The sequence below is a fragment of the Anabaenopsis sp. NIES-4685 genome, from assembly GCF_059725405.1.
Genome location: NZ_AP043602.1, coordinates 2,941,051 through 3,171,736, shown reverse-complemented (window position 1 = coordinate 3,171,736; position 230,686 = coordinate 2,941,051). Strand labels below are relative to the sequence as shown.

The window sequence follows — 230,686 nt, the reverse complement described above, 5'->3', positions numbered from 1 at the left end:
CTGATGACGGTGCTGCGGTGCGAATTGCTATGACTGCGGCGGAGTTGGAAGGTTCCCCAGGGTCTCAGGTGGTACAATTGGGGGAGGTAATCTTGAAGGGGGAGGGAGAAACCCCAGAAGATACGGCAGATTTAATTGATATTGCATGGCAAAATGTCGGGGTGATTTTTAGTAATCTCCGAAGCGGTGCTAATCTTACTAATATCCAACCTCTCAAAGCAAATGATCAACTTTCCAGCCGCGGTATGATGCTTTTTGGTTCTGGGTTTATTATAGAACCAGTTGATTTTACTAAAATTGAGTCAGAAATATTATTTACTTACACTAATGGGAGAGATATATTGCAACGCTCTCGCCATGTCAAGATTATTGATTTCTTTGGTCTGAGTGTAACCGAAGCTGAAAAACTTTATCCTCAAGCATATCAATGGGTTTTAGAGAAAGTCAAACCAGAACGAGATGCTAATCGTGATCAAAATTTACGCAAAAACTGGTGGGTATTTGGTCGTCCCTAGACCTGAACTTAGGCTAGCATTGCAAGATATACAGCGATATATTCTCACTGTAGAAACAGCTAAACACCGGGTGTTTATATTTTTAGATCAAGGTGTTATTCCCGATAATAAACTAATTGCGATCGCTCTTGATGATGCCTACTTTTTAGGTGTTCTTTCCAGTAAGATTCATGTTACTTGGGCTTTAGCAGCAGGTGGGACATTAGGGATGGGTGGAGTTTATGTTAAAACAAAATGCTTCGACCCCTTCCCTTTCCCCGAACCCACAGCAGAACAAAAACAAAAAATCCGCGACTTAGGGGAAAAACTCGACGCACACCGCAAACAAGTACAAAGCCAACATCCCGATGTCACAATTACCGGGATGTATAACCTCCTAGAAAAATTACGCACGGGGGAACCCTTCACAGATGCCGATAGAAAATATAATAATAAAGCTTTAGTGTCCATCCTCAAATCAATTCATGATGAACTAGACGCGGCGGTTTTTGCTGCTTACGGATGGTCACCGAATCTCAGTGATGAGCAAATTCTCACCCAATTAGTCACCCTCAACGCTGAACGCGCTGGGGAAGAACGAAATAATTTAATTCGGTGGTTGCGTCCGGAATATCAAGCACCCCATGAAGTGAATACCCAAGTAGCCATTGCAGGTATCACCACAATCCCAGAAACTACAATTACACCCGCACAGCAGCAACCATTCCCCAAAAAATCCAAAGAACAACTTGCAGCCATTCGGGATTTATTACGCACTCACTGCGGTGATTGGACTTTAGAACAGGTTATGAAACAGTTTAAACTTACCCAGGGACAAAAGCAAGTGATTGGCGACCATTTAGAAAGTTTAGAATGGTTCAACATTCTAGTTAGCTCCCATGACCATGGCGTGACACGCTGGCGCTATGTAGAAACAGACTCAGCAACTTGACAAATCACCATAATATGTGATAGGTACTTGTTACAACTATAATGAACAACTTCTAATCCTGCCGTTGCCAACTCCTCCATAAGTTCCGGTATCTGATGTTTATGGTGTCTCCAAATAGTCACCTCTTCATCTGCCAAAATTTCCACAGTTTTATCTATACCTAACTCCCTGAAGTTTATAGTATAGTGGCGATGAAATTTAATATTAGCTGTAACGCTATCCGTTATTGTATCATACTTTCTCACAAGCTGGCAATCCTCCGCAGCTATGCCTAACTTGTCAGTCACCCATCTGTATATTCCGTCCACATGATACTTCAACCCACCCCGAGCTATTCCATCCCATTGGGAATTAGCACCAATTTCGTTAGTGAACACCAGCAAATCATTTTGGTTCATGCTGTGTCGGAAGTTTTGTAAGGCTTTACTTCTGTCTTGATGATTGCCAATAGTTACACCTAAATGTAAAAATATCTTAGGTATATCCTCACGCCCTAAAATCTCCGGTGAAATAGGAGTATTTTCTATATCAACCGTGTAACTCTCAAAGTGAACTTGGGGAAACCATTGAGTCAAGTTGGCTTTTGATACGTTCAAAAGTTCCTGGTCTAATATCCAAGGCAATATATTTATTTACTCTACCTAATTTAACCAGTCGGGAAATAAATTTCTTCACTGGGTAAGAATTGCCAGCACCTACATCTATAATATTTATCCTCTGGTAATTTTCAGAGCTATCGCCTGAGGTTAGCCATTGAGAGCCATTAATATAGTCAAAATTGTCCTGTAATAAATCAATCTCTACGTTTTTAGGTTGAAACCATTGAGGGATAAGATATTTTTCATAAAAACTATGCCATATTTTACCACCTGGACCTTTGTAACCATACTTTAAAGGTATTTCCCGTTTGAGTTCTAATGAGTGAACTAACTCTAAAAGTTCTCCATGGGAGAAAATAGAGTTAAACTCTAGACTTGGCTCCACTAAACGAGTTGTATCTGGGAAAGGTTGGGAATTACTATAGGTTTTTTTAGGTATCATTATGGAGTAGAATTTGAGGAGCTAAATTAAGACTATAACTATAGAGGTTACGACTGCCAAATTTAAATATCATATCATAACAGGGTAATTACTGATAATGAAATCTATCAACCATGTTTAATATGGTGTGTTACGGTGAATTGTCACTTTATCCGGGTCATGCAAACCCGGTTAGTGGTAACACACCCTACTGAATATTGACTGTTTGACAGCAATCAAAATAATCCCCGATAGTGAATAAACACCACAATTGCAGACCAAGACCCCAAGGTAACTTTTATTGCTACTAATAAATTAAGCAAGGGAATCGCGCCACCACTAAAAAGAGTTCCTAATTCTCCGTGGGGTAATTCAAATCCACTCAATGTTATCACTGCTAAGACAATAAAAACCAGCACCGAAATCTTCTCCCACATAGTAGCCTTCCAGCGCTTGTAAATCCCTTGCATCCATTCGGGTGAGGAGGTAATGGCTACTAAGCCGATCGCTGTTCCCCCGCTACCCCAGCGGCGAAACCACCACCGGGGCTTAGGTGTCCTCTAATTGCTAGTTCGATACCTACTAACGCAGAAATAGTCGCACCCAAACGCGCCAGGATAATTGATGGTTCGTCTTGTAACTGAGAAATTTCTGATAAAGGTTTCTCATCAGCTAACAGATACCGCGCCCCCATGATGGCGATGGTAAATACTACTACTTCAAAGATTGTGTCATAGAGGCGATTTCTGAGAATAATCCCGGTGACTGCATTGGGTATACCACTATCTTTGACAATGGATGCAACTACAGACATATCTCCTAAATCCTTGAGGGAATTGGGGATAATTAACAGGATACAGTAAAACGCTATGCCAGCGGCAATGTAAACCCATTTCATAGCTAGTTGTCCTCTATTTTGGTAAATTTACATAGGATATAGTTGTCAATGGTGACGAAATCTCAGCCTTGATGATTTCATAGATGCGTTGAATTCTAGTCACAGTGTGATAGGGTTGGCTTTGCTCCCCAGTCTCATCCCCTTGGTCACAGGTAGCATGAATTTCTTTATCTATAAGAGCTTTGTGTAATTCTTTGCTATTGATATAAGTAATTACCTCAATACGCATATAGTGTTTACGAAAAATTCGGCGTAATTCCTCCATCAATGGCTGAAAATGGTCTTCCCCGTCTGCGATTACCCCCAGACGCAAAACCAAAGATGAACGCACGGCGATCGCATATAGAGTAACAGCTAGGAAAGTCCCCATTAAAGCTTGGGTCAGAGCCACATCTGCTGCGCCCAAAACAGCAAACACCAAAGCCGCCACAGCGCCCAATATTCCCTGAACAACCAAAGCATTGTATGGGTTGACCTGAAGTACCACCATCAAGGCGGATAAGGGTAACAGGGCGGTAATTATATAGATATAATTATCATTCATGGTCAGCCTCGCTGGTAGAGCAGTATGCCAACACATAGCCCAAGACTGTATTCCAAATTGCCAAGGAGATAAGACCCAAAAGCAGCAAAGGCCATTCACTGGGTATTTTCAGCAGCAGTCCGAAAATAATACTCATAGAGCCGAGGGTATCCGCCACCGAAAGACTATGGAGCTTAAATAATACCGAGCGATGACCCAAGAGGGGGAAGGTTCCCCAAAACCAAAAGGCGATGCCTAAACCTATGCAAATATAACTAATTATCTCTATCATAAATTACCCATGCGCTTCAGTAGATGTGCCAATAACATTAATCCCGCATTACCCACACTCAGGATAATAATCCCCACCACGCCAATCATCCAATCATCACGTAAGACGGATACCATCAGAATCATAATTGATGTTTTGGTGGCAATACTGGCAAAAGCTAACATTTTTTGCCAAATATCATCATCTTGCCAAGCCTCATACATGGGTATGAACAAAGCCAAAATCATCGCAATCATTACCGGATTCATCCCTGTGGCCTCCGTCTTCGGACTCGGTGTACTTCATACCACCCCTGTTCATGATATTTTAATACAATAGTTTTAGGTGTAAAAGTAATCAAGAAGATATCCAGGAAAATCAGCCCCGGGGTGCGTTGGGGTTTAACTCTTTCAATAATTACATCTTCGTGATTATGGGGGCGGAAAATTATTTCCACCGCCTCAAAATACGCCTGGGGAATGGCCACAAGCACCTCACCCAGAACACGCAACCAATCCCTTAATGCTTCTGGTACTCTCTGACGACCAGGTAATAACAGTGCAACGGTAACACCAATAATGATATTTGCCACACTCAAATCCGAGGTAAGCAAAAACCAAATAGTCAGTCGCAATATCAGATTTAAATGCCCAATCATGCTAGTATCATCCCCAACAATAGGAGCAACATCAGACTCATGAAACCAATTAGATGTTCAAATTGCTCAAGTACACGTGGCAAAGTCAGTACTGACTGTTGAAAAATCCAAAAATGCTCGAACCAGGCAATGCCGATGATTCCCAGGGATTTGATGATATTCTGTACTGTGTAGGCATCGTCATATATCCGCATCCCCCCAATAATTCCCCCTGTTAATATGATTATCGGTAGCCATAAACCGGAGGGAATGTCCGCTTCTTTCTTGTGGGGTAGAAAAATGAATTTGGCATAAACTATAGCTGTTCCCACAGCCCCAATATTCATTAATATCTCTTGCCAAGGTAGGACATTTTTCAATGTCAACATCTTAGCCCCAAAACCTACTAACAAGGGAAAGCCGGAAATTGACAAGCTACCAATAACTAAGGGAATCCAGATCCTAGTATTCATGGGCTGCGATCGCAGTTCCTGGAAATTACGGCTGGGTAAGTTCCCTGCAATCAGGAACAACAAAGACTTGACCAGCCCATGGCCTAAGGCATAAACACCCCCCACCGCCGGCGCTGCTAGAATCCACCCCAATTGGGAAACAGTACTAAATGCCAGGGTGCGCTTGGTATCCTTTTCAAATAAAGCATAGATTACCCCCAGTAGGGCTGTCCCCACTCCAAATATCCTAACAATGGGTTCAACCTCACTCACCATTAATGCACAGCGCACTAAGGCAAAAACACCAGTTTTAACCACCACTCCTGATAACATAGCTGATACCGGTGTTTCTGATTCTGAGTGGGTCAAGGGTAACCACAGTCCTGATACAAAGATGCCCCCTTTTGTCAATAGTCCGAGAAAAATCAGGGCGAGCGCTGTGTTAGGTGCTGTACTCAACCCAGCAAAACTAAAGGAACGATTGGCTTGATAAACCAAAGCAGCGCCCACCAGATAAAACAGCATTGCCGTGTTACTGACAAACAAATAACGCAACGCCACCCAAATAGAGCGTTGACTACGGGGATAGGAAATCAGAAGAAAGGCTGCAATACCCACCACCTCAAGGGCTACATATAAACTGATGAAATCCGCACAGATAAACGCCGCATTAACGCTACCATGTAAGATGATAGCCTGAGTATAAAAAAACGCTGTCTTCTGTTTCCCCCAACAGTAGAGGATCACTGCTGCCGTCACCAGAGCATTAGTTAATATCAAGTAGGCACTTAACTGATCAACCAGTAATGTCACCCCGAAATTATCCAGTAATTCCAGTGTTAACGGGGAATCCTGTACAAAAACCTGGAAGGCATATACAGCGGAAATTACGGTGACACCTAAGGACAGATATCGATCAAGTTGGGGGAGAAGATAAATAACGAACCCCAAAAAAAATGGTAGTGCAATCCAGGTGATGGTGATGGTATTCATGGGGTATTGTTCTTCTCGATTTCGTTACTTTCCAAAGTGGGATTATCCCGCGCCAGCTTCATCACACATACCAGCATTAAAGACTGAATGGAAAATCCGATCACAATTGCTGTTAAAATCACCGCCTGGGGAACCGGGTCGGCGTAGGTGGGATTTTCCCCAGGAGAAACAATGGGTGTGAATAAGCCAGCCCGTGATGCAATTAGCACATAGTAGGCGATTACCCCAGTACTCATAACATCCATGGAGATGATCTTCATGACCAGGTTCTTTTTCAAAATTATGCCTAAAAATCCGCACAATATGGTAAACAAGATAGATGCATCTAACACGGTAACTGTCTGTTTATTAGTGAGAATAATTAGCTAGCCTATGAAATTTTGGCTTCCTCTAAAGATTGTTTTTCTGCCGGTGGTTGTTTAAATGCAAACCGCAATAAAGGTGGTGCTAAGAAGGTTGTTAAAATCACCATGATAATAATCGCAGCCTGTAGTGGTTTATCCAGAGTACCACTAGCAGCACCAATCCCCGCAAATACTAACCCGACTTCACCACGGGGAATCATCCCTACACCAACTGCTAATCGGTTAATTTTAGCTTGGCCAAAAACTGACCAACCAGTGACAACTTTGCCAATGATTGCGACCACAATTAAGAAGGTAGCAATGATTAAACCCTCACGATTTCCCGGAACTAGAGGATTAAGAACACCTAAATCAACTTTGGCACCAACTGCAACAAAGAAAACTGGGACTAAAATATCAGCAATCGGTTTGACCTGCTCATCTAGCTCTTTGCGTTTATCCGTTTCATCCAAAACTAAGCCAGCTGCAAATGCCCCTAAGATCGCCTCTAAATGAATAGCATTAGCCAAAAAAGCCATCAAGAACGCAAATATCAATGCTGGTATAATTAAGTTGCCGCGCGTTTGCAATTTATCAGCAATGACCACAAAACTTTGATTGAAATATTTACCCAGCAAAATTGAGCCGACGAGAAAAACTGTAGCGCTGACAATTAAATAGATGACATTTAAGATATCAACTTCCCCTGTTTTGGCCAAACTCGCCACTACTGCCAAGACAATAATGCCTAAGATATCATCAATGACAGCCGCACCGACAATGATTTGCCCCTCACGAGATTTTAACTGCCCAAGTTCCGACAAAACTTTTGAGGTAATACCAATACTAGTAGCTGTCAGTGCCGCACCTGCAAAAATTGCCGGAATTAAGGGAGCATGAAATAAGAACAGCAGTCCTGCTGTCCCAGCCGCAAAGGGAACAGCTACCCCGACACAAGCTACAACTGTTGCTTGATAACCGACTTTTGTCAGTTCTTTTAAGTCTGATTCCAAACCAATTTCAAATAACAGAATGATCACACCCAGTTCCGCCAGGACGGAAATGATTTCACTTTGGCTGTGAAAAATTTCTGTTACTGCTTCGGGGCTGATGTTGTTAATCAATTGCAGGACACTTATAATGGCGGAGTCGGCAGCAGCTGCTCCACTCTCAGTAAATACCACTAAATGTAGAGCCGAAGCACCTACCAACACGCCGCCCAGTAATTCACCTAAAACAGGAGGCAAATCTATGACTCTAGACAACTCACCGCCAATTTTACTGGCAAGATAAATAACTACTAAACTGAGTAATACACCAGCCAAGACAATGGGGGCATTTTCAGCTTCGTTCGTGGTCGCGAGAAAAGGACTTTGCCAAAAGGAGTTAACTATCAATTCCGAAAAAATCATGTTACTTATCTGTGATATTGATTAATTATCCTGTTAAATAAATGACTGCAAGAAACAGTAATTTACACATCTAGTTAAATAATGAACCTTCATACTTGCAGCCATTAACCTCAGATCAGGAGTGATATTTGGTAGGGTTGCTCTCCCTGACTGCATAGGTATCTACTAAAGCCAAGGCTCTGCTAAGTGCTTCGGCACGATTCATAAACCAATGCTCCCGGGAGACGAAATTCAACACACCCAGCTTTTCTAAGCGGCGTTTCACTTTCCCAGAAGCACCAACAATTAAGATTTTACGACCTTGCTCATAAGCATCTTTAATGGCATTTTCAATGGCTAAAGATGCGGTTACACCCAACATTGGCACATCGCTGATATCTAAAATCAATACGTCGGAGTCGGCCATTGCTGAATGTTCCCGGGCGATCGCTTTAGAAACTCCAAAGATCATCGGTCCACTGAGGTAGAATAAGACCACCCGCCCATTAGCTTGATCAAATAATGCCTTCTCTTCATCGTTCAAGACAATGGCATCATCAGCATCGGTAATGGTTTTGACATCCTGAGCTTGTAACTGCGAAAGACGTTCAATGGTTAAAATATTGGCAATGAACACTCCCACACCCACAGCAATAATTAAGTCAACAAATACGGTTAAGAACATGACACCGTACATAATCACCGCCCCTTTGAGGGACACATGATGAGCGCGTTTTAAAAAGCTCCAGTCGAGAATGTCAATCCCCACTTTAAGCGCAATACCCGCCAACACTGCCATGGGGATGCTTTGAGTTAAACTAGATGCCCACAAAACTACCACCAGTAAAATCAAGGCGCGAGTTATACCAGATAAAGCTGTTTTAGCACCGGTTTGGATATTCACCACTGTTCCCATGGTAGCACCCGCCCCAGGCAGCCCACCACATAAACCAGATACTATGTTACCAATACCTTGACCAATTAACTCCTTATCAGATTTGTGTTCGGTACGAGTCAAACTATCAGCAATTACCGCAGTTAACAAAGTATCAATACATCCGAGCATCCCCAACATTACCCCATTAATCAGCATCACAGTAATTTGTGATCCATTGAAGGTAGGCATTTGTAATGTTGGTAATCCCATGGGAATTTCCCCAATTCTTCTGATGTTATCATCGCCGAAAAATACCAGGGAAACTATTGTGACTACTACTAAAGCAACTAATTGTGGTGGAGCAAAACGCTTGTATTTAGATGGTATTAAGAAAATGATTGCCAAGGTCATGCATCCCAAGGAGGTTTCCGCAAGATTAATCTTGCTCAACAGTTCCGGCAAGGCTTGCACCATTCCCAAAACCCCACCTTTAGGACTAGGTTGTCCCAAAAAGGGGGCAATTTGTAGCAGAATTAAGATCACGCCAATGCCAGACATGAAACCAGAAATGACGCTGTAGGGCATGAGGGTAATATATTTACCCAGCTTGAATACTCCGAATAAGATTTGAAATATCCCCGCCAGCATCACTACTGTAAATGCCATTGCCAAGCCGTTCTCTGGGTTACTCGCTATCATCGAACTGACAATAGCAGTCATGACCACGGTCATCGGCCCGGTAGGTTCAGAAATCAGAGTTGGAGTTCCACCAAATAAGGCGGCGAAAAAGCCGACGCAAACCGCACCATAAAGGCCAGCAGCCGGACCGATAGCCGGGTCAGGGGCAGCAGCGAATGCCGCAACACCGAATGCCAGTGCTAGAGGTAAGGAAACGATGGCGGCAGTTAGGCCGCCAAATAAATCCCCTTGTAAGTTTCTAAAATGTATAGTATTCGTCAATTGCATATTAAAGGTATAATTTGTTGCAGAAAATTTACCTTTCCTACGACGAATCACTAAATAGTCATCGCCCATAGAGAAGGCTTGGGTCAAAGGGAGTAACAATTAATTACCTGAAAAACTTATATGAGTTATGAGTTACCCTTAAAGATAGTCTACAGGTTTATCAACCAATTACAAGCCAGAATTTTAAATAAATATTAAATAAATTAAATTCTTTCCATAGATATAAAGCTATGGTTAGTAGGAAATACATAGAAAATAATCAAATATATAAGCAGAAACTATATTAATTTATATGTCAATTCTAAAAAAGAATGCAGATATCTGGTATGTAAGGTATCGCTTTAATGTTTTAGTACCTATTAATTGCAATACTGTTAAGGTAAAGCTCTGTGCAAGTATATATGTATAGCTTGCGGTAGATTGTGAAAACCGGTATTTATTCCCTGAGAAAGTAGTTATGACATCTGGGACTGTGTATAGTGAACCCAGGAGAAGTGCAGTATGGTGATTGACCACTACAGAAAATTAAAGATTACATAACAGTGGCAAAACTATGTTGCGAGTAAGTTAGGGAGTTTAGTCAAAAATTGGGCGAATTTTAGTAACTATAGTCATCCTATTTGAGTTGAGAAATTATCAGTGAGGAAAGGGAACAAGGAACAGAAATTGTTCAGAAATCAAATAGGAGTCCGATACCTGTATTTTCATTTAGGAAAACTACTATGACCACACACGAGGAACAGCACCAATGGCATGAATTAGCACAACAATTGCGGGTTGATAGTATTCGCAGTACCACCATTGCTGGTTCAGGTCATCCTACCTCGTCCATGTCGCCGGCGGATCTGATGGCGATTTTACTGTCTAAGTATCTGCGCTATGACTTCGATCACCCAGGAAATCCCAATAATGACCGCTTGATTTTCTCCAAAGGTCATGCAGCACCATTACTATATAGTATGTATAAGGCAGCGGGAGTAATCAGCGATGAAGAACTGCGATCGCTACGGCATTTTGGCAGTCGTTTAGAAGGTCATCCCACACCTGCTTTACCTTGGGTAGATGTAGCGACAGGTTCTTTAGGACAAGGATTAGCCATTGGTGTTGGCATAGCTTTAGCAGGTAAATATTTAGATCAACTACCGTATCATACATGGGTGCTACTGGGTGATAGTGAAAGCGCCGAAGGGTCGGTTTGGGAGGCCTTTGATCATGCGGCACACTATACCTTAGACAATCTCATTGCCATTATTGATGTCAATCGCCTCGGTCAAAGGGGTCAAACCGAATTAGGATGGAATACACAAGCTTATGCCAACCGTGCTAGAGCCTTTGGCTGGCAAGCCATTGAAATTGACGGTCATAATTTAACCGAGATAGATCAAGCATATAGCGCCGCTGTAACTGTGAATGATCGCCCCACCGTAATTATTGCCCGTACCATCAAAGGTAAAGGAGTAGCCTCCCTAGAAGACTTAGGTGGGTGGCATGGCAAAGCCCTAAAACCTGATGCTCAAACCCATGCCATTGCCGAGTTAGGTGGAGAACGGCAGATAATCATTGAGGTAGATAAACCAGAAGAACAAAGACAACCAGCCAGCATTGGTAAAGCCATACCATTGCAACTCCCCACATATAACAAAGGTGCAAAAGTTGCTACAAGACGAGCCTATGGTGATGCGTTATTAGCATTAGGAGCCGCCCAACCTAATGTTATTGCCCTTGATGCAGAGGTGAGTAATTCCACTTATGCCGAAGACTTCGCCGAAGCCTATCCTGAGCGGTACTTTGAGATGTACATTGCTGAACAGCAAATGGTAGCAGCTGCTGTGGGCTTGCAGGTGAGAAAATACAAACCCTTCGCTTCTACCTTCGCCGCCTTCTTGACTCGTGCCTACGACTTGATCAGGATGGCCGCTGTTTCTCGTGCCAACATTAAATTAGTCGGTTCCCATGCAGGGGTATCCATTGGTCAAGATGGGGCTTCACAGATGGCCTTGGAAGATTTAGCAGCATTCCGAGCCGTGTGGAGTAGTACCGTACTGTATCCCAGTGATGCCAATCAAACAGCCAAATTAGTGGCACAAATGAGCGATCGCCATGGTATTGTTTACCTGCGCACCACCAGAGAAAGTACACCAGTCATCTATGATACTAACCAACAATTCCCCATTGGTGGTAGCAAAACCATTCACAGTTCACCGGGCGACCAAGCAACAGTCATTGGTGCGGGTATCACAGTACATGAAGCCATTAAAGCCTATGACAGACTGAAAAAAGAAGGCATCACAATTCGCGTTATCGATGCTTATTCAGTCAAACCCATAGATGTGCAGACACTACATCAAGCAGCACGGGATACCAGAGGTAATTTAGTCGTTGTCGAAGATCACTGGATAGAAGGCGGATTAGGTGCTGCAGTCCTGGATGCCTTTGCTGGTACTAGTAATACTCCCTTTTATCATGGGCCACAACTGCGATTAATTAAATTAGCGGTGCGGGATATGCCAGGTTCAGGTACACCAGAAGAACTACTTCATGCTGCCGAAATAGATGCCGATGCCATTGTAGAAGCGGTGAAATCCCAAGTTAGACAGCCAGTAGGAGTATAAGCAGCAAAATATAACTCTTTCCTTCGATAGGAGTTAACAGTAAAACCCACAGTTATCTTAGAAACTACTTTAACCAGGAGTTAAGAAAATGCCCGACAAGTATCATACAGGAACCAAAGACGAACACTTTAACCTCATCAGCGTATTATATCACGCTCTCAAGTGTTCCGCCTGCTGTGAAACATATATCAAAGATGCCGAACAAGCAGGCGATCGCGAACTCGTCCAATTCTTCCAAAATATCAAACAGGAAAACCAGAGAACAGCGCAGACAGCCAAGCAAATGCTAGCCAAGCGCACAGAGCAACTAGTAGCACATTAGACAACCCAGAACAAGGAATAGACAATCTCTATTGTCTATTCCCCAGCTCCTTGAAAAAACCCATATCAACCAACACCAACCACCGAAATCAAATCCCGACGACACCTTTCCCAAGCCAGAGTAGTAGAAATAATTTCATCCAGGTCATTATATTTTGGTTGCCAACCCAGTAACCTACCAATTTTATCAGCACTAGCAATCACACAAGCCGGGTCACCGAGGCGACGTTCTGCCTCCACAACAGGAAAATCCACCCCAGAAATCTCCTTCACCCGTTCAATAACCTCACGGACACTGTATCCTTGTCCATAACCACAATTGAGAACCTGGCTATCGTGACCTTGCTCCAGATAAGTCAAAGCATTTAAATGTGCAGCTGCTAAGTCTTCCACATGAATATAATCTCTAATTGCCGTTCCATCTGGTGTAGAAAAATCCGTACCAAAAATTTGCACCCCTGATCTGCGTTGCAATGCAGCATCACAGGTAACGCGAATCAAATGAGATGCATCTTTTAACATCTGCCCCAATCGTCCACCAGGTTCTGATCCTGCCACATTAAAGTATCGTAAAATTACGTAACGTAAATCAGAAGCCTTGGCATAGTCACGAATCAGCCACTCACAAGCAAGCTTAGAACGTCCATAGGGATTAATCGGTTCAGTGGGCGTAGATTCAGTTACGGGAACTGTTGCAGGTTGTCCATAGACAGCGGCTGTACTAGAAAAGATAATTTGCTTTACACCCATGTTGTGGCAACAACGGAGTAAATTCAGGGTATTACGAGTATTGTTAGCGTAATAGTCTAGGGGATAACAAACAGATTCGGGTACACTCAGACTGGCAGCAAAGTGTAAAACCGCAGTAAATTGGTGCTGAGAAAATACCCGCCACAGGTGTTCTGAATCTTTTAAATCACCAATAATTAACTCACCATGTAATACTGCTTGAGGTGAACCCGTAGAACAATTGTCATAGACGACAACATCATAACCTGCTTCTCCCAACTGACGAACTACATGAGAGCCAATGTATCCTGCTCCCCCAGTGACTAAGACTTTTTGATTCATCTGCCTTTACCTAGTAGTACTACACGAATGGTTTTGAAAAAGATTGCTAAATCTAAAGCCAGAGAATAATTCTTGATGTAGTAGAGGTCATAAGCTAGTTTTTCCCTAGCATCCTCCACTGATGCGCCGTAGGGGTACATCACCTGGCCCAGCCTGTAATTCCCGGTTTGACAACGTAACGTAAGTCATAGTAAGGAATTTCTTCTCGCAGCTTGACATCGAATTCTGGTCGTTCTGGACGCGGGCCAATCAGGCTCATTTCTCCGCGTAGAACGTTTAAAATTTGTGGTAGTTCATCGATTCTGATCAGGCGTAACCAGCGTCCTACTCTAGTAATTCGCGGATCTTGCTCGTTAGCCCACTGCGCTCCCCGTTTTTCCGCATCCTCATACATAGATCGGAATTTGTACACTCTAAAGGGCTTTCCATCCAGACCAGCTCGCATCTGTGTGTAGAACACTGGCCCTGGACTATCTAACTTAATCGCTACTATTACTAGCAACATCAGTGGAGATAACAACCCCAGTAATGACCATGCCAGAATAATGTCTAATAGCCGCTTGAGTTTTTGGCTAATACTGTCAGCTACTAAATTAAAACCATTACCAAAAGCCAGCCAGTTGTCCTGAAGCACAGATGAGGGAAGTTTATACCACAAAGTTTCACAAATATCGGGAATACCGTAGATGGAGACACCAGACAAACGTAACTGGATTAACTGCTGTGTATGTACATCAGATAATTCTGTTGCTACTATTACCCCTGACCAAGATTGTTGACTCCATTGGGGTAGGTCATTGAGGCTCCCGGTAGACACTCGATTACTTTTCCCTAACTCATTAATGTTCTGCTCGGCGGTTGTTAGTACAACCAAGCGACCTAAGGAATTGTGTTCTAAAAAAGTTTCAGCAAATAAAATGGCTTTTTTAGTTGCACCTAAAATTAGCCAACGGCTTTGTTGAGCTTGCGATCGCGCCCAGTTTGAAGACCATATTCTTAATCCTATAGCCCAGAGGGTAAATATGCCTAAACTAGGGAGCAAGATCCCTCGTTGTAAAACTAGATATTGTCCCCAAACACCAGTACAGTAAATCAGAGAGGCCACCATACAGCCCACAACCGCATTACTGACCAAAACCCGGTAGGGAGAACGTAAACCTGATATTTGGGTCTCTGGATGGTAAGTATTTGCTAAATACAACCCTGCGAGAATTAGGCAGAAAAATAAATAAATTATAGGTTCAAATTTACCCCCTTGCCACCAGATGCAAAGGGATAAACTTAAGGATAAACCCACAATATCCCCTAATAACAGTAGTACACAGAGGATATTATCTATGTGATATAAATTCTTAGTTTTTCTGCCAATAAGAAAAGTCGTAGTCATATGTGTAAATCAGTAATAATTCGAGACGGAACTGGCAAAATATCTCAGAAAAACACATCATGCCTCCTCAAAAACCAAGACACGATTTACAGGAATACACAACTGATATTTTTGTATTGATGGTTATTGAGTGTCATGGAGAACTTAATATATTTGGATTCCTCACTTCTACGTCAAAATCACTTAAGTTTAAAAATTCAGTAAAATCACCTTAGTTTGTTATGGAATAAGGATAAAAACTCAGTATTATTGCGGTTAGAATAATTTCAGTAAAATCACTTTAATTATTTGTAATAAATAATATAAATTAAGTAATGTCTGCTATAGGGTGAAACGGGTAAAATTACGTTTGTTATCAACAGTAAAAATCTTAGATAATTCATAATGTTGTTGATCAATTATCAGAGGATATGATATGAGTTGAACTATAGTCATCTTCTACTGCATCTTTAAAGATACCTTTTCAATAAATATCCCTACAAATAAGGCAATAAATTTCTATTAGTGTCAATATATAGAGTATTAACTGATGTATGCCTTACTATCAAGAAGAACAAGACCAGATTAATTTACAACAGTATTGGCTAACTGTAAAAAGACGTTGGTTACTGATAGCAACCATTATCGGGTCTGTTTTTGGACTGACCGCCTTCGTGACTTTTAGTCAAAAGCCGATTTATGAAGCCGAAGGTCAGTTGCTTTTTGATAAGCAAAATAGTATTTCTTCTCTAACGGGTGTGACTGAACAGCTCGGACAACTAAGTGGTGTGGGAACTGGATCCAACCCTTTGGACACCCAAGCTGAAATTATTCGCTCCCACCCCCTAATTCAAAAAACTATTTCTGAGTTACAGTTAAAAAATAAAGATGGACAACCTTTAGGAATCAATACTTTCAGGAGTAAATTAAAAGTGGAAACTGTTCGAGGGACTGATGTTTTGCAGCTTTCCTACCGTAGTGTTGACCCTGAAGAAGCCAAAGCGATTGTGAATCAATTGATGTCTGCTTATCTGGAGAATAATGTACTGACCAACCGTTCTCAAGCTACCGCGGCACGGGAATTTTTAAGTAAAGAGTTACCCGTGGTTGAAGCACAGGTTGCAGCAGCAGAATTGGCACTACGTCAGTTTAAAGAAAAATACCAGGTTGTACTTTTAGAAGAAGAAGCTAAACAAGGAGTTGAAAGACTCTATGAAATATCTAACCAAATCACTCTACTGCGGGCGCAGTTGGTAGATGCTAACAGCCGTTCTGGTGCTTTGCAAAATCAATTGGGATTGAATACACAGCAAGCTACAGCAATTAACACCTTGAGTCAGTCAACAGCAGTACAACAAGTGTTATCAGAATACCAAAAGGTTCAAGATCAGTTAGCTGTGGAAAGGTCTAGGTTAACAGATGAACATCCCACAGTCGTCAACTTATGGGAGAAAGAACAAGCTCTCAAAGCACAGTTAGAAGGAAGAGTCAGTCAAACCCTAGGTAGTTCACAGCCAATTCGAGAGCAAGATTTACAAATGGGACAACTCAAACAAGCCTTAACTGCTAATTTGGTGCAAGTAGAAGTAGAACGTTTGGGGTTGGAGAATCAAGTTAATGTATTGACTCAGGCTTTTGCAGCTGATGAAGCCCGTCTGAGAACCTTACCGAAGCTCGAACAACGACAACTACAGCTACAACGACAGCTACAAGTGGCAAGAGTTGTCTATGAACAAATGCTGACAAGATTCCAAGAAGTGCAAGTGGTGGAAAACCAGAATGTAGGTAATGCCAGAATTATTTCTGAGGCTTTATTGCCGGATAAATCGGTTTCTCCCCGTATTCAATTGAACCTAGCACTAGGTGGATTTTTAGGATTCTTCTTGGCTTTTGGAGCCGCTTTATTACTAGATGCTGTGGACAAGTCTGTGAAAACAGCCGAAGAAGCCCAGCAGTTATTCGGTTATCCTTTGTTGGGTACGGTTCCTAGGCTATCTCGTGATCAGAATACAACAGAATTACCTGTACTCAATAACCCTTACTCATCGGTGAATGCAGCCTTTGAAATGCTGCAAATCAACCTTGGTTTTAGCCTTTCCGACCAGGAACTCAAGCTAATTGTAGTCAGCAGTTGTCTACCAGGTGAGGGTAAGTCTTTTGTGGCGGCTAATTTGGCAGTGGCTACTGCCCAGATGGGAAGGCGAGTACTATTAATTGATGCAGATATGCGCCGTCCCCGCCAACATGAACTGTGGAAACAACCTAACTTGATGGGGTTAAGTAATATTTTAGTGGGGCAGGCAGCCCTGGCACAAACCACTCACGAAGTCATGGTAAATCTAAACTTAGTTACTGCGGGAACCATACCCCCTAACGCAGCCGCCCTATTAGACTCACAGCGGATGCGGCAGTTACTGCAACAGGCTTCCCAAGATTATGATTGCGTGATTATTGACACGCCACCTTTGAGATTTATTGCTGATGCGTCAATTGTCGGGAAAATGGCAGATGGAGTACTATTAGTTGCCCGTCCTGGTGTGGTTAATTCTGATGCTATTATCACTACAAAGACACTGTTAGAAAATTCGCGGTTGTCGGTGTTGGGCATGGTGGTAAATGCCGTATCTAATAACAGTACTTACTCTTACAATCATTATTATAACTATCATTCTAAAAACGGTTATAGGAAAAACCATACTATTGAGGCTCAATTCAAAGAAATCACCGGCAAATGGTTCAATAAATCGTAATTAGTATTATGTAATGCTCCTCGAAAACCTTACTTAGTAATAGCATCAGTGGAAATACGTTTTTTAAAATTCGATGAAATTACCTATTGTTTTTTTGTGGAGAAGGCATAAGATATGAAAATTGCTGAACTTAAGCCTTTTTATAGGATGCAAGCATCGAATTATTAACAATCTGTACACTAGTATAGGAGGTCAAATTGCCCAGAAGGTGCGATCGCAATCGGAACCGTTCAACACGTAGAGCTATTTACTGTCCTATTCATGGATGTTATCTTGATAGCGTTAGTCAAAAATATAGAATTTATGCAGATAAATTAGGTCAGTTATACCAACGGTTTTCAAGTCAGCGTAATGCGTCTTTATTAATAGGCAAATATACAACAGTTCCCCTCAAAGCAGAGTGGTTAGAGGCTTTTTGGTGTCAAGAGTGTCAGCAAAGAAACTGGTATTATATCCGTCACTTTGATGATGGGAGATACGAGATTTCTTTAGCTCCCAGGGAACTATGGCAACAAGTAACAAAGCTGATTGATTCTCAAGTTAATGGTTCTATGGGTGACTTTACGCGGATGAACGCCAGACTTTAGCAGTTCCTGATTAGAAAAAGTAATACTCTTGTAGATTAAATTTAATTTTCGGGTTAATTTTCGGGTTAATTTTCGGGAGACTGAAGCCAAATGCTAGACAAATATACAAAAAGTCTGTTCTCATGGCAGGAAAAAGCCTCTGGAAAATTAGCAATTCTTCAAAATGTAGCGTGGCTATTTTTTGATCGCATTCTGCGCATGGGGGTGGGGTTATTTGTGGGTGTTTGGGTGGCGCGTTATTTAGGAGTAGAAAAGTTTGGCATCTTTAACTATGCTACTGCTATTGTTGCCTTATTCAATCCCTTAACAAAGCTGGGTTTAGATGGCTTAATAATCCGTTCTATTGTGCGTGAGCCGGGAATTAAAGACCAAATTTTAGGGACAACTTTTTGGCTCAAGTTAGCTGGTGCAATAGCATCTATATTCTTAGCAGTTAGCTCTATTTTTGTATTGCATCACGATGACCAGTTAACTGTAGGGATAGTGGCAATTTTGGCAACGGCGGGAATTTTTCAAGCCTTTGATGCAATTGACTATTGGTTTCAGTCTCAAATACAGTCTAAATATACTGTAGTTGCCAGGAATACGGCATTTATTATTACAGCACTGGTGAAAGTTGCTTTGATTAAAATGCAAGCGCCGTTAGTTGCTTTTGCTTGGGCTACATTAGCAGAAGTTGCACTGGGTACCGTAGGTTTAATAATTGCTTATAGCTTTAAGGGTTATTCAATATTCTGGCGTTGGAGTCTGACACTTGCTAAGACTTTATTGAAAGAAAGTTGGCCTTTGATGTTATCTGGTTTAACCATCATGATTTATATGAAAATTGACCAGATTATGTTGGGGGAAATGGTTGATACTACCGCTGTGGGTTTGTATTCAGCAGCCACCCGTATTTCTGAAGTTTGGTATTTCATTCCGATGGCGATCGCTTCTTCGGTTGCTCCAAGAATTTATGCCGCTAAAGATATAAGCGAAGAAGTTTATTATCAAAAAATTAAACAATTACTTCGTTTACTAGTGCTAATTTCTATTTTTGTTGCTCTACCAATGACATTTCTGTCGAACAGAATAATTACAATACTTTTTGGTAGTAGCTATTTAGCAGCAGGTTCAATATTAGCAATTCATATCTGGGCTGCTGTATTTGTATCTATGGGAATCGCTACAGGAATTTGGTTTGTAGCCGAGGGTTTTACCCATTTGGCTTTCCAGAGAAACTTGATTGGGGCAGTTACCAATATATTTTTAAATCTCTTTTTAATTCCAGCTTATGCTGGAGTAGGTGCGGCGATCGCCACTGTAATTTCTTATGCAATTGCTAGTTTTTTATCTCATAGCATTAATCTCAAAACGAGAAAAATATTTAAATTACAAATTCAAGCATTCTACTTTTTTCATAAATAGATAAATCAGATTTACATTAGGAGTTACTATGTCAATTAAAATTGGAATCATCACCTATCATCATACAATTAACTATGGAGCAATCTTACAGACATATGCCATGTTTAAATTTTTACAAAACAAGGGATATGAAGTAGAAGTAATTGATTATCGACCAGAATCAGTTAGCTGGGAAGAAAAAAGATATTTATACTTATCTAAATATTTTCTTTTAAATCCCCTAGGCGGAATAAAAAGAAAATGGAATATGAATAAGTTCATAGATAAATATATTAAATTGAGCCCGCGCAAATTTTATAATCTTGATAGCTTGACTGAATATAATCATTCATATGATTATATTATTTGTGGTAGTGATGAGATTTGGAATATCAATTTAAGAGGGTTAGACAAAGCTTATTTCATAGACTTTGTAAGTAATCAACAAACTCTTAAATTCAGTTATGCTGCCAGTTTTGGATCTACAAAATCTCTTGGCATTGATCAGCCAGAAATATCTCAAATATTTAAACAATTTCATGCTATTTCAGTGAGAGATAGTAATAGCGTCAAATTAGTTAAGCAATGTGGTTTTCATGCAGAAAAAGTTATTGATCCAACCTTTCTAATCAATTATGAAGATGTTATAATTTACCCTAACATAAAGAATAAATATTTACTTGTCTATGGTTCATTAACGATAAGTGAAGCTGAATATGTCAAAATTTTAGCCGATAAGGAAGGTTTAGAAATCATTTCTATAGGCTCACATAACTTCACAAAGTTTGGCAAATTAGATTTATTTGATATCAGTCCAGAAAAATGGTTAGGGTTTTTTAGTCAAGCTAGTTTTGTGGTTACTAAGTTTTATCATGGTGTAATATTTTCTTTAATTTTTAACAAACCATTTATTGTTTTTGAGCAGCAAAGTAAATCAGTTAAGATAAATGATTTGTTAAGTATGTTAAATTTAAAACAGAGGATGTTAAGTTTAACCGAAACAGACCAGAACAAGATAAAAATAAGTAATGACCATAACTTATGGTCATACATTATGAGTGATTCGGAAAATAACGAATTAAAGAAGCACATTGAATATTCTCAGGATTATTTGCTTTATAAAGCATTAAAATAGCTCATTTTTTCAATAGTCTTATGATTAAGAATCCTCTCGTGCAAAAACTAATTACCCAATATCAAATGCTTAAATTCAGAGTAAATTTAACTTTTGATTATTATTATGATCTGCAAAGGTTTTTTCAATTTTCTGCAACAAATAATCCCTATACAACAAAGACTATGCTGCAAGGGAGAATTATTGCTCACTATCATGTAATAGAAAAAGGGCTATCTTTAAAGACTCCCCGTCCTGGTTTTGGAGCTAATGTCGTACATAATTTACTATTACTACTTAAACACTATGAACAAAATTATGGGTTAGATGAAGTAACCGAGGTAGCTATTAATGTTTTATATTCTTATTACAAATTTAATCTGAGTCATAATTGTGATAATGAACAACTTTACCAGAAAATAATTCAAATTAAAGATGAGAAATCAGTTAATGATGAATATTTATCAGAGGGAGGTACAATTGAAATTAAAAAAGCACATATTCATAAAAGTGCTTTGATAAATTTTCAAGATTTTGTCAATAGTAGACACAGTATTAGAAATTTTGCTAATGCTGGTGTAGATATAAAGTTGATCAAAGAGGCGGTTTCAATTGCTATAAAAACTCCATCTGTTTGTAATCGACAAACTTGGAAAGTTCATCTTTACAGTCATGAAGAAATTAAAAATAAAATTTTGAGCCATCAGAATGGTAACCGAGGCTTTGGACAGTATGCTGATAAAGTACTAATAATTACTTCAGACCTCAATTATTTTACAGGTTCTTCAGAGAGAAATCAGTGCTTTGTCGATGGTGGTTTATTCGCAATGTCTCTAATTTATGCTTTGCATTCATTGGGACTTGGAAGTTGTTGTTTAAATTGGTGCGTGAGTCACCAAACAGATAAACTTCTGAGGAAAGATGCAGGTATTAAAGAATCTGAAACCGTAATAATGATGCTTGCAGTTGGTAATTTACCTGATGAATTATCTGTTGCTAACTCTGCTAGAAAAGCAGTGGAGGAAGTTTTAGTTTTAAATCCTTAAAAATCAAGGTAATTATATCAACCTATAAGCGGAGATTTATAGATGATTAAACCACTAATCGTTAACACAATGGATATAGACGGAGGTGCTGCTCGTGCAGCTTATCGGCTACATCAAGGGCTAAAACAAATAAATATTGATTCCAGAATGCTCGTTGGAAATAAGACTAGTGATGATATTACAGTTTTAGGAACAAATAATAAACTAGGTAAAGCATGGATAAAAATAGCAGGAGCGTTAGACTCCCTACCCCTAAAAACCTATTCCCCTAGTAATAATTTAATGTTCTCCTTACAGTGGTTACCTGATCAAATAGGAGCAAAAGTAGTTGAAATTAATCCTGACGTAATTCACTTACATTGGATTAATACCGGTTATATGCAAATAGAAACACTTGGGAAGTTCAAAAAACCGATAGTTTGGACACTACATGATATGTGGGCATTTACAGGGGGGTGTCACTATAGTGAGGATTGTGATAAATATACAATGTCCTGTGGTGCTTGTCCACAACTAGGAAGTCATAGAAAAGATGATATTACTCAATGGATTTGGCAGAGAAAAGCTAAAGCATGGTCTAATCTAAATTTAACTATAGTTACCCCTAGTCGTTGGTTGGTTCACTGTGCTAAAAAAAGTCTTTTATTCCAGAACTTAAGAATTGAAGTTATACCCAATGGGTTAAATACTCAAGTTTACAAACCCATGGATAAAATAATGGCTAGAAAGTGGCTCAATTTACCATTAGATAAACATCTGATATTGTTTGGCGCTATTAACCCCACCGCTAATAAACGCAAAGGTTTTCATTTACTCAAACCTGCTATACAGAAGTTGAGCCAACAGCACAACTCCAACAATATCGAATTGGTTATTTTTGGTGCATCTCAACCTTCACAGGTTCCCAATTTTGGGTTCAAAACACACTACTTAGGACGTTTACATGATGATATAGGACTAGCATTAGTATATTCAGCCGCAGATGTGATGATAGTACCATCTCTTCAAGAGGCTTTTGGACAAACTGCATCTGAGTCATTAGCTTGTGGTACACCAGTTATTGCTTTTGACATAACCGGTTTAAAAGATATTATCGATCATCAACATAATGGCTACTTGGCTAAACCTTTTGATGTGGATGATTTAGCTCAAGGAATTACTTGGGTATTAGAGGACAAAGAAAGATTAATAAATTTAAGTAAGAATGCTCGGGAAAAAGTTGAGCGGAACTTTAGTTTAGAAATACAGGCTAACAGTTATTTATCAATATATAAATATGTTTGTGAAAATTAACTGGTAGATGTACGGCTTAGAGCATCTTCTTAGAAAAGAGGGGTAAAAAATCATGTCAATAGGTAATTTAGATCAAAGTTTATATGGGAATATTCATAAGGTCAATTCCAGTCCCTGTATACTCCTTTTTGATTTGGAAACGGGAGGACATCACCCAAGTTATATTCGCCATCTAGTGAATTATTGCTGCGATCAAAAGTTGCCAATTAACCTAGATATTGTTGTATCGCCTAAATTTATAGATGAACATCCTGATGTTGTGGAAATTCCCATTAAGAGAAATCAATCACAAATTAGATTTATATCAATAACTATAGAAGAATATCGCTATTTACTTAATGCAGGTTCTTTATTGCAGAAAATATTTAGAGAGTGGAAATTATATTGTCAATATGCAAGAGTTCTGCAAGCAACACACTGTTTATTAATGTATTTGGATACTCTGCAATTACCTATAGCTTTAGGAGAACAGTCTCCTTGTCCATTCTCTGGGATTTATTTTAGGCCTACATTTCATTACAAAGATTTTAATAACTACACATTTTCTGTAAAAGATATCTTTCGAGGGTGGCGACAAAAATTAATTTTGCATAGAGTTTTAAATAACCCCCAGTTTCACTGTTTATTTTGCCTGGACAACTTAGCTACTAAATATATTAAAAAACTTCACTCTCCAGCAGAGATTGTTAGTTTAGCTGACCCTGTAAAAACATATAATTCTCAACAAGAAAAAATCGAGGTACTGCGCCAAGAGCTTGGTATTGGTAAAGATAAAAAGATATTTCTTCTATTCGGTAAAATAACTAGTCGTAAAGGTATCTATAAATTACTAGATGCTATTAAGATTTTACCTGAAGAAGTTTGTCAAAAGATATGTTTGTTACTGGTGGGTTCTATAGTACAAAAAGATAAAATATTAGTACAAAGTCAAATAGAAATAATTTCTCAGTCTTTGCCTATAGAAATAATTACCTGTGATAAATTTATTGCAGAAGAACAAGTACACCTCTATTTCCAATTATCAGATGTTATCCTAGCTCCCTATCAAAGACACGTGGGAATGAGTGGAATATTATTACTGGCTGCTGCGGCAAAAAAGCCCGTATTGGCATCTAATTATGGGTTGATGGGTCAGTTAGTACGCCAAAATAAACTGGGTATAGCTGTAGATTCAACATCACATGAAGCAATTGCTAATGGCATGACCTATTTTATTGATAATCAAAAAAAACCAGCAGATATTTTTGACTTAAAACTCATGAACGATTTTGTAGAACAAAATTCTGTAGATAATTTTTCCCATACTTTATTTAAAAATATTTGTACAGAAATAAAAGCTGATTTTTTATAGGTTAAGAAAATATGAATATACATACATCTATTTTATATTCCCCATTTTACTTGAAATTAAAAATATTATTATTCTCAATAGCTTTATTTGGGTATGGAATAATTGCCTCTTTTATTTACGATGGATCAACTTCGCGGTTGCTAACTCTACCTTATCGGGCATTTATATTTTTACTGAGTATACTAGTATTTTTAACTAAAATTAATCATAATAATCATCAAAAAACAAGTAATCCAGGTAAAATATCATTACTGTATTTTGTTTTTACATATATTTTTTTCTACTCCTTAAGACTAGTCCATGATGTCGTATACCAAGATATATTTCGAGAACCTAGCGAATACTTGTTATTTTGGTTTGGTATGTGCTTAATACCAGGGATAACATTTATATTTTTAGATTTTAAGCATTCCCAAAAATATTTATATTTATCCTGGCTCTTATTGGCGATCGCATCAATTTTAGCAATACCTCTCATTTTACAAGAACAAGCCAGTGGAACATTTGTCGCACAGGGGAGATTGGCCAGGGAAGCATTAAATCCAATTTCCTTGGGACACCAAGGTGGTTCACTATTATTAATCAGTCTCTACATTTTACTTAATCAACAAGATAGCAATAATAAAATTACTCAAAATTTATATATATTATTTTCATTCATCGGTTTGATATTACTCTTTTTCGCTTCTTCCAGGGGTCCAGTTATAGCGGTTAGTTTCTGCTTTATTTTATATTTAATTAGAATTTTTATACAAAAGTCAAAAGGTAATGTATGGAAAAAAATGGGTGTCATTATAATGTTGATTGTTTTTGCAAATCTTGCCCTTTCATTTGCATTGGATTCGGGTAGTAGTTTAATAGAACGTTTTTCTTCTACTGCTAATGATTTTGATAGTTCAAGATTTGTACAACGCCCAGAACTATATCAGACGGCTATTGAACTCATTGCCAAACATCCAATATTTGGCTATGGTTTAGAACTACCTGGTGTGGGATATCCACACAATATAATACTTGAAGCATTTCTTGCTACTGGGCTTGTAGGCGGATTTTTATTTCTGATACTTTATATTTATGCCGCAATCAAAGCATTAAGAATAATTATGTATGAAAATAATCCATGGGGATGGTTAGGGATTATTTATATTCAGTATGCTATTGCTGGTATGTTTTCTGGTTCTTTATACAATTCATATATGTTTTGGTATTTATTCTTCGCTATTTGTGGTTGGAAGAAGTTAAATACAGCCCCCGGACAATAGCAATTTTGACTCATACCTTGATTTGGTTTTAATTATGAATTATTCTCCCATTGCACTTTTTGTCTATAAGCGTCCTGAGCATACTCGCCGTACATTAGAAAGTCTTATCCAGTGTCCTGAGTTTGCTGATAGTCCCCTCTATGTTTTTTGTGATGGTGTGAAAAAAGAAGAAGATAGAGAAAAGGTAAATCAAACTCGTGAATTAGTCCACTCTTTATTAAATGAAAAAGCCAAGATTATAGAATCTTCAGAAAATAAGGGTCTAGCAAATTCAATTATTACCGGAGTAAGTCATATATGTGAAATATATGGTCGTGTAATAGTTCTAGAAGACGATTTAGTAGTAGGGACTGAGTTCTTAACATTCTTAAACAGCGCTTTAGATAAGTACCAAGATGAAGACTCCGTAATGCAAGTTTCTGGATATATGTTTCCAATTCCAGAGTTAATACCGGAAACCGAAGCCCTATTTTTACCCTTCATATATTCTTGGGGATGGGCTACATGGCAAAGGGCTTGGTCAAAGTTTGACCCACAAAGTACTGGCTGGGAAGTATTAAAGAGTGATAAAAATATGCGATCGCGTTTTGATTTAGATGATAACTACGGTTTTTTTGATATGCTAAATCAACAAATGTCTGGCAAAATAGATTCTTGGGCGGTTCGCTGGTATTGGAGTGTTTTTAAACATAATGGATATGTACTATATCCCCCAAACAGTTACATTACTAATATCGGTTTAGATGGTAGTGGTACACATGGGTCTTGGTACGTAAATCAACGTTTAAAACAGATACAGTCTCAACAAAAATTGAGTCAATTTACACTACCAGATGATATTAAAATCAACGAAGACAAATTTAAGCTTATTAAAAAATATCTCAGAACTTTACAGCCCAAATGGGTGAAAATCCTGAAAAAATTCTTGATCCCTAGTTGGGTTGTAAAACTTCGTAAATGTGCCTTAGCTGTTCGCAATTACTTTGTTTGAATACTCTGATTATCTCAAGTTTGATCTATTTTGAATCACCACAAACAGTAATTTATTAAGGTATCATATGGCTGTAAAATTTGTGAAATCTTTGATAAATACCGAAAAAATTAAATACATCCAGCAAATATCAATTTTTTCCTCCTTTTTAAATTCTCAGTTAGGTCAATATAGCCGTATATATCCCTTTACTAAAGTAAGTGACACCCAAATTGGAGCCTATACTTATATATCTTACGGATGTATAATTAACAATTGTCACATAGGTAATTACTCTTCAATTGCTCGTGGTGTAAAAATTGGTTTGGGTAAACATCCGGCAAATTTCATTTCAACATCACCAATATTTTATTCTCTCAATAACCCTTTAAAAAAATTGTTTGTAAAATCGCAAAAGTTCACGGAATTTGAAAGAACAACTATTGGTAATGATGTCTGGATAGGAGTCAACGTTGTGATACTTGATGGCGTTACTATTGGAGATGGTGCAATCATTGGTGCTAATGCTGTTGTCACTAAAGACATTCCACATTTTGCCATTGCAGTAGGTTCTCCTGCAAAAATAATTAGATATAGATTTTCCGAAGAAAATATGCAAAAATTATTGTCTATAAAATGGTGGAATAAAGATATTTCAGAATTAGAAAAGGTTAAAGATTTATTTCAAGCTGAGGCTAATGATTCATTCATTGATAAATTAACAGCCCTCTTGGTTTGAAATTTTCTCTAGTAATTACATGGCTATAAATATTTAAATTAATATTTAATGTTATTGTTTCAGTTCTTTGAAAAGCAGATTAAATATAATGAAAGAAATCGCTATTCTTACCCAATATTTCTACCCCCATCAAGGTGCCACCTCTCAGCTAATTACAGACTTAGCTAAGGGACTGTCCCACCGGGGATACACTGTTAATATATTCACAGGAACCCAAGCAAAACAAACCACCCCAGAATCACTAAATCTTAACATTAACCGCGCCTTCTCCCCCATTAAATCTAGCACCAGCATTTACAGTAAAATTGCCAGTTCAATATTTTTCCTCCTGGGCGCTTTATGGTATGTGATATTTAAATTACCCCCTAGTACCCCCCTGTTAATTGCTTCTAACCCCCCCTACGCTGGTGTTTTAGGTATATGTTTTAAAATTATCCATCGGGGTAAATATTATTTTCTCCTGCAAGATATCTTTCCCGAATCAGCTGCAATGTCTGGAATAATCAAGGAAAACAGCATCATATATAAGTTCCTCAGCAAAGTTATCTATTTTACTTATAAATATTCTGAATATATCATTGTTCTCACCACATCAATGCAGGAATTTATAGAGAAAAAATATCCTGATTTAAAATCTCGAATTAAAATCATTGAAAACTGGTCTATTGCAGATATTCCTATTGTCAAGAAACAGGAAAACCAATTTGCTCAACAGTATCAGCTTCAGCAAATATTTACCGTTTTATATTCAGGTAATTTGGGTAGAATGCATGATATTGAAACCATAACGGAAGCGGCAAAAATACTTAGAGATGAACGGATTAGATTTGTATTTATTGGTGATGGTGCCAAAACTCAGATAGTTAAACAAGCTATTGATACCGAGCATCTGCAAAACATTCTTATACTACCATACCAGGCGCGAGAAGTATTACCTCTATCATTAACAGCTTGTGATATTTCCTTAGTTAGCCTCATACCAGGCGCAGAATACATAGTTGCACCCTCAAAACTTTACGGAATGCTAGCAGCAGGTAGGGGAATTATATCTATATCGGTATCAAATTCATATATAGACCAGCTATTAAGTAATTCTGGTTGTGGGATTAATATCCCCCCCAATCATCCTCAGTACCTTGCTGATATAATTCGTCAACTACAAAGTGACCAAGAAAAAGTTAAACTCATGGGTGAAAGAGCGCGTCAACTATATGAAAACAAATATACATTCCATCGTGCCTTAAGTGAATATGAGCAGATTCTGTTTTCTTCACCCTTAGAGGATGTTTGAAAACTGATCATTAATGTATCAAATATTGTTTTACCCCTCCCTAACCCTCCCCTTACAAGGGGAGGGAAAATGTCATCTTTAGATATACACCCTATACTCAATTATGTCATGACTAAAACTATTGTTACCGGAGCCGCTGGATTCATCGGTTCTCATCTTGTAGAAACTCTGTTAAATCAAGGACAGCAAGTCATTGGAGTTGACGAGTTCAATGATTACTACAGTCCCGAACTGAAGCGGAAAAACATCGCCAGTTTCCAAAATCATCCCGCATTTACTTTAATTGAGAAAGATATTCAGGTTTTAGATTGGCAGACACTACTAGAAGATGTAGATATAGTTTACCATCAAGCTGCTCAAGCGGGGGTACGTGCAAGTTGGGGTCAGGGTTTTCGTGCTTACACTGAGCGCAACATTAATGCCACACAGATTATACTGGAAGCGGCAAAAGATAGCAAGCACCTGAAAAGATTAGTCTTGGCTTCTACCTCTAGTATTTATGGCGATGCCGAAACCTTACCTACCCATGAGGGAATTTGTCCCCAGCCAGTTTCACCTTATGGTATTACTAAACTCGCAGCAGAAAGATTGTGTGGACTGTATTACAAAAACTTTGGTGTTCCCTATGTCTCACTGCGTTATTTTACAGTTTACGGACCAAGACAGCGCCCAGATATGGCATTTCATAAGTTCTTTAAAGCAGTAATTGAGGATCAGCCTATTCCTATTTACGGTGATGGAAAACAAACCCGTGACTTTACCTTTATCAGTGACGCTGTGGCGGCTAATTTAGCTGCCGCTACTGTACCAGAAGCTGTGGGGGAAATCTTGAATATTGGTGGTGGTAGTAGGGTAGTATTGACAGATGTTTTAGATACAATGGCAGAAATTGTGGGTCAACCAATTAAAAGAAATCACATTGAAAAGGCGATGGGCGATGTACGCCACACGGCGGCTGATGTATCTAAGGCCAGAAACATTATCGGTTATCTACCCCAAGTATCCTTGAGAGAGGGTTTGTCTCAAGAATGGCAGTTTATTCAATCTTTGTATAGCTGTTGACGCGTCCCCTTTACCCCCATGAAAATAATTTAGCATTTTTATTATACCAAGTAAATTTGGCAACTCGCTTATATCCCCTGGAGTAAACCCCAGGGGATATATCTATTGTTAGTGGTGAAGTAGCGTATACTATAACTCACAGTTTGTACACAGGACTAAAGTTTTCTCTATCCTGAGTGGTTACGCAACTGTTACTCCGAACCTTAGTATCTATCTACTCTGATATCTTAGGGGTGGTTTTTTGCCAAAATTTTAGTTATGGAATAACATTAGACTATACAATGTGAATTTAAACAAGTATAAATGATTGGCGTTGTAGAGTTATAGATAAATTATGCCATCTTATCAAGAAGACCAAGACGAGATTAATTTAGCACAGTATTGGCTAACTATCAAAAGACGTTGGTTGCCCACAGTCACCATAGCCGCCTCTGTATTTGGTCTCACAGCTTTTTATACTTTTAGTCAAAAGCCCATTTATGAAGCCGAAGGTAAACTGATTTTTGATAAACAAAGTAGTGCGTCTTTGACAGGTGTGAGTGAGCGGCTCGGAGAACTCAGTGGTGTAGGAAGCACATCCAACCCTTTGGACACCCAAGCCGAAATTATTCGCTCTCACCCCCTGATTCAAAAAACCATTGATGCCTTGCAGCTAAAGAATGAGGATGGGGAACCCTTAGGCATCAGTGGTTTTCTGCGTAAACTCAAAGTCCAAAGTATCCGGGGAACTGATATTATGCAGTTGTCTTACCGTGATACTAGTCCTGAGCAAGCCCGGGCGATCGTCAATCAATTGATGTACGCTTATCTAGATAATAATGTCTTGACCAACCGTTCCCAAGCTACAGCCGCCCGGAAATTTCTCATGGAGGAATTACCCAAGGTGGAGGCACAAGTTGCATCTGCGGAATTAGCACTACGTCTGTTTAAAGAAAAATACGAAATTGTCGCCTTAGAAGAAGAAGCTAAACAAGGAGTTGAAAGACTCTATGAAATATCTAACCAGATTACTCTACTACGGGCGAGGTTGGCAGATGCTAACAGTCGTTCTGGTGCTTTGCAAAATCAATTGGCATTGAGTACACAGCAAGCTGTGTCCCTGAGCAGTCTGAGTCAGTCAAGAGCAGTACAACAAGTGCTATCAGAATACCAGAAGATTCAAGACCAGTTAGCGGTGGAAAGGTCAAGGTTAACAGATCAACATCCCACAGTTGTTAATTTATTAGAGAAAGAACAAGCTTTGAGGGCACAGTTGGAAGGAAGAGTTAGTCAAACTCTGGGTAGTTCACAACCCATCGCAGAGCAAGATTTACAAATGGGACAACTCAAACAAACCTTAACTGCTAATTTGGTGCAAGTAGAAGTAGAACGGCTGGGCTTGGAGAATCAAGTTAATGTATTGAACCAAGCTTTTACTGCTGATGAAGCCCGTCTGAGAACCTTACCCAAGCTCGAACAACAACAACTACAGCTACAACGACGGCTACAAGTGTCACGAGGCATTTATGAACAAATGCTGACTAGATTACAAGAAGTGCAAGTTGTGGAAAATCAGAATGTCGGTAATGCCAGGATTGTTTCTGAGGCTTTATTACCGGATAAATTCGTTTCTCCTCGTATTCAATTGAATTTGGCACTGGGGGGATTTTTAGGCATTGCTTTAGCTTTTGGCTCGGCTCTATTCCTGGATGCTATAGACAAGTCTGTAAAAACAGCCGAGGAAGCCGAGCAGTTACTCGGCTATCCTTTGTTGGGTGCCATTCCTCAGTTAGACCGTCAAGAGGGGACAACGGAATTACCATTACTGGATAACCCCTATTCGGGAGTGAATTCCGCTTTTGAAATGCTGCAAATCAACCTTGGTTTTACTCTTTCTGACAAGCAACTCAAGGTGATTGTGGTTAGTAGTTGTTTACCAACTGAGGGTAAATCTTTTGTCGCCGCTAATTTGGCATTGGCTAGCGCTCAGATGGGAAGGCGAGTGCTATTAATTGACGCAGATATGCGTCGCCCGCGTCAACATGAGGTGTGGAAAAAACGTAACTTGATGGGTTTAAGTGATATTTTGGCGGGGCAGGCTTATTTAGCACAAACTTCCCAGGAAATGTCGGTAAATCTGGACTTGCTAACTTCGGGAACAATACCCCCTAACCCTGCTGCACTATTAGATTCCCGGCGGATGGAGGAGTTAGTAAAACAAGCATCCCAAGATTACGATTGTGTGATTATTGATACTCCGCCGTTGAGATTGATTGCCGATGCCACAATTATCGGGAAAATAGCAGATGGAATCTTGTTAGTTTCTCGTCCTGGTGTGGTTGACTCTGATGCTATCAGGACGACAAAGGCATTGTTAGTAAATTCACAGTTGCCAGTGTTGGGTATGGTAGTTAATGGTATATCTAGGAATAGCAGTTATTACTACAACAATTATTACCACTATTCTCACTATAATCATTCCAGAAATGCCACAAGGAAGAGAGATAAGATTCAGTCACAATTAAAAGCAATTACGGGGAAATGGTTAGATAAAAATTGACACCCTCCTTGATTTACCCCAAAGTAGCCAACATCCCCTCTGCAGAGAACGATGTTTTAGATAAGTAATAAAACCAACATTATAAAATACAGTATGAAATTTATGTCCTAAAAATCACAAATATGCTTTAATATATAGTGTCACTGTGTTGCATATGCTCACGTGTAGGTTATAACCCTTAGTATCTAAAACAATCCAATGAAAAATGCACAGTCGGACTATCAAATCTTAATTCTGTGTGATTTTCTGTGATTCGCTTGTAGCCGAAAAATTTAGTAAGTATGCTATTTTAAGTAGGATACTCCTTTTTAAGAGTTGGGCTTCGATGGTCTCAATTGATCTCAGTCCCTCTAAACGTAACCTTCGCAAGTTGTAGTTAGATTTAGCTGAGGAGGTCGAATTGCGCAGAAGGTGTGACCGAAATCGGAAACGTTCAAAACGTAGGGATATCTATTGTCCTATACATGGCTGTTATCTGGATAGCGTGAGTCAAAAATATAGACTTTTCGCCGACAAAGCAGGACAATTACAGGAACGAGGGTTAAGTCGGCGGGCGGCATTATTGTCCATCGCCAATTACACAGCAGTAACCTTACATGGAGAGTGGTTAGAGGCTTTTTGGTGTGAACACTGTCAGGAAAAAAAGTGGTATTATGTCTGTCAGTCGTCGGATGATGGTAGATATGATATTTCTTTGGCACCGAAGGAACTCTGGCAACAGGTAACAGGAGTAATTGACCCTGACGGTAATCCTTCAGTGGGTGAGTTTACGCGGATAAATGCTAAACAACTGAACCATCATGCTCTCAATAATTTTTATTGTTTGTGAATTCACCCAAAGCCTCTGTTTCTAGGTCTGCTGTTTCCATTGCATGATACGAGGTGGGAGATGACAGTTTGGTTACAACAGCTTTCCTCAAGTAGTGGTGATTTATGATGACCTTCTGCAGCAAAGGGCGATCTGCTTGCAGCAGCGCTTCGCTATCGCCATTGAGTATGATTGAAGTCTAAGATTACATAGAATAAACATACAGGACTTAGAACCACAATTTCAGGATCAGAACAAGAAACTGATTGAAATTAACCTCGACCAAACACAAAAACCAGGGATCCAGGGAATGAATTCCCTGGCTAAAAGCTGAAGTCGGTTAAAAACCGACTGGGAAGAAGGTTAAGGATTTTTGTGTGATTTGTCAATTTAATTTATCAATAGCAGCAGAGCTTTAGAACTTCAGGGTATATCCGGAGCAGAACAAGAAACCGATTTAAATTAACCTCCACCCAAACCCCAAAACCAGGAAGACTCTTAATTGATTCCCTGGATTGGTGAGAACTTTTACACCAAGGGGCGATCGCTCCTGAGATCAAATCAACATCATCATAACCAACAGTGGCGAAAAAAGCAGACATAGGGGGAAAAAGATTAATCAGTCTTGCACCCAATACCTGGGTAAAGTGGATTACTCAGCGCAGTGACTTACAAGTACAAGACATCCTCAACACAGAATTTCAGTGGATAGAGCGGGAAAGTGATGTTTTACTGAAGGTTTTATCCCCAGAAATAGGAGAATTTTTGCTGCTCAATGAATTACAGCTACGGTACAATCAGAGAATGCCCCAAAGGATACGGGCTTATACAGCTTTAGCAGAAGAACGTTATAACTTAAGGGTATATCCAGTCTTAATCAACATCCTCCCCCCAAGTAGTAAACAAACCATTCCCCAACGTTATGAATCAGAGATATTAGGGATAAGAGCCTATCAAGACTACCAAGTGATTAACCTGTGGGAGGTAGATGTTAACCTGGTATTTGAGCAGAAGATATCAACCCTATTGCCATTTGTACCAATTTTGCAGGGTGGAAACAGGGAAGAGAAATTACGTCAAGCGGTGAGAGAGTTAAGACAGGATGAGCAACTGCAAGACTTAGAACCGTTATTGTCATTTTTTGCTAGTTTTGTCTTAGATATTCCCTTAATTCAACAAATCATGAGGTGGGACATGACGGTATTGAGAGAATCGCCCTGGTATGAGGAAATATTGAAAGAGGGATTACAGCAGGGGGAAAAACAAGGACTACAACAGGGACGACTTGAAGGACGACTTGAAGGGGAAACCCAATTAGTTATACGTCAGTTACAGCGTCGCTTGGGAACCTTGGATGATACACTCAAACAGCAAATTCAGATGCTACCAGTAGAGCAACTGGAAACTTTAGCAGAAGAATTACTAGACTTCAGGGATGTACAACAGTTACTAACTTGGTTAGAACAGCTTTCTTGATGTAGTAGGGAGTGAGTTTATGAATTCTCTTGACGGGTGACTGTTGACTGTACCAAGGGGCGATCTGCTTGCAGCACTGCGTAGCGATCGCCATTACGTATGATTGAAATCTCAGGTTACATAGAATAAACATACAGGACTGAGAACCACAAATTCAGGCTCAGAACGAAAAAACTGAAGTTAAATTAACCTCCAATAAACACAAAAACCAGGGAACCAGGGAATGAATTCCCTGGCTAAAAGCTGAAGTCGGTTTTTAACCGACTAGGAAGAAGGTTAAGGATTTTTGTGTGATTTGTCAATTTAATTTATCAATAGCAGCAGAGCTTTAGAACTTAAGGGTTAAGTTACATCTGCTTTCTGAAACATGAAAAATGTTTATGGGCGATCGCCATTTGTTGGATGTTATATAAACATTGAAAAATAGTATGCTTATTCCCTGCATTTCTGATCTCAAGGTTTAAAAAGAGGATACTGTCAACCATTTAGCCAATGTTGCATAAAAATCCTGATCAATTACAAAAAATGCCTAAAAATACTGACGGTAAAAACCGACATAAGCACAGTCAAACATTAATTAAGGAATTACGGCAATTGTGGGGCTACCTGAGCCGTCGCCGTCAGGTGCAGTTGGGGGCTTTGCTACTGCTGATGCTACTGTCTTCTGTGAGTGAGATGGTTAGTGTGGGGGCAATTTTTCCCTTTCTGGGAGCCTTGACTAATGCACAGATGCTATTGAATGCTCCCCATCTCCAACCAGTATTAAACTTATTGCAGATTCAGACCCCAATCCAACTAGTGAGGGCCTTAGCTGTGGGGTTTATTGTCGCCGCAGTATTAGCTAATGGGCTGCGATTGCTGACCCTGCATGTGCGGCTGCGCTTGGCTGCAGCGGTGGGTTCTGATATCAGTAGCCAGGTTTATCACACTACTCTGCGACAGCCCTACAGTTTCCATGTGCAGCACAACAGTAGCGATTTGATGCAGACGGTAACTGGGGATACCACGCTTCTGACTATTAATATCTTGATCCCCTTGGTGGCGTTTTTCACGGATGCCCTGGTTATACCTGCTTTGATGGCGACGCTATTATTCATTGATGGCAACATTGCCCTCTGGACAGGGGTAATTTTGGGGGGAGCCTACACAGTGATTTATCGCACCCGGCAACGCTTACTCAAGCGTAATAGCAAAATTATCGCCGAATCGGGGCAACGGAAAATCAAGGTGGTGCAGGAGGGGATTGGCGGGATTCGGGATGTGCTATTGGGACATTCCCAAGACTTTTTTGAACGGGTGTATCTGCGGGCGGAGGCTGCTTTAAAGCAAGCTACAGCGACTAATTTGATTATTTCCCAGTCCCCCAGATATCTCATAGAGGCTTTGGCATTGTCTGCGATCGCCCTTTTAGCACTGAGTTTAGGTCAAAATGGGGATTTTAGCCAGGCGGTGCCAGTATTAGGTAGTTTAGCCCTGGGGGCGAAACGGTTACTACCGGCTATGCAAGAGGCTTTTGCATCTGTGGCAAAAATTCAGGGGTCGCGGGCGGCGTTAACGCGGGTGTTAGTGGCCTTAGAACGACCCATTGAGCCACTGCTGGGAACGACTGTTTCCAGTCCCTTGGGGTTGGAACAGGAACTACGGTTTGATGGGGTATGGTTTGGTTATCACCAGGAAACACCCTGGGTATTGCGTGATTTTCACCTGCAGATTGCCGCCAAGACCACAGTAGGGTTTGTGGGGAGTACGGGAAGTGGGAAAAGTACCACAGCAGATTTAATTTTGGGACTTCTACAGCCAAATAAAGGCACAATATGGGTAGATGGGTTACCTTTACAAGGTGAGCGGTTACGCCAATGGCAACAGAGTATTGCCCATGTACCCCAGCAGATTTTTCTGAGTGATGGCACTATTGCGGAGAATATTGCTTTTGGGATTCCTCAAGACCAGATTGATTTTGAGCAGGTGCGAAAGGCGACGCGGTTGGCTCAGATTGATGAATTTATAGAGGGATTACCAGCTAAATATGATACCTACGTGGGAGAGCGGGGAATTCGGCTGAGTGGGGGTCAAAGGCAGCGCATAGGCATTGCCCGGGCGCTGTATCGCAATGCCTCGGTGATTGTGTTTGATGAGGCTACCAGTGCTTTAGATAATGCCACGGAAAAGGAAGTGATGGCGGCTATTGAGGGGTTGAGTCATCAGTTGACGGTAATTTTAATTGCCCACCGCTTGAGTACTGTGCAGAGATGCGACTGTATTTTTCAGTTACATCAGGGACAGGTAGTGGCACAGGGTACTTATGAGGAATTGCTGGCTAATAGTAGCAGTTTTCGGACTATGGCTTTGAGTGGTGTGGATGGTGAAGATAATAAATTTACTATGATTACATAACCTCACCCCAGCCCTATGGTTAGTCAAGAGATAGGTGCACAGATGCAATTTAGTGGTGGATTAGGTATCCGTAAAGCAATAACAAACTTTTTTTCTCCTGATAAGCAAATTTATAGAAATTATCAGTTAGGTCGTCAAGAGATAGGTGCACAGATGCAATTTAGTGGTGGATTAGGTATCCGTAAAGCAATAACAAACTTTTTTTCTCCCGATAAACAAGTTTATAGAAATTATCAGTTATCAAGATGGCTTCGCACAAAAGGTTATATCCTTTTGGCTAAATTGATTCGTTATCGGCAATCAAGATATGGATGTTATATTTCAGAAAAATCTATTATTCATCCTAGTGTTGAATTTAAACATCCTGTAGGAGTTGTTATTGGTGAGGGAGTAGTCATAGAAGAAAACGTTAAGATATGGCAAAACGTAACAATTGGTAGTCATGGAAAACCAGGATTACCACAAGAATATCCATATATTGAATCTGGAGTAAAAATATTTGCAGGTGCTGTAATTGTGGGAAAAATTAGAGTTGGAAAAAATGCAATTATAGGAGCAAATGCTGTTGTATTAGATGACGTTCCTGAAAATATTGTGGCTGTAGGAGTACCTTACAAGAATAGACACAGTGATGGATTGTAATATTCAACAGAAAGTTTTATTGGCTCCCTATACAACCTGGAAAATAGGAGGTGCTGCGCAATGGTTGGCAGAACCAAATCTTGAAACAGCACCCAACTTGGTAACCTGGGCCTATGAACAGGAAATACCTATTTATTTTCTTGGTCGTGGGTCTAATGTATTGATTGATGATGCTGGACTACCTGGGTTAGTAATATTAACTCGTAACTCCCTCACTGAGTTGAGACGTGATGGAGACTTAATTATTGCTGGGAGTGGTGTATTCTTACCTCAATTGTCTAAATTCGCAGCACGGGAGGGCTTTTCGGGCTTTGAGTTTCTCATTGGTATTCCCGGTACCGTAGGCGGCGCGATCACTATGAATGCTGGGTTGACTGTTTTTCGTCCCCGTGAGATGAGAGCAATTGTGAAAAATTTCGATGTCTTAAATCTGGATGGCACCATTGAAACACTAACAATGGAAGACGTTGATGCTGGTTATCGTCACACCGATTTATTAAATGGAAAGCGCCTAATATTACAAGCTCGTTTTTGCTTACAAGAGGAGGGCGACCCAAATGAGATTCGCCGAAACACGTTTGACCATCTTGCGGAGCGTAAGCGTAAGCAACCGTTAGATAAACCTACTGCAGGGAGCACTTTTAAGTCACATCCCGGGAGTAAGGGGGCTGGATGGTATATCGAACAAGCGGGTCTGAAAGGTTTTCAAATTGGTGCAGCGCGGGTGAGTCCCATGCACGCCAATTGGATTGAAAATTTGGGCGGTGCAGCAGCCGCAGATGTTCGTCAATTAATCACACATATTCAAAAGACTGTTGAAGCTGAATTGGGAATTCATTTAGAAACAGAAGTTCGTTTCCTACCTTAAAAAATGACAGAAAACTTAAATAACCTGATTGTTCACCCTTCCCGTTTGGTCGGAGAGGTCAGGGTTAGCGGTGCAAAAAATTCTGCTCTTCGCCTCTTAGCGGCTTCTTTGTTAACGTCGGCTCCGGTTCGACTTAAGAACTACCCAAGCGGTTTACTTGATGCTCGTCTTCATGTTGAGATGCTAACAGCACTGGGTAAAACTTGCCAATTAATCAACCAGAGTGAGCTAGAAATTGTAGAGACTAACCCACCTCGATCAGAGTTGCTTTGGTCAAAACGTTCTATTCGTAACACTTTGCTGATTTTAGGTGCGTTAGTCGGTCGTACAGGTAGGGGTAAAGTACCATTACCTGGAGGCTGTAAGCTAGGCGATCGCAAATATGATATCCATGTTATGGTGCTGGAATCCTTCGGTGCTCATGTCTGGGAAGAAGAAGGAGGCTATCTTTGTGCTGAAGTTCCTAGTCATCAAAACCTCAGGGGAACAGAGATTGTTTTACCTATTCGTTCCACTGGGGCTACTGAAAACAGTATTATAATTGCTTGCCTAGCTGAAGGTATAACCCGCATTTGGGGACCACACATCCGTCCCGAAATTCAGGATCTGATTAAGTTTTTGCGATCCATGGGAGCTAAGATAGAAGTCCGTGGACAAGAAAGCATTATTGTTGAAGGGGTGAATGAATTAGGTAGTACCATCCATGAGGTAATTGCCGACAATGTTGAAGCACTCACCTGGCTAATTGGTTCTGCTGTCACTAATGGAGATGTCGAGATTGTAGACTTTCCCTTTGAACACTTAGAAGTTCCTCTGATTCATCTGCGGGAAAGTGGGGTTCGTTTTTATCGCTTAGATAACCGCCTAATTGTTCGAGGTTCAAGCTGTTATCCCATTGATATCAGTACAGGCCCTTATCCGGGAATTAATTCGGATATGCAACCATTATTTACTGTCTTAGGCGCAATGGCTAAAGGAGAAAGCCGGGTCATTGATCTGAGATTTCCTGGACGCTACGCCTATGCAGAGGAACTGGCCAAAATGGGAATGAATTATGAAGTTAAGGATAATCTTTTGGTCATTCAGGGAGGCAATAAACTTCAGGGAACTGAAGTAACAGCCCTGGATTTAAGAGCCGGTGCCGCCTTGATGATTGCGGGTTTGGTAGCAGATAGCCCAACTAATATTAGCAATGCATGGCAAATTTATCGAGGTTATGATCAGATAAATAAAAAGCTATCTCACCTTGGCGTCAGTATTTTCAGTGAGATGCAACAACATTGAAAATAATTTTTTAGCAATTAGAGTCAATAGACTAATAAAGTTGATAATTTTGCTCCCTTGCACTTAGATGTTGATTGTAATGATATTATAAAAGTTACTCTTTCAGTTTGAATATTATTTAGATCGTTCTATATAACCTAGCAAAGGTAAAATTGAGAAGTGAATCAGACACACAGCAATGAAGTTTTAGATAAACCCCTTGTTAGTATTATTTCGCTTTTTTACAATCGTGCTATTTATGTAAAGCCTTCTGTCGATAGTCTACTAAAGCAGACATATTCAAATGTCGAAATTATTCTGGTAGATGATGGCTCAACAGACAACACTTTAGATGAACTGGCATCTTATCAAGATCCACGAATTCGTCTGCTCACCCACGAAAACAAAGGATTGGTAAGGGCTTTGCGTGGTGCAATTGCTTCTTCTCAAGGAGAATTAATTGCGATTCATGGGTCTGGCGATATTTCTTTACCTGATCGCATAGAGATGCAAGTTGACTTACTGATGAGAAATCCTGATGTTGGGGTTGTGGGCTGTTATATGCGCAATTTTAACATGGTGAAAAATACATGGGAGGTTGTATGCCGAACTATAGCTGAGGATCAACTATCTCAATTAATTAATTATAACCTCTTTAGTCACGGAGAAGTGATGTTTCGGCGCAGCTGCTATGATCAAGTGGGGGGCTATCGTGAATTTTTCGAGTTTGCCCAGGATCACGACCTTTGGTTAAGAATGGCTACAGTCACTCGTTTTGCTATTGTTCCAAAAATCTTATATCAAAGGGAACCAATTGAAGGTTCTGTCAGTTCTGTCAGTAAAGTTCCCTCCAAGGTGAAAAAGCAAACTTATTTGTCGGAGTTTGCCGTTGCTTGCGCCATGACAAGGAGGGATCAAGGCTTTGATCCCCTGGAGAGAGATGGACATAAAGCTTTTGAGAGTTTTGCTAATACTAGCTCGATATTACCAATTCGATTGACAAGTTTAGTATTTTCCTACTTGGTAGGTAAAAAATTTGATGTAGCTAAGGAACTCATGTCAGAAGTGGTTGCTCTCAATCCTTCCCGTTTCAATAAGTTTTATCTAACCGCCATAACATGGTCTCAAAAAAGTACAGTTTTCAGGAAGCCCTTGCTATTTATATTGCGATTGCGCTTAAAGCTAATTCGTATCCTAAAAAGCAATTGAGGTGGTGAAAACCATAATTAATTATACATCGATATTAAGAATATCAAGAAATTTTCTAATCAAATGAAAATAATCCATATTAGCCACTCTGATATACAGGGTGGCGCAGCCCGGGCTGCCTATCGTATCCACCAAGCTCTACGCCTCCATGGACTAGATTCCACTATGGCGGTGAATGTAGCAACATCCGGTGATTGGACTGTACAGAGTCATAAAACCAAACTCGCCAAGGGATTAGCTCGACTCCGCCCCCAATTGGGGAGCTTACCCCGACAATGGCTGCGAACAGATAACCCCATTCTCCATTCCCCTGCCATTATCCCCTCTACCTGGTCTGATCGCCTGAATTGCACAGATGCAGATGTGTTACACCTGCACTGGGTGAATGGTGAAATGTTGTCAATCCCTGACATTACTAAACTGGGTAAGCCCGTAGTGTGGACTCTCCATGATATGTGGGCTTTCTGTGGAGCAGAACATTACACCGAAGAATTCCGGTGGTGTCAGGGCTACTGGAAAGATAACCGCCCCAGTTATGAAAGTGGGTTTGACCTCAACCGCTGGACATGGAACCGGAAGCGTAAACACTGGCAAAAACCTCTGCAAATCGTTACCCCCAGTCAATGGTTGGCAGATTGTGTGACCAAAAGTGCCTTAATGGCTGATTGGCCAGTTAGGGTAGTGCCAAACACCATTAACACCGATATTTGGCAACCCTTTGAGAAAAACCTAGCGCGAAAACTCTTGCATCTCCCTCTTGATGTTCCCTTGCTGTTATTTGGTGCCTTAAACGGTAGTCGTGACCCCCGTAAGGGATTTGACCTGTTGCAAGCAGCCCTCAACCATCTACGGGGACAAATGCCTGGATTACAATTAGTCGTGTTCGGGCAACTAGCACCAAAGGAACCCATTGATTTAGGTTTTCCCATTCACTACATGGGGCGTTTGCATGATGAACTCAGTCTACGTATTCTTTATAGTGCGGCTGATGTCATGATAATTCCTTCCCGCCAAGATAACTTACCTAATACCGGCTTGGAAGCTCACGCCTGTGGAACCCCAGTGATTGCCTTTAATACCTGTGGGCTACCTGATATTGTAGAACATCTCAAAACTGGATATTTAGCCAAAGCCTTTGATACCACTGATTTGGCTCACGGTATACAGTGGCTTTTATCTGACTTCTCACGACTGATGACCCTTGGACTGGCGGCACGACAACGCGCAGTTGACAAATGGTCTGTAAAGGTGGTGGCTGATGCATATCAAAATGTTTATAATTCTGTTTTAGTTAATAAGTAATATTATTGCCCATACCAGAAACTCATGTAACATCTGAGTTGGAATCAGCATATATTCAGCCAAAAAAAATTGCGATCACCCTGAAAAATATGACTTAACCAAGGGCGATCGCCCTGAAAAACATCCTTTAACCAAGCGCGATCGCCCTGAAAAACATCCTTTAACCAAGCGCGATCGCCCTGAAAAATATGACTTAACTAACAGCTGACGGGGATCGATATATTTATTTAATAACTTTTAATTGAATGCCTAGAAAAATTCGAGAACTAAAGGCAATGTTGTTAAAAGCCGGATTTATCCAACGGACTGGTAAAGGTAGTCACACAATCTGGATTCACGAAAAAATGCCAGATATGCCGATTACAATTGCAGGTAAGGATGGTGACGATGCTAAAATCTATTTAGAGAAACAAGTTAAACAAAGACTCGCAAGACTAGAAGAATTGCAATGAATTCACATTATAGTATGATTATTTTCTGGTCTCAAGAGGATAACTGCTATGTAGTCCACCTCCCTGACTTCCCTTTTCAAGACATCCACACCCACGGGAATACTTATGAGGAAGCAGCCAAACATGGCCAGCAAGTGATTGACAGTTATCTTCAGCTTTACCAAGAAAATAACCAACCTCTACCCCAGGCTAAAAACCCCTGGGAATATATTCAGGTAGCATAACCACTCAGGGGCGATCGCCCTAACAAACATCCTTTAACCAAGAGCGATCGCCCTGACAGACATCCTCTAACTGGGAGCGATCGCCCTGACAGACATCCTCTAACTGGGAGCGATCGCCCTGACAGACATCCTCTAACTGGGAGCGATCGCCCTGACAGACATCCTCTAACTGGGAGCGATCCGCCCTGACAGACATCCTCTAACTGGGAGCGATCGCCCTTATGATAGATATGACCTGATTAATCAACGAATGGCAGTACACTATCTGCAGGATATTGGTCTTTATGCTCCCTAATTAGATGAATTCGCTCTTAGAGAGATTGTAAATGGTAAATATTTTTATTATCAACATGAATATATGAGTAATTTAGAAATTCTAGACCAATGGAAAAACCGCAAAAATAATTATGATAGTCTTAATTCTCAAGACATAAGATTCCTCTCAACCCGCGGAGATTTTCTCAACTTTTTGCTTATTTGGATTCTTTTTACATCTGCAGCACCGTTTACATTTATTTTTGCAGTCCCAAACCACCCTCATAAAATCCTCATCGCTGGTGGACTAGCTTTAACCTCTTTTCTCTTAGTTATCAAGGGTCGAATTATTCTTCCTAACCGAACAATGGTCGGCATCCTCATTGCTCAAGCATTCTTCTTTGTATTTCCCCTTTCTTTCCTCCATGGTGAATTCCATCAAGGGAGTTATATTACAATAAGTATACAGTATATAGCCATACTTTTACTTTACATTTATGTATATAATTTTTATTCAATCCATAAGATGGCGAAGAGTTTCATTTACGTAATAACTCTCATGGCTATTATGGGAACTGCGGCTTTCTTTTTGGGAATAGTAGGGGCAATAGATATATTTTCAACTCATCAAAATCTTGATACAAGAACAGCTTATAATTTTCTCCTGACATTTAGTAACTCAATTAATTATGTGGGAAGAGCAACTATAATAAGAATTGCAGGTTTCTTTGATGAACCAGGAACTTTTGCTTATTACATTACTTTTGCATTGCTGATTAATAAAATATATGGCTTTTCCAAGAAACTAGAGTGGATCCTAATAATAGGAGGAATCTTTACTTTATCCATGGCATTTTATATTACACTTTGCGTATACTTAATTATTTTTTACGGTAATTTAAAACGACTAAAATATTTTTTGTTAGGATCAATTATCATCACATCCCTAGGATTTTATGTAAATACTGCTAAATACGATAGTGAAACTAATTTCACACTATATCGTCTGACCATACAGAGATTTGAACGAGATGAAAGTTCTTCAGAAGGACTAACTGTTGGTGATAACAGATCTGAACTTTTTTCTCTGGCGGCGGAAGCTTTCATGGATTCACCTTTAATTGGACAAGGGCATAGATATCGTGAAGATATAAGTAGTAAGTACTATAATATTTATATTGGGGCTAACCTTTTTGAACCATTGGCAAGATATGGAATAGTGGGTACTTTACTTTCATTTTTAGGTTTCTTATACTGGACATATCTAGTTTTTAGTCAATCAAACACTGTACATCGAAAGCTGTTAATATCATGCTGGTTAATTATTGCATTAAACTTTTTACAGAGACCAAATCCTATAGGATTTTTAAACTATTATGTAATAATATTTCTCGTTGATTCAATAAAGTATCGGCTTAAATATTATTAATATTTAAACTGGCTAGTAAAGATGACATCATAGCAATATTTAATAGTATCGCTGCAACCATTGTTGGCTGTGAAATTAGGGTCAAGTGCCCAATAGCCAAGTAGCAATAAATGGTTTGGGAACACTGTTGATCTATACTTGTTTTGAACAATCTCTTCATGCTCAATTTTATGACCGTGAATTTACTCCGTCTTTGACTCCATAAACTTAGTCCTCAATTCTTACAAATAAATTTCGTTCTTCTATGCAGAAAAATCATAAAATATTAATTATTGGTTGGTTTAAGTTCCCATTTGGAAGTGCTTGTGCATCAAGAATAAGGACTTTAGCTAAGGGATTGAATGAAAATGGTTTTGAAGTGTTTGTTGTAACAACTGCGCGTATACCTTTGCGGAATGAAGACCACACAGATACCGGGGAACTATCTTGGCAAAATATCAAATACGAAACTGAAAACTGTTACGAGAATGATGGTAGAAAATTATCGCTTATCCAACGCATTTGGAACTACTGGCAAGCTATTTACAAAAGCTGGGTCAGGGTTTATAAATTAATACACACTGCCCAAGTTGACAGCATCATGATTTATGGCAGAAGTCTAATATCTTATTTGCCTGTGGTCATGCTGGCACGTTTTTATGGTGTTCCACTATTTTACGATATGGTGGAGTGGTTCCCCCCTAGCCGATTTAAAGGCGGGCTGATTAATCCTATGTTTTATGACGATTGGTTAGGACGTCATTTACCGCTTTTGGGTTCTCAAGGTGTAATTGCCATCACTCATTATATTTCGGAAAAGTACATTCGTCACCAAATTCCTTGCTTGATTCTTCCTAGTATTTTTGATTATTCTCTCAGTCAGCAACTAAAACCCCCAGATACAGAAATTAAAGATAAACATTTTGTTGTACTTTATGCAGGTACTTGTAAACTTGGTGATGGATTTGAAAACTTACTAGATGCAGTCAAAATAGCCTTTTCCAAAGGGTGTCCTATTCGTTTGGACGTTTTGGGCACAGATGGTTTATCTGGACTGGCGGCAAAACAACGCCAGATTTGCGAACAAGATGAAATTTTACGTTTTCGTGTACGTTTCTTGGGGAGAGTAAGTGATGAAAATTACCTTTCTACACTTTGTTCTGCCAATTGCTTAGTGTTACCTCGTCCTGATTGCCAAACTGTTAAGGCTGCATTTCCCACTAGACTACCTGAGTTTCTTTCAACAGGGCGTCCAGTGTTAACTACCAATGTTCCAGATGTTCCCCGATATTTGGATGCCGGAATCCATGCAGAGATTGTATCAGGAGACACATTAAATGCTTTAGCCGATGGAATTATAAGATTATGGCAATATCCGGAGCGTGCATTACAGATTGGGATTGCAGGTCAAAGGCGAGGTCGTGAAGTATTTGATTACCATCACCATATGACCAAATTATCTGAATTTATCACTAAATTCAGATAAAAGTCGAAAGTCTGGGTTTAGATCGGCAAGTCAGTCTACCGGGATTGGTGGGTAACCCCATCCTTTTATCCTATAGATTGCTGGTATTAGCTATTTTAGCGGTGACAAATTATTACAATATGGCTAATAGGCTTGATATCCCACTACTCAATCGTACCCATGTGATTAAACTTACTCTTATCATCACCGGACTTAACACTGGCGGAGCAGAAATGATGCTGCTCAAACTTCTAGAGCGGTTATCACCAGAATTTACCCCTCAAGTCATATCCCTAACTGATATTGGTGCGATCGGTAAACGCATTCAAGCCCTAGGTATTCCCGTCACAGCCTTGGGGATGAGTCGCACAATTCCCAATCCCTTGGCTTTACTCAAGCTAGTCAAGTTATTAAAACACAGTCAACCTGATATAGTTCATACCTGGATGTATCATGCTGACTTACTAGGTGGTTTAGCTGCTTCTATGGCTGGAGTGTCAAAGGTAATTTGGGCTATTCACCATAGTGACCTATCCAAAGAAAAGAATAAAGCCACTACTCGCTTGGTTGCAGGATTATGTGCGCGACTATCCCCAATTATTCCCCATCGCATTCAGTGCTGTTCTGCTATAGCGAAGGATATTCATACATCACTTGGTTATGCTCCAGATAAATTCATAGTCACACCGAACGGTTTTGATCTAGAAAGATTTCAGCCCAACCCAAACTTTCGTGAATCTGTACGACAAGAGTTAGGGATTGCAGCCGATACACCTTTGGTGGGTGTGATTGCTCGCTTTGACCCCCAAAAGAATCATACAGGCTTTTTTGCAGCTGCTGGCTATCTACATCAAAAAAGACCAGATGCCCATTTCTTGCTGGCGGGAAGTGGTATTGATACTGATAATTCTGTACTGATGCAAGCCATGGACAAGGCTCAAGTCAGCCACGTCACCCATTTGTTAGGTCTGCGTCAAGACATTCCCCGGCTCATGGCTTCCCTGGATGTTTTAGTTTCCCCTTCTTCCTATGGCGAAGCCTTTCCCATTGTTTTAGGTGAAGCCATGGGGTGTGGTGTTCCTTGTGTTGTCACCGATGTGGGGGACTCAGGCTATATTGTTGGGGAGACAGGTAAAGTTGTTGCTCGTGATGACATGATCGGTTTAGCTGAGGCTGTTGAATCCTTACTCAGTCTCCCAAGTTCCCAGCGTCTCACCTTGGGAGAACAGGTTCGCCATCGGATTCAGGAAAACTTTGAAATTAATCATGTGGTAAGCCTTTATGAGTCACTGTACCAAGAAGTTTACACTTTACAACTAAAGGTTAGTAAATGAACGATAATGTTTAGGTTATTATTGCTTTGAGCTTAGATATTTAGCGATTCCCCTGACCATTGACCATAGTTGAGATTTTTCCCATCTGAGGGATTGATAGGGGTTTTATTCCTAGGGCAATATAATAGAGGCGATCGCTCCTTTGAGACTGAAAAAGAAGAAGCAGTTAAACACCTCTCTCAATAGGAATCAATTTTAAAGTGCTAAAATCTGACTAGAAGAAAAGCTAAGTTAAATCATCCTCAGCTATGGAAGAACTCCTAGAATTAAAAGGTTTGTTGCTTCAAGGTGACATTTCTGGGGCATTAGCCATTGTTGAAGACTTAGAAGAAATGAGTCGGGATGACAAAATCAACAATATTCGTAGTTACACAGTTATACTGCTATTGCACTTAATTAAGCAACAGGCGGAAAAGCGTACCACGCGATCCTGGGATGTTTCTATTCGCAATAGTGTCAGAGAAATTAGGGAGAAAAATAAGCGGCGCAAAGCAGGGGGACATTATTTAAACCCAGAAGATTTACTTCAAGTCCTAGAGGTTGCTTACCCCATGGCTATTGATCAAGCCTCTCTGGAAGTAGAAGGGGGACGTTACGAAACCGAAGAGTTAGAAAACCTGGTGAATCAACAGGAAATTATCAATCACGCCCTGGCTTTGATTGACCCCACAGCCAACAGCAACACCTGAATAGTTTTCACCAACTACGCTATAGTACCGAAGTATAAACTAATTGAAAGATATACTACAGTAGATAAGCTAGATGACCCTAACCTATGGAAGAACTCTTAGAATTAAAAGGCTTGTTGCTTCAAGGTGACATTTCTGGGGCCCTAGCCATTGTGGAAGACTTGGAAGAAATGAGCAGAGACGACAAAATCAATAATATTTGTAGTCATGGGAAAATTCTGCTCCTGCATCTGATTAAACAACAGGCTGAAAATAGGACTACACGTTCTTGGGATGTTTCTATTCGTAACTCGGTTCTGGAGATTCAAAGGAAAAATAAACGGCGCAAAGCAGGAGGGTATTATCTCCAACCTCCAGAACTGCGCCTGTGTCTGGAAGATAGCTATGAACAAGCCCTCAATGCAGCATCCCTGGAAGTAGCAGAGGGGATTTACGATATAGAAACATTAGAGAAGATGGTTGATCGCCAGGAAATTATTGATCTGGGATTAGCTCTGATTTTAGCTGAAAAGTAATGGTGATTGTGAAACCGTTGCAATGTAAACTAAGTGCCATGATGTAAATACAAATATACTGCGTGTTAAAAATTATTAGTACAAGGAAAGGCGATCGCACAAGTACGTTACTAAGAAATGTCAGAGGGCGATCGCTTACCTGTCAACTAGCTTGAAGATCAGATGAGCATCCATAAATGAGAAGCGATCGCCTTGATTAAGTTCTAATAACCCTGGGTGAAAGTAATAGTCCCATGTTGAACTGGTGGAATAGCAGAATTTATCTCATCTAGTCATCGGTTTTACCTATACTTACCCCCGGTAAGAACTATGAGTATGTGGTTTCCATCACTTAGAAACAATTGATGAGTTGTTACAAAAATTATTTTAGTTAAACATCTAAACCCTAGGATGCCAATAAAAAAATTATGAAAATCTTAGTTACAGGTGCTGCAGGCTTTATTGGCTTCCACCTGAGCGAGCGACTATTAAACCGCGGTGACGAGGTTATAGGACTCGATAACCTGAATAACTACTATGACGTTTCCCTCAAACAAGCTCGCCTAGCTCAACTGCAATCAGAGCAGCTATTCACCTTTACTCAACTGGACTTAGCGGATCAAGAGGGAATCAACAACCTATTTACAACACATCAATTTGATGTAGTTGTCAACCTCGCAGCCCAAGCTGGGGTGAGGTATTCTCTCCAAAATCCCCACGCCTATATTAACAGTAATATTCTCGGATTCACCAACATCTTAGAAGGTTGTCGTCACTCCCAAGTCAAACATTTAGTATTTGCCTCCTCCAGTTCTGTCTATGGAGCCAACACTAAAATACCCTTTTCCGTCCATGATAATGTAGACCACCCGATTAGTTTATATGCTGCCAGTAAAAAAGCCAACGAGCTAATGGCACATACTTACAGCCACCTCTACGGATTACCCACCACCGGACTACGCTTTTTTACCGTTTATGGACGATGGGGAAGGCCGGACATGGCCTACTTTTTATTTACCAAAGCCATTTTATCAGGTCAACCCATTGATGTATTCAATTATGGTAAAATGAAACGTGATTTTACTTACATTGATGATATCATCGAAGGGGTGGTAAGAGTTATCGATACTATTCCCCAAGGTAATCCTCATTGGTCGGGGGATAAACCTGACCCAGGGACTAGTAAAGCACCCTATAAAATATATAACATCGGTAATAACAATCCTGTGGAGTTGTTACATTTCATTCAGGTGATAGAAGACTGCTTGGGGATGAAGGCACAAAAGAATATGTTGCCTTTGCAACCCGGGGATGTGACCATGACCTATGCTGATGTTGATGATTTAATTGCAGATGTGGGCTTTAAACCTGCTACTCCCATTGAGGTGGGTATCAGGCGTTTTATCGATTGGTATAGGGATTATTACCAGGTATAAATTAAATAGAAGTTTGAAAACACCCTCAAAGTTAATAGGTCAAGGCCAAAGATACCCGACTTCTGAACAAAATCTTGTTATCTGATCACAAGTGCTGATAGAAGTCGGGGATCTAAACTCAGAATCAGATGAAGAACTTTGTATATCTGGCTTTTCAGTGCTTCTAAGACCTAACTGAATACTACTTACCAACCTTAATAATGAGAATCTTATATATAATCACCCGCGCTGATACAGTTGGGGGTGTACAAGTTCATGTGCGTGACTTGAGTAAGGCCTTACAAGCTGATGGACATCAAGTCCTAGTTATTACTGGAATGCCGGGACTTTACACGGACGACCTATACACCAACAATATAGACTTTCGTGCTTGTACAACATTTCACAAACAGATTAAGCCCTTTCAAGACTGGCAGACCCTGCGGTTTTTCCTCCAAACTATTAAACAATTCCGCCCCGATATTATTAGCACCCATTCCAGTAAAGCAGGAATTTTGGGGCGTTTAGCCGGGAAAATAACCAAAACTCCTTGCTTGTTCACAGCCCACGGTTGGGCTTTTACTGAAGGTGTTCCTCAACCTACCCGCAAAATTTATCAAATCATTGAGCGATTGGCAGAACCCTTGGCCAATCAAATTATCTGTGTGTCTGACCACGACCGATATATCGGGTTAAAAACCGGTATGAACCCCAAGCGACTTAAAACCATTCACAATGGTATGCCAGATATTTCCCCATCCCTGAGGTCGAACCCCGCTGATAGTGAGCCAGTGAAAATTGTCATGGTAGCCCGGTTTGATAAACAAAAAGATCACTACACCTTGCTCCAAGCCTTTCAAAGAGTATCCGGTGCTCAACTCAACTTGGTGGGAGATGGACCTGGACTAGATAATATCAAAAACCTCGCTGTTAAATTAGGTCTTTCCCAAACAGTAAACTTTCTGGGCTTCCGCCAAGATATTGCTCAAGTCTTAGCTCAAGCCCAAATATTTGCCCTAATCTCCCATTGGGAAGGCTTTCCCCGAACTATTATTGAAGCCATGCGGGCGGGACTACCAGTGATTGCTTCCGATGTTGGTGGAGCAGCAGAAGCTATTGATGAAGGAGTTTCTGGTTTCACCATCCCTCGCGGTGATGTGCACACCTTGGAAAACCGACTCAAGCAATTAATAAAAAATGCGGAATTACGTTACAAAATGGGAACCGCAGCCCGACAAAGATATGAACAGGAATTTACCTTTGATCATATGTTTACTCAAACTTACCAGACCTATGAAAACGTATTACTCAAATCTAAATCTCAGGGATAAATAACTTATCATATATTATGAAAACATTATTAACAGGAGCCACAGGACTCACCGGTGGACTACTCCTACAAAAAATTGCCACCCTTCATCCTGGCTCGGAAATCAGTTGCTTAGTTCGTCCTAGCAGTAACCGCGATTTCATAAACTCCCTAAATCTTAAACTTACCTATTACCAAGGCGACAGCGCTAACCCTAATACATGGGACACAGTTCTATCCCAAGCAACTTTTACAACTATCATTCATTTAGTCCAACTGCGCCAGATTCCTACCCTCCTAGATAGCCTGAATAAATTCCAGCAAACTCCGCGATTAATCATCATTGGTACAACAGGGGTTTACTCTCAATACAACCAATATTCAGCTGAGTATAAACAAGCAGAACAAGTTCTATCCCAGTATGGTGGGTCTTATTGCTTGCTACGCCCAACCATGATTTATGGTTCTCCCAAAGACAAAAACCTACACAAGCTGATCAAGTTTTGCCATCGGTATCAATTCTTTCCTGTCTTCGGTAAGGGCAATAATCTCCTACAACCAGTCCATACTGAGGACTTAGCTCAAGCTCTCCTCGATGTTTGGCAATCCCCACATATCCAGGGAGCCTACGACCTTTCTGGGGAAACCATTATCACCTTTCGAGACCTGCTCAAACTCCTAAGCAAACTCATGGGTAAACCTGTATATCAGCTTTCTCTACCTCTTAGCATGGGTATTACTTTAGCTACTCTCCTGGAGAAAACCCTGGGTAGACGTTCCCCAGTGAGACGGGAACAAATTCTGCGACTCCAAGAAGATAAAGCCTATCCTTACGCAGCAGCTACACGAGACTTTGGTTTTACGCCCCGCTCATTAGAAACAGGTCTGAGAGAAGAAATCGCCCTGATGCGGGCACAAGGGATTATTTAAACTCATTACCTGGTGTTTGGACAACTGGAATTTACAGCATCCCTCCTAGGTAAAAGCCCAACGCCTCTGTAAAAGATCCCCGACTTCTATCAGCACTTGTGATCATGTGATCAGATGAGAAGATTATCAACACAAGTCGGGGATCTGAGTAGTGGCAATTAGAGATTATAGTACCAAATATTAATTAATCATTAATTTTATACAAAGAGTTATAAATTACACCCCATGCATCTACTTGCTTTAACTTAGACATCTAAAATCTAATACCAATTTCATACCAAGTGATTTACCTCATATTCATTCCCCTGAGCTTCCTGCTTAGTTGTCTGTTGGTCTATCTGATCAAAAATCAACTTAGCGCCCATCTCATAGATATTCCCAATGAGCGCAGTTCCCACACTCAACCTACCCCCAGAGGGGGCGGACTGGGTTTTGTAGCCTCCTTTTTCATTGTCAGTTGGTGCTTTTCCTGGCTATTTACCCCCAATACTCTCAGTACAGCCCAGATCAACGTTAGCCATATCTGGTTAGTACTCCTACCTCTGACAGTGGTTGGCTTACTGGATGACCGTTGGCAAATTCCAGCTAGGCTGAGATACTTAGTACAGATAGTTGCAGCTAGTATCGCCATATCTTTCTTTGGGATCTTTCCCCAACCCTGGTTAACCAACCTCGGTCCGGTTGGTATTACAGTCGCTATCCTTCTCACCCTCGTGGGTATGACCGCCCTGATTAACTTCTACAACTTCATGGATGGTTTAGATGGTCTAGTAGGGGGGGTAACCATGATTCAACTGAGTTTGATAGCACTGATGGGAAATCAACCTCTGTGGGTGCTGCTGATCGCTGCTCTAGCGGGATTTTTGTACTGGAACTGGTCACCCGCCAAGATATTTATGGGAGATGTGGGTAGTACTGTCTTAGGGGCTACAGTAGCCATAGCCCTATTCAATTATTCCCATGATGCCTCTGTTGTGCAAGCATGGTCGGCCTTAACCATCACCCTACCCATCGCTGGAGACGCTATTTATACCTTAATTTGCCGGTTAAAGCGCCGGGAAAATATTTTTAAAGCCCATCGCACTCACCTATATCAACGTTTACACCAAGCCGGATGGAATCACTCCCAGGTCGCCATTAGCTATATGATATTTACCAGTGCCATAGGCCTGAACATTTATCTGTTCGGTAGTGTTGGAGCCTGGATAAACTTGCTCATGACAGCAGCAGCGATCGCCTTTCTGGAAATGTATTTAAAGCAACTTACCACATATTCTCGTGAGAAAGTATTGACAAAAGACGTAAAGAATGATAATTAAAGGGCTTGTTTATTCTGCAATTGATATAGGGTGAAATAATAGGCGATCGCCTTTAACACTACCCTGGGGGCGATCGCTGCTCTGAAAAAAGATGAAAACAGATAAGCTATTTTACCGCATATTCCTAACTCAACCAGGTATCCTTGCCGAACTGATACCAGGAATCCCTCCAGACTGTGAGTTTGAATACTCCGACCCTGTGATTAAGGTAGAGGAATTTCGCCACGATGGGGTATTAACTCCCATAGGGGAGGACATCAACCTACCCAGAGTGATGAAAACAGACAAGCTATTTTACCGTATATTCCTAACTCAAAAGAGCCTACTGGCTGAACTGATACCGGGAATTCCTCCAGACTGTGAGTTTGACTACTCAGCCCAGTGATTAAGGCAGAGGAATTTCGCTACGATGGGGTTTTAACTCCCATAGGGGACGACCTCAACCTACCCATAGTATTTGTGGAAGCGCAAATGGAACCAGATAAAGGTTTTTATGGGCGCTACTTTGCCTCAGTCCACTCATACTTGAAAGAATACAACATCAGCAGAGCATGGCAGGGACTAATCATCCTCAAATCCCGTAGTCATGAACTGGGGTCAGAAATACCTTATGGAGATTTAGAGAAAAAAGTACAGAGACTTTACCTGGAAGACTTGCTATCAGAAACAGACCTAAGTCCTAACCTAGGAATATTGCAGTTAATTGTTCTCCCTCAAAACCGGGTAGGTGAAGCAGCCCAAAAACTACTGCAAAATGTAGAGAACAAAACACAATTCACACAAAGACTAGACTTGATAGAGGCTATACTAGTAAGCAAATTCCCCCAAATCAGTCCAGAGGAAATATTGAAGATGTTAGAGTTTGTGAAATTATAGACAAATCTACAAAGTCACTTTACCAGGGGTAAACCTGATTGGAGTTACTCCTAACCCCTCTATCCCGTCTGCAAAAGCGTTCAGGACTGCTTTTCTTAATATGTTGTACGCCCCATTTAAATCAGCGTTTATTAACCTTCCATTAGAAGCTTTATACAACCCACGAGCTACTCTTCTACCACTAAATACACGTTCTGCCCCTTTTTGGTACTCCGGGATATTATCAAGGTCAAGAAAACTAGCCTTAGAGGTATAACTTTCTTCGTTGATAATAACTTTAACGCCAGCTAAGTTAGCTTTATAAACCAACTGCTGGATAAATTTATAGTGCGGTATCTGAACAAAATTTTGATTGTTACGCTTACCAATATTAATATCTTGCTTCCACTGTTTGTTGTTACCAATCACCAAAGTATCAATCTGATTTTGTCGAAGGTAATTAATAATGGTTCTACTAGCTTGGTGTAGATAGGTATCAACTTTACTATCTCTTTTGGTGAGAAGATTGGATATTTTGTTGGAGGTGTATCTATTGGGGTCTTGAGTTTGAAGCTTCGATTGGAGTTGGGCTTTTTGTTTATTAAAGAATTGATTGGTTGACTTTAATGGGCGACCATTAATAATCAACGGCTGAAAGCCTTTTTTGTTTGAAGCTATGGTGGCCAGGTTATTAAGCCCCAAATCGATAGCTGCAATATATTGATTCCTAACTGTGACTACTTCATTCTTTTCATAAACAGCCTCTACTACATGGAATCCACTTCTAGGTACTAATCTAAGTTCTTTAACTTGACTTTGAATAGCAGTTGAAATAGATATATTTGTACCTGAAGGTTGTAATAACCCTTTTTTTAAGCCTTTTTTGCTAATACCCTGTGCCGGGTAAATGACCACACAACGACCTTTTGTTTTATGTTTATATCCAGGTAGTCTAGGCCGACCTTTGAACTTATCAGGGTTGGTCGTAAAAGAACTAATAGCTGCAAAATATGAAAGCCAGCATCTATCAACTAATTTAATGATTTGACAACTTACCTTTGCTGGCAAAGCTTTATAATCAACAGATTCTTTGATTAGGTGATAGGCTCCCGCATAATTAATATGCTTGTTGTTATGGATGTATTCCTGTCTAACTATGAAGTTAACAGCATTGTATAGGTTCTTCGATTTAAAGCAAAGTTCATCTATTTCTTTGTATGCTGGGTGACTTGGTTTAATAACATGACGCTCAATCAGCTTCATTTTGTAACTCCTGAGTGATACGTTCTGTTTTTCTCTTTGCTCTTCTTAACCCATACATCCTTGCACTAAACGAGTATATTATCGATACTAGATCTTGCATTAGTTCATCTCTACCTTCAGTAGCTTGATTAACAATTTCCAACTCTTTACCTAGTTTATTAAGAAGAATCTTTAAATAGTTCAAACCAAACCTTGCTACTCTATCAGGGTGTTCGGCCAGAAGAATATTATACTTATCGTCTTTTAGAAGCTTTGACAACTGTTTGCGGTTGTCATTTAACCCACTGCCGATTTCTTTAACAACTTTATATATTGTGTACCCCCTAGCTGTAGCATATTGGGTTAACCTTTCAGCTTGTCTTTCTAAGTTGTCTTTTGAACCATTATCAGAAACACGGCAGTAGATAGCTACAACTTTGTTAGGGTTTTGGTTAGTTTCAGGTAGATTAATAATTATGGTTCCTGTAGGTTGTTGATAACCTGTGATTACGCCGGATTTGTACCAACGCCACGCAGTTCTATAACTTATCCCTACCTTTTTTGCATAATCAGATAGTTTCATTCATTTAATGATCGTACATTCATAATATTATACTACAAATGTACATAAATGACTATAAATTCATTAAATTATTGTAGACCTGAAAACAGCAGATATTACCCAGACAAGATTCTATCGGGATGTGTTTCAACTAGGAGCTAAAGAGGGTAAACAGGAAGGTGAAGCCCAGCTAATTATCCGTCTGTTGAAGCGTCGCTGTGGGGTATTGTCACCCAACCAAGAAGCTCAAATCCGTTCCCTAGACCTAAATCAACTGGAGTCCCTAGGGGAAGCCCTCCTAGACTTTACTACTATTGTTGACCTAGAAGCCTGGTTAAATGGTACACATCAGGGAAAATAGGAGTGTACTACCAAATATACTAGTGCCGGTGCGATCGCCTACCTATACTGGTGCTAGTGCGATCGCCTTTAACACTACCCTGGGTGCGATATAGAAGTAATTTTACCAAAAATCCAAAGGTTGATCGCCACATTTAACCAGTGGCTAGAATCTCAGGTAAAGGTGAGATAAACGCATATCTGGGGAAAATTCTGTCAGGTGAAAAATTTGCCTCTAACATAGGCATATAGCTGAAATCTCATCCATGGATTATGCTCAAACCTCTGCGCCTATTTACCCTAGCTGGTTGTCTGGGAATGTTCACCATAGCCACCGCTATCCCCTTGCGTCTAGCCATAGCACGTCAACAAAATCCCCACCCCCAAGCCATCTTGATGCTCAGTGGGGAAAACAGCAGAGCCAAATTCACCCGAGAAATGGCTCAAGAATTCCCTGACCTTCCCATCTGGGTCTCCGTGGGCGATCCGGAAATCCGGAGCATCTTAGACGACCTTCACAGCCAAGGGCCACAGGGAGTCGATCGCATCCAGTACGACAACCGCGCCACAGATACAGTTACTAATTTTACCACCATGGTTGCACCTTTGCAACAAAATAATATTCGCCACGTCTATCTCGTCACCTCAGACTACCATATGCCCCGCTCCCAGGCGATCGCCACTATTGTTTTTGGTAGTCAGGGAATCGCCTTTACTCCCGTCCCCGTCCCCTCCCAAAGCTCTCGGCGAGAAGCTCGACCCCGCATCGCTAGGGACATAGGGCGCTCAGTGCTGTGGGCTAGTCACTGGACGCACCGGAGCCAGTTACAATCCCCGCTTGCAATCGGCGAGAGGGAATAGCAGATCATAACTGTGTAAATTTACTAAATATCCCCCAAATATCCCCGAGTCCTGGTAATGTACAATTGTTACGAGAATTCGGGGATTTGATTATTAATACTTAGTTTCTACCAAATTTAATTTCAAAACTGTTTGATCACACTTTCACATACATAACTATGCGAATAACATATTTTCTGCTTAGTGTTTTGAAAAAAACTGTTTTTATCAAAAATATTGTCCATTTTCTCAAGACTTCCTCAAGAACAAAAAAGCATCTGATTCTGTATTTAACTGACTCTCTACTATTTTTATTGGCAATTTATATTGCATTTTCCATAAATTTCCAGAGTTTATTTACTTTGGATATGCTGGTTAAATATCTCCCTTCTATTATTCTGCTGATTCCCGGAAAAATCCTGTTATTTTCCCTACTGGGAATGTACAAAAATGTCCTCAAGTACAGTGAATTTGCCTTTTTATACACAGCATTCAAATCAGTTATTCTGGGACAAGGAGGATTGATCATCCTGGATTTGATTTTCCGGGTCAATTTCCTCCCCATCTCTGTTCAGATATTAGATACTTTAATCACACTAATTTTAATAGTCAAAGTCAGACTCATAGCCCGATGGCTGTTATATGGTCTGAGTTCCCCCCTGAGATTAAAACAGCACTCTCAACCCAATGGTAGTGTAGCAGATAGCAAGCAACTCCTGGAACCAGTAATTATCTATGGAGCCGGACAAGCTGGATTTCAACTATCCCAAGCACTTGCTCAGGATAACAACTTTGAGATTATAGCCTTTGTGGACGACAATTCACAACTATGGAAACATGCGATTAATGGCATTCAGGTTTATAGTCCTGAGAAGTTGGAATATCTAATTAACAAGTACCAGGTGCAGCTAGTACTCTTAGCAATTCCATCAGCTACCCCCAAAAGAAAGCAAAAAATTGTTGCGGAACTCAAAGCTCTAGATTTAGAAGTCAAAACAGTACCCACCCTAGCAGAAATCATATCTGGTAAAGTCTCCATAGATCAGGTACGTCAAATTAATATAGGCGATATTTTAGGACGTGAGGAAGTTCTACCAGATCCAAACTTACTGCGAGTCAACATCACAAATAAATCTGTTTTAGTCACGGGTGCAGGTGGTTCTATTGGCTCAGAACTCTGTCGCCAAATTGCTCAACAACAACCCAGCCACCTGGTTCTATATGAATTAAATGAATTTGCACTATATAACATTGAGATAGAGTTACGAGAAACCTACCCTAATTTATGTTGTTCTGCTTGTCTAGGCTCAGTAACTGATGCCGAACGTCTCAAACAGGTAATTACAGAATATGATGTTGATACTTTATATCATGCGGCGGCTTACAAACACGTTCCTTTAGTGGAAATGAACCCAGCCCAAGGAGTGATTAACAACATTTACGGTACACTAGTAGCTACCCGCACGGCCAATGAGTGTAAAGTTGAGACTTTTGTTTTAATTTCTACCGATAAGGCTGTACGTCCCACCAGTGTGATGGGAACAACCAAACGAGTGGCTGAGTTGATTTTGCAAGCTTTATCAAAACAGCCGGACACTTACACTCGTTTGATTATGGTGCGGTTTGGTAATGTGTTAAATAGTACTGGTTCAGTGGTACCCCGATTTCAGCGGCAAATTTTGCAGCGACAACCGATTACTATTACCCATCCCGAAATTACTCGCTATTTTATGTCCATTCCCGAAGCAGCTCGCCTGGTAATTCAAGCGGGCGCTCTGGGGGAGGGGGGGAGGTTTTCCTCTTGGATATGGGGGAACCGGTGAAAATTTACGATCTGGCGGTGCAAATGGTGAAACTCAGTGGTCTAGTTTTAGGGAAGGACATTGAGATTAAGATCACAGGGTTGCGTCCAGGGGAAAAGCTCTATGAAGAGCTGTTGATTCAAGAAGACAATGTTCAAAGAACTATACATCCAAAAATTTATGCCGCCCAGGAAGCAATGATACCTTGGACAAAGCTAGAGCCATATCTGCATCAGCTATTCTTAGCAGCCCAAACAGAAGACAGAGATACTCTCTTATCTCTGCTGAAAGTGCTGGTTCCTGAATATTGCCCTCCACAGTTATCATCGCAACTGATGAGTAAATCTGCGTAGGTTTCTACATGGTTTGATAGGTAAGGGGGCGATAGATTAATTTAATACTGCTGTTGAGGGAGCATCGCCCCTTGGTTCACAAAAAAAATGGAGAGTTAACTGCCGGTTAGCCCTTTCTGGTCTTGTCCTGGTAAGCTAATGGTAACTACTCTTCTCTTTTCTTCTTCGGCTTTAGGCATAGTGAGACATAAAACACCATTTCTAAAATCTGCTTGTACTTGATCGTTCTGAATGCGAGATGGTAGGGGTATTATCCTTTGAAATTTGCCATAGCGAAATTCTGAACGACGCATCCCTGTTTTTTCTTCTTTGATTTCAGATTTACGCTCACCGGTGACGGAAACTGTATCTGCTGCGACTTTAACATCTAAGTCCTGGGGTGAAATCCCGGGAATTTCCATCCGCAGGGTGACTTGCTCCGGGGTTTCGTCAATTTCTGCTGGGGGTACAAATGTTAAGCGATCGCTCAGGATATCCCCAGTTTCACTCGGTCCGGCAATTTGATCAAGGAGACGATTCATCTGGCGTTGCATGGTTTCTATTTCTCTAAAAGGTTCCCAGCGACTTAATACCATAATTTTTAGCTCCAATTAATTACATGAGTGAGTGAGTCACAGCAAAGATTGGGGATGTGAGCACAGGGGAAAAAACGGTTTTCTAAAGACCAGAGGGAAAAGTTTCGGGTGCGTCTCCCATTTCCCAGGTAAGAACGCGGTCTAGAGGTTGAACCCCCTTGGTATCATCAAGCTGTAAATCCCTGTTCTTGAATGAGTCGCTTGGTAATTTCTGCCCGTTGCTGGTAAAATTCATGGGTACAGTAGGAGGCTTCGCCAATTAAGTTCAGCAATGGGTCGTAGTCTTGAGTAGCGCCGGTTAAGGGGTGGGCGTACCCACGCACCCCATCGACTATGTTGGTGATAGTTGCATCAAGCATAGGAATTAATCTTTGAAAATTCTGGCTCACAACCCCAGGGATAGGGTTTTACACCTGGTAGGTTTAGGCTGTAACTAAGTTAAGCTTAAAAGTCTTGACTGCTGATTCCATCTGGCTCAGGGTGGATGATACTAGATATATAGTTCTCTGTGTGGGAGGAGTTATTTAGTTGCTCTGGTGAATAAATGTAAAACCATAAATCAAAGCTTTGAGGAGGCTAAACAAGAAAATAGGTTCAGGGTTTTTGAAGGGTTTCCCCTCAAAAGTGTACATTTTGGGTTAAATAAATCAGAAAATTTGGGGATGACAGATAGCTGAAACTGTTCGGTGTGTCCCCCGTTCCCTGTTCCCTGTTCCCAACCCTATTTAAGAATCAGTTGCAAAATCACACCCATGTCCGATCAAGTTTGGTTATCACATCTGCAAAAACACCGGGCGATCGCCGTTATCCGCGCCTCAGATATGCAATTAGCTGCCAAAATGGCTATGGCGGTCGCCTCTGGGGGAATGCAGTTAATTGAAATTACCTGGAATAGCCATCGCCCCGGGGAATTAATTAGTCAATTACGGGCAGAATTACCAAACTGTGTAATTGGTACCGGTACCCTGTTCAATGTCCAGCAACTGCAAGAGGCGATCGCCTGTGGGGCGCAATTTCTGTTTACTCCCCATGTTGATGTGGCGATGATTCAAGCTGCACTAGCCAAAAATGTCCCCATTATCCCCGGTGCTTTGACCCCTACAGAAATAGTCACAGCTTGGAATCAGGGAGCTAGCTGTGTCAAGGTGTTTCCCGTGCAAGCTGTGGGCGGGGTCAACTACATTAAAAGTTTACAAGGGCCACTGGGTCATATTCCTTTAATTCCCACTGGGGGAGTCACCCCCGACAATGCAGAGGATTTTATCCAAGCCGGGGCGATCGCTGTGGGTTTAAGCGGTCAATTATTCCCATCATCACTGGTAAAATCTGGCAATTGGCAGGCGATCGCCTCCCACGCCCATCAACTCATGGAGCGATTAAATGCCAACATCCCATGATTCTTTAATTCTTTGGTTATAGCATAAAAAAAATCACAAGTCAAATGCCGACTATATATATGATAATAGTTTTTCAAGTACCCGTCCGTTGCTGTATTATTGGTGTGCAATGTCTGAGTTAATTTTGTTTTGGCATCGTCGTGATTTACGTATTTCCGATAATACAGGACTAGCTGCGGCTAGGGAGCGGAGCGCCAAAGTAGTAGGGGTATTTTGCCTTGACCCCCAGATTCTGGAAAGAGACGATATTGCCCCCGCCAGAGTAACATACATGATTGGCTGTTTACAAGCACTGCAACAGAGATATACTCAAGTAGGTAGCCAATTATTAATAATTCATAACAACCCCATCCAGGCCATACCAGCCTTAGCAGTGGATTTAAAAGCCAAAGCTGTATTTTGGAACTCCGACGTAGAGCCTTATTCCCAAACCCGGGATAGGGAGGTGATGTCTGCGCTCAAACAACAAGGTATTGAATGTCAGCAAACTTGGGACCAATTGCTGCACCCACCGGAAGAGATTCGTACAGGTGCGAAAACTCCTTACACTGTTTATACTCCTTTTTGGAGAAATTGGAGCAGCAGACCCAAGGCGCAGCCAGTAGCAACCCTAGAAAATGCCCTAGGATTAACAGAGACTGAGACAGAAACTGCCCAACAAGTAGGGGTAATTGAATTACCCTCAGCCCAAGACCTAGGATATATTTGGGAGCAAGAATTAATTATTCAACCGGGAGAAGCCCCAGCACAGGCACAGTTAGAGCAATTTACTAATTATCATATCACAAAATACCAAGAACAGCGTAACTTGCCTGGAATTGATGGCACATCTAGACTGAGTGCGGCTTTAAAACTTGGAGCTATTGGCATTCGTACAGTGTGGCAAGCCACCTTAGAAGCGGCAGAACATAGCCACAGCGAAGAAGCAGAAAATAGTATCCGCACATGGCAACAGGAATTAGCCTGGCGGGAGTTTTATCAACACGCCATGTATAACTTCCCCGAATTAGCTTTAGGTGCTTACCGCGACACCTTCAAAAACTTTCCCTGGCGGAATAACCAACAACATTTTCAGGCTTGGTGTGAAGGTAAAACCGGCTATCCTATTGTAGATGCGGCCATGCGGCAATTAAATCAAACTGGCTGGATGCATAACCGGTGTCGGATGATTGTCGCCAGTTTTTTAACCAAAGATTTAATTATCAATCCCCAATGGGGAGAAAAATACTTTATGCAGAAACTCATCGACGGTGATTTATCTGCAAATAATGGCGGATGGCAATGGAGCGCCTCTAGTGGTATGGATCCCAAGCCCTTAAGAATTTTTAACCCAGCCAGTCAAGCCCAAAAATTTGATGGGGAAGGAGAATATATTCGCCAATGGGTATCAGAACTCCGGTCGGTAGACTCAGAATATTTAGTCACAGGCAAAATTCCACCTTTAGAATTACAAGCCTGTGGTTATCCCGCCCCAATTGTAGATCATAAAGTACAACAAGCTGTATTTAAGCAGATGTATCAACAGCAAAAGGCTTGATTGACAATCCCCACGCCTAAAATCTCACAAGGGTAGGTATTTTACATTGTCGTGAGGGTAAGACTTGGTGGACAAGGTGGACAAGGTGACAAGGGAGGAAAACAGTAGAAAGTCTGTATTCTTAGTCACAAAAATAGTCCGTCAAAAAACCATTGTCCGTATAAAATCTTTCTTGTCCATCCCTTCGACTACGCTCAGGACAAGCCTTCCTTGTCTTCGGTGGTCTTGGCTTCACAAATCATATTAAAAACCTACCCCTGTGAGACCCCTAACATCGGGGGTTGTGGTAAGAGCTTATACATCAACCCCCAAAAATCATTAATTCTATGAAGAAATGATGAAATTTTGAGCATATAGAGATTTAGGCTACCAATACGCTACACTAAGAAAGTACAAGAATTGTACAAATAAATACAAAATAATATGAATAATCAAGTCTACGAGGTATTTGAAGCTATCGAACTTAAAGCCAAACTACTGGCTCAATGCTGGCATAATTTTCACATAGAAATCTGCCAGCACTTACCAGATACATATCTACCGGAAATAGAAAAACTGTCCCATAACCTGGAAACAGCCTTAAATCAACTGGTGAATGAACTGCGTTATCCCACTCTTACCCTAGCTACCACAGGAACCACCAGCAGCGGTAAAAGCACCTTAGTTAATTTACTCTGCGGAGCGGAAATTGTACCAGTAGCCGTGAGTGAAATGAGTGCTGGTACTGTGACTATTGAATACAATTCCCAAAAGTCTTTAGTCATCTATGAAACCCCAGGCGCATTGTGGGAGTGTGGAGAATGGAAGGGTATTACTGAAGATAAAATTTATCAGCGTCTCTACCAGGCGATGATCACTTATATCGAAAACCGAGAAACACAACCCAACTTAGCTTGTCCACAATCTAAAATTTGTTACCCCATTAGACTTTTAAAGGACTCCCAATGGGAACTACCACAAGGTACCACCGTGAGAATTCTGGATTTACCCGGTTTAGCTTACGTGGGTGATCAGGGTAACGCTAATGTGATTAAACAGTGTCGCGAGGCTCTGTGTATAGTCACCTATAACAGCGCAGAGACAGATTCCCAAAAAGTACATAGTTTACTACAAGAAGTAGTACAGCAGGTCAAAGATTTAGGTGGTTCTCCCGCGAGAATGCTATTTACTTTGAATCGAATCGATGTTTTCCGCACCGATAAAAACTGGCCAGAAACAGAAAATCGCTTTTGTGAAAGCACCATAGCTAATATTAAAAGGGAGTTAACCCAGCAGCTAAGGGAATACTCAGAGGAAATCGAAAATTTAGAAGTAGTCAAATTAAGTACATGGCCGGCGTTGTTATCCCTGCAAATGCAAAGTTTTGATACTATTTACAGCGCTGAAGCGTGTAAAAAGGCGGATAACTATTTTAGTGTATTAATTGAAGATATATTAGAAGATTTGCCCCGGAACACTCAAAAATGGTCTATTCACGACAAAAACAGAGTGGCGCAAGCATTATGGCAAAAATCCTATGGACAGGAATTTCACGATAACTTAAGAAAACATATTAATCAACATTTCCCTCAGTTAGTCATCCCTCAAATCATAGAACGGTTTAATATAGCTGCTGGAAATGCTGTTAGAGAGTGGTCTTTACAAACAACAACCGCTATTGTTAATAGTTCTGAGGAACAATATCAACAAGAGTGCGAAAAGATATCACAAACCAGGTCAGCGCTACAGTCATTACTTGAAGAAAGTGATGCACAGCTTAAAAAACCCTGCGAAGACCTAGAACTAAAAGTTAAACAGGTTTTAGCAGGGGAATCAACAGAAGACCTAGTTAATCACATCAAAAAGGTAATTGGGGAACTGCAAGCACAGGCACCTTATAATCAATTAGGAGAGAAATTATTCCCCATATACGGATGTTTCCCGGAATTGAACAAGGGAATTAACCAAGTATTAGAAGCAGTTGCAAAGTCTTTAGAAACCGGAAAGGTAGATTTAGACACTCCCAACTTGAAACGAGCCAATGTATTAAGCGTGAATTTACTCTCAAAAAATTTACAGCGTTTAATTAACTTGGGTTATACAGGTTCCCTAGCTAAAGAAGGGAAAAAGATGGAAGCGAGGACAGAAGCACAGAAAAAAGAACTCCAACAGATCAATGAGGGACTAAATGAACTAGCTATACATTTAAACGTTATTTTGCAAGATGTATTAAAGCAAGTTTCCCAACAGGTGGTAGAGAGAATTTACAATTCAGTTTCTGAATTATTCCGTTGTCATTTGGCTTATATTGAAGAAAATGCCAATAATCAGGCCCCCCATATAGCCATCAAATTCCCAGAAGGACAACTGATTAAAGTTGACGCTAACCAATTGACATTTAATTTCTGCTTTCAAGCTGGTTTTCCTATTCATCAAGGAACTTGGGAAGAAGAAATCAAGGTAGAAAAAAAAGAAAGACTCTGGTATACTCTATGGATATGGGAAAAAACTTTTTATGAAACTGAATATCAAACCCGTTCTAGTGATAATGCGGCAATACCTAGTGTAGAAGATTTGCTGACCAGTTGGATTATTCAGTCGAAACAGCAAGAAGCAGAAATAGTCAATAAAATCGCCACTTGGTTAATCACACAAATTAATTGTTTAAAAAAAACCGTATCTCAAATTCAGAATGATATTATTGACCGTTATCAAGCCAGACTGGATAAAGCACACCAAGAAACTACTCTAGATTATGAAAAACAAAGAAATATCTGGGTACCTATGCAGGAAAAAGCTCAAAACCTCTCAGAAGATTTTGATAGCTTAGGGCAAAGTTGGAACCTGAAAAGTTGATTTTGCATATAAATTCAAATACAATCATATGCACCCATCAAAATTAAAAGAACTATATCAACAATATCAACAAGTGTATGCTCAGGAGTATGATCATATCAAGGGTCAGAAAGTGGGAGTTCTATATGCGGTAATTTACCGTATCCTTGATTCAGATAAAACACAAGCTGATCAAATTTGTCAAGATTTGGGAATTGAAGGTAACTCTAAGTTGAAAGATGATTTATATATGTTAGGTAATTTGATAAAAAACAACTTATTAAATAGTAGCAAAAATACTTCGCAGAGTCCAAGCGGAGAGCAAATGATTAATGAAGACTTGTACTTCATTATTATTATTATTGCCTTGGGAATTTTATTAGTTTATTTATTTCTAAAAAATAGAGAAAACACACAGTTACCATTAAAATCTCCGATTGCTCCAACCCCTGCTACTCCCCCAAAAAAGAGTGAATCTGCATCTTTATGTCTGGTTGTACCAGCATCAGTAGCGAGAAAATTTACCAACAATAACCCTATTAATCAAGCTGACATCAAGGACTTGATAGGTAATGCTTCCTATTTTCTGTGTACTAATGATCAAAAAGCTGATAGCGTCCAGGAGAACCTAGATTTGACCGACGAGAAGATCACAGATATAAGTGAACAAAGAGAAGTTTACATCAGAATTAACATTGCTGATGGACAAGACATGATCGGGAAGGAAATCCCATACGCTTTAAAAAGTAATCTACCTGCTCATGGTCAAGGGGTGATACGCGAAATAGCTTGTATTAAATATTTATCTGTGTCGGGTTTAGAAGAATTTAACAGGATTTAAAGGATTTGCCAAAATGGATTGGAAAACAGCATCTTCCTACTATGAAACTCGTCTGAGCGATGCTTTAAATATTCAAAGACACGCTTTGAGTTTAGCTAATTTACCCCAAGCACAAGTTCCCAGTAAATTAATGGAAACTCTGATCCAAGAAGCAGAACCCACCCGTCGTCAGTTGGAAAGACTGCAAAAACGGGAGTTCCGGATTGCGGTTGTGGGGTTAGAAAAAGCCGGAAAAAGTACCTTTGTCAATGCTTGGTTAGAATGCGACTTACTCCCAGCAAAGGGAGGAAGATGTACATTTACCACTACACAAATTTACTCCGTTGCAAATGAGTCTGAACAACGACTAGAGGTACAAGCTAAAACCGAAGCTGAATTTACCAACTTACTCACGGAACTAGAAAAAGCCAACGCAAAGGAAGACCTGAAGACTATCCACGCTAATCAAGCAACTTTACAGGAAGTGAGGAGGGAAGGCGATCGCATTTTTCCATTTACCAGACTAGAAGATATTAAAGAACTCTTAAAAAAGTATGTAGCTGATGAAAGATACGCTCATGCTGTGTTAGAAGCTAGACTTTATACTAACAAACTTGCACAAGCTGAAGGAATTGTTTTTTATGATGTTCCCGGTTTAGATTCAGGTTTAGCAAAACACGTTGATGAAGCACAGGAAATGTTATCAGACTGTGACGCTGTGATTTTGGTACAGCGTTTTACTAGTCTGAGAGAGAAGGAATTAGAAATCATCAAATTTACAGAACTAGGGGATAAAAACGTCACCGTTGCTGATAAACTGTTTGTATTTCTTAGTCGCATTGATTCTATAGCTAGTCCTGAAGCACTAGAAACCCATATCCAAGAAGCATCTCAAGACTGGTCAAAACGGGCGAACTTACCTAGTCAACGTCTTGTTTCTGGTTCTGCTGGTGCATATTTGATTTTAAATAATATAGCAGGAGCACAGACTAAATTAGAAATTGGCGACCCCAGTATGATTGCAGCTCATTTACAGCGATTAACTGGGATTACCGATGCAGAAATTCTCAAAACCAATGCTACTGGTATCCCAGCCATTAAAGACAAAATCTTTAATTATATTAATCATGAGCGTGTGAATATTTTAAAGAAACGGTGCGAAGCTTCTCTGAATAAAATCATTAGCACCTCTGAACAAATTTATCATGTAGTTGGTCAGAAGCACCCGGAAAATACTGAGGAAGCAAAATTATTTGCAGAAAATAATCGACGAGTTTTATTTGCAGAATGGTGGAATCAAAAATGGTTAAGCATTAAAGCTGATTTACAACAATATTATGATGAGTATGTATCTAGAAACACATTAGAAAATTTAACTACTGACTCCTTACCCAAAATAGAAAAATTCCGCCAAAGATATCTGCAAGTTGTTAAAACCGAAATGCAGAAACTGCGGGAGGAAACATTGCAAAAGAAAGATACTATTTTTTTGGCTAATTCCAATCCAGAATTTGACCGGATGAAAGCTAACTTTGCTTGGCGTGATGATTTATACATTGATATTAGCAGGCTGTTATCAACAATTGCCCATGAACTTGCTCTAGAATTAAAGAATGAAGCATTAAAGTTAGTGGAATACATGACCACTTTATTATGGGGAAGTGATCAAGTTAAAGCCAGATTAATTGAAAATTCCGAAGCTTATTTTTTATCTAAGTTAGAAAATAGTTTAAGTGTGTTATTTTTACGCTTTGCGCGTCCAGTAGCAGAGGTGTTAATTCGCGGCCCAGTTAACAGTGATACCCGCAATAAAATTGTGAAAAGTTTGGGAGTAGATATTGAAATTGTTGATAACTATTATACTGGATTGGAACCAGGTTATAGTGTTTTGAAAAGATATGTAAAGTATGGTGCTGATTTGCTTTTTAACCCGGAAACTCGCCAACAAGTGTTAGGGGTGACAGAGGTAGCAGAATTAAAAGATGTTATCACAGATTTCATTGTACCACAAGAAGCCGTAACTTTTGAAGTGGAAAGTGATATTAATGCCTTTGAAGAATACTTATGTGCGGCAATTTTTGATGCAGCCAGTTTTGAGTCCTATTGTGTTCAAGAACTCAAGGGATTAGTTGATAGTTTCAGAGATAAACAAGGTACTTGGACAGGGGTGGCTATTAATGAATGGTTACAAGGAAACCCATTACTTTTAGCTGAAATTCCCCAGAGTTTGCAAGGAACAACATCTGATTTAGAGGTTAGTGAAAGATTAAGACAGTTATCTATTGCCTTAAAAAGGAGCAGTTGGGAAGAAGTGCTAAAAGCAAGTTAGCAGTTTTTTTGGTAAAATGTTATACTATTCATTGAATCATGACTGTAAACAATTATATCACAACTCCAGATGAATTCAAAGTTAAATATACAGGAAATGGCGATCGCGATCGCCGCGCAGAAAAACAACCCCACCATTTTAACCCCAGACTTTCTCAAATACAGTGGTATTGTACCCAGTGAGTGGGAATTAGCCAAAGCGCCAATATTGACCAACAGTGCAGCCCAGGTTACCTTTCAAAATGGGATTACAGTCATAGCAGACTTAAATCGGATTATTTTCGCACAACCTTTGTCCGTACAAGCACAAAAGCAAGTAGTACAAATTCCAGCCATTGCTCATAAATATATTCAGACCCTACCACAAGTAAACTACAAAGGCATAAGTATCACCTTTCGGGGTCATGCGCCATTTGATAACCAAGAAAATGGAACGCGGGAATATATATACAGAACCCTGTTAAATTCCGGACCATGGCTAGAATACGGTACAACGCCAGTACAAGCGTCTCTGAAGTTTATGTACAATCAACCAGGGGTACAAATGAATCTAGACATTAACGAAGCACTCCTGCAATTAGCAGAGCAAACCTCACAAAAGGTTGTATTATTTACCGCTAATTGCTTACACCCCATCAACCCAGAAGACGAAAAACAGGGTTTAACAGCTTTAGCTCAAATCATCGATAACTGGGAAACAGACCTGAAGATGTATCAGGAAGTTGTGAATAACAAGTTCTTACAACCGCTGGATAATGTAATTCAGTTTAATCTCTAACTAAAGTCGCGTCATTCCCCAAGGCTTTATAGCCTTGGGGATGCAATGGTGAGCATTTAAACGCAACATCCTTGAAATATTTTTTAGTGACTACATTAATATTTGAGATTCCAGGAATATTTAGCATAGGTACTCAAAAAGTCTTATATTGCGAATAGCTACTTATTTACAAGAAAAATATTGTAGTCACTAATACAATTTGTCAGGTGCAGCATTCATGAAGTTTATGAGAAGATCAGCGTTAATTTTAGCGATCGCTCCCCTAATATTTGCTATTACCGCTTGTAACAACCCAGAAGGAACAACAAACACAGCCAACAATCCCGGAACACAAACAACTCGTAATCGTTGGGATACCATCAAAAGTCGTGGTCAGCTAATTTGTGGTGTCAGTGGACAAATCCCAGGGTTTAGCTTTGTGGAAACTGACGGTAAGTATAGTGGTATCGACGTGGATATCTGCCGAGCGATCGCATCTGCTTTATTTGACAACCCAGATGCAGTAGAATTTCGCAATCTGAGCGCCCAAGAGCGATTTACCGCAGTCCAGACAGGGGAAGTAGACGTTCTCAGCCGTAACACCACCTGGACTCTCAGCCGCGCTACTTCCATCGGTCTAGAATTTGCCCCCGTTGTCTTTTACGATGGTCAAGCCATCATGGTGCGCAAAAATAGTGGAATTAATTCCTTGACAGATATGAAAGACAAAACCATCTGTGTTCAAAATGGAACCACTACGGAGCAAAATTTAGCAGACCAAATGCGGAAACGAAACATCACCTACAAGCCCATCGTCTTTGAAGATATTAATGTGACTTTTGCCACTTATGCTGAAAAGCGTTGTGATGGGATTACAGCTGATCGTCTGCCTTAGTCTCTCGGCGAACCACTCTACCCAATCCAGAAGATAACGTCCTTCTGGATGAAATAATTTCCTCAGAACCCCTAGCACCAGCGGTTGCTAAAGGTGACTCTGTATTAGCTAGTGCAGTGACCTGGGTAGTTTATTCCCTGATTAAAGCCGAAGAGTTGGGGATTAATTCCCAAAATGTGGAACAATTGGCTACTAGTAACGACCCAGATATTAAACGCTTTTTAGGCACAGAAGGCAACCTGGGAGAAGGACTAGGTTTAACAAACGACTTCGCCGCCAGGATAGTCAAACAGGTCGGGAACTATGCCGAAATTTACGATCGCAATCTAGGTCCAAATACTAACCTGAATCTCCCTCGCAGTCAAAATCAACTATGGACAAAGGGCGGATTACTCTATTCGCCGCCGTTTCGGTAAAGGGGAAAATCACTCATGGCTAATCCCAAACCACCTATATGGCGAGATTATCGGTTTTGGAATATTGTAGCACAACTGATGGCTGTATTGTTAGCAGCAGTTATGGTGATGATTCTGTGGGGTAATCTCCACCGCAATTTGCAGCAATTAGGCATTCAGTTAGGATTTGATTTTCTCCAGCAGCAAGCCTCTTTTGGGATTGGTGAAAGCCTACTGAATTACCAACCAACTGATACCTACACTTACGCTTTGTGGGTAGGATTAGTGAACTCATTGCGGGTGGCGATTTTAGGTATTTTCTTCACGACCATTGTAGGGATTAGTGCCGGGATAGCGAGTTTTTCTGATAACTGGCTATTGCGAAAGATTACGAGTATTTACGTAGAGATTTTTCGCAATACACCTTTACTGCTGCAATTATTATTTTGGTACTTTGCTGTATTTTTAGGTTTTCCCACAAGAGAGGAGAAAATTTCCCTCTGGGGATTTTTGGGACTCAGCCAAGATGGACTAGAACTGCCTTGGTTTACTTTATCTCCAGAGTTTTCAGCTTTATTGCTGGGTTTGGTGTTTTTCACTGGTGCGTTTATTGCCGAAATCGTTCGCGGGGGTATTCAATCAGTACCAAAAGGGCAATGGGAAGCAGCGCGATCGCTAGGACTTCCACCATTATTAATTATGCGTCTGGTCATATTTCCCCAAGCCTTGCGGGTAATTCTTCCGCCACTGACCAGTCAGTATTTAAACTTAACTAAAAATTCCAGTTTAGCGATCGCCATCGGCTACCCCGATCTTTATTTTGTGGCCTCTACCACCTTTAACCAAACCGGGAGAGCCGTAGAAGTAATGTTGCTACTGATATTGACATATCTCACCCTAAGTTTAACTATTTCCCTAACAATGAACTTATTCAACCGCCAAGTGCAGATCAAATAAGTAGGGTGCAGGGAGTAGCAAGCAATGACCAATGACCAATGACCAATGACCACTATAGCAGTAACCACAAGTGTTAGGACATTTCCCCATTCCCTGTTCCCCATTCCCTGTTCCCCATTCCCTGTTCCCTGTTCCCTGTTCCCTGTTCCCTGTTCCCTGTTCCCTTAAAACCACAATTATGATGTCCTAACGTGTATGCGTAGTGCTATAACTAATGACTAAATTGACTTGGTTACGTAAAAACCTCTTTAGTAGCTGGTATAACAGCTTATTAACTGTTATCTGCTTATTACTGTTGTTTTGGACCGTATGGGGATTACTGAATTGGGCAATTACTCAAGCACAATGGGCAGTGATTTGGGTGAATTTACGTTTATTTTTAGTTGGTAGATTTCCTCAAGCCTTATACTGGCGAGTTTGGATTGTCCTGGCGATCGCTTCCACCTTCAGTGCGATCACTGTGGGTGTATTCTTTAGTAAACAACAGTTGACAAAGCGCCAAGCTGCATATGCCTTGATTGCGGGATTCTTGTGCCTGATTTTCCCCTGGGATTTGACATCCCGCCTGTGGTTGCTGTTGATTGCAGTTTTGCTGCTTACAGGTTTTTGGTTAGGAGGTAAATTTCATCAACTAATAGCACCTTGGCTTTCTCTAATATGGTTGTTGTCCTTCCCCGTAATTCTGTGGCTAATTGGCGGTGGATTTGGCTTACAACCGGTATCTACCAACCTTTGGAACGGTTTATTACTAACATTACTCATGGCAGTGGTTAGTATAATACTTTCCTTTCCCATTGGTGTTTTACTAGCATTAGGACGCACCAGTTATTTGCCTGTAGTGCGTTGGTTTTGCATCTGCTACATTGAAATTGTGAGAGGACTACCGCTAATTGGAATTTTGTTCTTAGCCCAAGTCATGTTGCCATTATTTCTGCCCACAGATTTGCGTTTAGATCGGTTATTGCGAGGAGTTGCGGGACTAGTATTATTTAGTGCTGCTTACATGGCAGAAAACGTGCGTGGCGGACTGCAAGCGATCCCAATGGGACAAATCGAAGCAGCAAAAGCATTAGGACTGAATACACCTTTAGTAGTAATTTTAATTATTCTCCCCCAAGCTTTACGGGCGGTGATTCCAGCAATAGTTGGTCAGTTTATTGGCTTATTTAAAGACACTTCCCTATTATCTCTGGTGGGATTGGTAGAACTCACGGGTATTTCCCGTTCTATTTTGGCGCAGCCCCAATTTCTGGGACGCTATGCAGAAGTTTATTTATTTATTGGATTAATTTACTGGATATTTTGTTACTTGATGTCCTTAGCCTCTAGACGATTAGAAAGACAATTAAATATTAGTCAATAGAGCAATATTACTAATGATTCCCAATTTAGAGCCTATGTCAGAGTTACAACCAATAATTGTTGCTGAAGATGTTCACAAATGGTACGGTAAATTTCATGCTCTCCAGGGCGTGAGTTTAGATGTCAATCGTGGAGAAGTGGTAGTTTTGATGGGGCCTTCTGGTTCTGGTAAGTCAACCTTTATCCGCACATTTAACGCCTTAGAAACATACCAACAGGGAAAAATCATCATTGACGGTATTACCCTTAGCCATGACTTGCAAAATATTGAAATGATTCGCCGAGAAGTCGGGATGGTCTTTCAGCAGTTTAATTTATTTCCCCATTTAACAGTACTGCAAAATATTTCTTTAGCTCCCATTTGGGTGCGGCGGTTGACAAGGCCAAAAGCTGAAGAATTAGCCATGCAACTCCTAGAAAGAGTTGGTATTTTAGCACAAGCGCAGAAATATCCCGGACAATTATCTGGTGGACAGCAACAACGGGTGGCGATCGCCCGTGCTTTAGCGATGAAACCTAAAATTATGCTCTTTGATGAACCCACTTCTGCATTAGATCCAGAGATGGTCAGAGAAGTATTAGATGTAATGCGAAGCCTGGCTAGGGATGGGATGACGATGGTAGTAGTTACCCACGAAGTCGGATTTGCCCGTGAAGTTGCCGACCGAGTAATTCTCATGGATAGTGGTTCCCTGATTGAGTCAGCTACACCTGATGATTTTTTCACCAACCCCAAGGAAGCCCGGACGCGAAAGTTTTTAGCGCAAATTCTCTAGAATCTCTAGGGTTAGGGGGGGGTTGGGTAACTCGTGGTCTGGGATTTCCGGGTCATGGAGAATAATCCGCGCGTCCAGGGCGATTAACTTCTCAGAAGAAGCTAATAAAGGGTTAATGTCAATTTCTTTGATTCTGGGTTGTTCCACAACCAGGCGACTAAATACCACCATGAGTTTTTCTAGAGCTGCTATGTCAATACTTTTGCGCCCCCGCACCCCTGTAAGTGCTTGATAGATTTGTGTTTGTTCAATCATCCGGCGCGCCAAGGTAGTATTTAAAGGAGGAAGGGCGATCGCGTAATCTTTAAACACCTCAGCTAACTGACCCCCAGTACCAAACAGTAAAACCGGTCCAAACTGAGCATCTACAGTGCTACCAACAATTAACTCATAACCGGTGGTTTTTACCATCGGTTGCACAGTCACCCCTAAAAAGTCTTTCTCTTCTACTTGCTGACGAATTAAATTATAAGCCTGAGTTACAGCTGTGGAGTCCATTAGGTTTAACTGCACACCTCCCACATCAGTTTTATGGGTAATAGTGTGGGAAAATAACTTTAACACCACGGGATAACCAATAGTTTCGGCGCATTTAACCGCTGCTGCTGGACTATAAGCCACCTCTGTGGGCACTATATTAATACCATAGGCTGCTAAAATCTGCTTTGACTCTAACTCTGTTAAAATCTGGCGTTGGGCTGTTGTAGCCGCTGCAATAGTTGCTTCTACAGTTTTATGGTCTGGCGTTCCCGTAGAAGAATCAGAGATTGCAGGAGTTTCATAGATACCACGTAAATTGTAACTCGATTGCCACATATAACAAAACATCCGAGCGGCAGTATCAGGATAGGGGTAAGTAGGAATATGGTGTTTATTTAAAATCATTTGTCCCTCTGCTACCTCTTCTCCCCCCATCCAACTGGCCAGGATGGGAACTGGTTTAGTTTTTGCAGATGTTTCCTGGATCTCCTGGACACAATCCGCCAACATCTGGGCTGTTTGAGTCGGGTCTGTCATTGCTTGGGGGGTGAGGATGACTAATAACCCGTCGCTCTGTGGGGTATTTAAAGCCACTTGTAAGGCTTGGGAGTACCGCTGTGGGTCTGCATCCCCCAGGATATCAATAGGGTTACTCACAGAACTATGGGGCGGTAATATTTTTTGTAACTTTTCTTGAGTCTCCCTGGGTATGGGGGCAATTTCTCCCCCCGCTGCAATTAAAGCATCTGTGGCTAATACCCCCGGACCCCCTGCATTAGTTAAAATTGTCAGCCTTGGTTGACAAGGGCGGGGTTGTTTTGCTAAGAGTTCCGCCATATTAAATAGGTCAGAAATACTATTCACACGCAACACCCCACAACGGCGAAAAGCTGCATCTAGCACCTCATCACTCCCAGCCATAGCACCGGTATGGGAAGCAGCAGCTTGGGCTGCGGCGGCTGTTCGCCCGGACTTAATCACAATAATGGGCTTAGTCAGAGCCACTTTCCGAGCCGCACAGAGGAAGGAAGCTGCATCCCCAATGGACTCCATATAAATAATAATACTTTTAGTCTCCGGGTCATCTCCGAGATAATCTATTAAATCTCCCCAACCTATATCAACCATAGACCCCAGAGATACGAAGGCGCTAAAGCCGACATTTTCCCGGAAACTCCAATCTAAAATGGCAGTACACAGAGCGCCGCTTTGACTAATAAAGCCCACATTTCCCCCACGGGCGATTTTACTAGCAAAGGTAGCATTTAAACCAGTCAGGGGAGCCATGACACCTAGACAGTTAGGGCCAATAATGGGGATTTTACCTTGTGCTTCGGCCTGAATCTGCTGTTCTAAAATGACTCCCTGGGTGCCAATTTCCTTAAAACCGGCGCTGAGGATAATCGCACCTTTAACCCCCGCTGCTAGACATTGCTTGATGATACCGGGAACTGTGGGGGACGGGGTAGCAATTACTGCTAGGTCTATGGGTTCGGGTACATCAAAGACAGTAGGGTAAGCTTTAATCCCCAAAATACTATGATGTTTGGGGTTAACTGGGAAAACCGTACCCCCAAAGGGGTTACTAATCAGGTTCCACAGTAGGGTACGTCCTACACTATGTTTTTTCTCACTCGCGCCAATTACTGCTACTGTCTTGGGTTTAAAAATAGCATCTAGGGGGTTTTGCTTTTCCGTGGGGTGAAGCGTTGAACTGGTTCTGGGTAGTGAATTTTGCATAGGTAAATCAATCGGTACTCTTGGTGGTTGAGGGTGTGAAATTGAGAAGGGTATAAATTTTTGCTAATGCGATCGCACATCCAGCTTGAGCGACAGCTGAGAATTTATGGCCGAAATCAACATTAACTGCAGGAATTTTTACCCACCAAGACCGGGGGGAACAACCATAAACCGCCTGGGTAAAAGTCAGAAGAGCGGGAGGGTTACCGGTGTGTGTGGTGATGATGTGGTCGGAGTTGGGTGTAATTAATTCTAGTTCCACTTGAGTGCTGTGGGTGGTCAAACAAGCATCAATAAAAATTGCTAAATCGACATTAGCTAAAATATCGGCTAGTTCTGGGGTGAGTTGGTGAACCGCTAGAGTTTTTACTTGCTCTAACTCCATTGATTGTAAAGCCTGGGCTACCCATATCCCTACACCGTCATCACTGCGTAACTGGTTACCGTAACCAATAATAACAATCTTTCTTGCTGTCATATAACTAAGACGTTGTTTGATAGGTTTTTAACGGGTAATTTTTATCTTGGGGAACAGGGAACAGACAAAAAAACAATATCTGTTGTTAAACGCAAAGGGGCGCAAAGGTACGCAAAGGTTTATTTTTTATGGCTTTGTAACGCTTCCCTTGGTGGCGATCTGCTTACAGCAGCGCTTCGCTATCGCATTTAACATCGCCTCTCGTATCCCCCCACAGATCCCCGACTTCTGGAGAAATTATACATAACTATACTTAATTATGTCAGAAGTCGGGGATCTTGCAGCTACTTCCCGATGGCCATGAAAGAACAGCTTATTAAAATTCCTGAGTGGTAGGATAAAGTCCGGGCGGCGATCGCTAACCTCGATGCCCAGGAGAAGATATAATTTTATTAACCTTTTCTGTTGTTGGGGCGGACAGTAGTCCTTCCTCTATATTTCCGGTAATAACTTAACAGCCCAAGTCAACCTGTTCAGGGGTCTGATGGGTAGATTAAAGCATGGCATAAGCTCAAAGATTATGTTCCTTTGGATTAGACACACTCAAACAAGTTTTTGGAATGAAATACCCTTGAATTGTGGTTGTCTTGGTTAATATAAGCTGCGTTAATATAAGAAATCTTTTTTGATTAATATATAATTGCTGATACATATACCAATTATATTTGGTGACCATATCCAATGTATTGGTATATTTCCTGATACGATTAAAACATTTATAATCATTTGTATAGCATCATATGTTAAAATAATTGCTAAAGTTAAAGCAAAGCTATTATATTTTACTCTCGGTTGTAAATTAATGCCAATGCTTGCACCTAAAAAAGTAAATATAGTACAGGAAATTGCAAGAGTAAAGTTTTTGTAGATGTGAACCTGTAATTTAAGAAAATTTTTGCGGTCGCCGGCTATACGAATAATAGATAATCTTTGATAAGCTTGAAAAAGATTCAATTCTCTATTGTCAAGACCTTCTTTATCTATATGTAACTGTAAATATAAATTAGGTAGATATAAATACAAGTTTTCAAACTTTGTACTACTATGATAAGATCCATCTGGATTAATTAAAGTTCTAGTTCCATAATCAAAATAGCAGTATCCTTTATTTTGATTGCATTCTGCCATATGAGAATTAATAATTACCTTCAATTTATCCTCACGTCTAATTAATAATATAGGTTTTTCCATTCTGCTATCTTTTATTTTTTCCGTATACAAGAGGTATTTTAAATAATTATTTTCATTTTTGGTTTTTAATTCAAGCTTACCAGGAAAAAATTCTTTATAAAAAGCATCTGATTTTATAAAGTTGCGTCTATCAAAACCCAAGGAAGTTTCTAACAAAATAGCAGCATTATAATTTGCCGGTGGAACAATAATTTGATTAATTACAAAAAGTATAACAGTTAGACATAAACCAATGATTATAGATGGAACGATTAGTCTATATAAGCTTGAACCACAGCTTCGTATTGCAATAATTTCACTGTTATTAGATAGCTTTTGGTATGTAAAAATTGTTGCCATCATACCGGAGATTGGTAAAGCTAAAACAATGAACTCCGGTAATTTAAGAAAGTGAATATAAATAAAAATATCAAAGGGTAAATTATCTTGTATTAAGAATTTAATTTGCTCAAATGAAATACCAATTGATTCGGCAACAATAGTAACTACAACAATACTAAAGAATAGAGGTCGTGTAATTTCTGAAATCAAATAAGTGTCTAGTATTGGTATGTGGAGTAAAAACTTGTTTTTTTTCATAGATTAAGTGTTATCCTAAACTCTACCAGCTAACTTAATATAATATTAGTGTTGAATAAGAAAATACTTTGATGGTGTGACATCAAGCTAATTTAAAAAAACATTAAGTATTATGACCAAATCTTGTATACTTAGAATTACTGATGCAAATTTCCTTAATACCTTAATATAGGTTGTCTTGAAATGAAAAATATTGCGTTTATTCTCTTAGTCATTAGTGTAGCAGGTTTAATTACCTCGTGTGGAGGCAATGTATCCGGATCTTGTAATACTCCCGGTGATAGAGCATCTGATGGCAGTCGCTGCGGTGGTAGAGCGGCTAGTGTACGTTAGGGTGGAAGGTAAAAATCAAATTCTGATATTAAAATCCCTGGGTGGCAAGATAAAGTCCGCGCTGCGATCGCGGAAGTGATAGCTAAAGAGATATAATCTTTTTTTGTTGTTTACAAGCGGAGGGTCAAACAATGGTTAATACACTATTGTTTGACTTTCCAATCGTTCGACTCCGCTCACCGACCACGGTTCGACTCCGCTCACCGACCACGGTTCGACTCCGCTCACCGACCACGGTCAACAGCCAAAAGTACATTTGTTTGACTACTGGGTACGCCAAACCTGGTTGACAATTGTCCCATCTGGTGCTATTATTTGCAGATGTAAGGGCATTTGCCCCACGGCATGGGTTGAGCAACTTAAACAGGGGTCAAAGGCTCTAATTCCTGCCTCTACCCGGTTTAACATACCAGGGGAGATTTGCTCGCCGTTGACAAAGTGGCGCGCAATTTGGGCGACTGTGCGATTCATGGCTAAGTTATTTTGACCTGTAGCAATTAATAGGTTCACTCTTTGGAGTAAACCGTTTTCATCAACTTGATATTCATGAAATAGGGTTCCCCTGGGAGCTTCACTGACTCCTACAGCTGTTAATTGATTCACACCTCCATGGGCGCGCAGTCGGGTTGAAAGTAGGTCGGGGTCATCTAGTAGTTTTTCTATGTGTTCAATTGCTGCTAGGATTTCAATTAAGCGGGCGTAGTGATAGAAAAATGATGAGTTAGGGGTATTTTTAGTTCTGTCTCTAAACTCCCTTAATTCTGCATCGGCTAAGGGTGTACCAATGTGACTACAGATATTTAACCGGGCTAAGAGGTCCGACTCTGTAGATACCACTATTTAAATGACAGTGGTCTGTTTGGTCGGGGTAACCCAAGGGGCGATAGTAGGGAGATTTTAAATAGGAGTCGGGTTGTACTGCTTCCCCAATAAATTGTTGATAGTTGCTGGGGTCTAGTTGGTCGGCGATGATATTCCCCCCACTATCTACAAACCGGATATGTCCGTCGTAGTGTTCCCACAGACCAGCGGAGGTAACTAAACCCATAAATAAGGTGGGGAAGTTGCCAAAGGTTTGGATCTCTTGTTGGTAGTCTGTTAATATTGCTTTGAACCTACCGAGAGCATCTAAAATTGTACTGCGTGCTTCGGGGATGCGGTTTTGAATGTGGGTGCGTCCCTCTGGTCGGAGAGCATCCCGCACACCACCGGGAACGGCCCATGATGGGTGTATTTTCTGTCCTCCTAACTGAGCTATGATTTCTTGTCCAAATTGACGGAGGCGAATTCCCCCCTGGCTAATTCTGGTTCTGCTGCAATTAAACCAAATATATTCCGGTCTGGGCGATCGCCATCCATTCCCAACAACAAATCTGGGGCGCTCAGGTGAAAGAAACTTAGAGCGTGGGACTGGATAATCTGAGCTAGGTTCATTAACCGCCGCAGCTTTTCGGCTGCGGGGGGGATTTTGACTGTTAAGATGTTATCCCCGGCTTTAGCGGAGGCTAATAGGTGACTAACTGGGCAAATTCCACACACACGGGCTGTAATTCCCGGACATTTCCCAAAAGGGGCGACCTTCGCAAAATTTCTCAAATCCGCGAAATTCTGTGACATGAAAGCGAGCGTCGCTGACTTGTCCAGTATCATCTAAGTATATACTAATTTTGGCGTGTCCCTCTATGCGGGTTACGGGGTCGATGATAATTTTCTTAGACATGATTTAGACAGAATTAATATTAGTATATTGAAGGGTGACTTAGGAGGAAGATCCCCGACTTCCACAGTAAAAACTCAGTGTATGGGGGTAAAAGTGAGAAGTCGGGGAGCTTGGAATCACACAGTTTAACCAAACTTAATCATGTCTCGCCCTGATAGTTGTGGTATTTCACCCTTAAGCAGGGGGTCTAATACGGCTTTGATGCGATTAGCGTCAGGGGGACATCCTGGTAAATAAATATCCACAGGGACGACTTGATGTACTGGTACTACCCGGTCTAGTAGGGTGGGGACTATATCAGCATCGGAGGGAATGGCGGGGTAAAGGGGGTTGGCTTCTATGTAACAACGCTGGAGGACTGTTTGGGCGTCTCCCATGGGGTTACGTAAGGCTGTAACGTTACCGGTGACAGCACAATCACCGAAGGATACGAGAATTTGGGAACGCTCTCTGACTTTGTAAATCATTTTGAGGTGTTCTTGGTTAGCGATCGCCCCTTCTACTAAGACAACATCCACACCTAGAGGGTATTCTTTGGTGTCAGCAAAGGGACTGTAAACTAATTCTGCTTGTTTGGTTAGGTCAATTAACCATTCATCTAAATCGAGGAAGGACATATGACAACCAGAGCAACCACCTAACCAAACTGTAGCTAGTTTTAAAAGAGTCATAACTTCTAAGGGGAGGGGTGAATTTTTGAGGAGGGGAATTAACAGTCAACGGTTCGACTCCGCTCACCGACCACGGTTAACGGTTCCATTGTTGTTTTTGTCGAGCGGTGACTAGGAAATCTAACACTTGGCGATCGCTCTTCATTTCCCCCACGCTAGAACCCCGATTAAACAGAGCGCCGGTGGGACAAGCGTTAACACATTTACCGCAGGAGGTACAACTTGAGGAACTCCCCCAGGGTTGGTTTAAGTCGGTAATTACATGGGAATTTGTTCCCCTCCCCGCCATATCCCAAGTATGGGCTCCTTCAATTTCATCACAAACACGGATGCAGCGAGTACATAAAACACATCTGTTGTGGTCAACGCCGAACAGATGATGGGAAACATCCACAGAGCGAGAGGGGAAATGATAGTTTAACCGCACATGATCCATACCCATCTCAATGGCTAAATCTTGTAATTCACAATTACCATTAGCTACACAAACTGAGCAAATGTGATTACCTTCTGCAAACAACATCTCTACAATGGTGCGCCGATAATTTTGTAGGCGCTGGGTGTGGGTTTGAATTTCCATCCCTTCGGCGACCTTCGTGACACAAGCTGGTAAAAGTTTATTGGTACCAGCAATTTCTACTAAACACAGGCGACAAGCTCCCACATCTGTTACCCCTTCTAGGTGACACAGGGTGGGAATATGAATCCCTGCTTCTTGGGCTGCTTGGAGTATGGTCTCTTCTTCACGGGCGCTAATTAATTCTTGATTAATTGTCAAAGTTTTGACAGCCATGGTATTATTGACGGTTGAGGGTTGACGGTTGAGGGTTGACGGTTGAGGGTTGACGGTTGACGGTTGACGGTTGAGGGTTGGCGGTTGACGGTTGAGGGTTGAGGGAAGGGCGATCGCCATGAAGCTGGACAATCGGGAGCCGGGGGTTAGAAACCCCCGTCTAAAAGTTCAAGTCGGATTAATCCGACTGAGTGTTACATACAACATCATAAGTTCCGTTGACAATCATTGCTTAGGGTATCCTATGTAACCTAACAGTGCAATTCTAGTGGACTTTTGCTATGAGACGGGTAATTTATTACTCGTCTGCTCAGTACTGATTTCTCCTGCGCTCTCTAGTCAGGTTTCGCGGACTCTACCCCACCTACTTGATTAATTCCAAATATTCATGACGGAAATAACGTAAGGTGCTAAATACTGGATTGGGTGCAGACTGTCCCAGACCGCACAAGCTGGTATGTTTCACCATGTCGCATAATTCCTCTAGTAGTTCTAAGTCTGTCTGGGTGGCTTTACCTTCACTGATGGCGGTTAATAATTGATACAGCTGTACTGTTCCTACCCGACAGGGAATGCACTTACCGCAGGACTCATCCATACAAAATTCCATAAAGTAGCGGGCTACATCTACCATGTTGGTGGTTTCATCCATGACAATCATCCCCCCTGAACCCATAATTGAACCTAGCTCAATCAGGGATTCATAATCTACAGGGGTATCAAAAGCCGATGCAGGGATACATCCCCCAGAGTCCACCGGTTTGTACAGCTTTGACTACACCCCCTTCTGGTACACCACCCCCCATGACTTCAACAATCTGGCGGATGGTGGTTCCCATGGGTACTTCTATTAAACCTGTGTTACGGATTTTGCCGGTTAGGGCGAAAACTTTTGTACCTTTGCTTTTTGCAGTACCGATGCTGGCAAACCATCCAGCCCCATTACGGATAATTGGTGTAATATTAGCGTAGGTTTCGACGTTATTAATTAAGGTGGGGTAACCCCATAACCCTGATTCCGCTGGATAGGGGGGACGGGAGTGGGGAGTTCCCCGTTTACCTTCAATGGAAGCCATGAGGGCTGTTTCTTCACCGCAGACATAAGCTCCCGCACCAATGCGAATATCAATTTTAAAGTCAAAACTGGAGTCAAAAATCTGACTACCTAGTAAACCTAAGCTTTGGGCTTGACGGATGGCGGTTTGTAGGCGATGAATAGCTATAGGATATTCAGCCCGGATGTAGATGTAACCTTGATTGGCTCCTACAGCATAGGCGGCGATCGCCATTCCTTCTAGTACTCGGTGGGGGTCACTTTCCAGAACACTCCTGTCCATAAACGCGCCGGGGTCACCTTCGTCGGCGTTACAGATGACATACTTTGGTACTCCTGGGGATTTAGCCACTGTTCCCCACTTGACCCCGGTGGGGTAACCAGCGCCTCCCCGTCCCCGTAAACCACTAGCGGTGACGGTATCTACTACCTCCTTGGGGGTCATTTCCCGGAGGACATGGTGGAGGGATTGATAACCTGCTGCGGCGATATAAGATTGAATACGTTCTGGGTCAACCTTACCGCTATTTTCCAAAACAATGGGCATCTGGGATGTAAAAAATGGGTGATTTAAATCACCTTTTTTAATTGTGGTTTCTTCTCCTCCCAGGGTAGCAATAATTGCGGGTGCATCGTCGGGGGTGACTTGTTGGTACAGGGTGTGGTCATCTACCTGCACTAATGGCCCTTGACAGCACAGGCGCATACAGCCAACTCCACGCACATCTACTGTTTCTGTTAAATTCTCTGCTGTGACTGCTTGTTGTAAACGCTGTTTGACAGTTTGTGAATTAGCAGACAGACAACCGGCCGCTACACAGCAGCGGATTTCTATGGGTTTGCTGGCTGTTTGTTCTTTGTGGGCGATCGCTATTAATTCAGTTAGATCCATCTTTTAACCATCCTTTGATGTGATCCAGAACTAATTCGGGGGTTTGATACCCTATCACTGTTTTATCAAACACTACGGCGGGGGCGATTCCACAAGCACCTAGACATCTGGCGGTTTGCAGTGAAACTTGACCATCTGGGGATGTTTCACCGGGGCGAAGATGTATGGATGTTTCTAAACTTGTGAGGATAGCCTGAGCGCCTTTGACATAGCAAGCAGTACCAGTGCAAACTACACAGGTATGGAGGCCACTAGGTGCAAGGGAAAATAGATGATAAAAGGTGGCGACCCCATAAACCCGACTTGGTGGTAATTTCAGTGCGTGGGCGATATAAATTAACACATCGTTTTCTAAATAACCAAAAAGTTCCTGTGCTTGATGCAGGATCTCAATTAGGGCATTTTGTTGATACTGATGGCGTTTAATATGCGCTGACAGAATTTTAAATCGCTTATCCCCTTGAGTAGTGGTTGCGGAGTGAGCTTTTGCTGTGTTGTTAGTTTGAACAGCAGAGGTTGGATTCATAATTGCTCTGGCTCCTCTTGGCCGGGATGACCCTAGTGTAACAATCAATCAGGGTGAGACAAAAACAATAAAAAAAATTGTAAGGAAAGTTAATCGGCACTCGCCAGATTGACGATGTAAACTTGATTTATTTGACTGTTGACTGTTGACTGTTGACTGTTGACTGTTGACGGTTGACGGTTGACGGTTGAGGGTTGGGGGTTGACGGTTGACGGTTGAGGGTTGGGGGTTGACGGTTGGGGGTTGACGGTTGGGGGTTGACGGTTGACGGTTGAGGTTTGACAGAAAATAATATGCCCATGTTCTAGCCCGAATGTGTGATGACCATGAAAAAACGACTTGGTATTCTAACCAGTGGTGGTGACTGTCCCGGACTAAATGCAGTAATTCGAGCAGTAGTGCATCACGCCACCCTGACATATAACTGGGAGGTGGTGGGTATTCCTTATGCAACTAGAGGACTTTTAGACCGTGAAGCTACTCCATTGAGTATACATGGTCTAGACTTGCGTGGTATTGACCCTTTGCTGAATATGGGGGGGACAATTTTGGGTAGTATTAATAAAGGTGATACTCTAGCTCATGTAGAAGAGATTGTTGCTGGATACTATGCTTTAGGATTAGATGCTTTGATTGGCATCGGTGGAGATGGTAGCTTGGCAATTCTCCATCAACTCCAAAGTCAAGGAAACTGGCAATTTATCGGTATTCCTAAAACCATTGATAATGATGTGGGACAAACGGAAAGAGTCGTTGGTTTTGATACGGCGGTAAATACTGTTGTAGATGCGCTCAATCGTTTGACCTTTACCGCTTGTAGTCATGACCGGGTGATGATTGTGGAAGTGATGGGGCGCAATGCGGGTCATTTAGCCCTACAATCGGGTATTGCAGGTGGTGCGGATGTGATTTTAATTCCTGAGATTCCCTATTCTATTGGGGGAGTGTGTGAGCATTTAGAACAGCTACGCCACCGGGGGCGCAGATTCGCTATTATAGTTGTGGCTGAAGGTATTCAAGTGGCTACAGATTCATCTGCTTATACATTCTGTGATAACGCCGTACCGCTGCGACTAGAACGCCCTTCCTGTGGTATGGGTCAATATATTGCTGATGAGATTCGCGCCCTCACCCACGATCTTGATATTCGGGTATCTGTCTTAGGACATATTCAACGCGGTGGTATTCCTTCGGCTTTAGACCGTTTGATAGCTACGGCTTTCGGTAAAGCTGCGGTAGATTTATTAGCTAATGGACAATCTGGGCAGATGGTAGCTTGGCAAAATGGTCAAGTTGTTGCTGTTCCCTTAGAAGCGGTTTTGGCTGAGAGTCCTTGTTTAGTAAATCCTCATAACTTTTTAGTGCAAACAGCGCGATCGCTCGGTACTTACATTGGCCATCACCCATGATTACCACCAATATTACATCTACCCCACCCAGTCAGCCAGGGGGTGACAAATCCAACTACACTATAGTACATCAAATTCCCGGCAGAATCAGATTGCGGACTACCCTAGATTTGGTCTGTGTGCAAGAGTTACTGGAGTCTGATAGTCGAATTGTAGCAGTACGTGTTAATCCTTGGTGCAATTCTGTGGCAGTTCAATATCAAGTATCTGATTCTCGGAGTAGTGTAATACCAGACTATATAGTAAATTTACTGCATAAAGCCAAGAACTACAAAAGTAAAAATATCCCGAAAAAAGCCGATTATCCTCTGCAATTACCAATCTTAGCCACTGTTTTGGCAGTGTTGCGCTTAGGTTTACCCATTCCCAGTGCGATAATTGCTGCTACATTGGCACTAGCAGCTTTACCCATTGCTGAACGGGCTTATACTAGTATTAGCCGGGAAGGAAAGTTAAATATAGATTGTCTAGATTTAATGGCGATCGCCTTAACTTCTATCCAAGGTAATCTGTTAACACCAGCGTTATTAATTATCTTGCATCAAATTGGCGATATGATGCGCGATCGCACAGCCAGGGTTACGGAAAATCGCGCCGCGGACTTATTAAATTCCCTGGGAAATTACGCCTGGGTAAAACAACCGGATGGGGAAATACAACGCCTGTCAATTACCGAGGTACAACCCCAAGATACAGTGATAGTATATCCTGGTGAACAAATCCCCGTCGATGGCAAAATTCTACAGGGGGAAGCGATTATTGACCAACAAAGGCTGACGGGTGAATCCATGTCCATTTTACGTCAAGTGGGACAAGCAGTTTATGCCTCTACCCTGGTACGGGAAGGAGAAATTTACATCCAAACCCAAGGGGTGGGCGCTGCTACTCGTGCTGGGGCGAGTATAGAATTAGTCAAAAAAGCTCCTGTTCATGATACACGCATGGGTAATTATGCGGCTAACATTGCCGAAAAAGCGGTATTACCAGCCTTGATTTTGGCGGCAATAGTGTTAATTATTACTCGTAACACGTCCAAAGCTGCATCTATCATCACCTTAGATTTTGTCACCGGGATTCGCGTAGCTCTCCCTACAACTTTCTTAGCAGCTCTACACCACGCTACGAGACATGGTGTCTTGATCCGCAGTGGTGGTGCTCTGGAAAAATTAGCGCAGGTTGATACTCTAGTATTTGATAAAACCGGTACTTTAACTAAGGGTGATGTGGAAGTTGTAGCTGTGGAAACCGTAGATAAAAGTATATCTGCTCACCGTCTGTTAACATTAGCTGCATCTGCAGAAGAACATATTACGCACCCAGCAGCTAAGGCCCTAGTGACATACGCCCAAGCACAAGGTGTAGAAATTTTACCACGACAAGAATTTGTTTATGAAGTTGGGTTAGGGGTGCGCTGTCTGGTTGATGGTGAACAGGTTATTGTAGGAAGCGATCGCTTTTTGCGTCAGTGTGGTATTTCTCCCCGGCTTTTAAACTACCATATTTCTGCCCATGATTCTTGTCTGTATGTGGGGATTAATCAGGAGTTTCAAGGAATTATCGCCTATACAGACCCCCTGCGTCCAGAAAGTGCGGAAGTAATTAAGAAACTGCACTCTGAATATGGTATGGAAATACATTTACTTACAGGGGATAATCAGCAAAGGGCTAGAGCTGTAGCTCAACAGTTGCATCTTTACCCCTCCCTAGTTCATGCTGAAGCGTTCCCAGAACAAAAAGCGGAAATTATCCAGAAAATCCACGCATCGGGTAAAACTGTGGCTTTCACCGGGGATGGTTTAAATGATTCTATTGCTTTAGCCTATGCTGATGTGGCGATTTCCTTTGGCGGAGGTTCTGAAGTAGCTAGAGAAACAGCGGATGTGGTGCTGATGGATGATAATCTGACCAGTTTTATAGAAGCAATTGCGATCGCCCGTGAAACCGCAGCGGTTGTTAAACAAAATATTGGTTTAGTGGTATTCCCTAATTTAGCGGCTTTAGGACTAACTATTACCCTAGGGTTGCATCCCTTAGCAGCGACCCTGATTCATAATGGTTCGGCAATTTTAGCTGGATTAAATGGGTTGCGTCCTTTGTGGCACCAAGACCCACCGCGACATGATTGTTGACGGTTGACGGTTGACGGTTGACGGTTGACGGTTGACGGTTGACGGTTGACGGTTGACGGTTGACGGTTGACTGACAAAACGCCAGTGCGATCGCCGGTGAAACCGCAGCAGTTTAGACCACCGGGAGCCAGGGGTTAGAAACCCCTGTCTGATAGCTTAAGTCGGATAAATCCGACTGGGTGTTAACTGTTGACGGTTGACAGTTGACGGTTGACGGTTGACGGGTCAGGGTTTAAAAGCTACAAGCACCGGGAGCCAGGGGTTAGAAACCCCTGTCTGATAGCTTAAGTCGGATAAATCCGACTGGAATAGATGACTAGGCTACCCCCTAATTACTGTGATATTTCTGTTCTGGGGACTCTGGGTGATTTCGGTGGTGGTTCTGTCACTGATGGGGGGTAAATTGGGGCGACGGTCAAATATTACCAACCATCCTGTATTTAGATTGAGTCCTGATAAATACTTATCTAATTGTATCAATCCTTGGGGTAAGGGGTCGGGTTTACCCTGTTTCCATACCTTTAATTCCATCCCTAAGACTACATCGCCATACCTTAAACATATATCCATCCTCCCGGAACCTATAGCGTATTCCCGTTCTAAGCTACCACCACCATTAACAACCCGGTGTAAAAATGCCATTAATACTAAGTGGGGGGCTATTTCTGGGTAAGGGGTACTTTTAAATAATGGTTCCCCGTGTTGTCGCCAAAAGTCTAAGAATAAGTCTAATAATTTTTCTGGCATTAATTCACCACTAGGATTCAACCATTCAGGTTCAATCACCCCTAAGGACATAATGGGGGTATAGGCTAAAACTTTAGGTAAAACTTCTCTATAAATCGGGTTGGCAATTTCTAAACCTCTGATGGGATGATAGCGACACAATCCTAAATCTAGGAGAAAACGAATATCATCATTAGGCACATCTGGTAATTCTTCCCCAGCTAACATGGGTTGAATAATCGCCTTAACCCTATCTTCCCGCAGTCGCTCGGCTAAACTATCTAAGTGGGTGTCTTGCCTTTGAATTAGGATATCCTTAGCTTGATTAATTAAATCTACCGTGATAGGGATATTGGTATCTTCTGCTAGGTATTCCGTAACCTGACGGGCGATCGCATTGATTAACCAAGGTTGACCCTGGGTTAAATAGTAGGCGTGGTGAATGGCTTCAGGGGTAAAGATTTGTCCCGTGGCTTGGGTATGTTGTGCGTATAGACTTTTAACATCTTCTAAGGTGAAATTACTTAAGGTTAAAGATTCTACTTTGATATTAAAGGGGCTAGAGGTATTTAACCTGTTACTACCACCAGAAGCTACTTTATAATCACGTACATCCCGCATCCCAATTAAGGCTACGCATTGGGGGAACCCCAGGGGACGACGGGGATAACCGGAGCGTAATTGGCGCAGTACAGAAATTAAGGTTTCATCACTTAAAGCGTCAATTTCATCTAAGAATACCACCAGGGGGAGGGGAGAGTCAGCCGCCCAAGTGCTTAAAAATGTGGCAATTTGGGAACCAGTACCCACTTCTGGCCATATAGTGGGCTGTAGGTTGGCTGGTAGGTGAAATTTAACCGACTGTTTCCACTCATCTAAAATTGCTCGTTCAGCAGTTCCAGGATCATGGGGAAATACTGCACCCACTTCTAAGGATAGTAAGACGGCGGTGTACTTATCACTGGCTGTCAGTTCCTGTGCTAGGGTGAGCATGGCAGTGGTTTTACCGGTTTGTCTGGGTGCATGGATAACAAAGTAATTGCGCTGTGCAATCAGGCGTTTTAACTCTGGTAACCGTTCGGTGGTGGGTAGGGTATAGTGTATATCCGGTTGACAAGGGCCAGCAGTGTTAAACCATTTAGTCATAAAAGTTTAGGTATAGGTTGATTTGATTATAACTGCCATCATTGTTGACGGTTGACGGTTAACTGACAAAACGCCAGTGCGATCGTCGGTGAAACCGCAGCAGTTTAGAGCATCGGGAGCCAGGGGTTATAAACCCCTGTCTGATAGCTAAAGTCGGATTTATCCGACTGGGTGTTAACTGTTGACGGTTGACGGTGGTCGGTTGACGGTTGACGGGTCAGGGTTTAAAAGCTACAAGCACCGGGAGCCAGGGGTTATAAACCCCTGTCTGATAGCTAAAGTCGGATTTATCCGACTGGGTGTTAACTGTTGACGGTGGTCGGTTGACGGTTGACGGGTCAGGGTTTAAAAGCTACAAGCACCGGGAGCCTGGGGTTAGAGCCTGGGGTTAGAAACCCCTGTCTGATAGCTAAAGTCGGATAAATCCGACTGGGTGTTAACTGTTGACGGTTGACGGTTGACGGTTGACGGGTCAGGGTTTAAAAGCTACCAGCACCGGGAGCCTGGGGTTAGAGCCTGGGGTTAGAAACCCCTGTCTGATAGCTAAAGTCGGATAAATCCGACTGGGTGTTAACTGTTGACGGTGGTCGGTGAGCGGAGTCGATAGCGATAGCGTGGCGTTAGCCATACCGTTGACGGTTGACGGTTGACGGGTCAGGGTTTAAAAGCTACCAGCACCGGGAACGAGAAACCCCTGTCTAATGCGTAGGTGTTGATTCTGACATTAATAATACAAGTAACGGCGATCGACCCTGAACCCATCGGTATTAATTCTCACATCAATAATACAAGTAACGGCGAGGGTTCCTTGATTGGATATATGGTTTATCTTCTCAAATATCTATCTTTAGATAGATGACAAAATTACATCCATATTATCATTGAGTTATTACTATCAAAAATATTTGAAACTTAAATTAATTATTTAAATTAATTATGGTATTTTTTCTACCATAAAGCGTAATTAAGCCAGTCCAAAACATGGATTTTTCAACTATGCTATTATCTACCACCCATCACAGCATTGTCTCCGTGTCTGTTGTATTTATTGATTCCGCTGTATCCGACTATCAAACCCTCGCCACAGGTGTTATACCTGGTATAACTACTGTTATCCTCAATGCTGATGAGGATGGTGTAACCCAAATTACTAGATTTTTAACAGCACATCCCCACTGTGACACTCTCCACATCATTTCTCACGGTGCGCCGGGATGTTTATATTTAGGTAACAGTCAAGTTAATTTAAAGAACCTTAATTCATATCAACCACAGTTACAGCAGTGGTCAACTCCCCATATCTGTCTCTATGGCTGTGAAGTGGCTGCAGGGGATGCGGGGGCGGAATTTATCCAGAAGTTACAGGACTTGACCCAATGTGTGATCAGTGCTTCCACCAGTAAAACCGGTCATCCTACCCTGGGGGGTAATTGGGATTTGGAGGTAAATCATGGCTTGGTGTCAGTACCTTTGACTGGTGCGACATTGAAGAATTATATGGGGGTATTGAATGTTTTTCCCTTCAGTAATTACGACACACCTGGCGAGGCTTTTGATGTACAAGTGGTGGGGAACTACGCCTATGTCGCTGATGGTGAAGCAGGATTGCAAATAATAGATATCAGCAACCCCGAATTCCCCACCCGCACCGGGGGTTACAATACCTCTGGCGAGGCTTTTGATGTACAAGTGGTGGGGAACTACGCCTATGTCGCTGATGGTGAAGCAGGATTGCAAATAATAGATATCAGCAACCCCGAATTCCCCACCCGCACCGGGGGTTACAATACCTCTGGTGAGGCTTATGATGTACAAGTGGTGGGGAACTACGCCTATGTCGCTGATGGTGAAGCAGGATTGCAAATAATAGATATCAGCAACCCCGAATTCCCCACCCGCACCGGGGGTTACAATACCTCTGGTGAGGCTTATGATGTACAAGTGGTGGGGAACTACGCCTATGTCGCTGATGATGAAGCAGGATTGCAAATAATAGATATCAGCAACCCCGAATTCCCCACCCGCACCGGGGGTTACAATACCTCTGGTGAGGCTTATGGTGTACAAGTGGTGGGGAACTACGCCTATGTCGCTGATGATGAAGCAGGATTGCAAATAATAGATATCAGCAACCCCGAATTCCCCACCCGCACCGGGGGTTACAATACCTCTGGTGAGGCTTATGATGTACAAGTGGTGGGGAACTACGCCTATGTCGCTGATGATGAAGCAGGATTGCAAATAATAGATATCAGCAACCCCGAATTCCCCACCCGCACCGGGGGTTACAATACCTCTGGTGAGGCTTATGGTGTACAAGTGGTGGGGAACTACGCCTATGTCGCTGATGGTGAGGGGGGGTTAAAAATTATCGATGTGAGTGAGTTTACTCAAGTCCCAACTGAGCAACCATCTATAGGGATAGTCGCCCCTACTAATGCAACAAGGTTAGAAGGTGACGAAGGTACTACCGCCTTCACCTTCACAGTTACCCGCACAGGGGATACATCCACCACCAGCACTGCTAACTGGGCTGTGACAGGTACAGGTGACAACCCTGCTAACGCCGCAGACTTCGGGGGAAACCTCCCCACGGGTACGGTTGAGTTTGCAGATGGGGAAACATCTCAAGTAATTACAGTCAATGTCAGTGGTGATACGGTAGTTGAACCGGATGAAACCTTTACCGTTACTTTGTCTAACCCCAGTAACGCCACGATTATCACTGCTACTGCTACGGGGACGATTGAAAATGATGATACACCACCAGTAGTGAGCGATCGCCAACAAATTACATCATTAGATAATTTAATGACTCTCCCTGGTGGTAATGTATCTATTCCCCTGTTCTATAATACCTCTACTGGTGAGAATGCCCTTGCGGGTATTAGTCTGCGGTTGCACTACAATTCTAATGAATTGAGCTTCCAAACTGCAGAAAACCTCTTTACTAACGATCTATTCGTTCCACTGGCAGATTTACCTGATAGTGGGGACTTTGACAATGACCCCGAAAGCGATCGCTATATCCAATTTGGGTATACTAGCTTTGCTGCTAATTGGCCTGGTCAAACTCTACCATTAAAGTTAGGAGATTTTAACTTTACCACCACTGGTAACTTTACTGGAACTCAACTTAATCTTAGTTCCGATAATTTAGCCCCTGGTTATGGACTAGAAGCAGACCCGATTTTAGTCAGTAAGCAGGAGTGGAATTTTGATATTGACGGGAATGGAGAAATTAAAGCTCTTTCGGATGGGATTATGATAGTACGCCATCTGTTTGGTTCTACTGCTTTCCCTGGGGAAAAATTAACTGAAGGTGCGATCGCCCCTAACGCTACTCGCAACCTAGCAGAAATTCAAGCCTACTTACAACAAGGGGTAGATAACCAATACCTAGATATTGACGGGAATGGAGAAATTAAAGCTCTTTCGGATGGGATTATGATAGTACGCCATCTGTTTGGTTCTACTGCTTTCCCTGGTGACAAATTAATTGAAGGTGCGATCGCTCCTGATGCTACCAGGGATTTAGGGCAGATACAAGCACATTTAACTCAGTTCAGCACTGTAATATAGATGACGGTTGACTGTTACACAGATCCCCGACTTCTGACTATGTTCTTGTCGGGTAGTGATAAATTTTGCTAGAAGTCGGGGATATTGCCCAGCAGAGTCAACACCCGCAGTCAACACCCACAGCAGCCAGGGGTTAGAAACCCCTGTCTGATAGCGATAGCGTGGCGTTAGCCATAAGCTAAAGTCGTATGAATCCGACTAGGTGTTAAATATAACTTTATAAATAGGGTTAACAATCATTGCCTAGAGTATTAGCTGTTTTGCTGACGGTTGACTATTGGGAAGCAGGAGCTAGGGTTTAAAAGCAGCAGCGCTTCGCTATCGCATTCCATTAAGATAATCAAATACATGATTTTGGAGTTACACAGCTCCCCGACTTCTGGACAAGTTATATGAGATTATGCCAATTATTTAAGAAGTCGGGGAGCTTACCCACCCGCGATCTGCTCAGTGCAGCAGCGCTTCGCGATCTGTTTACAGCAGCGCTATAAGGGAGCCAGGGGTTAGAAACCCCTGTCTGATAGCTAAAGTCGGATAAATCCGACTGGAATAGATGACTAGGCTATCCCGGAATGACTGTGATATTTCTGTTCTGGGGACTCTGGGTGATTTCGGTGGTAGTGCGATCGCTTTTATTAGTTACTCATATCCCCGACTTCTGACTATGATCTTGTCAGGTAGTGATAAATTTTCCGAGAAGTGGGGGATATTGCCCATCTGGTGATGAAAATTACATATCAACATTTATTAAACAAGCTTTGAAAATACAGACCTATTGCTTGACCCCAGCCTCACCCTCCCCTTGTAAGGGGAGGGGACTGGATTTGATTGTCTGTTCCCTGTTCCCTGTTCCCTGTTCCCTGTTCCCTGTTTCCTGTTTCCTAAGGGAAATTGTTAAAAGTTGATTGATTAGAGCTGCTAAGGTATTCTCGATCAGGGATACATGAGGAAATCAGTGAAAGTTTTAGTTGTTGGTAATGGAGGGCGGGAACACGCCCTGGCTTGGAAACTGTTACAATCTGGGCTTGAGCAAGTTGTTTGTGTACCAGGAAACGGGGGAACTGCTACTCTAGAACGTTGTCAGAACCTACCTTTGGCTGTAGATGATTTTGAGGGGATGAGCCGATACGCTCTAGAAAATGGCATTTCTTTGGTGGTAGTGGGGCCAGAAGTACCTCTAGCAATGGGTATTACAGATTACCTGCAAAGTCAAGGACTGATGGTATTTGGTCCAGGGAGAGCTGGGGCGCAAATAGAGGCTAGTAAAGCTTGGGCTAAAGGCTTAATGCAAGAGGCGGGGATTCCCACAGCCAAGGCTGCGGTATTTACTGAAGCGACGGCAGCTAAATTCTATGTAAAATCCCAGGGAATACCTATAGTTATTAAAGCCGATGGTTTAGCGGCCGGTAAAGGGGTAATAGTCGCCACAACTCAAGAACAGGCGGAAAGTGCGATTGAGGCAATTTTTGCGGGACAGTTTGGCAGTGCTGGTAATTTTGTGGTAGTGGAAGAATGCTTGATTGGGGAAGAGGTATCAGTTTTAGCCCTGACTGATGGGTTAACTATTCGCCCTTTGCTCCCCGCTCAAGACCATAAGCGGATTGGAGACGGGGATACAGGGGAAAATACCGGCGGGATGGGAGCTTACGCCCCCGCACCTATTGCTACACCCCAGTTAATGGCGCGGATTCAAGCTGAAGTGTTGGAAAGGGCGATCGCTGGTTTAAAATCTAGAGGTATTGACTATCGGGGGGTGCTGTATGCGGGCTTGATGATTGCCCCCGATGGCGAGTTCAAAGTGTTAGAATTTAACTGTCGCTTTGGTGACCCGGAAACTCAGGTGATTTTGCCACTGTTAGAAACACCCCTAGAGGAATTGATTTTGGCCTGTGTAGAGCAGCGTTTAGGGGAAATGCCGCCTATAGCTTGGAAACCAGGGGCTGCGGCTACTGTGGTCGCTGCTTCAGGGGGTTATCCTGGTAAATACGACACGGGTAAAGTGATTACGGGAATCAAAGAGGCTGAAGCCGCGGGAGTGACGGTATTTCATGCAGGTACAAAATTAAACCAGCAAGGAGAAATAGTTACAGATGGGGGACGGGTGTTAAATGTAACGGGCATCGGTGAAAATTTTCAGCAGGCGATCGCTCAAGCATACACTGGAATCAAATCAATCCAATTTGAGGGGGTATATTACCGCCAAGATATCGGTCATCGAGTCCTCAAGTAGAATTTAGCTTTGGCGCTGCGCTTTGATTCCCAGCACAGGTCATGGCTAATCCTGATATTTCAATTAATATATTGATAACATCAACTATTAATTTTTCACTTGTTAGGGGTCAATCCAGTAATGAAACTAAGATTAATGCGAATGTCAACGGTTCGTTACAAATCGTAATGAAAATCTTCCCTATACTTTGACACACAAAAGGGATAGGGAGTGCTGCCGTGGTACTATTAAAGGTTATGCCTTTATAAAGACAAAACTATTAAGCATTTTTACACTAAGAGATTTTAGTAGGTTTTGTCCAACGGTTAAATAAGGAAAACTACTAACAAGTTGATTTAGAATGCTGGCTCCTTTAAAAACACTCCGGGAAGCAATTGCTAACTGGTGGTCAGAGTTCACCCTCCAGACCAAACTCTTGGCTGTGGCCACCTTGGTGGTGTCCTTGGTCATGAGTGGCCTCACATTCTGGGCTGTGAATACAATTCAGCAAGATGCGCGCATGAATGACACCCGCTTTGGTCGTGATCTAGGACTACTGCTTGCTGCTAACGTTGCTCCCCTGATCGCTGACCACAAATTCACTGAAGCCCAGCAATTTTCCCAACGCTTCTACAGCAGCACCTCTAGTGTGCGTTATATGCTCTACGCTGATGAAACTGGGAAAATATTTTTTGGCATTCCTTTTTTGGAAGAGGTAGAAAACTCCCTCACCATTGAACGACGGATACAACTACCAGAAGATTACACCAATGAGCGGAAAGAGCCCATGGTGCGGCAACATATAACCCCGGATGGAGTAGTCACGGATGTATTTATTCCCCTAATTGTCGATCAAAAACACCAGGGGGTTTTAGCCATAGGTATCAACCCCAACCAAACGGCAGTTATTTCTACTAATTTCACCCGTGATGTGACTATTGCGGTTTTTATCACGATTTGGGTGATGGTGATTTTGGCTGGAGTTATTAATGCTTTGACTATTACCAAGCCTATTAAAGAACTGTTAGTAGGGGTGAAACAAATTGCGGCTGGTAATTTCAAGCAGCGCATTGATTTACCTTTAGGGGGGGAACTAGGAGAGGTAATTCTCAGCTTTAATGAAATGGCTGAACGTCTAGAACGCTATGAGGAGCAAAATATTGAGGAATTAACAGCAGAAAAAGCCAAGCTGGAAACCCTGGTTTCTACCATTGCTGATGGTGCTGTTTTGATTGATAACAGTATGCAGGTGATTTTAGTTAACCCCACGGCCCGACGGATTTTTGGCTGGGAGGGGATAGGAGTTGAAGGGGGTAATGTTTTACATCATTTACCCTCAGCAGTGCAGATGGAAATTACCCGTCCTTTGTATGAAATGGCTGCGGGTGAATGTGACAGCGCCGAGTTCCGTATTCATTTGAATCAAGCCACTAAGCGTACTATCCGCATTCTTTTGACTACTGTACTCAATCTCCAACGGGAGAGCATCAAAGGTATTGCGATCACTGTGCAGGATATTACTCGTGAGGTAGAACTGAATGAGGCAAAAAGCCAATTTATTAGTAATGTTTCTCACGAGTTACGCACGCCTCTATTTAATATCAAATCTTTTATCGAAACTTTGCATGAGTATGGCGAAGAGTTGAGTGTGGAACAAAGACAGGATTTTCTACAAACTGTTAATAATGAAACTGATAGACTTACCCGTTTAGTTAACGATGTTTTGGATTTGTCTAAACTCGAATCTGGACGCAGTTACAATTTTGATGGTGTGGATTTAGCACAAGCTATTGAACAAACCCTGCGTACTTATGAACTCAATGCGAGGGACAAAGCTATTGAATTAATTCAGGAAATAGAGCCTTATTTACCCTTGGTTGTGGGCAACTATGATTTACTGTTACAAGTATTAGCTAATTTAGTAGGTAATTCTTTGAAATTCTCTCAGCCGGGTGGTCAGGTAGCAATTCGCGCCTACCAACTGGATACAAACCCTGACTCACACATTGGGGGTTCTCATGTCCGGGTGGAAGTCTCGGATACTGGTATCGGTATTGCCCCTGAAGACCAACAGGCGATTTTTGACCGTTTCTTCCGTGTGGAAAATCGTGTTCACACTTTAGAAGGTACTGGTTTGGGTTTATCTATTGTTAGGAATATCATAGAACGGCATCATAGTCAAATGCATCTGGTGAGTGAGGTGGGTGTGGGTACTACTTTTTGGTTCGACTTGACTGTATTTGAAGAAGTACCTCAAGATTTGACAGCTTCTAACTGAGTAATAAATGGGGCGATCGCTTCTACAAATTCCCCTGTTGATTCATAGGGTAAAACGTTGCGTCCCGGTATTTTAATACCCGTAGCTTGGGGTAAACAGGCCAGATAATCAGCCAAGCGTTCATCTGGTGTTTCTTGTTTCCCTTCTTTGCTAATACTGGATGCAGTTTCTCCTACAACGATCAGTGTGGGCTGATTGATACAAGCTAAATAACTACTATAATCTGTCGCCAAAATCCAGCTAAAAATGAAAATACTGCATGGCGACTTTCTAGATTTTTTGCCCCTGCGAATAACATATTTAACCATTCTTTATCTACAGCATTCTCGGAGCCAAAAAGTTGCCTAATTGAGAAAGAACGCAAAAATTTTTCTGTCCGTGCATAGCGATAAAAACCTTTGCCAAAAGGGGAATCAAAAATATTCCAAGCTATTTTTTGCTGTAATGGTGATGAGTTTTTAGTAATTACTGGCCAAGATGGAGGCCCAGCTAAAATCATCCCCAGAATTAAAGATTGTTGCTGTACTAGTTCTATGGCTACGGGTAATAATGCGCCTTGTACTACAATTACTACAGGTTTTTTAACTACTGTTAATAAAAAGGTATGTAGTTGCTGCGCCCAATCTTGAGGAGTATAAGCCACATGGGGCATATCACTTTCACCACATCCGAGTAAGTCGGGATTGTAAATAGGATTTTTACGACCTGTTTGATACCATTGGCGGCGAAACCTTTGCCAAAATTGCCGCGATAACCCCACACCAATCGGATGAATTAAAAGTAAAGGTATACCGTCACTGGCGGAATTAGCTGGTTCATGGATTTCATAGGCACAAGAATAATTGTTCCATGTATAAAACTGGGTAGGAGATATTCTAATATTCAATGAATTTACCATATTAATCGGGTTTTTTTCTTAAAAAATAATGTGTGTGTGAGTTAATTTATACCCTGCTTCTTTAATTTTTCGGTTGGATACTTTAGCATTATATGGACGGTTACTTGTAGTAGTATTATCCCATTTTACTTTGGGTAAATCGTGTTTTTTAAACAAGCGACTTAGTAACTCTCGACTAGTTAAATAGGCATCATCTACTAAATTATAAATACCTTCTAAGTAATGTTGGCGGGCAAATTCTATCGCCCCAACAATATCATCTAGGTGAACCCAATTGGTGACATCTTCACCATTACCGGGACGAGTTGTACCAGGAAGTGTACTAAATATTTTGATCAGTTCCCGATTCGGTCCATAAATACCTCCCAACCTGAAGATACAAACACGCAGTTGATCAGTAGATGCTGCTAGCAATACATCCTCAGTGGCTTGGAGAATCTTTCCCCGCTCATGAGTGGGTCTAAGTGGGGTTTGTTCATCTACCCATCCACCGTTATGGTCGCCATAAACTGAATAGCTGCCGGTATATATTATCTGCTTGATTGTAGGAAGATCTGGTAAAAGGTTCACCAGATTTTCAGCAGTTTTGAGGTAAGTTTCTGCGTATAAATTTACCCCTTTTGCCCCAAGACTCAACAGGACAACATCTTGATTTTGCAATACAGATTTTAGTCCTTCTCGGTGATGGCCTTGGATAACTACAACTTTGTGGGCTAGAGTTTGTAATGTGGGGACACGCTCTGGGGTGGTTGTGGTAGCAGTGATCATAAAATTCGTTTTTTGCTGCCACAATTGAGCAACTGCACAACCAACGTAACCGCAACCAATAATGGCGATGTTCATAAATCAAACTGATTGTTAACTATGGATGGCACCATCGGGCATAATTGCACCGGCTAAATTAGCACCAATTAATTTTACCAGTAGGCGATCGCCCGAACGAATCCGCGCCCCTGTCAAGTCGGCTCCGCGCAGGTCAGCGCCACTCAGGTCAGCGCCAATTAAATTAGTAGAGCGTAAGTTAGCTTCTCTGAGGTCGGCTAAAAGTAAATTAGCTCTAAACAAATTGGCTTGAGATAAATTTGCTCCCCGGAGAATGACTTTATGCATAAAAGTATCACTCAGGTCAGCGCCACTCAAGTTAGCATAACTCAAGTTTCGCCCAGATAAATCCTTGTTGCTGAGGTTAGAGCCGCTGAAGTTCTTACCACTCAAATCCGGGTTAGGGCTAGGTGGTTTGTAGGTAGTGTGGGGTGGTTTTTTGGGTGGAGATACCGGAGAATGAGCAACATGGTTATGCTTCTTGCCATTTAAAGCTCGCAATTGATCACGAGCTTCATTAATAGCTTTGAGCTTTTCTTGGGCTTTCTTTTGTAAGCGAAGATTATCTTGAGGAATGCGATCAGGATGCCAAATGAAAACCAAGTCTTTATAAGCCTGGTTGACTTCCTCAAGTGTGGCTCCAGGTTCTATTTCCAAAACTCGATAATACTGCTCCATCTCGCTCATCAGGTATTTTTGTCAACAATCTTAAGTATGAGTGATGCAGCCGCCAGATCAAACCTACTCCAGTGTAGTTTTGATGTGGGAATTAGTCAGAATTCCACCCTAGTCAAGCCCTAGGGCGGGTGATTCTCCACCGGCATCGATTCCACCAGCAGAATAGTTTTTCTCTAACTGAGATTTAAATATTATACAAGCCTGTTTGAGGTAACTCAGTTCATAAATAACCTTTTGATCCTAAATTCCCACATATAGCATTTACCATGCTCGTGAGGTACAATTTTTTTTAGTTTGAGGGAACAGGGAACAGGGAACAGGGAACAGGGAATTGGTGTTTACTTCATGAGCCTGAAAAAGGCTATAGTATATTTAACGTATAGTCTGTTACCTACTTCTCCACCGATGCATGGCTCTCCAATAAGCCATAAGTGGAAACTGATAAATTTCTGCCAAAATCCAGATAATAATTGATAAATGTGACAAAAAAGTGAGTATTGTCCAGATATAGGGTAACCAAGTAATGGGGCTATCAGATATTGGGGGTAAGTAATAAGCAGCTAGGGCAATGATAGTTGTTGGGATAACCACAAAAGCAATTGCTGCTGCACCATAACCCCAACCCAGTTCCACCCCTTCTAGTTGGGGTTCTGTCCAGTTAAAGCCATTCCAGCGCCATATCAGTGGGGGTTGCCGAGAAGGCATTTTGATTTGTTGTTCTTCTAGGTTGACAGTAAAAATCTCATGACAGAAGTCACAGGCCATAGTTTCCATCATTGGCATCTGAGAAATTTTACCGACGCGACAGACAGGACAGGGGTAAATTTCTTGCAGGTTCACAATAATTTAATGAATTTATAGTCATTTATGTACATTTATAGTATAATATTATGAGTGTACGATCATTAAATGAATGAAACTATCTGATTATGCAAAAAAGGTAGGGATAAGTTATGGAACTGCGTGGCGTTGGTACAAATCCGGCGTAATCACAGGTTATCAACAACCTACAGGAACCATAATTATTAATCTACCTGAAACTAACCAAAACCCTAACAAAGTTGTAGCTATCTACTGCCGTGTTTCTGATAATGGGTCAAAAGACAACTTAGAAAGATACCGCACTATAAATTTATCCAGCAGTTGGTTTATAAAGCTAACTTAGCTGGCGTTAAAGTTATTATCAACGAAGAAAGTTATACCTCTAAGGCTAGTTTTCTTGACCTTGATAATATCCCCGAGTACCAAAAAGGGGCAGAAGGTGTATTTAGTGGTAGAAGAGTAGCTCGTGGGTTGTATAAAGCTTCCAATGGAAGGTTAATAAACGCTGATTTAAATGGGGCGTACAACATATTAAGAAAAGCAGTCCTGAACGCTTTTGCAGACGGGATAGAGGGGTTAGGAGTAACTCCAATCAGGTTTACCCCTGGTAAAGTGACTTTGTAGATTTGTCTATAATTTCACAAACTCTAAAGATGTAGTGAATATTTGAGAACGAGGCATAATTAAACTCCGTTCTACTCAAAAGTTTATGGGATGAATAGAAGAAAATTGGATAAAAATCAATTGATTTAAGGGATGTGTTGAGTCTGTTAAGCAGTGAGCAACTACTGTTGATTCCTGCAATTACACTGATTTTATAGCTGTTTAGCTATTTTATGGGTTTCGATCCTGGATACAGTTTTTATGATGACGGCATTACTTAAGACTCCTATTCAAGTATAATTATCTTTTACTGCAAATGTTCACCCATATTCAACAGCAATTACTATTGTTACTGTTCTTAATCAAGTTTTAATTGCCCAAGGCGCAAGTATAGAAAAATTAAGTTATTTTTAACGTTCCCTTCAGACAGAATTAATCTCTAACCAGTATTCTCCGGCTAGCAAAGTAAGCATCTAAATCAATCGAAATATTAGATAAGTATGAAAATTCCAGCCTGATTGTCTGGAAAAAAGTGGTTATGGAGTTCACATAACCTGTCATATCTTTCTAAAGTCGAATGCTTCTGTGCTGAAATTTACCTGTTACTCAGGAATAACACAATGGCAGACTACTTTAATTTTGAGCGGCTTTTGGGTAATCGCATCAAACGACGTAACTTAATCATTGGGGCGGGAGCATTCACTGGTTTGACCTTAGCCAGTCAATTTTCCCATGACCGAGTTATGGCAAGGGGCAGATTTTCCGATTATCCTTTTAAGCTGGGTGTAGCATCTGGTGAACCTGATGCTACCAGCGTAGTTATTTGGACTCGTCTAGCTCCTGAACCTCTGAATGGGGGAGGAATGCCACTTGCTAACGTCCCAGTTCGCTGGCGAGTAGCCAGAGATCCTGACATGAGACGAGTTGTAGCTAGAGGTACTATCGTAGCAACTCCGGAATTAGCCCATTCTGTTCGAGTTGTAGTTTCAGGTCTGGAACCGGAAAATTGGTACTGGTATCAATTTACTGTCGGCAGAGAAGAAAGCCCCATTGGTCGTACTCGTACCGCTCCTTCACTACAAAGCAACTTGAATCAATTTAAATTTGCTTTTGTCTCTTGCCAGAACTATCAGCAAGGTTACTACACTGCCTATAAATATTTAGCAGAAGATGATCTCAACTTGGTGGTACACACGGGAGACTACATCTATGAAGGGGGAATTTCCAGCACAGCTGTTAGACCACACAATGGTTCAGAAATTTTCACTTTAGAAGACTACCGCAACCGTTACGGACTCTATAAAAGCGACCCCAATTTACAAGCCGCCCATGCAGCTTTTCCTTGGATTGTGACTTGGGATGACCACGAGGTGGAAAACAACTACGCCAATAACATTTCACAAATTGATACTGAACCAGATCAAGACCCAGAAATCTTTCTGCAACGGCGAGCAATTGCTTATCAGGTTTACTATGAGCATATGCCTTTGCGGCCTTTCTCACGACCTATTGGACCGGATATGCAGATGTTCCGTCGGTTGTCCTTCGGCAACTTGGCCACATTCCATGTTTTAGATACTCGCCAATATCGTACGGACCAGCCCTGTGGTGATGGCACAAAAGAACGTTGTGATGAGGTTTTAAACCCAGAAGCTACAATTCTCGGAGAAAGGCAGGAAAGTTGGTTATATGAGGGTTTAGACAGTTCACAGACTAAGTGGAATGTTTTAGCCCAGCAAGTACCCATTGCACAACGGGATTTCCAACCCGGTGAAGGACAAACGTTTAGTATGGACAAGTGGGATGCTTATCTGGCTTCCCGCAATCGCTTGATGAATTTCCTTGCAGAGCGTAAACCTTCTAATCCTGTATCCTTGGCTGGGGATGTACATTCCAACTGGGCAATGGATCTGAAAACTAATTTTGATGACCCCAATTCTGCTACCATTGGCAGTGAATTTGTATGTACTTCTATTAGCTCTGGTGGTAATGGAACAGACATCCCCCCCAACGTGGCAGCTTACTTACCGGATAACCCACATATTAAGTTCTACAATGGTCAGCGGGGATATGTTCGCTGTTTACTGACTCCTACAACTTGGACAACAGATTATTTAGTTATGTCTAATGTGACAACTCCATTTGGTACCATCAGCAAACGAGCAACATATGTAGTTCAAAACGGTGTTCCCGGAGTACAACCAGGCTAATCATTGTTGTCTATGACCAGAATCTCGTACCAAAGTTGAACTTTGGTACGATGTTATTAAACTTTTTCCTGTGCTGGTGGCACAATACCACTGTTTTTTAAACCTTGATCAATTTCTCTGAGTAATTTAAAATCCTCTTCTGGTAAAGGGTAACTATTACTCTCCCCACTGATAGGCGGATGCTTTTCTAGGAAAGAGAATGCTTGACGAAATTTATCAGGGTGTGCTTTGATGGGTGCGTCGAAATGACAAGGAATAATCTGCTGAAAATCCCAACTCCCCACCTTGTCAACCCAGTTCAGGGTTGCTCTGGGTGCGCGGTTGAGAATTAGTGTCTGCAAAATTGGTGCTACAAATAAACGACCTTCACCTCTAAGTAGCTCAAAGGAGCTTTGCCAATCTGAGCGCCATTTAAAGGGAAATAAGCCAAAATAGGCTTTGGGTGAGCGATTAGGGGCTTTAGTTGCCTCACGCCAGACTTGACTCCATCTGAGAATTTCTAGCACACTGGGACGAAAGTACAAAGCAAATAAGGCAATACGTTGCCATCCCTTGCGGCGATTGACGGGATTATCTGCCATAATGTCAGATGCCCTATCTTTGGCATGGAATAGCAAAGGATATGGATCTAATTGGGCGATCGCCGGTGGTTCTGCTGATACAGATACCACAGAATCTGTTAATAATAAGGTGCGCGATCGCTTGTCGAAAAATGCTACCTCAGCAAATCTTCCCGGACCGAGTTCTATAGGGCCGAGAATTGCATAGTCAAATTGGTCAGCAAATGGTGTATTTCTGCTGTGTGCTGGTAATATATGAGTCCGGTTACCAGGTAAGCCCAGCCAGGTAAGGGGAAGATTTAGGGGAAAGCTCCATTGATGGGGGGCGACAAAAACCTGTGTTTTGGGGAAGCATCTAGCAAAAGGACCGACGAACACTTTGTGTTCTACTCCTGAAATTGTTGGCAAAATAATATACTTAACATCCCCATGTTCTACCACTAACTCTTCAACCAACCTCAGACATTCTGGAGTAGGCGCAACGGGAGCATATACTAAAAGACCCCCCTGTTCTAGCTTAACTACGGTCATGCGAATCGGCACAACTACGTAAAAAATCCCCTGTAGTTGGTCAAAGATCCAGATGGTATCTTTAACTACTTCCTTACGGATTGTCTGGCGCTTGCCATAAGGGTAGAGTGGCAATGTCAACCAGAAAGGCCAAAAAAACTCTTGCTCATCATTTTTTGGACTTCCCGTACTTTTATCATCAGCCACCGTGCAACCCCTCCCAACTTGCCAAAGCCCAAATTAATCAGTGAAAAACTTACTTATTATCTTATGATTATTTTAAGATCAACTTATGTGAAAAATAAAAAACTGTAGAGACTTTTGGAATGTTTCTACAGTTGGGTCTAATTAACCAAGAATCCTGTGATGCTTAAGAATCTAAATCTAGAGCTTGCATTCCTTCCCGTTTGGCAAAAGTTAGCATACTTCCCAACTGGAACCAAACCAGTACACAAGTCAAAAGACTAACTGGTAACCCCACCGCCAAAGCCAAGAAAGAAGGAAAGCCAAATATCTCTAGACCGGATGAGAGAAATAGACAAACACCAGCAGTAATTCCTAGAAATGGCACCAATAATTTTTTTAATGCGGAAGGAGATTTAGTATCCTCGGAATTATTCTTTGGCCATTGCTGTACTATTACTTTTAGTGTGCCAGATAAAGCGATACCAGAAGTTAATGCCATCAAAAAGCCAATTAGGAGCAGAAAATATGGTGGGTTTGCTGGGTAATAGTACATGAAAACTCCGAATTTATATGGAAAAGTAATACAGCAGAAAACTTAAACCTGGGATTTTTGAGCCTTGGATTCGACATTACCAAGAGCAGATTTGGGAATGATGGCCGTTACGCCTTCTCTAGATAACTGGGTCAACATACCCATGGCTGCATCTAACAACCGATTCGGTTTGATGTCATCTTTAACAAGATCCCACAGGCGTTGAACTTCTGCGGTATGGAGGCGGTCATCTTCAGTGAGTGCCAATACCAACTTACGGCGGAGAAATCCACCTTCCTCAGACAGTAAATATTGTATTCCCATTTGTGCGGTAGGTAATACATCAAAGCTGCTGTCAGTACGAGCGATTTGGATTAAGTTCTCTAAGCGTTGCCACTGGAAGCGACCATCTTTAAACAACACGTTCAACAGTCGCCGCCTTAATTCTGGAGATTCCCCAGTTAGTAGTCGTCGTGCGATGTAGGGATAACCCACTTCTACAATTTTGAAATTAGGGTTGAGGCTGAGGGCAATACCTTCTTGAGTTACTAGAGAACGAATAATCAAAGCAAACTTGGCGGGAACTCGAAACGGATATTCATACATCAATTCCGAGAATTCATCAGTAATGGTTTTAAAGTTAAATTCATTGACATTCTTGCCAATGGCATTTCCCAAGACTGATTCTAATGCGGGGATAATTGGGCTAATATTTGTATTTGGTGTCAGAAAACCCAAATTGACAAAATCTGTGGCTAAATCGGCGTAGTCTTTGTTCACCAGATGCACTAAGGCATCTACTAAAGTTTCTTTGGTCACTTCCTCGAGCTGGTCCATCATGCCGAAATCAATGTAAGCCATACGTCCATCAGGCATGGCGAACAAATTCCCCGGATGGGGATCAGCATGGAAAAAACCATGTTCTAATAGCTGTTGTAGTCCTGAAGTTACGCCAATTGTGATGATTCCCTCTGGGTCTAAACCGGCTTGTTTGATTCTGGCACTATCAGTGAGTTTGAAGCCATTAATCCATTCGAGAGTTAAAACATGGGTGTTGGTATAACTCCAGTAAATGCTCGGAACTTTGACCCGTGGGTCGTTGCGAAAGTTACTGGCAAATTTTTCCGCGTTACGACCTTCGTTGATGTAGTCAATTTCTTCAAATAATTTGATGCCAAACTCGTCCACAATTAAAGTTAGATCGTGACCGAGATTCAGGGGTAGCCAAGGCGCTAGCCATCCAGCCATCCAACGCATCAAATAAAGGTCTAGGGTGATCACTGGGCGTAAGTTGGGGCGTTGCACTTTCACCGCCACTTCTTCCCCAGTTACTAGACGACCACGATAAACTTGACCTAAACTAGCAGCAGCGACTGGTTTAGGGGATAATTCGCTAAAAACTTCACTAATTGGTCTATCTAACTCGGTTTCAATGATTTGATAAGCGATCGCATTATCAAAAGGTGGTAACTGGTCTTGCAGTTTGATCAGTTCCTCTAAGAAATCCTTGCGGATTAAGTCTGGCCGGGTAGATAGGGCTTGACCGACTTTAATAAATGTCGGGCCAAGTCTAGTAAGTAGTTCTCGTAACTGGGAAGCACGTTTACCTTTGTTTTGCTCAACTTTATCTTGCCATTCGTCCCACTTGAGACTCAAAATAAATCCAGCAAAAGACCAGATAATTTGTAACATTCGCCCCCAACCAAGCCAGGGACGGTAACCATAGTGGCGAGCGATCGCCTCCGCATTGTAGCGTTGTAGCTGACCAGGTTGATACTGACCCACGCCTTTACATACCTCTTCAACTGGGAATTCTATACTTTTGTTTTTTATACCCCTATTTACAAATAGATTGTAAGTTTGGAGTTGTGGTAGTTTTTATTAAAAACTAGGGAATTTAAATTTTCTCTGGGTCATATTCTCGGCGGCCTTTTCAGGTGTAAAACAGCCTACACTCTGCCCAGATGTTTTTATCTTTTCCTTAATTATACTTCATAAAAGTACAAATATTCGAGAATTGGTGATTGGGCAGAATTTTAAGTTTCTCTTCAGCATTCACTTACCTTGCCCTACTATGCGTGCTGTTAGCGGATATGCGCGTTAGCGCGGGTAAATTCGTTGGAGTCTTAGTGAAGCAAGAATCCCCTTCGCGGTAAGACTAGAGGCTTCTTGCTGTTTGAGCTAAGAGGATGTTTGGAAAGTATTAAACAGGTAATTTTTATCTTAGGGAACAGGGAACAGGGAACAGGGAACAGGGAACAGGGAACAGGGAATCGGGAATCGGGAATCGGGAATCGGGAATCGGGAACCCAAACAATCAAATCCAATCCCCTTTCCCTTATAAAGGGAAAGGTGAGGGTGGGGTCAAACAATAGTTGATACACTAATCATGACTTATCAAACATCCTCTAAGACTGATGGGATGACTAATCACTACTGACCTTGAGATTTAGCTTCCAGACCGGACAAGCGACTTTTCAGTTCTTGATTTTCTTGTTTGATTTGGTCTAGTTCCTCACGTATCTGGCGCAGTGCGTTGTCAGTACCGACATTTTTTTGCACCCGGGAAATCTCTTCTTCGGCATAACGGCGCACACGCCCATCTATGGCTTGGTCAGCTAGCGATCGCAAAATTCCCATAGCTTTGGGGGTTTCCATTTGTCCCAAGGCCACCACCACAGCCACTTGAGTTAAAAAGAAGGTTTCTTTGGCTAGTTCCCCTAATCTTGCTAGGATCCGTTCTAAATTCGCCGGACTTTGACCTACAGAAATCTTACCTAAAGCCCGAATTGTGGACAGGCGTAAAGGTTGGGGTACACCAAGTTTGGTGTATTCTAGTAGGAGGTTTAAGGCAGCTTCGGAGGTTTTCAGTTCAGCCAAACCACCCACTGCACCACTCCTGACAACTTCATTCCAACCGGACCTTTCTTCCAAAACGGATTTTAGTAGCTTAATTACCTTTTCTTCCTTGGGTTTTTCTGCCAAATTTAGGGATGCGATGCACCCCACGGCCCGACTAGCTGCTGCTTCTACGTAGTAACTGGGGTCACCATTTTTCAGTAATTTTTTCACAGCTTTGTAACTGTCATAGGTTTTGATGGTGGCCAATGCTTCTACCACCGCCCGGCGCACAAAAGGATTTTCATCTTGTAATCCTGGTAATAAGCCATCAAATGCTTGATCTAACTTAATTTCCCCCAGTTGTTTAGCCGCTTCTACCTGCACACCCCAAAATGAATCATTTCTCAGTGCATTTGACAGTGCCATGGTAGCTTCTAATCCCCCTTTCTTTGCCAAGGCTGCTGCTGCATAGATGCGAGAAATGGGGTTGGGGTCAAATTCTAACTGTGCTTTTAACTCTGGTACTGGATATTCTAAGGTAACAGTTTTCAAGAAATTATTCCCCACATCAAAGCTGACAAATTGGGGTTTTTCTGCTAAGGGAAAGTAAAAGCTTTGTTCGCGTTCATTCACCCGCACTGTAAAAGTATTGAGTTGTGCGGTTTGACCGGGTTGGGTATAACCAAAACCAATGGGAATTTTCAGGTCAAATAAATCTTTACTGTCATTCTTGTCTGCTTGGGTTTGAGTCACCGTCACCTTGGCTAAATTAGCATCGCCATCCCAAGAGTAAGCTATTTTAAAATCGGGGTGACCACCACGATAAACATATTGGTCAAACAAAAAGGCTAAGTTGCGTCCCGTGGCCTTTTCAATGGCTCTGAGTAAGTCTACTGTTTCTACAGTTTTATGGGCATTATCCCGGACAAAGGTTTGAATTGCGCGCCAAAATAATTCTTCTCCTAATTCTGCCCGGATCATGTGATAAACACAAGAGCCTTTTTCGTAGATATGACGGTCATAAAGCTCTATGGCTTCCCGGTAAACATGAGTTACCATGGGACGACGGTAGCGATCGCTATCTTCACTTAAGTAACTTCTAGCTTCCAATAAGCGATAGTATGCCGCTTCTTGGTCACCATATTCATGTTCGGTCCACATGACCTCAGAATAGGAAGCCATACCTTCCTTAATCCAAGCATGAGACCAATGTTTAATTACCAGCAAATCACCAAACCACTGGTGTGCTAATTCGTGGACAACTAAACTTTCTGTGTTGCGATTATCTAAAGCAGCGCGTTCATCTAGTAAACATCTATCTGTTAAGAGGGTTGTGGAAGTGTTTTCCATCCCCCCAAAGATGAAATCATCTACACAAACTTGAGCATATTTAGGAAAAGGATAAGCATAACCGTACTTTTCGCTGAGAAATTCGATCATCCGGGGAGTTTTACCCATGCTGCGTTGAGCATCATCCTTTCTCCTCTGCTCTACGTAGTATGTGACTTGTTTATCTTGCCAATGATCATAAATTTCGGCAAAATCACCGACTGCTAAGGTCATTAAGTAGGTAGGATGAATCTGCTTTTGTGACCAATGGTAGATTTTCTCTTCCCCATGCTCTTGGGTGTCAATGAGTTCGCCGTTAGAAATAGCCATTAAATTTTTGGGAACCCGCACCCGAATTTCTGAGGTAGAAAGTTGTCCGGGATAGTCAAAACAGGGAAACCAGAAACGAGAGTCTTCATCTTCCCCTTGAGTCCAAACTTGGGTGGGCTTGTGGGGATAGTATGGGTCTGGTTGAATAAAGTATATACCGCGTTGGGGTTTTTCTACTGAGTAGGCGATCGCAATCAATAAATGCTGACCAATCTGTGTGGGTTGAGACAGTTGAATAAACAGCTGTTCACCGTTATAGTCAAAAGTTTGTGATATCTGGTCTACATAAACAGACTCAATCTTGAGGTTGACAGCATCCAAAGTCAAGCGGTTAATACCACTGCGAATTGGTGATAGGCGAATGCTGCAAGTACCGTGGTAACTTTGGTGAGGAATATCTAACCACAGATCCAGAAAAATATGCTCTACTTGTCCAGGTCGGTCGGGGTTGTAGTGAGGTTTAGCACCTGGTAATTCAAAGGATTTACGACCGTTGTTTTCTGTATCAAAATAAAACTGCGACATTGATGGTTTGTGACCTTTTAATCTGTGAAGAGTCTGCTTATCTGTATGTAGATGCTATCTGGTTAATATCCCAAGGTCAAAGTCTCCTATCAAGGTTATTAACTGAGTACATTGAAGATAGATCCAGAGAAATTTTCTGTGCGAGCCTGAGCCAATGAGAAAATGTTATCAAGATTTTTTGATTCGTAACTGGGAAATAGGCGATCGCACCAGAGCCGCTTCTGTTGTCAGTTATGTATTATCAGAATACGGTCTGGGTTGGGAACCCCAGGGCGCAGACAAAGATGTGCTGCAAGTTGAGGAATTTTACTTAGTCACAGGAGGTGAGTTCTGGGTAATTGAACACCAAAATCAGCTAGTAGGTACGGGAGCATACTACCCCACCCAACGGGGGAAAAAAGCTGTAGAAATCCGCAAAATGTATCTTTTATCCAGTGTCAGGGGTTTAGGACTGGGAAGATATTTGTTACAAGAGCTAGAAGCAGCGATCGCCTCCCGTGGTTTTGAGCAAATTTGGATTGAGACCGCCAGTATTTTGGTGGAGGCGGTCAAGTTGTATGAAAGCAATGGTTATCAACCCGCGACAGGGGTGGAAACGACGCGCTGCGATCGCGTGTATGTGAAATCCCTGCACGATAGTTATACCATTACCTTATAAAACTGCCCTCTGTGAAAAATGGTTCAATAACCACTAAAACAGAGTGTAAAAGCCATTAATTATACAGTTTTGCACATCAGTGGGAGGGGTAACCCTTTCACTGACTTTAATTAAATTTAACAATTTTTCACTGAGATTAGTACCAATATGTCACAAAACCCTGACACTCCATCATCCTCCTCTACTGTCCAGGCTATTGCTAAAAACTTCCGGTTTACGGGTTGGATTAGCTTCTGGGTGCAATTAGTGCTAGGTGTTGTTTCTGCCATTATTGTCCTGCTGTTTGCCATCTTTAGTCAGCGCCCCAATAGCGCCAATAATAACCCCGGTACAGGATTTGGTGTATTTCTAGCAGTTTGCGGAATTCTGATTTTAGGTGGTGGTATTTATTTGGCTTATCGCTATACCATAATTGGTAATCAATTGCAATCCCCCAACCCCAAAAACCGCCCGCGCAAAAGTGAGACCCTAGAAGTATTACGCTTGGGACTATGGATTAATTTACTGGGAATGCTGGTCACATTGTTAGGCTCCCAAGCCATTGTGGGGACATTGGTAGCCAGATCCATATCCCCCCAAGCTGCAACTACTCAATTATTTGACCCCACGCGAATTATTAGCGGTTTAGATATGCTGGTAGTCCAGGCAAATATTAACACCGTTTCTGCCCACTTCGCCGGGCTAGCAGTATCAATATGGTTACTGAATCGCATTACCCGCAGCTGAGGCTAAAATAACCAGGGGGGATTTTGTCTTGGCAATTCCTGTGCTAGGAAGCCAAAATCAGTATATGCTGATGTTTTGGCAATAAGTCCCTAGGCAACCGAGAAAAATCTGTGCTGGATATTAAGCAAATACGGGAAAATCCCCAATTAATTCAACAACGCTTGAATAGTCGTAGTGGTAAATACGATATCGAACCCATATTACAGTTAGACAAGCAACAGCGAGAACTAGAAGGGAAACGTAGTCAACTTCAGGTTCGTAGTAATGAAATTGGTAAACTGGTAGGGCAAAAAATTAAAGCTGGTGTAAATCCTCAATCTCCAGAAATTCAAGCCTTGCGGGATGAAGGTAACGCCCTCAAAGTTCAATTAGGTGAACTCGAACCCCAGGAGAGGGCTTTAAAACTCGAAATTGACCAACTCCTGCTAGCACTTCCCAACTTACCCAGCGATTCTACGCCCATTGGTAAGAGTGAAGAAGAAAACATTGAAGTGCGGCGCTGGGGTGATGAATATCTACCCCAAAACCCGAATATTCTGCCTCATTGGGAAATCGGCGAAAAATTGGGTATACTCAACTTTGAGCGGGCGGTGAAAGTTGCTCAAAGCCGGTTTGTAACTTTAGTCGGTGCGGGTGCTGCCTTGGAAAGGGCATTAATTCAGTTTATGCTGAAGATGCAAACTGCAGCGGGTTATATAGAAGTTAGTCCACCTTTGTTAGTGAATACTGAGGCTTTAACCGGGACGGGTCAGTTACCAAAGTTTGCTGAAGAAAGCTTTAAATGTGCTGATGATGAATTATGGTTAATACCTACAGCGGAAGTTCCCGTGACTAATCTTTACCGGGGAGAAATTCTAGCAGCGGAAGATTTACCTATTTATCATTGTGCTTATACTCCTTGTTTTCGTCGGGAAGCGGGAAGCTATGGGCGGGATATGCGGGGGTTAATTCGTCTGCATCAATTCAATAAGGTGGAGTTGGTGAAGGTTGTTCATCCTAGTTCTTCTTTTGAGGAATTAGAAAAATTGATTGTGAATGCAGAGGCGATTTTACAGGCTTTGAAATTGCCTTACCGGGTGATTAATCTTTGTACAGGTGATTTGGGTTTTGGTTCTACAAAAACCTATGATTTAGAAGTATGGTTACCATCTTCTGGTAAGTATCGAGAAATTTCTAGTTGCTCTAATTGTGTAGATTTCCAAGCCCGTAGGGCGGATATTCGCTTTAAGGAATCTGGGAAAAAAGGAACTCAGTATGTTCATACTTTGAATGGTTCCGGGTTGGCTGTGGGCAGAACTATGGCGGCAATTTTAGAAAATTACCAGCAGCCGGATGGTACAGTTAAAATACCGGAAGCTTTACAGGTGTATTTGGGTAGGGAAGTTTTGTAATTTGGATAAATTCTACAAATAATACATATTTGGTGGGTATACCCTAGGTGGTGTGATGAATTACTATGTTATACATTAATCCACTTTGGGTAAGTTTAGATCCCCGACTTCTCACATAATTAGAGATAGTCTAGGATAATTTAGCTAGAAGTCGGGGATCTTTGGGTGTCTGTGGGGGGGTAAGATCCCGGACTTCTCACATAATCATAGACACCCCACCATAATTTATCTAGAAGTCGGGGATCTGAGGGTGTCTGTGGGGGCGATCGCCTGTACGGGGTTTAAACGCAAAGGTCGCTAAGTAGGCGCAAAGGTTCGCAAAGGTGTTTTTTGACAATATTTTATTTGGTTGGGTGGGATGTAAGAAACCAGGGGTTATAAACCCCTGTCTGATAGCTGAAGTCAGATGAATCTGACTGGAAGGTTATGTGTTTGTTAGGCGATCGCCTGTACTGGGTTTAAACGCAAAGGTCGCTAAGTAGGCGCAAAGGTTCGCAAAGGTGTTTTTTGGGAAGATGTTTTATTTTGTTGGGTGGGATCTGATTACCTGTTGATTCTGTTTTTCTAGTTTATAAGGAGATGAATAAATATGACTCAAGTTATCTTGAAACGGCTTAATCCCATTGTTATAGAAAAACTCAAACGTCTAATCCAGAGTCATCAACGGACTTTGGAAGAAGAAATCACATCTATCCTGGAAGATGTAGCAGAAAAAGAGGATGTACCAACAGGGGGTGAGGGTTTTTGGGATATGACTTTACAATTTAGAGAAAGGATGCAGCAGGAGAATATTACTTTTGATGATGCAGATTTTGCGGATTTGCGCGATCTCTCTGTCGGTAGGGATGTTGAATTTTGACTATCAAGTATTTATTGGATACAAATATTATTTCAGAAGCCACTCGTCAAACTCCTAATGTTAATGTAGTTAAAAAACTGACTGATCATCAATTTACAAGGGGAGGGTTAGGGTGGGGTAAAGATGTAGTGTTTGTTGACAATATTTTAATTAACTGCTTCGGGTCCAATCACCTGTTGATTCTGGTTTTCTTTGTCTCGTAGCTCTTGGTTTAATTTTAAGAGTTGCTCTAAAATGTCATCTTCAGAGGTAAATTTATAGGCTTCTATGACTAGTTTATCTAGTTGTTCATGGAGTTTAGATAGTTTGCTGCTGGGTTCGTTGTAGAATTTATTATATAATGTGGTGATTCCCCACTGTTTAGAGTCCATTTGTTGAGTCCGATATTCGTGGAGTTCTACGGTTTTGGCTCGGATTTTTTCGACTATCTCCCCTGTTGCTGTCTGGGGAAAGGCAAAGGTTTCAAAGCAGGTGGTATTAGTGTAGCGAGTATCTCCCTTTAAAGTTGAACTTTGGGCTTTTACCCACTGACGATGTATTTTAGATGTGAGAATACCTAATATGTAAAAGTCTTCTGATGCAATTACAATATTTAAGTCACCAGGTAGCCAGTTTAATGGTGCTGGAATAAATATAGCCCATTTGGAAACTCTAGGTACTGTGAAGTAATAAGATAAAGATGAAATAGCTTTTCTCATAGCTGGACGATGGGAAAAAAAATTCCACCAGTAGTCTCTTGCTTTAGAATTTCTGTTATTATCTCTTTCTGGCTTGACATTGATTTTAATATGTTCAAAGGGTAATTGATACTCACTCGCATCTTCAATACTCATATCATTAAAGTCAATAATCCAACGCTCTGGTTTACCATGGGGATTTTGCGCCAGATTTGCACCCATGGAAAATAGTTTTAATACCTCTTGATTTTTCCCATCCGCTTTTATCCATTCCTTTATCTTCTCTTCTGTGATCACAAAACCCATTCCTACAGGAGCAACTCCTTGAAAGCATTTATTCAAGTTAGCTTTTAACCGCACAGCTTGAGTAACATCAATACTAGATTTCAAAGAAGAATTAATTCTGCTAACTACCTCATCATCTAAATAGTATTTACCCGGTTTGGCTTTACACCAGTTGACAATACTTACATGAACTTTCGCTTCCCCTGACCATGGTTGGGTAGATACGGCTTCATGAATATAACCCTGATTTTGAGTAATATAATCTAAAGCTGCGACTCTACTTTTACCCTGACTGACTGAATTGGTCGCTACTAAACCCGCTCTCCCTTGTTCATCAAGGTGTTGGTGCGCTAACCTAAACCAATAGGCGCAAAAGTCTACTGAGTCTTTAACTTGGGGGAATTGTTGAAAAACTTTATCTATATATTCGTCGCCTAAAGCTATTCTCATATGTTTACCCCCCAAAAATGGCGGATTCCCAATAATTGCATTGGCTTTTGGCCATTGACTAAATAAGGCATCCCCACAGATAATATTCCTATCTAAAGAATCCAAGGGTAAGGCTGGCTCGGTTAACTGTAAGTTGTCAATGGCAATTTTCCGCCCAATCATTAATGTTACCCGCGCTAACTCGACGGCAAATAAGTTAGTATCCATCCCATAAAATTGCATGGGGGTGACTAAACCTATCTGCATTTGCTTGGAGGTTAATTTCCGATTTTCCTGGATTTTGTCTAAGAGCAGGGTTTCAATTCTCTTTAATTCCTGATAGGCTATATAGAGAAAGTTGCCAGAACCACAAGCTGGGTCAAGGACTCGATAGCTTTGTAGTTCTAATTGCAGTAGTTCTAATTGTTTGAGGGTGTTAGCTTCCTCTATTCTTTCTTCCCAATAACGGCTAATGGTAGGGCGAACAATTTTCATGATGTCCACTTCTGAGGTGTAGTGAATACCTTTAGCGTGGCGCTCTTGTTGATCTACTGTTCCTTCAAATAAGTTACCAAAAATAGCCGGTCTAACTTTACTCCAATTCTCTTTAGCGGAAACGTCTAAAAATTTTAATTCTTCTGGGGTTAGTTCCACTGGTTCAATGTGGGAAAATAACCCGCCATTAAAATACTCTACGCCTTGATAACGTCCCGCTGGGGTTTTTCCCGGTCGGTTCATTTCGCGGAATAAGTTACCTAAAAGGTCGTAGGAACTTGCGCCATTAATACAGTCTTGAACGCAGGAAATAAACATATCCCTTGGTAATAGTTGTCTGTCTTCAGCAAACATAGCTAAGACGCATTGCAAAATAAACCTTTGTGCGGTTAGTTTCTCAACTGGCCGGTTTTCTAGTTCTAGGAGTAATTGACCCATGGGCCGAGCGGCTCTTTCTGTGACTTCTACCTGGTTGTTATTGAATACGGGAGTTTTATTGCCAATTTCCATAAAGGTAAAGGCTCCCGCCCTTTCTGGTAGCTGCTCTAGGGATATTTGATCTACGGGTGTATCTAGCTGAATGTCAAAGTCAAATATCCAAAATTCATCAAAGTTACATAATATGACGTATTTGGGGCGTTGGGGTACTAATCGTGTCCAGTAATCAAATGCTTGGGAGTAATGTTTACTTAGGTCTTCGCCGCGTTTTTTCATCTCAATTAATACGCGGGGTTTCCACACTAGGTCAGCAAAGCCGGTTTTACCTTTTTTACTCCCTTTTTTGATGGGTTCTTCAAATTTCGCCCCCGCGTCTAAGGCTCCTTGGTGTCCAAAGGCTCTAAAAAATCGGTCTAAGAATGTTTGTGCTTCTTGTTTCTCTTGTCCTTTGATGTGTTGCTGACAAAAGTTGACGAATTTATTTAGGCTTTGGGGGGTTGCTGCTGTCATTTTTGGTGGGTATACCCTAGGTGGTGTGAGTAGTTACTATGTTATGGGTTAATCCACTTTGGGTAAGTTTAGCTCCCGGACTTCTCACATAATTAGAGATAGTCTAGGATGATTTAGCTAGAAGTCGGGGATCTGAGGGTGTCTGTGAGGGGGTAAGATCCCCGACTTCTCTTAACATACTTCCGAAAACTATGTATAATCACTTTTTATGGAAGAGTGATTATACCAAAATTAATGAGTCAAATACTTCGCTTAAGTATTATTCCTTTGATATTGTTGAGTAGCACTGTGTCAGTGGGATTGCCAACAACTCCATCAGTTTTAGGTTTAACCAAGTCAGCAGATATGGCTGGTATGGATTTTGGGCGGCACTTTCAAGAATTAGGGGTTGAGGGTTCAATTATCATCTATGACCTGAAAAATGATCGCACTTTTGAACATAACCCAAAACGTAATTTAACCGCTTTTTTACCTGCATCAACTTTTAAGATTCTCAACTCATTAATTGCCCTAGAAACTGGGGTAATTGTAGATGAAATTGCGGTTTTAACATGGGATGGGATAGAAAGAACTCTTCCTGAGTGGAACCGAGACTTGAATATGAAAGAAGCATTCAAGTTATCTGCTGTTTGGTTTTACCAGGTTCTCGCCCGTCGAATTGGCTATGAGAAAATGCAAAAATGGGTGGCTGAAGCTGGATATGGGAATCAAAAAATTGGTAGTCAAAATGATGTTGATAAATTTTGGTTAGATGGAGAACTGCGAATTACTCCTCAAGAGCAAATTCAATTTATCCGTCGTCTCTACAATAATGACTTACCTTTCTCTGAGCGATCGCTTGCCATTGTCAAAGATATGATGATTAGGGAGCAAACTCCCGATTATACAATTAGAGCTAAAACAGGTTGGCTGGGGTTTGAAGACAAGGTAACACCGAAAATCGGCTGGTATGTGGGTTACGTGGAGCGGGACAAAGATGTTTACTTTTTTGCCACTAATATAGAAATTCGTAATCAGAAAGATCCCTCGGCTCGGCTGGAGTTAACACGCCGTTGTTTTCAAGAGTTGGGTGTGCTATAATCAGAGGTGGTAAATTGTTAGTAAATTTCTCTGTAGATATGCTAGTGGGTGAGGTGGTGCGGGGCACCTCTATGGAAATTCGAGTAGTGCGTTAGTGCTTAGACTCCTTAGCCATTCCTTAACTATTAGAATAAGAATGATATATCCGAATTTTGACTAAGCTCTATGTCAGTTTTAGCAGCGATCGCAGTCTTGGCTGTTTTGATCTTGGTACACGAGTTAGGACACTTTACCGCAGCTCGTTCTCAAGGTATTCTCGTTAACCGCTTTTCTTTAGGATTTGGGCCTGTTCTTTGGAAATACCAAGGTTCTCAAACCGAATATGCTATCCGCGCCTTTCCTTTAGGTGGGTTTGTGGGCTTCCCCGATGATGACCCTGATAGCGATATTCCCCCCAATGACCCGAATTTGCTGCGTAACCGGCCAATTTTAGATCGGGCGATTGTCATTAGCGCGGGAGTGATCGCCAATTTAATCTTTGCCTATTTCTTGTTGGTAAGTCAGGTAGGTCTGGTTGGTATAGGACAAAGTAGCCAACCGGGAGTTTTAATTCAACAACTAGCGCCAGAGGTGAGTTCTGTGGCCGCATCTGCTGGAATTAAACCAGGAGATGTGATTTTAGCGGCTAATTACAGGGAATTTGGCACAGCACTACAGGAAATAGAAGATTTACGGGATATTATCAAAAATAGTCCCGGTCAACCTGTACAGCTAGAAATTGCCCGTGGCGACCAAAGGCTAACTGTCAATGTAGTTCCTGAAGAGAAGCCAGCTGGAGGTAGTATTGGCGTGGGACTTGCTCCCAATGGTGAAGTTATTCGCCGTCCTGTGAAGAATTTGGCACAAGCTTTCAATATTGGTGGTAGTGAATTTCAGCGCCTGGTTACCATGACATTTCAAGGCTTTGGCCAACTAATTACCAACTTTGGCGAAACAGCTAGTCAGGTAGCAGGACCGATTAAAATTGTCCAAATTGGTTCTAGCATTGCCCAAAATGATACAGGTAGTCTGTTCTTTTTTGCTGCTTTAATCAGCATTAACTTGGCAATTATTAATATTTTACCTTTACCCGCTCTAGATGGCGGACAACTGGCATTCTTGCTAATTGAAGGTTTACGAGGTAAGCCAATACCTAACCGCATTCAAGAGGGTGTGATGCAAACTGGTTTAATGTTACTCTTGGGACTAGGAATTTTTCTGATTGTTAAAGAAACTAGTCAGTTAACCTCCCAGTTAGATTGGGTGCAAAAGTTATTCCAGTGAGTGTTACCCGCAAATCCTCATCTCAAAAGCAACGGGCGTTAGAAATTCTCGCCCGGTTGCAGGGTCTTTATCCAGATGCAACTTGCTCTTTGAATTACTCTACCCCAGTACAATTGCTGGTAGCAACCATTCTTTCGGCTCAGTGTACTGATGAGCGAGTGAATAAGGTTACACCAGCTTTGTTTGCCCGGTTTCCGGACGCGGCTAGTTTGGCCAATGCTGACCTAGAAGAGTTAGAAATTTTAGTACGGTCTACGGGTTTTTACAGAAATAAGGCCAAAAATATTCAAGCAGCTTGTCGGATGATTGTCAAGGAGTTTGACTCTGTTGTTCCCCAGGAAATGGAGCAATTATTACAGCTTCCAGGGGTGGCACGAAAAACGGGAAATGTAGTTTTAGCTCACGCTTATGGTATTAATGCGGGGGTGACTGTTGATACTCACGTTAAGCGGTTAAGCCAACGCTTGGGGTTAACGAAATTTTCTGACCCGGTGAGGATTGAGAAAGATTTAATGAAGTTGTTACCCCGTCCGGATTGGGAAAATTGGTCAATTCGTTTGATTTATCACGGTCGTGCTGTTTGTAAGGCTCGTTCTCCCCTCTGCGAAGCTTGCTATCTCCATGATTTATGTCCCACTGGTGAGAAAACATTTATTTCGAGAAATTCTGAAAACACGATAGAATAGAAAATGCTGTCTGTAAACCAGTTAAAGAATTTATGGCAAAAAAGAGTATGATTGAGCGCGAAAAAAAACGCGCCAACTTGGTAGAAAAGTATAGTGAAAAGCGAGAAGCATTATTGGCAGAATTCAAAAGTGCGGAATCTCCCTTGGATAAATTGGAAATTCACCGGAAAATTCAACAGCTACCCCGGAATAGTGCGCCGACTCGTCACCGCAATCGCTGCTGGGTAACTGGTCGTCCCAGGGGTGTGTATCGCGACTTTGGTCTGTCTCGGAATGTGTTCCGGGAATGGGCCGATGAAGGTCTTTTACCGGGTGTGGTTAAGTCTAGCTGGTAGTCACTGCTCATTTTCTCCTGGAAGGAGAAAATGACTAAACTATTCTCCGCAGCAACGGTCTATGCCTAGACTATCTAAGAGTAGATCGCTGACGGCGTTGGCGATCGCAAATTCTCCATAGAAACTTTTAGAAAAATCAAATGCCTGCATCTCTGTAACAATGGCTATAACTAGAGATCCTAAGTCATTCTCTCCTTCCATGCGTTGTCGGACAAAAATTTGTGCCGCCCTGTGGGCAATTTTTTGATTGACTATTTCGGGGAGGAATTCTGTGTCTAACCACTTTAATAATCGGTCTTGCAACCACTGACCTTCAAGATCGGGGTTGTTGGAAGGTGGTAGGGTAATGGGTGGTATTGCTTCGGTCATGTTTTTTTAACGCAGAGGAACGCTAAGGGAAACGCAAAGGTACGCTGAGGGTTTTTTTTGCTTGTTTGCTGAAATTATGGAATACGATATCGCTGCTATTGTTCGGGGTTATGCTCAAGGTTATTTTCTCATGGCTGATGACAACAAAGGCCTGGGATGGTACACCAGTCGCGATCGCACTTTGATTCCCTTAGATGAGCGATTTCGCTACCCTAGGTCTTTGCAGCGTGTTCTCAATCAAGAGCGTTTTACCCTGAGCATTAACTGTGATTTTCCATCCGTGGTGGCTGGGTGTGCTGACCGCGAGACTACTTGGATTTCGCCGGAGTTACAAGAGATTTACTACTTACTTTACCAGAATGGTTACGCTTATAGTTTTGAAACTTGGCAAGGTGACCAACTTGCTGGGGGTATCCTAGGAATTGTTATTGGCGGTGCTTTTATTGGTGAGTCGATGTTTTACCGCATTCCTGAAGGTTCTAAGGTGGCGATGGTTAAGTTGGTGGAAAGATTGCGCCAAAACCAGTTTCTACTGTTTGATGCTCAAATGATGAACCCCCATTTAGCTAGATTTGGCGCTTATGGGATTAAGGATGAGGAGTACCAAAGTTTACTTAAACAAGCGCTACAACGTCGTTGTTCTTTGGTGTGAAGTATAAAATAGGATAAATTCCTAGTCAAAAGCTATACACTAAGTTTCATCTGCTATATAAAGAGTAGGGGTGATCACGCTCCCACTATGTTTTGATAGAATTAAAACGGTAGGAATTTTCACAACTTAGTCATTGATTATCATGCCTTCTGAAATTGCTGTCGAGAAGAAAAAGTTAAAAAATCCCCCCTTAAAACTTCACTATCTGGGCGATCGCGTCCTGCGTCAAGATGCCAAGCGGATTACTAAAGTAGACGATGAAATCCGTAAACTTATCCGGGAAATGCTGCAAACTATGTACAGTAGCGATGGTATTGGTTTAGCCGCACCTCAAGTAGGAATTCATAAACAACTCATTGTGATTGATTGCGAACCAGATAACCCTGCTAACCCCCCACTGGTATTGATTAACCCCACCATTAAACAAGTCAGTAAGGAAGTATGCGTGGCCCAAGAGGGCTGTTTGAGTATTCCCAATGTTTATTTAGAGGTAAAACGTCCCGAATCCGTAGAAGTTGCTTATAAAGATGAATACGGCCGTCCCAAAACCCTCAAAGCCTATGATCTACTCGCACGCTGCATTCAGCACGAAATGGATCACCTCAATGGGGTAGTATTTGTAGACCGGGTGGAAAATTCCTTGAGTTTAGCCCAGGAGTTATCGAAAAATGGCTTCTCCTATCAGTCGGTGAAACCAGTAGCATAGGGGTTCGCTAAAATCTGTTTTGCTGATCTTTCCTTCACTGAATTCATGCTACTATGAACTAAATAATTAAAAATTTGTACTGTGGATAGTTTAGGTACTTCCATGGTCAAGTAAGATAAAAAAGTGAGCAATTGTTAACATTTTCACATAGGAATAATAGTGTATACTCCAAAAAGCGGTTTATTTCTAGGTGGTGCTTGCATCACAGCGATCGCCGCCGTGGGTTCAGTATTTGAACTTACCTCTGGACAACCAGATTTAGGTGTTCAGGTAACTGCCATTATCCTCGGATTGAGCATTCCACTCACGGGATTATTTTTCTTTGCTGCAGTGAAGGACGCACGGGCTAACATTAAATAAGCATCAGGTATATAAAAAGGTAGAGGGATGAAACCAAAGGCAAAATTCATCCTTCACCTTTTATTTTTTTCGCTTCACATTTTTACCCATATTTATTCTTGGTTTATTCTTGGTTTAGTGTCTACAATAATTTAATGAATTTATAGTCATTTATGTACATTTGCAGTATAATATAATTATGAATGTACGATCATTAAATGAATGAAACTATCTGATTATGCAAAAAAGGTAGGGATAAGTTATAGAACTGCGTGGCGTTGGTACAAATCCGGCGTAATCACAGGTTATCAACAACCTACAGGAACCATAATTATTAATCTACGTGAAACTAACCAAAACCCTAACAAAGTTGTAGCTATCTACTGCCGTGTTTCTGATAATGGTTCAAAAGACAACTTAGAAAAACAAGCTGAAAGGTTAACCCAATATGCTTTAGTGCAAGGATTTATGGGTTAAGAAGATCAAAGAGAAAGACAGAACGTATCACTCAGGAGTTACAAAATGAATCTGATTGAGCGTCATGTTATTAAACCAAGTCACCCAGCATACAAAGAAATAGATGAACTTTGCTTTAAATCGAAGAACCTATACAATGCTGTTAACTTCATAGTTAGACAGGAATACATTCATAACAACAAGCATATTAATTATGCGGGAGCCTATCACCTAATCAAAGAATCTGTTGATTATAAAGCTTTGCCAGCAAAGGTAAGTTGTCAAATCATTAAATTAGTTGATAGATGCTGGCTTTCATATTTTGCAGCTATTAGTTCTTTTACGACCAACCCTGATAAGTTCAAAGGTCGGCCTAGACTACCTGGATATAAACATAAAACAAAAGGTCGTTGTGTGGTCATTTACCCGGCACAGGGTATTAGCAAAAAAGGGTTAAAAAAAGGGTTATTACAACCTTCAGGTACAAATATATCTATTTCAACTGCTATTCAAAGTAAAGTTAAAGAACTTAGATTAGTACCTAGAAGTGGATTCTATGTAGTAGAGGCTGTTTATGAAAAGAATGAAGTAGTCACAGTTAGGAATCAATATATTGCAGCTATCGATTTGGGGCTTAATAACCTGGCCACCATAGCTTCAAACAAAAAAGGCTTTCAGCCGTTGATTATTAATGGTCGCCCATTAAAGTCAACCAATCAATTCTTTAATAAACAAAAAGCCCAACTCCAATCGAAGCTTCAAACTCAAGACCCGAATAAATACACCTCCAACAAAATATCCAATCTTCTCACCAAAAGAGATAGTAAATTTGATACCTATCTACACCAAGCTAGTAGAACCATTATTAATTACCTTCGACAAAATCAGATTGATACTTTGGTGATTGGTAACAACAAACAGTGGAAGCAAGATATTAATATTGGTAAGCGTAACAATCAAAATTTTGTTCAGATACCGCACTATAAATTTATCGAGCAGTTGGTTTATAAAGCTAACTTAGCTGGCGTTAAAGTTATTATCAACGAAGAAAGTTATACCTCTAAGGCTAGTTTTCTTGACCTTGATAATATCCCGGAGTACCAAAAAGGGGCAGAACGTGTATTTAGTGGTAGAAGAGTAGCTCGTGGGTTGTATAAAGCTTCTAATGGAGGGTTAATAAACGCTGATTTAAATGGGGCGTACAACATATTAAGAAAAGCAGTCCTGAACGCTTTTGCAGACGGGATAGAGGGGTTAGGAGTAACTCCAATCAGGTTTACCCCTGGTAAAGTGACTTTGTAGATTTGTCTATAATTTCACAAACTCTTCGTGTTTTAATAAAGCCTTTTTCAGTCTCATGAAGTACACACCAATTCCGGTGTTCCCTATTCCCTATTCCCTATTCCCTATTCCCTGTTCCCTGTTCCCTGTTCCCTCAAACTAAAAAAAATTGTACCTCACGAGCATGGGAAATGCTATAAAAGAATGTCGTCAGAAACAACTCCACTATTACACCTATCCCAAGCACATCTCAACTTACTAGAAACTTGTCCGCGTAAATTCCAACAAGTTTACTTAGAAAAACTTCACTCTCCCTCCAGTCCCGAACATCAGGAACATCAAGTTTTGGGTAGTCGCTTTCACCTGCTAATGCAACAGCGAGAAATGGGTTTACCGATTGCTGGGTTCCTCCAAGCAGATACTCGACTGCAAAGCTGGATATCAGGTTTGACCAATGTAGCACCAGAACTTTTAACACCCACCGTACCCCTAAGCTTCCGTGAAGGCGAACATTATCGCACGCTGCAAATTCAAAACTACTTACTCACGGTTATTTATGATCTACTGATCGCAGACGCTGACAAAGCGCACATTATCGACTGGAAAACCCATCCTCAACCACCAAATAAACGCAAGTTAGAACAGAATTGGCAAACACGTCTCTATTTATATGTTTTGGCTGAAACAAGCGCCTATTTACCCCAAAACATTTCTATGACTTACTGGTTTGTCCAGTCGGAAGGTGAACCGCAAAATATTCAATTTAATTACGACAATCTCCAGCATCAGCGCACAGCCCAAAAACTTGCTCAACTGTTAAATAAATTAACCCATTGGCTGGAAGGTTACCAGAGAAACAGGCCATTTCCACAAGTACCGGAAAATAGTAAAACCTGTAATTATTGTCATTTTGCCATACTTTGCCAACGGACACAAGCCGGGGGAGAACATCAACAGAATTTACCAAATCTTGCCAATATTCAAGAAGTAACCCTATGAATTATAGGGAGATTGTAATATGAAAAGTTTTGATGAAACTGATTTGATTTATGTTCGTGAATTAGGTATTGATGATATTTCCCCTGTTTACCACCTGGGAGAACAGTTATTTACTAGCGATTTATATCCTTATTTATATCGCACCTGGGACGAATGGGAGGTAATTGGACTTTACAATACAGACCCAGAATATTGTCTAGTTGCGGAAACAGATGGGGAGTTAGCGGGGTTTATTCTGGGAACTATTATTACTAAAGCTTCCTGGACTTATGGTTATATACTATGGTTAGCTGTGAATCCAAAATTTCAGCGTCGGGGTGTAGCAGATAAGTTAGTTGATCATGTTATTGCCAGGATGATTGAAGATGGGGCGCGTTTCATGCTGGTAGATACAGACCCTACTAATAATCCGGCTGTCAAGTTTTTTAACCGTAAAGGATTTGGCAATATCCGCCAGCATATTTTCTTGTCGATGAATTTAAGCAAGCATGAACATTATGGCAGACTCATTGATTATGAACATCAAAAGGCGGAAAGAGCCGGTTACAGGCGCACTCGTCCTGCAATTCGCGCTGGTAAACCTGATGGACTTGTGAATAAGGTGATCTGCAATCCTCTGGTCAATGAGACTCTGATCAATGATGAATGAAGACTAATGTTATTAATTATCAATTTTTAACTAATTCTATGGAGTGGATTCTTTCAACACCTGAACAACCACCTGACTGGTTTATCCATATGGTGAAACAGTATACACCAAAATCAAGGGGATTGTATGCAGCACAATTATTATGGCAAAGGGGAATTAAGGACGCTGAAAAATTAGCGGCTTTTGCTGACTATAAGAATTATCACCCTGCTAGTCCTTTGGAGTTTGGGGAAGAAATGCACTTAGCTATGGCTAGGCTGCAACAAGCACTAAATAACAATGATAAAATTGCTATCTGGGGAGATTTTGATGCTGATGGCATTACTGCTACTGCTGTTTTATGGGATGGTTTGGGACAGTTCTTTACTAAAAATACCCGCTTAATTTATTACATCCCCAATCGCTTCACGGAATCCCACGGACTTAATTATCAGGGAATCGATAATTTACACCGACAAGGTTGTAAGTTAATTGTAACCTGCGATACTGGTAGTACGAATATAGATGAAATTATTTATGCTCAAAGCTTGGGTATAGACATTATAGTTACAGACCATCACACTTTACCTGAACAGCGCCCACCAGTGACGGCAATTATTAACCCCCGGTATTTACCAAGTCAACATCAGTTATTTCATCTCTCCGGGGTGGCGGTAGCTTTTAAGTTGGTAGAAGCACTATATCAAAGTTTACCTGATGTTCCCAAAGAGCCATTAACAGATTTATGGGATTTGGTTGCTGTAGGATTAATTGCGGATTTGGTGCAGCTGAGTGGAGATTGTCGCTATTTAGCACAATTAGGTATTCAAAGATTACAGGCAGACTTCCAACAACCACCGACAGCACGACGACGGCCAGGTATAGGGCGATTATTAGAATTATGCCAGAAAAATGGCGATCGCCCGACAGATATTTCTTTCGGTCTGGGTCCACGGATTAATGCTGTTAGTCGCATTCAGGGCGATGCTAGTTTGTGCGTAGAGTTATTAACTAGTCGTGATCTTGAATATTGTGATCAATTAGCCGAAGTGGCGGAACTAGCTAATACCCGTCGCAAGTCCTTACAGAAAGATGTACAAGCCCAAGTATTACAAAAACTCTCTGAGATAGACTTATCAACCACCAGTGTGATTGTGTTGGAAGATAGCCAATGGCCAACGGGAGTATTGGGTTTGGTTGCGGGACAAGTAGCCCAAGAAACAGGCCGTCCCACAATTTTATTAAGTACACAGATCCTCGGTGAAGCAACAAAAGGACTCTCATTAGCCCGTGGTTCTGCCCGTTCAGTGAATTCTGTTGATTTATACCAGTTAGTCAAAAAGCAAGCACATTTGTTACAGAGCTTTGGAGGTCATCCCTTTGCTGCTGGGTTGAGTTTATTACCGGAGAATATTCCTTTATTCACGGAGGCAATTAATCAACAGCTGCGACAATCTTTAGGGGGAAAAACTCTTACACCTACTGTGGAAGCGGATTTGATGGTAACTGTGGCTGATTTAGGCAAAGAGTTATTTGGGGAGCTTAAATTACTAGAACCCTGTGGGATGGGAAACCCTGTACCAACACTTTTAATTAAAAATTGCTGGTTTGAAAATGCTTGGCATCGTAATCAGGAGGATTGCAGAGGAAAAAAGGTACAGTACATTAAGACTGATTTTAATATTCGGGATGAGTCCACTAAAACCACGTTTCCTGGTGTTTGGTGGGGACACTATCAAGATGAGTTACCGCCAGATAGGTGTGATTGTATTGCTGAACTCGACTACAACACTTTTAAAAAACGTTATGAAATCAGATTAATTGCTGTGCGTCCAACCGCTACCTCAGTCATGACTAGTGTTAATACTGAGGGGATAATAGATTTACGTAATCAGGAATACTCAATTTTGAATAATCAGGATTCACGACATCTAATTAGAGATTGTCCTTGTCAGTGGGAAGATTTACGTGTATGCTTAAAGCAATCGCTCTCTAATCATCAACAATTAGCGATCGCCTGGTCTAAACCCCTGCATCAACCACCCGAGGAAATTTGGCTAACGTTGGTTGGGATTGCTAAATATCTCAGTCGGACAAATCAACCAGTCACCCACCGCCAACTTTTAGAAAAACTTGGTGTCCATGACCAGACCTTATTATTGGGACTCGAAGCTTTAGAGTATTTGGGGTTCAGAGTGACTACACAAGACAGTCAGCTGCAAATTAGTTGGAATCCCTTCACCCACTCAGAAATTATGAACGACGCATCTGTAGAAAGATTTTTAGCCGCTATCAGGGAAGAACAATTTCAGCAAAGTTATTTTGCGGAGGTTCCTCTGTCTACAATTATGAGGATTTACCGGCGCTAAAGAGCCTGGGTGATTGACACTTGACCCAGAGGGATTTTTGAGGCGGGTATTTTTTGTATAAACTGCTACTATTGTTTAGTTAAGGTCGGTAATCATTGCTTCCTTAAATAATCTCGAAAAAACCTATAATCCCCTGAGGAAAGTGCTATATTCTTAAAGAAGAATATAGAGTGTAAAGGTGAGATCCATAAAAGAATAAAGAGTGAAAAGCGTTTCAAGAGTCTGATTGCTAAAGTGTAAATAAAACAACTATATTCCACTGATATACATGAACCAATCTGCGAAAGGTTACTCACCACTCCAATTAGTCTTGATTGGGGGAGCGATCGCCACAACTACCACTGTTTCAGTATTTGGCTCTGGTTGGACTCGCTGCGTTCTGGCGGCCTTTGAAGATAGTCCGAAAGCGTTAGTTGACCAGGTATGGCAATTGGTAAATCGTGAGTATGTTGATGGCAGTTTTAATCAACAAGATTGGCTAGCGACTAGGCAGAGCTTGTTAAGCAAAGAGTATTCTTCTCATGAACAAGCTTATGTGGCAATTCGCGAAGCTTTACAACAACTGGGTGATCCTTACACACGGTTTATGGATCCCCAACAATATCAATCTCTCGCCAGGCAAACATCAGGGGAAGTCTCTGGGATTGGGATTCGCATGGAAGTGAATCAGCAAACTCGCCGCCTTACGGTTGTAGAGGCGATCGCCAACTCGCCGGCGTTCAAAGCAGGGATCAAAGCAGGGGATGAGATTTTGGCAATTGATGGCCAAACTACTGATAAAATTGGAGTAGAAAAGGCATCTGAGTTAATTCGTGGTCAAGTTGGTGCTCCCATAACCCTGCGATTAGGAAGAATAGGGCGCGGTGCTTTTGATTTACAGCTCAGACGAGCCACAATTGAAGTGCCTACGGTGCATTATACTCTCCAACAAGAAGGTAATCGCCGCATTGGCTATATCCGCCTGCGAGAGTTTGGTGGCCATACATCGGACCAAATGCGTCGAGCCATTCGAGATTTAAACAGTCAAAACGCGGATGCTTTTGTCTTAGATTTGCGCGGAAATCCTGGCGGTCTGTTAAATTCCAGCATTGAAATTGCCCGGATGTGGTTGGATAATGGCGGGATTGTCCGCACAGTCAACCGTGCGGGGGGGAGTGAGCTAACTCACGCCAATCGCACCGCCCTCACTCGGCGACCTTTGGCAATATTAGTAGATGGTAATTCGGCTAGTGCTAGCGAAATCCTGACGGGGGCGCTCAAGGATAATAACCGGGCTGTAGTTATTGGTAGTCAAACTTTTGGCAAAGCAATGGTGCAATCTGTTCATGAACTGGTAGATGGGTCAGGTCTGGCGGTGACCATTGCCCACTATTACACCCCCAAAGGTACAGATATTAATAAAAAGGGAATTGTCCCAGATATTAAGATAAATTTGACAGCAGCACAACAGCGTCAGCTGGCTAGCAATCCGGATTTATTTGGGACTCGCAATGATCCCCAATATGCTGGGGCGATCGCGGCACTTTCGGGCGAGAACTTCGCTCAACCTCCAGCCCCCCAAACTAACCAACCTGTCGGTTCGAGTATGAGAAATTGAAAATTTTAGCCCCGGATTATGTGTATGGGGAGTAGTAGCATCTTACCCAATACCTACCAAATTTCGCTAAATTGGAAAGAGCAAGTCCTAAGTTGACAATTTTATAGACAAAACTATACTTGTATTGACAAAAATCAATATATTTTTAGTAAAAAATCAACTACTTGATATATAATAAGGTGATATCAAGTATTGAATTGAGACTATTGCCGACGCGAAAACCAAGCAATGATGGTGGTAGTATTTTTCAGAAACTTAATTGGAACACAATCGCGTCTGGCTAAGGCGTGAAAGTCTACACCGGGGATAACTGCTCCCATGCTCCCGTTGAAGTAGAAAGTAAAGTCTAGTTTTGTCTAGGTTTTATATAGCAGGTCAACACAGGGAAACTGAAATGTCAGCACAATTGTTACTGGTCGATGATGAACCAGGATTACGGGAAGCTGTGAAAGACTACTTAGAAGAAAGTGGTTTTAGCGTTCAAGTTGCCAGTAACGCCCGTGAAGGGTGGGATTTGATGCAGCATAATATACCTGATTTAGTGATTTCTGATGTGATGATGCCCCTGGTGGATGGCTATCAGTTCCTTAGACAACTGCGGGAAGACCCGCGGTTTCAAACAGTCCCAGTTGTATTTTTAACTGCTAAAGGGATGACAGGCGATCGCATTCAGGGCTACCAAGCGGGTGTTGATGCCTACCTACCCAAGCCCTTCGACCCGGATGAGTTAGTGGCGATAGTCGAGAACTTACTGTCGCGTCGAGCTACTAAGACTACGACCGCCGGTGAAGAGAGGGAAGCCATTGATATTGCTGAACTCGCTCATCAGATTGCTCAAATTAAGGCTTTGTTAACTCAAAGAACTGCCATCTCTCAGTCCCCAGTCCCTTTTAAAATTGATTTAACTCCCAGAGAACAAAGTGTTTTAAATCTGGTAGCTGAAGGGTTGATGAACAAAGAAATAGCTCGACGTTTAGAAACCAGTGTCCGTAATGTTGAAAAATACGTCAGTCGTTTGTTTAGTAAAACTGGTACCAATAGCCGCACTGAGTTAGTTCGCTTTGCATTAGAACACGGTCTGGCTCAATAGAAATTCCACTGGCGATTGGGGATGTAGGCTAGTATTTTGACTTCACACTAGCCCCTAGATTGAGAGTCCCCACATCAATACGCTTTTTGTGATCAAAATCGAAGCACAACCCTGGTTAAAGCACTTGTACTGACAACTCCATTGTTTTCGTAGTGCAAACGGTAATATTTATGATGTTGTAGATGCTATTTTCGGCTTCTCAAAGACTAGAGTAAACTTTAGCTTGTGCCCATGGAATAAAGTTATACAAGCTAAATATCTATGCTCAACCGGTGATTTTGCAATTACTCAATTACAGCCGAAGATTTTTAGCCTTCAGAGTATTGACTATTATCAACCGCATTACGTAACCGCATCAACTGGCGGCGCATTTGTGGTGAGGCCTTGAACTCAGACACTTCCTGCGCTTTAACAGATGCTTGCAGCATCTCCAGAAACTCATCTGAGCCTTCTGTCAATGCATCCAGCAATACCTGTAAGAGTTGCTCGCGATCGCCTAATAGACTTTTTTCTTCAATCAACCGGAACTTGAGATGAATTTCGCACTCATAAACGCCTACTTCGATATTATTTATCTGGCGTGGTAATGCTTTCGAGTTCATAATTTTGAGGATTAGGTTACTGGGTGGTCATGAGGGTGAGGAATTATATCCCCTTCCACAATTCTTTATATTTTTTTTGTATCCATAATGCTGGAGTTAAAAGCCTTTCTCCAATCCACAACCGTTGTATTTTATATTCACTCTCCTGTGTTTTTTCTAGACACACTGCCAGGGATAAGTCGTAATCTTCCTGACCTAAATGTGCTTTTGTTTAAACCATAACTATTATTCAGTTTTTGATCTCTTATACAATAAAGTTTCTGTAAGAACTTATTCAAGCTTTTTCAAACTTTTTACATTAACTTCATTTTTCCTAGAAAAATAGTTGTAGTTTTTACAGTTTTTTTAGTATTTTTACCGAAAATAAATACCGGTTTTATGGGTTTTTCTTAAAGATAGAGCTAGTTGTACTATGATTACCTGGAATTAGTTCATGTACGTTTTATTCACCTGAAAATTCCGGAAAAGATTCAACGAATGACACAGGGTGGGTTAGTTCACACATATTAAGAACATCCATGCAACAACAAGCTATCTTTACCCAGCCATGAATTAGCCGGTATTTCAGCCCAGACATGAGTCTATAATGATGGATAGGAGGGTGGTTGATTAATATCCCCGTTCATGGTCAGTGATATCTGTGAACCTGCCCTACCGCTTAAACCAACAATCCCCCTGTATTTGATGCCGGGGACTTTCAATTCCGTGTAATCAAACCCAACCTTACACCTTGCTATGGACAATCCGATGCTGCTCAAGTCCACAACCCGGCACATCCGAATTTTTGCCGCAGAAATTGACCGGGATGGCGAACTGGTTCCTAGTAATCAGGTCTTGACCTTAGATATTGACCCAGATAACGAATTCAACTGGAACGAAGATACTCTACAAAAGGTTTATCGCCAGTTTGATCAACTGGTGGAAGCTTCCAGCGGTCAAGATTTAACTGATTATAACTTACGTCGCATTGGCTCAGACTTGGAGCATTATCTGCGATCGCTCCTACAAAAAGGTGAAATCAGCTATAATCTTTCTGCTCGCGTCACCAACTACAGCATGGGGCTCCCTCAAGTTGCCACTCAGGAAAATCAGTAGAGATGTTTAACTGCTGCTGGGGGATGGTCATACTACGCCCCCAGAACCTACGCAATCAAAGCATCTCAAAATTTGCGGAAAAATTTTTCCCTCTCAACACATTTGCCAAATGGCGTATTATAATTAAAGTATAAAGCTCATGGGTCCGTAACGGTTTCGACAGGTTGGCGAAAGCTACTCTGTGATTCAGGTCGAGAGTGAGTCTCCTCTCGCAAATCAAAGGCTCAAAACAAAAGTAAATGCGAATAACATCGTTAAATTTGCTCGTAAGCCTGCTACAGTAGCAGTTGCCTAATAACCTCTTACAGGTTCGAGCGTCTCTGGTTTGACTCCGTTAAGGACTAGAGACCAACCCCCAACGGACGCTCTAACAAGTGTTCTCTGGTTGGCTTGTTAGCTAAGACTTAATCAGAGCATCCTACGTTCGGGATAATGAACGATTCCCGCCTTGAGGGTCAGAAAGGCTAAACCTGTGAATGAGCGGGGGGTCAATACCCAATTTGGACAGCAGTTCGACTCTGCTCGGATCCACTAAAAACCAAACACAAGTCCACCAAACCCTCAGATGTTTAGGTGGATTTTGTTTGTGTTTGAGCCAAGCCCCCGACCTTGTAAATCCAAGGAGTGGCGTGGGTTTACTCATATGCGGGTTAATAACTCGACTTTTGACTAAAACAGAGACCTCGTTAGGTCATGGGACTGCAAAAAATGAAGGGATGCCTATAATAACAAGCACCCCTGTAGCCGAAGATAAAAGGAGCACTACCAAATTTCATACAACCACATTTGATTTAGATAATCTGTCCATGCAAAGAAGAAGTATTTAACCATAGTGGTAAATTGAGCTTTTGCAAATAATCGCAACTAGAAAAAAGTTGCTGCGGTTTACCCCAAAGGTGTAAATCAAACCAACCATCCTCTTGCTGATTTCCTGGTAGGGAAGCCCCAATAATATTGACTGTGATTCCATAGCTAGAGACTAAATCAAAGATGATGGCTGTCTGGTAGTAATCTTTGAAGATACAAATTTGCAAGCCCAGCCGATAGGATTGACCGCCGTAAAGTTGGTAAGTATAATTTATTCCAGATGTAGGTATTTCTGCCCTTGGACGCGGAAATGACCGAGAACCTAAATTATGCTGCATACCCTCTGTCATACCTGTATCCATTAAATCTACTCCCAAGTTATGTAAATATAGCAGTCCATCATCAATATGTTGAGATTTACCTTGGAGTTGTAAGTCAAACCAACCGTAGCTGTCTGTAGCTGAGAGCTTCGCCGCCTTGATATTCACCGTGACACCATAGCGAGATACCAAACGAGAAATCAAAGGTTGGCGTTGGTAATGCAGGGGTATACGGATGCGGGTATCAATGGCAGTTATTGGGTGTATTTTTTTACGTGGCATAAGATTAGGGAACTAAGAAAACAGTTAATCACCAATCGCCGACGCTATTTTCATCCCAGATTTCTAGCTCTATATCCCGGAATCAATTGATAGCATCATCTATCTGTGTTGTAAAACCTTGTAAATCCAGTTCAAACCAACCGTCACCCACAGCATTTGCACCCAAAATCGCCGCTGTAATATTAATCGTTAAACCATAGTCCGAGACTAAACGCGAAATAACCGGTTCTTGATGAAAATTTGTGGGAATTCGCAGGCGAATTTGTCTGTGAGTGATTTGATTGTTGGTAACCATATTCAAACTACCTATTTTTCAGAAATACAAAAAGTTAGCTCTAGGGTCGAGCTATATTGGCTTGGATGTCGTCAAAGATTGCACCATCGGCAAAGAATTTCGGACTAACTTGATTCCATCCACCAAAATCCTTGATGGTGAATAAGTTGGAGATTTGGGGATAGGTATCGGCAAATTCCGCGACTACTTCTGGTACAACTGGTCGGAAACCCACTTTGGCAAATTCGCGCTGGGCTGCGGGGGTAAAAAGAAACTGCACAAAAGCTTCTGCTACTTCCCGGTTACCTCGCTTATCAACATAGCTATCGACTACGGCAATCGGGTTATCAATGGAAATATTAACTTCGGGAATTACGTAGGGTAAGTTTTGTCCCTGTTGTTTAGCTAAGATGACTTCGTTTTCATAGTTTATCAGTGCATCTCCCTGTTTTTGTACGAAGAATGCATCAGTAGCTTCCCGTGCATCTCTGGGTAGAACTGGCACGTTTTTGTAGACTTTAGTCACAAAGTCTTTGGCTTGTTCTTCCGTGCCGCCTGTTTTAGTTACCTTTCCCCACAAGGCCATATAGTTCCAACGAGCGCCACCAGAGGTTTTGGGGTTAGCAGTAATAACACTGACATCACTGCGGGCTAAATCATCCCAGTCTTCAATGTTTTTAGGGTTGCCTTCACGAGTAACAATCACACCCACGGAACGATGGACAATACCATCACCGTTGGGTGTCTTTTTCTCCCAACCTGGTTTAATCAATCCGGCATCCTGAAGTTGCAAGGTATCTGCTGATAGAGCTAGGGCGACAATATCTGCCTCTAATCCATCAAGCACTGCACGGGTTTGGGAGCCTGATCCGCCATAGCTCTGGTCAAATTTGACAGTTTGGCCTGTCTTTTCTTGCCACTCTTTGGCGAATAGGGGAATGATTTTTTCGTAGGCGGCGCGGGTGACGGCGTAGCTGACTAGGGTCAGTTCTTTTGTTTGTGAAGTGCTACCACTCTTATCAGGAGAAGGAGAGCAGGCGGCGATCACACCACTTAAACTGATTCCTACTAAAAACAGCGAAATAAAACTTTTTAAAGACCTGGGTTTCCATCGATTCCAAATATATTGCGACATACTGTCCTTGTGCTCCTGAATTTAATCTACGGTTAATCTATCAAGTTATAGTTCTTTCGGGATGATTTTTAGATATTACAGATAATTCCATGAAATAGCAAGATATTCTCCATAATCCCCATCAAGAATGTGGGGATTATAAAACTGTTAAAAGTCCAAGCTTTATGCGGGCGATAAGCCTGATCCGTGGCGCTTTGCTTACCGCTCTAGCTATAATTGTCTAAAATAGCCTCAATTTTTACATCATCTAGATGATTTTTCGGTAGTTCGTGAAACTCATACACAGCATATTGCATCTCTTGTCAGGTAAGCTGGTAGCCGGTAAGATGCCGCACGACAAGAGTTTTATCATGCATATTTGTACTTCATTTACCTGAAATATGCTGTAAGTTGGCTTTCAAGCCTCCCCTGATAGCCCCTAGCGTAGCCATAGCAAAAAGCCAGCAACTTAGTTGCTGTTTCTGGTGGGGTTTTCGGCTTGCATTCTTTAGAGATAATTAATTCGGCTGGTTTTCCCAAGTAGGGACTTCCACAGGCGGAGGAGTTGACCCTTGAGTTTCCATTGGTGGTGTGGGGATATTGATCGTGGGATTGGATGGACTCACGGGGGGGGGTGATGCCATATCTTTACCTATAGTCGGTAAAGTATTATCCTGGGAACCCTTTTGCTGTGAAGCCTCACGATCATCACGGATTTTTCGTAATCTCTCCACTAATGGTGGTGTGGGAGTAGTGCTAGGTGTGACTGATGGCTGAGTAGATATGGGTGGGGGCGCACTTTCGGTGGAAGTGGTGTTACTGGTATTTGGAATTTGCTTCTGAACCAGGGGAACATCATCCTGGACTGTTCTACGAGTTCTCACGGGTACAGAGCGACGCGGTAAGGAAACAGGGGGATTTGCTCTCCTGTTAATCTGTTCTTTTTCCAATGAAGATGGTGCATTACCCAATGGTGTTTTTGGTTCCGGCTCAACTGTGGGCTGTTCAAATAGCTCTGGTGAAGATAACTGTGTGCGAGAATTAGAAAATATCCTAGTAATACCAAAACCTGCTGTGCCTGCAACAAGTGCTACAGTTAGAGCTACCAAGATTCGAGCAGCACCCTGGTTCTCAGAGCTTGATAGCTTTTTTTGCCGTTTGGGGACAACTTTTTGCCGCTGCTGCACAGGTAAGACTACAGTTGGTACTGTCTGAGTTGTCACTGCTCGCTGTGCATTCATGCTGTATACTGGTAATAATTGCAACCATTCTGCAACGGTTGCCGGACGAAATTGAGGTTCTACGGCCATACCACGCATGACGGCTTCATTCACTGCCGCACTCAGGTGCGGTTGCAGTTCGCGAGGAGATGACATTTTTTCGCGATCGCGTAACAATACTGGTAACGGAACCTGTCCTGTCAACAAAGCATACAAAGTTGCGGCTAAACCATAAACATCTGTAGCGGGTGTACGCTGTGCTTGGGTTAAATATTGTTCTAGGGGAGAATAGCCCTCAGAAACCATTCCAGTGTGAGTTTGCCTCACACCATGATTAAATTCCCGAGCAATGCCAAAATCAATCAGCACTACTTCCTGAGTTCCCTCTCGGAGGATAATATTATCTGGCTTGACATCCCGGTGCAGCAAACCATTGTTATGTACCACCTGTAATGCCGAGCCAATTTGACGAATATAATGAATTGCTGTGGCTTCCGGGATGGGTATAGCCGGTAATACAAATGCTTCTCCCAAAGTATAGCCACGAATGTATTCCATCACCATATAAGGTAGTCCAGCTTCCACAAAAAAGTCACTGACGCGGACAATGTGAGGATGGATACAAATAGCCAATCTTCTGGCTTCATCTTGGAATTGGCGCTCAAACTTAGCAAAATCAGGATGTTGACGCAGCCGTTCATTGATAGTTTTGATCACTACCTCCTGACCTAAGTAGTTATGATTAGCCTTAAAGGTAATGCCAAAGCCACCGCGCCCTATTTCCTGAACTAGGGTATATTTACCACCTTGCAAAGTTGTGCCTGCTAACATAGAAAGTGTTGAATCTGAGTGCTGATTAAGCAGATATTGCTGATTCTAGGGTCTTCCGGCAATTCCAAATCGCCAGATGAACACAGATAATTCTGTAACTCATCTCCATGAAAACCGCTATATGTTCAACTGTCGAACTGGAAAACCTCCCGCTTATATTAACACCTTCATCTTTCTCATCATACAGTAGACCTGAGAGGATGCCCTTAAAATCGCTGTCCTATATCTATATGGAGTTTGCCTTCGCCCTGATCATTTATACCATAATCAGCCCGAATTAAGCCCAGAGGTGAGTCAATACGGACTCCAGCGCCATAACCAAAACCATGACCAGGTTTACCCTGCATCCCGCCTGGATCTCCCAATACAGTACTACCAGAGCCTAAGTCGGAGGCAAAATCGGCGAATACTACACCCCCCAATACTGGCACAATGGGGAACCGGTACTCGGCGCTAGCTAATACATAAGTGCGACCACTACCCAAGTCCCCTCGATCATAACCCCGCACCGAATTAGAACCACCCAAGTTAAAACTTTCATATGCTGGTAAAACACCAATTACTGTACCAGCTTGAAAATTCACAGCGAATACTTGTGGCTGTGTAGTATTACTGTTAAAAAACTTGACGGGCATATATTGTGTATAGTTAGCCTTGAAGCGGTTCATGGCAATATTACCTTGACCAAGTGGTAAAGATTGTTCTGTGCTAAGTCTGACTACAGAACCTTGAATAGGATTAAAAACATTATCTCGTTGATCTTGTATGGCCAGAAAGGATACTGTAAACAAATCATCAAGACCAGTACCACTAACGGAGAGGCTATTGCCCCGTGCCTCTGTTGGGGTAATATTACCTTGGCGATCGCGAATACTAGTGCGAGTGTAGTTAAATCCCAAAGTGGTATCCCAATTATCCAGGGGTAGCTGGAAGCTGATACCAGTACCAATCCGGGCTTCCCGCACCCTGTCACCATTGGGTAGTGTCACACCTTTACGAAAAGTTGGGGAAATCTCCCGGCGACGGAAAGCATTAATTTTGTAGCCTAAGCGATTAGGTGCAGTGGCACGATAAGGACTAGTAAACTGAGTATTAAACTGCAAATCATGAAGACTTAGACCCACATTTACACCTAAATTATCATTAATACCGCCAAAATTCCGGTCTTGATAGCTTAAGGTGGCAAATAATCCCACGTCAGAGTTAAAGCTAGCACCTAAATTAATAGTACCGGTGTTAAATTCTTTCAGTTCGTAAACTAAATTAATTGTTTGGCTATCACCTTCGAGGGCAACATTCACAGTTTCAAATAAGCCAGTAAGATATAACCGTTGTATATCTTGGCGCAGAGTATTTCTCGAAAAATTTGCCCAGACTTGAGTTGTAACTGCTGTCTGAGGAAATCTGGGTGGGTACGTCCGACCACGGGTTTACCCTGACTATCAAGGGTTTGACCATCCTTATTAATAAAGCGAAACTTAATCTCACCTACCAACCCTTGAGCAACATTTACTGTCAGGACACCTTTCCCCTTCGGTGCTGGGGAAGCAATTGTAAGTGATGTAGCTGTTGCTTTCAAGGTAATATTGCTAGCTGCCAAACTAGCTAAAGTTAGAATTGCAGCAGAAGAAACTCGCATAATTAATACTCTAGTCTAATGAACTGGGAGTGAGTTGTACTCAAATGAATTCATGAGCATATCTTGCCCAAACCAACAGTTAATTTTAATATTTTGTTTTTGACCGGATTATAGTCGGTAAATTTTCTCTGCCAGCAACAATTTCCCATTACCCGTGTTTTTATGAGTAATATCTCCCAATTATCGCCAGATGCAGCTTCTTGTTTTTCTCCTTTCCAGGTACTTGTTTTAAGTAATGGTCACGGGGAAGATATGATTGCTGTGAGAATTTTACAGGAACTCCAACAACAAGAAAACCCCCCAGATATCTTTGCATTACCTTTAGTCGGTGAAGGGCGTGCTTACCAAGAGCTAGGTATCCCCTGTATTGGTTCAGTACGCACTATGCCATCTGGTGGTTTTATTTACATGGATGGCAAGCAGCTGCTCAAAGATGTACGTGGCGGTTTGGTGCAACTTACCCTCAATCAAATTCATGCTGTTCGTGGTTGGGTGGGTTCTCAAAAAAAATTAGGTAACAACAGTGCTATTTTAGCTGTGGGGGATATTGTTCCGCTGTTATTTGCTTTTTTTAGTGGTGGTAATTATGCTTTCGTTGGTACTGCAAAATCAGAGTATTATGTGCGTGATGAAGTAGGACTATTACCCAGGAAATCAAAAGCTGCACGTTGGGAAAACTTTTCGGGTTCGATTTATCATCCTTGGGAACGTTGGTTGATGAGTTGTGGCCGTTGTCAGGCTGTGTTTCCTAGGGATGCGTTAACTACCCAAATATTACAAAATTGGTCAATTCCTGCAATTGATGTGGGTAATCCCATGATGGATGGTCTAACACCAACCTGTATATCGGCTCCTGATGAGCAAGAAATAGCCAGACCATTAGTGATTACTCTCTTACCGGGTTCCCGTCCTCTTGAAGCCTACGCTAACTGGAAAGTGATTATGAGTGCTGTTTGCGCATTAATGGCTAGTTTCTCACAAGCAGATGGGATTTTACATAGTTATAGTTCTATGGTGTTCTTAGGGGCGATCGCTCCTGGTTTAGATCAAACTATTTTATCCCGTACTATTGAGTCTCAAGCTTGGCAAACCCATGGAGAATCTCCTGTCCCCATTGGTGATCCTGATGCTTTGATATTTCGGCAAGGAAACAGTTATTTGGTGTTGACACAACAAGCTTATAATGATTGCTTATATTGGGGAGATTTTGCGATCGCCATGGCTGGTACAGCAACCGAACAATTTGTAGGTTTAGGCAAACCAGCCATCGCCATTCCCGGTGATGGTCCCCAATATAACGCCGCCTTTGCGGAAGCTCAAAGCCGACTTTTAGGAGCATCTCTGTTTTTAGTCGATCATCCCGCACAAGTTCCTGACATGGTAGAATACCTGTGCCAAAATCCTGATAGGTTACAGATGATTGCCTATAACGGAATACGGCGCATGGGTAAACCAGGCGCTGCACGCCGCATTGCTGATTGCTTAAATCAAAAATGGTGCTAGTATGAGCAACCATTAATGATTAACCGACCAAACCAGAACGCAGAGCACGTACTGCTGCTTGGGTACGGTCATCAGCACAGAGTTTATTGAGGATGTTACGAACATGAGTTTTAACTGTCCCCACTGTGATGTATAGTTGTTCGGCAATTTGCCCATTGCTGCATCCAGCTACAATCAACTCTAAAATTTCTAGTTCCCGTTGAGTCAGAGGATAGGTTTCTAAAACTTGTTCGTATTCCGTTGGCAGTGCTCCAATTTTAACTGTTTTCTGCTTATCCGTGGCTTGGCTTTCTCCAGGAATGCCTTGGCGCATTTTCCGTAGTACCACATTGGCGATCGCTGGATCAATCCAAGAGTTGCCGCCATAAGTTGCTTGTATTGCCTCAGTTAATTTATTGATGCTAGTCTCTTTCATATAATAAGAATCTGCACCGGCGGCAAAAGCTGCTAGTACGGCATCTTCTGTATGGTCCAATTGTTAAAATCAGAATTTTGGTGGCAGTTTGCCCTGTTTCTGCTTGGTAACGTCTAAATTTGCGAGTTAGTTCAATACCATCCATATCAGGTAAGCCAATATCTACCACTGCCACATCTGGTTTAGCGGTTTCTAAAAGTTTCAGTCCTTGAGTGGCATTTGCTGCTTCACCTATTACCCTCAGAGCGCTGTGAGATTGTAATGCAGCTCTGAGTCCCATTCTGGTTAAATCATGATCTTCTATTAAAATAATGCTAATTTCACTCATTGTTATACTCACTGTTGATAATTGGGTCTTCCTAGAAATATGTCCTGATTTTTTTTAGCAGTTTATCTTACTTGATTCCTAACCAAAGGTAGATGAGATTTTTATCTAAAATCATCCTTCGATAGAAATAATAAATTTCCAATTTTTCACCCTATATTCTCTTAAAAATACAGCTAAAGATATAGGTTCATTTTTCCAATCATTATGAAATATTCCTATGATTTATCATCTATCTGATGTCTCCAGTAGTAGAAACTTCCTGAATACTATTTTAAACCCTTAATAAAATTTTCTAGATATTTATAAATGAAAAACACTCTATGCCAACAAGTTTGTTTAACCATGAACATTATAGCAATTTAGCCAAGGAAAGGATAATGACCCAAAAGAAAAGTAGACTAAAGGTAAGGGAGAAAAGGAAATGGGACTGCGGCGAATCAGTACAGCGGAATTTCTCCAAAATCGTTGGTTATACCCTGTGTAGCAGACCTTACCCTAACTGTTGTGTGGGGGTAGCCACAGTTACCCGGTGCTGTAGTCCCAGTATTCATTCCGTCTCAGAGGATGAATTATTACACAAGCAAGGATAATGACTGAAATCACACGATGGGGTATTGAGGTTTTGAGATCCCGGACTTCTTTGAGCAATTCCAAACTTTTGGGTATGTTGACACCAAGTCCGGGATCTGTGGATGCGATGATTGGCGATCGCCGCACTTTTAGCTAGGGTCAGACTCACAGCCACCGCATGAGTGGAAGTGCGTGGGGTGCACAATACACGATTTTGGTACTTAACTCTCACTAATGACTGAGGACGGGCGTTAGCACACTCATTTAGAATTGTTTTGAGGGTTCAGAAAGTATTTTATGTGACTTTATCTCAATTTGGTCTTCCTGAGGGCGAGTCATAGTCAATGGAGAGCAACTACCGTGGTTGTGATGACCTATCAAACCATATCCAGACATAGTGGAGGTTAAAAAACTACAACGTGAAAATTATTGGCTATATTTTCATTCAAGTCTATGAGCTGTAGTTATCAGGAAAAAGTATGGCAGTACTGAACAAAACATAACAACTATACAACATTTATGAGTAAATTACATCCCTCAAGAGAAATATCTGATTCTTGAGAATTCAAGTATGAAAATTATTTAGTGGGATAGTTTGAAAATAGAGATGCTAGACATCAACCTGTATTTGACAGCGAAAATAAAAACCAATGAAAGAAACGCTGAGAATTTTGGTTGTAGACGATGATGAAGTAGATCGCATGAGAGTACGTCAGGCTTTGACTCAGGCTGGGGTCTGTATGGAAATGTCTGAAGTGAGTAATGGAAGTGACGCACTGGCGGCTTTAAGAACGACTACTTATGATTGTGTTTTTCTCGATTATTGTCTACCAGATCAAGACGTTTTGGTACTTATCCAAAGACTACGCTCTTTAGAAATCACAGTTCCTTTAGTAGTATTTACTACTCACACAGATGAAAAAATCGCTATGGAGTTGATGGAATCTGGCGCTACAGACTATCTCTCTAAGTCTAGGCTATGTTCAGAAACTTTAGCACAGGTTTTACGCTATGCCATTCGCATCCACCGCGCCCAAATGCAAGCAGCTTTAGCAAATCAGCGACTCAGAGAAACTAATGAGCGGCTAATTCGTCAAAATCAAGAAGTAGAAAAACAACGACAACAAATTCAGCTGCAAAACTTCAAGCTGTTGGAAGCATCACGGCTTAAATCGCAGTTTTTGGCAACTATATCTCATGAACTGCGAACTCCAATGAATGCTATTCTTGGGTTTTCCCAAATATTATTGCGCCCAAAGTTCGGTAAGCTCACCAATCAACAAACAGATATGGTGGAGCGAATCTTAAACAATGGTAAGAACTTGCTAATGTTGTTGAATGAAGTTCTGGATTTTTCCCAGCTGGAAGTAGGACAATTAGAGTTAGAGCCGGAATTATTTGATTTAACAAAAACTATCAATATTGTTGTCGCCCAAATGCGTTCTGTGGCTGAAGCCAAAAAACTCTCTTTGGGAGTTGATATTGACATGAAAGACTCTCTGGTATTTAATGACTCCGGGCGTATACGGCAGATTTTAATCAATTTATTATCCAATGCTATTAAATTCACAGATTCCGGTGCTATTTCCCTTGAAGTTAAAGAACTCCCCAACAACCAATTAGCGATCGCTGTACGGGATACAGGGATTGGTATAGCTCCCAGAGATTTTCAACATATTTTTGAAGCTTTCCGACAAGTTGATCAAAGTATGACGCGCAAATATCCTGGTACAGGACTGGGTTTAGCAATTATAGATTCCTTGGTGCAAATGATGGGGGGTCACATTACTGTGGAAAGTCAATTGGGGGTTGGTTCTATGTTTAGAATTGAAGTACCACGGCAACTATCGTTACCCAGCAAAATCGATACCCTCCCAGGTTTAAATTTAGATGGTCACGATATTTTTTGCTCTGTTCAAAATCCTAACCATTGTCCGCCCAAATCTCGCAAAGCATCGATGGGTTTTCCCCATCTCAAACTCTAAATTATTGTCATAAACCCTTGATAAACCATGTCTGTTGTGGAAAAGCCTAAAATTGATCGCATTCTCGCTGTTGATGATAGTAAAGATAATCTGATTTTGGTTCAAACCATTCTCGAAAGTGAAGGATATGACATTGACCTAGTTACAGATGGTATTACAGCTTTGCAACGAGTTGAACAATGTCCACCTGATTTGATTTTACTAGATGTAATGATGCCGGGAATAGATGGTTATGAAGTGACTCGGCGAGTTCGCAATCATCCTAACTTGAATGTTAACTATATTCCCATTCTGCTGATCACCGCCTTTCATGAATCCAGTGTAGTGCAAGGCTTAGATGCTGGTGCTGATGATTTCATTCGTAAACCGTTTGATACAGACGAACTTTTGGCTAGAGTGCGATCGCTGCTGCGCCTCAAGCATAGTCTTGACGAACAAAAAAAGATGGCGCGCCAGCGCGAAGATTTTGTTTCACGTCTCACACACGATTTGCGTACTCCTCTAGTAGCTGCAGACCGAATGTTAGATTTATTTCAACAGGAAACCTTCTGCCAAATTTCGCCGGAAATGAAACAGGCGATCGCTGTGATGATTCGCAGCAATCAAAACTTAATGCAGATGGTCAATACCTTATTAGAAGTCTATCGCTTTGAGGCGGGTAAAAAGACTTTAAACGATGTTGAGTGCGATCTTACAGAAATTATTCAAGAAGTCAGTGGGGAACTTACTCCTTTGGCTCTTGAGAAAAACTTGGCTATCAAAATAGATAGGAGTAAGTTAGATCTGCACGAAGAAACGGCGGGTGTAGTCATGGGTGATCCCCTAGAACTGCGACGGGTGTTTAACAACTTAATTGGTAACGCCATCAAGTTTACAGATACAGGAGGTATAGAAGTTTGTATTTGGGAAAAATTAGATAATTCTCAGGGTCAAGATTACGTTGTCGTCGAGGTTACAGATACGGGTTATGGGATTGCGCCCGAAGATCAAGCTACTGTTTTTGAGCGGTTTCGCCAAGGTAAAAACAAAAGGTCTGGTAGTGGGTTAGGTCTCCATCTATCCCGGCGAATTGTAGAAGCACACGGTGGTTCAATTACACTCAAATCTGAACCAGGCCGAGGTAGTATATTCACTGTGACTCTACCAAAACATAGCAGTCACTAGTGATTGGTCATTGAACACTTTTGAGAGTTGAGCCAAAATTGAGTTGACCACGTAGCTGACGGCGAATTATTGCCTCTAGATCCTCGATCATATAAGGTTTACTGATGTAGTCGTCAAAGCCCGCTGACAGCAGCCGTTCTCGGTCTTCCCGAGCTGCTAAAGCTGTAACTGCGATCACTGGAATTCCCTCAGTTAGAGGTTCTTGTTTGAGATCATGCACTACATCAGTTCCACTCAGACCTGGTAATAAGATATCTAACATAATCAGGTCTGGTTGATGTTCTTTGGCTACTAATAGGGTCGCTGAACTGTCATTTTGACAAATGAATCTACAGCCAAGGAACTCTAGGGCGTAGCCAATTAGCAGTAGACTGTCATCATGATCTTCCACTACCAAGATTAAAGGCTGCTGAAAGTTTTGCTTGTTTCCGTCACTCATGAATGAATGTGCCAGATACATCTGTTTTCCAGAAGGTTAAATTGGGATTGACCATAGGGTTGCTGAGATAATAACCGAGACATCCCGCAAAGATGATTCTTATCCACGTGATAAACATGGAGAAAAGGAAGCTTCAAGCTATGGGTTGAGTAAGTACTTCTTGATTATACGCAAAACTACAGAATATTTTTATCTGTACAGATAAAAATTATATATTACTTCTGTTTGAAATTTAAATACGTTTATTTACTTAGATTTTGTCTCCTCCCCACATGAAAGTACAACCCCCCTACCTTGAGGTGGGGGAGTGTAAATTGTGATTCCCCTGTAGGGATATGAGGTTAGGGTGTCGCCAACCTCAGTATTAACCGAAATGTTGAATTATGGCATTGGCAAATTCAGAACACTTTAAGGGTTCCACTGGTGGTTCTAGTAACCGGGCTAAATCGTAGGTAACTTGACTGTTAGCGATCGCTTGTCCTAAACCATGCTTAACCAGGTCTGCGGCTTCTTGCCAACCCATGTATTCTAGCATCATCACACCAGAGAGAATCACAGAACCAGGGTTAATTTTATCCAAGCCGGCGTGTTTGGGTGCAGTACCGTGGGTAGCTTCAAACACAGCACAAGCATCGCCAATATTTGCCCCTGGACCAATACCTAAACCGCCGACAATAGCTGCTGCTGCATCTGACAAATAATCGCCGTTGAGGTTCATGGTCGCCAGAATCGAATACTCATCGGGTCTAGTTTGGATTTGTTGAAAAATACTATCAGCAATCCGGTCATTGACCATGATTTTGTCTTTCCACTGGCCGTTACCGTGGCTATGCCAAATTGAGTTGAGAACCGTTTCAACTTCCTTGACAATTTGCGCTTTCTTCTCTTGAGTTAACGCATCATAGCCGGGGTCAATTTGACGGGCGTTATCTTCTGGGGAAATCTCCGAATTTTTTTCCTTGTTGCTTAAAATCCAAGATTCCCGTTCTGTGACGCATTCTTGACGAAATTCCGTAGTAGCTAATTCGTAACCCCAATCACGAAAAGCGCCCTCAGTGTATTTCATGATATTACCTTTATGCACCAAAGTCACCTGTTGCTTGTGTTTGGGCAGTTGTAATGCGTGTTTAATGGCACGTCTGACTAAGCGCTGAGAACCGCTTTTACTGATGGGTTTGATGCCAATACCAGCATCGAGGGGAATTTGCTTTTTCCCATGTTCTGGGGTGGCGGGTATGAGTTCTTCATTGAGGATTTTAATCAAGCGATCGCCGATTTCACTGCCCTGTTTCCACTCAATTCCCAAATAAATATCTTCCGTATTTTCGCGATAAACAATCACATCCAGTTTTTCAGGATTTTTGTGAGGTGAAGGTGTACCCGCATAATAACGGCAAGGGCGCACACAGGCATATAAATCAAAAATTTGCCTGAGTGCTACATTGAGAGAACGAATCCCACCGCCCACGGGGGTAGTCAAAGGCCCTTTAATTGCCACACCATACTCTTTAATTGCGGTCAGCGTGTCTTGAGGTAAATACTGGTATGTACCGTATAAATCACAGGCTTCATCACCGGCGTAAACCTTAAACCAACTAATTTGACGTTGACCCTTGTATGCTTGAGCTACTGCCGCATCTAGGACTTTTTGGGTAGCAGGCCAGATATCAATACCCGTGCCATCGCCCCGAATAAAAGGGATAATTGGATTATCAGGCACAATCGGCTCACCATTTTTAAAGGTGATTTTTGTTCCGCTTGTGGGGGGGATAATCTTGTCGTACATACTTCAAACACTCCTGAATAGTAGGCCGCAAGTTGAAAACTCTTTCATGGGGTTTCCTTGGGATTTTGCTGTGTCTTTTGTTCACCAAGTCACGAGGAGCAGATTTTCCCCTGATTCCCCTGTTACAGTATTTAGGGTGAAGCTATGGGATTTAGCGATAGCTTGCGTGGCGTAGCCATAGCAATGGCAATTTTGTACAATTGATTGCCTTGGGCACCGCGCACAGCGCAATCAAAAATAGTAAACTACTTTTCGCTATCAGTACTTCACCTTAGAGAACACCCGATAGCCAATCGCCTTTTCACTGAACGCTCACACGATTAATGGCATGACAGACCCAATGATTTTATCAGGCACTGCTGACATCGACTCCCTCCGACAATCGTTAATCGCTGGGTCTCTTCAAATCCAACAACAGATTATCCCACAGTTGGCTAAGTTGGGTAATGAGGGATTAGATGTGTTGATGGAATTTTTACAGAAGCGACGTGACCACCCAGCGAACTGGATCGATGGCAAAGCTTACCAAGTCCTCTATAACTCTGATGCACCTCAAGTGAAAGAATTTCTGCTTTCCTGTTTTCCTGAAGGAATTGTACCTCTAAAATCAGATAGCCAGATTAATTATAATCCTTTGCAACATTTACTTGCTACTCAAGACTTCCAAGCCGCCGATCGCATGACGATACAAAAGTTATGTGAACTCGCAGGACCAATGGCTGTACAAAGAAAATGGTTGTATTTTACCGAAGTGGAAAATGCTCCAATTATTGACTTACAAACCATTAACAACCTTTGGTTAGTCCACTCTGGGGGTAAGTTTGGCTTTTCGGTACAGCGCGAAATCTGGTTAAGTTTAGGGAAAAACTGGGAAAATTTCTGGCCGAAAATCGGCTGGAAAAGCGGTAATACCTGGACGAGATACCCCCACCAGTTTACCTGGGATTTAAGCGCTCCTAGAGGTCATCTACCCCTGTCTAATCAACTGCGGGGAGTGCGGGTCATGGCTTCTTTATTATCTCATCCAGCTTGGTCTAAGAGTAGTAATACATGAATTACGCACATTGTTGAAGCACCCTAAATCCCGGACTTATGTAAACATACCTAAGAGTTGGGAATTGATCACAGAAGTCCTGGATCTGAAAACCTCAATACCCTATCGTGTGACTTCTATTGATGGGAGTTGCAAGTGACTCCCATTCCTTCACAGAAATTCAAAGTTGAAATTTTACATCGAATCATGGCAAAAGTTTATTTACAAGATATTAGGCGTAGATTTAACAACGTCACTGCTATCGAGAACATTACTTTTGAAATCCCTGATGGAGAATTTTGGGTTTTAGTGGGGCCGTCTGGTTGTGGTAAGTCTACAATTTTACGCACCATCGCCGGGTTAGAATCTGCTACATCTGGTAATCTATTTATCGGCGATCGCTTGATGAATAATGTTCCGGCCAGACAGCGTGATATTGCTATGGTGTTCCAAAACTACGCCCTGTATCCCCATATGACTGTGGCGCAAAATATCGCCTTTGGGTTACAAATGCGCAAAGTTGACCCTAAGATTATTCAAGAGCGAGTAGTAAATGTCGCCCAATCTCTGTCTCTGGAACAACTACTAGATCGCAAACCCAAACAACTTTCTGGGGGACAGCAACAACGGGTAGCATTAGGACGGGCGATCGCCCGTGAACCGCAAGTGTTTTTACTAGATGAACCGTTGTCTAATTTAGATGCCCAATTGCGGGATGATACAAGGGCAGAATTAAAGCAGTTACATCAACAATTAGGTATTACTACCATCTACGTCACCCATGATCAAGTTGAGGCCATGACTTTGGCTGATAAAATTGTGGTGCTAGATCGGGGGAGGATTCAACAAATTGGCGATCCTCAAAGTATTTATGCGCTTCCGGCCAACCAAATGGTGGCAACTTTTTTAGGGAATCCCCCCATGAATATTTTGCCTGCTATCTATAAAAATGATGTTTTTGATGTCAGTGGTCAGTTATTACCAGTTCCGTCTGGTGTGAGGGAAAAGGTAGAGTTACGCTCCGGTCAAAGTTTTGATTTGGGGATTCGTCCTGAACATATTTATATTCAGGAACCACAAACACCTGGAGAACTGACACAGGAGCAGTTGGGAGCGTTGTCTGTCCAGGTGAAGGTGGTGGAACCTTTGGGACGGGAAACTTTGATTCGTGCTAGTTTACCTGGTTCCATGACGGTGATTAATATTCAGACATCTGCTGATGTTCGCCCCCGTCCAGGTGACCAGTTATCTTTACAACTCGATTTAAATCACTTGTTTATATTTGATACTGCAACCGGCGATCGCCTTTGGTATTCCCCAAGGCGCAATCCCATCTTACCCGAATAGTTATAAAGGTTTAAATCCGGTGGCTTTGAGGATTTCCCTGTCCCCTTGCTTGACTATGAGGGTGGAAGAGCCTGTCCCATCCTCCGTAATCGGTGAGGAAACAATGTATCTATAATCTCCATTCACCCAACCCATCAGACATTCACCACGGCGACAGTTAACTGTACCACCTCTTAGTTTGATACAATTACCTTGGTCATCACATCCTTGATAGGAGAGATTCCCTGTATTATTTACACCTGACCAAGAGTTGCGACCACCAATAGTGATTGTCCACTTACCATTAGTGAAGGTTTCTAATTCAGTGGATTGGGGTTCACCTGTTGATGTTTCCTGCAAAATTTCCATTTGGGAAATTATTGATTCTTGACGAGTTTTACCGCAGGGTTCAGCACTTTCACAATCATTTAATGATGCGATTTCATAAGAGGCGGCGTACTTTCTGATTTAAATATTTGTCTGCTTGGTCGCAAATCTCAAAGGATGCTCCGACATTATGTTCTTTTCCCTGATCATCTACTATGGTGGCGTAGCAGATAATATCGCCGGTGACTAATTCCTTGACTGTAGCGATTGTTGGCTGATTATTGCCGGAAGCTTTATTACTATTGTCTGTGCTTGTATTATCTCCCCCCGTAGATGATGTATCCGCTGTTATCGTTTGATTTTCCGTTATTTCTGCCCTATTGTTTGTAGTATTTGTACTGTTATTTTCAGTATTACTTGGGGAATTGGTACAACTATTAATCAAAATTGATGAAACAATTATCACCAGGGTAGCAATTAACTTATTCATGATACTTTGAATTCAAGTTTTAATAAAAGAATACAGTTTGAAGAAACACTATCTGAATCTGAAGAGTTAAAAGCTATATAATTTAATATTCGATTTAATATTCGCCCCGGCATAATCAAAAGTTGGTACTCAGAGGATGTTTGATAAGTTTTCAACAGGTAATTTTTATTTTAGGGAACAGGGAACACACCGAACAGGGAATGGGGAATGGGGAATGGGGAACCGAAACAATAAAATCCAGTCCCCTCCCCTTACAAGGCTATCCATTACCCACATCTTTCTTAACATTGCTGGAAGGCAAACACAATAAAGGTTGTAGAGATGTGCATAGTGGGGAGGATTGACAAAAAAGAATAAGTATGGACATTGAGAAAACCCAACAGGTGATTGAGTTTTTGAATACAGGGGCGAGGGGCTACCCCTCCGCCATAGGCGATCGCTAAATATCAAGATGAGATGGGGAATCGGAGTGAAGTAATTGCCAAGTAGCAGCAATATCGTGTAAGCGTCGTAGCCCACGCCAAATGGTTTTCACACCCGGTTCACCATCACCTTTGCGACCCAAAAAACCACCAAGAGTGGCAATCATTCGCACAGCATCATGCAAAGAAGGTGGCTGGTCTGGAGGAATAGGATTTTTGTTGATAGTGGCACATAAGGACTGCCATTCACTGTTTTCCAAAACAACATCACAAGGTAAATCAGGATGAACTCGTGCTTGATAAGTAAGCCATAACAATCGCCAAGCGACAATAGTATAAGTGGCTAGTGCCATGTGAATTCGGTCAGCAGTTTCCAGTTGTAATTTCTCGATGCCACAGCCACTTTTTAATGTGTAATGATAACGTTCTATCAACCAACGGTAAGTGTACCATTGAACACAACATGCAGCATCTTCTAGACTGTTAATTTCTAAGCTAGTAATTAATAACCAACTAATGGGATTTGTTCCTGGAGGTGGATTTTCCTCTTCTGCCAAAATTACTTGTAACCTGACAGGTTTTAGCTGTAAACGTCCAATATGGTGTAATGGTACTTGAATATCAAAACTCGTGAACCTAATTGTCAGTCTCGCCTGTCTGGAACTATGTTCTGGAGACCGTTTGACTTCTACAGTCACTGTTCCAGATGCTTCGATTTGACGAATGGCAAGATGTAGATATTTGCCACAATGGTCTACTTTACGATTATGAGTCCCACGAATTAGTAAGTGTGATTTTTCTCGACGTTGCTGGCTAAAAAGGTCAAATATATCCGCTTCTGAGTCACATATTGTTATTACTTCAATTTCTGAGGGAATCAAATTTTGTGTAGTCTGCAACCCATCCAACCAACGTTGACTTTCTTTTTCTTTTGTCTCTCGTTGACGACGTTTTTTAGCAATACCTAAATTCTCTTGTTCTCTTGCCCATACTTGCTGCTCAATAATTCCTAACGGTACTCCATTACTTGTGGCTGCAAGTGTTGAATGTACTTTTAATCCTGATGATTTTCTGTGGTCAAGATAACCTACTCCTTTTGTGGCTGGGTGCGATGTCAAATCTATGTTTGTTGTATCTTGTATTGCCAATACTATCTCATGTTTTTTGATTCTTTCTATGGTGCTGGCTGTGTGGGCAGCACGAATATCACTTGCTTGAAAATGTGGTGATTTCCAAAAATTATATGCCGCCTTTGTTGCTGCTATATTTCCACAAGCAAGTGGTACACTACTATCTGGTTGTGCTGCTAAATCTTCTACTATCCTGATTAACCGCTTGTTTCGACGTGCATCCCCTAAGTTTACCTGTGCCAATTCTTTCGCTGCCCACTTTTCCATGATGCCATTACCCACTCTCCTCTTTCAAAACTATAGCCATCAAGGCTTTCACTGTGATGTTAAGTCTTTTGTTTAATTGTTAAGAAAAATGTGGGTAATGCATAGCCTTACAAGGGGAGGGTTAGGGAGGGGTCAAACAATAGTTGATACACTAATCATGACTTGACAAAGATCCTCTAATTAATATTTGAAACTTGCCAATTTATCAGGAGGAAATGCGCCATTTTCAGTAATGATGGCTGTAATTAATTCAGCTGGGGTAACATCAAAAGCCGGATTGTAGAAATCAACAGCCCCTGGTGTCAATATAGTATCGCCAACTTGGTATATTTCCCCTGGGTGACGTTCCTCGATGGGAATTTTACTACCATCGGGTAAACTAAAATCCACAGTAGACAAGGGAGCCGCAACAAAGAAAGGTATATGATGAGCCTTAGCAGCGATCGCCACACTATAAGTACCAATTTTATTAGCAGTATCACCATTAGCAGCAATGCGGTCTGCACCCACCACCACAGCATGAATTAAACCCCGTTGCATACAATGGGCAGCCATACTATCAGTAATTACCGTAACTGGAATACCTTCTTGAACACATTCCCAAGCCGTAAGTTTTGCCCCTTGGAGACGGGGGCGAGTTTCGTCAGCAAAGACACGTTCTAATCGTCCCGACTTCCAAGCAGAACGCACAACACCCAATGCAGTACCATAGCCAGCAGTAGCTAACGCCCCCGCATTACAGTGAGTGAGAATTGTCAGCTTTTGTGGGGTTGGGGGTAATGCGGCCAAACCATGGTCACCAATAGCGTGACAGGTTTGTAAATCTTCAGCATGAATAGCTTGGGCTGTTTCCCAGAGCTTTTGTGTAATTTCTGTGACAGTTCCTAGAGTTTCATAAGCAGTTTTCATCATGCGGCTAATAGCCCAAAATAAATTAACTGCTGTGGGGCGTGTAGAACGCAACAAATCGGCGACCTTTTCTAAGCGTTCTAAAAACTCGTGGTGATTTTGGTTCTCAATTTCTCTTACGCCAAGATAGATCCCATAGGCGGCCGCGACACCAATAGCTGGCGCACCGCGAACAATCATAGTTTTAATCGCCTGCGCCATGTCTTCACTGCGGTGAATTTGGACGACAGTATACTCATTAGGGAGGCGAGTTTGGTCAATTAGGGAAACGGAATTATTCTGCCAAATAACGGGGTAAAGCATGGGAGAAGATTAAGAAGATGGTGGGGATGTATAAGCCTGGTGCCTATTGGGGAAAATAAGCGATAATCATGGCTACTTGGGGTTGATTACGAGCGATGACTTCTGGTGCATAACCCAGAAGTGAAAATAGTTGACTTTTTTGCTCAACAGTCCCATTTAACACCAATAGGTCGTTAGTTTTGAGTAATCGAGAGACTTGACGCACAAAATTACCACGCACCTTTTGAATTGGTGTGTCTGGAGGTGCTGGAATATCTGGAGGTTGTACAGTGGTTTCTCGTACTGATTCCACTTGTAATAGTTGTAGCGATGCTTTGAGTTCCGTGGCTAGGGCTTTGGCTAATTGGATATTTGCCCCAAAAGAAGTCGCGTAAGTTTGTTGGGTGGTGAAGGCTAAAAATACTCGCCTTGTATGCTCAATTGGTAATGGAAACCGAGTTACTAGAACTGGTACTGAACTGCGATTAACAATCTTGTCAATGACACCGCCAAATAAATTTTCTTGATAAGTTGAGTAACCCTTCCAACCGCAAATAATCACACTAGCTTGTTGTTCTTCTGCGACACGAGCAATACCTTTATCAATTGATTCATCAATGCGACCAATGGTGGTAACCTTGGTAACAGCAGCATGGGCAATCATTTCGGCAGTGGATAATAATTGATTTTGTCTAGTCTTATCCTCTGGGGAAATGATGGAATTTTTCTCTAGTAAAATATGTAGGGGTAACAAAGTCCCTTTTGCAGATTTTGCGAGAATAATTGCCAACTGGAGCAAATTATCCTCAGTGCTGGGGTTAGCAACTGGGACTAAAACGCGATCGCCTATGTTGAGGTTGTTGGCTTTTTGACTAGTGAGTTCTCCCTGGTGAAGTTTTTGTCCCCACTGTGCTGTAATCCAAGGAGAAGCAACACAGGTAACTAAAATCATGGCGATGGTGCCATTCACAGTTAACTGGTCAACCAAATCGATTTTATAAGCAACGGTAATAGCCGCGAGAGTGGAAGCAGCTTGAGCCACAGACAGCCCAAACATTACCATAATATTGTCAAAATTCATTCCAAATAACTTACCAGCACCCCAAGCCGGAATGAACTTGACAATAATGGCCACAGTCACCATGACAGCTGATACTAGCAGCGATCGCGGCTCTTGAATGAGAATCCGGGGATTTACCAACATCCCCACAGAAATCAGGAAAAATGGCACAAACAGGGTATTACCGATAAATTGAATCCGATTCATTAGGGGGCTGAGGTGAGGTATTAGTTGAGTAATAGCAACCCCTGCTAAAAAAGCCCCAATAATTGGCTCAATTTGGACTAATTCTGCTCCGTAGGAAACCACAAACAAAGTAGCTAAAACAAAGGTAAACTCTGCTCCTTCGTCGTGTCCAAAGCGCTGAAAAAACCAGCGTCCCACACGGGGAAGTCCCCAAAGTGTGAGAAAAGTGTAGGTAATCAGTGAGGGAATTAGGAATAGCCAGAAACCCAGGGTTAAATTACCTTCATGTGCCCTCACCACCACCGCCAATACTAAAAGTGCCAGAATATTGGTGATTAAAGTCCCCCCCAGAGTGGTAGTCATTACCTGCGATCGCATAATACCCAGTTTGCTTGCGATAGGTAATGCTAGAAGAGTATGAGAAGCGAAACATGATGCCACAAGAATACTTGGCAATAAATCGTAGCCGATGGACATCATGGCAGCAGCACCTAAAATCATAGGTACTAGAAAGGTAGCTAATCCAAAGATAACCGCCTTATCAGCGTTGTATTTCATGTCATCCAGGCTAGTTTCCAGACCTGCCATGAACATGAGAAATAATAAACCTACTGTACCCAGTAGTATAATTGTGTTATCTCGTGCCAACAATCCCAGGCCATTGGGACCGACTACAACCCCAGCCAAAATTAACCCCACAATGCCAGGTAGTCGAATTTTCTCAAATAACAGGGGAGCGATGAGCATAATCCCCAAAATCATCAGAAATACCGGTACTGGGTCTTTGATGGGTGTTGATATCAGGGTAGTCATTAATAAATTATTCATATCCTGCCCTAGGGTTGCGATAGCGCGATCGCTGCTGCAAGCAGATCGCATCTGGATTTTACATCACTTACGCAAAATACCCGTCAAACTCTCATTTCTCCGTTTCTTCTGTGCTTGTGGTGGTTTATTCTTCGGTGACTTTTGCGTAAGTTCTATTTTAGAAGGTCAGTAGCTACTATCTGATTGATGTCAGTCCCAATACAGAATCAAGATGCGAAAAAAAGGTGAGTTATCCTCACCTGATTAATTAATCAATGCAGTTAGTTTTGATCATGTCATGTTGATTAACCGGAGATGATATCAGTCCCTATCGCCCTAGATAACATTAGATGCTTGCTTTTGAAAGAAAGCAGCCATAACTCTTTCAGTTATTTGACGACTAGTTAAACCTAATTCGGCCTTAGATTCTTCCGGTGTGGCATGGTCTACTAAAATATCGGGTACACCAATACGCTTGACAGGAACCACAACATCGGAATCTAGTAGTGCTTCGGCCACAGCAGAACCAAAACCACCCATAACACAGCCTTCCTCCAACGTAACAACGCGGCCGATTTGCTTGGCCAGGGGTACAATTAATTCTGTATCCAAGGGCTTGACAAAACGGGCATTGATTACAGTTGCCTCGATGCCATGTTCACTGAGCATTTGGGCTACTTGCATACTAGGATGTACCATGGTGCCGTAGCCGATAATTAAAACATCATCGCCGTGACGAAGGATTTCCCCTTTACCGATATCTAAAGGTTCCCAGCCTTCTTCCATGAGGGGAACACCGTAGCCGTTACCACGGGGATAGCGCATGGCAATTGGTCCACTGGTGTAGTTAATACCAGTTACCATCATGCGTTGTAGTTCCGCTTCGTCCTTAGGTGCCATCATCACCATATTAGGAATACAGCGCAGATAGGCAATATCATACATACCTTGGTGGGTAGGTCGATCGGCACCGACAATTCCCGCCCTGTCTAAACAGAAGAACACAGGCAAGTTTTGAATACAAACATCATGAATGATCTGGTCGTAAGCCCGCTGGAGGAAAGTTGAGTAAATGGCTGCCACAGGGCGCATTCCTTCACTGGCTAAACCGGCGCATAGGGTAACGGCGTGTTGTTCAGCGATACCCACATCGATATATTGATTGGGTAGTTTAGCCTGGAGTTTATCTAAACCCGTTCCCGTAGCCATTGCAGCTGTAACCCCAATAACTTTGGGGTTTTGTTCCGCGAGTTTAACTAATGTGTGGGAAAAGACTTTGGCATAGGAGGGAGGTTTGGGCTTGGTAGAGGGAATAGCTTTCCCTGTGGTCAGGTTAAATGGACTTTGGGCATGGTAGCCTACTTGGTCTTTTTCGGCGATTTCATAGCCTTTGCCTTTAACGGTAATCACATGCACCAAAACCGGCCCTGTCATTTCATGGGCTTGGTGGAAGGTAGCAATTAGTTCCTCTAGGTTGTGGCCATCCACTGGTCCAATATAAGTAAAACCTAGTTCTTCAAAGACTGCGCCTACCTTGGGAACTGCTAAACGCTTCATTCCTTCTTTGATGCGTCCGAGTTCGGGAGATAAAGATTCACCAACAAAGGGAATCTGTTTAAACTGTTCCTCAAAATTATCTGTGATAAACTGCACCGGTGGACTGAGGCGCATTTTATTCAGGTAACGGGGAATTGCTCCGACGTTGGGAGAGATGGACATCTCATTGTCGTTGAGAACAACTAGCAGTTTAGTTTTAGGTAGGTGTCCTGCATGGTTGATGGCTTCTAAAGCCATTCCTCCAGTTAAAGCACCATCACCAATTACGGCTACTGATTTAAATTTTTCTCCTTTCAATTCTGCCGCTAAAGCCATACCCAGTGCGGCGGAAATACTGGTAGAAGCGTGTCCAGCACCAAAGTGATCAAATTTGCTCTCACACCGCTTGAGATAGCCTGCAATGCCATCTTTCTGTCTGAGGGTATGAAAGTTGTTGTATCTTCCGGTAATTAGTTTATGGGGATAAGCTTGATGTCCTACATCCCAAATGACTTTATCCCGATCCAAGTCCAGTGTCTGGTAAAGTCCTAGTGTTAACTCTACAACTCCTAAACCAGGCCCAGATGTTCCCCACTTGTTGCTACGGTTTGTAGGTGCTTGTCTCGGATCTGGCGGGCGATTTGTTGCAATTGCCGGATTGACAAACCATGCAACTGGTTAGGATGGGTGATTTCACTCAGATGCATATTATGGGGTGTTCCTCTCTAAACTCTACTTCTATCATTTTTTAATTTTCCCACGGTGGGGATGTCTCTGGAATGATTTAGTCACAATTATTCCCCATCGTCATTTTTCTGCAGGTGGGATCACGTCGGGTGTGAGTGACATTTCTAGTTGTGGTTGCTGTCTTTGTAAATATTGACTCAATACATACGCCATATCTCCACGGGTCATAGGCCGTAATGGTAAGATGTTATTTTGGTCGTCTGTGTTGATCAATCCTTCGGTAACTACTGTGGCGATCGCTTTCCTAGCCCATACTGGAATTGATTCTGCATCTGGATGCTGATCAAGTATTTCATTTACGATGTCGTCACCAAACTGAAATACACCATAAGCTTGGGCAAAAATCGCTAAGGCCTCTGCCCTGGTCACCCTTTGATTAGGGAAAAATAAATTACCCCGATATCCTTTCATAATATCGGTTTTAAGCACTGTCTGAATGTCCTTAAATGCCCAATGGGAAGGGGGAACATCTGGGACATTTTGAGCCTCTTGTATTTTAACGGTTTCCCTTTGATCTAAGTTAAATACTTTCACTAAAATTGCTGCCAATTCCGCCCGACTGATCATCCTTTCTGGATAAAATTTGCCATCTGGTGAATTGGCCATTAACTTAGCTGCAATCACTTGTTGAATTGCTGGGGATGGCAAGTTATCACTAGGTTCTACCGCTCTAGCTACGCTTAATGTTAAGTTGTGTAGTAGTAATACTAAGGAAAGAGTAGCTAGCAAGTTTCGCTGATTTCTCATGATGTTAATTGGGCTATTCTGCATCTATAAATAGCTGAGAGCATCACCTGGCTGGGTGAGTCTCAAAATGTTCACTGCGGTTGGTTGACGCATTTTCAATTGATTAAGTTGCCATGATTTTCAGTCAATAACTAGTCGGGTGGTTTTAGTCAATCAATCATTTTGTACTAAGGTATATGTACGATTTTGCTAATTACAATTTCATCAAACTTGACCTGGTTTTGATTAATTTAGTCACTAGTCATTACTGCTTGAGGGTGCCTACGCTAGCAGTGGATACTGAGAATTTAACCCTGAATGTCCGAAAGGATAAGTAAGTAACCATTGCAACAAATCACCAAGTAATTGTACTGTGAATTAACTGTGAGACCCAAACCAAATAAATATTATAACCTGTGGTCTATAAATCATGTGGCTTGCGGAAATGATGGGGAATTTTGCCTGAGTGAATTGGGAATTGACTAGGATGTAGTATAGTCGGCCGTGATAGACCATTTAGTCAATATTTCAGGAGTTTTGGGATGAGTGCAACAGCAGACCCCGTGAAGTTGATGAAGCAAGAAGTTGGCAAGGCGGCCGCCGCCCTGGTAAAATCAGGCTCGATTGTCGGTTTGGGTACAGGGTCAACCACAGCTTATACAATTCAGTTTTTAGGCGATCGCCTCAAATCTGGTGAACTTAAAGATATTGTGGGTATTCCTACCTCTTTTCAATCAGAAGTCCTAGCCAAAGAATACGGCGTACCTCTGACCACCTTAGATGCTGTTGACCATATTGATATTGCCATTGATGGGGCTGATGAAGTAGACCCCGACAAAAATTTAATTAAAGGCGGTGGTGCAGCCCATACCCGCGAGAAGGTAGTGGACTACCTGGCAAATCAATTTATCGTTGTAGTAGATGCTGGTAAATTAGTAACCCGCTTGGGTTCTTCTTTCGCCGTACCGGTAGAAGTTATACCGATGGCTATTACCCCTGTTACCAACGCCATTAAAAAACTCGGTGGTAAACCTGAACTCCGCATGGGTGTAAAAAAGGCAGGACCGGTCATTACAGACCAAGGTAATATGGTATTAGATGTCAGGTTTGATTCTATTGATGACCCTGTTGCCTTAGAAAAAACACTGAATAATATTCCTGGTGTCTTGGAAAATGGGATCTTTGTCAACTGTGCAGATGTAGTTTTAGTGGGCGAAGTTAAAGACGGTCAGCCTTTAGTACGACAACTTTAAGGCTAACATGGGGAGTCGGGGAGATAATTACCTCTTCCCCATGTCCTCCGGGTTAATTACTTAATATAAATTACACATTTACTTACGCTTCCTGAGCATAAAGCAACCTGGTAAAATCAGGTAATGACAAAACTGATATCCTCGGTAATTCCTCCTTGCACTTGGAGTCGTCCCATCGGTTTGGGTTGGGAGAAGCCCTATACCGTCCGTTATGCTAGTAATATTGATGATGGACCATGGCACGGTATGCCTTTGGGTGGCTTTGGTGCGGGTTGTATCGGACGATCTTCACGAGGAGACTTTAATCTGTGGCATATTGACGGCGGTGAACATACGTTTCAAAATATCCCCGGTTGTCAATTTAGTGTGTTTGAGTCCGATGGTAAATTTTCTCAAGCTTACGCTTTGGCTACAGAAGCACCAGAAAATTCTAGTCTCCCAGGGTGGAAATGGTATCCAGCATCCACACAGACACAGGAAACAGGAACTTATCACGCCCTATATCCCCGGAGTTGGTTTGTCTACGAAAATGTATTTCAAGCCGAGTTAACCTGTGAGCAGTTTTCCCCAATTTGGGCAGAGAATTATCAAGAAACTAGCTACCCTGTAGCAATTTTTCATTGGAATGCTCATAATCCCACAAATGCACCTATAACTTTAAGTATTATGCTCACGTGGGAAAATATGGTGGGCTGGTTTACTAATGCGCTGAAGTCTCCAGAAGTGAGAATACGGGATGATGGTAGTCCGGTTTATGCATATCAGCCACTTTTAGGTAAGAGTCAAGGTAATTACAATTTTATAGCAGAAAACACAGAATATTTCAGTTGTATTTGTAGCCAAGTAAGTGGTGATGATTCAGTAGGAGAAGGTGATGGGAGTTGGTGTATTGCGACCATTAAACATCCCATGGTAGAAGTATTTTACCATACTCGCTGGGATCCGGCGGGGACGGGGGAAGATGTATGGCAAAGCTTTACTGTAGATGGTTCTTTGCCTAATTATCAAGATACAACTCCTGCATTAGAAAATACACAAATAGGGGTAGCGATCGCAGTGCGGTTTACTCTGCAACCAGGAGAAAGTTTAGCAATTCCCTTTGTTGTGTCTTGGGACTTTCCGGTAACAGAATTTGCAGCGGGGATTAACTATTACCGCAGATATACAGATTTTTTTGGTCGGAGTGGTAATCATGCTGGGGCGATCGCCTCTACAGCCCTGACAGAATATCAAACCTGGTATAAAAAAATTCAAGCCTGGCAACAGCCAATTATTGACCGCCAAGACCTACCAGACTGGTTGAAAATGGCTCTATTTAATGAGCTATATGACCTAACCAGCGGCGGAACTCTGTGGAGTGCAGCTTCAGAACTTGACCCCATGGGTCAGTTTGCGGTGCTGGAGTGCTTAGACTATCGCTGGTATGAAAGTCTAGATGTGCGCTTGTATGGCTCCTTTGGGCTATTAGTCCTGTTTCCTGAACTAGAAAAATCAGTGATGCGAGCATTTGCTAGAGCAATTCCCCATAGTGATACTCATCAGCGGGTGATCGGGTATTATTATACCATTGGAGCAGAGGAAACAACCGCATCTCGCAAAGTGGCCGGGGCAACACCCCATGATTTGGGCGCACCTAATGAACACGTGTGGGAGAAAACTAATTATACCTGTTATCAAGACTGTAATCTGTGGAAGGATTTGGGTAGTGATTTTGTCTTACAAGTATACCGGGATTTTTTGCTCACAGGTGCTGAGGATGTGCAGTTTTTAGTAGATTGTTGGGAGGGAATTGTGCAGACCCTCGACTATCTCAAGGCTTTTGATTTCGATGGTGATGGGATTCCGGAAAATTCTGGCGCACCTGACCAAACTTTTGATGATTGGCGTTTGCAAGGTGTGAGTGCTTATTGTGGGGGTCTGTGGTTGGCGGCTTTGGAGGCGGCGATCGCTATTTGTGATATTTTATTAAACAACCACAGAGGTACAGAGCAAACAGAGGAGCTCAGAGCTAGGTATCAGCTTTGGTTAACCCAGTCCATGTCCTGTATATCAAGAAAAACTTTGGAATGGTAAGTATTTTAGGTTAGATAGTCAGAGCGGTTCGGATGTGGTGATGGCTGACCAGTTGTGTGGACAGTTTTATGCACGTTTATTAGGATTGCCAGACATTGTACCATGCGATCGCGCTTTATCTGCCTTACAAACTGTTTATGAGGCTTGCTTCCTGAAATTCGGTCATGGTGAATTTGGTGCTGCTAATGGTGTTCTTCCTGACGGTTCACCAGAAAACCCCAATGCTACCCATCCCCTGGAAGTTTGGACAGGAATTAACTTTGGTCTGGCGGCTTTTCTCGTCCAAATGGGGATGCAGGATGAAGCTTTGAAGTTAACAGGTGCTGTGGTAAGGCAAATTTACCAGAATGGCTTACAGTTCCGCACCCCTGAAGCTATCACCGCATCTGGTACCTTCCGGGCTAGTACTTATCTGCGGGCTATGGCTATTTGGGCAATTTACCTAGTTATTACTGCCAAAGAACACAGTGATCAATAATACTTATTTGTCAAATATATTAATTAATACCTTGCTATTATTAATAGTATATCATATCAGCCCAACAATTTTACTCCCATGAGTAAAGATTTGTTATTCAATGTGATTAACCGAAGATAGCCTCACAGCCTCAAGTTGTCTTTTCCCGGCTTTACTTAATCGGTAACGAAAAATACATAAAAAAACATACAGATGTTTTACCATCATGGGTTGGATGCTATTCTGTCTCCACCTTAACAAGTCAGTATCTGGAATTTTTGATTTTATTTTCCGGGTATTCCATGAACCAAAAGAACATATAACTAGGGTTAAAAAAGATTTCCCATACTTAGGGATAGCAACTGTTATCTACCAAAATATCAAGAATTAATCAATTTTTAATTCAACCATTTGACACATGGGAATAAATTCCCTATGACCAACTGTTTATCTTCGATCTTGATCTTAGTGCTGAATCCATATCTGTTTATCAAATACCCATGTCAAAAAAATACCAGGAAATCAAATTTACTTAACGACAATGCTCTGAAAACTAGAGCTAAAAAATACATAATTAACTGACCAGGGAAAGCTATTTAAATTAACAGTTATAAGATATAGTCATCCTATTTGACTTGAGAAATTATGAGTGAGGAAAGGGAACATGGAACAGGGAACAGGGAACAGAAATTGTTCATGAATCATTTAGGATTGCTATACAAAAAACTTGAAAACTGTATCTAGTAATATCGGTATTAAGCGATGAACAGACTTTTAGCTTAATGTCAGTTTATCAAAAGCAACATCATGTCAAATGTAGTGGAAATCTCAAGTTAAGGAAGAAGTTTACAGATGGAATCGGTAGATGTTTTTTTAAACTACTATTTAGCTTTTTATAAAATGTCAACTTCTAGAATAAGTAATTTACTTACAGCAACTTTTTATCTTGTTTATGTTCACTGGAAGTGTAAAAACTAAAACTATTATCAATTGCATTACAGTTACCTGTTAACATAACTTTCTTCCCTGAAGTAAATTAAATTAAAATTTGAAATCAAACAAAAAACAATTAATTTAGACTAGTTTCATGAGAGTGGAGTAAAAGCATGAATCAAGATATTTCTGGAATTAGTAAGAACTTCAGTAAACCAATGAATCCTCAACAATTTGATCAAATAGTAGAAGCGATTATTGCTGGTAAGTATTCCTGGGTTTGTGTTTTAATGCTACGTATAGTTGGTTACAATCCTTTACATTACATTCCCTATCGAACCTACAATCGATTACTCAAGGAAAATACCCGTAATCAAAATATAAAAAATGAAAGTTCCAATATTAATCCTTCATCTAGATGTTTAAGTAAAATGAAAGACATTGCTTAACTTGAGGTGCTGCAAAAGCAAACAAGCGAAATTCATGGTAGTGGTTTGGGTAAATACTCACCACTACAAGTTTCATCCTAGGGATGGATACTTGAAATAGAAAAAATAGATCCTGATAAATATATCTTTATCTTGCCGAAGATAGATGCACAGATATAATTTAATTTTTATAATCCGTCCTTGAGTCAAATTTACTTGACACATATTTTAATCTAGAAGTATACAGTATAGATTGAAAAGTCATATTTTATGTCCGCAATTGAATAAATCTGTAAATTTATTCCAGACAAAATTAATTATTAATTTCACTTAAAGATATAATCGATATTGAGTAAAGATTTAACTTTTTTTCTCAAAACCCTTGACTGTATTTAAGAAAATTTCTAAAAGGATAACAGTAGGTTAAGACAAGAGATTGAATAACTGTCACTTTTTTTTATTGGACTTATTTTTCAGATTAATCGAAATCTGCTGATGAGATATTAGCTAATATTAGGCTAGTCTGGGAAGTAGATTTGTATTCACAACCTGACCTTAGCTGCTTCTAGGTTCCATTTTTTTATGGGACAAGTTTACACCACATTTTTGGTAATGGAAAAAAAACCAGTTGAAATGTCTTGAGGTTGATATATCAACCTGTATGGCTAGCATAAAAGCTAACAGTAACATCCTCAAAATAGGAGTTCTAGAAAAACTCCAAATTACTTACCGACGAGCATCAACCAAGATAACTGGTTGAAGTCACTACCAATATCACACCAAGTTATCAGGGTTAGCCAGTGAGTAGTTTACTGGTTTGAGCTATCTTACCAAAAATTGTTGTTTATGAGATGAGACAACAGCTATGCTTGCTTCATATTTTGTCAGGTTTGCTTACTACTACTTAGTAACTATCTATGGTTACGCCACACAAGCTATGGCTCACACCACAAGAGCGCAGCTTTTAACTAAGAATGTGTTGACTGGGAAAAATAGAAAAATTCCGTGATTTATCGGTAGATTTTTGATTAATACTCTGATTTGGAGTCGATGACCATAGTCAAAATTTGTGGGTTTTAACTATTTTTAGAACCCACAATTGGTCACCATAGCATAGTAAAAAACCAAGCATTATACATCAATGAAATAGTTAATTAGCTAGTAATTGCTAATTAATATTGCAGTTATCAAGCCTGATTTATAGAGGTTTGAGTATAGCTGCAAGTGATTAAAATGCCCAACTTTTCAATAAATGATGACTGGTAATAGATATGTCACACTCTGTTAGTCAAAGCGAAACTTGGGAAAACTATAACCTGCAAAACATCCAAGAAGGTAAATTTTTAACTCATTTTCAAAGAAAGGCTTTGCTCAAAAGCTTACAAAGTGATTTACAGTCAGAATATCGGCGGCGCATTGAAATTATGTTGTTAGCAGATGTTGGTAAATCTCAAAGCCAAATCTGTGAAATTATAGGTTGTTCTCAGGAAATGGCGCGCTACTGGATTGGTTTAGCAGAAGCAGGTTTAGCACACAAATGGAATGAGCGACCCATCGGTAGACCTAAAATTGTCAATGCTCAGTATTTGGAGCGCTTGAAAGAATTGGTCATCCATAGCCCTCGTGATTATGGCTATGCATTTACCTATTGGACAGCCCAATGGTTAAGCAAACATTTAGCTAACGAATTTAACATTCAAATTAGCGATCGCCACATTAATCGCTTGCTCAAACAAATGGGACTATCAACCAAACGTAAAACTTCCCACCCACTGGAAACTGAGCAACCCAAGGATGCTGGGATTAAGATTTGCGACTTGCAATGTCACTGGTGAAACTAATTTCCATTGGTCATTAAATCTGATTCAGACCAATAAATAATTCTGTCTTGGAGGTCAGGAAATGACATCAGCGTTTTCCCCAGAATACTTAGCGCAACAACTTATCCAAAGCTTAGGTGAGTCGCTGTCAGAACCAGAAATTGAAAGATGCTTAATTGGCGTAGAAATTGTCCAACCAGCAGTAACCAAGCAATTTTGGCAATCAACAACCGCGCCGAATGGCATATATATCGTCCTTGGGGGTAAGGTCAGACTTTTAGATACCTCGAATAACTTAATTACTACCCTGACAACTGGAGCATCATTTGGCGAACTGACCTTATTTACAGAAGAAGAATTTAGTCCTTATGTGGCTAGAGCTTCTGTGAATTTAAAACTGGCTTATTTTCCCCAAGCCTCATTACAAGAGGCGATTCGCAAACATCCGAGCATTGGCGATCGCCTCAGACAACGTGCCCAACTGTGGGATTTGCTGTTGTTATGTTGCCAAAGCGCCCTAGTTCCTCACAACGGATCTGTAGAAGATATACTCAAAGCCCTAGCTTTATTTGAGCCTCACACTGTAGAAGGGGACTCACTCCCTGTTAAACTCTTCCAAGATACCAAACTTTGGCTATTACATCACGGAGAACTAGAGCATAGTGATGGACGCAGATTAACACCGGGAAATATTTATATACATCCCCAGCAGGAAAATTGGCGCGGGACTCCACCCATCACAATTTACACTCTAAAAAATGCGAGTTGGCAACTAGCATTAGAATTTTGGCCGCAATTGGCTGAGTTATCGCAACAGCGCCAAGAGGTTCTTTTAGAAGCAACTACCCCCAAGAGAACCCCACAATTACCACCAGCAGATCCCACACCGAAAAAAAAGCAAAAACGAGCTTATTTTCCCAGTCCCAGGGTTCAAGTTGGGCATTGGTGGGGACGTTTAAGTAAGCGGTATCCATTCTTTGAACAGCAAAGCGCTGCTGACTGTGGGGCTGCTTGCTTAGTGATGATTAGCCGCTATTGGGGTAAGCGCTTGAGTGTGAATCGACTGCGGGATTTAGCTAACATCAATCGTACCGGTGCTACACTTCGGGGTTTAACAACTGCGGCGGAAAGTATAGGTTTTACTACCCGTCCCGTCAAAGCCAGCTTGGATAAATTAGCACAACAAACCTTACCCGCCATCGCCCATTGGGAAGGCAAACACTATATTGTTGTCTATGAAATCAGCAAAAAGCACGTGATTGTTGGTGACCCCGCCTTTAGTCAACGCACCCTCACCCATGACGAATTTAAGGCTGGTTGGACTGGTTACGCATTGTTATTACAACCTACAGCGCAGCTGAAAGAAACTGAGGAAGACAGTACACAATTCTGGCAGTTGTTTGAATTAGTCAAACCCCATTCTAAAGTGCTGCTAGAAGTCTTTGTAGCTTCGGTATTCATTCAGGTATTTGGACTGGTGACACCGTTATTAACTCAGTTGTTATTGGACCGAGTACTGGTGCAGCGTAGCACTCTGACATTAAACGCAGTGGGGTTTGGGTTGCTGATTTTTGGCTTATTCAGTGTGATGATCAATGGACTGCGGCAATATCTCCTAGATCACACAGCTAACCGCATCAGCGTGGCTTTACTGGTGGGTTTTATTAAACACACCTTCCGCTTACCTTTAGCCTTTTTTGAGTCGCGCTATGTTGGTGATATTATTTCCCGGGTTCAAGAAAACTATAAAATTCAGCGCTTCCTCACCGGAGAGGCTCTGTCTATTACCTTGGATTTGCTGACAGTGTTTATCTACGTGGGGTTGATGTTTTGGTATAGTGCACCCATGGCATTATTGAGTTTAACCATCATTCCACCATTCTTTATTTTGGCACTGGTGGCTACACCTTTCTTTCGCCGCATTAATCGGGAGGCTTTTAATGCTACAGCCAACGAAAATAGTTATCTGATTCAATCTCTTACTGGTATTAGCTCCATTCGCTCAATGGCTATTGAACAAACAGTACGCTGGCATTGGGAAGAGCTATTAAATAATGTGATTAAAAAGACCTTTGCCGGGCAGATAATTAGCAACAAAATGCAGCTTTTTAGCTCTGGGATTGAAACTCTAGTAACTACTGGGTTGCTGTGGTTTGGGGCATGGTTAGTTATTCAAAATGACTTGACAATTGGGCAGTTAGTGGCTTTTAATATGTTATTGGGTAACATCATTCGCCCATTTCAAAGGTTAGTTGTTTTGTGGAATCAGTTCCAGGAAGTTGTTATTTCTAGCGAACGCATTAATGATGTTTTGGAGGCTGCACCGGAAGAGGATTTACAGCATCAACCCCGCCAATTTTTACCGAGGTTACAAGGTCATATTAAGTTTGAAAATGTCACTTTCCGTTATCACCCAGAAAGTGATATTAATGTCCTGGAAAATCTCAGCTTTGAAATCTTACCTGAGCAAACTGTAGCGGTAGTTGGGCGTAGTGGTTCAGGAAAAACAACCCTCACGAAGATGATATTAGGGCTATACCTGCCGACAGATGGCAAAGTATTAATTGATGCCCAAGATGTGACTAGTATTTCTTTACGATCGCTGCGATCGCAAATTGGTGTTGTTGATCAAGATACTTTCTTATTTGGCGGTACAATCCGGGAAAACATCAGTATTGCTCACCCAGAAGCCACCCTAGAGGAAATTATTACAGCCGCAAGTTTAGCCGGAGCGGATGAATTTATCAAACTGCTACCCACTGGTTACGAAACCCAAATTGGTGAAGGTGGGGGGATGCTATCTGGTGGACAACGCCAACGCCTGGCGATCGCCCGGGCTTTACTGGGAAATCCCCGCTTATTACTCTTAGATGAAGCCACAAGCCACCTTGATGCGGAATCTGAGCGAATTATCCAAAATAACCTGAAAACCATCCTCAAAGGGCGCACAAGTCTAATTATTGCCCATCGCCTGTCCACGGTGCGTCATGCTGACCTCATCCTGGTTTTAGATCGTGGCTTACTCGTGGAAAGCGGGACTCACGATGAATTAATTGCTAGAAGAGGTCATTACTTTTATCTCAATGAGCAACAACTGGGAGCAACAGCGCCAACAGCTTAAAAACCTGGGAAACTGCCAATTTAACAGGAGAATTTGTCCACGAAAAATTCTCCTGGACAGTAAACGGTTGAATTACTTATGCCAAACCCATCTCAACATTTATCATCTATACTTGCAAAATCACAGCAAGACTCAGCCCTGAGCTCTAGCTTGGGTGGGGTGAATCACCAGGTTGAAAATTCTAGTGCTGTTGTTGATGATCAGACACAGGTACAAACCCAAGCCAATGATTGGTTTTACGGTACAGAAGAACTGCTGGATGCTTTGCCAAAACTCTGGACACGTTCCCTACTGTACTTTCTGGTGGGATTTACCACTATTATTTTACCTTGGTCGATGCTCACGAAAATTGATGAGACAGGCAGCGCTAGAGGGCGTTTGGAACCCCAAGGAGCGACCTATCAGTTAGGAATTGCAGTTCCGGGAACCGTGAAGGCTGTCAATGTTCACGAAGGCGCTATAGTCAAAGCTGGTCAGGTTTTGCTAGAGTTGGATTCTGAGGTGTTAGAAACAGAATTGCAGCAAAGACAGACACAGTTACAAGGACTGCGCGATCGCCAAGCCCAATTAAAGCTGCTGCAAAACCAATTGATGTTAGCTATTAATATTCAAGAGCAACAAAATCAAGCTCAAGAATTAGAAAAAATGTCTCAAGTCCGTCAGGCGCAGCAAAATCTGGATGCGCGGCGGAGTGTGTATAACTTACAGAAGTTAGAAAGACAGGCTTTAGTTGAGCAGGTTCGCCAAAACATTAATTCTACCCAAACAACTGAAAAGTTAGTTAAGAATCGTTTTGACACAGATTTGACAGAAGTTGCACGCTATCGTCAATTGTTTGACCAGGGTGCAATTCCCCAAATCCAACTTGTGCAACTACAAAAGACAGCAGAAGAAAGCCAACGCTTGCACTTACAAGCACAATCTGATGTTACTTTAGCTCAACTGCGTTTAAAAGAGGAAACCAGCCGCTATCAGGCGACTATGAATCAAGCTGTAGCTGATATTCAGCAAGCAAAACTACGCCTACAAGAACAGCAAGGTAGTTATCAAGGTGTCGTTCAAGCCGGTAAATTAGCACTACTCAGAAGCCAGGAACAACTTAAGGATATGGACGGCCAAATTAGTACCCTGGAAACAGAAATAGCTCAAACCAAGAGCCAAATTCAGTCCTTACAGATTCAACTGCAACAACGAGTAGTGCGATCGCCCATTGATGGTATAGTTTTTCAGTTACCTGTGACTAAACCAGGCCCTGTGGTAGAACCAGGACAAATCATTGCCCATATTGCGCCTCAAGATAGTAAATTGATTCTCAAAGCCCAGATACCCAGCCAACACAGTGGTTTCTTAGAGGAGGGAATGCCAGTGAAAATCAAGTTTGATGCTTATCCCTACCAAGATTATGGCGTGTCCGCAGGGCGTGTGAGTTGGATTGCACCTAACTCCAGGGTTCAGTCTCACAATCAAGGCAATATAGACACTTATGATTTAGATATCACCCTAGATCAACTTTATGTGCAAGCTGCTAACCAGCGCGTTAATTTAACCCCTGGTCAGACCGCCACCGCAGAGGTAGTTATCCGTCAGCGTCGAGTTATTGATTTCATTTTAGATCCGTTTAAAAAATTGCAACAGGGGGGACTAGAACTTTAGTTACAGCAGTTTACAGGTAAATGGGGTACAAATATTGGTGCTAAAACTCTTGTGGGGTGTGCATTCTACCCGCCACTGTGTACGGCGAAAACCAAAAGGGTTTACCCCACACTAACTCTCCCATTATTAAGGGAAGGGGACTAGATTCACCATTTTTACCATGGAATATTACCCCTATTTGTCTAGTCTAAAACCTAGAAAAATAGGGCTTATATCTGTATTATTTAATTTGAATAAAGATGATAAACAATGGTGAATAATTAAAATATTAAAACTACCATCAGATAGAGACAATAAACAATATATTAAGCAAATATGATGAATAAGTTACTGACTAAAAAAGTCAAAATACTCAGGGAAAATTAGTTATTAGTTGGAGGAATTTAGCCATGTCAAATATTTTAGAATTTTCTGCTGAAGACATTATTTACTATATAAAAATGGCTTGCCAAATCCCCGGAATTTTAGAAGCGATCGCTACCCAAAAAATCATTGCTGAAGCCGCCGATAAAGCAGGAATTGAAATTTCTATAGAAGAACTGCAAACAGCAGCAGACGATCTTCGCCTAGCTCACCGACTACTGAAAGCAGAAGACACTTGGGCTTGGTTAAAAAAACATTATCTTTCCCTAGATGACTTGGAAGAAATAGCCAAAATCAACCTTACATCTTCTAAATTAGCCAATCATTTATTTGCAGAGCAAATAGAACCATTTTTTTATGCACACCAATCTAAATATTTTGGCGCAGTAACTTATGAAGTGGTATTAGATGATGAAGATTTAGCCTTAGAACTATTTTATGCACTCAAAGAAGGCGAAATTAGTTTCCAAGAAATTGCTCGTCAATATATCCAAAATCCCGAAACCCGTCGCACTGGTGGTTATCAGGGAATCCGCCGCCGTATTGACTTCAGAGCCGAGATTGCAGCCGCAGTTTTTGCCGCCACTCCCCCCCAAATTCTCAAGCCCATTATTACACCCAAAGGAGTACATATAATCTCAGTTGAAGAAATAATTAAACCAGAGTTAGATGATAACTTGCGGTTGCAAATTATGGGAGAGTTTTTTAGCAATTGGCTACAGCAACAAATAGCCTCGGTGGAAATTGTAGCCAATCTCAAAGAAAATAATCATACTCCAACATCACATCGCCTCCTCAAATCAAGCATACCCAGGTAAGTTGACAGTCAACAAATCCAAACCTACCCCCGAATTACTGTAATATTTCTGCCTTGGGGACTTAGGGTTATTTCGGTGGTGGTTCGGTCACTGATGGGGGGTAAGTCGGGGCGACGGTCAAATATTACTAACCATCCTGTATCTAGATTGAGTCCTGATAAATACTTATCTAGCTGTATCAATCCTTGGGGTAAGGGGTCGGCTTTACCCTGCTTCCATACCTTTAATTCCATCCCTAACACTACATCCCCATAACGCAGACATATATCCATCCTCCCGGAGCCTATGGCGTATTCCCGTTCTAAGCTACCACCACCATTAACTACACGGTGTAAAAATGCCATTAATACTAAGTGGGGCGCAATTTCTGGGTAAGGGGTACTTTTAAATAATGGCTCCCCATGTTGTCGCCAAAAGTCTAAAAAGGTTTCTAACAATATTTGCGGGTTTAATTCCCCTGTGGGTGTTAACCAACTGGGTTGAATCATCGGTAAACTATCTTGAGTTCCCTGGGATAACACCTTGGGGATTACCTCTTGATAAATGGGGTTAGCTACCTTTAACCCACCCTCTTTACTGCGAATCACTAAACCTAAATCTAACAGATAACGGCGATCATCTTCTGGTGTGTTGGGTAATTCTTCCCCAGATAAAATAGGTTCAATAATGGCTTTTACCCTATCCTCTCGCAGTCGTTCTGCTAAACTATCTAGATGGGTGTCTTGCCTTTGAATTAGTATATCTTTAGCTTGATTAATTAAATCTACAGTGATGGGGATATTCACATCTTCTGCTAAATACTCTGTAACTTGACGGGCGATCGCATTGACTAACCAAGGTTGACCCTGGGTTAAATAGTAGGCGTGGTGAATGGCTTCGGGGGTAAAGATTTGCCCTGTGGCTTGGGTATGTTGTTCGTATAAGGTCTTGACATCTATGATTGTTAACGGTTGACTGTTGACAGGTAAGCAGTAGCCGGGGGTTAAAATCCCCAGATAAAAGCTTAAGCAGTCAAGTCAATGGGTAATAGTTAAGAATAGCTTATAATTAGCAAATTAATCATAGTTAATTCAAATCATTAAAACTGCGAAATTTCCCTTTGAGCTTCCCACATATATATATAGGTGACAAAAGAAAACCTCGATTGAGATTTTTGTCTCTTAGCTGTGCTCAGTAACCATATTTATGAGGGAAGTAAAAGCCATGACAGAAAATCCACATAATGATACCTTTGCTAATGCTATTGATACAGGATTTAGCTCTCAAGGAAACAGTTCTCAGAGCTTTAGGGGAGAAATTGGCGATAACTACTTTTTGGCAGATTTAAGAGATGATGTAGATTTTTACAGTTTTGTAGGCGGGGCGGGCGATCGCTTTGCTTGGGAGATAACTGCCGATGGGGTACCTTGGTTTATTGCTAATAATATCTTTGGAACAATTTTATTTGATGAGGATAGCAATATCCTGAAATTCTCAACTCAAGGTAGTGATTCTTTCGCCTTCATATTACCAGATAATGGCACTTATTATCTTGCTGTGTATGGAGGCTCTCCCAATGGAGCAACTTACTTTGATCCTAATCAATTTCCTCGCAACATAACAGCAGTTTCTACGGGTTCTTATACTGCCGAGCTTAGTCTTTTCGATAACTCCCCTAATTTTCCTGTAGCTCAGGCTACGATCCTAGCCATTTATGAACAAAACGGAATACAATCGGAAGGTAACACAGGTAATACCCCATACACCTTCACAGTTACCCGTAGCGGTAATACCACAGGTATCAGCACTGCTAACTGGGCGGTCACCGGTACAGGAACCAACCCCGCCAATGCAGGGGACTTTGGCGCATCCCTCCCCACGGGTACGGTCACCTTTGCAGCCGCGGTAACATCTCAAGTAATTACAGTCAATGTCAGTGGTGACACGGTAGTAGAACCGGATGAAGCCTTTACCGTCACCCTCTCTAACCCCAGTAACGCTACTATTACAACCGCGACAGCTACGGGAACCATTAGGAATGATGATTTAACAAATCCCTCTCAACTAGCGATCGCCCCCACCAACGCCATACAATCAGAAGGGAACACAGGTAATACCCCCTACACCTTCACAGTTACCCGCACAGGGGATACATCCACCACCAGCACTGCTAATTGGGCGGTGACGGGTACGGGAACCAACCCCGCTAATGCAGGGGACTTTGGCGCATCCCTCCCCACGGGTACGGTCACCTTTGCAGCCGGGGTAACATCTCAAGTAATTACAGTCAATGTCAGTGGTGACACGGTAGTAGAACCGGATGAAGCCTTTACCGTCACCCTCTCTAACCCCAGTAACGCTACTATTACAACCGCGACAGCTACGGGAACCATTAGGAATGATGATTTAACAAATCCCTCTCAACTAGCGATCGCCCCCACCAACGCCATACAATCAGAAGGAAACAGCAGTAATACCTCCTTTACCTTCACAGTTACTCGCACAGGGGATACATCCACCACCAGCACTGCTAATTGGGCGGTGACGGGTACGGGAACCAACCCCGCTAATGCAGGGGACTTTGGCGCATCCCTCCCCACGGGTACGGTCACCTTTGCAGCCGGGGTAACATCTCAAGTAATTACAGTTAATGTCAGTGGTGATACGGTATTAGAGCCGGATGAAACCTTTACTGTTACCCTCTCTAACCCCAGTAACGCCACCATTACCACCGCCACAGCTACGGGAACCATTAGGAATGATGATACACCACCGGTGCAGGGCGATCGCCAACAAATTACATCATTAGATAATTTAACTGCTGCTCCTGGTGGTAATGTATCTATTCCCTTATTGTATAAGACCTCCACAGGTGATAATACCCTGACTGGTATTAGTCTGCGGTTGCACTACAATTCTAATGAATTGAGCTTCCAAAATGCAGACAACCTGTTCAATAACAATCTATTCGTTCCAGTAGAAGACCTAGCTGATAGTGGGAACCTAGACAACGACCCCCAAAGCGATCGCTATATCCAATTTGGCTATACTGACTTTGCTGGTAACTGGCCTAACCAAACCCTACCGTTAAAGTTAGCGGATTTCAACTTTACCACCACTGACAACTTTACTGGAACTCAACTTAATCTGACTTCCGATAATTTAGCCCCTGGTTATAGCCTAGAAGCAGACCCGATTTTAGTCAGTAAGCAAGCATGGAATCTGGATATTGACGGGAATGGAGAAATCAAAGCCCTTTCCGATGGCATTATGATAGTACGCCATCTGTTTGGTACTTTCCCCGGTGAGAGATTAACTGAAGGTGCGATCGCTCCTAACGCTACTCGCAACCTAGGAGAAATTCAAGCCTACTTACAACAAGGGGTAGATAACCAATACTTAGATATTGACGGTAATGGAGAAATCAAAGCCCTTTCCGATGGCATTATGATAGTACGCCATCTGTTTGGTACTTTCCCCGGTGAGAGATTAATTGACGGTGCGATCGCCCCTGATGCTACCAGGGATTTAACCCAGATACAAGCACATTTAACTCAGTTTAGCACCGTAATATAGATGACTGTTGACTGTTACTCATATCTCCGACTTCTGACTATGATATTGTCAGGTAGCTATAAATTTTGGTAGAAGTCGGGGATATTGCCCACCAGAGTCAACACCCGCAGTCAACACCCACAGCAAACCTGGGGTGAGAAACCCCTGTCTAATAGCTAAAGTCGGATAAATCCGTCAACGGTCAACAAATCCCAACCTACCCCCGAATTACTGTAATATTTCTGCCTTGGGGACTTAGGGTTATTTCGGTGCTGGTTCGGTCACTGATGGGGGGTAAGTCGGGGCGACGGTCAAATATTACTAACCATCCTGTATTTAGATTCAGTCCTGATAAATACTTATCTAGCTGTATCAATCCTTGGGGTAAGGGGTCGGCTTTACCCTGCTTCCATACCTTTAATTCCATCCCTAAAACTACATCCCCATACCTTAAACATATATCCATCCTCCCGGAGCCTATGGCGTATTCCCGTTCTAAGCTACCACCACCATTAACTACCCGGTGTAAAAATGCCATTAATACTAAATGTGGCGCAATTTCTGGGTAAGGGGTACTTTTAAATAATGGCTCCCCGTGTTGTCGCCAAAACTCTAAGAATAAGTCTAATAATTTTTCTGGGATTAATTCACCACTAGCACTCAACCATTCAGGTTCAATCACCCCTAAAGACATAATGGGGGTATAGGCTAAAACTTTAGGTAAAACTTCTCTATAAATCGGGTTAGCAATTTCTAAACCTCTAATAGGATGATAGCGACACAATCCTAAATCTAGGAGAAAACGAATATCATCATTAGGCACATCTGGTAATTCTTCCCCTGCTAAGATGGGTTCTATGATTGCTTTTACCCTATCTTCCCGCAGTCGCTCTGCTAAACTATCTAAATGGGTGTCTTGCCTTTGAATTAGTATATCTTTGGCTTGATTGATTAAATCTACCGTGATGGGGATATTCACATCTTCTGCTAGGTATTCTGTAACTTCCTTAGCTAAAGCATTGACTAACCAAGGTTGACCCTGGGTTAAATAGTAGGCGTGGTTAATGGCTTCGGGGGTAAAGATTTGTCCTGTGGCTGCGGTGTGTTGTTCATACAGACTTTTTACCTCTTCTAAAGTGAAATTACTTAAAGTCACAGAGCGCACCTTGATATTAAAGGGGCTAGAAGTATTTAACCTATCACTACCGCCAGAAGCTACTTTATAATCACGTACATCCCGCATCCCGATTAACGCCACGCATTGGGGGAAACCTTGGGGGCGATTGGGATAACCGGAGCGTAATTGTCGCAATACAGAAATTAAAGTTTCATCACTTAATGCGTCAATTTCATCTAAGAAAACCACTAGGGGGAGGGGAGAGTCAGCGGTCCAGACACTGAGAACTGTTTGTAAATCTAACTGAGTGATTCCCGTTTCTTCCTTAATCTGATTGATATGTGGTAAGGGTAACTTTAAAAACCGGATTTGATTCTGCCAGTGATTTAAAATACTATTTTGCGCCGCCAGGGGATCATGGGGAAATACTGCGCCCACTTCTAAGGACAGTAACACGGCGGTGTATTTACCACTGGCTGTCAGTTCCTGTGCTAGGGTGAGCATGGCAGTGGTTTTACCGGTTTGTCTGGGTGCATGGATGACAAAGTAATTCTCTTGCTCAATCAGGCGTTTTAACTCTGGTAACCGTTCACTGGTGGGTAGGGTATAGTGGATATTTGGCTTACAAGGGCCAGCAGTGTTAAACCATTTAGTCATAAAAGTTTAGGTATAGGTTGATTTGATTATAACTTCTATGATTGTTGACTGTTGACTGTTAACGGTTGACTTTTGACCGACAAAACGCCAGTGCGATCGCTACGCAGTACCCAAAGCGATCGCTTTTATTCGTTACTCATATCCCCGACTTCTGACTATGATCTTCTGGGGTAGCTATAAATTTTTGTAGAAGTCGGGGATATTATCCAGGTGTTCACAGGTGATGAAATGCGATCGCAATATCCCCGACTTCTGACCACAAATATTGTTGACGGTTAACGGTTGACTGTTGACTGTTACTCATATCTCCGACAGCCTGGGGTGAGAAACCCCTGTCTAATAGCTAAAGTCGGATAAATCCGTCAACAGTCAACAAATCCCAACCTACCCCCGAATTACTGTAATATTTCTGCCTTGGGGACTTAGGGTTATTTCGGTGCTGGTTCGGTCACTGATGGGGGGTAAGTCGGGGCGACGGTCAAATATTACTAACCATCCTGTATTTAGATTCAGTCCTGATAAATACTTATCTAGCTGTATCAATCCTTGGGGTAAGGGGTCGGCTTTACCCTGCTTCCATACCTTTAATTCCATCCCTAAAACTACATCCCCATACCTTAAACATATATCCATCCTCCCGGAACCTATGGCGTATTCCCGTTCTAAGCTACCACCACCATTAACTACCCGGTGTAAAAATGCCATTAATACTAAATGTGGCGCAATTTCTGGGTAAGGGGTACTTTTAAATAATGGCTCCCCGTGTTGTCGCCAAAAGTCTAGAAAAGTTTCTAACAGAATTTGGGGGTTTAATTCCCCTGTGGGTGTTAACCAACTAGGTTGAATCATCGGTAAACTATCTTGAGTTCCCTGGGATAACACCTTGGGGATTACCTCTTGATAAATGGGGTTAGCTACCTTTAACCCACCCTCTTTACTGCGAATCACTAAACCTAAATCTAACAGATAACGGCGATCATCTTCTGGTGTGTTGGGTAATTCTTCCCCAGATAAAATAGGTTCAATAATGGCTTTTACCCTATCTTCCCGCAGTCGCTCTGCTAAACTATCTAGATGGGTGTCTTGCCTTTGAATTAGTATATCTTTAGCTTGATTAATTAAATCTACAGTGATGGGGATATTCACATCTTCTGCTAAATACTCTGTAACTTGACGGGCGATCGCATTGACTAACCAAGGTTGACCTTGGGTTAAATAGTAGGCGTGGTTAATGGCTTCGGGGGTAAATATTTGTCCGGTGGCTTGGGTATGTTGTTCGTATAAGGTCTTGACATCTTCCAAGGTAAAATTACTTAAAGTTATAGATTCTACCTTGATATTAAAAGGGCTAGAGGTATTTAATCTATAGCTACCGCCGGAGGCTACCTTATAATCTCTCACATCCCGCATCCCAATTAACGCCACGCATTGGGGGAAACCTTGGGGTCGATTGGGATAACCATCACGAAGTTGTCGTAATATAGCAATTAAGGTTTCATTAGCTAAAGCATCGATTTCATCAATAAACACCACCAAAGGACGGGATGAAACCTTTACCCATGATTCTAATGCTGCTCCAATCCGTCGCCCTACAGGAGCATCAGGCCATTTAGGGGGTTGTAATTCATCGGGTAGCCTGTAACTAATAGCACCACGCCAAGCGTCTAAAATGGCTAATTCGGCGATATCTGGTTTATCTGGAAAAGCAGCACCCACCTCTACAGATACCATGACGGCGGTGTATTTACCACTGGCTGTCAGTTCCTGTGCTAGGGTGAGCATGGCAGTGGTTTTACCGGTTTGTCTGGGTGCATGGATGACAAAGTAATTCTCTTGCTCAATCAGGCGTTTTAACTCTGGTAACCGTTCACTGGTGGGTAGGGTATAGTGGATATTTGGCTTACAAGGGCCTGCGGTGTTAAACCATTTAGTCATAAAAGTTTAAGTATAGGTTGATTTGATTATAACTTCTATGATTGTTGGCTGTTGACTGTTGACTGTTGACTGACAAAACGCCAGTGCGATCGCTACGCAGTACCCAAAGCGATCGCTTTTATTAGTTACTCATATCCCCGACTTCTGACCACAAATATTGTTGAGGGTTGACGGTTGACTGTTGACTGTTGACTGACAAAACGCCAGTGCGATCGCTACGCAGTACCCAAAGCGATCGCTTTTATTCGTTACTCATATCCCCGACTTCTCACCATGATCTTGTCAGGTAGCTATAAATTTTTGTAGAAGTCGGGGATATTGGCCAGCTAGTGATTAAAATTACATATCAACACTTATTAAACAACCTCCAAGACCCTTGAAAACTAATCGCCCTCGGGTTACATATAAGAAAAATATATTTTACTAATTCTATATTAATGAATTTTCTTTTCAAGAAAATCAAAATTAACGATAATTTGGATAGAGTAAACTCAATTTTAAATTATTGCAATTAATCCCATTTATGCTACCAAATACAACTACAGACATTAGTCAACTGATTGACTTGTTAACAGGTTTTGCGGCTCAGGAATCTCTAGGAGAAAAATTAGCCTCGGTGTTTGGTGTTGAAATCACATCAACCAGGTTTTTAGAGGCTGTGGCAAGTTTACCAGAAATAGAAGTTTACCCCGATACTGAGTTACAGGGGGCTAGTGGTGCATTTTCTGGGCAAACGGGAAAAATTTACCTCTCAGAAAGTATAGTCAATGGGGACTCAGGACGCTTAATTAGGGTTTTGTTGGAAGAGATAGGACATTATTTAGATTTTCTTTTTAATGCGGCGGATACTCCAGGGGATGAAGGAGCAATATTTGCGGCGGTGGTATTAGGTGAAACTTGGGATGATCAGAGTTGGAAAAGGTTAAGGGCGGAAGATGATTCTCAGATTCTGGTGTTAGGTGGTGAGGTGGTTGAAGTTGAGCAAGCAACTTTCACCGGGACAGATGGTAATGATAATATCACTGGCACTGATGAAGCGGATACCATCAACTCAGGACGCGGTATAGATAATATTGATGCAGGAGAAGGCGACGACTTACTGATTATCGACTATTCCAGTAACAACTATAGGGGAACCACATCCTATGCAGCCGGGATTAATAGTAGTATTTATGACTGGTACAGTCCGTGGGGGGGTTATTTATCGGCTTACATAAATAATATTGGTGCATATGACCAAGTAAGCTTCAGTAACATAGAGCGATTACAGATTACAGGTACACCCCAAAATGACACCATTGACAGAGGAGGCTATGAGTCAATCAGTGTAGATGGTGGGGAAGGCATTGACACCATCAACAATGTTAACTTTAGCAGCTTCACCACAGACTTAGTGGTAGACAATAGTGGCGGTGGCACATTCACATCTTCTAACGGAACAGTAGTTAAGAACGTAGAAAGATTTGCTAACCTCACCACCGGTACAGGGAACGACACTATTACCTTTACAGGTCGTTTTAATGAGACCATTAATACGGGGGATGGCAACGACACCATTAATGCAGCATTGGGTATAGATAATATTGATGCAGGAGAAGGCGACGACTTACTGATTATCGACTATTCCAGTAACAACTATGGGGGAAACAGATCCTATGCAGCCGGGATGTTTAATAGTAGTATTTATGTATCCTCTGGTGCGTGGTGGGGTTCTTTATCGGCTTACATAAATAATAGTGGTGCATCTGATGCAGTAAGCTTCAGTAACATAGAGCGATTACAGATTACAGGTACACCCCAAAATGACACCATTGACAGAGGAGGCTATGAGTCAATCAGTGTAGATGGTGGCGAAGGGATTGACACCATCAACAATGTTAACTTTAGCAGCTTCACCATAGACTTAGTGGTAGACAATAGTGGTAGCACATTCACATCTTCTAACGGAACAGTAGTTAAGAACGTAGAAAGATTTGCTAACCTCACCACCGGTACAGGAAACGACACTATTACCTTTACAGGTCGTTTTAATGAGACCATTAATACAGGGGATGGCAACGACACCATTAATGCAGCATTGGGTATAGATAATATTGATGCAGGAGAAGGCGACGACTTACTGATTATCGACTATTCCAGTAACAACTATGGGGGAAACAGATCCTATGCAGCCGGGATGTTTAATAGTAGTATTTATGTATCCTCTGGTGCGTGGTGGGGTTCTTTATCGGCTTACATAAATAATAGTGGTGCATATGATGCAGTAAGCTTCAGTAACATAGAGCGATTACAGATTACAGGTACACCCCAAAATGACACCATTGACAGAGGAGGCTATGAGTCAATCAGTGTAGATGGTGGGGAAGGGATTGACACCATCAACTATGTTGACTTTAGCAGCTTCACCACGGATTTAGTAGTAGACAATAGTGGTAGCACATTCACATCTTCTAACGGAACAGTAGTTAAGAACGTAGAAAGATTTGCTAACCTCACCACCGGTGCAGGTAACGACACTATCACCTTTACAGGTCGTTTTAATGAGACCATCAATACAGGGGATGGCAACGACACCATTAATGCAGCATTAGGTATAGATAATATTGATGGAGGGGAAGGCGACAACTTACTGATTATCGACTATTCCAGTAACAACTATGGGGGAACCACATCCTATGCAGCCGGGATTAATAGTAGTATTTATGATTGGTACGGTGCGTGGCGGGGAAATTTATCGGCTTACATAAATAATATTGGTGCATATGATGCAGTAAGCTTCAGTAACATAGAGCGATTACAGATTACAGGTACACCCCAAAATGACACCATTGACAGAGGAGGCTATGAGTCAATCAGTGTAGATGGTGGGGAAGGGATTGACACCATCAACTATGTTGACTTTAGCAGCTTCACCACGGATTTAGTAGTAGACAATAGTGGTAGCACATTCACATCTTCTAACGGAACAGTAGTTAAGAACGTAGAAAGATTTGCTAACCTTATCACCGGTACAGGAAACGACACTATTACCTTTACAGGTCGTTTTAATGAGACCATTAATACAGGGGATGGCAACGACACCATTAATGCGGCATTGGGTATAGATAATATTGATGGAGGGGAAGGCGACAACTTACTGATTATCGACTATTCCAGTAACAACTATAGGGGAACCACATCCTATGCAGCCGGGATTAATAGTAGTATTTATGTATCCTCTGGTGCGTGGTGGGGTTCTTTATCGGCTTACATAAATAATATTGGTGCATATGATGCAGTAAGCTTCAGTAACATAGAGCGATTACAGATTACAGGTACACCCCAAAATGACACCATTGACAGAGGAGGCTATGAGTCAATCAGTGTAGATGGTGGGGAAGGGATTGACACCATCAACTATGTTGACTTTAGCAGCTTCACCACGGATTTAGTAGTAGACAATAGTGGTAGCACATTCACATCTTCTAACGGAACAGTAGTTAAGAACGTAGAAAGATTTGCTAACCTTATCACCGGTACAGGAAACGACACTATTACCTTTACAGGTCGTTTTAATGAGACCATTAATACAGGGGATGGCAACGACACCATTAATGCAGCATTGGGTATAGATAATATTGATGCAGGAGAAGGCGACGACTTACTGATTATCGACTATTCCAGTAACAACTATAGGGGAACCACATCCTATGCAGCCGGGATTAATAGTAGTATTTATGTATCCTCTGGTGCGTGGTGGGGTTCTTTATCGGCTTACATAAATAATATTGGTGCATATGATGCAGTAAGCTTCAGTAACATAGAGCGATTACAGATTACAGGTACACCCCAAAATGACACCATTGACAGAGGAGGCTATGAGTCCATCAGTGTAGATGGTGGCGAAGGGATTGACACCATCAACAATGTTGACTTTAGCAGCTTCACTACGGATTTAGTAGTAGACAATAGTGGTAGCACATTCACATCTTCTAACGGAACAGTAGTTAAGAACGTAGAAAGATTTGCTAACCTTATCACCGGTACAGGGAACGACAATATTACCTTTACAGGTCGTTTTAATGAGACCATCAATACAGGGGATGGCAACGACACCATTAATGCAGCATTGGGTATAGATAATATTGATGCAGGAGAAGGCGACGACTTACTGATTATCGACTATTCCAGTAACAACTATGGGGGAACCACATCCTATGCAGCCGGGATTAATAGTAGTATTTATGTATCCTCTGGTGCGTGGTGGGGTTCTTTATCGGCTTACATAAATAATAGTGGTGCATATGATGCAGTAAGCTTCAGTAACATAGAGCGATTACAGATTACAGGTACACCCCAAAATGACACCATTGACAAAGGAGGCTATGAGTCCATCAGTGTAGATGGTGGCGAAGGGATTGACACCATCAACAATGTTGACTTTAGCAGCTTCACTACGGATTTAGTAGTAGACAATAGTGGTAGCACATTCACATCTTCTAACGGAACAGTAGTTAAGAACGTAGAAAGATTTGCTAACCTTATCACCGGTACAGGGAACGACAATATTACCTTTACAGGTCGTTTTAATGAGACCATCAATACAGGGGATGGCAACGACACCATTAATGCAGCATTGGGTATAGATAATATTGATGCAGGAGAAGGCGACGACTTACTGATTATCGACTATTCCAGTAACAACTATGGGGGAACCACATCCTATGCAGCCGGGATTAATAGTAGTATTTATGTATCCTCTGGTGCCTGGGCTGGGTATTTAGCGGCTTACATAAATAATAGTGGTGCATATGATGCAGTAAGCTTCAGTAATATAGAGCGATTCCAGATTACAGGTACATCCGCCAGTGATGATATTAAAACGGGGGGAGGGGATGACGTTATTACTGGGGTTAATCCCAATAGTAGCACTCCTGGACTTGGGGAAATTGATATCTTAACAGGTGGAAGCCGGTGCGGATAAGTTCATTCTCGGTGACCTGGATTGGATTGGATACGATGATGGTAACAGTTTAACTAGTGGAGATGCTGATTATGCTTTAATAGTCGATTTTGATCCTACGGAGGGAGATGTTATTCAACTGCGGGGGACAAGCAGTGATTACTTACTAAAAGTTGAGGGTGCAGATACTCAAATTCTCATCGATAAACCCGGAACAGAACCTGATGAAATGATTGCTGTTCTACGAAATATCACTGCTTTATCTTTAAATGATAGCTACTTTAAGTATATCAGTGAAAATGTACCCCTAACCCTCGCGATCGCCCCCACCTCCGCCATACAATCAGAAGGAAACAGCGGTAATACCTCCTTTACCTTCACAGTTACTCGCACAGGGGATACAGGTATCAGTACTGCTAACTGGGCGGTTACCGGTACAGGTGATAACCCTGCTAACGCCGCCGACTTTGGCGGAACCCTCCCCACAGGTACAGTCACCTTTGCTGCTGGGGAAATATCTCAAAGAATTACAGTCAATGTCAGTGGTGATACGGTAGTAGAACCAGAGGAAACCTTTACCGTTAGCCTATCTAACCCCAGTAACGCTACCCTGACGACTGCTACTGCTACCGGGACAATTGTTAATGATGACTTGTTAGCAAATCCCGGTCAACTGGCGATCGCTCCTCAAAGTAGCAAGGTTACACCCGCAGGGGGAGAGATCACCTTAAAATATCGTGTTGATAACTTTAATGATACGCAGATATCCTCTGTAGGATTGTCAATTTACTTTGACAGTTCAGAACTGAATATTAATACAACAGATATTAATGTTTCCAGTTCTGTGGGGACTATAGTCGGGGATAAAATTATCATTGATGACACGGGAAATGGTGATAATGACCCTAACACTGATAAGGAATTGACGTTTATTATCAGCCCTCTTCAATCCACCGACAGTGATAATGTCTTTGTAAATATTCCCTTTACCACCACTGCTGGGTTTGATGGAGAAACTAAAGTTAACTTTGCTGGTAGCAGTAGTAACCCGAATATAGATGTATTAGCAGTACCTTCTGTCACAGTCAGTGGACTTGCTGCGGATATTGATGGTAACGGTAGAGTGACGGGTGCTGATTTATTGTTCATTGACCAATATCTGCTGTTACGCAATAATCCTAACGTTAATGCGATTCTGCAAAGTTCCTTTAATCTGTTTAGCACTGAAACCGTGGGAGCTACAAATACCACAGGTGCAGCTTTGAGGAGTGCGATCGCCAATGGGGTCAACAGATTAGCCTTTGACGTTGATGGTAATGAGCAAGTGACTGGGGGGGATATTTTCTTAATTCGTCAAGGATTGTTACTCAAGAATAATCCTAACGTCAATGCGATTCTGCAAACTACCTTTAATCTGTTTACCAGTGAACTCACAGGACCGAGAAATACAGGAGCCGAAATTAATGCTTTTATCTCTGAGTTGCTGGGGTAAATAAGTAACTGTTGACGGTTCACGGTTGACGGTTGACGGTTGATGGGTCGAGGTCTAAAAGCTACGACCACCGGAAGCCAGGGGTTACAAACCCCTGTCTAATAGCTCAAGTCGGATAAATCCGACTGGGTGTTAAATATAACATAATAAATAGTGTTGACAATCATTGCATACAGTATTATATGTAACCTACCAGTCCACTTTTAGTGGACTTTCGCTATTAGACGCTTAATTTATTCCCCATCTAATGGCTGTTGATGGTAACACCTCTTCCCAGTCAACCGTCAACAGTCAACAGTCAACAGTCAACAAATCCCAACCTACCCCCGAATTACTGTAATATTTCTGCCCTGGGGACTTAGGGTTATTTCGGTGGTGGTTCTGTCGCTGATGGGCGGTAAATCAGGGCGACGGTCAAATATTACTAACCATCCTGTATCTAGATTTAATCCTGATAAATACTTATCTAACTGTGTTAATCCTTGCTGCAATGGGTCGGGTTTACCCTGCTTCCATACCTTTAATTCCATCCCTAAGACTACATCCCCATACCTTAAACATATATCCATCCTCCCGGAACCTATGGCGTATTCCCGTTCTAAGCTACCACCACCATTAACTACACGGTGTAAAAATGCCATTAATACTAAATGTGGCGCAATTTCTGGGTAAGGGGTACTTTTAAATAATGGCTCCCCATGTTGTCGCCAAAAGTCTAAAAAAGTTTCTAACAGAATTTGGGGGTTTAATTCCCCTGTGGGTGTTAACCAACTAGGTTGAATCATCGGTAAACTATCTTGAGTTCCCTGGGATAACACCTTGGGGATTACCTCTTGATAAATGGGGTTAGCTACCTTTAACCCACCCTCTTTACTGCGAATCACTAAACCTAAATCTAACAGATAACGGCGATCATCTTCCGGTGTGTTGGGTAATTCTTCCCCAGATAAAATAGGTTCAATAATTGCTTTTACCCTATCCTCTCGCAGTCGCTCTGCTAAACTATCTAAATGGGTGTCTTGTCTTTGAATTAAGATATCTTTAGCTTGATTGATTAAATCTACTGTGATGGGAATATTTACATCTTCTGCTAAATACTCTGTAACTTGACGGGCGATCGCATTGACTAACCAAGGTTGACCCTGGGTTAAATCATAGGCGTGGTTAATGGCTTCGGGGGTAAATATTTGTCCGGTGGCTTGGGTATGTTGTTCGTATAATGTCTTGACATCTTCCAAGGTAAAATTACTTAAGGTTATAGATTCTACCTTGATATTAAAAGGGCTAGAGGTATTTAATCTATAGCTACCGCCAGAGGCTACCTTATAATCACGTACATCCCGCATCCCGATTAACGCCACGCATTGGGGGAAACCTTGGGGGCGACGGGGATAACCGGAGCGTAATTGGCGCAATACAGAAATTAAAGTTTCATCACTTAAAGCGTCAATTTCATCTAAGAATACCACCAGGGGTAAGGGTGAATCAGTTGCCCAAGTGCTTAAAAATGTGCCAATTTGGGAGCCAGTACCCACTTCTGGCCATGTAGTGGGCTGTAGATTGGCTGGTAGGTGAAATTTAACCGACTGTTTCCACTCATCTAAAATTGCCCTTTCAGCAGTTCCAGGATCATGGGGAAATACTGCGCCCACTTCTAAGGATAGTAAGACGGCGGTATATTTACCACTGGCTGTTAACTCCTGTGCTAAGGTGAGCATGGCAGTGGTTTTACCGGTTTGTCTGGGTGCATGGATGACAAAGTAATTCTCTTGCTCAATCAGGCGTTTTAACTCTGGTAACCGTTCACTGGTGGGTAGGGTATAGTGGATATTTGGCTTACAAGGGCCAGCAGTGTTAAACCATTTAGTCATAAAAGTTTAACTATAGGTTGATTTGATTATAACTTCTATGATTGTTAACGGTTGACCGACAAAACGCCAGTGCGATCGCTACGTAGTACCCAAAGCGATCGCTTTTATTCGTTACTCATATCCCCGACTTCTGACTATGATCTTGTCAGGTAGTTATAAATTTTCGTAGAAGTCCGGGATATTAGAGTATGAGCATATCCCCGACTTCTGACTATGATCTTGTCAAGTAGCCATGAATGTTGATAGAAGTCGGGGATATTCGCCAGTAGCGATCGCTATCTTTTGTCAGTTAATAGCTACCCCCGAATAACTGTGATATTTATACCCTGGCGACTAAAGGCTATTTCCGCTGTTGGGGGTAAATCCCGACCACCGTCAAAAACCTATAAAGTAGTGAAAATATCTTCAGACTTGGGATTAAGATAAGGGCGTTGTAATTCAATTCCCTCCATAGAGAAATGTTGCAAAATAGATTCTAACCTACCTGCTGGTGTATCATTATTTCCTTGCCAAACATCCAGCAATGCATTAGCAATAATTTGGCAGCGATTCATCCCAAAGCTTTCACGTTCTGTAAATTTGTTGTTAGGTTCTTCCGCCAGAGATAAACCAGGAGCTAGTAATTTTGTAAATAACGGCACCGAATCCCCAAAATAAGATTGGTTTTCTCTATACACCCTTTTTAATACAGGGTAGATAGTCTCATAGTTATGTTTGTCAAAGTAAAGCACTGCTGAATCATAACGTCCATAATCTGAAGGATTATATAGCGCTTTAAACGTAAAAGAAACGGGTAGGGCATTGAGTAGGGTAGTCAAAGCATCCATGACCGCCACTGCACCATCTGGGGATAAATTAAAATAGATCCGCACTATTTCTTGATCGCCATGAGCAGCTGCATCACCAACTGCCATATAAAAGCCATTTTGTACAACATTTTTAGGCAATTTGATCGCAACTAGATTACCGACAGTTGCAGCTTTATGTTCTGGTCGTAAGTGAACATCACGGTCAATATGTATGGTTAAACCACCCTTATGCACCGCCACAGCGCCATCTGTTTCTTCTTTCACTATGAGCCAATCCTTACCCCAGTACCTGAACCCCGGTTACTCTCATGTAAGCGGTCATAAAAACCTATATCTACACCCAAAAAACTATTATTTTCTAAGTCTTTATTTGCTGCTAATTTTCTTGAATCTCCATCTGATGTCAGATTCAAGTCCTCTTGTAAGGAGCCGTTGTAGTAGACACCATAGAGGAAACTACGCAACTGCACACCTAAATACTTTTTCTGGAGTTCTAAGGGCAACTTTTGAAAGCGGGAAGCTGCTTGCTCGGTTAATTCTAAACTTTTATAGTTGGGGTGTTTAATACAATGATGGGAAACAATTTCAACTTTATGAATAATGTCTTCTATCGATGTCTGCAATGGCTGAGGAATAGTAGCTAGTTGAGTTTGTAGGGAATCTAATAGTTGCATAGGAGGGCTTCACGTGTGAATAAGAGAGTGTGTTCAAAAACCGGTAAAAAATCGTCATAAATTGGCTGTGTATTTCAGCCAACTTTCCCACCTGATAGGCGTTAGCTTGCGGCTGAATATTTAGCGGGAGTCAGGTCTGAAGCATCCATACCGAAAATGGTGGGTATAGATGGTTGCGGACGACACAATAAACTCTTGGCAACTTGCAGCATACTGATACCTTGATTACCAAAGGTTTTTTCGTGCTGGAGAGTTGCTTGGATAGATTGAATTAAGGCTAAACCGCAAAATTGTACTACTCGCTCTAAGAAATCAGGACGATGCTCTAAGATTTCCGGGAATTCAGCCAAATAAGCCTTAACCAGTGCTGCAAGTGAAGGACGGAGTGATTGTAAAGGTGTTGTAGCTAGGCGTAAAGATTCTTCAATTTCCATCCCTTTACCCACAACTACGCTATATAGCCATAATTGCAAGTAACTGGCGATTATGCACCCCAAATCATGAGCAGGGTCTCCCCAAGAACAGCGTTCCCAGTCAATTAATCGAATCATGCTTTGCTGTGCTAATGATTCATTCACATCTTCCCAATTTAAGGAAATGAGAATGTTATTCAGCTTCATGTCGTTATGAGTCAAACAGTAGGGAGTAACAGAACTACCTAACTGTGCGATCGCCTGACCCAAACTGTCGTAACGTTGATATAGGGCAAAGAATTTTAACCCATCAGATGGAACACTACCGAAAATTTCCGGGGTCAGCCTATCAATGCGATGATTTACTTTTGCCGCGTCTTGACTCGCTGTATCCTGGGAACTGTCAAAGAATTGCCGATACTCTGGATGTTGAATACTTCCGCGATGAATTAATCCCAGAATAGTCCCAACCTTTGCGGCTATTTTTGTCGGAAAAATATTTTCCTTGGTGTAGAAATCTGCTAGATCGCGGTAGTTACTCAGATAATTAAAAATAATGATCGAATTCTCAGCATCAAAATGTACTGCTTCTGAAAGTAAAGGGCGTACATAGCTAAGTTCTAGGTTTTGGTTTAAAAACTCATGAATGCGCCATTCCTGCACAAACTCCCCAGCGGTTTTTCCTTCTCGGTTGTGGCGTTCTTGCTTCACTAGAAGTTGCCTACCCTCTGATAAGCTGAGTAATAAGTTAAAGTTTTTCGCTGGTTTTAGTTCAATATTACTAGATGAACGTTCTTCCTCACTACATATTCCTAAAGGAATTAAGTAGTCAAAAACATTTTGATAGCTTAATAAAAATGGCATGGCGTTAAATACTCCTCAGTAATGCAAAAATTTGTTGTTGGTTAATCAAGAAACTGCAAAACCACAGTATTCCTATCCAGACATTGATGGCATACAACATTTTCTTGGTCATCATGTCGATTCGGATTCAATAATTAGAAAGGGGCAACCTGATCAGGTATAATCTCAAACTCAAATGAATGTACTAGGGACACGATACTATATATAGCAATCCTAAATGATTCATGAACAATTTCTGTTCCCTGTTCCCTGTTCCCTGTTCCCTTTCCTCACTGATAATTTCTCAAGTCAAATAGGATGACTATATGGCAAATGCTGATAACATCAAATCAACTAGACTATAAGTAAAGTTCAGGATTTGATGGAATGCATAGTCAAGTGCATATGCATTACCACGATATACAGGTATATAAGACATATCCGCTACTTCGATCAAAAAGCTATCTGATTTATTGGGGTAAAGTTCACGAATTATAATTTCTGCCATTGAATTTATGCCTAGACAAATTATTGATTAATGAGTGAATACAAGCCATATCGACTAATATTGAGCTTCACTATTAGTCAACTAATGTGCTATCATGACGCGAATTTAACTGTTATTTACTCATAAGCTTTGAGGAGCAATGATTTCAATTTATCTAATTTAGCCGGCTGATTGATTTTGACTTATATCGAAATATTCATCAATCAGTACTACTCATTTGATATATTGTGAGACTAGTTTTAATTAAGTTTCAATTACCTTGTCGATTACAGAATATATTTTTCAAGTTTGGCTGTAATGTTTGCTTTTGCAATCCTACATGATTGATGAAAACTTTATCTTTAATCTCAAGACAGCCATCAACATTACTAGTTAACTACAGAACTAGTACAAAGTATACGGTTTACTATATGACTTGGCTATATAAGTAGCATGACCAATGCCATATGTACCGATAAATGTTCCAGCTAACGCAGTCAATGTAATTATGCCACCGACAAGGTTGTATTGACCCTTAGCGCTAGAATCAATATCGCTCAGTTCATCAAGAAAGCTTTGGGAATCGTGGAACAGTTCAGAGCCAGTAGCGTATAGTTGAGAAAGAGTGATAGTTGCCATGATCTACTCCTGAAAGACTTGTGGTAATTAGAAGGTAAATGACTTAATCTGTCTGGCTCTCAGGGATGATTCCTAAGAGCCATTTATTAGCGGATAATTACACAACTAGACTGAAGGATTTAGCCAAGATAGTTACATGGTCAACAGCATATGTAATTACAAATGCCTCAGCCAACTTAGTTAGTGTAAAAGGATTACTCGCTGCATAAGTCACACCAGCAGCGACAGCTACTTGACCACCAGAGATAGAATCAACATCGTTGAGTTCATTCAAGAAACTTTCAGAATCTTGAAACAATTCAGAACCAGCAGCGTGTAATTCACAAAGAGTAATATTAGCCATGATGTACTCCTAAAAGACTTGTGAAGACTTGTTTGTTGCAGTTAAGATCAAGATCGTGTCTAGCCGGCTCTCAGGGATGATTCCTAAGAGCCATTTATTAGCGGATAATTACACAACTAGACTGAAGGATTTAGCCAAGATAGTTACATGGTCAACAGCATATGTAATTACAAATGCCTCAGCCAACTTAGTTAGTGTAAAAGGATTACTCGCTGCATAAGTTACACCAGCAGCGACACCTACTTGACCACCAGAGATAGAATCAACATCGTTGAGTTCATTCAAGAAACTTTCAGAATCTTGAAACAATTCAGAACCAGCAGCGTGTAATTCACAAAGAGTAATATTAGCCATGATGTACTCCTAAAAGACTTGTGAAGACTTGTTTGTCCCAGTGAAAATCGAGAGCGTTGAATCTAGCCGGCTCTCAGGGATGATTCCTAAGAGCCATTTATTTGCGGATGATTACACAACTAGACTGAAGGATTTAGTCAAGATAGTTACATGGTCAACAGCATATGTAATTACAAATGCCTCAGCCAACTTAGTTAGTGTCGAAGGATTACTCGCTGCATAAGTTACACCAGCAGCGACACCTACTTGACCACCAGAGATAGAATCAACATCGTTGAGTTCATTCAAGAAACTTTCAGAATCTTGAAACAATTCAGAACCAGCAGCGTGTAATTCACAAAGAGTAATATTAGCCATGATGTACTCCTAAAAGACTTGTGAAGACTTGTTTGTTGCAGTTAAGATCAAGATGGTGTCTAGCCGGATCTGAGGAATTATTGGTAATCATATTAATTAGTTCTTACCTTTAATTCCTCAAGAGCCATGAATTTCAGTAGTTACCTGAAGTCATTAGAATTGACTGAATGACTTAGCTAAGGCAGTCACATGGTCAATGGCATATATAGTCACAAAAGCCTCTGCTAACTTCATAAGAGTCATAGGATTACTAGCAGCAGCCTGGACTGGACGTAAGCCAACTTGTCCACCAGAGATGGAGTCTACATCGCTGAATTCATTCAGAAAACTTTCAGAATCTTGAAATAATTCAGAACCAGCAGCGTGTAGTTCAGACAGTGTAATATTTGCCATGATTTGCTCCTAAAAGGCCTGTTGTAATGACACTGAAGATTGCATAGATTAGCTAGAACACAGGGATAATTGGTAATAACACAAGATTATGCCTTTAGTCCCTGAAAAACCATCAAGCTCTGTAGTGATGCAGAATTATTAGATGCCGGCTAAACTGAATGATTTAGCCAAGACAGTCACATGGTCAACGGCATATGTAATCACAAATGCTTCAGCTAACTTAGTTAATGTTAGAAGGTTGCTGGCGCCGTATGTAGCACCTGTAGCGACACCGATTTGTCCACCGGAGATGGAGTCTACATCGCTGAATTCGTTCAAGAAACTTTCGGAATCTTGAAACAATTCAGAACCAGCAGTATTTAGTTCAGAAAGTTTGATATTAGCCATGATTTACTCCTAATAGTCTTGTCCCAATTAAGCAAGCTCACAGAAAATTGTTGCAGCTGCTTGGTTTTTAGGGATTATTAATCATCAGTAAAATTCATGTTGATAACATAGATTACTGATTGGCTTTAACCCCTAAAAAGCCCGATAGCTTAGTAGTTACCTGAAGCCATTAGTATGCTTGACTAAATGACTTAGCTAGTTCGGTAACATGACCAATGGCATAGACCGTAACAAATGCTTCGGCTAGTTTAGTCAGTGTAGAAATACCACTGACTCCTGGGTAGCCGTAGCCATCACCATGACCAGAGGTATCGCCACCGGAAATAGAATCTACATCCTGTAATTCATTGAGAAAACTCTCAGAATCTTGAAATAATTCAGAACCAGTAGCGTTTAGTTCAGACAGTTTGATGTTTGCCATATTAGCTCCTCAAGCACTTGTTCTTGGTAAATGAAATTGGTAGGCAATCAAGCTGTGTTTGCTTAACTGTTACTGCTATTTTTATTGATTAAAAATCAGAAAGTCAAGGGTAAACAGCTTGTTAAAAAGACATATATTCAAGATTTTTGTCTGGAAAATGTATGACATTTAGGAAACTAATTATCGTCTAATTATTTTGGAAAAAATTTCAAGATACCCAATGCATATTTAGTCATGAACTGGATACAGTCATGGCTAGGAGACATGAACAGAAGGTCCATGGGAGGCTTCCACAGAATTGCTCTAAGAGGATGTTTGGAAAGTATTAAACAGGTAATTTTTATCTTAGGGAACACCGGAACAGGGAACACCGAAGGATTGGGTAACACACAAAAAACAATCAAATCCAGTCCCCTACCCTTACAAGGGGAGGGTTAGGGAGGGGTCAAATAATATTCGATACACTAATCATGACTGTCCAAACATCCTCTAAGAAGATGTCAGATGATATTTATTTCTATAAATTAATTTATAGGTTAATTTAGCGATATTGAAGTTAATTTACCTCAAAATCAAGCATTATTTTAAATATTTAATTAGAGAAATTGCTTACAAAGAATTGAATCCTTCATTGAATATAGTTCTAGCACCAACAATCACCACACCCATTTGGGTTCTTAAGCTAAAAAGAAGATTATCTAGATTTTGATCTAGATTATGAGCTAAAGACTGTTCATTGATATCGCTTCCTTGACTTCCCTCCACCCTGTTCATTTCCCCATCTGTGATTTCATTCAGAATCTGTTGAACCCTAAGAGGAGACAAATCCTCAATTGTTATCCTTGCCATGTGATTAACTCCCTAAATACTTCCGGTGAGACTTAGTAGGCTTTTGACAGAACTATACTCAAAATTATAATTTCTTTCTTATATTTGACAATTTCATTGGTAAAAGTCAAGAAACTTTATGAATTTTCTAGACAAAAATCAAGTAGTTACGTCTGAAAAACGGATGTTTTGCCCAGTTAACAGTTTTACATCTTGAGTTGTTTATTAGGGATTAGAGACGCGACGTCTCGCGTCTCCAGCGAACTTTTAATTCTGCGCCTGTGATTGGGACATGAGAATTGTCACGTCTATGGGGGTTACCGTTGCTGCTAGTTGCGTCAATGGCGGTTGAATGGCTGTCTGGTTCCCTACTACCAGAGTTACCATTTTTTCGGGTTTGAGGTATTTTTGTGCTACTCGTTGCACATCAGCTTCAGTTGTGGCGGCTACGGCTTTTTGATACCTAAATAAGAAATCAGCCGGATAGCCGTAATATTCGTATCGCATTAACCGTGATAAGGTTTGAGCAGGGTCTTCAAAGTTGAATACAAAGGAGTTGAGAGTAGACTCTTTAGCATAAGCTAGTTCCTGCGCTGTCACTGGTTGTGCTTGCAGACGCTTGATTTCGGCTTGTACGGATTGGACAAATTGCACAGTAGCATCTGACCGGGTTTGTCCACCTGCAATAAACATTCCTGGGTAATCGAAGCGCGGACTCCAGTAGGCATATACAGAGTAAGCTAAACCTTGGCGCGATCGCACCTCATTTAATAAACGTCCACCAAACCCATTTAATACCCCATTCAATACATCCAGTGCAGCATAATCGGGATTATCTAACTGACCACCCAGATGTCCAATTAGCACACTACTCTGAGTTAGTTGTGGTTGATCCACAAAAAATATCCCACCGGTATTAGCTGGGGTTACCTCGGATAACTGGGGTGGAGTAATTTCGGGATGGGGTTCCCAATCGCCAAACTTAGCTTGAATGAGCGATCGCATTTTCTGCGGTTCAAAATCCCCTACAATCCCTAAAATCATATTATTGGGATGAAAATATTGCTGGTAAAACTGCAGTAAATCCTCACGGGAAATATTATCTAGGGTGGCATACTCCATAGTGCGAGCATAGGGGCTATCATTGCCATAAATTAATTTCTGAAATTCTCGTCTAGCAATACCATCTGGATTATCATTACGGCGAGCAATACCACCCCTAGCCTGGGTTTTAGCTAAATCTAACTGTTTTTGGGCAAATACAGGTTCTCTCAATACCTCCGCAAACAAATCAAACACCGTTTCTAAATCTTCGGCGAGAGACTGAAAACTAGCACTACCTGAAGCTTCACTAATACCAGTTTCCACAGTAGCAGCACGTTGTTCTAAAATCTCATTGAGCTGATCAGCCGAATGCTTCTGAGTTCCCCAGTCCGCATCACCGCACCAGTAAAACCAGCCAACCCGATTTTATCAGCCGGTTCTAGGCGACTTCCAGTCCGGATCAAAGCGGTACCATTTACCAACGGTAAATCATGATCCTCCATTAAATACACAACCAAACCGTTATCCAGCACAAACCGCTCATTTTTCGGTAACTTAATCTCAGGCAATGGTGGCAGAGCTAACTCAGTATAGTGTTTAGCCGCCGCCGTCGCCGCCCAAGAAAAGTTAAAACTGATCAACAAACAGGCAACAACCAGAATCAAACCATAAAATAGACTCCTACTCTTGCCAAACCTAAATTTAACATTGAAAATTCTCAATCCCATTCTTCCTCTCCTGAGCCTGTGTGTGCTTCATTGTGTTAACCTTGTTGTGACAACAACTTACCAATTGTGCGGTTTTGTGATGTAAAACTTGCCTGAGCTACCCGTTGAATATCCGCAGGTGTCACCGCCGAAATTGCATCTAACTGCTCAAACAAATTGCGCCAAGAACCAGTTTTTACCTCCGCTTCTAATAACTGCTGGGCCATACCCATATTGGAATTAAGACTACGTAACAAACTCGCCCGTGCTTGAGTTTTCACCCGTAGCAACTCAGCCGCCGTCACAGGTTGAGCTTTCAATTTGTCAATTTCCTGTCGCAAAGCTAAGGCCACCTCATCCACAGTGTGACCGGGAGCAGTGAGAGCATAAAATAACATTAGATTTGGGTACTTATCACCAGGAAAGCCACTAAAACCCGCAGCATTTAAGGCCAGTTGCTGCTGTTCTACCAAAGATTTATACAAACGAGATGTACGCCCATTACTTAATAAACCTGCGATAATTTCATAAACTGCATCATCGGGATGGCTAACTGATGGTCGGTGATAGCCTTCTAAATACCAAGGTTGGGAGGGTAACTCTAAAGTAAATTCTCGTGTTTGTGTTTGCGGTGGTTCGGGTGGAATCTTTGCTGCTGCTTTTGGTTTGGCTTGATAGCGGCCAAAGTAAATTTTTGCCAGTCTTTTCACTTGGGCCGCATCGACATCTCCGACAATGGCAATGGTTAAATTACTCGGTACATAGTGAGCGTTAAAGAAGTTTTGTACATCTTCGGGTGTCAGATTCCGGATATCCTCTTCATAACCAATCACCGGTGGCCGGTAGGGATGGACTGTGAAAGCAGTATCCATAAAGTTTTCCACCATTGTACCGATAGGCGAATTATCTACCCGCATCCGGCGTTCTTCCAAAATTACATCTTTTTCTTTGTAAAACTCCCGACGTAGTACAGGTTCTAAGAATCGCTCTGATTCGAGTGACATCCACAGTTTCAACTTATTAGAAGGAAAGCTGTAAAAGTATTTAGTAGCTTCGGCAGAAGTAGTAGCATTTAAACCTACACCCCCCGCTTGGTTGACAATTTGACCTAATTCGTTTTGTTTGACTAGCTGGTCTGCTTGGGACTGTATTTGCTTAAATTCAGTTTGCAATTGAGTGATATCATCTTGTTTACCATTGGCTTTTGCGCTTCTAATTTGGGCATCTAACTGTTCTAGGCGGTCTAGTAATAGGTTTTCTGCCTCGTAGTCTTTTGTACCAATACGCCTAGTACCTTTAAATGCTAAATGTTCTAAAAAGTGTGCTACACCAGTTTTACCATCTGGCTCATCCACACCCCCCACATCAGCATAAGTAACAAAAGAAACTACAGGCGCTTGATGTCTTTCTAAGACAATGAATTTCATCCCATTATCCAGGCGAAACTCTGTTAGTTGCTCAATTACCCGATCTAAATAAGGTTGAATTGAACTCTTGTGTGGTGGTTTTTGACGAAGTTGCAGGATTCTTTGCAGAGGATTTGCCGTTTGAGTGTCAGCTAGAGCTGTGTTTGGCAGTAACCCACACCATAAAATTAGGAGTACCATCAAAATGGTCGAGAGCCGACGCAATGACCAAGCCAAAATTGAACGAGGGGGCTGATTCATAAGCGACAATAAAATTAAAGTTCTATTATCTAAGAAATGTGCTAAGTAACAAACAGGGCGTTAACCTTGTATTTAAGTTTCTGTGTTTTTGGTACCTGATATTAGAGAATAATGATACAAACCGCCTTCGGAAGATCACACCATAAGTTATTATGCGAGTTTTTAATTCACCTCCGCCTTCAGAAGCACAAACACGTACCCGCATTTTAGAGTCCGCACAGAAGTTGTTTGCTTCTCAGGGATTTGATGGTACTACCACCCGTGACTTAGCACAAGCAGCTGGGGTTGCTGAGGGTACTCTGTTTCGTCATTTTCCTAATAAAAAATCCATTTTAGTGGAAGTAGCTACTAGTGGGTGGGTGGATATTATAACAGATTTGCTCACAGAATTGAGTGAAATGGGTAGTTATAAGGCTATTGCACAAGTGATGCGCCGCCGGATGTGGAATCTACACAAAAATGTAGATATGATGAGGGTCTGTTTTATGGAAGTCCAGTTTCATCCAGATTTGCGCGATCGCATTCAAGAAGAAGTCATTGATAAAATGACCGGTGTGGCTGAAGCTTTCTTTCAAACTGCCATGGATAAGGGGATTTATCGCCAAACCGATGCTAAACTGGTGGCTAAGGTTTTTTTAGGAATGTTTGCGATCGCCGGTTTCTCTAACAATACTGTTATAGCTCCCGATGCTTCCCCCCAGGAAATGCAGCAAATGGCCGAAGGATTAGCCGACATTTTTCTCAATGGCGTGTTGGCCAAGGAATAATACATCACTCCTGAGAACTCAGCACTATTTTTGCTTGTTGACTCCACTGTTCTACCACATCAATAGCTGGACACAAATCTCGGCGTTGCATTGTTGAGACTTGCAGACGCATAATTTGTTGGTGTAACCTGTAGGTGGGTGTTTGAGCCAGTTGTGCTACAGAACCAATACCGGAATGGAGCAATAAACCGCAATATTGCACTCCTATACCAGGAATACGCGCTAAATCCGCTAAAGCCATCCATTTATTTACATATTGAAGATTAACCTGTAGTTTATTTGCCAAATCCACCCTACTTTGGGCAGTTTTTCCTTGTTTAATTAGGTCTTCAATAATTTAATGAATTTATAGTCATTTATGTACATTTGTAGTATAATATTATGAATGTACGATCATTAAATGAATGAAACTATCTGATTATGCAAAAAAGGTAGGGATAAGTTATAGAACTGCGTGGCGTTGGTACAAATCCGGCGTAATCACAGGTTATCAACAACCTACAGGAACCATAATTATTAATCTACCTGAAACTAACCAAAACCCTAAGAGGGTGTTTGAAAAGTCCCTCATGGTGTATCAAATATTTTTAGATCCCCCTAAATCCCCCTTGAGAAGGGGGACTTTGACTCTAGTTCCCCCCTTGAGAAGGGGATAAAAAATATTTAGCGATCGCGCTATTTCCAAGATTGGGGACTTTGACTCTAGTTCCCCCCTTGAGAAGGGGGGTTAGGGGGGATCAAGAAGTGTCTAAAATCACCTTATAAAACTTATCAAACATCCTCTAACAAAGTTGTAGCTATCTACTGCCGTGTTTCTGATAATGGTTCAAAAGACAACTTAGAAAGACAAGCTGAAAGGTTAACCCAATATGCTACAGCTAGGGGGTACACAATATATAAAGTTGTTAAAGAAATCGGCAGTGGGTTAAATGACAACCGCAAACAGTTGTCAAAGCTTCTAAAAGACGATAAGTATAATATTCTTCTGGCCGAACACCCTGATAGAGTAGCAAGGTTTGGTTTGAACTATTTAAAGATTCTTCTTAATAAACTAGGTAAAGAGTTGGAAATTGTGGTTCTTCAGTACCTAATATGCTAAATTGTTTTGATAAAATCCGAAAAGGCTTACCGTATAAGGGAAATAATGTTGGTTATTGAAGAAAATGCCTGAATATTCCTTCTTAATCTCTGTTCGGTGTGTTCCCTGTTCCCTGTTCCGGTGTTCCCTCGAACCAGTTGTTAAATTAGCATAACAAGTACGGTAGAGCCGAAATTGTTAATCAAGCTACTGAAGGTAGAGATGAACTAATGCAAGATATAGTATCGATAATATACTCGTTTAGTGCAAGGATGTATGGGTTAAGAAGAGCAAAGAGAAAAACAGAACGTATCACTCAGGAGTTACAAAATGAATCTGATTGAGCGTCATGTTATTAAACCAAGTCACCCAGCATACAAAGAAATAGATGAACTTTGCTTTAAATCGAAGAACCTATACAATGCTGTTAACTTCATAGTTAGACAGGAATACATCCATAACAACAAGCATATTAATTATGCGGGAGCCTATCACCTAATCAAAGAATCTGTTGATTATAAAGCTTTGCCAGCAAAGGTAAGTTGTCAAATCATTAAATTAGTTGATAGATGCTGGCTTTCATATTTTGCAGCTATTAGTTCTTTTACGACCAACCCTGATAAGTTCAAAGGTCGGCCTAGACTACCTGGATATAAACATAAAACAAAAGGTCGTTGTGTGGTCATTTACCCCGCACAGGGTATTAGCAAAAGAGGTTTTAAAAAAGGGTTATTACAACCTTCAGGTACAAATATATCTATTTCAACTGCTATTCAAAATAAAGTTAAAGAACTTAGATTAGTACCTAGAAGTGGATTCCATGTAGTAGAGGCTGTTTATGAAAAGAATGAAGTAGTCACAGTTAGGAATCAATATATTGCAGCTATCGATTTGGGGCTTAATAACCTGGCCACCATAGCTTCAAACAAAAAAGGCTTTCAGCCGTTGATTATTAATGGTCGCCCATTAAAGTCAACCAATCAATTCTTTAATAAACAAAAAGCCCAACTCCAATCGAAGCTTCAAACTCAAGACCCCAATAGATACACCTCCAACAAAATATCCAATCTTCTCACCAAAAGAGATAGTAAAGTTGATACCTATCTACACCAAGCTAGTAGAACCATTATTAATTACCTTCGACAAAATCAGATTGATACTTTGGTGATTGGTAACAACAAACAGTGGAAGCAAGATATTAATATTGGTAAGCGTAACAATCAAAATTTTGTTCAGATACCGCACTATAAATTTATCCAGCAGTTGGTTTATAAAGCTAACTTAGCTGGCGTTAAAGTTATTATCAACGAAGAAAGTTATACCTCTAAAGCTAGTTTTCTTGACCTTGATAATATCCCCGAGTACCAAAAAGGGGCAGAACGTGTATTTAGTGGTAGAAGAGTAGCTCGTGGGTTGTATAAAGCTTCCAATGGAAGGTTAATAAACGCTGATTTAAATGGGGCGTACAACATATTAAGAAAAGCAGTCCTGAACGCTTTTGCAGACGGGATAGAGGGGTTAGGAGTAACTCCAATCAGGTTTACCCCTGGTAAAGTGACTTTGTAGATTTGTCTATAATTTCACAAACTCTTTTGTGGTTGTAATTCCACAATTTTGCAATTGGGCTTGGTCTTCCTGACTTAATCCAGGTAATTTTTGAATCGGCCAGTCACAACTTCTCATCTGATTTGTATCATTTGGCTGTTTAAAGGACATTTGCAAGGTGGAGTGTGGCTCTGTCTGGAAGTTAATCTGAGGGTTTTTTATGTAGGGGTAGGCGGACTTTTTTAAGTAATTAATTCCCCCCGCATGACAGTTACTGCTTGTCCTGAAAGCAACACGCGATCGCCCCCTGAATAACTCACCTTAACCACTCCACCACGATGGGAGGCTTGAAAAGCCAAAAACTCATTTTTACCCAAGCGATCGCGCCAGAATGGAGCCAGACAGCAATGGGCAGCCCCAGTCACAGGGTCTTCATCTATACCTAAACCCGGTGCAAAAAACCGAGAGATAAAGTCATATTCAGAACCAGGAACACTGCGGCTAGTCACAATCACATTAGCCATAGGTAAAGTTTTTAACTCCTGAAAATTCGGCTGCATTTGTCGTACCAACTCCTCCGACTCCAGCTCTACCAAATAGCCCAGAGAATTTTGCAGCACTAACTTACAAGGTACACCCAAAGCCGCAGTTAATGCGGGAGGTGCAACTGTAACTTGAGAAATATTCACCGGAAAATCTAAACAAATCCACTCACCCAACCGTTGAGCAATCAAAACACCGCTTTTAGTATAAAAACGAGCAACTGCATCAGGGGATAAATACCCATCAGACCATAACACATGAGCGCTGGCCAAAGTTGCGTGACCACACAGAGGGACTTCCACAGTAGGCGTAAACCAACGCAACCTAAAACCATCATCCTGTTGCAGTAAAAAAGCCGTCTCAGATAAATTCATTTCCTGAGCCACATTTTGCATCCAGCCATCATCCTGAGACTCAGACAAAACACAAACCGCCGCCGGATTACCAGCAAAACATATATTAGTAAAAGCATCAACCTGAGTAACTAACTGCCCCATAACACCAACCTCAAATTAAAATTTCAAATTAATATTAACCAACACTTCAGCGCACCTTTGGGCTTAATCATATAACAGTATTGTCATTGTTCATGGGGAAGTTTTGCACAATCAGCAGTATCACCATCCACTGAAACCAGGTGATTTAATTCTGGCTGATGTGGGTGCACAAACCCAACTAGGTTGGGCTGCTGATATTACCCGTACGTGGAATGTCTCTGGGAAGTTCTCCTCTACCCAAAGAGATATTTATGATGTGGTGGTGGCGGCTCATGATGCTTGTATTACTAAAATATACCCAGGTGTCTTGTGTATCAGAAGCTTTTACAGTTTGATAAGGTTTTGATAGACACGTGGTATGCGGTACAGAGTTTCATGCTTGATCATGAGTAAATTTTGAAAGCACTTTTGGTAAAATTTAGGTATCATCGTTTGATGGGTATTGTTAAGAATACCTGACCGATATTTTTTGACTTAAAACCGGTTACACTGTTAATTTCCTTAGCTTGACTCAATTGGTTAGCTTCTGATGCAGCAAATACTAAGAAAATATGGACTGTAGTTACTGCTGCATCTGAACTTGCGAATAAATCTGAAGGTGGGAAGATCACAGGGATATTTTTTACTGTCGCAAAAAATCTCTGTAAATGACTATGTATAAGTGTTTTTAGGGGCCCTTGATGAGCAACTTACAAAGCAGCCCGATTCCCATAGCCGACCCCGGTCGCAGCTTTCAGGAATGGAGAAATGAGCGTGCCTTCGCTGCCATCACTACTGATGGTAGGGTCGTCACCTGGGGCGACCCTGAGTCTGGCGGTAACAGCACAGCCGTGACTGGCCAGCTCACCAACGTCACCCAGATATTCTCTACTGAGCGTGCCTTCGCTGCCATCACTACTGATGGTAGGGTCGTCACCTGGGGCGATCCTGAGTATGGCGGTAACAGCAGAGCCGTGACTGGCCAGCTCACCAATGTCACCCAGATATTCTCTACTAGGTATGCCTTCGCGGCACTGAGGGCAGATGGCTCGGTGGTCACCTGGGGACTATTGGACAAAGGCGGTGACAGCAGAGCCGTGACTGGCCAGCTCACCAATGTCACCCAGATATTCTCTACTGAGGAGGCCTTCGCGGCAGTCAGGGAAAACCAACCCGTCGTCAGCTGGGGCAATAGTAACAGGGGCGGCAAACAGAGAGATCTGGCAGACCCGCTCACCAATGTCAAAATATTTTCTACCAGGTATGCCTTCGCGGGACTGAGGGAAGATGGCTCGGTGGTCACCTGGGGCGATAGTGACAAGGGCGGTGACAGCCTTGACGTGGCTGGACAGCTGACCACGGTCACTCAGATATTCTCTACTGAGAGGGCTTTCGCAGCACTGAGGAGAAACGGCTCGGTGGTCACCTGGGGCGATATTAACTATGGCGCTAACAGCAGACCCGTGGCTAGCCGGCTGACCAATGTCACCCAGATATTCTCTACTAGGTATGCCTTCGCGGCGGTGAGGGAGGATGGCTCGGTGGTCACCTGGGGCGATATTAACTATGGCGGTAACAGCAGACCCGTGGCTAGCCGGCTGACCAATGTCACCCAGATATTCTCTACTGACCGGGCTTTCGCGGCACTGAGGGCAGATGGCTCGGTGGTCACCTGGGGCGATATTAACTATGGCGGTAACAGCAGTGACGTGGCTAGCCAGCTGACCGATGTCCGGGAGATATTCTCCACTGGGTCTGCCTTCGCGGCTCTGAGGGCAGATGGCTCGGTGGTCACCTGGGGCGATATTAATTATGGCGGTAACAGCAGTGAGGTGAGCGACCTGCTGACCGATGTCTGGGAGATATTCTCCACTGGGTTTGCCTTCGCGGCCGTGAGGGAAGATGGCTCGGTGGTCACCTGGGGCGATATTAACTATGGCGGTAACAGCAGTGAGGTGAGCGACCTGCTCCAATTGGGTGTGGTGGCGATCGCCACTCCCTTCAGCGACGATCTCCTGGTAGATACCATACCACCCACAGTCACAATTATCAGTATCGGTGGTACAGATAGCAGAGTCAGTGGTGAGGCTGGGAACAACACAGTAGTAGGTACAGCAGAACCAGGTAGTAGCAATGTCACCATCAGTTTCGGCAGTACAGAACTTGGTACAGCCCCGGTGGATGGAAATGGCAACTTCACCTACAGCCTGACACCAGCCAACATCACCACCATTGGACAGGGAACAGATAAAAACATCACCGCCACCCAAACAGATGCCGCCGGCAATATCGGTACATCCCCTGCCTTTACCTTTGGGGTAGATACCATAGCACCCACGGTTACCATTACCAGCATTGGTGGAGGAGATAACAGAGTCAGTGGTGTACCTGGGGACAACACAGTAGTAGGTACAGCAGAACCAGGTAGTAGCAATGTCACCATCAGTTTCGGCAGTACAGGACTTGGTACAGCCCCGGTGGATGGAAATGGCAACTTCACCTACAGCCTGACACCAGCCAACATCACCACCATTGGACAGGGAACAGGTAAAACCATCACCGCCACCCAAACAGATGCCGCCGGCAATATCGGTACATCCCCTGCCTTTACCTTGTCCGTAGATACCATACCACCCACGGTTACCATTACCAGCATTGGTGGAGGAGATAACAGAGTCAGTGGTGTAGCTGGGGACAACACCGTAGTAGGTACGGCAGAATCAGGTAGTAACAATGTCACCATCAGTTTCGGCGGTACAGGACTTGGTACAGCCCCGGTGGATGGAAATGGCAACTTCACCTACAGCCTGACACCAGCCAACATCACCACCATTGGACAGGGAACAGGTAAAACCATCACCGCCACCCAAACAGATGCCGCCGGCAATATCGGTACATCCCCTGCCTTTACCTTGTCCGTAGATACCATACCACCCACGGTTACCATTACCAGCATTGGTGGAGGAGATAGCAGAGTCAGTGGTGTAGCTGGGGACAACACAGTAGTAGGTACGGCAGAATCAGGTAGTAACAATGTCACCATCAGTTTCGGCGGTACAGGACTTGGTACAGCCCCGGTGGATGGAAATGGCAACTTCACCTACAGCCTGACACCAGCCAACATCACCACCATTGGACAGGGAACAGGTAAAACCCTCACCGCCAGCCAAACCGACCCCGCAGGTAATATCGGTACATCCCCTGCCTTTACCTTGTCCGTAGATACCATAGCACCCGCGGTTACCATTACCAGCATTGGTGGAGGAGATAACAGAGTCAGTGGTGTAGCTGGGGACAACACAGTAGTAGGTACGGCAGAATCAGGTAGTAACAATGTCACCATCAGTTTCGGCGGTACAGGACTTGGTACAGCCCCGGTGGATGGAAATGGCAACTTCACCTACAGCCTGACACCAGCCAACATCACCACCATTGGACAGGGAACAGATAAAAACATCACCGCCACCCAAACAGATGCCGCCGGCAATATCGGTACATCCCCTGCCTTTACCTTTGGGGTAGATACCATAGCACCCACGGTTACCATTACCAGCATTGGTGGAGGAGATAACAGAGTCAGTGGTGTACCTGGGGACAACACAGTAGTAGGTACAGCAGAACCAGGTAGTAGCAATGTCACCATCAGTTTCGGCAGTACAGGACTTGGTACAGCCCCGGTGGATGGAAATGGCAACTTCACCTACAGCCTGACACCAGCCAACATCACCACCATTGGACAGGGAACAGGTAAAACCCTCACCGCCAGCCAAACAGATGCCGCCGGCAATATCGGTACATCCCCTGCCTTTACCTTGTCCGTAGATACCATAGCACCCGCGGTTACCATTACCAGGGTTGGTGAAGAAAATGATATCCCTGTAGTAGGTACAGTTGTAGTAGGTACAGCAGAACCAGGTAGTGGTGATGTCACCATCAAGTACGGCATTGAAGAAGATAGTGAAGTTCTTGCTACAGCCCAGGTGGATGAAAATGGCAACTTCACCTACAGCCTGACAGAAAAGGACATCACCATCATTGGAAACAGAGATAAAAGCATCATAGCCACCCAAACAGATGCAGCCGGCAATATCGGTACATTCACCTTTCCCTTAAAGGGAGATCCCAGCGCCGACGTATTTACACAGACTAGCAGCGGATTTGTCTTGACATTCGATGCTGACCTAAATCTCAGTGTCCTTAACCTTTACAGGGGATTAGATGTAGCCGATTCACCAGACATCACCCTCAGAGATGGTGCCGGAAATATCATCAATGGCTCACTGATTTGGGATGAAACTGCTAAGACCCTCACCTTTGTTAAGACTGGTGATATCCTAGAACCGGGTAGTTACACCCTGACCCTGGAGAGCCGCCCAGATGGCTTGGTCTATACTAACGGTGAGTTAATCGATGTAGATGGTGATGGTACCCCCGGTGGTCAATTTCAATTGGAATTTACGGTGGAGAGTCAGACAGCACCAGTCCTGAGCTTACCTGACTTTAGCCGCGCACCGGGTCAAGGTGTAGATGTTCCCGCGGGGGATAACCTCATTGGTCTACCCATCCGGATAAGTAACCCCAACGGTGTTGATAATATTAGCTTCACCTTGGAATATGATCCGGGTATCCTGAATATTACGGAAGCAAATGTAGCTCCATCATCGGGTTGGAATTTCACCTCTAATACCATTGATCCTTTAACAGGACAAGCTGTGTTTACCCTGGATTGGACCTGCTTTGAGCAATAACACCGATTTAATTTTCCTCACAGCTGAGGTCCCTGAGAGTGCGACCTACGGTAATTCTGGTTTATTAGAAATCATTCCAGGTGCTGGATTGGTGGGAGATAGTGCAGTCCAACTAGTAGCAAAGTTCGGAGATACCACAGGAAATCAAGAGTACAGCGCTCTTGATGCCTCCTTGATTGCACGGGTGAGTGTAGGGTTGGATACAGGATTTAGAGCCTTCCCAGTCACTGATCCGCTTATTCTGGGAGACATTACAGGTAACGGAGAATTGTCTGCATTGGATGCTGCTCGTGTAGCCCAACGATCGGTAGGTCTTTCTGTTCCCGAAATTCCTGTATAGAAGCATATTGAAAGGAGAGTATTATAGGATTTGAGTGTGGGGGTTTTTACCGCTACATCCCTAAACCTTTTAAATACTTGAGTCTGAATATAGCATTTACCATGCTCGTGAGGTACAAATTTTTTTAGTTTTAGGGAACAGGGAACAGGGAACAGGGAACAGGGAATAGGGAATTGGTGTGTACTTCATGAGCCTGAAAAAGGCTTTAAACAGATTCACTAGATAGGGTAGTCAAATTGTTTTGCTAATGTTGCTGTACCAGGTCTTGATGCTTTTTAGATTTAGTTACAGCACAAATTATTCAGCAGCAAGTGGGTACTTTAACCGATGGAGTGCTAACCATTCAAGATCCCGCCAGCCTAGCGATCGCTCCCACTAATGGCACACAGTTAGAAGGCAATACTAGTGAATTGTTCAAGTCGGGATAAAAACTACTAAGCTGTAAATAGCACGCGACAACTTGACCGTAAATTCTCAATCGCCCCAGAAGGTTTTAACCGGGGTGATTTGGGCTTACCCATTGGCGAATTACCTGTAATTACATTATGTTTGATGCTTTATCTGAACGTTTAGAAAGTGCCTGGAAGAAGCTACGGGGACAGGACAAAATATCTCCATCCAATATTCAAGATGCTTTGCGGGAAGTACGCCGCGCCTTGTTGGAAGCAGATGTCAATCTCCAGGTAGTTAAAGATTTTATTGGCGAAGTCGAAACCAAAGCACAGGGAGCCGAAGTGCTGACTGGTGTGCGACCTGACCAGCAATTTATCAAAATTGTTCACGATGAATTGGTGCGGGTCATGGGGGAGGAAAATGTTCCCTGGCCGAGACTCAGCAGAAGCCAACAATTGTGTTAATGGCTGGGTTACAAGGTACTGGTAAAACCACAGCTACTGCTAAGTTAGCCTTACATTTACGGAAATTAGAGCGTACCTGTTTATTGGTAGCCACAGATGTATACCGCCCAGCCGCTATTGACCAGCTACTGACCTTGGGTAAGCAAATTAACGTCCCAGTGTTTGAGATGGGAAGTGATGCAGACCCGGTAGAAATAGCCCGCCAAGGTGTGGAACGTGCCAAGGCGGAGGGTGTGAACACAGTAATTATTGATACCGCTGGCCGTCTGCAAATTGATGAGGAGATGATGGGGGAACTAGCCCGCATCAAAGCTACTGTTCAACCTCATGAAACCTTGCTAGTTGTAGACGCTATGACTGGTCAAGAGGCAGCAAATCTCACCCGCACCTTTCACGAACAAATCGGCATTACAGGGGCGATTCTGACCAAATTAGATGGTGATAGCCGTGGTGGTGCGGCGCTGTCAGTCCGACAGATTTCAGGAGCGCCCATTAAGTTCGTGGGTGTAGGTGAGAAGGTGGAGGCGCTACAACCCTTTTATCCTGACCGCATGGCTTCTCGGATTCTGGGTATGGGTGATGTTCTTTCTCTGGTAGAAAAAGCTCAGGAAGAATTTGACCTGGCCGATGCTGAAAAAATGCAGGATAAAATCCTTTCAGCAAAGTTTGACTTTAATGACTTCCTCAAGCAGTTGCGTTTGTTGAAAAATATGGGTTCATTAGGCGGGATTATGAAGATGATTCCCGGTATGAACAAGATTTCCGATGACAAACTGAAGGAGGGAGAAACCCAGCTCAAGCGCTGCGAGTCCATGATTAACTCCATGACCCGCCAAGAACGCCAAGACCCGGATTTATTGGCGAGTTCTCCGAGTCGGCGGCGGCGCATCGCTCAGGGATCTGGTTATAGAGAGCCCGATGTGAGTAAATTAGTGGCTGATTTCCAAAAAATGCGCGGTCTGATGCAGCAAATGGGTCAAGGTCGAATGCCGGCAGGAATGCCAGGAATGTTTGGCGGCGGCGGTATGGGCAATCTTTTTGCCGGTGGTGCTAATCCTCCCTCGGCTCCTGGATGGCGGGGTTATAATAGCGGTGCTACCACGAAGAAGAAAAAGAACAAAGATAAAAAGAAGAAGGGCTTCGGCAATCTTTAGAATTTTTCCACCGTTCATGATTCCTAGCAGCTAATGCTAGGCAAGTGCTAAAATTGTCATTTTAGTACCAACCAATACGATTAGGAGAATTGTTCCTCAACCATGATTAAATTGCGCTTGAAGCGATACGGCAAAAAGCGGGAAGCAAGTTACCGCATTATCGCCATTAACAGCCTTGCTCGCCGTGATGGCCGTCCCCTGGAAGAACTGGGATTCTACAACCCCAGAACTGATGAAGTGCGACTAGATGTTCCCGGTATCGTCAAGCGACTCCAACAAGGCGCCCAACCCACTGATACCGTCCGTAGCATTTTAGTAAAAGCCAATGTTTTTGAACAGGTCAGTGCCACAACCGCATCTTAACTCCGGAATTAAATCTCTCAATGCTAGTCCCAATTATGTTGGGTTAGTTAGGTTTTTGATGCAGCCATTTTTAGAATCTCCAGAAAGTTTAAGTATTGATTGTGAGACTGCTCACGGGCTTAAACGGGTTTGGATTCGCATTGCCTTTGATAGCAAAGATAAGGGTAAAGTGTTTGGTCGAGGAGGACGCAATATTCAGGCAATGAGAACGGTGATTGCGGCTGCGGCGGAAGTTGCTGGACAATCAGTCTACCTGGATATGTACGGCAGCAATGGTTTAGGTCGAGATGGAATGTCTTCTGAGGACGACCAGCAAGAGCGATCGCCTTCGGCAGCGCGCGGACAGCAATCGTCAGAACCTAAAACACGAGACACAAATGTAAATATACCCAGACCAGTTGTCAAACCAAGACTCACTAGTTAACTAAGAGAAAGTCTGAGCGTTGGTTTAATCCCGCTCAGATATTCCGTTTTTTTGTCAAAAGTTCTCAATTTAAAATTAATTTAGTTGTCAAAAAACGAATTGCATAAATTAAGCAATACATACTTATGGCAGATGCCTTAATCATTCAGCTGCCTAATATTCCCAGTGCGATCGCTCTTGGCGGTGATAGAGAGGAAAATCTCAAACTATTATCCCGGCAAACAGGGGCTAATTTGGTGTTGCGTGGGCAAGAACTACATATTGGTGGTACGGAGGCGCAAGTTCATCTGGCGGCTCAATTGGTGCGATCGCTTGAAGAAATCTGGATTAAGGGCAACACTATCTCTAGTGCCGATATTTTAACAGCTCGTCAAGCCCTAGATAATCATCGCCAAGGAGAACTGCAAGAATTACAGCGAGATGTTTTAGCTAAAACTCGTCGCGGTGAAGAAATTCGTGCCAAAACCTTTCGCCAACGCGAATACATTCAAGATATCCGTAAGCATGACTTAACATTCTGCATTGGCCCGGCGGGAACAGGTAAAACTTATCTGGCTGTTGTCGTTGCTGTGCAAGCACTCCTGAATAACCAGGTGGAAAAGTTAATTTTAACCCGTCCGGCTGTGGAAGCAGGGGAAAAACTGGGCTTTCTACCGGGAGATTTGCAGCAAAAAGTTAATCCCTATCTTCGCCCCCTTTACGATGCTATCTATGAATTTATTGATCAAGAAAAAGTCCCCAGTTTAATGGAACGTGGTGTCATTGAAGTTGCTCCCCTTGCTTATATGCGAGGACGCACCCTCAACCATGCTTTTGTAATTGTCGATGAAGCCCAAAATACTACACCCGCCCAAATGAAAATGGTATTGACTCGTTTGGGTTTCCGCTCTCGGATGGTAATTACAGGTGACACTACACAAACAGATTTACCCCTGAACCAAAAATCCGGACTAGCTGTAGCCTTACAAGTTCTCAAAAATGTTGAAGGTATTGGCTTTTGTGAATTCACTCAAAAAGATGTTGTCCGCCATCCCTTGGTTCAACGCATTGTCGCTGCTTATGAAAAATACGAAAGCTAAGGAACAATAATGATGAATTATGCAATTCGATTTTTAGACGTGTAGCTAATTGTAACTTAGTTGCTTAAAACGAGGAAATATTACTAAATCACCCTAGACTAAAAGTAGTTGATTTAATGAAGTTTTGATGCAGCATGTCACTCCCAAGGAAAACGACAACTTGAACACTTACGCACAAGATATCCAGAGGCGGACTCAATTTTCAACGGAAAAAATTCCTCGCCATTCTGGAACGAATCATCGACGGCGATATCCAACGTGTTGTCGTTACCCACCCTGACCGACTTGTCCGATTCGGATTTGAATTGGTTAGGTGGTTATGCACAAAATTTGAGTGCGAACTCGTGGTTCTCAATGACCGCCAGCTCAGTCCAGAACAGGAACTCGTACAAGATATGTTGTCAATCATCCACTGTTTCTCTAGCAGGTTATACGGGCTTAGAAAATACAAGTCAATCATCAAAGAAGACTTACAAAAAGAAGTCGCGTCACAAGAAATCGACAAAGCAGTTACCGAACAGTGTATTGAAAATCAGGCTATTTCCTAGTAAAGAATTACATCGAGTTTGGAAGCGTTGGCTTGCCGCTTATCGTTATTACTTCAATCAGTGTATTAGTTATCTTCACAATAATTATGATACTCAAGTCAGACTAATTATTGATAAGAAAACTAGCACAGAAAAAGAAGTTAAGATATCTGCTGAGGAGTTAGATAAAATAGCTCAAAAAATGGATGTACCGTCATGGGTGAAAACCTTACCAGGACATCAACGTCAAGAAGCTTGTTTTGAGGCATTTGATGCCTTTAAACAGGCTCGCACTCAAGGTGGTAGCGCGAAATTTAAAAGCTGTAAAGCCACGAGCCAAGCTATTCAATTCAAGGTAGGCAATTTCAAGAATGGTACTTGGTATCCGCGCACAACCAAAGGTTTAGGTTTTACTACAATTGGTCAAACTGTTCCTGAGCAATGCGAGTATGGTACAGAGCTTGTTTACCTTCGTGGTAAATGGTTTGGCTGCTTTCCTCAACATAAAGAAACCGTACCTACTGGTAGTGATAGGGTAATAGCATTAGACCCTGGTAATCGCACTTTCTTAACTGGTTTTGATGGCGAGAATGTCTTAGAGATTGGAACGGGAGACATCGGACGCATACAAAGATTGTGTCAGCACCTTGATAATCTCATAAGTCGTTCTGCCAAAACAAGATGCCGTCAACGTAGAAAGATGCGTATTGCTGCTAATCGTGTCAGAGAAAGAATTCAGAATTTAATTAAGGATTTGCATAACAAAGCTGTTAACTTGCTTGTTAATTCCTACAAAGTAATTTACTTACCAACCTTTGATTCTAGTCAAATGGTGATTAAAGGACGTAGCGGGAAGAAACGCAAAATCAACAGTAAGTCTGTACGGCAAATGCTGACTCTTTCCCATTACAAATTTGAGCGACATCTTAAGCAAGCGGCACAAAGAAAAGGTGTAATAGTCGTGCTTTGTAACGAATCATATACATCAAAAACCTGTGGTAACTGCGGTCATGTTCACTATAAATTAGGTGGAAACAAAATTTTTAAATGCCCACATTGCGGAATACAGATTTCTCGTGATGTAAATGGCGCACGCAATATTTTATTGCGTGCTTTGCAAGCAACTGCCTTCACCGTGACCCATGATGAAATCATGCTTTCTGAGGAGTCAGAATTGACGGATGCCGTAGTTAATCTAGTTTAATCGCTTTGATTAGCTTAAAAGTTGCACAAGCAGGAAGTTGCTTTAAGTTTATTTTTGCAATGGGGTAAACCCGGAGAATATGAACCTGGACTTGAAGCTTGGCAAAGTTTACAGCAACAGTATGGGGAAGTTTGGCAACCTCTACCGATGTAAATGCTAAACTACAAAAACATCTGTGTACCCTATAGCCATAGCCGCTAAGGTGTCTAGATCCGTGGTTAATTCATTCTGATTTATACAGCAATCAAAATATCACGACGTTCAAAATCCCATAAAATTCATGCTGAGTCTCAGGGCGATTTGCACTTTTAGCTTAGTTATTTTCTGCCTACTCGGATGCAATGGTACGGCAGCAGCAGGAGAATTGTCTCAACGCCTGGCAAATTTTCCCCAGTGGGAACAGATAACATCTGTGGAAACTGCTCAAGGAGATTTGGTTTATCCTGATTGGATGGCTGGTTCATGGAAGGTGACAAGTACATTAGTAGATTTGGTTGCACCTTTAGCACCGGATATAGTCACCCCGGGATTTGAATCTAATCGCGAACAACTAAATCAACCTGTGAGTTTTTTCGTGCGTTTTATTAGACAAAAACCCCCTAGCAGTGGGTTAAAATTGATTCCGAAAATTGCCGAGCAATCATCAGTTGTAGTAGCAGATAGAAAATTTAATAGTTTAAATTTGGCCAAGGCTTATTTAGGTGAAGAAGCTGTTTTATCAGTGAAAATAGACCCACATTCACCTAATCGCCAAATTACCCGGTTACGTGGGGAATGCTTGACGGCTAAAGTTTGCGATCGCCAATTAGTTTCTATCATTAGCGCCCGCGCTACAGAAACCACCTCTGATAGTAATTTTATCACATCGGAAGTTTTTCAACAACTATTTAAAGGTGATTCGCGTCCATATTTCAATACCGTAGAATCAACTACAGCTTACAATAAATTGGCTACATTATATCCTACCGTCCTCGCAGATCAAGTAACTGCTGTTTATCTTTCACCCCAAGACCCAAATTACTTTAGAGCGGCTTCTCATCCAGTGGCCCTCTATCGGTATCGCTTAGAATTTTCAGCCACAAACTGAGGACAAATATCAGAAGGGGCTAGAGGCTAGCCCCTAGCAGCTTATTTCACAAATTGGGGCATAATTTCAGCTGCGGTGAAAATCCCATAAATACCGCGATCGTGTAATTGTTTACCAGCTTTAAGATAACCGAAGGCCGGACCACAAACATTCGCCGCCATACTGGTTTCATCTCCTAAGGTAAAGGTATGGGTGGAAATCTTACCTTCAAAGGTACGTCCTGTAACTTTAACGTTGGTGCTCAGAGGTTTTTTAGGATTGCGAGTGTCAACTATACCACCAACTGTAACGCGATCGCGCGAACAAATGCCGGCAAATTCTAACATCACATCATCAGCGTGTTCCATATTCTCTAAAGTCAACACGCCATTGGTTTTATCTAGTAGGGCTTCTACTTGTGCGTCAGTCATTGCCCTAGCCTTTTCTACAGTATAACCAGGCATATGGCCAATGTCCTCCCGAACTGTAGCCCGGTAAGCTTCCCAGTTAGCAATACCGACACCAAAGGTAATTTCTACCTTGTGAATTTCGGCGTAGCTTTGGGCTGCTAAAGCCGCAGCCGCTGTTAATAATCCAGGTGTAGCACCACATCCAGACATATAAGTGATTCCGGCTGCTTGTAGTTCTGCTTTCATTGACAAAAGTTGTTCTACTGCGCTGGTACGCTTAATAGCATCCACTAACACACCCCGCCAACCCGATTTGATAAACTCTTGGGCTACTGAGGGGATAAAATCGTTAGGGAGGTTTGGTAAGGCCAGAAAGTAACCATCTACAGGCTGACCTGTCGCAATTAAATCTTGAATGCTGCTATTACTTAATGTCCCAAATGGTTCTAAATAACCCACAGAACCTTGAGATTGGTAGGTTTGAATACATTGTTGAGTATTTAAACCTTCTGTAGAGTAAGCGTAGCCTTTTTGGTCGCCTGCTGCGACTAAGATCATTTCCCCTTTGCTGGAGAGGAGTTTTGCGGCTGCTTGTCCCAGTCCACCAAAACCCAGAACTCCGACGCGGATAGGTAGGTTGGTTAGTTGTGTATTCATAGTGAATTTACCGTGTTAGCTGATGGCTATAAAGGTTAATTATGCTCCATTATCCTGGTTTGGTTAGCTGAATAATGCTTTTTTTAAGAGAATATTTTGCTGATTTGACCTTGGATACCAACACAGGGATGTTTATTATTTAACTTACCTCTGTGCCAAAATATTTAATAGGTATTTCTTATTATTAGCTTTGCTAAAAAGCAGTAACTAGATCGTCTAATACATATGTACTATTAGATGATCGCATTGTATCCCAGAGCGCAGATATTAAATAATGCCACTGGGTAAAAGCACACACATTGAAGTTATCTATGGACAGAATAATATATATTCAATGGTAATGATAAACTTTTTCAATAAAAAGTATATTTTTGTGAAGCATAAAAGGGGATAAACTACTGCTATAGCTTGATTTCAGGGTTTTTATTCCCCATTTTCTCACAGCAATCTTGAGCTTGACTAATTAGTGAGGTTAAGAGAAACTAACTAATAAGTGATGTATGTGCTTATAATAATAATAAATTTTGTAAAGATTCTGAGATATATATTTTGAGAGATGGAACATTAGTTAGCAAATGCCAAGTTTGTATCTAAAACAATGTTCCCAGGGCTATATTTTTAGCCGGCTGCTCAGGCGGTCAAGTTCAAAAGTCGTATCATGGTTGGCCAAAAGTATGGAGACATTAGAGTTCATCATCTATCCAGACGGTCGGGTACAAGAAAAAGTCACTGGCATTATGGGCAATTCATGCGCTGAGGTCACAGCAGCAATAGAAGCACAGCTAGGACAAGTACTTAGTCATGAGCCAACCTCAGAATTTTTTGCTACTCAGTTGCAACAATCCTCCGTGGCTAATACCCAAGCCACATACAGCGATTGGTAAGTTTTTCCTCACAGTTTAGTCTCATTTATTAATCACTGCCATGTCACATTTTAGCCAAATTAAGACTCAAATCCGTAACCTGGACTCTTTAAAAGATGCACTCACTGAATTGGGCATAGACTGGAAACCCGGACCACGGGAAGTCCGTGGCTATCGCGGTCAAACCCATCCTGCGGAAGTCACTATTGAGCAGGAAAATGGCTATGACATCGGCTTTAGATGGAATGGCAAAGAATATGAATTGGTGGCTGACTTGCAATATTGGCAACAAGGCTTATCTGTGGATGGGTTCTTGCGCCAAGTAACCCAACGCTATGCTTACCAAACAGTGGTGAAAGAAACAGCTCGTGTAGGCTTTGAAGTGGCAGAACAACAAAAAAATCCAGATGGCTCAATTCGCTTAGTAGTACAACGCTGGAGTGCGTAATGGCTGATTTTCTGCCGTCGCCGTCAGAAGAAGAAAACAACCGTTCCGGTGCAGAACCAGAGTTAGGCGGTTTCTTACGGGATGAGCCAGAACGCTCTGGTTTAGAGCCGGAATTGGGTGGTGTTCAGCGTCAAAAGGGTGTTTACGTAGACGAAATCACCTGCATTGGCTGCTTACACTGCGCTCATGTGGCCCGTAACACCTTCTATATTGAAGCGGACTATGGGCGATCGCGCGTGATTCGTCAAGATGCTGATTCAGAGGAAGTCATTCAGGAAGCAATTGATACTTGTCCAGTTGATTGCATCCATTGGGTTGATTACACTGAACTGAAAAAGTTAGAAGAAGAGCGGAAATATCAGGTAATACCTATTGCCGGGTATCCAGTGGAACAGGCTGTATCTACTAGTCAACGGCGGCGTAAAAAACAAAAATTAAAACCTCCAAAAAACTCTTAATAACTTGTCATCAGAAAACCTCTATCAGATAGCCGAGTTCTTCCATAACTCGGCTATCTGCTTATTTATTATTCATTTTCTGCAAATGTTTGAACTTTGCCATCAGGGCTGAGAAGGACTCGAATTCTGATAATTTCTCCCTTTTTATTGGCAGAAACAAAGGGTTTACCAATTTCAGGCATCCCCGCATCCTCAATGAATATTCTCGCAGCCTGATTGATGGGATAAATCCTGTCAATGCTACCATTATCATTAACCATTAAACTGTACTCTAGTGTTTGTGTAAATCCACTAGGTGGCTGCCAGCGCTTTGTAAATATTTCTCGAGCTTCTGCTACTTGAGGGATATCAAATAACTGACTACCGGCGGCCAAAGTTTCCGATTTGGGAGTTACCGGTTGACTCGTTGACCTACCAACTAATGAATTATTATTATTTGATGGAGTAGCAATATTTGCAGAGCCATTGATTGTGTTTTCCCTTTGCTGTAGATTGACTGCTGAAGATGGCGAAGAACTCTGATTTGGCTGGGGATTAGTGGAAACAGACAAGGGAACTGATGAGATACTGGGTAATGTATATCCAGAAGAGAGGCTACGCTGCGCGAACGGCTGAGATAGAAACACTGGATCCGGCCCAGATGGTAGGGATGAAGAGGGATTAGTCAGGATGCTAGAATTAGATGGCTTTAGGGGCGGTTCTGGGAATGTGCCAGTGGTAACTTGAGAGTTCGAGGCTAAGGTTTGTGGAGAGGTTAAATTACCCGCGGGCGTAACTTCGGGTTGCTGTGTGGGAACATCCACAGACGGTTTTACAGCAGTTTTCGCTATCTGTGTTTGATTTTGCCTATTATTGACAAAGTTCCAAGTCAGTGGTATAAGTCCTACACCTAAAACCATGACTGCGGCAATGGGAGACCAAGCTGGTAATCGCAAAAGTTTATTATTGTTATTTAAATTTGGTAAGGCCATAACATCAGCAGAATACTCATCTAAAGCAGTTGCTAAATCGAAAAGTTGCAGCAAACTCAATATAATTACAGAGCCAGATGTTGGGTTAGAAAGAGAACCAAGAAATAGATTATGAGTTATATCATTGTCTGCTTCTAAGTAGATTTTGCTCTGAGATGTTTGGGAGGTAAAAGATTTCGAGGGTTTAGCGCTCGGTAGTGGAGTCTGGTCAAAATCTGTGAACTCTGAATCATGAGATACTTTCGTGGAATCATGAGGTTCACAAAGACTCAGCCAAAAGTTATTTGGGGGTTGCTGTAGAAATTTTTGTACATAGTTGGTGACAACATCACACAAAATTTCTAGTTGATCGCGATCGCCCCTAATGACGATTTTACCTGCTTCTAGTCTTTGGGCATCCTCAAAATATAGCTCAAAGGTTAGCTGCTTGATCACAGTTTTTCCCATTAAATGGGACAACGGCGAACTTTGCGCCCATATTTCTAGGGTACAGTTAGGGCGTGCGTAGCGTCTAATGACAGAATTAAATGGTGGCATAGCAGAAACGACCAAGAAGACGATTATCTAAAATTGGAACTCTCTATTAGTGCTAACCAGAGACGGCGGTGTCCACCAGGCGCACTATAAAAAAGTAAATCCACAAGCAGTTTTAGCGCTAAGTTTGTGAGTAGATCCGTGGTTATTTGGTCGTCTTCTTCCATCCGTTCTTGGTAGGTATTACAGAAAGCATCGATATAATCTCCAAGTAAAGCAGCCTGATGATAGCGAAGCGGGGCGAGCCGCTGCTCCCGATTCTTTTGCGCCATTTTTTCCAGTAGACCAACAGCACGGCGAATTAATTCCTGGTGCTGTTTGGCGAGGTAGCAGGTAATGAGAACAATTGCTCGAGCTTCTTCTACATCTAGCTTTTTTCGTCCACCTTGTCCCCTGCGTAGGGGATTAGACTGACGCAATCGCCATAAAGCTACCCGGTCTGGCACTCTTGACTCTAAATTCAGGTTAATTGCCGCAGACAACATAGCTTCGGAACCAATACCAGTGAAAGTTTCTAGCGCTAACAGCACCAAGTCTAACTGGGTCTTGATATTCTCCCACTGAACTGTGTTTGAGACTGGAAGCTTAATTAAATCGTCCCACTGAGGATTTGGTGTGGCTGAATCGGCGGCCGAGTGCATAACGTTTAGCATAGGTGATCAGTCTGTAGGGTCTGTTGCTGTTACCCATTTTGAAACCAGACCCTTAAATATTAAGGTTGGTTTCCCATCGCTTTGCTCATTTAGTCAACAGCAATAGTCTTTGTCTTACTTTACTAGAGGAAAATCAATTTTCCACCAATTTACTTGACAAAACACATGAAGTTATTGATAAATTAAATGCTTCCTTATTCATGTATAAATAAACATTGCTGAATTTAGTTAATATCTAATTGCTAATTGCTAATTTATATAAAAGCAACTAATAACTAGATATTAAAAATTTACTTGCCCGCACCCATGATATTTATTGCCTATCAGAATATAGTGGGAGCGTGAGAACCCCTACGCTTTCGCGAGGGGATGAAACGTGACTCAACAGGATTTATCCTGTCGTATCCTTAACAAAAAGGTTTTGACAGGTATTTACAAAGCATTTCTGTTCACTTAAAATAAGAAAACATCAGCAAATATGGTGAAAAACCCAAAAGATGCCAACTTAAGTAGCCACACAGCTAAGTATGACCTTAGCCAAGGTGGGTAGGGGAGCTTTGACAGTCCCAAAACGACGTAATTTACCTAATCTATTAAATTAAGTAAATCACGTTGTAAACGTTGCGTAGCATGGCTTAGGCCTGCGTAGCAACATCAGTTTAGAATCCCCTGTGTTTCAACCAGGGGAGATGTCAATTATTTAATATGAGCAATGGTGACACCACTACCACCATCTACTTGTTCTGCTGGTTGGTGGTGGCTAACTCTGGAGTGCTGATGCAAAAAGGCGTGAACTCCTTGCCGTAACTTACCCGTACCATGTCCGTGAATAATCCAGATTGGCCCTGTAGCTTCAGAAATTGCCTGATCTAAGATAATTTCCGCATCTGCTACCCGTTTACCACGCAAATCCACTGTATTTCGAGACGTGCGAATAGCTGGGGCGGGTTTTTCCGGCTGAGGAACTACCGCGGGCTTCTGTTTAACTACTGGTTCAGCTTTTTGACCATCCAAAGATTCGATGTCTTCGAGCTTAACCGTCATCTTCATCATCCCAAAGCGAACGCTGAACTCACCATCCTCATCGGGAGCAGTTAAAACTTCCGCTGTTTGTCCAAACTGGGAAATCCGCACGCGATCGCCCACTTTGGGTTTAAACCCAACTTTGGGTTTTGCTGGTGCTTTTGGTTGATATTTTTGGGCAATTTGATTTAATGCATCCGTTGCTTGTTGAGCATCTTGGGCTTTAGGTGTACCTTTTTGCAACCGGCGAATCACTTGGGCAATTTCACCTTTAGCCTGAGCGATGGCTTGTTGTACTGCTACTTCCTGATCAATCCGCAAAGCTTTTTCCCGTTCCTGCAAAGCTTGAGATTTTGCCGACACTTCCTTATATAAACGTTCCGCTTGCTGCAACAAACTTTGAGCTTCCGCAGCTTTAGTTTCTTGGCTGCGGCGTTGCGCTTCTAACCCAGCAATCACCTGATTAATTTCGTCCGTAGCTCCTCCCACTTGAGTTTTTGCCTGTTCTACCACCTCTGGTTTTAAACCTAAACGCAGAGCAATTGCTAAGGCGTTAGAACGTCCAGGAATCCCCCATAATAAACGGTAGGTAGGCGAAAGTGTGCTTTCATCAAATTCTACAGACGCATTTTCAAATCGCTGATCATCATATTTGAGCGCTTTTAATTCACCAAAGTGAGTTGTGGCCATTGTTAGCCGGGCATGATTAGCTAGATATTGTAGTAGAGCGATCGCTAAAGCACTACCTTCTGCTGGATCAGTTCCCGCTCCCACTTCATCCAGAAGGACGAGGGATTGGGTATGGATATCTGCCTGTTCCCCAAGACTCAAAGCATTCAAAATCCGACTAATCCGGCGAATATGTCCAGAAAATGTTGATAAACTTTGCTGTAATGATTGTTCGTCCCCAATATCAGCTAATACCTGGTCAAACCAAGGTATTTCTACTGGTTCGCGGGCGGGAACAAATAACCCTACCTTCGCCATTAATGCTGCTAAGGCCAGGGTTTTTAAAGTGACTGTTTTACCACCGGTATTTGGTCCAGTAATCGTTACTACCCGAATATGGGGACTAATTAATAAATCCACTGGAACCACCCCTTGACCATGTTCATGCTGCTGTTGCCACACCAACAGAGGATGGCGTAATTGCCTTAGGGTAATGACTTCATTTTCCCCACGGTTAATAAATCTGGGAGGATTAGCTCCTAACCAAAAACTGTACCTAGCCCTGGCGGTTGCTAAATCCAATGTGGTCACAATTGCTAACAACCGTTCCAAATCTACTTTGACTGCTGCGACTTGCTGTGTCAGCATCCGACGAATGGCTTCTTCTTCAACTTCCTCTCTTCTGAGAGTCTGTCGCAGTTGGTTACCCAAAGGCACTATAGAATTAGGTTCTATATAAAGAGTAGCTCCACTGGTAGAAGTATCATGTACAATACCCGGTATCGCATCCTTTTGGGGTGCTTTTACTGGGATAACAAAGCGATCGCCTCTTTGGGTAATAATTTGTTCTTGAACTGCGCTCGATTTTGCATGTAATATATTTTGCAATTTTTGAGTAATTTGAGCGCGTAATTTACGTACTTCTGTACGAATTTCCCCCAGTTTTTGGCTAGCACGGTCGGTTACTTGGCCTCGTTCATCAATACATCGGTGTATTTCCTGCTCTAGTTCGGGATAAGTCCGTAAATCAGCAACTAACTGTGTGAGTACGGTCAAATCTTCTTGATTATCAATGACGCGGCGTAAATTTCTCGCCCCTGCCAAGGTCGTAGCGATCGCTAGCAGTTCATCCCCTGCTAAAATACCGCTAAGTTCTGCCCGTTCTAAAGAATCGCCAATATCTTGAACACCCTCAAATGACAATCCCGTTGTCATTCGATTCTCCAGTTGGTAAACTTCTTTAGTCTGGGCAAGTAATTGCTCACTTTCTGCTTGAGATGCAGGTATTTTCAGATGCAGTGATGCGATCGCCCCTAGTTTAGTAGCCGCAAATGTGGAAAGATGCTGACAGAGGCGATGCCATTCGAGTAGTTCTAAGGTTTCAGACTGGATCAAGGCTTCAATATCTAATCTAAAAGAATTGTAACAATTCTGGCTGCTATAGGACTCACTCTTCAAGGAGGAAAATTACTCAGTCCTCAGACCACGGTATTATTCCCTGTTGACTATTAGACAAATATATCCGGTATTTCCTCACTTCTAGCCTGAATCCGCGTCATCTTAGCATAATCACGCCTTGAATAAAACAGTGTTTGAAATCTGCCAAACAAACTAAATATTATTCCTGCAAATAATTTTAAAATTAGTTAAATATTTCACCTTCAATTATACAAAATTTTAAAAAATATATTCTTGTGTGCAAAGAAAAAAATAACCAAAATCATAGTCTAATTCCGAAATATTAGAAAGTTTTACCTATGACCCAGATAAGTTTTTTGATGCCCAAGGTGTGCGTTTAAGAACTGAAAATATTCAGCGTTGCATTGAACAAAAACGGGAAGTTGAGTTAACAACGCAAGTAGCAATTGAGCAAAAAGAACTGGATGCGGAAAAGCGATCGCTACAAATTGCCAGGAAAAAGAAAGCGCTTGTTAGTAGTGAGGTCATCAAACGATATATTGAAGACCCGCATCACGCCAAAAACTAAAAAGACCAAGGTGGTTAAAACCACCAATTCGCTTAACTCTCAGGGCTAAAGCCGCTGAGTTTCCCACTTACCGCGATATTTTTATGAGTAAAAACAGAAAATTCAAATTTCCGCTGACACTGGGGTAAATCCTCATATTCATTACTGGCAAAAAAAACTGCTGCAAATACCCTCACAATTTGATACCCTAGCTTAAACAGATTTGAGAAAAGTTAAAGCGTGGAAATTCAACTTGGGCGCGGGAAAAAAGCTCGTAGAGCTTATGGAATTGATGAAATTGCTCTAGTTCCTGGTAACAGAACACTAGATCCAAGTCTGGCAGATACTAAGTGGACTATCGGCAATATTGAACGAGAAATCCCGATAATTGCCAGTGCCATGGATGGGGTAGTGGATGTGAAGATGGCTGTACGCTTGTCACAGTTAGGAGCATTAGGAGTCATCAATTTAGAAGGTATCCAAACTCGCTATGCCGACCCAGATCCGATTTTAGATCGGATTGCCTCTGTAGGGAAAAGTGAATTTGTTTCCCTTATGCAAGAACTCTATGCCGAACCGATCAAGCCGGAATTAATTGAAAAACGTATTCAGGAAATTAAACAGCAAGGTGGTATAGCCGCGGTGAGTGCAACCCCAGCCGCAGCCAGTAAATATGGTCAGGTAGTGGCAAAAGCCGGAGCAGATTTATTTTTTGTCCAGGCTACAGTAGTCTCTACAGCGCATTTATCCCCAGATTCGATAGTTACCCTTGATTTGGCAGAATTTTGCCGTTCTATGCCCATTCCGGTGGCCTTGGGCAATTGCGTCACCTATGAAGTCACCTTGAATTTACTGAAAGCCGGAGCGGCTGCGGTATTAGTAGGAATTGGACCGGGTGCGGCTTGTACCTCTCGCGGCGTTTTGGGCGTAGGTGTACCACAAGCAACGGCGATCGCTGATTGTGCCGCAGCCAGAGATGACTATTATCGGGAAACTGGTAACTATATCCCCATCATTGCCGATGGCGGTCTAATCACCGGTGGCGACATTTGTAAGTGCATCGCCTGCGGTGCTGATGGTGTGATGATTGGTTCTCCCTTTGCGAGAGCCGCGGAAGCCCCTGGCCGTGGCTATCATTGGGGAATGGCAACTCCTAGCCCAGTATTGCCCCGTGGTACGCGCATTAACGTTGGTACTACTGGCAGTCTAGAACAAATACTCATTGGTCCTGTCCGGACTAGATGATGGTACTCATAATCTTTTGGGAGCCTTGAAAACTAGCATGGGTACATTAGGAGCCAAAAACATCAAAGAAATGCAGCAAGTAGAAGTGGTAATCGCTCCTTCCCTACTAACCGAGGGAAAAGTGTACCAAAAAGCCCAACAATTAGGCATGGGTAAATAAAAAATCCCCCATAGGCACTAGAGAATCACTAATAAGAAATAAATTATTTAGTTTCTACCATGCCCTATACCCCATACCCAAACTCAAAGTTGGCAGAAATTTTTTTCCAGACTCTTAAAAAAATCCTGGAAAAATCCAATCTGTAGCCTACAATAGAGATAGCGGAGACGCATGTTTCCGTTCACTCCTCACACCACACTCCGCCCGGACTACTGTTCGGGCGGTTCCTTATGTTTATCCATAATTTCTTTAACTTCGTTGCAAATGTACATTCTTCACCTCTAAGCTGCTGCTTTTGCTATGGTAGAATTTTCACCAAACTCAAAAATATAATTGGCAAAGGTTTTTAGGCATGTCAGCAGCCGCACAAGTTACAGATTCTAGTTTTGATCAAGAAGTACTCCTGAGTGATGTACCCGTTTTAGTTGACTTCTGGGCCCTGGTGCAGGTCCTTGCCGCATGGTAGCTCCTGTAGTGGAGGAAATAGCCAATCAGTTTGAAGGTAAAATAAAAGTTGCGAAAGTCAATACTGACGAGAATCCTAACGTTGCTAGTAAGTACGGTATCCGCAGTATCCCCACGTTAATGATTTTTAAAGGTGGGGAGAAAGTTGATATGGTAGTTGGCGCAGTACCTAAAACTACATTAGTTAACACTTTGGAAAAATATCTTTGAAACTCAATTGGGATCAACATCCTTTTGATCCTGCCATTTGCTCTAGATTTAGATCAATATGCGAGGCGCGAAAACTCGCGTCTCCAAAAATTTTCTGTTGTGGTAAAGAGTTTGAGATGACCACTGCTAAAATAACAGGCCTTTTCTAAAAATTTACTTTCATAAATCTTTACCAACCACTAATTATCAAACACGACTGCCCAAGGCAGTTGTCTATTGCATTGCAAAATTAGGTAAAATGTAATGCCATTGTGACGAAAGTTCTCATGACCTCATCTGCGTCGTTTGAAACATTAGAGAGTCTCCAGGCGGACATCGCTGAACTATTTGACCGGTTACCAACGTTAAAAAATCGGCAACTGATTCAGCAGGCACTGGCTACTATAGTGCGTTTAGCTGACAGTGAAATTGAACGTCTGGACTGGAAAATCTTATCGGCCGCTTTAGCAGATATGGAGCGAGGTTTCCAGTTATTTTATGACTATCGACACGTCCGCAAAATAACTATCTTTGGTTCTGCTCGTCTATCCCCAGAAACACAGGAGTATCAGATAGCCCTGGAATTTGCTAGCGCTGTTTGTCAGTTAGGATTTATGGTAATGACAGGCGGTGGCGGCGGCATCATGCAGGCAGGTAACGAAGGCGCAGGGCGAAATAATTCCTTTGGCTTAAATATTCAGTTACCATTTGAGCAACAGGCTAACCCATTTATTGAGGGTGATCCTAAGCTAATCCATTTTAAGTATTTCTTCACCCGCAAACTGTTTCTCCTCAAAGAAAGTGATGCCGTGGCTTTATTTCCTGGAGGTTTTGGTACTCAAGATGAAGCTTTTGAGTGTATGACCCTCAGCCAGACGGGTAAATTTGGTCCGGTTCCTGTAGTTTTAATTGATCATCCAGGTGGAGATTATTGGCGCTCCTGGAGCGAATATATTGATAAACAACTTGTGCAGAAAGGTCTTGTCAGTCCTGAAGACCCCAGCCTTTACACAGTCACAGATAACCTGGAAGTAGCTTGTCATGCTATCACCAATTTTTATCAAGTTTACCACTCTAGCCGTTACGTAGGTGAACAGTTGGTCATTCGTCTATCAACAGATTTATCTGATGCTGCGGTGGAAAAATTAAATGCTAACTTTAGCGACATTCTGGTAAAAGGAAAAATTATCAAAAGTCAGGCTTTACCCCCAGAAAACCAAGATGAGACCGAGGAATTACCCCGTCTGGTGTTGTATTTTAACCAACGTGATTTGGGTCGCCTGTATCAAATGATTGCGGTAATTAACCAGATGGGTACACCTTCTGTGGCAGAAAAACCTCATCCAGAAAGAAAGTAGGGGCGGTTTGACAGATATTATTCCTGGTCAATACTGATCATGAGCAAAAAACTTGTATATTAGCTCAGGAAACATATAGGGGGATCAAGATGCTGGAATTATTAGGTTCGGGTTTAATTTCTCTTTGGCTGGAAATGGCTGGGGTACAAATTAAGCCCACAGAAGCTTTGGAAACTTTGGCTTTACACAATAGCCGTGGTTTAGTTCTAGCTCCTGATCCTAATCCAGCAGGGTCTACCACAGTTCAGCAATATTTACAGGAACTAATTACCACGAAATTAGTACCGGAAAATTTGACCGAGAGTCAGGGTATTTGGTTACAGTCCGGACCTATTTTGATGGCTAATCATCAAGGTACAACACCTCTACCAGCTGCTTCTTTAACTAAGATTGCTACTTCACTTGTGGCTTTGAAAACTTGGGGGCCAGACCACCAATTTGAAACTTTGGTCAGCTCTACAGGTCCAATAGTTAACGGTGTATTGCAAGGTGATTTGGTGATTACTGGTGGTGGTGATCCCATGTTTGTTTGGGAAGAAGCCTTCGCCCTGGGTAATAGTCTCAATCAAATGGGTATTAAGCAGGTAACGGGAAATTTGGTGATCAGGGGGAATTTTGCCATGAATTTTGAACCAAATCCTATATTAGCTGCTCAGATGCTCAAGCAAGCCCTAAATCATTTAAGTTGGACTCGTCAGGCAAATTACATATATTCAACCATGCCCAAGGGCACAGCTAAACCTCAAGTTGTGATTGCGGGTATTGTAAAATCAGCATCCCAACCAAACCCCCAAGAAACCCTATTGATGCGTCGCGGTTCTTTACCTTTACACCAACTTATCAAGGAAATGAATGTTTTTAGTAACAATGTCATGGCTGAGATGTTGGCTCAATCCCTAGGAGGTACAGCGAAAATGCGATCGCAGGCTGCCAAATTTGCCGGAGTCCCGGAGGCAGAAATTCAATTAATTAATGGTTCAGGTCTGGGAGTAGACAATCGTATTTCTCCGAGGGCTGCCTGTGCTATGTTAATGGCAATTCAACGGGAAGCTACCACCCACAATATTAATGTAGCTGACTTGTTTCCTACCTCTGGATTTGACCGTCGAGGAACAATGCAAGCTAGAAATATGCCTTATGCTACTGTGATGAAAACTGGTACTTTGCGCGAGGTTAGTGCTTTGGCTGGAGTCTTCCCTACACGCGATCGCGGTTTGGTTTGGTTTGCTATTATTAACCGTGGTTGACAAATTCCAGCCTTCCGAGCTAGTCAAGATCGGTTTTTACAAGCTCTTGTCCAACGCTTGCAAGTATCTCCCAATATTCCCTCTACTATTACTCCCAACTCTCCTAAATATTCTTTACCTGAATTGGGCACCCCTAGTCGTAACGCAATTTTGTTCCCTGCTAATAATCCTTGATTGGGTAGATACACTGAAACAATCAAGGATTATTAGACCCTCCTGTGGGGGTGTCAACTATTCTCAGAGGATGTTTGTCAAGTCATGATTAGTGTATCGAATATTATTTGAACCCACCCTAACCGGAGGGTTAGGGTGGGGTGTGTTGGGTGTATTGGGTGTGTTCCCTGTTCCCTGTTCCCTGTTCCCTGTTCCCTGTTCCCTGTTCCCTGTTCCCTGTTCCCTGTTCCCTGTTCCCTAATTACTAGTACCAACATCTTGAGGAATAATTTCTGTTACTACCCTGCCACCCGATTTCCCACTTTTAACTACAATGTCCTCTGTTTGTAGGTTACCAATGGCTGTTCCACCTGTAAAATTTATTGGTGGGTCAATCTGAGTATAAAAAACATTTCCCTGAGCTTCTAATAATTTCTTGTCGAGATACCAACTTAATTGATTAGATTTGAGAGTCTGACCACGTTGCCCTATAGCGTTGACATTTCCTGTTAAATTCACAATTTTATTCGCTATTTTCATTTCGCCTCTGTTGGCGGTTACAGTCACATTCTCAGCAGTCTGGACAACACTCAGAGTCGAATTAGTCTTCACTGTTTCTGCTTTCATATCCCAGGTCATAGACTTACTAGCTATTTGCGTCGGTGGGTCTAATAAATTTAACTGGGCGTTTTTTTTGATCGTGGCAATTTGGCTTTTTAAGTTTATTTCCGCAGCATCTCCCTTTCCACGGTCAGTAATTTGATTGTTGTTGTAACGGTCAATTTCTATGGTGCTTTCACTAATTAATATTTCTTCTGGAATCTGCCAAATTAAATTTTCCGTTCGCATTTGCATTTGGGGATCAACGGAGCTAGCTACTACGCTACCAGAAAATTCTATACGTTGTTCGCGAGTTTTAACTCGTGCTTCTTGCGCAGATGCTTTTAGTCGTTTATGAGTTCCATTGATTTGCTTACGGACAATTAATAAATCTTCTTGAGGTAACCATTCTAATTCATTACCTTTCAATACAATACCGTTCTTAGGATCCGTAGCCACTATCTTTCCCTTGAGAAATAGCCGCTGACCATCCTGTTCAATATCTGCTCTTTCTGCTTGTATTTCGTAAACCGGTTTGCCATCTTGGTATAGTTGACCAATGGGATTTTCTGCCTCACCAAGTTTGTCTTGAGTGTATCTCGCTTTTTTAGCTCGCACTTTCCATAGCGGTTTTCCGACCTCGTCCGCTTGCTCTAAGGTGACATCGAAAAATGTCAAATTACTTTCTTGGGGAGATGAATCAGAATCTTTAGCTTGTTCAGCTATTGGGTATCTACCACCACAAGCAACTAAACCAAGTAACAATAAAAAAGTTAAAGGCAGGTAAAAAAGGTGAGCTTTTATTTCGACCCCCTTCAGATTTTGTAATAAAATCAATATAGGTAAATTTTGATTATTTTGCCTTGTTTTAGGACAATTTACCCTCTTTTCTGGCCTGCCTTTTCGATAATTCATTAATCTTGGATTTCTAAGTGTTGATCACTTTCCCTGATATCTTCCAAAAACCCCATGCTGGATAGAGGTCGATATGGATAGCTTTGTCGCGGGTTTTTTTGAATATCCTCTTTGATGGCTTCTAAATCAATATAGCGATCGCTGACGTTGATTAAGCTATCACTGGTCATTGAGCGCAAGCTGACGACCTCTACACGCACACCACGATAGCTAACTGAGTTCACCGCGTATGCCAAGTCACCATCGCCGCTGACTAATACCGCGGTATCATAAGAATCTACTAAAGCCATCATATCTACGGCAATTTCTACATCCAGGTTAGCTTTTTTTGATCCGTCCGGCAACTGCACCAAATCTTTGGCAATCACTCGATAGCCATTCCGACGCATCCACAACAAGAACCCTTGTTGCTTTTCGTTGGTTCTGTCTACACCTGTATAAAAGAAAGCACGCAATAGTCTAGATCCCCCAGTTAATCTGCATAGTAGCTTCGTGTAGTCAATTTCAATTCCCAGTTGTAAAGCAGCATAAAATAGATTAGAACCATCAATAAAGATAGCGACACGACCTCGATTTTCTAAGACTTGTTCCGGTGTAAATATTGAGTCACTTTCTAGATTATTCAACATTGTTCTCATACCTCATTATTATTCTTGTTATATTTGATACGCTTTAGCAAGGTGATATGCTAGAACAGCTTATGATAAGGTTTCGGAGCTAATAAATTAAGCCCCGATAAGTTTTTTGACAAAATTAAGAACTTGAACAAAACCGAAAAATAAACAGGACTAATGGTTTTTTGAAGTTTCTATGCGCTTGAACACGGGATGGGGTTTACCCAAGGATTGTGTACTGGTTAGTACACCCCATTTTGCATGGGTGGCAAAACCGGCAAGCATTGAAGTTTTTATTTGATCATTAAAGTCGATTCCAAAGCCCAGCTGCTGATAAATGGCGCTACTGATATTCGGAATAATTGGGGACAGGAGATAAGCTGCTAGTCTAACAGATTCTAGAACTGCGTACAGTACCGTTTCCACTTCCTGCTGCTTTCCTAGTTTATATAGTGACCAAGGGGCTTGTTCATCAATAAACTTGTTACTGGTACGAACCAGCATCAGGATAGCTTCACAGGTTTGGTTGAAAGCTAGCGCCTCATAGGCTTGTTTTACCTGTTCTCCTAGACTTAAACCAATCGCTTTCAAAGGATTTTCGTCATTAATGGCTTCATTTGCAATTGGCACTCCATCGCCAGTACAGTATTTCTTCACCATGTTTAACGTCCGATTCAGCAAATTACCTAAGTCATTAGCCAAATCTGCATTCAAAACATTAATGAATCTAACTTCATTAAAATCGCCATCTTTGCCAAATTCGATTTCCTTAAGGAAGTAATAACGAACCGCATCACTACCATAGCTTTCCACTAGCCTTACAGGATCAAGTGTATTACCCTGAGACTTACCCATTTTTTGGCCATCTTTAGTTAAAAAACCATGCCCAAACACCTTATCGGGTAAGGGTAAACCGGCTGAC

The 230,686-nt window shown here is 41.9% G+C and carries 178 protein-coding genes, 1 other RNA gene and 23 pseudogenes (2 of these 202 running past the window's edge); 121 read left to right on the top strand and 81 right to left on the bottom strand.

Features of this window, described 5'->3' with window-relative positions; genetic code table 11:
- Positions 1-515, top strand: the 3' end of a protein-coding gene (locus AC6IZ0_RS13670) for a class I SAM-dependent DNA methyltransferase (RefSeq protein WP_497723413.1). 1,975 nt of this gene lie to the left of the window's left edge; 515 of the gene's 2,490 nt are visible here — the last part of the coding sequence; the start codon falls outside the window, past its left edge; its stop codon occupies positions 513-515.
- Positions 469-1,446 (top strand): type IIL restriction-modification enzyme MmeI, encoded by a 978-nt coding sequence (locus AC6IZ0_RS13665; protein ID WP_497723412.1) that lies wholly within the window; start codon positions 469-471, stop codon positions 1,444-1,446. Before AC6IZ0_RS13670 ends, AC6IZ0_RS13665 begins: the two co-directional genes overlap by 47 nt.
- Here the strand turns inward: AC6IZ0_RS13665 and AC6IZ0_RS13660 are convergent.
- The 11 genes and pseudogenes from AC6IZ0_RS13660 to bicA all read right to left on the bottom strand — a co-directional run bounded on the left by AC6IZ0_RS13660 (position 1,419) and on the right by bicA (position 9,818).
- Complete coding sequence (locus tag AC6IZ0_RS13660) at positions 1,419-2,042, bottom strand: hypothetical protein (RefSeq protein ID WP_497723411.1); 624 nt, start codon at positions 2,040-2,042, stop codon at positions 1,419-1,421. The two genes, AC6IZ0_RS13665 and AC6IZ0_RS13660, sit on opposite strands and share 28 nt — an antisense overlap.
- Positions 1,990-2,487, bottom strand: coding sequence for an L-histidine N(alpha)-methyltransferase (locus tag AC6IZ0_RS13655; RefSeq protein ID WP_497723409.1), 498 nt, complete (start codon positions 2,485-2,487; stop codon positions 1,990-1,992). Before AC6IZ0_RS13655 ends, AC6IZ0_RS13660 begins: the two co-directional genes overlap by 53 nt.
- A 215-nt stretch (positions 2,488-2,702) precedes the next feature.
- Positions 2,703-3,364: pseudogene (locus tag AC6IZ0_RS13650) on the bottom strand (Na(+)/H(+) antiporter subunit B).
- A 13-nt stretch (positions 3,365-3,377) separates the two neighbouring features.
- Positions 3,378-3,908 carry a DUF4040 domain-containing protein gene (locus AC6IZ0_RS13645; protein WP_280802108.1) on the bottom strand — a complete coding sequence of 177 codons (531 nt, stop codon included), beginning with the start codon at positions 3,906-3,908 and terminating at the stop codon, positions 3,378-3,380.
- Positions 3,901-4,179 carry a monovalent cation/H(+) antiporter subunit G gene (locus AC6IZ0_RS13640; RefSeq protein WP_497723407.1) on the bottom strand — a complete coding sequence of 93 codons (279 nt, stop codon included), beginning with the start codon at positions 4,177-4,179 and terminating at the stop codon, positions 3,901-3,903. The genes AC6IZ0_RS13645 and AC6IZ0_RS13640 overlap by 8 nt, the downstream gene beginning before the upstream one ends.
- Positions 4,176-4,427 carry a hypothetical protein gene (locus AC6IZ0_RS13635; RefSeq protein WP_271734876.1) on the bottom strand — a complete coding sequence of 84 codons (252 nt, stop codon included), beginning with the start codon at positions 4,425-4,427 and terminating at the stop codon, positions 4,176-4,178. The genes AC6IZ0_RS13640 and AC6IZ0_RS13635 overlap by 4 nt, the downstream gene beginning before the upstream one ends.
- A complete protein-coding gene (locus tag AC6IZ0_RS13630; protein ID WP_271734878.1) occupies positions 4,424-4,816 on the bottom strand; it encodes a Na+/H+ antiporter subunit E in 393 nt (130 codons plus the stop codon). Before AC6IZ0_RS13630 ends, AC6IZ0_RS13635 begins: the two co-directional genes overlap by 4 nt.
- Entirely contained in the window at positions 4,813-6,240 is a 1,428-nt protein-coding gene (locus AC6IZ0_RS13625) for a cation:proton antiporter (RefSeq protein ID WP_497723404.1), read from the bottom strand. The genes AC6IZ0_RS13630 and AC6IZ0_RS13625 overlap by 4 nt, the downstream gene beginning before the upstream one ends.
- The gene (locus AC6IZ0_RS13620; protein WP_271734882.1) at positions 6,237-6,572 is read right to left on the bottom strand and encodes a cation:proton antiporter subunit C; all 336 of its coding nucleotides are present in this window, start codon (positions 6,570-6,572) and stop codon (positions 6,237-6,239) included. The genes AC6IZ0_RS13625 and AC6IZ0_RS13620 overlap by 4 nt, the downstream gene beginning before the upstream one ends.
- A 38-nt stretch (positions 6,573-6,610) precedes the next feature.
- Entirely contained in the window at positions 6,611-7,996 is a 1,386-nt protein-coding gene (locus AC6IZ0_RS13615; protein WP_497723403.1) for a cation:proton antiporter, read from the bottom strand.
- 115 nt (positions 7,997-8,111) lie between these two features.
- Positions 8,112-9,818: a bicarbonate transporter BicA gene (bicA, locus tag AC6IZ0_RS13610; protein ID WP_497726059.1), complete on the bottom strand. Its 1,707-nt coding sequence runs from the start codon at positions 9,816-9,818 to the stop codon at positions 8,112-8,114.
- 722 nt (positions 9,819-10,540) lie between these two features.
- On the opposite strand from bicA, the gene AC6IZ0_RS13605 reads away from it, so the two are divergent.
- Both AC6IZ0_RS13605 and AC6IZ0_RS13600 read left to right on the top strand, forming a co-directional pair.
- Complete coding sequence (locus tag AC6IZ0_RS13605) at positions 10,541-12,430, top strand: transketolase (RefSeq protein WP_497723401.1); 1,890 nt, start codon at positions 10,541-10,543, stop codon at positions 12,428-12,430.
- 88 nt (positions 12,431-12,518) lie between these two features.
- A complete protein-coding gene (locus tag AC6IZ0_RS13600; RefSeq protein WP_271734886.1) occupies positions 12,519-12,752 on the top strand; it encodes a hypothetical protein in 234 nt (77 codons plus the stop codon).
- Between the two features lie 65 nt (positions 12,753-12,817).
- Here AC6IZ0_RS13600 and galE read toward each other — a convergent pair whose 3' ends face one another.
- A complete protein-coding gene (galE, locus tag AC6IZ0_RS13595) occupies positions 12,818-13,822 on the bottom strand; it encodes a UDP-glucose 4-epimerase GalE (RefSeq protein WP_271734887.1) in 1,005 nt (334 codons plus the stop codon).
- Positions 13,819-15,209: pseudogene (locus tag AC6IZ0_RS13590) on the bottom strand (sugar transferase). The gene galE and the pseudogene AC6IZ0_RS13590 overlap by 4 nt, the downstream one beginning before the upstream one ends.
- Before the next feature lie 533 nt (positions 15,210-15,742).
- On the opposite strand from AC6IZ0_RS13590, the gene AC6IZ0_RS13585 reads away from it, so the two are divergent.
- From AC6IZ0_RS13585 to AC6IZ0_RS13475, 23 genes are all read left to right on the top strand, one after another.
- Complete coding sequence (locus AC6IZ0_RS13585) at positions 15,743-17,938, top strand: GumC family protein (RefSeq protein WP_497723400.1); 2,196 nt, start codon at positions 15,743-15,745, stop codon at positions 17,936-17,938.
- Between the two features lie 197 nt (positions 17,939-18,135).
- Complete coding sequence (locus tag AC6IZ0_RS13580; protein ID WP_497723399.1) at positions 18,136-18,525, top strand: hypothetical protein; 390 nt, start codon at positions 18,136-18,138, stop codon at positions 18,523-18,525.
- Positions 18,526-18,615: 90 nt separating this feature from the next.
- Entirely contained in the window at positions 18,616-19,932 is a 1,317-nt protein-coding gene (locus tag AC6IZ0_RS13575; RefSeq protein ID WP_497723398.1) for a flippase, read from the top strand.
- Positions 19,933-19,960: 28 nt separating this feature from the next.
- Positions 19,961-21,046, top strand: a complete 1,086-nt coding sequence (locus AC6IZ0_RS13570) for a polysaccharide pyruvyl transferase family protein (RefSeq protein WP_497723396.1) — start codon at positions 19,961-19,963, stop codon at positions 21,044-21,046.
- A gap of 38 nt (positions 21,047-21,084) precedes the next feature.
- Positions 21,085-22,071: a nitroreductase family protein gene (locus AC6IZ0_RS13565; protein ID WP_497723394.1), complete on the top strand. Its 987-nt coding sequence runs from the start codon at positions 21,085-21,087 to the stop codon at positions 22,069-22,071.
- A gap of 69 nt (positions 22,072-22,140) precedes the next feature.
- On the top strand, positions 22,141-23,364 hold the full coding sequence (locus AC6IZ0_RS13560; RefSeq protein ID WP_497723393.1) for a glycosyltransferase family 4 protein: 1,224 nt from the start codon (positions 22,141-22,143) through the stop codon (positions 23,362-23,364).
- A gap of 52 nt (positions 23,365-23,416) precedes the next feature.
- Positions 23,417-24,715, top strand: a complete 1,299-nt coding sequence (locus tag AC6IZ0_RS13555) for a glycosyltransferase (protein ID WP_497723392.1) — start codon at positions 23,417-23,419, stop codon at positions 24,713-24,715.
- 11 nt (positions 24,716-24,726) lie between these two features.
- Positions 24,727-25,977, top strand: a complete 1,251-nt coding sequence (locus tag AC6IZ0_RS13550) for an O-antigen ligase family protein (protein ID WP_497723391.1) — start codon at positions 24,727-24,729, stop codon at positions 25,975-25,977.
- A 34-nt stretch (positions 25,978-26,011) separates the two neighbouring features.
- Positions 26,012-26,968, top strand: a complete 957-nt coding sequence (locus AC6IZ0_RS13545; protein ID WP_497723390.1) for a glycosyltransferase family A protein — start codon at positions 26,012-26,014, stop codon at positions 26,966-26,968.
- A gap of 67 nt (positions 26,969-27,035) precedes the next feature.
- Positions 27,036-27,686, top strand: a complete 651-nt coding sequence (locus AC6IZ0_RS13540) for a CatB-related O-acetyltransferase (RefSeq protein WP_497723388.1) — start codon at positions 27,036-27,038, stop codon at positions 27,684-27,686.
- A gap of 88 nt (positions 27,687-27,774) precedes the next feature.
- On the top strand, positions 27,775-28,977 hold the full coding sequence (locus tag AC6IZ0_RS13535) for a glycosyltransferase family 4 protein (protein ID WP_497723386.1): 1,203 nt from the start codon (positions 27,775-27,777) through the stop codon (positions 28,975-28,977).
- A gap of 108 nt (positions 28,978-29,085) precedes the next feature.
- Entirely contained in the window at positions 29,086-30,039 is a 954-nt protein-coding gene (locus AC6IZ0_RS13530; RefSeq protein WP_497723385.1) for an NAD-dependent epimerase/dehydratase family protein, read from the top strand.
- A 334-nt stretch (positions 30,040-30,373) separates the two neighbouring features.
- Complete coding sequence (locus AC6IZ0_RS13525; RefSeq protein WP_497723383.1) at positions 30,374-32,578, top strand: GumC family protein; 2,205 nt, start codon at positions 30,374-30,376, stop codon at positions 32,576-32,578.
- Between the two features lie 400 nt (positions 32,579-32,978).
- Positions 32,979-33,407 (top strand): hypothetical protein, encoded by a 429-nt coding sequence (locus tag AC6IZ0_RS13520; protein ID WP_497723381.1) that lies wholly within the window; start codon positions 32,979-32,981, stop codon positions 33,405-33,407.
- 561 nt (positions 33,408-33,968) lie between these two features.
- Positions 33,969-34,862: an Rpn family recombination-promoting nuclease/putative transposase gene (locus AC6IZ0_RS13515; protein ID WP_497723380.1), complete on the top strand. Its 894-nt coding sequence runs from the start codon at positions 33,969-33,971 to the stop codon at positions 34,860-34,862.
- A gap of 525 nt (positions 34,863-35,387) precedes the next feature.
- Positions 35,388-37,256: an ABC transporter ATP-binding protein gene (locus AC6IZ0_RS13510; RefSeq protein ID WP_271734903.1), complete on the top strand. Its 1,869-nt coding sequence runs from the start codon at positions 35,388-35,390 to the stop codon at positions 37,254-37,256.
- A 15-nt stretch (positions 37,257-37,271) separates the two neighbouring features.
- The gene (locus tag AC6IZ0_RS13505) at positions 37,272-37,898 is read left to right on the top strand and encodes a serine O-acetyltransferase (RefSeq protein WP_497723378.1); all 627 of its coding nucleotides are present in this window, start codon (positions 37,272-37,274) and stop codon (positions 37,896-37,898) included.
- Positions 37,888-38,766, top strand: coding sequence for a UDP-N-acetylmuramate dehydrogenase (murB, locus tag AC6IZ0_RS13500; protein WP_497723376.1), 879 nt, complete (start codon positions 37,888-37,890; stop codon positions 38,764-38,766). Before AC6IZ0_RS13505 ends, murB begins: the two co-directional genes overlap by 11 nt.
- A gap of 3 nt (positions 38,767-38,769) precedes the next feature.
- Positions 38,770-40,050 (top strand): UDP-N-acetylglucosamine 1-carboxyvinyltransferase, encoded by a 1,281-nt coding sequence (locus AC6IZ0_RS13495; RefSeq protein WP_271734908.1) that lies wholly within the window; start codon positions 38,770-38,772, stop codon positions 40,048-40,050.
- A gap of 159 nt (positions 40,051-40,209) precedes the next feature.
- Positions 40,210-41,238 carry a glycosyltransferase family 2 protein gene (locus tag AC6IZ0_RS13490; RefSeq protein WP_271734910.1) on the top strand — a complete coding sequence of 343 codons (1,029 nt, stop codon included), beginning with the start codon at positions 40,210-40,212 and terminating at the stop codon, positions 41,236-41,238.
- Between the two features lie 63 nt (positions 41,239-41,301).
- Positions 41,302-42,540 (top strand): glycosyltransferase family 4 protein, encoded by a 1,239-nt coding sequence (locus AC6IZ0_RS13485; protein WP_271734912.1) that lies wholly within the window; start codon positions 41,302-41,304, stop codon positions 42,538-42,540.
- A 245-nt stretch (positions 42,541-42,785) separates the two neighbouring features.
- Positions 42,786-42,992, top strand: coding sequence for a type II toxin-antitoxin system HicA family toxin (locus tag AC6IZ0_RS13480; RefSeq protein ID WP_497723373.1), 207 nt, complete (start codon positions 42,786-42,788; stop codon positions 42,990-42,992).
- Positions 42,989-43,216 (top strand): type II toxin-antitoxin system HicB family antitoxin, encoded by a 228-nt coding sequence (locus tag AC6IZ0_RS13475; protein ID WP_271734914.1) that lies wholly within the window; start codon positions 42,989-42,991, stop codon positions 43,214-43,216. The genes AC6IZ0_RS13480 and AC6IZ0_RS13475 overlap by 4 nt, the downstream gene beginning before the upstream one ends.
- 19 nt (positions 43,217-43,235) lie before the next feature.
- Here AC6IZ0_RS13475 and AC6IZ0_RS13470 read toward each other — a convergent pair whose 3' ends face one another.
- Positions 43,236-43,412, bottom strand: a complete 177-nt coding sequence (locus AC6IZ0_RS13470; RefSeq protein ID WP_497723371.1) for a hypothetical protein — start codon at positions 43,410-43,412, stop codon at positions 43,236-43,238.
- Between the two features lie 162 nt (positions 43,413-43,574).
- On the opposite strand from AC6IZ0_RS13470, the gene AC6IZ0_RS13465 reads away from it, so the two are divergent.
- The 11 genes from AC6IZ0_RS13465 (at position 43,575) to AC6IZ0_RS13415 (ending at position 54,710) form a co-directional block, all read left to right on the top strand.
- A complete protein-coding gene (locus tag AC6IZ0_RS13465; RefSeq protein ID WP_497723368.1) occupies positions 43,575-44,900 on the top strand; it encodes a hypothetical protein in 1,326 nt (441 codons plus the stop codon).
- Positions 44,901-45,144: 244 nt separating this feature from the next.
- Entirely contained in the window at positions 45,145-46,365 is a 1,221-nt protein-coding gene (locus AC6IZ0_RS13460) for a glycosyltransferase (protein ID WP_497723367.1), read from the top strand.
- 119 nt (positions 46,366-46,484) lie between these two features.
- Entirely contained in the window at positions 46,485-47,678 is a 1,194-nt protein-coding gene (locus AC6IZ0_RS13455; protein ID WP_497723365.1) for a glycosyltransferase, read from the top strand.
- Between the two features lie 248 nt (positions 47,679-47,926).
- Complete coding sequence (locus AC6IZ0_RS13450; protein WP_497723364.1) at positions 47,927-48,367, top strand: DUF29 family protein; 441 nt, start codon at positions 47,927-47,929, stop codon at positions 48,365-48,367.
- A gap of 86 nt (positions 48,368-48,453) precedes the next feature.
- A complete protein-coding gene (locus AC6IZ0_RS13445) occupies positions 48,454-48,882 on the top strand; it encodes a DUF29 family protein (protein WP_497723363.1) in 429 nt (142 codons plus the stop codon).
- A gap of 407 nt (positions 48,883-49,289) precedes the next feature.
- Positions 49,290-50,297, top strand: a complete 1,008-nt coding sequence (locus tag AC6IZ0_RS13440) for an NAD-dependent epimerase (protein ID WP_497723361.1) — start codon at positions 49,290-49,292, stop codon at positions 50,295-50,297.
- A gap of 200 nt (positions 50,298-50,497) precedes the next feature.
- Complete coding sequence (locus AC6IZ0_RS13435) at positions 50,498-51,607, top strand: glycosyltransferase family 4 protein (RefSeq protein WP_497723359.1); 1,110 nt, start codon at positions 50,498-50,500, stop codon at positions 51,605-51,607.
- A gap of 17 nt (positions 51,608-51,624) precedes the next feature.
- Positions 51,625-52,515, top strand: coding sequence for an NAD-dependent epimerase/dehydratase family protein (locus tag AC6IZ0_RS13430; RefSeq protein WP_497723357.1), 891 nt, complete (start codon positions 51,625-51,627; stop codon positions 52,513-52,515).
- 329 nt (positions 52,516-52,844) lie between these two features.
- Positions 52,845-53,834 carry an MraY family glycosyltransferase gene (locus tag AC6IZ0_RS13425; protein WP_497723355.1) on the top strand — a complete coding sequence of 330 codons (990 nt, stop codon included), beginning with the start codon at positions 52,845-52,847 and terminating at the stop codon, positions 53,832-53,834.
- A gap of 91 nt (positions 53,835-53,925) precedes the next feature.
- On the top strand, positions 53,926-54,219 hold the full coding sequence (locus tag AC6IZ0_RS13420) for a DUF2887 domain-containing protein (RefSeq protein WP_497723354.1): 294 nt from the start codon (positions 53,926-53,928) through the stop codon (positions 54,217-54,219).
- Positions 54,216-54,710, top strand: a complete 495-nt coding sequence (locus AC6IZ0_RS13415; protein WP_497723353.1) for an Rpn family recombination-promoting nuclease/putative transposase — start codon at positions 54,216-54,218, stop codon at positions 54,708-54,710. The genes AC6IZ0_RS13420 and AC6IZ0_RS13415 overlap by 4 nt, the downstream gene beginning before the upstream one ends.
- Positions 54,711-54,716: 6 nt before the next feature.
- Here AC6IZ0_RS13415 and AC6IZ0_RS13410 read toward each other — a convergent pair whose 3' ends face one another.
- Entirely contained in the window at positions 54,717-55,952 is a 1,236-nt protein-coding gene (locus tag AC6IZ0_RS13410; protein ID WP_497723352.1) for an RNA-guided endonuclease InsQ/TnpB family protein, read from the bottom strand.
- A complete protein-coding gene (locus AC6IZ0_RS13405) occupies positions 55,939-56,514 on the bottom strand; it encodes an IS607 family transposase (protein ID WP_497723350.1) in 576 nt (191 codons plus the stop codon). The genes AC6IZ0_RS13410 and AC6IZ0_RS13405 overlap by 14 nt, the downstream gene beginning before the upstream one ends.
- A gap of 121 nt (positions 56,515-56,635) precedes the next feature.
- Here AC6IZ0_RS13405 and AC6IZ0_RS13400 point away from each other — a divergent pair, with 121 nt between their 5' ends.
- The 3 genes and pseudogenes from AC6IZ0_RS13400 to AC6IZ0_RS13390 all read left to right on the top strand — a co-directional run bounded on the left by AC6IZ0_RS13400 (position 56,636) and on the right by AC6IZ0_RS13390 (position 59,827).
- Positions 56,636-56,854, top strand: a complete 219-nt coding sequence (locus AC6IZ0_RS13400; protein WP_497723349.1) for a DUF4351 domain-containing protein — start codon at positions 56,636-56,638, stop codon at positions 56,852-56,854.
- A gap of 251 nt (positions 56,855-57,105) precedes the next feature.
- Positions 57,106-57,693, top strand: coding sequence for a YdcF family protein (locus tag AC6IZ0_RS13395; RefSeq protein ID WP_497723347.1), 588 nt, complete (start codon positions 57,106-57,108; stop codon positions 57,691-57,693).
- A gap of 158 nt (positions 57,694-57,851) precedes the next feature.
- A pseudogene (locus AC6IZ0_RS13390) lies at positions 57,852-59,827 on the top strand (polysaccharide biosynthesis protein).
- A gap of 95 nt (positions 59,828-59,922) precedes the next feature.
- Here AC6IZ0_RS13390 and AC6IZ0_RS13385 read toward each other — a convergent pair.
- Positions 59,923-60,402 carry an Hsp20/alpha crystallin family protein gene (locus AC6IZ0_RS13385; RefSeq protein ID WP_497723346.1) on the bottom strand — a complete coding sequence of 160 codons (480 nt, stop codon included), beginning with the start codon at positions 60,400-60,402 and terminating at the stop codon, positions 59,923-59,925.
- 167 nt (positions 60,403-60,569) lie between these two features.
- A complete protein-coding gene (locus AC6IZ0_RS13380; RefSeq protein WP_497723344.1) occupies positions 60,570-60,761 on the bottom strand; it encodes a hypothetical protein in 192 nt (63 codons plus the stop codon).
- Between the two features lie 393 nt (positions 60,762-61,154).
- Between AC6IZ0_RS13380 and AC6IZ0_RS13375 the strand changes: the two genes are divergently transcribed.
- The 10 genes and pseudogenes from AC6IZ0_RS13375 to AC6IZ0_RS13330 all read left to right on the top strand — a co-directional run bounded on the left by AC6IZ0_RS13375 (position 61,155) and on the right by AC6IZ0_RS13330 (position 74,440).
- Positions 61,155-61,799: a bifunctional 4-hydroxy-2-oxoglutarate aldolase/2-dehydro-3-deoxy-phosphogluconate aldolase gene (locus AC6IZ0_RS13375; RefSeq protein WP_497723343.1), complete on the top strand. Its 645-nt coding sequence runs from the start codon at positions 61,155-61,157 to the stop codon at positions 61,797-61,799.
- A 109-nt stretch (positions 61,800-61,908) separates the two neighbouring features.
- Positions 61,909-63,336 (top strand): FAD-binding domain-containing protein, encoded by a 1,428-nt coding sequence (locus AC6IZ0_RS13370; protein WP_497723342.1) that lies wholly within the window; start codon positions 61,909-61,911, stop codon positions 63,334-63,336.
- A gap of 423 nt (positions 63,337-63,759) precedes the next feature.
- Positions 63,760-66,171, top strand: coding sequence for a dynamin family protein (locus tag AC6IZ0_RS13365; RefSeq protein ID WP_497723340.1), 2,412 nt, complete (start codon positions 63,760-63,762; stop codon positions 66,169-66,171).
- A 28-nt stretch (positions 66,172-66,199) separates the two neighbouring features.
- Positions 66,200-66,991 (top strand): hypothetical protein, encoded by a 792-nt coding sequence (locus tag AC6IZ0_RS13360; RefSeq protein WP_497723339.1) that lies wholly within the window; start codon positions 66,200-66,202, stop codon positions 66,989-66,991.
- A 13-nt stretch (positions 66,992-67,004) separates the two neighbouring features.
- Entirely contained in the window at positions 67,005-69,299 is a 2,295-nt protein-coding gene (locus AC6IZ0_RS13355) for a dynamin family protein (protein ID WP_497723337.1), read from the top strand.
- Positions 69,300-69,368: 69 nt separating this feature from the next.
- Positions 69,369-70,076: a hypothetical protein gene (locus tag AC6IZ0_RS13350; RefSeq protein WP_497723336.1), complete on the top strand. Its 708-nt coding sequence runs from the start codon at positions 69,369-69,371 to the stop codon at positions 70,074-70,076.
- A gap of 226 nt (positions 70,077-70,302) precedes the next feature.
- Positions 70,303-71,366: pseudogene (locus tag AC6IZ0_RS13345) on the top strand (amino acid ABC transporter substrate-binding protein).
- 15 nt (positions 71,367-71,381) lie between these two features.
- Positions 71,382-72,302, top strand: coding sequence for an amino acid ABC transporter permease (locus AC6IZ0_RS13340; protein ID WP_271734941.1), 921 nt, complete (start codon positions 71,382-71,384; stop codon positions 72,300-72,302).
- Positions 72,303-72,516: 214 nt separating this feature from the next.
- On the top strand, positions 72,517-73,665 hold the full coding sequence (locus tag AC6IZ0_RS13335) for an amino acid ABC transporter permease (RefSeq protein WP_497723334.1): 1,149 nt from the start codon (positions 72,517-72,519) through the stop codon (positions 73,663-73,665).
- A 34-nt stretch (positions 73,666-73,699) separates the two neighbouring features.
- Positions 73,700-74,440, top strand: a complete 741-nt coding sequence (locus AC6IZ0_RS13330) for an amino acid ABC transporter ATP-binding protein (protein WP_271734968.1) — start codon at positions 73,700-73,702, stop codon at positions 74,438-74,440.
- Here the strand turns inward: AC6IZ0_RS13330 and AC6IZ0_RS13325 are convergent.
- From AC6IZ0_RS13325 to AC6IZ0_RS13315, 3 genes are all read right to left on the bottom strand, one after another.
- Entirely contained in the window at positions 74,423-76,660 is a 2,238-nt protein-coding gene (locus tag AC6IZ0_RS13325; protein WP_497723332.1) for an acetate--CoA ligase family protein, read from the bottom strand. The two genes, AC6IZ0_RS13330 and AC6IZ0_RS13325, sit on opposite strands and share 18 nt — an antisense overlap.
- Before the next feature lie 7 nt (positions 76,661-76,667).
- Positions 76,668-77,138: a hydrogenase maturation protease gene (locus AC6IZ0_RS13320; protein ID WP_497723330.1), complete on the bottom strand. Its 471-nt coding sequence runs from the start codon at positions 77,136-77,138 to the stop codon at positions 76,668-76,670.
- A gap of 606 nt (positions 77,139-77,744) precedes the next feature.
- The gene (locus tag AC6IZ0_RS13315; protein WP_497723328.1) at positions 77,745-78,908 is read right to left on the bottom strand and encodes an LptF/LptG family permease; all 1,164 of its coding nucleotides are present in this window, start codon (positions 78,906-78,908) and stop codon (positions 77,745-77,747) included.
- A gap of 183 nt (positions 78,909-79,091) precedes the next feature.
- Here AC6IZ0_RS13315 and AC6IZ0_RS13310 point away from each other — a divergent pair, with 183 nt between their 5' ends.
- Complete coding sequence (locus AC6IZ0_RS13310; RefSeq protein WP_497723327.1) at positions 79,092-79,241, top strand: hypothetical protein; 150 nt, start codon at positions 79,092-79,094, stop codon at positions 79,239-79,241.
- A gap of 264 nt (positions 79,242-79,505) precedes the next feature.
- On the opposite strand, the pseudogene AC6IZ0_RS13305 reads toward AC6IZ0_RS13310, so the two are convergent.
- From AC6IZ0_RS13305 to AC6IZ0_RS13280, 6 genes and pseudogenes are all read right to left on the bottom strand, one after another.
- A pseudogene (locus AC6IZ0_RS13305) lies at positions 79,506-80,961 on the bottom strand (Ni/Fe hydrogenase subunit alpha).
- A gap of 125 nt (positions 80,962-81,086) precedes the next feature.
- Positions 81,087-81,632, bottom strand: coding sequence for an NADH-quinone oxidoreductase subunit B family protein (locus tag AC6IZ0_RS13300; RefSeq protein ID WP_497723325.1), 546 nt, complete (start codon positions 81,630-81,632; stop codon positions 81,087-81,089).
- A gap of 76 nt (positions 81,633-81,708) precedes the next feature.
- Complete coding sequence (gene hoxU, locus AC6IZ0_RS13295; RefSeq protein ID WP_497726058.1) at positions 81,709-82,425, bottom strand: bidirectional hydrogenase complex protein HoxU; 717 nt, start codon at positions 82,423-82,425, stop codon at positions 81,709-81,711.
- A gap of 364 nt (positions 82,426-82,789) precedes the next feature.
- Positions 82,790-84,371: pseudogene (locus AC6IZ0_RS13290) on the bottom strand (NADH-ubiquinone oxidoreductase-F iron-sulfur binding region domain-containing protein).
- A complete protein-coding gene (hoxE, locus tag AC6IZ0_RS13285; RefSeq protein WP_497723323.1) occupies positions 84,358-84,897 on the bottom strand; it encodes a bidirectional hydrogenase complex protein HoxE in 540 nt (179 codons plus the stop codon). Before hoxE ends, AC6IZ0_RS13290 begins: the two are co-directional and overlap by 14 nt.
- Positions 84,898-85,024: 127 nt before the next feature.
- Positions 85,025-85,198, bottom strand: coding sequence for a hypothetical protein (locus tag AC6IZ0_RS13280; RefSeq protein WP_497723321.1), 174 nt, complete (start codon positions 85,196-85,198; stop codon positions 85,025-85,027).
- 25 nt (positions 85,199-85,223) lie between these two features.
- On the opposite strand from AC6IZ0_RS13280, the gene AC6IZ0_RS13275 reads away from it, so the two are divergent.
- Positions 85,224-86,306, top strand: coding sequence for an ATP-dependent 6-phosphofructokinase (locus AC6IZ0_RS13275; protein ID WP_497723320.1), 1,083 nt, complete (start codon positions 85,224-85,226; stop codon positions 86,304-86,306).
- Positions 86,303-88,435 (top strand): heavy metal translocating P-type ATPase, encoded by a 2,133-nt coding sequence (locus AC6IZ0_RS13270; RefSeq protein WP_497723319.1) that lies wholly within the window; start codon positions 86,303-86,305, stop codon positions 88,433-88,435. The genes AC6IZ0_RS13275 and AC6IZ0_RS13270 overlap by 4 nt, the downstream gene beginning before the upstream one ends.
- A gap of 321 nt (positions 88,436-88,756) precedes the next feature.
- Here the strand turns inward: AC6IZ0_RS13270 and AC6IZ0_RS13265 are convergent, their stop codons facing one another.
- Together AC6IZ0_RS13265 and AC6IZ0_RS13260 are read right to left on the bottom strand one after the other, a co-directional pair.
- Complete coding sequence (locus AC6IZ0_RS13265) at positions 88,757-90,307, bottom strand: P-loop NTPase fold protein (protein WP_497723318.1); 1,551 nt, start codon at positions 90,305-90,307, stop codon at positions 88,757-88,759.
- 472 nt (positions 90,308-90,779) lie between these two features.
- Positions 90,780-90,935 carry a hypothetical protein gene (locus tag AC6IZ0_RS13260; protein WP_497723316.1) on the bottom strand — a complete coding sequence of 52 codons (156 nt, stop codon included), beginning with the start codon at positions 90,933-90,935 and terminating at the stop codon, positions 90,780-90,782.
- An 84-nt stretch (positions 90,936-91,019) separates the two neighbouring features.
- Here AC6IZ0_RS13260 and AC6IZ0_RS13255 point away from each other — a divergent pair, with 84 nt between their 5' ends.
- The 4 genes from AC6IZ0_RS13255 to nblS all read left to right on the top strand — a co-directional run bounded on the left by AC6IZ0_RS13255 (position 91,020) and on the right by nblS (position 98,376).
- Positions 91,020-91,166 carry a hypothetical protein gene (locus AC6IZ0_RS13255; protein ID WP_497723315.1) on the top strand — a complete coding sequence of 49 codons (147 nt, stop codon included), beginning with the start codon at positions 91,020-91,022 and terminating at the stop codon, positions 91,164-91,166.
- A 137-nt stretch (positions 91,167-91,303) separates the two neighbouring features.
- Entirely contained in the window at positions 91,304-93,889 is a 2,586-nt protein-coding gene (locus AC6IZ0_RS13250; RefSeq protein ID WP_497723314.1) for a DUF4347 domain-containing protein, read from the top strand.
- A gap of 955 nt (positions 93,890-94,844) precedes the next feature.
- The gene (purD, locus tag AC6IZ0_RS13245) at positions 94,845-96,119 is read left to right on the top strand and encodes a phosphoribosylamine--glycine ligase (RefSeq protein ID WP_497723312.1); all 1,275 of its coding nucleotides are present in this window, start codon (positions 94,845-94,847) and stop codon (positions 96,117-96,119) included.
- Between the two features lie 340 nt (positions 96,120-96,459).
- Positions 96,460-98,376, top strand: coding sequence for a two-component system sensor histidine kinase NblS (gene nblS / locus AC6IZ0_RS13240; RefSeq protein WP_497723310.1), 1,917 nt, complete (start codon positions 96,460-96,462; stop codon positions 98,374-98,376).
- Here nblS and AC6IZ0_RS13235 read toward each other — a convergent pair.
- The 4 genes and pseudogenes from AC6IZ0_RS13235 to AC6IZ0_RS13220 all read right to left on the bottom strand — a co-directional run bounded on the left by AC6IZ0_RS13235 (position 98,352) and on the right by AC6IZ0_RS13220 (position 101,557).
- Positions 98,352-99,274: pseudogene (locus AC6IZ0_RS13235) on the bottom strand (alpha/beta fold hydrolase). The gene nblS and the pseudogene AC6IZ0_RS13235 sit on opposite strands and share 25 nt — an antisense overlap.
- A gap of 18 nt (positions 99,275-99,292) precedes the next feature.
- Positions 99,293-100,117, bottom strand: coding sequence for an SDR family oxidoreductase (locus AC6IZ0_RS13230; protein ID WP_271732160.1), 825 nt, complete (start codon positions 100,115-100,117; stop codon positions 99,293-99,295).
- A gap of 15 nt (positions 100,118-100,132) precedes the next feature.
- On the bottom strand, positions 100,133-100,783 hold the full coding sequence (locus AC6IZ0_RS13225; protein ID WP_271732158.1) for a pentapeptide repeat-containing protein: 651 nt from the start codon (positions 100,781-100,783) through the stop codon (positions 100,133-100,135).
- A 378-nt stretch (positions 100,784-101,161) separates the two neighbouring features.
- Positions 101,162-101,557: a hypothetical protein gene (locus AC6IZ0_RS13220; protein WP_497726057.1), complete on the bottom strand. Its 396-nt coding sequence runs from the start codon at positions 101,555-101,557 to the stop codon at positions 101,162-101,164.
- Positions 101,558-101,687: 130 nt separating this feature from the next.
- On the opposite strand from AC6IZ0_RS13220, the gene AC6IZ0_RS13215 reads away from it, so the two are divergent.
- The 3 genes from AC6IZ0_RS13215 (at position 101,688) to AC6IZ0_RS13205 (ending at position 104,409) form a co-directional block, all read left to right on the top strand.
- A complete protein-coding gene (locus AC6IZ0_RS13215; protein ID WP_280802169.1) occupies positions 101,688-101,939 on the top strand; it encodes a hypothetical protein in 252 nt (83 codons plus the stop codon).
- A complete protein-coding gene (locus tag AC6IZ0_RS13210) occupies positions 101,918-102,220 on the top strand; it encodes a zinc ribbon domain-containing protein (RefSeq protein WP_497723309.1) in 303 nt (100 codons plus the stop codon). Before AC6IZ0_RS13215 ends, AC6IZ0_RS13210 begins: the two co-directional genes overlap by 22 nt.
- A gap of 599 nt (positions 102,221-102,819) precedes the next feature.
- The gene (locus AC6IZ0_RS13205) at positions 102,820-104,409 is read left to right on the top strand and encodes an alkaline phosphatase D family protein (protein WP_271731244.1); all 1,590 of its coding nucleotides are present in this window, start codon (positions 102,820-102,822) and stop codon (positions 104,407-104,409) included.
- 56 nt (positions 104,410-104,465) lie between these two features.
- Here AC6IZ0_RS13205 and AC6IZ0_RS13200 read toward each other — a convergent pair whose 3' ends face one another.
- From AC6IZ0_RS13200 to AC6IZ0_RS13185, 4 genes are all read right to left on the bottom strand, one after another.
- A complete protein-coding gene (locus tag AC6IZ0_RS13200; protein WP_497723307.1) occupies positions 104,466-105,686 on the bottom strand; it encodes a DUF4336 domain-containing protein in 1,221 nt (406 codons plus the stop codon).
- Between the two features lie 163 nt (positions 105,687-105,849).
- A complete protein-coding gene (locus tag AC6IZ0_RS13195; protein ID WP_271731247.1) occupies positions 105,850-106,218 on the bottom strand; it encodes a hypothetical protein in 369 nt (122 codons plus the stop codon).
- A gap of 42 nt (positions 106,219-106,260) precedes the next feature.
- A complete protein-coding gene (locus AC6IZ0_RS13190; protein WP_497723305.1) occupies positions 106,261-107,982 on the bottom strand; it encodes an ABC1 kinase family protein in 1,722 nt (573 codons plus the stop codon).
- A 648-nt stretch (positions 107,983-108,630) separates the two neighbouring features.
- Entirely contained in the window at positions 108,631-111,222 is a 2,592-nt protein-coding gene (locus AC6IZ0_RS13185; protein ID WP_497723303.1) for a M1 family aminopeptidase, read from the bottom strand.
- Between the two features lie 154 nt (positions 111,223-111,376).
- On the opposite strand from AC6IZ0_RS13185, the gene AC6IZ0_RS13180 reads away from it, so the two are divergent.
- The 4 genes from AC6IZ0_RS13180 to AC6IZ0_RS13165 all read left to right on the top strand — a co-directional run bounded on the left by AC6IZ0_RS13180 (position 111,377) and on the right by AC6IZ0_RS13165 (position 114,856).
- Entirely contained in the window at positions 111,377-111,880 is a 504-nt protein-coding gene (locus AC6IZ0_RS13180) for a GNAT family N-acetyltransferase (protein ID WP_497723301.1), read from the top strand.
- A gap of 147 nt (positions 111,881-112,027) precedes the next feature.
- The gene (locus tag AC6IZ0_RS13175) at positions 112,028-112,606 is read left to right on the top strand and encodes a DUF3611 family protein (protein ID WP_280792006.1); all 579 of its coding nucleotides are present in this window, start codon (positions 112,028-112,030) and stop codon (positions 112,604-112,606) included.
- A gap of 110 nt (positions 112,607-112,716) precedes the next feature.
- Positions 112,717-113,997, top strand: a complete 1,281-nt coding sequence (gene serS, locus AC6IZ0_RS13170; RefSeq protein WP_497723299.1) for a serine--tRNA ligase — start codon at positions 112,717-112,719, stop codon at positions 113,995-113,997.
- A 589-nt stretch (positions 113,998-114,586) separates the two neighbouring features.
- Entirely contained in the window at positions 114,587-114,856 is a 270-nt protein-coding gene (locus AC6IZ0_RS13165; protein ID WP_497723297.1) for a hypothetical protein, read from the top strand.
- Between the two features lie 146 nt (positions 114,857-115,002).
- Here the strand turns inward: AC6IZ0_RS13165 and AC6IZ0_RS13160 are convergent, their stop codons facing one another.
- On the bottom strand, positions 115,003-117,690 hold the full coding sequence (locus AC6IZ0_RS13160; RefSeq protein ID WP_497723296.1) for a DNA methyltransferase: 2,688 nt from the start codon (positions 117,688-117,690) through the stop codon (positions 115,003-115,005).
- A 234-nt stretch (positions 117,691-117,924) separates the two neighbouring features.
- On the opposite strand from AC6IZ0_RS13160, the gene blaOXA reads away from it, so the two are divergent.
- The 4 genes from blaOXA (at position 117,925) to rpsN (ending at position 121,054) form a co-directional block, all read left to right on the top strand.
- Entirely contained in the window at positions 117,925-118,770 is an 846-nt protein-coding gene (gene blaOXA, locus AC6IZ0_RS13155; protein WP_497723293.1) for a class D beta-lactamase, read from the top strand.
- A 165-nt stretch (positions 118,771-118,935) separates the two neighbouring features.
- Complete coding sequence (gene rseP, locus AC6IZ0_RS13150) at positions 118,936-120,033, top strand: RIP metalloprotease RseP (protein WP_497723291.1); 1,098 nt, start codon at positions 118,936-118,938, stop codon at positions 120,031-120,033.
- Complete coding sequence (nth, locus tag AC6IZ0_RS13145) at positions 120,009-120,719, top strand: endonuclease III (RefSeq protein ID WP_271734061.1); 711 nt, start codon at positions 120,009-120,011, stop codon at positions 120,717-120,719. Before rseP ends, nth begins: the two co-directional genes overlap by 25 nt.
- Before the next feature lie 32 nt (positions 120,720-120,751).
- On the top strand, positions 120,752-121,054 hold the full coding sequence (rpsN, locus tag AC6IZ0_RS13140) for a 30S ribosomal protein S14 (RefSeq protein WP_497723289.1): 303 nt from the start codon (positions 120,752-120,754) through the stop codon (positions 121,052-121,054).
- Positions 121,055-121,093: 39 nt separating this feature from the next.
- Here rpsN and AC6IZ0_RS13135 read toward each other — a convergent pair whose 3' ends face one another.
- On the bottom strand, positions 121,094-121,423 hold the full coding sequence (locus AC6IZ0_RS13135; protein ID WP_271734063.1) for a DUF8822 family protein: 330 nt from the start codon (positions 121,421-121,423) through the stop codon (positions 121,094-121,096).
- Between the two features lie 76 nt (positions 121,424-121,499).
- On the opposite strand from AC6IZ0_RS13135, the gene aat reads away from it, so the two are divergent.
- The 10 genes from aat (at position 121,500) to AC6IZ0_RS13085 (ending at position 131,540) form a co-directional block, all read left to right on the top strand.
- On the top strand, positions 121,500-122,075 hold the full coding sequence (gene aat / locus AC6IZ0_RS13130) for a leucyl/phenylalanyl-tRNA--protein transferase (RefSeq protein ID WP_497723287.1): 576 nt from the start codon (positions 121,500-121,502) through the stop codon (positions 122,073-122,075).
- Between the two features lie 142 nt (positions 122,076-122,217).
- Positions 122,218-122,781: a peptide deformylase gene (gene def, locus AC6IZ0_RS13125; protein WP_271734064.1), complete on the top strand. Its 564-nt coding sequence runs from the start codon at positions 122,218-122,220 to the stop codon at positions 122,779-122,781.
- A 156-nt stretch (positions 122,782-122,937) separates the two neighbouring features.
- Positions 122,938-123,141, top strand: coding sequence for a hypothetical protein (locus AC6IZ0_RS13120; RefSeq protein WP_271734066.1), 204 nt, complete (start codon positions 122,938-122,940; stop codon positions 123,139-123,141).
- A gap of 201 nt (positions 123,142-123,342) precedes the next feature.
- Positions 123,343-123,597 (top strand): IS607 family transposase, encoded by a 255-nt coding sequence (locus tag AC6IZ0_RS13115; protein ID WP_497723284.1) that lies wholly within the window; start codon positions 123,343-123,345, stop codon positions 123,595-123,597.
- Between the two features lie 45 nt (positions 123,598-123,642).
- The gene (locus AC6IZ0_RS13110; RefSeq protein WP_497723282.1) at positions 123,643-124,878 is read left to right on the top strand and encodes an RNA-guided endonuclease InsQ/TnpB family protein; all 1,236 of its coding nucleotides are present in this window, start codon (positions 123,643-123,645) and stop codon (positions 124,876-124,878) included.
- Between the two features lie 183 nt (positions 124,879-125,061).
- Positions 125,062-125,856 (top strand): PD-(D/E)XK nuclease family protein, encoded by a 795-nt coding sequence (locus tag AC6IZ0_RS13105; RefSeq protein ID WP_497723281.1) that lies wholly within the window; start codon positions 125,062-125,064, stop codon positions 125,854-125,856.
- Between the two features lie 19 nt (positions 125,857-125,875).
- On the top strand, positions 125,876-126,505 hold the full coding sequence (locus AC6IZ0_RS13100; RefSeq protein WP_271763866.1) for a GNAT family N-acetyltransferase: 630 nt from the start codon (positions 125,876-125,878) through the stop codon (positions 126,503-126,505).
- Between the two features lie 38 nt (positions 126,506-126,543).
- Positions 126,544-128,853, top strand: a complete 2,310-nt coding sequence (gene recJ, locus AC6IZ0_RS13095; RefSeq protein ID WP_497723279.1) for a single-stranded-DNA-specific exonuclease RecJ — start codon at positions 126,544-126,546, stop codon at positions 128,851-128,853.
- 268 nt (positions 128,854-129,121) lie between these two features.
- Positions 129,122-130,450, top strand: coding sequence for a carboxyl-terminal processing protease CtpB (gene ctpB, locus AC6IZ0_RS13090; protein WP_271732636.1), 1,329 nt, complete (start codon positions 129,122-129,124; stop codon positions 130,448-130,450).
- A gap of 394 nt (positions 130,451-130,844) precedes the next feature.
- Positions 130,845-131,540 carry a response regulator transcription factor gene (locus tag AC6IZ0_RS13085; RefSeq protein ID WP_271732634.1) on the top strand — a complete coding sequence of 232 codons (696 nt, stop codon included), beginning with the start codon at positions 130,845-130,847 and terminating at the stop codon, positions 131,538-131,540.
- Positions 131,541-131,848: 308 nt separating this feature from the next.
- On the opposite strand, the gene AC6IZ0_RS13080 is transcribed toward AC6IZ0_RS13085, so the two are convergent.
- Entirely contained in the window at positions 131,849-132,142 is a 294-nt protein-coding gene (locus tag AC6IZ0_RS13080; protein WP_200987166.1) for an Npun_R1517 family heterocyst differentiation transcriptional regulator, read from the bottom strand.
- A gap of 735 nt (positions 132,143-132,877) precedes the next feature.
- On the opposite strand from AC6IZ0_RS13080, the gene AC6IZ0_RS13075 reads away from it, so the two are divergent.
- Together AC6IZ0_RS13075 and ssrA are read left to right on the top strand one after the other, a co-directional pair.
- Positions 132,878-133,237, top strand: a complete 360-nt coding sequence (locus AC6IZ0_RS13075) for an NAD(P)H-quinone oxidoreductase subunit M (protein ID WP_271732631.1) — start codon at positions 132,878-132,880, stop codon at positions 133,235-133,237.
- 141 nt (positions 133,238-133,378) lie between these two features.
- Positions 133,379-133,771: a transfer-messenger RNA gene (gene ssrA, locus AC6IZ0_RS13070) on the top strand.
- A 257-nt stretch (positions 133,772-134,028) separates the two neighbouring features.
- On the opposite strand, the gene AC6IZ0_RS13065 is transcribed toward ssrA, so the two are convergent.
- The 5 genes and pseudogenes from AC6IZ0_RS13065 to AC6IZ0_RS13045 form a co-directional block, all read right to left on the bottom strand.
- A complete protein-coding gene (locus tag AC6IZ0_RS13065; protein WP_497723276.1) occupies positions 134,029-134,646 on the bottom strand; it encodes an NIL domain-containing protein in 618 nt (205 codons plus the stop codon).
- A gap of 82 nt (positions 134,647-134,728) precedes the next feature.
- Positions 134,729-134,941: an NIL domain-containing protein gene (locus AC6IZ0_RS13060; RefSeq protein WP_497723274.1), complete on the bottom strand. Its 213-nt coding sequence runs from the start codon at positions 134,939-134,941 to the stop codon at positions 134,729-134,731.
- A gap of 40 nt (positions 134,942-134,981) precedes the next feature.
- Positions 134,982-136,055 (bottom strand): sulfate ABC transporter substrate-binding protein, encoded by a 1,074-nt coding sequence (locus AC6IZ0_RS13055; protein WP_497723271.1) that lies wholly within the window; start codon positions 136,053-136,055, stop codon positions 134,982-134,984.
- Between the two features lie 497 nt (positions 136,056-136,552).
- Positions 136,553-138,085 carry a serine/threonine-protein kinase gene (locus AC6IZ0_RS13050; RefSeq protein ID WP_497723269.1) on the bottom strand — a complete coding sequence of 511 codons (1,533 nt, stop codon included), beginning with the start codon at positions 138,083-138,085 and terminating at the stop codon, positions 136,553-136,555.
- 206 nt (positions 138,086-138,291) lie between these two features.
- Positions 138,292-139,613 (bottom strand): annotated as a pseudogene (locus AC6IZ0_RS13045) (BamA/TamA family outer membrane protein); the annotation flags it as partial.
- A 273-nt stretch (positions 139,614-139,886) separates the two neighbouring features.
- Between AC6IZ0_RS13045 and AC6IZ0_RS13040 the strand changes: the two are divergent.
- The gene (locus AC6IZ0_RS13040) at positions 139,887-141,227 is read left to right on the top strand and encodes a lipid-A-disaccharide synthase-related protein (RefSeq protein ID WP_271732629.1); all 1,341 of its coding nucleotides are present in this window, start codon (positions 139,887-139,889) and stop codon (positions 141,225-141,227) included.
- A 19-nt stretch (positions 141,228-141,246) separates the two neighbouring features.
- On the opposite strand, the pseudogene AC6IZ0_RS13035 reads toward AC6IZ0_RS13040, so the two are convergent.
- Positions 141,247-141,970, bottom strand: a pseudogene (locus tag AC6IZ0_RS13035) (response regulator).
- A 589-nt stretch (positions 141,971-142,559) separates the two neighbouring features.
- On the opposite strand from AC6IZ0_RS13035, the gene AC6IZ0_RS13030 reads away from it, so the two are divergent.
- The 3 genes from AC6IZ0_RS13030 (at position 142,560) to AC6IZ0_RS13020 (ending at position 145,689) form a co-directional block, all read left to right on the top strand.
- Positions 142,560-142,697, top strand: a complete 138-nt coding sequence (locus AC6IZ0_RS13030; protein ID WP_271732627.1) for a hypothetical protein — start codon at positions 142,560-142,562, stop codon at positions 142,695-142,697.
- 493 nt (positions 142,698-143,190) lie between these two features.
- Positions 143,191-144,525, top strand: coding sequence for an ATP-binding response regulator (locus AC6IZ0_RS13025; protein ID WP_497723267.1), 1,335 nt, complete (start codon positions 143,191-143,193; stop codon positions 144,523-144,525).
- 27 nt (positions 144,526-144,552) lie between these two features.
- The gene (locus AC6IZ0_RS13020; protein WP_271732623.1) at positions 144,553-145,689 is read left to right on the top strand and encodes a hybrid sensor histidine kinase/response regulator; all 1,137 of its coding nucleotides are present in this window, start codon (positions 144,553-144,555) and stop codon (positions 145,687-145,689) included.
- A 7-nt stretch (positions 145,690-145,696) separates the two neighbouring features.
- Here AC6IZ0_RS13020 and AC6IZ0_RS13015 read toward each other — a convergent pair whose 3' ends face one another.
- A complete protein-coding gene (locus tag AC6IZ0_RS13015) occupies positions 145,697-146,149 on the bottom strand; it encodes a response regulator (protein ID WP_497723266.1) in 453 nt (150 codons plus the stop codon).
- A 343-nt stretch (positions 146,150-146,492) separates the two neighbouring features.
- Complete coding sequence (locus AC6IZ0_RS13010; RefSeq protein ID WP_497723264.1) at positions 146,493-147,914, bottom strand: NADP-dependent isocitrate dehydrogenase; 1,422 nt, start codon at positions 147,912-147,914, stop codon at positions 146,493-146,495.
- Between the two features lie 328 nt (positions 147,915-148,242).
- Between AC6IZ0_RS13010 and AC6IZ0_RS13005 the strand changes: the two genes are divergently transcribed.
- Both AC6IZ0_RS13005 and AC6IZ0_RS13000 read left to right on the top strand, forming a co-directional pair.
- Positions 148,243-148,968, top strand: a complete 726-nt coding sequence (locus tag AC6IZ0_RS13005) for a GUN4 N-terminal ARM-like repeat domain-containing protein (protein ID WP_497723263.1) — start codon at positions 148,243-148,245, stop codon at positions 148,966-148,968.
- A 186-nt stretch (positions 148,969-149,154) separates the two neighbouring features.
- Positions 149,155-150,294, top strand: coding sequence for an ABC transporter ATP-binding protein (locus tag AC6IZ0_RS13000; RefSeq protein ID WP_497723261.1), 1,140 nt, complete (start codon positions 149,155-149,157; stop codon positions 150,292-150,294).
- On the opposite strand, the gene AC6IZ0_RS12995 is transcribed toward AC6IZ0_RS13000, so the two are convergent.
- The 7 genes and pseudogenes from AC6IZ0_RS12995 to AC6IZ0_RS12965 form a co-directional block, all read right to left on the bottom strand.
- The gene (locus AC6IZ0_RS12995; RefSeq protein ID WP_497723259.1) at positions 150,295-150,642 is read right to left on the bottom strand and encodes a hypothetical protein; all 348 of its coding nucleotides are present in this window, start codon (positions 150,640-150,642) and stop codon (positions 150,295-150,297) included. It abuts the gene before it with no gap.
- Between the two features lie 73 nt (positions 150,643-150,715).
- On the bottom strand, positions 150,716-151,090 hold the full coding sequence (locus tag AC6IZ0_RS12990; RefSeq protein ID WP_497723258.1) for a hypothetical protein: 375 nt from the start codon (positions 151,088-151,090) through the stop codon (positions 150,716-150,718).
- Between the two features lie 439 nt (positions 151,091-151,529).
- A complete protein-coding gene (locus AC6IZ0_RS12985; protein WP_497723257.1) occupies positions 151,530-152,909 on the bottom strand; it encodes an IS4 family transposase in 1,380 nt (459 codons plus the stop codon).
- 180 nt (positions 152,910-153,089) lie between these two features.
- The gene (gene mtnA, locus AC6IZ0_RS12980; protein WP_497723256.1) at positions 153,090-154,121 is read right to left on the bottom strand and encodes an S-methyl-5-thioribose-1-phosphate isomerase; all 1,032 of its coding nucleotides are present in this window, start codon (positions 154,119-154,121) and stop codon (positions 153,090-153,092) included.
- 43 nt (positions 154,122-154,164) lie between these two features.
- Positions 154,165-156,174, bottom strand: a complete 2,010-nt coding sequence (locus tag AC6IZ0_RS12975) for a cation:proton antiporter domain-containing protein (RefSeq protein ID WP_497726056.1) — start codon at positions 156,172-156,174, stop codon at positions 154,165-154,167.
- 315 nt (positions 156,175-156,489) lie between these two features.
- Positions 156,490-158,396: pseudogene (dxs, locus tag AC6IZ0_RS12970) on the bottom strand (1-deoxy-D-xylulose-5-phosphate synthase).
- A gap of 100 nt (positions 158,397-158,496) precedes the next feature.
- Complete coding sequence (locus AC6IZ0_RS12965; RefSeq protein WP_497723255.1) at positions 158,497-159,183, bottom strand: S-layer homology domain-containing protein; 687 nt, start codon at positions 159,181-159,183, stop codon at positions 158,497-158,499.
- A 521-nt stretch (positions 159,184-159,704) separates the two neighbouring features.
- On the opposite strand from AC6IZ0_RS12965, the gene rpiA reads away from it, so the two are divergent.
- From rpiA to AC6IZ0_RS12925, 8 genes and pseudogenes are all read left to right on the top strand, one after another.
- Positions 159,705-160,415, top strand: coding sequence for a ribose-5-phosphate isomerase RpiA (rpiA, locus tag AC6IZ0_RS12960; RefSeq protein ID WP_497723253.1), 711 nt, complete (start codon positions 159,705-159,707; stop codon positions 160,413-160,415).
- 123 nt (positions 160,416-160,538) lie between these two features.
- Positions 160,539-162,966: pseudogene (locus tag AC6IZ0_RS12955) on the top strand (GH116 family glycosyl hydrolase).
- Positions 162,967-164,051: 1,085 nt separating this feature from the next.
- Positions 164,052-164,327 carry a HetP family heterocyst commitment protein gene (locus AC6IZ0_RS12950; RefSeq protein WP_497723252.1) on the top strand — a complete coding sequence of 92 codons (276 nt, stop codon included), beginning with the start codon at positions 164,052-164,054 and terminating at the stop codon, positions 164,325-164,327.
- Between the two features lie 844 nt (positions 164,328-165,171).
- The gene (locus tag AC6IZ0_RS12945; protein WP_497723251.1) at positions 165,172-165,315 is read left to right on the top strand and encodes a hypothetical protein; all 144 of its coding nucleotides are present in this window, start codon (positions 165,172-165,174) and stop codon (positions 165,313-165,315) included.
- 262 nt (positions 165,316-165,577) lie between these two features.
- Positions 165,578-166,187: pseudogene (locus AC6IZ0_RS12940) on the top strand (helix-turn-helix domain-containing protein).
- Positions 166,188-166,208: 21 nt separating this feature from the next.
- On the top strand, positions 166,209-169,247 hold the full coding sequence (locus AC6IZ0_RS12935; RefSeq protein ID WP_497723250.1) for a peptidase domain-containing ABC transporter: 3,039 nt from the start codon (positions 166,209-166,211) through the stop codon (positions 169,245-169,247).
- 78 nt (positions 169,248-169,325) lie between these two features.
- Positions 169,326-170,900: a beta-barrel domain-containing protein gene (locus tag AC6IZ0_RS12930; protein ID WP_497723249.1), complete on the top strand. Its 1,575-nt coding sequence runs from the start codon at positions 169,326-169,328 to the stop codon at positions 170,898-170,900.
- A 389-nt stretch (positions 170,901-171,289) separates the two neighbouring features.
- Positions 171,290-172,081, top strand: a complete 792-nt coding sequence (locus AC6IZ0_RS12925; RefSeq protein WP_497723248.1) for a peptidylprolyl isomerase — start codon at positions 171,290-171,292, stop codon at positions 172,079-172,081.
- A gap of 23 nt (positions 172,082-172,104) precedes the next feature.
- Here AC6IZ0_RS12925 and AC6IZ0_RS12920 read toward each other — a convergent pair.
- Positions 172,105-173,016, bottom strand: a pseudogene (locus AC6IZ0_RS12920) (ATP-binding protein); the annotation flags it as partial.
- A 268-nt stretch (positions 173,017-173,284) separates the two neighbouring features.
- Here AC6IZ0_RS12920 and AC6IZ0_RS12915 point away from each other — a divergent pair.
- Entirely contained in the window at positions 173,285-175,636 is a 2,352-nt protein-coding gene (locus AC6IZ0_RS12915) for a Calx-beta domain-containing protein (RefSeq protein WP_497723246.1), read from the top strand.
- 196 nt (positions 175,637-175,832) lie between these two features.
- On the opposite strand, the gene AC6IZ0_RS12910 is transcribed toward AC6IZ0_RS12915, so the two are convergent.
- Positions 175,833-177,389 (bottom strand): AAA-like domain-containing protein, encoded by a 1,557-nt coding sequence (locus AC6IZ0_RS12910; protein ID WP_497723244.1) that lies wholly within the window; start codon positions 177,387-177,389, stop codon positions 175,833-175,835.
- Between the two features lie 384 nt (positions 177,390-177,773).
- Complete coding sequence (locus AC6IZ0_RS12905; protein WP_497723243.1) at positions 177,774-179,324, bottom strand: ATP-binding protein; 1,551 nt, start codon at positions 179,322-179,324, stop codon at positions 177,774-177,776.
- 523 nt (positions 179,325-179,847) lie between these two features.
- Here AC6IZ0_RS12905 and AC6IZ0_RS12900 point away from each other — a divergent pair.
- Together AC6IZ0_RS12900 and AC6IZ0_RS12895 are read left to right on the top strand one after the other, a co-directional pair.
- Entirely contained in the window at positions 179,848-184,287 is a 4,440-nt protein-coding gene (locus AC6IZ0_RS12900) for a beta strand repeat-containing protein (RefSeq protein ID WP_497723241.1), read from the top strand.
- Positions 184,268-185,758, top strand: coding sequence for a Calx-beta domain-containing protein (locus AC6IZ0_RS12895; RefSeq protein WP_497723240.1), 1,491 nt, complete (start codon positions 184,268-184,270; stop codon positions 185,756-185,758). Before AC6IZ0_RS12900 ends, AC6IZ0_RS12895 begins: the two co-directional genes overlap by 20 nt.
- A 320-nt stretch (positions 185,759-186,078) precedes the next feature.
- Here AC6IZ0_RS12895 and AC6IZ0_RS12890 read toward each other — a convergent pair whose 3' ends face one another.
- The 13 genes and pseudogenes from AC6IZ0_RS12890 to AC6IZ0_RS12830 form a co-directional block, all read right to left on the bottom strand.
- A complete protein-coding gene (locus AC6IZ0_RS12890) occupies positions 186,079-187,629 on the bottom strand; it encodes an AAA-like domain-containing protein (protein WP_497723238.1) in 1,551 nt (516 codons plus the stop codon).
- Between the two features lie 383 nt (positions 187,630-188,012).
- Positions 188,013-189,112 (bottom strand): annotated as a pseudogene (locus tag AC6IZ0_RS12885) (T3SS effector HopA1 family protein).
- Between the two features lie 101 nt (positions 189,113-189,213).
- On the bottom strand, positions 189,214-190,389 hold the full coding sequence (locus AC6IZ0_RS12880) for a phosphotransferase (protein WP_497723236.1): 1,176 nt from the start codon (positions 190,387-190,389) through the stop codon (positions 189,214-189,216).
- 871 nt (positions 190,390-191,260) lie between these two features.
- The gene (locus tag AC6IZ0_RS12875) at positions 191,261-191,494 is read right to left on the bottom strand and encodes a hypothetical protein (RefSeq protein ID WP_497723235.1); all 234 of its coding nucleotides are present in this window, start codon (positions 191,492-191,494) and stop codon (positions 191,261-191,263) included.
- Between the two features lie 97 nt (positions 191,495-191,591).
- Positions 191,592-191,837: a hypothetical protein gene (locus AC6IZ0_RS12870; RefSeq protein ID WP_271732094.1), complete on the bottom strand. Its 246-nt coding sequence runs from the start codon at positions 191,835-191,837 to the stop codon at positions 191,592-191,594.
- A gap of 108 nt (positions 191,838-191,945) precedes the next feature.
- On the bottom strand, positions 191,946-192,191 hold the full coding sequence (locus AC6IZ0_RS12865; protein WP_497723233.1) for a hypothetical protein: 246 nt from the start codon (positions 192,189-192,191) through the stop codon (positions 191,946-191,948).
- A 111-nt stretch (positions 192,192-192,302) separates the two neighbouring features.
- Positions 192,303-192,548: a hypothetical protein gene (locus tag AC6IZ0_RS12860; RefSeq protein WP_497723231.1), complete on the bottom strand. Its 246-nt coding sequence runs from the start codon at positions 192,546-192,548 to the stop codon at positions 192,303-192,305.
- Between the two features lie 153 nt (positions 192,549-192,701).
- On the bottom strand, positions 192,702-192,941 hold the full coding sequence (locus tag AC6IZ0_RS12855; RefSeq protein ID WP_271733117.1) for a hypothetical protein: 240 nt from the start codon (positions 192,939-192,941) through the stop codon (positions 192,702-192,704).
- Between the two features lie 138 nt (positions 192,942-193,079).
- The gene (locus AC6IZ0_RS12850; protein WP_271733115.1) at positions 193,080-193,328 is read right to left on the bottom strand and encodes a hypothetical protein; all 249 of its coding nucleotides are present in this window, start codon (positions 193,326-193,328) and stop codon (positions 193,080-193,082) included.
- 169 nt (positions 193,329-193,497) lie between these two features.
- The gene (locus AC6IZ0_RS12845; protein WP_271733113.1) at positions 193,498-193,749 is read right to left on the bottom strand and encodes a hypothetical protein; all 252 of its coding nucleotides are present in this window, start codon (positions 193,747-193,749) and stop codon (positions 193,498-193,500) included.
- Between the two features lie 609 nt (positions 193,750-194,358).
- Positions 194,359-194,598 carry a hypothetical protein gene (locus AC6IZ0_RS12840; protein WP_280802041.1) on the bottom strand — a complete coding sequence of 80 codons (240 nt, stop codon included), beginning with the start codon at positions 194,596-194,598 and terminating at the stop codon, positions 194,359-194,361.
- Between the two features lie 246 nt (positions 194,599-194,844).
- A pseudogene (locus tag AC6IZ0_RS12835) lies at positions 194,845-196,349 on the bottom strand (M16 family metallopeptidase).
- Positions 196,350-196,384: 35 nt separating this feature from the next.
- Positions 196,385-197,995, bottom strand: coding sequence for a M16 family metallopeptidase (locus AC6IZ0_RS12830; RefSeq protein ID WP_497723229.1), 1,611 nt, complete (start codon positions 197,993-197,995; stop codon positions 196,385-196,387).
- Between the two features lie 152 nt (positions 197,996-198,147).
- Here AC6IZ0_RS12830 and AC6IZ0_RS12825 point away from each other — a divergent pair, with 152 nt between their 5' ends.
- Positions 198,148-198,762, top strand: coding sequence for a TetR/AcrR family transcriptional regulator (locus AC6IZ0_RS12825; protein WP_497723228.1), 615 nt, complete (start codon positions 198,148-198,150; stop codon positions 198,760-198,762).
- Between the two features lie 4 nt (positions 198,763-198,766).
- Here the strand turns inward: AC6IZ0_RS12825 and AC6IZ0_RS12820 are convergent.
- Positions 198,767-199,087 (bottom strand): annotated as a pseudogene (locus AC6IZ0_RS12820) (DUF4332 domain-containing protein); the annotation flags it as partial.
- A gap of 79 nt (positions 199,088-199,166) precedes the next feature.
- Here AC6IZ0_RS12820 and AC6IZ0_RS12815 point away from each other — a divergent pair.
- The 3 genes from AC6IZ0_RS12815 (at position 199,167) to AC6IZ0_RS12805 (ending at position 201,406) form a co-directional block, all read left to right on the top strand.
- Positions 199,167-199,418 carry a hypothetical protein gene (locus tag AC6IZ0_RS12815; RefSeq protein WP_497723226.1) on the top strand — a complete coding sequence of 84 codons (252 nt, stop codon included), beginning with the start codon at positions 199,167-199,169 and terminating at the stop codon, positions 199,416-199,418.
- A gap of 80 nt (positions 199,419-199,498) precedes the next feature.
- Complete coding sequence (locus AC6IZ0_RS12810; protein WP_497726055.1) at positions 199,499-199,861, top strand: recombinase family protein; 363 nt, start codon at positions 199,499-199,501, stop codon at positions 199,859-199,861.
- A gap of 309 nt (positions 199,862-200,170) precedes the next feature.
- The gene (locus tag AC6IZ0_RS12805) at positions 200,171-201,406 is read left to right on the top strand and encodes an RNA-guided endonuclease InsQ/TnpB family protein (protein ID WP_497723225.1); all 1,236 of its coding nucleotides are present in this window, start codon (positions 200,171-200,173) and stop codon (positions 201,404-201,406) included.
- Positions 201,407-201,627: 221 nt separating this feature from the next.
- Here the strand turns inward: AC6IZ0_RS12805 and AC6IZ0_RS12800 are convergent, their stop codons facing one another.
- Positions 201,628-202,425, bottom strand: a complete 798-nt coding sequence (locus AC6IZ0_RS12800) for a PhzF family phenazine biosynthesis protein (protein ID WP_497723224.1) — start codon at positions 202,423-202,425, stop codon at positions 201,628-201,630.
- Between the two features lie 67 nt (positions 202,426-202,492).
- Here AC6IZ0_RS12800 and AC6IZ0_RS12795 point away from each other — a divergent pair.
- Positions 202,493-202,732 (top strand): annotated as a pseudogene (locus tag AC6IZ0_RS12795) (M24 family metallopeptidase); the annotation flags it as partial.
- A 118-nt stretch (positions 202,733-202,850) separates the two neighbouring features.
- Here the strand turns inward: AC6IZ0_RS12795 and AC6IZ0_RS12790 are convergent.
- On the bottom strand, positions 202,851-203,036 hold the full coding sequence (locus AC6IZ0_RS12790) for a hypothetical protein (RefSeq protein ID WP_497723222.1): 186 nt from the start codon (positions 203,034-203,036) through the stop codon (positions 202,851-202,853).
- 69 nt (positions 203,037-203,105) lie between these two features.
- Here AC6IZ0_RS12790 and AC6IZ0_RS12785 point away from each other — a divergent pair, with 69 nt between their 5' ends.
- The 10 genes and pseudogenes from AC6IZ0_RS12785 to AC6IZ0_RS12740 all read left to right on the top strand — a co-directional run bounded on the left by AC6IZ0_RS12785 (position 203,106) and on the right by AC6IZ0_RS12740 (position 214,187).
- Positions 203,106-207,152, top strand: a complete 4,047-nt coding sequence (locus tag AC6IZ0_RS12785; RefSeq protein WP_497723221.1) for an Ig-like domain-containing protein — start codon at positions 203,106-203,108, stop codon at positions 207,150-207,152.
- A complete protein-coding gene (locus AC6IZ0_RS12780; protein ID WP_497723219.1) occupies positions 207,142-207,492 on the top strand; it encodes a hypothetical protein in 351 nt (116 codons plus the stop codon). The genes AC6IZ0_RS12785 and AC6IZ0_RS12780 overlap by 11 nt, the downstream gene beginning before the upstream one ends.
- Before the next feature lie 545 nt (positions 207,493-208,037).
- Positions 208,038-209,503: pseudogene (gene ffh, locus AC6IZ0_RS12775) on the top strand (signal recognition particle protein).
- A 102-nt stretch (positions 209,504-209,605) separates the two neighbouring features.
- Positions 209,606-209,866: a 30S ribosomal protein S16 gene (gene rpsP / locus AC6IZ0_RS12770; RefSeq protein ID WP_200987113.1), complete on the top strand. Its 261-nt coding sequence runs from the start codon at positions 209,606-209,608 to the stop codon at positions 209,864-209,866.
- Complete coding sequence (locus AC6IZ0_RS12765; RefSeq protein WP_280801974.1) at positions 209,829-210,290, top strand: KH domain-containing protein; 462 nt, start codon at positions 209,829-209,831, stop codon at positions 210,288-210,290. Before rpsP ends, AC6IZ0_RS12765 begins: the two co-directional genes overlap by 38 nt.
- A 125-nt stretch (positions 210,291-210,415) precedes the next feature.
- The gene (locus AC6IZ0_RS12760; RefSeq protein WP_497723218.1) at positions 210,416-211,369 is read left to right on the top strand and encodes a PhoH family protein; all 954 of its coding nucleotides are present in this window, start codon (positions 210,416-210,418) and stop codon (positions 211,367-211,369) included.
- Between the two features lie 188 nt (positions 211,370-211,557).
- Positions 211,558-211,917, top strand: a pseudogene (locus AC6IZ0_RS12755) (IS607 family transposase); the annotation flags it as partial.
- Complete coding sequence (locus AC6IZ0_RS12750) at positions 211,895-213,100, top strand: RNA-guided endonuclease InsQ/TnpB family protein (RefSeq protein WP_497723217.1); 1,206 nt, start codon at positions 211,895-211,897, stop codon at positions 213,098-213,100. The pseudogene AC6IZ0_RS12755 and the gene AC6IZ0_RS12750, both read left to right, overlap by 23 nt.
- A 27-nt stretch (positions 213,101-213,127) precedes the next feature.
- A pseudogene (locus AC6IZ0_RS12745) lies at positions 213,128-213,253 on the top strand (ChuX/HutX family heme-like substrate-binding protein); the annotation flags it as partial.
- A gap of 127 nt (positions 213,254-213,380) precedes the next feature.
- Positions 213,381-214,187 (top strand): DUF6816 family protein, encoded by an 807-nt coding sequence (locus tag AC6IZ0_RS12740; protein WP_497723216.1) that lies wholly within the window; start codon positions 213,381-213,383, stop codon positions 214,185-214,187.
- Positions 214,188-214,228: 41 nt separating this feature from the next.
- Here AC6IZ0_RS12740 and bioU read toward each other — a convergent pair whose 3' ends face one another.
- Positions 214,229-215,233, bottom strand: a complete 1,005-nt coding sequence (bioU, locus tag AC6IZ0_RS12735; RefSeq protein ID WP_271732478.1) for a (S)-8-amino-7-oxononanoate synthase BioU — start codon at positions 215,231-215,233, stop codon at positions 214,229-214,231.
- A 674-nt stretch (positions 215,234-215,907) separates the two neighbouring features.
- On the opposite strand from bioU, the gene AC6IZ0_RS12730 reads away from it, so the two are divergent.
- The 3 genes from AC6IZ0_RS12730 to AC6IZ0_RS12720 are packed head-to-tail and all read left to right on the top strand — an operon-like array spanning position 215,908 to position 217,002.
- The gene (locus tag AC6IZ0_RS12730; RefSeq protein ID WP_271732479.1) at positions 215,908-216,117 is read left to right on the top strand and encodes a DUF2997 domain-containing protein; all 210 of its coding nucleotides are present in this window, start codon (positions 215,908-215,910) and stop codon (positions 216,115-216,117) included.
- Between the two features lie 40 nt (positions 216,118-216,157).
- Entirely contained in the window at positions 216,158-216,544 is a 387-nt protein-coding gene (locus AC6IZ0_RS12725; RefSeq protein ID WP_271732480.1) for a DUF1257 domain-containing protein, read from the top strand.
- A complete protein-coding gene (locus AC6IZ0_RS12720; protein ID WP_271732482.1) occupies positions 216,544-217,002 on the top strand; it encodes a ferredoxin in 459 nt (152 codons plus the stop codon). Before AC6IZ0_RS12725 ends, AC6IZ0_RS12720 begins: the two co-directional genes overlap by 1 nt.
- A gap of 68 nt (positions 217,003-217,070) precedes the next feature.
- On the opposite strand, the gene AC6IZ0_RS12715 is transcribed toward AC6IZ0_RS12720, so the two are convergent.
- The 3 genes from AC6IZ0_RS12715 to AC6IZ0_RS12705 form a co-directional block, all read right to left on the bottom strand.
- Positions 217,071-218,510 carry a DUF4335 domain-containing protein gene (locus AC6IZ0_RS12715; RefSeq protein WP_497723215.1) on the bottom strand — a complete coding sequence of 480 codons (1,440 nt, stop codon included), beginning with the start codon at positions 218,508-218,510 and terminating at the stop codon, positions 217,071-217,073.
- A gap of 23 nt (positions 218,511-218,533) precedes the next feature.
- Positions 218,534-219,160 carry a DUF3038 domain-containing protein gene (locus AC6IZ0_RS12710; RefSeq protein ID WP_271732486.1) on the bottom strand — a complete coding sequence of 209 codons (627 nt, stop codon included), beginning with the start codon at positions 219,158-219,160 and terminating at the stop codon, positions 218,534-218,536.
- Between the two features lie 696 nt (positions 219,161-219,856).
- Positions 219,857-222,247, bottom strand: coding sequence for an endonuclease MutS2 (locus tag AC6IZ0_RS12705; RefSeq protein ID WP_497723213.1), 2,391 nt, complete (start codon positions 222,245-222,247; stop codon positions 219,857-219,859).
- A gap of 394 nt (positions 222,248-222,641) precedes the next feature.
- On the opposite strand from AC6IZ0_RS12705, the gene AC6IZ0_RS12700 reads away from it, so the two are divergent.
- From AC6IZ0_RS12700 to AC6IZ0_RS12680, 5 genes and pseudogenes are all read left to right on the top strand, one after another.
- Complete coding sequence (locus AC6IZ0_RS12700; RefSeq protein ID WP_497723212.1) at positions 222,642-222,839, top strand: hypothetical protein; 198 nt, start codon at positions 222,642-222,644, stop codon at positions 222,837-222,839.
- A 219-nt stretch (positions 222,840-223,058) separates the two neighbouring features.
- A pseudogene (locus tag AC6IZ0_RS12695) lies at positions 223,059-224,223 on the top strand (GuaB3 family IMP dehydrogenase-related protein).
- A gap of 352 nt (positions 224,224-224,575) precedes the next feature.
- Positions 224,576-224,898, top strand: a pseudogene (gene trxA / locus AC6IZ0_RS12690) (thioredoxin).
- A gap of 266 nt (positions 224,899-225,164) precedes the next feature.
- Positions 225,165-226,235 (top strand): LOG family protein, encoded by a 1,071-nt coding sequence (locus tag AC6IZ0_RS12685; protein ID WP_271731358.1) that lies wholly within the window; start codon positions 225,165-225,167, stop codon positions 226,233-226,235.
- Positions 226,236-226,324: 89 nt separating this feature from the next.
- Positions 226,325-227,656, top strand: a pseudogene (locus AC6IZ0_RS12680) (D-alanyl-D-alanine carboxypeptidase).
- Positions 227,657-227,893: 237 nt separating this feature from the next.
- Here AC6IZ0_RS12680 and lptC read toward each other — a convergent pair.
- The 3 genes from lptC to metG form a co-directional block, all read right to left on the bottom strand.
- Complete coding sequence (lptC, locus tag AC6IZ0_RS12675) at positions 227,894-229,150, bottom strand: LPS export ABC transporter periplasmic protein LptC (RefSeq protein WP_497723210.1); 1,257 nt, start codon at positions 229,148-229,150, stop codon at positions 227,894-227,896.
- Positions 229,150-229,779 carry a LabA-like NYN domain-containing protein gene (locus AC6IZ0_RS12670; protein ID WP_271731361.1) on the bottom strand — a complete coding sequence of 210 codons (630 nt, stop codon included), beginning with the start codon at positions 229,777-229,779 and terminating at the stop codon, positions 229,150-229,152. The genes lptC and AC6IZ0_RS12670 overlap by 1 nt, the downstream gene beginning before the upstream one ends.
- Positions 229,780-229,938: 159 nt before the next feature.
- On the bottom strand, positions 229,939-230,686 hold the end of the coding sequence (gene metG / locus AC6IZ0_RS12665) for a methionine--tRNA ligase (RefSeq protein ID WP_497723208.1). It continues 854 nt past the right edge of the window; only the last 748 of its 1,602 coding nucleotides appear in the window; its start codon lies beyond the right edge, outside the window; the stop codon is at positions 229,939-229,941.

Bases quoted from the DNA above. Each gene is read 5' to 3' on its own strand.
- AC6IZ0_RS13370 (WP_497723342.1), top strand. From the start codon at position 61,909: ATGTCTGAGTTAATTTTGTTTTGGCATCGTCGTGATTTACGTATTTCC.
- AC6IZ0_RS12760 (WP_497723218.1), top strand. From the start codon at position 210,416: ATGGCAGATGCCTTAATCATTCAGCTGCCTAATATTCCCAGTGCGATC.
- AC6IZ0_RS12720 (WP_271732482.1), top strand. From the start codon at position 216,544: ATGGCTGATTTTCTGCCGTCGCCGTCAGAAGAAGAAAACAACCGTTCC.
- AC6IZ0_RS13025 (WP_497723267.1), top strand. From the start codon at position 143,191: ATGAAAGAAACGCTGAGAATTTTGGTTGTAGACGATGATGAAGTAGAT.
- AC6IZ0_RS12935 (WP_497723250.1), top strand. From the start codon at position 166,209: ATGACATCAGCGTTTTCCCCAGAATACTTAGCGCAACAACTTATCCAA.
- AC6IZ0_RS13460 (WP_497723367.1), top strand. From the start codon at position 45,145: ATGCAGAAAAATCATAAAATATTAATTATTGGTTGGTTTAAGTTCCCA.
- AC6IZ0_RS12730 (WP_271732479.1), top strand. From the start codon at position 215,908: ATGGAGACATTAGAGTTCATCATCTATCCAGACGGTCGGGTACAAGAA.
- AC6IZ0_RS13445 (WP_497723363.1), top strand. From the start codon at position 48,454: ATGGAAGAACTCTTAGAATTAAAAGGCTTGTTGCTTCAAGGTGACATT.
- AC6IZ0_RS13535 (WP_497723386.1), top strand. From the start codon at position 27,775: ATGAAAGAAATCGCTATTCTTACCCAATATTTCTACCCCCATCAAGGT.
- AC6IZ0_RS13250 (WP_497723314.1), top strand. From the start codon at position 91,304: ATGCTATTATCTACCACCCATCACAGCATTGTCTCCGTGTCTGTTGTA.
- AC6IZ0_RS13380 (WP_497723344.1), bottom strand. From the start codon at position 60,761: ATGCTTGATGCAACTATCACCAACATAGTCGATGGGGTGCGTGGGTAC.
- AC6IZ0_RS13060 (WP_497723274.1), bottom strand. From the start codon at position 134,941: ATGGTTACCAACAATCAAATCACTCACAGACAAATTCGCCTGCGAATT.
- AC6IZ0_RS13205 (WP_271731244.1), top strand. From the start codon at position 102,820: ATGGCAGACTACTTTAATTTTGAGCGGCTTTTGGGTAATCGCATCAAA.
- AC6IZ0_RS13005 (WP_497723263.1), top strand. From the start codon at position 148,243: ATGACAGACCCAATGATTTTATCAGGCACTGCTGACATCGACTCCCTC.
- lptC (WP_497723210.1), bottom strand. From the start codon at position 229,150: ATGAATTATCGAAAAGGCAGGCCAGAAAAGAGGGTAAATTGTCCTAAA.
- AC6IZ0_RS12715 (WP_497723215.1), bottom strand. From the start codon at position 218,510: ATGCCACCATTTAATTCTGTCATTAGACGCTACGCACGCCCTAACTGT.
- AC6IZ0_RS12800 (WP_497723224.1), bottom strand. From the start codon at position 202,425: ATGGGGCAGTTAGTTACTCAGGTTGATGCTTTTACTAATATATGTTTT.
- AC6IZ0_RS13540 (WP_497723388.1), top strand. From the start codon at position 27,036: ATGGCTGTAAAATTTGTGAAATCTTTGATAAATACCGAAAAAATTAAA.
- AC6IZ0_RS13440 (WP_497723361.1), top strand. From the start codon at position 49,290: ATGAAAATCTTAGTTACAGGTGCTGCAGGCTTTATTGGCTTCCACCTG.
- AC6IZ0_RS13550 (WP_497723391.1), top strand. From the start codon at position 24,727: ATGAATATACATACATCTATTTTATATTCCCCATTTTACTTGAAATTA.
- AC6IZ0_RS13185 (WP_497723303.1), bottom strand. From the start codon at position 111,222: ATGTCGCAGTTTTATTTTGATACAGAAAACAACGGTCGTAAATCCTTT.
- AC6IZ0_RS13435 (WP_497723359.1), top strand. From the start codon at position 50,498: ATGAGAATCTTATATATAATCACCCGCGCTGATACAGTTGGGGGTGTA.
- AC6IZ0_RS13530 (WP_497723385.1), top strand. From the start codon at position 29,086: ATGACTAAAACTATTGTTACCGGAGCCGCTGGATTCATCGGTTCTCAT.
- AC6IZ0_RS12765 (WP_280801974.1), top strand. From the start codon at position 209,829: ATGTTTTTGAACAGGTCAGTGCCACAACCGCATCTTAACTCCGGAATT.
- AC6IZ0_RS13160 (WP_497723296.1), bottom strand. From the start codon at position 117,690: ATGACAGCAGCAACCCCCCAAAGCCTAAATAAATTCGTCAACTTTTGT.
- AC6IZ0_RS13100 (WP_271763866.1), top strand. From the start codon at position 125,876: ATGAAAAGTTTTGATGAAACTGATTTGATTTATGTTCGTGAATTAGGT.
- AC6IZ0_RS13385 (WP_497723346.1), bottom strand. From the start codon at position 60,402: ATGGTATTAAGTCGCTGGGAACCTTTTAGAGAAATAGAAACCATGCAA.
- AC6IZ0_RS13315 (WP_497723328.1), bottom strand. From the start codon at position 78,908: ATGAAAAAAAACAAGTTTTTACTCCACATACCAATACTAGACACTTAT.
- AC6IZ0_RS13270 (WP_497723319.1), top strand. From the start codon at position 86,303: ATGATTACCACCAATATTACATCTACCCCACCCAGTCAGCCAGGGGGT.
- AC6IZ0_RS13555 (WP_497723392.1), top strand. From the start codon at position 23,417: ATGTCAATAGGTAATTTAGATCAAAGTTTATATGGGAATATTCATAAG.
- AC6IZ0_RS13115 (WP_497723284.1), top strand. From the start codon at position 123,343: ATGAAACTATCTGATTATGCAAAAAAGGTAGGGATAAGTTATAGAACT.
- AC6IZ0_RS13480 (WP_497723373.1), top strand. From the start codon at position 42,786: ATGCCTAGAAAAATTCGAGAACTAAAGGCAATGTTGTTAAAAGCCGGA.
- AC6IZ0_RS13505 (WP_497723378.1), top strand. From the start codon at position 37,272: ATGGTTAGTCAAGAGATAGGTGCACAGATGCAATTTAGTGGTGGATTA.
- AC6IZ0_RS13450 (WP_497723364.1), top strand. From the start codon at position 47,927: ATGGAAGAACTCCTAGAATTAAAAGGTTTGTTGCTTCAAGGTGACATT.
- AC6IZ0_RS13655 (WP_497723409.1), bottom strand. From the start codon at position 2,487: ATGATACCTAAAAAAACCTATAGTAATTCCCAACCTTTCCCAGATACA.
- AC6IZ0_RS13320 (WP_497723330.1), bottom strand. From the start codon at position 77,138: ATGACAGCAAGAAAGATTGTTATTATTGGTTACGGTAACCAGTTACGC.
- AC6IZ0_RS13475 (WP_271734914.1), top strand. From the start codon at position 42,989: ATGAATTCACATTATAGTATGATTATTTTCTGGTCTCAAGAGGATAAC.
- AC6IZ0_RS12830 (WP_497723229.1), bottom strand. From the start codon at position 197,995: ATGAATCAGCCCCCTCGTTCAATTTTGGCTTGGTCATTGCGTCGGCTC.
- AC6IZ0_RS12905 (WP_497723243.1), bottom strand. From the start codon at position 179,324: ATGACTAAATGGTTTAACACCGCAGGCCCTTGTAAGCCAAATATCCAC.
- bioU (WP_271732478.1), bottom strand. From the start codon at position 215,233: ATGAATACACAACTAACCAACCTACCTATCCGCGTCGGAGTTCTGGGT.
- AC6IZ0_RS13560 (WP_497723393.1), top strand. From the start codon at position 22,141: ATGGATATAGACGGAGGTGCTGCTCGTGCAGCTTATCGGCTACATCAA.
- AC6IZ0_RS13265 (WP_497723318.1), bottom strand. From the start codon at position 90,307: ATGACTAAATGGTTTAACACTGCTGGCCCTTGTCAACCGGATATACAC.
- AC6IZ0_RS13625 (WP_497723404.1), bottom strand. From the start codon at position 6,240: ATGAATACCATCACCATCACCTGGATTGCACTACCATTTTTTTTGGGG.
- AC6IZ0_RS12860 (WP_497723231.1), bottom strand. From the start codon at position 192,548: ATGGCTAATATTACTCTTTGTGAATTACACGCTGCTGGTTCTGAATTG.
- AC6IZ0_RS13575 (WP_497723398.1), top strand. From the start codon at position 18,616: ATGCTAGACAAATATACAAAAAGTCTGTTCTCATGGCAGGAAAAAGCC.
- aat (WP_497723287.1), top strand. From the start codon at position 121,500: ATGGAATACGATATCGCTGCTATTGTTCGGGGTTATGCTCAAGGTTAT.
- AC6IZ0_RS13545 (WP_497723390.1), top strand. From the start codon at position 26,012: ATGAATTATTCTCCCATTGCACTTTTTGTCTATAAGCGTCCTGAGCAT.
- AC6IZ0_RS12915 (WP_497723246.1), top strand. From the start codon at position 173,285: ATGACAGAAAATCCACATAATGATACCTTTGCTAATGCTATTGATACA.
- AC6IZ0_RS12725 (WP_271732480.1), top strand. From the start codon at position 216,158: ATGTCACATTTTAGCCAAATTAAGACTCAAATCCGTAACCTGGACTCT.
- AC6IZ0_RS13585 (WP_497723400.1), top strand. From the start codon at position 15,743: ATGCCTTACTATCAAGAAGAACAAGACCAGATTAATTTACAACAGTAT.
- AC6IZ0_RS13105 (WP_497723281.1), top strand. From the start codon at position 125,062: ATGTCGTCAGAAACAACTCCACTATTACACCTATCCCAAGCACATCTC.
- AC6IZ0_RS12740 (WP_497723216.1), top strand. From the start codon at position 213,381: ATGCTGAGTCTCAGGGCGATTTGCACTTTTAGCTTAGTTATTTTCTGC.
- AC6IZ0_RS12990 (WP_497723258.1), bottom strand. From the start codon at position 151,090: ATGAATAAGTTAATTGCTACCCTGGTGATAATTGTTTCATCAATTTTG.
- AC6IZ0_RS13455 (WP_497723365.1), top strand. From the start codon at position 46,485: ATGGCTAATAGGCTTGATATCCCACTACTCAATCGTACCCATGTGATT.
- nblS (WP_497723310.1), top strand. From the start codon at position 96,460: ATGCTGGCTCCTTTAAAAACACTCCGGGAAGCAATTGCTAACTGGTGG.
- AC6IZ0_RS13000 (WP_497723261.1), top strand. From the start codon at position 149,155: ATGGCAAAAGTTTATTTACAAGATATTAGGCGTAGATTTAACAACGTC.
- ctpB (WP_271732636.1), top strand. From the start codon at position 129,122: ATGAACCAATCTGCGAAAGGTTACTCACCACTCCAATTAGTCTTGATT.
- AC6IZ0_RS13355 (WP_497723337.1), top strand. From the start codon at position 67,005: ATGGATTGGAAAACAGCATCTTCCTACTATGAAACTCGTCTGAGCGAT.
- AC6IZ0_RS12825 (WP_497723228.1), top strand. From the start codon at position 198,148: ATGCGAGTTTTTAATTCACCTCCGCCTTCAGAAGCACAAACACGTACC.
- AC6IZ0_RS12890 (WP_497723238.1), bottom strand. From the start codon at position 187,629: ATGACTAAATGGTTTAACACTGCTGGCCCTTGTAAGCCAAATATCCAC.
- AC6IZ0_RS13180 (WP_497723301.1), top strand. From the start codon at position 111,377: ATGAGAAAATGTTATCAAGATTTTTTGATTCGTAACTGGGAAATAGGC.
- AC6IZ0_RS13470 (WP_497723371.1), bottom strand. From the start codon at position 43,412: ATGTCTGTCAGGGCGGATCGCTCCCAGTTAGAGGATGTCTGTCAGGGC.
- AC6IZ0_RS13075 (WP_271732631.1), top strand. From the start codon at position 132,878: ATGGACAATCCGATGCTGCTCAAGTCCACAACCCGGCACATCCGAATT.
- AC6IZ0_RS13030 (WP_271732627.1), top strand. From the start codon at position 142,560: ATGACTGAAATCACACGATGGGGTATTGAGGTTTTGAGATCCCGGACT.
- AC6IZ0_RS13040 (WP_271732629.1), top strand. From the start codon at position 139,887: ATGAGTAATATCTCCCAATTATCGCCAGATGCAGCTTCTTGTTTTTCT.
- AC6IZ0_RS12840 (WP_280802041.1), bottom strand. From the start codon at position 194,598: ATGGCAAGGATAACAATTGAGGATTTGTCTCCTCTTAGGGTTCAACAG.
- AC6IZ0_RS12870 (WP_271732094.1), bottom strand. From the start codon at position 191,837: ATGGCTAATATTACTCTTTGTGAATTACACGCTGCTGGTTCTGAATTG.
- AC6IZ0_RS13360 (WP_497723339.1), top strand. From the start codon at position 66,200: ATGCACCCATCAAAATTAAAAGAACTATATCAACAATATCAACAAGTG.
- AC6IZ0_RS12900 (WP_497723241.1), top strand. From the start codon at position 179,848: ATGCTACCAAATACAACTACAGACATTAGTCAACTGATTGACTTGTTA.
- AC6IZ0_RS12875 (WP_497723235.1), bottom strand. From the start codon at position 191,494: ATGGCAACTATCACTCTTTCTCAACTATACGCTACTGGCTCTGAACTG.
- AC6IZ0_RS13485 (WP_271734912.1), top strand. From the start codon at position 41,302: ATGAAAATAATCCATATTAGCCACTCTGATATACAGGGTGGCGCAGCC.
- AC6IZ0_RS13420 (WP_497723354.1), top strand. From the start codon at position 53,926: ATGAAAACAGATAAGCTATTTTACCGCATATTCCTAACTCAACCAGGT.
- AC6IZ0_RS13310 (WP_497723327.1), top strand. From the start codon at position 79,092: ATGAAAAATATTGCGTTTATTCTCTTAGTCATTAGTGTAGCAGGTTTA.
- def (WP_271734064.1), top strand. From the start codon at position 122,218: ATGCCTTCTGAAATTGCTGTCGAGAAGAAAAAGTTAAAAAATCCCCCC.
- AC6IZ0_RS13010 (WP_497723264.1), bottom strand. From the start codon at position 147,914: ATGTACGACAAGATTATCCCCCCCACAAGCGGAACAAAAATCACCTTT.
- AC6IZ0_RS13630 (WP_271734878.1), bottom strand. From the start codon at position 4,816: ATGATTGGGCATTTAAATCTGATATTGCGACTGACTATTTGGTTTTTG.
- AC6IZ0_RS12855 (WP_271733117.1), bottom strand. From the start codon at position 192,941: ATGGCAAATATTACACTGTCTGAACTACACGCTGCTGGTTCTGAATTA.
- AC6IZ0_RS13220 (WP_497726057.1), bottom strand. From the start codon at position 101,557: ATGCCAATGATGGAAACTATGGCCTGTGACTTCTGTCATGAGATTTTT.
- AC6IZ0_RS12710 (WP_271732486.1), bottom strand. From the start codon at position 219,160: ATGCTAAACGTTATGCACTCGGCCGCCGATTCAGCCACACCAAATCCT.
- AC6IZ0_RS13635 (WP_271734876.1), bottom strand. From the start codon at position 4,427: ATGAATCCGGTAATGATTGCGATGATTTTGGCTTTGTTCATACCCATG.
- AC6IZ0_RS13275 (WP_497723320.1), top strand. From the start codon at position 85,224: ATGAAAAAACGACTTGGTATTCTAACCAGTGGTGGTGACTGTCCCGGA.
- AC6IZ0_RS12925 (WP_497723248.1), top strand. From the start codon at position 171,290: ATGTCAAATATTTTAGAATTTTCTGCTGAAGACATTATTTACTATATA.
- AC6IZ0_RS12985 (WP_497723257.1), bottom strand. From the start codon at position 152,909: ATGGAAAAGTGGGCAGCGAAAGAATTGGCACAGGTAAACTTAGGGGAT.
- rpiA (WP_497723253.1), top strand. From the start codon at position 159,705: ATGAGTGCAACAGCAGACCCCGTGAAGTTGATGAAGCAAGAAGTTGGC.
- AC6IZ0_RS13050 (WP_497723269.1), bottom strand. From the start codon at position 138,085: ATGTTAGCAGGCACAACTTTGCAAGGTGGTAAATATACCCTAGTTCAG.
- AC6IZ0_RS12945 (WP_497723251.1), top strand. From the start codon at position 165,172: ATGCTTGCTTCATATTTTGTCAGGTTTGCTTACTACTACTTAGTAACT.
- recJ (WP_497723279.1), top strand. From the start codon at position 126,544: ATGGAGTGGATTCTTTCAACACCTGAACAACCACCTGACTGGTTTATC.
- blaOXA (WP_497723293.1), top strand. From the start codon at position 117,925: ATGAGTCAAATACTTCGCTTAAGTATTATTCCTTTGATATTGTTGAGT.
- AC6IZ0_RS13330 (WP_271734968.1), top strand. From the start codon at position 73,700: ATGTCAGAGTTACAACCAATAATTGTTGCTGAAGATGTTCACAAATGG.
- AC6IZ0_RS13495 (WP_271734908.1), top strand. From the start codon at position 38,770: ATGACAGAAAACTTAAATAACCTGATTGTTCACCCTTCCCGTTTGGTC.
- AC6IZ0_RS12815 (WP_497723226.1), top strand. From the start codon at position 199,167: ATGAAACTATCTGATTATGCAAAAAAGGTAGGGATAAGTTATAGAACT.
- AC6IZ0_RS12995 (WP_497723259.1), bottom strand. From the start codon at position 150,642: ATGGAAATTTTGCAGGAAACATCAACAGGTGAACCCCAATCCACTGAA.
- AC6IZ0_RS12975 (WP_497726056.1), bottom strand. From the start codon at position 156,174: ATGAATAATTTATTAATGACTACCCTGATATCAACACCCATCAAAGAC.
- AC6IZ0_RS12965 (WP_497723255.1), bottom strand. From the start codon at position 159,183: ATGAGAAATCAGCGAAACTTGCTAGCTACTCTTTCCTTAGTATTACTA.
- AC6IZ0_RS13065 (WP_497723276.1), bottom strand. From the start codon at position 134,646: ATGCCACGTAAAAAAATACACCCAATAACTGCCATTGATACCCGCATC.
- AC6IZ0_RS12670 (WP_271731361.1), bottom strand. From the start codon at position 229,779: ATGTTGAATAATCTAGAAAGTGACTCAATATTTACACCGGAACAAGTC.
- AC6IZ0_RS13395 (WP_497723347.1), top strand. From the start codon at position 57,106: ATGCTCAAACCTCTGCGCCTATTTACCCTAGCTGGTTGTCTGGGAATG.
- AC6IZ0_RS13085 (WP_271732634.1), top strand. From the start codon at position 130,845: ATGTCAGCACAATTGTTACTGGTCGATGATGAACCAGGATTACGGGAA.
- AC6IZ0_RS13135 (WP_271734063.1), bottom strand. From the start codon at position 121,423: ATGACCGAAGCAATACCACCCATTACCCTACCACCTTCCAACAACCCC.
- AC6IZ0_RS13335 (WP_497723334.1), top strand. From the start codon at position 72,517: ATGACTAAATTGACTTGGTTACGTAAAAACCTCTTTAGTAGCTGGTAT.
- AC6IZ0_RS13325 (WP_497723332.1), bottom strand. From the start codon at position 76,660: ATGCAAAATTCACTACCCAGAACCAGTTCAACGCTTCACCCCACGGAA.
- AC6IZ0_RS12880 (WP_497723236.1), bottom strand. From the start codon at position 190,389: ATGCCATTTTTATTAAGCTATCAAAATGTTTTTGACTACTTAATTCCT.
- AC6IZ0_RS12865 (WP_497723233.1), bottom strand. From the start codon at position 192,191: ATGGCTAATATTACTCTTTGTGAATTACACGCTGCTGGTTCTGAATTG.
- mtnA (WP_497723256.1), bottom strand. From the start codon at position 154,121: ATGCTTTACCCCGTTATTTGGCAGAATAATTCCGTTTCCCTAATTGAC.
- AC6IZ0_RS13195 (WP_271731247.1), bottom strand. From the start codon at position 106,218: ATGTACTATTACCCAGCAAACCCACCATATTTTCTGCTCCTAATTGGC.
- AC6IZ0_RS13375 (WP_497723343.1), top strand. From the start codon at position 61,155: ATGTCCGATCAAGTTTGGTTATCACATCTGCAAAAACACCGGGCGATC.
- AC6IZ0_RS13405 (WP_497723350.1), bottom strand. From the start codon at position 56,514: ATGAAACTATCTGATTATGCAAAAAAGGTAGGGATAAGTTATAGAACT.
- AC6IZ0_RS13600 (WP_271734886.1), top strand. From the start codon at position 12,519: ATGCCCGACAAGTATCATACAGGAACCAAAGACGAACACTTTAACCTC.
- rpsN (WP_497723289.1), top strand. From the start codon at position 120,752: ATGGCAAAAAAGAGTATGATTGAGCGCGAAAAAAAACGCGCCAACTTG.
- AC6IZ0_RS13525 (WP_497723383.1), top strand. From the start codon at position 30,374: ATGCCATCTTATCAAGAAGACCAAGACGAGATTAATTTAGCACAGTAT.
- AC6IZ0_RS13225 (WP_271732158.1), bottom strand. From the start codon at position 100,783: ATGAGCGAGATGGAGCAGTATTATCGAGTTTTGGAAATAGAACCTGGA.
- AC6IZ0_RS12805 (WP_497723225.1), top strand. From the start codon at position 200,171: ATGAATCTGATTGAGCGTCATGTTATTAAACCAAGTCACCCAGCATAC.
- AC6IZ0_RS12845 (WP_271733113.1), bottom strand. From the start codon at position 193,749: ATGGCAAACATCAAACTGTCTGAACTAAACGCTACTGGTTCTGAATTA.
- AC6IZ0_RS13015 (WP_497723266.1), bottom strand. From the start codon at position 146,149: ATGTATCTGGCACATTCATTCATGAGTGACGGAAACAAGCAAAACTTT.
- murB (WP_497723376.1), top strand. From the start codon at position 37,888: ATGGATTGTAATATTCAACAGAAAGTTTTATTGGCTCCCTATACAACC.
- AC6IZ0_RS13465 (WP_497723368.1), top strand. From the start codon at position 43,575: ATGAGTAATTTAGAAATTCTAGACCAATGGAAAAACCGCAAAAATAAT.
- rseP (WP_497723291.1), top strand. From the start codon at position 118,936: ATGTCAGTTTTAGCAGCGATCGCAGTCTTGGCTGTTTTGATCTTGGTA.
- AC6IZ0_RS12910 (WP_497723244.1), bottom strand. From the start codon at position 177,389: ATGACTAAATGGTTTAACACTGCTGGCCCTTGTAAGCCAAATATCCAC.
- AC6IZ0_RS13215 (WP_280802169.1), top strand. From the start codon at position 101,688: ATGAAACTATCTGATTATGCAAAAAAGGTAGGGATAAGTTATGGAACT.
- AC6IZ0_RS13430 (WP_497723357.1), top strand. From the start codon at position 51,625: ATGAAAACATTATTAACAGGAGCCACAGGACTCACCGGTGGACTACTC.
- AC6IZ0_RS13510 (WP_271734903.1), top strand. From the start codon at position 35,388: ATGCCTAAAAATACTGACGGTAAAAACCGACATAAGCACAGTCAAACA.
- AC6IZ0_RS13165 (WP_497723297.1), top strand. From the start codon at position 114,587: ATGACTCAAGTTATCTTGAAACGGCTTAATCCCATTGTTATAGAAAAA.
- AC6IZ0_RS13605 (WP_497723401.1), top strand. From the start codon at position 10,541: ATGACCACACACGAGGAACAGCACCAATGGCATGAATTAGCACAACAA.
- AC6IZ0_RS12850 (WP_271733115.1), bottom strand. From the start codon at position 193,328: ATGGCTAATATCAAACTTTCTGAACTAAATACTGCTGGTTCTGAATTG.
- AC6IZ0_RS13260 (WP_497723316.1), bottom strand. From the start codon at position 90,935: ATGGCTAACGCCACGCTATCGCTATCGACTCCGCTCACCGACCACCGT.
- AC6IZ0_RS12785 (WP_497723221.1), top strand. From the start codon at position 203,106: ATGAGCAACTTACAAAGCAGCCCGATTCCCATAGCCGACCCCGGTCGC.
- AC6IZ0_RS13410 (WP_497723352.1), bottom strand. From the start codon at position 55,952: ATGAAGCTGATTGAGCGTCATGTTATTAAACCAAGTCACCCAGCATAC.
- AC6IZ0_RS12685 (WP_271731358.1), top strand. From the start codon at position 225,165: ATGACCTCATCTGCGTCGTTTGAAACATTAGAGAGTCTCCAGGCGGAC.
- rpsP (WP_200987113.1), top strand. From the start codon at position 209,606: ATGATTAAATTGCGCTTGAAGCGATACGGCAAAAAGCGGGAAGCAAGT.
- AC6IZ0_RS12950 (WP_497723252.1), top strand. From the start codon at position 164,052: ATGAATCAAGATATTTCTGGAATTAGTAAGAACTTCAGTAAACCAATG.
- AC6IZ0_RS13645 (WP_280802108.1), bottom strand. From the start codon at position 3,908: ATGAATGATAATTATATCTATATAATTACCGCCCTGTTACCCTTATCC.
- AC6IZ0_RS13640 (WP_497723407.1), bottom strand. From the start codon at position 4,179: ATGATAGAGATAATTAGTTATATTTGCATAGGTTTAGGCATCGCCTTT.
- AC6IZ0_RS13570 (WP_497723396.1), top strand. From the start codon at position 19,961: ATGTCAATTAAAATTGGAATCATCACCTATCATCATACAATTAACTAT.
- AC6IZ0_RS13110 (WP_497723282.1), top strand. From the start codon at position 123,643: ATGAATCTGATTGAGCGTCATGTTATTAAACCAAGTCACCCAGCATAC.
- AC6IZ0_RS13615 (WP_497723403.1), bottom strand. From the start codon at position 7,996: ATGATTTTTTCGGAATTGATAGTTAACTCCTTTTGGCAAAGTCCTTTT.
- bicA (WP_497726059.1), bottom strand. From the start codon at position 9,818: ATGCAATTGACGAATACTATACATTTTAGAAACTTACAAGGGGATTTA.
- AC6IZ0_RS13340 (WP_271734941.1), top strand. From the start codon at position 71,382: ATGGCTAATCCCAAACCACCTATATGGCGAGATTATCGGTTTTGGAAT.
- hoxE (WP_497723323.1), bottom strand. From the start codon at position 84,897: ATGAATCCAACCTCTGCTGTTCAAACTAACAACACAGCAAAAGCTCAC.
- hoxU (WP_497726058.1), bottom strand. From the start codon at position 82,425: ATGGCTGTCAAAACTTTGACAATTAATCAAGAATTAATTAGCGCCCGT.
- AC6IZ0_RS13055 (WP_497723271.1), bottom strand. From the start codon at position 136,055: ATGTCGCAATATATTTGGAATCGATGGAAACCCAGGTCTTTAAAAAGT.
- AC6IZ0_RS13080 (WP_200987166.1), bottom strand. From the start codon at position 132,142: ATGAACTCGAAAGCATTACCACGCCAGATAAATAATATCGAAGTAGGC.
- AC6IZ0_RS13365 (WP_497723340.1), top strand. From the start codon at position 63,760: ATGAATAATCAAGTCTACGAGGTATTTGAAGCTATCGAACTTAAAGCC.
- AC6IZ0_RS13020 (WP_271732623.1), top strand. From the start codon at position 144,553: ATGTCTGTTGTGGAAAAGCCTAAAATTGATCGCATTCTCGCTGTTGAT.
- AC6IZ0_RS13300 (WP_497723325.1), bottom strand. From the start codon at position 81,632: ATGACTCTTTTAAAACTAGCTACAGTTTGGTTAGGTGGTTGCTCTGGT.
- AC6IZ0_RS12930 (WP_497723249.1), top strand. From the start codon at position 169,326: ATGCCAAACCCATCTCAACATTTATCATCTATACTTGCAAAATCACAG.
- AC6IZ0_RS13175 (WP_280792006.1), top strand. From the start codon at position 112,028: ATGTCACAAAACCCTGACACTCCATCATCCTCCTCTACTGTCCAGGCT.
- AC6IZ0_RS13230 (WP_271732160.1), bottom strand. From the start codon at position 100,117: ATGAACATCGCCATTATTGGTTGCGGTTACGTTGGTTGTGCAGTTGCT.
- AC6IZ0_RS13350 (WP_497723336.1), top strand. From the start codon at position 69,369: ATGAATTCAAAGTTAAATATACAGGAAATGGCGATCGCGATCGCCGCG.
- galE (WP_271734887.1), bottom strand. From the start codon at position 13,822: ATGAATCAAAAAGTCTTAGTCACTGGGGGAGCAGGATACATTGGCTCT.
- AC6IZ0_RS13280 (WP_497723321.1), bottom strand. From the start codon at position 85,198: ATGGGCATATTATTTTCTGTCAAACCTCAACCGTCAACCGTCAACCCC.